The sequence below is a fragment of the Microbacterium trichothecenolyticum genome (assembly GCF_030818955.1).
Taxonomy (GTDB): domain Bacteria; phylum Actinomycetota; class Actinomycetes; order Actinomycetales; family Microbacteriaceae; genus Microbacterium; species Microbacterium trichothecenolyticum_B.
Map to the genome: position 1 here is coordinate 2,509,635 of NZ_JAUTBF010000001.1, position 230,686 is coordinate 2,740,320.

Here is a 230,686-nt window from a genome sequence, read left to right on the forward strand (position 1 = left end):
AACGGCCCTGCTGACTCTCAGCCCATGGGTCGCCATAGCCGTCGTGGTGCTGCTCATCGTGGTGGTGCTCAGCTACCGACAGCTCATCAAGGCGTACCCCTCGGGCGGCGGTGACTACGAGGTCGCCAGCAAGAACCTCGGCGAGGTGCCCGGTGTCGTGGTGGCGGCGGCCCTGCTCGTCGACTACGTGCTCACGGTGGCCGTGTCGGTGGCATCCGGGGTCGACAACATCATCTCGGCGCTGCCCGAGCTCAACCCGTTCCGCGTCGAGATCGCGGTCGGCTTCGTCATCCTCATCGTCATCGTGAATCTCCGCGGCGTGCGCGAGGCGTCGAGCGTCTTCGCGATCCCGACCTACCTGTTCATCGGATCGGTCGCGGTGATGATCGTCGTCGGTCTCGCCCGCACGCTGTTCGGTGACGCGCCGATCGCCGAGAGCGCCCAATACGCGGTGCAAGCCGAGTCGCTCACGCAAGCGGCGCTGATTCTGCTCGTGCTGCGCGCCTTCTCGAGCGGCTGCTCGGCCCTGACGGGCGTGGAGGCCGTGTCCAACGGCGTGCCCGCTTTCCGCATGCCGAAGATCCGCAACGCCCAGACGACGCTGAGCATGATGGGCGGCATCGCCATCCTGCTGTTCTCGGGTCTGACGGCGCTCGCTTTGATCGCCGGGGTGCACTACGCCGAGAACCCGTGCCACCTCATCGGCTTCGACTGCGCGAACAACCCGCAACCGAGCCTCATGGCGCAGGTCGCCGCGGCCACGTTCGGCATGAACAGCATCCCGTTCTTCATCATCCAGGCCGCCACCGCGTGCGTGCTGCTGCTGGCCGCCAACACCGCGTTCAACGGCTTCCCGCTGCTGGGCGCGGTGCTCGCCCGCGACGGGTACGCCCCCAAGGCCCTGAACACCCGCGGCGACCGCCTCGTGTACTCGAACGGCATGATCATCCTCGGCATCGTCGCCATCGGGGTGCTGATCGTCTACCAGGCCAACCTCACCACGCTGATCCAGCTGTACATCATCGGCGTGTTCGTGTCGTTCTCGCTCGGTCAGGTCGGCATGGTCAAGCATTGGCGCCGCGTGCTGCGGGGCCTGAAAGACCTTCCGTCCGCGGCGGCGAAGCAGCAGTCCGCGGCGATCGAGCGCCGCTCGGCGATCTCCGGCCTGTGGATCAACTCCCTCGGCGCGGCGATGACCGTGCTCGTGCTGGTCATCGTCACCATCACGAAGTTCACGCACGGCGCGTGGCTGGTGTTCATCGCGATCCCGATCCTCGCCGTGCTGATGATCGGCGTGAACCGGTAAACTACCGCGACGTCGAGCACGAGATCCAGATGGATGACACGGTGCACTTCGGCTCGTCGGGCGACGTGGCGATCATCCTCGTGAACCGCCTGCAGAAGCCGGTCATGAAGGCGATCGACTACGCCCTCGCCGCCAAGCACGACAAGACCCTCGCGGTGCACGTCGCCATCACGGAGGAAGAGGCGAACGAGCTGCAACGCGAGTGGGCCTCACACGACATGCCGATCCCGCTCGTGATCATCGAGTCGCCGTACCGCACCTACACCTCGCCGGTGTCGAGCTTCATCAAGAGCTACCGCGAGAAGCACGGCTCCGCGGTCGTCACGGTGTATCTGCCGCAGTTCATCGTCGGCCACTGGTGGGAGTCGATCCTGCACAACCGCCGCTCCCGCCGCCTCGCGCAGCAGCTCATGCTCGTGCACGGCGTGTCGATCACCCTGGTGCCGTGGCTGCTCGACTCCTCCGAGGTCATCTACGGTCGCCGTTCACGCCCCCTCCCGGGCCAACAGCGCGGTGGCCAGCCGGTCGCCCAGGTACCCCCGCACTTCCCGCGCAAGACGCCGCCCGGCTCGGCCTCCTGAGCCGTTCCGAACGTCCCTGCCGCACCGGTGGGGGCGTTCGGCGTCGCGGGAGCCCCCGGACCGCGGGAGCCCCGGATGGCGGGAGCCCGCGACGGCGGGAGCCCGGCCCGCGCGTGAGGCGGCGGTAGACGCCGACGGGACTTCGCGAGAGGGTGGAGGGCATGCCGATCCTCGCCCTGCTGACACTCACCGTCATGGTCATCGCGTTGATCGACGCCATCACACGACGCGACGACCAGGTCAAGCACATGCCGAAGTTCGTGTGGGTGTTCTTCATCGTGCTGCTGCCGCTGATCGGATCGATCCTGTGGTTCGCGCTCGGCCGGGAGTACGAGCCACGCTCGACGCCGATGTCGTTCGGCGACCCGCGGGGGTGGCAGAAGACGCCCGCTCCCTCGAACGCACCCGCGCCCCGGCACGACGCGCGCACGACCGAGCAGCAGATCGCCGACCTCGAGCGCGAGATGCACCTCGCCGACCTCGAGGAGCAGGTGCGCCGTCGCCGCGCCGAGGGTGGGGCGGGCTCGGGCGCGGGAGACTGAGGCCGGGCGCGCCCGGACGGTGCTGCCCCGCTGAGCGCCGGAAGCACCAGGACGCCTTCCCGAAGCGCCCGGGTGTGCGGCCGAGGGCGCTGCGGCACGGACCCGTCAGTCGGTCGGGCGCCGACGCATGCGCTTGACGTCGGTGCGCCGCTGCTTGGCCTGCAGGCGGCGCTCGGTCGATCCGCGGGTGGGCTTCGTCGCCCGCCGCGGCGGAGCCGGCGCCCGCACGGCCTCGGCGACCATCGCCGCCAAGCGTGCGCGTGCGGCGTCGCGATTGCGCACCTGCTGGCGGTGCTCCGCCGCGGCGATCGTCAGCACCCCGTCGACGAGGCGACCGCTCAGCCGGTCGGCGAGCCGCTCGCGCTGCACGCGGGACAAGGCGCTCGACCGCGCGGCATCCCAGATCAGCTCCACCCGCGAGTCGGCGGTGTTCACGCTCTGACCGCCCGGACCCGACGACCGCGAGAACCGCCACGACAGCTCCGACTCCGGGATCACGAGCCCCGCACCGACGGGGACGCCGGGGCCGTCGGAAGCGAGCATGAGTCCATCATGCGCCCGTCGGGCGTCGCCCCTGCCCGTGCACGACCCCGGCATCCCCACCCTGATCCGCCGGAAGACGGCCTCGGAACCGCCGCGGTGCAGGAGTCGTGCTCGCTCCCACGCCCGTAAGCAGCCCGTATACGTCCGTCTACGCCCCCGTAGGGAAACCGTTAGGACGCTCGGATGCCACGACCCGGCACAGTTGGATCGATACGCGTGCCGCCCCGCGGCGCCCGCGTCCCGTCCGCGGATCACCGAACTTGGAGTCACCGTGCTCGATGCCCTCTTCCTCGCCGCGACCGCCGCGCTCTTCGCGCTGGTCGCCCTCGTCGCGGAAGGGGGTCGAGAAGCTGGGACCGGAGCCCCGTTCCTCGTCGCCCCGCACCACCTCGCATCCGGGAGCGGCGGCTCCCACCCGTGAGAGCGGGGACCGCCCGTGATCTTCTTCTCGATCCTCGCCGCCGTCCTCGCGGTCGCCGCCGTGGTGTACCTCGTGGTCGCCCTCGTCCGCCCCGAGAAGTTCTGACATGGCGATCGTCCTGACCAGCCTCACCCTGATCGTCGCCCTGGGTCTGGCCTACCGCCCGCTCGGCGACTACATCGCCCGCGTCTACACCGGCGAGCGCGACCTCGCCGTCGAACGCGGCACCTACCGCCTCATCGGCGTCGACGCACGCAGCGGGCAGACCTGGCAGGCGTACCTGCGTTCGGTGCTGCTGTTCTCGTTCGTCGGCGTCGTGATCGTCTACGCGATCATGCGCCTGCAGCCGGTGCTGCCGTACTCACTGGGCCTGGACGCCCCGAGTGAGGCACTGTCGTTCAACACGGCCGTCTCGTTCGTCACGAACACCAACTGGCAGTCGTACGGCGGCGAGTCCACGCTCGGCTACACGGTGCAGTTCGCCGCCCTCACGGTGCAGAACTTCGTCAGCGCCGCCGTCGGCATCGCCGTGGCCGTCGCTCTCGTGCGCGGCTTCGCGTATCGCCGGAGCGGGGTGATCGGCAACTTCTGGGTCGACCTCGTGCGCGGCACCTACCGCCTGCTGCTGCCGTTCTCGGTCGTCGCGGCGATCGTCCTGCTCGCGGGCGGGGTCATCCAGAACCTCTCCGGATTCACGGATGCCACGACCCTCGCCGGCGCCGCACAGTCGATCCCGGGTGGGCCGGTGGCATCCCAAGAGGCGATCAAGCTGCTCGGCACGAACGGCGGCGGCATCTTCAACGTCAACTCGGCGCACCCGTTCGAGAATCCCGCACCCTGGACGAGTCTGTTCTCGATCTTCCTCATGCTCGTGATCCCGTTCTCGCTCCCCCGCGCGTTCGGCCGCATGGTCGGCGACGACCGCCAGGGCTACACGATCCTCGGCGTCATGGGCGCGATCTTCGTGGCATCCACCGCCCTGCTCACCTGGGCCGAGCTGGCCGGTGCCGGCGCCGCCCCGCAGCTCGCGGGCGGCGCGATGGAGGGCAAGGAGGTGCGCTTCGGCATCTTCGGCTCGACGCTGTTCGGCTCCGCGAGCACCCTGACCTCGACCGGTGCCGTCAACTCGATGCACGACAGCTACACGGCGCTGGGCGGTGGGATGCCGATGCTCAACATGATGCTCGGCGAGATCGCCCCCGGCGGTGTCGGCTCGGGCCTGTACGGCATGCTGATCCTCGCCGTGATCGCGGTGTTCGTCGGCGGATTGCTCATCGGTCGCACCCCCGAGTACCTCGGCAAGAAGATCGGACCGCGCGAGATCAAGCTCGCGAGCCTGTACATCCTCGTCACGCCCACGCTCGTGCTGGCGGGGACGGCGCTGAGCTTCGGCATTCCCGGCATCCGTTCCGATGTCGAGACGACGTCGATCCTGAACCCGGGCGTGCACGGCCTGAGCGAGGTGCTGTACGCCTTCACCTCGGCGGCGAACAACAACGGCTCGGCCTTCGCGGGGCTCACCGCGAACACCCCGTGGTTCAACACCGCGTTGGGCGTCGCGATGCTGCTCGGCCGCTTCTTGCCGATCGTGTTCGTGCTGGCCCTCGCGGGTGCGCTCGCGGCACAGGATGCCGTGCCCTCGACCGCCGGAACCCTGCCGACGCATCGCCCGCAGTTCGCCGGACTGCTGGCCGGCGTGGCCGTGATCGTGACGGCACTCACCTACTTCCCGGTCCTCACCCTCGGACCCCTCGCCGAAGGACTTGCCCGCTGATGTCCACGCTCACCCACGCCCCGGCCGCCGAAGCGCCCGCCGCCGATACACCCCGCCGCGCCTTCAGCGCCGCGCAGATCGTCGCCGCGCTCCCGGGCGCCGCGAAGAAGCTCAACCCCGCCGCGCAGTGGCGCAACCCCGTGATGTTCCTCGTGTGGGTCGGTGCGGCCCTGACCACGCTCATCGCGATCGCGGAGCCGTTCCTCGGCGGCGACACCGGCCTCCCGTTCGGCTTCACGTGGGGCATCGCCGTGTGGCTGTGGCTCACGGTGTTCTTCGCGAACATCGCAGAGGCCGTCGCCGAGGGCCGCGGCAAGGCGCAGGCAGCGACGCTGCGAAAGACCCGCACGACGACCTCGGCCCGCCGCGTGGTCGCGTATTCGCCCCAAGACCCCTCGGCCTCGAACGCCGCGACCGAAGGTGTCCCCTCGGGCGACCTGCGCGTCGGCGACATCGTGCTCGTCGAGGCCGGCGAGCTGATCCCCGGCGACGGCGACATCGTCAACGGCATCGCCACCGTAGACGAGTCGGCGATCACCGGCGAGTCCGCCCCGGTCGTGCGCGAATCGGGCGGCGACCGCAGCGCCGTCACCGGCGGCACGCGGGTGCTCAGCGACCGGATCGTGGTGAGAATCACGTCGAAGCCCGGCGAGACCTTCGTCGACCGCATGATCGCGCTCGTCGAGGGCGCGTCGCGCCAGCGCACGCCCAACGAGATCGCGCTGAACATCCTGCTGGCGAGCCTGTCGATCGTCTTCGTCGCGGTCGTGCTGGTGCTGAACCCGATCGCCTCGTACGCGGCATCCCCGGTATCGATCCCCGTGCTGGTGGCGCTGCTCGTGTGCCTCATCCCCACCACCATCGGGGCCCTCCTGAGCGCGATCGGCATCGCCGGCATGGATCGTCTCGTGCAGCGGAACGTGCTGGCCATGTCGGGGCGCGCCGTCGAGGCCGCGGGAGACGTCACGACCCTGCTGCTGGATAAGACCGGCACGATCACCTACGGCAACCGGCGGGCGTCGGCGTTCGTCCCTCTCGACGGCGTCGGGGGGCCGCTGCTCGCGGAGTACGCCTCGCTGTCGTCGCAGGCCGACCCCACGCCCGAGGGCGTGTCGGTGGTCGAGCTGGCAGCGGCGCAGGGCATCGTCGCCGAGATGCCCCGGGGCGCCGAACCCGTGCCGTTCACGGCGCAGACCCGCATGTCGGGCCTCGACCTCGTCGACGGCACGCAGGTGCGCAAGGGCGCCGCGGCCGCCGTCGTGGCCTGGCTCGCGGCATCCGGCTCCCCCGTTCCCGAGGCGCTGCGCGCGCAACTGCAGAGCGAGACGGATGCCATCGCCCAGTCGGGCGGCACGCCCCTGGTCGTGGCGACGCTGTCGGGCGGCGAGGGGCGCGTGCTCGGCGTCATCCACCTCAAGGACGTCGTGAAGGACGGTCTGCGCGAGCGCTTCGAGGAGCTTCGCGCGATGGGAATCCGCACCGTGATGATCACGGGCGACAACCCCCTCACCGCCAAGGCCATCGCGGCCGAGGCGGGGGTCGACGACTTCCTCGCCGAGGCGACGCCCGAAGACAAGCTCGCCCTCATCCAGCGCGAGCAGGAGGGCGGCAACCTCGTCGCCATGACCGGCGACGGCACGAACGACGCTCCGGCCCTGGCTCAGGCCGACGTCGGCGTCGCGATGAACACCGGCACGTCGGCGGCGAAAGAGGCCGGCAACATGGTCGACCTCGATTCCGACCCGACCAAGCTCATCGACATCGTCCGCATCGGCAAGCAGCTGCTCATCACCCGCGGCGCGCTCACGACGTTCTCGCTCGCCAACGACATCGCGAAGTACTTCGCGATCATCCCGGCGATGTTCATGGGGGTGTTCCCGGGCCTTGCGGTGCTGAACATCATGGGGCTGCACTCCCCGGCATCCGCGGTCACCAGCGCGATCATCTTCAACGCGATCGTGATCATCGTGCTCATCCCCCTCGCCCTCCGCGGAGTGAAATACCGCGCGGCGAGCGCGTCGAGCATCCTCAGCCGCAACCTGCTGGTCTACGGGCTCGGCGGCGTCATCGTCCCCTTCATCGGCATCAAGCTCATCGACCTCGTCGTGAGCCTGCTCCCCGGCTTCTGAAAGGCCCCGTCATGCGCACCACCCTGCGTACCACTGGCGTCGCCGTCCGCGCGATGCTCGTTCTCACCGCCCTGCTCGGCGTCGGCTACATGCTGCTCATCACCGCGATCGGTCAGGTCGCCCTGCCGTTCCAGGCGAACGGCTCACTCGTGCGCTCGGCCGACGGGACCGTGGTCGGCTCGACGCTGATCGGGCAGTCGTTCCAGGATGCCGACGGCCAAGCGCTCCCGCGATACTTCCAGTCGCGTCCGTCGGCCGCCGACTATGACTCCGCCGCCTCGACCGGTTCGAACCTGGGGCCCGAGAACGCCGATCTGATCGCCTCGATCAAAGACCGGCAGGCGGCCTTCGACGCCCTGAACGGGGCGGGCAGCATCCCCGCCGACGCCGTCACCGCCTCCGGCTCGGGCCTGGACCCCGACATCTCCGTGGCGAACGCCGAACGCCAGGTGGCACGGGTCGCCGCGGCCCGTGGCATCCCCGTCTCCGACGTGTCGGCGCTTGTCGCCGCGCACACGTTCCCCCGCGATCTGGGCTACCTCGGCGACCCGCGCGTGAACGTGCTCGAGCTCAATCGGGCGCTCGACGCGCGGTGAGCGAGGAGAATCGCTGACATGGCTGTCGTCGCATCCCCCGCCGCCGTCGCGCCCACCGCGTTGAGTGTCCAAAACACGCCGCTCGGTCGCGTCGAATGCGGCGTGTCGTGGACACTCGACATCCGTCACCGTCCCCCGCGCAACGCCACGCCGACCGCGCCCTCCCCCCTGTTGAGTGTCCAGAACACGCCGCTGGCCCCCGGCAGGCGCGGCGTGTCTTGGACACTCAACGGTGCGTCCCCGCACCGCCACCCCGGGGGCGCGGCGTGAAGCGCGGACGCCTGCGCGTGCTGCTCGGCATGGCCCCCGGCGTCGGCAAGACCTACGAGATGCTCGCGGAGGGCCGCCGACTACGAGCCGAGGGGCACGACGTCGTGATCGCGATCGTCGAGACGCACGGCCGCGTGGCCACGGCCGCCCAGGCGGAGAGCCTCGAGGTGGTCCCGCGTCGCGCCGTCGCGCACCGCGGCGTCGCGCTCGACGAGATGGACCTGGATGCCGTGCTCGAACGGCATCCGCGCATCGCCCTCGTCGACGAACTCGCCCACACCAACGCACCCGGCTCCCGCAACGACAAGCGCTGGCAAGACGTCGACGAGCTGCTGGCAGCGGGAATCGACGTCATCACCACCGTCAACGTGCAGCACATCGCCTCGCTGAACGACGTGGTCGAGAAGATCACCGGCGTGACGCAGCGCGAGACGGTCCCGGATGCCGTCGTCCGCGCCGCCGATCGGATCGAGGTCGTCGACCTCGCCCCGCAATCGCTGCGCGACCGCCTCGCGGCCGGCTCCGTCTACCCCGCCGAACGCATCGACGCCGCCCTGTCGAACTACTTCCGCCTCGGCAACCTCACGGCGCTGCGCGAACTCGCCCTGCTGTGGCTCGCCGACGAGGTCGACTCCGCGCTGCAGCGCTACCGCACCGAGCACAAGATCGAGGGCTCGTGGCAGGCCCGCGAACGCGTGGTGGTCGCCCTCACCGGCGGGACAGAGGGCGAGACGCTGCTGCGTCGGGGCGCCCGCATCGCCGCACGCTCGGCTGGAGGCGAGCTGCTCGCCGTGCACGTGTCGACGCAAGACGGCCTGCGCTCGAGCACGCCGGGCGCGCTCGACGAGCAACGCGCGCTCGTCGAGACGCTCGGCGGCACGTATCACCAGGTCGTCGGCGATGACATCGCAACGGCGCTGGTCGACTTCGCCCGCTCCGTGAACGCCTCGCAGCTCGTGATCGGCGTGAGCCGGCGCGGCCGTCTCGCCGCGGCCCTCACGGGTCCGGGCATCGGCGCGACCGTCATCCGCGCATCGGGTGACATCGACGTGCACATCGTCAACCACTCACGCGCCGGCGGACGCTTCGCGCTCCCCCGCCTGAGCGGCCCCGCTCTGAGCGCGAAGCGGCGTGTGCTCGGTTTCCTCACCGCCCTCGTGGGCGGGCCGCTCGTCTCGCTGCTGCTGATCGCCACCGACTCCGAGGACTCGATCACGACCGACGTTCTGGCGTACCAGCTGCTCGTCGTCGTGGTCGCCCTCATCGGCGGCATCTGGCCCGCGGTGTTCGCGGCGGTGCTGTCGGGCCTCACGCTCGACTTCCTCTTCATCGCGCCGGTCTACCGCATCACGATCGCCGACCCCGTGCACGCGATCGCGCTCGTGCTGTACGTCGTCATCGCGATGCTCGTGAGCCTGGTGGTCGACCAGGCCGCGCGCCGTGCCCGCGCCGCCCGGCGCGCCGCCGCCGAAGCCGAACTGCTCGCGACCGTCGCCGGGAGCGTGCTGCGAGGCGAGTCGGCGGTCCTCGCGCTCGTCAGTCGCGCACGCGAGGCCTTCGCTCTCGCCGGTGTTCGTCTGGTGAGTGCCGACGGCGTCGTGCTCGCGACCGATGGTGAGCCGGTGCGCGACGACTCCTCGACGACCGTGCCGGTCGGCGTCGACCGCGCGCGCCTCGAGCTGCACGGCCGGGATCTGGATGCCAGCGAGCGGCGCCTGCTCGATGTCATCGTCGTGCAGCTCGCCGCCGCCCTCGAGCGCACGGACCTCGCCGAGACGGCCGCGGAGGTCGGAGCGCTGGCCGAGACCGACCAGGTGCGCACCGCCCTGCTGTCGGCGGTCAGCCACGACCTGCGTCGACCGCTCGCCGCGGCCGTCGCCTCGATCGGGGGCCTGCGCGCGGCAGGCGATCAGCTCTCCGCCGACGATCGTCGCGAGCTGCTGGAGACGGCCGACGAGAGCCTCGCGGCTCTCTCGGCGCTCGTGACCGACCTGCTCGACGTGAGCCGCGTGCAGGCCGGGGTCCTCGCGGTGTCGCTGGCGGCGGTGGACGCCGCCGGGGTGGTGCTCGCCGCGCTCGATGAACTCGGCCTCGGTCCGGATGCCGTCGAGCTCGCGCTCGACCCCGACCTGCCGGCCATAGACGCCGACCCGGTGCTGCTGCAGCGCGTGCTCGTCAACGTGCTCGCGAACGCCGAACGGCACACCCCCGAGGGGCGGCGCGTGCGGATCGCGACGAGCCGTCTGGGGGGAACGGCCGAGATCCGCGTGATCGACCACGGGCCCGGCATCGCCGCGGAACGCCGAGAAGACATGTTCTCGCCGTTCCAACGCCTCGGCGACACCGACAACACCACGGGGCTCGGGCTGGGTCTGGCGCTCTCGCGCGGTTTCGCCGAGGGCATGGGTGGCACCCTCAGGCCCGAAGACACCCCCGGCGGCGGTCTGACGATGGTGGTGGCGCTGCCGGTGGCATCGGACGACGGGGCCTGCGCACGCCTCGGGGCCGGGACCGAAGCCCCCGAACCCGCGCCCGCCGCGACCCGCGGTATCTCCGCGGTCGCGGCCAGACGCGCCGCGGGGACGGACGCCGGGCACGCGGCATCCGTCGATCGAGAGGACGTGCGGTGAAGATCCTGATCGCCGACGACGACCCGCAGCTGGTTCGCGCTCTGCGCATCACCCTCGCCGCCCACGGCTACGACGTCGTAGCCGCGACCGACGGCGCCGCAGCGATCACGCTCGCCGCGCAGGCGCACCCCGACATCGTGCTCCTGGACCTCGGGATGCCACACCTCGACGGCGTACAGGTGATCCAGGCGCTGCGCGGGTGGACGAGCGTGCCGATCATCGTCGTGTCGGGGCGTACCGGCTCGGCCGACAAGGTCGAGGCGCTCGACGCCGGAGCCGACGACTACGTGACCAAGCCGTTCCAGATCGACGAACTGCTCGCCCGGCTGCGCGTGCACGCGCGGAAGGCGACACCCGCCGCCGGGGAGGCGATCGTGCGTTTCGGCGACGTCGAGGTGGACCTGGCCGCGAAGGCCGTGCTGCGCGGCGGTAGCCGGGTGCACCTCACGCCGACCGAGTGGCGGATGTTGGAGTTCCTCGCCCGCAACCCCGGCTCGCTGGTCACCCGCCAGACCCTGCTGAGGGAGATCTGGGCGAGCGAGCAGGTCGCTGACAGCGGGTACCTGCGGCTGTACATGTCGCAGCTGCGCAAGAAGCTCGAGGCCAACCCGTCGAACCCGGTGCACCTGCTCACCGAGCAGGGGATGGGGTATCGGCTGGTCGTGTGAGCGGCGCGACTGCGCGCCCCGCGCGGGCGGGCTGCGACCGGGAACGACGCAGCGCGCGCGGGCTGGCACAACTCCGGCAAAAAGTGGTGGGGCGCCCGCTGCCTGCACGAAAAGTCGCGACCTGCAGGAGATCTGCAGCCCAGGTCACCGAGAGGACGCGTCGTCGGCGCACGCCTCGAACTCCGCCTGCACACGAGCGCAGCGGCACGCGCTGACGACCGACTGCCGCGGCATCAGCGCACGTCGCCGAGGGTGTGGTTCCCGGGGCAGGGGAAGGCGAGGCGGTCGCCCGGGTGCAGGTCGCTCGGCAGCACGGCGGTCCCGCACGCGCCCGACCCGTGCGCGTCGATCACCGCGTACGGCTTGACGTAGGCGTGCGAGATGCGTCCGATCAGGCGCGCCTCGCTCCAAGTGACGTCGAGGCCCGCGACGCCGGCGTCCAGTTGCACGGTGGCGCACGTGGCGTTCGTCACCGTGGTCACCACCACGGTGGTCGACGAGTTCGCGGATGCCACCCCGCCCGACGCCGGGATCACCGCCGGCCCCGTGCACACGCACGGCGTGCCGCACAGGTCGGCGTAACGGTCGATCGACATCGCGCGGACGGTGACGTCGTCGAGCGTAGGCGCCGCACCCGCCGGCCACGCTGCGGCGTCGAAGGGCGCCGGGATGCTGGAACGAAGAGTGGGGAGCAGGGCGGTGAGGGTCATGGCATCCGGTCTACGCCGCTGGCCGGCCGCGGTGGGAAACTCTCACGACTTCCATACGGCTCGCGTGGCGATCCCTACGGATCCCTGCGGCCGGGCGCTGTGCCGCGCTCCGGAAGACAGTCCACTTCGCTGCCGCTCGAGCCGCTCCGTGCGGACTCGGGGCTGATTCGTTCCGGAGCGCGGCACCGGCCGCCCGCCCCGCGCCCGCCCGGTCGCGATCGGACCGACCACCCCGCCCGGCCCGCCACGCCGTAGCCTGGAAGGGTGACACTCCCCTTCGACGTCGCCGCCGTGCGCGCCGACTTCCCCATCCTCGACACCGAGATCGACGGCCACCCGCTCGTCTACCTCGACTCCGGCGCGACCAGCCAGAAGCCGCGCGCCGTGCTCGATGCCGAACGCGAGTTCCTCGAGCGGGCGAACTCCGCCGTGCACCGCGGCGCCCACACGCTCGCCGCCGAGGCGACCGAGCTGTTCGAGGACGCGCGCGTCACGGTCGCGGAGTTCGTCGGCGCCGAGCCCGAGCAGCTCGTCTGGACCTCGGGCGCGACCAGTGGCCTCAACCTCGTCGCGGGGTCTCTCGGCTACGCGGGGCGCCTCGGCGAGGGCGACGAGATCGTCGTGACCGAGGCGGAGCATCACGCCAACCTCATCCCGTGGCAGGAGCTCGCCCGGCGCACGGGCGCGCGCTTGCGGCACGTCCCCGTGCACGACGACGGCACCCTCGACATGGCCGCCGCGGCAGATCTCGTGGGCGAGCGCACGAGAGTCCTCGCCTTCCCGCACGTCTCGAACGTGCTCGGCATCGTGAACCCCGTCGCCGACCTGGTCGCGCTCGCGCGGTCGGTGGGTGCCCTGACGGTGCTCGACGCGTGCCAGTCGGCACCGCACCTGACCCTCGACCTCCCGGCATCCGGTGTCGACCTCGCCGTGTTCTCGGGGCACAAGGTCTACGGCCCCTACGGCATCGGCGCCCTCTGGGGCCGCGACGAGGTGCTCGAGTCGCTGCCACCGTTCACCACCGGCGGCTCGATGATCACGACCGTCACGCTCGACGAGGCCGAGTACCTGCCGCCGCCGCAGCGGTTCGAAGCCGGCACGCAGCCGGTGTCGCAGGCCGTGGGGCTCGCGGCCGCCCTGCGCTGGCTCGGCCAGCACGACCTCGCCGCCGCCCACGCGCACGAGGCGGCGCTGGAGAAGCGCATGCGCGAGGGCCTGCGCTCGATCGAGGGCATCCGCCTGCTCGGAGACACGGATGCCGCCGAGCGCGTCGCCCTGCAGGCCTTCGTCGTCGAGGGGGTCCACGCCCACGACGTGGGGCAGTTCCTCGACAGCCGCGGTGTGGCCGTGCGCGTCGGGCACCACTGCGCGCAGCCGCTGCACCGCCGCTTCGGGATCACGGCATCCGTCCGCGCGAGCGCCGCGATCCACACCACCGAAGCCGAGGTCGACACCTTCCTCGACGCGGTGTCGGGCGTGCGCGGGTTCTTCGGGGTGCGCGCATGAGCGGTCTCGAGTCGCTGTACCAGGAGCTCATCCTCGACCACGCGAAGAACCCTCGCGGCTTCGGCCTCGCCGACCCCGGCGCGCACAGCGCCACGGTGCACCAGCGCAACCCGATCTGCGGCGACGAGATCACGCTGCGCGTCGACGTCGACGGCGACCGCGTGGCATCCGTCACCTGGGAGGGCGCGGGCTGCTCGATCTCGCAGTCGTCGGCGTCGATGCTCGTCGCCCTGCTGCGGGAGGACGGCGGAGACGACGGGATGCCGCGCGCCGACGTCGAAGCGTTGATCGCGCAGTTCCGCGAGGCGCTGCGCTCGCGCGGCAAGATCCCGCTCGACGAGGAGACCTTCGCCGACGCCGCCGCGCTCTCGGGCGTCTCGAAGTACACGGCGCGCGTGAAGTGCGCGATGCTCGCGTGGGTCGCGCTCGAGGAAGGGCTGCGGCAGGCCTGAGCTGCTGGGGGCCTCGGCGTTCCGGCCGCGCGCCGCCGCCGCGCACAACCTCAGCGATGCGCACAACCTCCGCCGGCATCCACCCCACCCGACTGAGCTTGCGCGCATCGCGGAGGATACGCAGGCCGCACCCCACGCCACCCCACCCGCGCGACCCCTCACGTGCCACCCCACCGCGCGACCCGTACGCTCCGCACACCCTCCGCGCCGCGCACAACCTCAGCGATGCGCGCAACCTCCGCCGGCATCCACCCCACCCGACTGAGCTTGCGCGCATCGCGGAAGATACGCAGCCCCCACCCCGCGCAGCACGGACGACACGGCACGCTAGCCTGCCGTGAGACCCCGAGAGGACGGATGCCATGGCCACCGGATTCAGTGACGAAGAGCGCGCGGCGATGAAGCAGCGGGCCGAGGAGCTCAAGGCCATGAAGGGCCTGAAAGGCCTGGCCAAGCTGCAGAAGGAGAACGAGGCCTGCCTCGAGGCGATCGAGAAGCTCGAGGGCACCGACCGCGCGATCGCGGAGCGCGTGCACGTGATCGTGCTCGAAGAGGCCCCGCACCTGAACCCGAAGACGTTCTACGGCTTCCCGGCCTACGCCAAAGACGGCAAGGTCGTCGTGTTCTATCAGCCGGCCTCGAAGTTCAAGACGCGGTACGGAACGGTGAGCTTCGACGAGACCGCGCAACTCGACGACGGACCGATGTGGCCGGTGTCGTTCGCGGTGCTCGAGGTGACCCCCGAGGTCGAGCAGCGCATCCGCGAGCTCGTGCGCCGCGCAGCGCCGGCGGCCTGAAGCCGCTGCACGGCGACGCTGACGAGATCCATTCTCAACTGCGTCGACAGCCGCGCCACGCATTGACGGGACGCGTTGCGACGGGTTTGAGTGAGGCATCCGTCACGGCGTCGTGATCGCGAGATCGGCCGCCATGCCGGAGGGGTCCGTCGACCCCGTCCGCACGACACGATCAGGCCGGCAGGCCCGGCCAGGAAGGACGATGATGTCCGGCAACAAGGCAGTGGCGTACAAAGAACCCGGAGTGGTCGAGGTCATCGACACTCCGTACCCCGAGTTCGAACTCAAAGACGGTCCGGGAGTCAATCCCGCCAACGTGGGCCGCAAGGTGCCGCATGGCGCGATCCTGCGCACGGTCTCGACCAACATCTGCGGCTCGGACCAGCACATGGTCCGCGGTCGCACGACCGCCCCGGCGGGACTCGTGCTCGGGCACGAGATCACCGGCGAGGTCGTCGAGGTCGGACCCGACGTCGAGTTCGTCAAGGTCGGCGACATCGTGTCGGTGCCGTTCAACATCGCCTGCGGCCGGTGTCGCAATTGCAAGGAGGGCAAGACGGGCATCTGCCTCAACGTGAACCCCGACCGCCCCGGCAGCGCCTACGGCTACGTCGACATGGGCGGATGGGTGGGCGGCCAGGCCGAATACGTGCTCGTGCCCTACGCCGACTGGAACCTGCTGGTCTTCCCCGACCGCGAGCAGGCGCTCGAGAAGATCCTCGACCTCACGATGCTGTCCGACATCTTCCCGACGGGCTTCCACGGCGCCTACACCGCGGGCGTCCGCCCCGGGTCGACCGTCTACATCGCCGGCGCAGGTCCGGTCGGCATCGCCGCGGCCGTCGGCGCCCAGCTGCTCGGTGCCGCCGCGGTGCTGGTCGGCGACCTCAACCCCGAGCGTCTCGCGCAGGTGCGGGCGATCGGCTTCGAGAGCGTCGACGTGTCGAAGGGCGACCCGCGCGATCAGATCGAGCAGATCCTGGCGACGCCCGAAGTGGATGCCGCCGTCGACGCGGTCGGCTTCGAGGCACGTGGCCATGGAGCCGACGCCGGCCACGAGGCTCCCGCGACGGTGCTCAACTCGCTGTTCGACGTGACCGCGGCGGGCGGGGCCGTCGGCATCCCGGGTCTGTACGTGACCGGCGACCCGGGCGGCGTGGACGAGGCGGCGAAGATCGGCTCACTGTCGCTGCGCCTCGGTCTCGGGTGGGCGAAGTCGCTGTCGTTCACGACCGGTCAGTGCCCGGTGATGAAGTACAACCGACAGCTGATGATGGCGATCCTGCACGACAAGGTGCAGATCGCCAAGGCCGTGAACGCCACACCGATCAGCCTCGACGACGCCCCGCGGGGGTACGCCGACTTCGACAAGGGCGCTCCGCGAAAGTACGTACTGAACCCGAACGACTACATCCGCACCTGACTCGAGGCGGAGGGGATGCCGCGGCCTCGACGCCGCGGCATCCCCTCGCCTCACGCCAGAACGACGCGCTCCATCCGCTGGAAGCTCTGCTCCATGCCCTCGACCATGCCCGTGGCGAGCACGGCGTCGCGGGTGGCGGCATCGGGGTACTCGATGACGAGGGTGACCAGGGTCGCGCCGTCCTCCTCGTAGAACGACAGGTCGTTCGTCGCCGAGGGGTACTCGGTGCCGGTCATGTGCTCGGTCTGCACGATGCGGCGCGGCTCGTCGATCAGCAGCGTCTCGCCGTCGAAGCCGAAGCCCTCGCCCTCGGTGCCCGGCTCGGGCTCCCACGCGATGCGATACGTGCCGCCGACCGACACGTCGACCTCGCTCACCGTCATACGCCAGCCGTCCGGGCCGAGCATCCACTGCCGCATGAGGGCGGGCTCGGTGTGCGCACGCCAGACCAGCTCGCGGGGACCGTCGATGAGCCGCGTGATGCGCACGTGCTGGTCGCTCAGCACCTCGAGCTGCGTGCCCCTGCCCTGCGCGAACTCCCGGAGGCCCTGCAGCACGGCGTCGAGCTGGTTCATCGCGAGGGTGGAGCCCTCGACGGCGCCCATGGCCACGACCTGTTCGAGGGCCTCGGCCGAGGCGAAGTGACTGACGTTGGTCAAACGAGACCCCTCGGGCGTGGCCTCGAACGAGAAGACCATGCGCATCGACGGCATCCCGTCGAGGGGTTCGCCGTCGTCGTCGGCGAACGAGTCGATCACCTCGAACCCGCGCGGCTCGTCGATCGCGGTGAACTCCCACGCGCCGCCGGCGCGCTGACCCTGCGGCGAGGTCATGTGGTACTTCGCGTGTCCGCCGACCCGGAAATCGAATGCGTCGAACGTCGCCGGCCAGCCCGGAGGGCCCCAGAACCGCTCGAACTGTCGCGGGTCGGTGAACACCACCCACAGCCGCTCGGGCCCGACCGGGAAGTCGGCGACCAGGGTCAGGGTGAGCGCTTCGGCGTCGCTCTCGACGGATGTGACGGGCATGGAGGACTCCTTCGTCGGTTCAGTGCGCGGGGGGTTCGGTGGGTGGGACGGATGCCGGAGACTCGGCGTCTCCGAGCAGCAGCGCGTCGAGCCGGTCGATGCGCCCGCGCCAGAGGTATTCGTATGAGCGCAGCAGCTCTTGAGCGCGGGCGAGGGTGGCGGGGTCGGCCTTCACGAGTCGGGCCCTCCCCTCGGCGCGCTTGATGACGAGCCGCGCCTCGGCGAGCACCGCGATGTGCTTCGACACGGCGGCGAACGACATCGTGTAGGCCGCAGCGAGCTGCGTGACCGACTGCTCGGCGACGAGCGTGCGCCGCACGATGTCGCGTCGCGTCGCATCGGCCAGCGCGTGGAACACGCGGTCGATGTCGGCGTCCGTATATCGTTCAACCATTTGGTTGCAAATTAGCGCTCCCCGCGTGCGCGGTAACCCGTCGTGTCGAAGCCCCACAGGCGCAGAGAGCCGCCCGGGTACACCTCGAACAACCGCCCCTCGGCGGCGCGGTCGACCGGGAAGCCGGCCTCGGACACCGGCGCCCCCGCGGCGAGGTCGATCCCGATGGTCCTCACCGACACGAGCCTAGGCGCGTGGGCACTCCACGGGCGCGGGATCGCCGCAACCGGTCGCCCGGCCGCGGCGGAGATGCAAGGATCGGCACATGGTGGCAGACGACGACCTTCCCGACTCGCTGGAGCCCGCCCTCGGCATCCCGCCGCGCCCCGAGCCGCCGGCACCCCCGGCCCCGAAGGGCGACCTGCGTGCCGTGTCGGTGATCGCGATCGCGACGGGCGTCGTCGTGGTCGCCTGGTACCTGTTCCTCGTGACGGTGAGCGTCATCACCGACATCGACGGTCTGCGATGGGTACAGGTCGGCATGTGGGTGCTCGCCGTCGTGTCGTTCGTGTGCGGCATCCTGTGCCTGAACGCCCGCATGGCGCGCGAGCTGGCCGCGGCGGGCTTCATCGCGGGCGTCGCCGCGCTGCTGCTGTCGATCTCGATCGGGCTGGCCACCGCTGCCGACCTCTTCGGCTGAACCGCCCCCGCGACCGTCGTCAGCGGGCGTCGCACTCCTGGCTCAGCTCGGTGAGCATCCAGGCGCCGGTCGAGTGATCGAGATGCACGGTGCGGCAGTCGCCGCTCGCAGAGGTCACCTCGAGCACGGCCGTGTCAGCCTGCTCCGAAGCGACCTCGACCTCGACGTCCGCGCCCATTCCCGCGGCGGCATACAGCGCGGACGCCTGGCGGATCAGCGCCGCGCAATCGGCGATGCCGACGCCGGTCGCGGCGGAGTACTCGGCGCGCATCCGCTCCTGCAACGCGGGGGCGAGGGCGTCGCACGCCGCCACCGTGTCAGCCGCGCGCACGGCGGTCCACCACGCACGGAAGGCGTCGATCGGGCCGGAATCGGGCGCGGGGGTGGTCGTGGCGGCGGGGCTGTCGTGCGGCGTGAGCGTCGTCTCGGCGTCGGTGGGAGCTTCGGGTGCCGCCTCGCCGGTGCAGGCGGACAGGATCACGCCGACGCCGACGAGCGCGGCGAAGAACAGCGGACGGGGGGATCGCATGCCCTCCATTCTCATCGACCGTGGCGGCGACGGCCACACGCCCGACGTCGATGGGCCGCGGCGAGCGGAATAGCGGTGCCCGCGGGACGGTTTGACCTCGCATGACTGCGGAGCCCGCTCTGGACCGAGCCCTCTCGACGTTCGATGTACGGCCCGGTCGCGCCGTCCAGCGCGCGCTCGCCGCGCACGAACGTCTGAACCTGCCGCGGGGCGGCGCTGCGCTGGTGTACGTGCGAGCGGGCGAGATCAGCGGCCGCACCACCTCGCACGGTGCGTGCACGGTCGATGTCGCCAGCGGATCCGCGGCCATGACCGGTGAGCGCACCCTGCTGGCCGGCGATGCGCTCGTGAGCCTCGGATGCTACGGACTCGCCCTGGTGTCGCACTCCGGCGCCGAGCTGACCGTCGTTCCCCTGCAGGTGGCGCCTTCGCCCCAGACCCGCAGTCTGCCGCCGTTCGTGTTCGTCAGTGGCTTCTCCCGGGTGGAGCCCGCGGCGGCGGCACTGGCCGCGCACCTGGGTTCGGTCCCGCCGGGGTCGGTCGCCGATCGGCAGGGGGACGAGACGATCTGCAAGCTCATGGTCACGACGGTGCTGCTGTCGGCCCTGCGGGCCTGGGCGGCGGCCGACGACGCCGCGTGGCCCCCGCGAACCGACGACCCCTTCCTCTCGCGCGTCGTCGCGGCGATCGCCGATGATCCCGGTCACGACTGGAGCATCGGCGAACTGGCCTCGATCGGCGCGATGTCGCGGTCGGTGTTCGCCGAACGCTTCCGACGCACGTTCGGCAGCTCCCCCGCCGCGTACGTGACCGCGGTGCGCATGGAGCGGGCGAAGGAGCTGCTGGAGGCCGGGACTCCGGTCGCGGAGCTGTCGAACATGCTCGGCTATGCGTCGGACGGGGGCTTCAGCCGCGCCTTCCGCCGCCACACGGGCGTCGCCCCGTCCGCATGGCGGACGGGGCGTGGATCGACCCTGGTCGTCTGATGCCAGACGGGGCCGCCGTCACCGACGGAGGGAGGCCCCCCGCACCGAGACACCGAACAGCACGGCGCCGACCACGAGCAGCGCGATGCCGATGGCATCCACCGTCACCACGCCGGCGGCGTCGACGAGCAGCCCTCCGACACCCGCGGCGATCGTGATCGCCAACTGGAACCCCGTCACGACGAGGCCGCCGCCGGCCTCCAGACGATCGGGCATGCGGTGGCCCACCCAGGTGTTCACGATGATCAACCACGACGAGAAGAAGAAGCCCCACACGGCGACGGCCGCCGCGACGACCGCCAGGGCCGACGGCAGCAGCACGATCGCCGCGATCGCGGCGGAGATGACGAGCGGGCCGACCACCGCGAGGCGTACGAACGCCCGGTCGACGATCACACCGACGACGACGTTGCCGACGAGACCGCCGACGCCGAACAGCGCGAGCAGCAGCACGATGGCGCCCGCCTCGACCCCGGGAATGCGCTCGAGCGCGAGACGCACGTACGTGTAGGCCAGGAAGTGACCGAGCACGACGAGCACGTGACCGACCATGCCGCCGCTCACCCCCGGCCGCCGGAGGGTGTCGATCAGGATCCGCAGGCTCGATGCCGAGGCCGCCGGCACCGGCGGGAGCACCACGCGCACGGCGACGCCGACCGAAGCGGTGACGACACCGATGAGCAGGAAGGCGATGCGCCAATCGAGGACCTCGCTGAGGGCGACGCCGATCGGAACGCCCGCGACGGTGGCCAGCGACAGCCCGGCCGAGGTGAACATCACCGCCCGTCCGATGCGCTCCGGGCTCGACAGACGTGCGGCGACCGTGATCGACATGGCCCAGAACGTGCTGATGGCGGCGCCGAGCAGGAACCGCGCCACGAGGATCGCGACGAGACCCGGAGCGGCGGCGACGACCAGACTCGATATCGCGGCGGCCGCCGCGGCACCGGTGAGCAGCGCGCGGCGATCGAGACGCGGCAGCAGCAGTCCGATGGTGGGGGCGAAGATCAGCCCCGCGAGCGCGGTGACGGTGACGGTCTGTCCGGCCTGACCCGGGGTGATCCCGAGCGAGGCCGCCATCTCGGTGAGCACGCCGTTCGGCAGGAACTCGGCGGTGACGAGCAGGAAGCTCAACAGCATCAGAACGATGAGGCCGCCGTACCGCATGGCGGGTGCGGCGGAGACGGGAACCGGTGCGGTGGTGGTCATGTATCGATGGTGCCGTGTCGCCGCGAAGCGCACCCGACCGTTCGTCCGTGGCATCGCACCGTTCGTCCGCGAGCCGGCGAGGGCGGGCTACTCAGCGGGCGAGGGCTCGGCGGCAGACGCGGACTCGAAATGACCGAGCGACTTCTCTTGCAGGAACGCGCACAGCTCCGCGACGATCTGCAATTCGTGCGTCAGGGCGTTCAGCTCGAAGCTCGTCAGATCGAGCGTGTCGGCGGAGGGCTCGATGACGATGTGCCACGTGAGCTCGTCGCCCGCTTCGCGCGGTTCGATCCACACCGTGTTCGGGGCGTTTTCGAGCGGCATCACCACGAGACCCGTGTCGTGCCCGTCGTGGCCGTCTTGCACGACGACCCGCACCTCTTCGCCCGCGCCGCGGGCATCGATGAACTCGTCCACCCAGTGTTCGAGCGTCTGCTTGCTGCGAAAGGGCATCGGCGGTCCTCGGCGTTCGGGTCGGCGCGGAGTGGGTGCGAGGAAAAATCATCGCACGTTTCGCGCCTCGGGCCGTGAACGCCGGGGCGGAGCGGGCGACGTCAGTCCTGCACGACAGCGGAAGACGACAGGTGCACCGCCCGATGCGCCCGCCACACGAGCAGGAGCCCGACTCCCCAGAACGGCACCTGCACGAGCTCGGCCGCCCGGAACGCGGCGGGCGAGTACTCCTGCCCACCCGCCTGCAGGGTCAGCACGGCCCTGGCGCGTTCGCAATCGGCAGCACACGCTCGGGGTCGATCACCTCGAGCTGCGGTGGCGCGTCGAAGACGACGGCATCCCCGTGGCATCCGGTGCCCTCGACTTGCCGACACTGGCTCCGGGCGCCGAGGGCATCGTCGACCTGCCGGAGGTTGCGGATGCCACGACCGAGCGCTGGATGACCCTCGAGGTCGCGTGGCGCGAGGCTCCCGCGTGGGGCGCGGCGGGGCACGTCGTCTCGCGCGCGCAGGCGCAGCTGGCCGCTGCTCCTCCGCGACCGGTCCGCGCGACGACGAGCGGATGGCGCGGCAACGCTCTGGGCGACGCGGTGTTCGACCGCCGCGGCGGCCTCGTGCGCTGGCGCGACCTGGAGGTGTCGGGGCCGCTGCCGGAGCTGTGGCGCGCACCCACCGAGAACGACCAGCTCGACGGGCAGGGCTCGTACGAGACGGCCGATCCGGCGCTGACGGACGGGCGCGGCGACGAGAGCACCCCGGCGTCATCGGTGCGGTGGTTCGAGCGCGGCCTCGACCGGCTGCAGCACCGCGTGCTGTCGGTGGAGCGCACCGAACAGGGGCTCGTGCAACGCGTGCGGTCGATGGCCGCCCACAGCGCGCAGGGCATCGAGACGACGTTCGCGTGGCGCCTCGACGGCGACGGCCTGCGGTTGCACACCGACATCCGTCCGTTCGGCCCGTGGGACTGCACGTGGCCGCGGGTCGGCGCGCGCATCGGTCTGCCCGGCGCCCTCGCCGAGGAGCATGCGCGATGGTTCGGTACGGGACCGGCCGAGTCGTACAGCGACAGCGCCGAAGCCGCGTACGTCGGCCGCTTCGAGGCCGCCGTCGACGAGCTCGGCGTCGCCTACGGCCGCCCGCAAGAGACCGGGCACCGCCCGGGTCTTCGCGCCCTCGACCTCGGTCCGCTGCACCTGCGCGCCGTCGCCTCGGGCTCGACCGGGCTCCCCGGCTTCCAGCTCGACCGCCACACCGCACAGGAACGCACCGGCGTCGCGCACGCGCACGAGCTGGAGCCGGCGATGCGGCTGCGCCCCCGGGGTGAATACGTCGGTCGGTGAGGGTCAGCTAGCCAGAGTCCTGGCTAGCATGGCCGCCATGATGTACAACGTGCTGGAGGCGCGAAACAACCTGTCCAAGTTGATCGCCGACGTGGAGTCGGGCGTCGAGGTCACCATCGCGCGCCGTGGTGTGCCCGTGGCGAGGATCGTCCCGATGGATCACAGACCCGACCGCCCGCGGAACGCGTTCGCGGACTGGCTCGAAAAGAACCCTCTGACGCCGGCGCGGGCGAGGCCCGTCGACGAGATCGAGGCAATCATCGCCGAGAATCGAGCCGCCGGCGCGTGATCTACGTCGACAGCTGCCTCGTGATCTACGCCGTCGAGCGCGATGACGAGACGGGCGACCGCGCACGTGCCGCTCTCTCCGCGACCGATACGCCGCTCGCGACGAGTCCCCTGGTCATGCTGGAAGCCCTGGTGAAGCCGATGCGGGATGCCGACGCCGAGGCGCAGGTGCGAATGTGGAGCGCCTTCGACCAGTTCGAGCTCCTCCCCGTCGACGCGGACGCTTACCTCGACGCGGCTCTGCTGCGCGCGCGGCACCGCAGCCTCCGCACCGCGGATGCTCTGCACCTCGCCGTCGCGCGGCACGCCGGATGCACCGCGCTGTGGACGAACGATTCCCGCCTCGCCGAGGCCTCGGGTGGGCTGGCAGTAGACGTCATCCGGGCCGGATGAGCTCCGCCCCACCGCTACCCGTCGATGCGCTCGCCCCAGCCCTTCGCCATCTCGACCACCGCGGCGACGGCGGCCTCAGTGTCGGCCGAAGAGCCGCCGGCGCGGCCCGCGACGAGTCCCGCCACGAAGGCGCTCAACGGAGCGGCGGGCCGGGCGACCCCGTTGGCGACATCGCGCGCCAGATCGAGGATCAACGAAATGGGGATGTCGCCCTCGGCCAGGCCGAAACGCTCGGCCAGCGCGATGCTCCAGTCGTTGAGGGACTCGGGCGGCAGGGTGCGGGACTCGGTCATGGCTCCTCCTCGGGCAGCTTCTAGATCGTCCCACGTGTCGATGTCGCGCGTCAGGTCGGGCGCGACCGCGACGGCCGCGATCGTGAGTCCGCCGAGCAGCGCCCGCATCGAGGCGTCGCGACCCGTGGACGGGAGACCGGATGCCGCCGCCCGCAGCGCCGCGGTCCGGTACCGGCCGATCAGCCACTGACGCCGACCGTCGTCGAGGCACACCCCGTCGAGCCCGGTCGGGACGCGCTCGGGCAGAGCCGCCAGCGCCGGACCGAGCGTCGGAAGGTCGCTCGCGACGACGTAGACCTCGTCGGCATCCACGTCGTCGAGCCCCGCGACGATGCCCGCGACGGGACCGCCGAAGGGCGGATCTTCGCGCACCCAGGTCACGTCGAGGTCGTCGTCGAGCACGGGTGCGGCCACGACGACCCGCTCGGCCCCGCGGGCACGGACGGCGCCGACCGCGACGCGCAGCAGCGTCGTGCCGTCGACCTCGAACAGGGGCTTCACGGCTCCGCCGACACGCGATCCGCGTCCCCCGGCCAGCACGATCGCGTCGACACTCACCACCGCGTCACCGTCACGAGGTCGCCCGCGCGCACGTCGTCGATGCTCGGGGGAATGACGGCGAGACCGTCGGCCTCGCCGAGGCCGCGCGTTCCGTTGGCTGTCGGCACGGCGATCCAGCGCGCGGGGTCGCGGCGGTCGAGTCGCACGGGCACGTACTGCACGCGCTCGGGCCGCGCTCGACGATCCGCGGCGAGCGCCACGCGCAGGCTCTCGCGACCGAGGTCGACGTCGCCCTCCAGTGCACGGAGCGCGGGACGCACGAACAGTTCGAACGACACCGCCGCGCTGACCGGGTTTCCGGGCAGCCCGAACAGCAGGGTGCCGGCGGCGCTGCGCCCGAAGCCCTGCGGCTTGCCCGGCTGCATGCGCACCCGGTCGAAGCGCATGAGGTCGCCGAGCGTGTTCTTGACCACTTCATACGCGCCCGCGCTGACCCCGCCCGAGAACACGACCACGTCGGCGCCCGCCGCCTCGGCGGCGACGATCGCCCGGCGCGGTCCGTCGCCCTCGTCTCCCACACTCGTGCGCAGCACCACCTCGGCCCCGGCCTCTTCGGCCAGCGCCGCAAGCAGCACACTGTTCGATTCGGGGATCTGCCCGCGCCGGAGCACTCCGCCCGGCGGGACGAGCTCGGAGCCCGTCGAGACCACGGCCACTCGCGGTGCGCGCGCCACGGAGACCATGCCCACCCCGGATGCCGCGATCGCACCGACCCGCGCGGCGGTGAGCCGCACGCCGTCGGCGACGACGAGATCGCCGGCGCGCACATCCGAGCCGCGGCGGCGGATATGCGCGCCGACGCCACGGGGGGCGGCGACGACGGTGACCGGGTCGAGACCCCCGGCGAGACCGTGAACCGTGTCCTCGAAGGGAACGATCGCCGTGGCGTCAGAGGGCACGGGCGCTCCGGTCATGATGCGGGCCGCCTCGCCGGCATCCAATCGAGGATCGTCCACGGCGCCCGCCGGCAGGTCGGCGACGACCCGAAGGGTGGCGGGGAGTTCGCCGAGCCCGCGCACGGCGAACCCGTCCATGGCGGAGCTGTCGAACCCCGGTACGTCGACCGCGGCCACGACAGGATGCCGCAGCACGCGCCCGCGCGCCGCCGCCACATCGCGCATCTCGGGGACGATCGGCACGACCGCCTCGAGCACCGTCGCCAGATGCGCGGCGACCTCGATCATTCGGTCGTCGACGGACGGGGCGGACATGGGACCAGCGTAGGCGCCGGACAGGGGCGGGACGCCCCCCCAATTCGTCGCGCTCCTCATGAATAGCGCCTGGCGCCGCCGTGAATGACGAATGAAAACAAGTCGTGCGGACGCGCCTCTTTTCTCGTACCCTATAAACGTGGCAAGAAGAAGAGTTACTCAGCTTATCGACGACCTCGACGGAGAGGTCATCAACAATGGATCGACCGTCTCATTCTCCGTCAACGGAAAAGCGTACGAGATCGACCTCTCCCCTCGAAATGCGGAGAGATTGAGAGAGGCTCTCGAGCCTTTTATCTCGGCCGCCCGCCCCATCGGGAACGCGCCGGGAACCCGTCGGCCCAGGGCCGCGACGGCATCTCATCACACCGTCGCCGACATCCGCGCCTGGGCGGCGGAGAACGGCATCGAGCTCAACCCCCAGGGGCGGATCCCGTCGGCCGTGCACGAGGCCTTCAACGCGCGACACTGAGCACTGGCCGGCGACGAGGGCGGGGAAACCGCAGGGTCGACGGCCAGGCTGGCGTCGTCGCGCCTGCAGCACGGGGCCGAAACGCCCATGAACAAGCGCGGTCTAAACGTTCCGGGAGCGCTCGACGGCGTGGCAGATCGGCGCACCGCCGGCGCGTGATCGGTGGCACGCAGCCGATGAAACGACGGCCCTTCCCGACGACGATGCGGACATCGACGACGATGTGCCCGCAGGAGCGGTCCGCCGTCGATGCGAAAGAACGGCGAGCGCCGCCGAATCCCCAGGACGATCCGCGCGCAATCCGCGGGGCGAGGGAATTCACCACGCGAAACCATCCGCGTAACAACGCAAAAGATTTCTGCGCGCGCGAGTATCTGATATCCACGCATGCACGCAGATTCAATCTCGAAACCGCGTGAACTCTTCGTGCAACTCAATTACAGAATCGGCTCGTCGGCCACCTCCGAACGCGCACGTGAATACCCAGCGGTCCACACGACGAATCCCGCGAGCACGACGGCCACACCCATCAAAATGAGCCACCAGGGGAATCCTGGAATGTCCGGCGCTTTTCCCGCGCGCGCGACGTCCTCGGGCGGCGTGGGGGTGATTCGCTCCCCCGTGACGAGGATGCGATGAGTGTTCACCCCCAGCGGAGTACAGGTGACGAGGGTCACCAGATCCTCACCGACCTGCGGGTACAGGGTCTGCGTCTCTTCCGGGCGGACCACGCGCGAGTCCCGCACGCGATAGGTGAGCACCTCGCCGAAGACCTCGATGGTGAAGGTGTCGCCGACGTGCACCTGGTCGAGGTGATCGAACAGGGTCGCTCCCGCGAGCCCCCGGTGGGCCGTGAGCACGGAGTGCTGGTCTGCCCCGCCGACCGGGAGCGACGTGCCCTCCAGGTGCCCGACGCCCTTCTGCAAGGTGGCATCGCTCGTGCCGTGATAGATCGGAAGGTCGACGTCGATCGTCGGGATGCGCAACCGACCCATCACGCCGTCGGCGTCTGCACGCAGCAGATCGGCATAGTCGAAGCCCGGGGCGGCTGCTCCCGAACTCTGGGGGACCCGCGAGCCCGCTTCCACGAGGGCACCGCCGACGAGCGCGGCGTTGTAGTCGTGGGCGAGCGAGAGGGCGTCTTCGCGCGCGGTCACGCTCGTCGATCCCACGACCGTGGAGACGTCGACGATGAGACGCGACTGGTTGTACTGCGCCCACCAGCTCGCGACGGAGGGATACAGCATGCACAGCACACCCACGAAGGCGACGACCACCAGTGCGGCGGTGCCCCATGGCATCCGCCACCGGCGAACGTGTCGCAGGTCGCGACGGCGAACCGTCACCGTGTCGATCATGCAGAGTCCTTACGAGCCGGCGGGACGCCCGTCAGGGGCATCGCGTGAAGTGAGCGGGCCGGGAGGCAGGAGTCGACGACTCCCGCTCCCGGCCCGTTCGGATCAGCGGCGGGCGGCGCGCAGACGGCGGACGACCAGCGTCCCGACGCCCGTGGCCAAGAGCCCGAGGCCGATTGCGGTGAACAGCGCGCTGCCACCACCACCGGTGAGCGGCAGGTTCGGACCGGCCTGCTGGGTGTTGGGCACCGTGACCGAGGTCGGCGTGCCGCTCGTGCCGTTGGCCGTGACGGTCACCTGGCGCCACGGATCGGCCGGCAGCACGTACCCGGCGGGAGCCTTCGTCTCCTTCAGCCAGTAATCGCGCGATTTCGTGTCGTTGTTTCCCACCCACAGGCCCGGGACCGAGATCTTGCCGTCGGAATCGGTCGTGAAGGGTCCCGCCACGAGGGCGCCGTCACGGGCGTCGTACACCTCGAACTGCGCCCCCTGCAGAGTGTTGCTCGTCGTGGCGTCCTGCTTGACGATCGTCAGCGCACCCCAGTTGGTCTGCGGGGTGTTCGTGGTGCGGTCCGAGCCGTTGGTGTTGACGATGGCCGTGTTCGTGATCTCACCGTTGGTGCCGAGGCTGTCGACCCGGGTCGTGATGTCGGCGGTGACCGCGGTCTTGCCCGCGAGCTTCGACAGACCCGTCGCGGTGAACACGATCTTCACGTTGTTGGTGACGGTGTAGTCGGTGCCCTCGGTCAGGGTCGTCCCGTCGATCTTCACCACGGCGCCGATGTAGGTCAGCCGGGAGTCGAGCGTGTCGGTGATCGAGAAGCTGCGGTAGGTGTCGTCCGCGGCGATCGGGGCGATCGGAGCGTTCACCGTCCACACGATGGTGGACCCGAGGGTCGGAGCCGACGGAGCCGCCACGGTCTTGGTGGGCGTGGTGTCGTTCAACTTGTTCTTCGGGTACACGTGCACGTCGTAGAGCCACGTTCCCTGGTCGGGGTAGGGCACCGAGACGAGGAAAGGCTGCACCGGCGAGACGATCGGGTTGGCACCCGGCCCCGTCTCGGTGACGTAGTACAGACCGTAAGGGAGGTTCGACACGACGGCGACACCGGAGGCGTCGGTGGTGACGGAGGTCTGCGCACCCAGCGAGTACGGCGACTGGCTGACGTTCGCGGGAGTGACGTTCTGCGCCACGTCCCACCCGGCGGCGGTCGTGAGGTCGATCGGGGAACCGGAGTAGTTCACCCGCTGAACGCTGAACTGGACGCCTTCGAGGGCCTGACCGAGCGCGGCGATCTTGGCCGGGTCGGTGATCTCGGTTCCGTCACCGGCCGCACCGGGGTCACCCGCGTGCTTGTGGATGGTGAGGGTTCCCGTGGTGCCCGTGATGTTCGACGGGCTCGGGCCCGCGGCGTTGGCGGCAGGCGCCGCCGCCACGCCGAGCGCGGCCAGCGCGGCGATGCCGAGTCCGGCTGCGACGCTGCGCAGCAGGGACGATCTACGAACCATGAGTGATCCTGCTTTCATTGTGAAGGGACGCCATCCGGTCGGGTCGACGAATGGGTGGTGCAATCGGGGGAAATCAGGACGACGACGCTGAGCGACGTCGCAGCCGGAGGATGACGGCAGCGACCAGTGCCACGATCAGCAGTCCGCCGCCCACCATCAGGAAGCTGTCGCGCCCGACTCCGCCGGTGAGGGGGAGCGTGGCGCCTGCCTGCTGCGCATTCACCTGGGCACCCATGTCCTGCGTGCTGCCCGCGTTGGCCGCGGTGACGGAGAACGAGAACGAGCGGTTCGCGACATACCCCGGGGGGAGCGAGTGTCTCGCGGACGCTGTAGGAGCCCCACGCGAGGTTCGACAACCGGAAGACGCCCGGAGCGGGATCCTGGTCGGGCCCTGCGCAGGGACTTGCGACGCAGTCCACGATCTCGGTGCCGGAAGCATCGAAGCCGGGTCCGGTGATGCTCCAGCGCGAGCCGGCGAGCAGTCCACCCGTCTTCTCCGCCGTCTTGGTCCAGGTCACGGCGCCGGGCTTGCTGGCGTTCGTGATGGTGCAGACCACGGCGGCGTTGGCGGCGACGACCACCTGGGAGCCCGTGACCGCTCCGCCCGTGCAGGTCCATGCCGACGCGGCGTACCCGGCGGGTCCGCCGGCTTCGGACAGGTCGTACGAACCGACCTTCACCACGGCGTTCGTCACCGCCGCATCACCGGTCTTGCCGGTGATGGTCTGGGGGCCGGTTCCCGTCAGGGTCCAGTCCGACACCGTCGAGGAGCCGCCGAAGGTGTTGTCCACCTGCTTGCGCAGGGTCAGCGTGCCCGACGAGGGCTTGTTCACGAGGGTGCAGTCGACGGCGTCGCCGGGAGCGACCGAGGGCACGTCCGAGCCAGCGGCCGACGCGATCGTCACGGTGCGCGTGGAGCCATCGAGACTGGTGACGGTGCACGAGCCGTTGACGAACTCCCAGGCGCTCTGTTGCACCTCGGAGACGCTGACGGTGGCGCGCGACGACACGGTGGCGAAGCCGAGCTGCCACGTGACCGATCCCGAGGCCGGCGTGACCTGCGTGGTCGCCGACGGCGAGCTCGTTCCGGATCCGGCCGTGAACGTGGTCGCGGCTCCGAGCGTCCACCCGCTGCCGTTCGCCGGGTTCTGTCCGGTGAGGTCCTGCACCGTCTTGTGCAGCGTCACGGTGGCGATGAGAGGCGCGTTCGTGAACGTGCAGTCGACCGCGGCCCCCGACCGATCGGGCACGGTGATCGCTGCCTCCGGCGAGGAGGCGGTCAGAATCGTCGCCCCGGTTTCATCCGTACAGACGAGGGTCGTCGCGTATGACGACAACGAGCTGGAGGACCCGGATGCCATCGCCTCACGCACCGTGTAGGTGCGGTTCTGGATCACGGCGAGCGGCCCGACCTGGGCGCTCTGCACCCCGGTGGCCGTGCCCGATGTCGTCGTCGTTGCCGAGACCGTGGTCCCGCTCAACACCGACAGGGTGAACTGATCGGATGCCGCGACGCGGCCGGTGACGTTCTTGCGCACGACGAGACTCGCGGGCGAGTTGCAGCTGGCGAGGTCGGTACTGTTGGCCAGACCGGTCGTGACGTTCTTGATGAGCTCGCCGGTCGTGGCGTTGTACTCGCGCACCGTCGTGCCGTTGCCGAGGAAGAGACCGCCCGTGGTGTTGAAGGCCGCACCGTTGATGTTCTCGAAGTTCGCGGTGGTGAACGAGAACGACTGCGTCGAGGGCAGCAGACCGCCGCTCGCGGAGGCGAGGGCCGCCGCCGACACCGAGTAGACCGAGGTGCTGGTCGCGCTGGCGACGACGTACAGGTTGCCCTGCGCATCGAAGGCCATGTCACCGTTGCCCCCGCCACTGGCCGACGTGTCGATGTATCCCAGGCGAGCGAACCCCCCGGTGCTCGGGAGGTATCGGAAGAGAGTGAATCGGCCGCCGCCGAAGCCGCCGAAGAAGTACGCGCCCGACTTCAGATCCACCGCGCCCGCCACGAAGGCGGAGACGTCGGTGCTGGAGAACCGGTCGCCGGTGCTGTGCCACGCGGAGCCGTCGAAGTACCACATGGTGATGTTGGTGGCCGTGGTGCGCTCGTACGCGAGCGCGGTGGATCCGTTTCGGCCGATGCCGAGTCCGTTCATGCTCTGGACACCGGTCGCCGGCGTTCCGACGTTGGTGACGACACCGTTGGACACACGCTTGAGCTGACCGGTCGCCCCGATCGAGTACAGGTTGTCCGTCGCGCAGACCAGTCCCGCGTTGACGCCACTGGGCACACTGCTGAGCGGCACCAAGGGGGCGGAAGCGGCCAGGGCCGTGGTCGTCGCGACCGCTGGCGAGGCCGCGTGCGCCGCGGGCGAGACGCCGAGGACGAGAGCGAGGCCGACCGCGCCGACGAGGCACGCCCGAAGGCTTCGAATCATGAAGCGCAAAGGAAACTCCAAACACAACCGTTTGCATTGCGGGAACGGAAAAGATCGATCTCTTTGTTGGAGGTTTCGCTTATACAGGCGAATACATCGCCCATTGCTCGCAAAATCGGATTCCCCCAAACCCGAGACCCTCACCGTAACGACGCAGAGTCCGCATGGGAATCTGTTCATACCCCTCTAATACCGTGAGTACTAATACCTCGTACGAAAGAAGGGAACGCCGTCGAGGCGGAGCGAAGACCGCCCAGTGCGATTAGCGCCGATACCCGCCCCCGGGCCTCATCTGCCGCGCGCGGAAGACTCCCGAATCGAAGAGGAAAAGCGCGCGCGAGCCCGAGCGAACGATCAGGCCGAGATTCCGTGGGCCTCGGGGTAGGGCGACGGGGCACCGTAGTAGAAGCCGCGGGCCTGGAGGAACTGGATGGCTTCATCCCGCCCGTGCACCCCGAGCTTGCGGTACAACGAACCCAGTTGAGCCTTCACGGTGTTCACGCTGACACCGTCCTCGAGCGCGATCTGCGGATTCGACATCCGCCGGTAGATGCTCCTGGCCAAGGAGCGCTCACGAACCGTCAGCGCCGGCACATAGGAGAGCTGAGGGTCCCCGGACGCACCGCCGAGGAAGCGGACGATCTCATCCAGGTAGTCGTCCATCTCGGCCGAGATCTTTCGCGCATACCTGAGGGTGGGGAGGAAATCCGTTGCAGCCAGCCCCGAGAACGGCGCCAGGGGCGCTCCCGCTCTCAGCGCGACGCGCAAGCCGTCGCTGATGTGACGCTTCGCCCGTACCTCGTCGTTCAGACGGTGGAAGGCCAGGCCCCTGACCATCATCAGCGGGATGAAGGCGCGCGGATCATGACCGCCGAGGCGATCCATGTACTCCTGGGTCACGCGGAGTACCTCGCGGTCCTGGTAGAGCAGCGAATGCGCGTAGGCCCGACGAATGTCGCGAACCCTGGCGTAGTCGGGCGTCCCCTCCAGCCCGTCCAGGAACGCCAGCACCCGACGTGGTTCGCCGCGCACCAGGAGCGCGTCGGCATAGACGCTCACCAGCAGAGCACGCACCATCGCCTGCCCGCGGGAGGCGCCGCTGGAAAGCAGCCCCACCGCCACGGGGATCGCGGAGTCCAGGTCACCGAGGCACACGTAGGCCTGGGCTCGCGCGACCTCGGCGGCGTAGAGCTCGAAGTCCTGCGCGTCCGGTTCCGAGCCCAACGCGTCCGCCACGCGGAGCAGATCGTGCGGCGCGCGCGCGAGGGTGGCGACCAGGATGTGCGCGAGAGCAAGAGTGTAGGAAGACGCGCAGGCCCATGGCGCGTCGCCGGTCGACGTTCGACAGATGTCCAGGTACTCCCGCGCCGAGACGAGATCCCCACGCAGTCCGTTGCCGAGCGCGAGAAGCGAACACGCGCGCAGTCGTACGGCGGAGCTGACGTCGAGGTGGAAGGCCCGGGTGGCGTGCATGGTGGCCCCCACCGGCTCCCCCAGCGCGCACCATGCCTCGGCGGCGTTGAGCTCGAGCGATGCCCGGGTTTCACGGGTGAGCTGGACCGGAGCCCGCAGGTGGTGATTGCGCCAGTAAGTCGCCAGCATCTCGCGACACCCTCGGAGGTCGTCCAACCGCGCGCAGGCGATCAACCGGGCGGCGACGAGTTCAGCGGCCGCGTCGCTGTCGATGCGCGGGATTTGCGACACGTGGATTTCGTGCATGAAGCACATATCCGCGATATCGATCTCTTTCCCTCCGGAAAGGACGAGCCTATTCATTCGGATAGCTAATTCGTATTCACTACCCGCTCGCGCATCGACGCTCACACATGTACCCCCGAGCTGACGCATCATCTCCGTCATGATGCATCCAATACAACACTCAAATCAAATGCATCGAGCGCATCGAAGCGGTCCCCCATAGTTATGGCTCCGGGTGCTGCTCGCTCGCTTCACCCATGGCGCATCTATTAGCGGGGTCGACGAGTCGAAACACCGCGCAGTGAAGAGGTGGCGTATGCGCGAGAAGAATGCGAGCCACTCACGCGTCAGAATGCCTGCCCGAGGGGTTCTCCGCGCCCCACCCTCCGTGCATTTCACGATGACCGACCGAACGAGCCGCTGCCCGCGCGGCGAGAGCATCTCCCCGGCTGCCCGACAAGCCCCATGCCACCAGGGGTCGCCCCGCGCAATGGCCTGGACGAGAGTCGAGCACTTCCAGACCCTGTGCGAAGCGCTTCTCCGTGTAGAGACGCCGCCGAGAGGAGACCCCATGAGAACGAACGCCGCCACCCTCGACCGGCCGCACCGGTGAACCTCTCCGCCGCACCGGCCACCGCCCACGGAGGAAGGCGCCCTCGCCAGAAGGTCACATGCAACCGCCGTGAGGCGCTCGCCGGATACCTCTTCATCTCGCCCTGGATCATCGGGTTCCTCGTCTTCACCGCCGGGGCGATGATCTACAGCCTCGTCATCTCGTTCTCGAGCTACAACCTGGCAACCGGTGCCGCGCGTCCCGTGGGGGCCAGCAACTATGCCGGATTGTTCGAAGACCCGCGCGTGGCGGTGTCGCTGGGCAACACCCTGTTCTACGCCGTGATGGCGGTGCCGCTCGAGATCGCCTTCGCGCTGTTCCTCGCGCTGTTGCTGAGCCGCGTCGGACGTGGTGCGGGTATCTTCCGCACGCTCTACTACCTGCCCAAAATGACGCCGGCCGTCGCGACGGCGGCGGTGTTCTTCCTGCTGCTCAACGGCAACTCGGGTGCGATCAACCAGGCGCTCGGGGCTGTCGGCATCGAGGGTCCGCAGTGGCTCGTCGACCCCGCGTGGGTGAAGCCGAGCATCGTGATCATGGCGCTGTGGACGGTCAGCGGCACGATGGTGATCTTCCTCGCCGCGATCAAGAACGTGCCCGTCGACCTCTACGAGGTCGCGCAGATCGACGGGGCGGGACCGATCCGCCGCTTCTTCTCGATCACGCTGCCGATGATCTCGGGCGCGATGTTCTTCAACGTGATCGTGCTCACGATCGCCGCGTTCCAGGTGTTCGACCAGGCCTACCTGCTGTTCTGGCGCGATCAGAGCAACGCCTCGCCCGAGGCATCGCTCTTCTACGCGATCTATCTCTTCCAGCAGGCGTTCCGGCAGTTCAACTTCGGCTTCGCCGCCGCGATGGCGTGGCTGCTGTTCGTGATCATCCTGCTCATCACGCTGGTGCAGGTGCGACTCGGCAACCGCTTCGTCTACTACGAGGGGGACCGCTGATGACCAACACCCTGCAGACTCCGGGCGTCGCCGAGGCTCGCCCCGAGCTGGCGGCCAGCGTCGCACGGCCTCCGCGGTGGCGCCGGGCGCTCGCCCAGCCGAAGACCCTCGCCGGCCGCGTGGTCCTCGCCGCCGTGCTGGTGCTGTTCGCGCTGTTGTTCCTCTACCCGTTTGCGTGGCTGCTCGCGGCGAGTCTCAAGCCGCGCGGCGAGGTCTTCGACAACGCGCTCATCCCTAAGACCTTCACGCCCGGCAACTACGCCGATGTCTGGAACCAGCTGCCGCTGCTGAGCTGGATGTTCAACAGTGTCTCGATCGCGCTCCTCGCCGCCACCACCGTCGCGATCATGAGCTCGATCGTCGCTTTCGGCTTCGCGTACTTCCGCTTCCCCGGCCGGAAGCTCCTCTTCGGCCTGGTGCTCGCGACGATGATGCTGCCGGGCGCGGTGACGATGATCCCGATCTACCTGATCTGGAAAGAAACGGGGCTGCTCGGCACGTGGGTGCCGCTGTGGGGCATGAATCTCTTCGGCAGCGCCTTCTACATCTTCTTGCAGCGCCAGTTCTTCCTCGGCGTCCCGCGCGAACTGTTCGAAGCGGCACGCCTCGACGGATGCAGCGCGTGGGGCCTGTTCTGGCGCATCGCGATGCCGCTGTCGATCCCGTCGTTCATCATCGTGTTCCTGTTCGAGTTCCAGGCCAGCTGGAACAACCTCCAGGCCGCGCTCATCTATCTGAACGCCGGGTCAGTCGAAGAGTTCACCGCCCCGCTCGGCATCGCGTACGCCATGACGAAGTACAGCCCCAGCGCGGGCGGCCAGGGCGACTACCAGTACGTCATGGTCGCCTCACTCCTGGTGACCCTGCCGATGCTCATCCTCTTCGCGTTCGGCCAGCGGTACTTCATCGAGGGCGTCGCGACCCAGGGTCGCAAAGGCTGATCCATCCCCCTGTCCCGAAAGGACCCCACCATGCGAAAGCATTCCCTCGCCGGCATCGTCGCCTTCACGGCATCCGTCATCGTGCTCACCTCGTGCAGCACCTCCGTCGACGAGCCCGCCGCCGCCGACTTCGGCGCCGCCCCGGCCGGCGACCTCGCCGCGTGGGGCTTCGAGAACGCCGACGATGTCGGCCAGTCCCGCCTCGATCACGCGGCGCAGCAGCTGCCCGACGTGCAGGTGACCCTGGATGCCACCGCGTTCGACGCGCAGAAGTTCACCACCCGTATCGCCGGGGGCAACGTGCCCGACGTCGTGCAGATGGACCGCCGCTACGTCACGACGTATGCCGCTCAGGGACTGCTCATGCCGTTGGACGCATGCTTCGAGGCGAAGGGCGTCGATCCGACCGAACGCTGGTACCAGAACGTCGTCGACGACGTCACGTATCAGGATGCCGTCTACGCGGTCTCGCAGTTCTACCAGCCGCCGGCGATCCTGCTGAACATGAACGTGCTGAACGAGACGGGGGTGACGCCCGAGGAGTTCGACACGTCGGACATGGACGGCCTCGTCGCCGCGATCGGCAAGATCTTCCAGGCCTCGGGCGGCGTCCCCACGCGGCTCGGGTTCGATCCCGTCGCCACCGGTCAGGGCGGTTTGTGGGTCGTCGGCATGGGTGGCCAGCTGACGGATGCCGAGGGCAAGCCCACCCTCGACGACCCCGCCAATGCCGCAGGCATCGATGCCCTCAAGCGCATCACCGACGCGCAGGGTGGCTATGCCGCGGTGAAGAGCTTCACCGACTCGTTCGACACCTTCGGCGACGCCAATCAGTTCGTCCAGAACCAGGTCGGCGCGCAGGTCGCGAACCAGTGGTACCCCAATGTCCTCAGCAGCTACCGCGACCGTATCTCGCTGCAGGCCGTTCCGTTCCGGGATGCCGAGGGCCAGCCGTTCTCGCTCGCGTCGGGGACCGCGTTCGTCATCCCCGCCGGGGCGAAGAACCCCGCCGCCGCGTGCGCCTGGATGACCGAGCTCACCTCGACCGATGCATGGATGGCTTCCGGCGCCGCGCGGGCGGCGACCATCGAGAGCAAGGGCGGAGTCAACACCGGCCTGTTCACCGGCTCACCCGAGGCCGACGAGCAGATCCGCTCCACCTACGTGAAGCCCACCGGTGACGCCGGGTTCGACCAGGTCATCGCGACGTACTACGACGTCGTCGGCAACGGTCGCTCCTTCGGATCCTCGCCGGCAGGGCAGGACATCCAGAACGAGCTCAACAACGCCATCACCGCCGCGCTGCTCGGCGACAAGACGACCGAGCAGGCACTGGCCGACGCGCAGGCCGCCGCGCAGCGCGCGTACGACAACGCCACGGCGGGGTGAGCGGGGTCCGGGTCGCGTGCGGCGGCGGCGGCCGGGCCGAACTCCGGAGAATCCGCCGCCGCACGCCACGACTCCCGCGGAAATCCGCGGCCGCCGCTCCCGGGGCTGCCGGTTTCTCCGGAGTTCGGCACGCGGCGTCGTGCGAGCAGCAGGCGCAACGAAGAAGGGCCCCGCCGAGCGGGGCCCTTCTTCGTAAGCGGATCAGGAGCGCGGGCGCTCGTCCTCGATGAGCGACTGCACGTCATCGACCGCCGGCGTCTCCTCCGTGTCGCGCACCTCGTCGGCGGCGATGGCGATGTCGATCGCCGCGTCCTCCAGCGCGTCCGCGACGACGTCGGTCACATCGCCGCGATCGGCGGCGGAACCGGCCGCAGGGTCTCCGGCGGCCTTGGCCGTGGCCGCACCCACCGGCGCGGCGCCGGCCGCAGCGGGAGCGGCCGGGCGCTCGGGCGCGAGGCCCTCTGTCACCCGATCCGCCGCCGCGACATCGGCCTGCGCATCGGCCGCCGCGACCTTCTCGCGCGCGGCCTTCACGGTCTCATCGACCGCGGCAGCCGCGCCGGCGGCGACGTCCTTCGTCTTGGCCACCGCGGCATCGACGGTCTCGGACGCGCTGGCCGCGATGTCCTTCGTCTTGGCCACCGCCTGATCGGCGGCCACGGACGCACGGGCCGCGGCATCCTCCCCCTTCGCCTTCAGATCATCGACGGTCGCGGACGCGCGGGCGGCGGCATCCCGCCCTCGTGCCTTCACGTCATCGGCGACCTCGGACGCGCGGGCGGCCACGGCATCCGCCTTCTCCTCCGCCTCGGCGACGACGTCACGGTCGAACGGCCCGAAGACCCCCGTCACGACGACGTCGACATCGATGGTGCCGCGCCCGAGGGGTTCGAGGGCGGTCTTGATAGCCGCCCGGACGTTGTCGGAAACCTCGCGCAGCTTGTGCGGGTAGTCCACGACGAGCGAGACGGTCACGGTGACCGCGTCGCCGCGGTCGGTGTCGATCTTCACGCCCGGGGCGGTGCTGGCGAGGCCGACGCGTTCGCGCACGGCATCCGAGGCGCGGCCCATGAGGCTGCCGAGGGCATGGACGCCGGGCACGGAGCCGGCGGCGGTCGCCGCGAGTTCCGCCGCGGTGTCGAGGGTGGGCGGATCGATGCTGGTCATGTGTGTCTCCGGGATGTATCAGTGCACGCGGGTGGTGTCGCGCGCGAGCTTGGCGCGCAGACCCGAGTGGATGGAGATGTAGGCGCGCAGGTTCTGACCCGTCAGCGCCGCCAGGTTGGTGACGAGGGTGTCGACGTGTTCCGCGACCTCGCGAGGCGAGGTGTTCTGTCGGGGCGTGACGGCCACGTGCAGCACCGACTCCTTGCTGATCTCGCCCGCGGTGACCTTGGAGGAGAGGATCTCGTCGCGTTCGGCCAGGGCGTTCTTCAGCGCCTCCGAGGCGAAGCCGTCGGTGACGGTGATCCGGCCCTGATCGCTGGCGCTGCCGGTGGACTGCAGCGGCGCCTGCCGACGACCGCGGACGGCGGAGGCGGCGATGACGATGAGGATGATCGCCAGCACGACGATCGCGGCGACAGCACCCCACCCGGCCGACTCGCGGCCGAGGGAGACCAGCCATTCCTGGAATCCGCCCATGACGGAGGTCCAGGTGTCCGCACCGGCGGGGAGCAGGCCCACGGCGAGAGCGAGGGCACCGGCGGCGAGCAGGATGATGCCCACGAGGAAGAGGACGAAGCGGTTCAGACCGCGGCGGGTCGCGTTCATCAGGACTCCTGGGTGTCGGGACGCTGCACCCGCACCACCGTGCGGACGGAGGGCGAGAGCTTGTAGGTGGCGATCTCGGCGTCGACGGTGCGCTGCAACTGGGCCTGGTCGACGGGGATGCCGACGGGCGGGCGGACGGTGACGTCGACGGTGCGGTGGGCGACGCCGACGACGATGTCGTCACGGGCGATGCCGGACTCGTTGCTCAGGTGCTGAGCGAGAGCGGATGCCACCACGCCGTTGTCGACGACGACGGCACGCTCGCCCCACTGCATCTCGTGCTTGGACAAGCGGCCCGGCTTCAGCGCGAGGATCAGCACGAGCAGACCGATCAGGGCCAGCACCACGCCTGCGGCGATGAACGCCGCGGGCATCAGCGTCGCGGGAGCCGTGACGACAGCCTGCAGCGCGGGGCCGGGCGCGGCCAGCAGCGGCGCGGCGCCGGTGAGGGCCAGGACGATCTCGACCGCCGCATAAGCCAGGACGAGAAGCAGCAGCACGACCACGACGAGCATGGCCACGGTGCGCGGCGAGTGGGTCTCGCGGCGCACGACGGTGCGGAGCACGGAGTCGCTCATCACAGCACTCGCTTTCGCTGGGGGGCGCTGGCGCCCGAGATGGTCAGGTCCACACGCGAGACCTCGCGCCCGAACAGGCGGGTCAGTCGCGTCTGCAGCTCGCCCTGGGCGGCGCGAGCCGCCTCGAGGACGGGAGTGGCCGCTTTCACCGCGGCGGTGTCGTCCAGACGCGGAACCGGGAACGGCGTCGTCACACGCAGGACCGCCGTGTCACGGGCCGAGACGATCTCGACGTGGACGTTCTTGGCATCCACCCCGATGATCTCCGCCGCCGCACGCTCCGCCGTCTTCTGCAGAACGCGATCGGCGACGTTCACACGACCCGCGGGGAGGCCGGCAGCCGTGGTGCTGCCGGCCGCCAGCGGGGCCGTGACCGTGGTCACGACGTGCTCCGACCCTTGAAGGCGTTGACGATGTTGCCGAAGTCGATCTCACCCGCCGTGATGCGAGCGACGACGATTCCGATCGCCATGAAGAGGGCGACGAGGATGAAGCCCCAGAATCCGAAGATCAGAGCGCTGAGGGCCAGCACGAGGCCGACCAGGGCGCCCTTCGTCGTGGCGCTCACTGGACGCGCTTTTCGTTGCTGTCGTCGTCGTTGTTGTCGTCGCCCGGGATGTGGACGTCGTTCACGTCGACGTTGATCTCGACGACCTCGAGACCCACGAGACGGGTGATCGCACCGGCGACGCGGCCGCGGACCTGGTCGGCGACCTCCTGGATCGGCACGCCGTACTCGACGACGATCGTGATGTCGGCGGCGGCCTGCGTCTCGCCGACCTCGACCTTGACGCCCTGCGTCAGGTCGGTCGCGTTGATGGCGTCGCGGATCGCACCGAGCGCACGGGCTCCGCCACCGCCGAGGGCGTACACACCGGAGACCTCACGGGCGGCGATGCCGGCGACCTTCGCGACGACGCCCTCGGCGATCGTGGTCTTCCCCTCCGCGGTGGCCTCGGGGCCGCGGGCGCTGAGGGGACGGTTCACGCGGGACGCTGCCTGCGGAACGTTCTGCGCGGCGGGGGTGGTGGGGGCGTCGGTAGCCATCTCTCTGCCTTTCACGTATTCGGCCCGGTGGAACCGGGGTGGGCGCTTCGGCCTACGTGGATAAGACGTACCGAGTTCGAGAAACGTCACGCGGGGGATGGAAAAATCTCCCGAAATCTGCATGCGCGCGAATGCAGATGAGAGGCTCGCCGGAAATGGCGGGGATGGGCGCGCTCCCAGACACCGACCGTGATGTCGGAGGCCCGGCGTACGCTCGACCCATGTCCCCCTTCCCCTCTGCGACGCGGCCCTGACATGGGCCGCCTCACCGCCTCCCGCCGGGTCACCCGCGTCACCCTCGACGGCGTGAATCGACAGCGGCCGGATGCCGTGGCGGTCGAGGAACCGCTCGAGATCCGCGTCGCAGGTTCGCCGCTGGCCGTGACCATGCGCACCCCGGGGCACGATGTCGAGCTCGCCGCCGGCTTCCTCGTGTCGGAGGGCGTCCTCAGTCGCGGCGACCAGTTCGCCCGCGCGATCCATTGCGGAGGACCGGGCACCGGTGGGGCCGACGGCAACACCTACAACGTGCTCGATCTGACGCTCGCCCCCGGGGTCGCCCCGCCGTCCCCCGATATCGCCCGCTCCTTCTATACGACGAGCTCGTGCGGTGTGTGCGGGACGGCCTCGATCGAGGCGGTGGAGAAGGTGTCGACGTACGACGTGTCGACCGACGATGTGCACATCGACGCCCGAGACGTCGCGGCGTTCCCCGAGCGTCTGCGTGAGGGGCAGAAGGTGTTCGACAAGACCGGCGGCCTGCACGGCGCCGCGCTCTTCGACGTCGCCTCGGGCGAGATACTCGTCGTGCGAGAAGACGTCGGGCGTCACAATGCGGTCGACAAGGTCGTCGGGTGGGCGCTGCTGCACGACCGGCTCCCCCTGCGCGGCACGGTGCTGCAGGTGTCGGGACGCGTGAGCTTCGAGCTCGTGCAGAAGGCCGTGATGGCCGGCATCCCGATGCTGTCCGCGGTCTCGGCACCGTCCTCGCTCGCGATCGAGCTGGCCGAGCGGGCGGGCCTCACCCTCGCCGCCTTCGTGCGCGGGGGCAGCATGAATCTGTACACACGGCCCGACCGCGTCGCGGTGCCCGAGGCCTCGGCATCCACAACCCCCTCCACCACGAGGCCCGCGAGCGTACGCTGACCGAGTGCGCCGGGTCGATGGATGCCAAGGGCCCCGCGCGCGGATCCACGGAGGGTGAACATGGGTGAATCGTTCGGCTTGATGACCGAGCAGCCACGTCAGGGCGGCCTCGGCCCCGCGGTGACCGGCGACTGGTCGAGCACCGGAGAGTACGAGCACCCCGCCGCCGGCTGGGGCGCCGCGCTGACCGTCGGCAAGGTGCTGCTCGAGCAGCGCCAACCGATCGCGGGCACCAAGGCCATGTTCACGATGAACCATCCGAAGAGCGGTTTCGACTGCCCCGGCTGCGCGTGGCCCGACGACAAGGGCGTCACCCTCGACATCTGCGAGAACGGCATCAAGCACGTCACGTGGGAGATGACGCACAAACGCGTCGGCAAAGAGTTCTTCGCCGAGCACTCGGTGACCGAGCTGTCGCAGTGGACCGATTTCGCACTCGAAGACGCCGGTCGCCTCGTGGGTCCCATGGTCTACGACGCCGCCAGCGACCACTACGTACCGATCTCGTGGAACGACGCGTTCCGCCTGATCGCCGAGCAGATCACCGCTCTCGACTCCCCCGACCAGGCCGCGTTCTACACCTCGGGTCGCCTCAGCAACGAGGCGTCGTTCCTCTATCAGCTGTTCGCCCGCGAGCTGGGCACGAACAACCTGCCCGACTGCTCCAACATGTGCCACGAGGGCTCGGGGCGCGGGCTCACGGCATCGCTCGCCACCCCCAAGGGCACCGCCGATCTCGAGGACTGGGAGACCTGCGACGCGCTCTTCGTGCTCGGCGTCAACGCCGCCTCGAACGCCCCGCGCATGCTCACCAGCCTCGCCGAGGCCGTCGACCGCGGCGCCCAGGTCGTACACGTCAACACGCTGCGCGAGGTCGCCGGCACCCGCACCATCGTGCCGCACGAGATCGTCGACATGGCCACCTTCCACTCGACGCCCACCAGCACGATGAACCTGCAGGTGCGTCCGGGCGGCGACCTCGCGCTGGTGCGCGGTATGGCGAAGGTCGTGTTCGAGGCGTCCGAGTCCGATCCGACCGCCCTCGACCAGGCCTTCCTCGACGAGTACACGACCGGGCTCGACGCGTACCGCGCGCTCGTCGAGGCGACGCCGTGGGACAAGCTCGTCGAGCAGGCGGGGCTGACCGAGGCCGAGATCCGCGGGGCCGCCGACGTCTACCTCAGCGCCGACCGCACCGTCATCAGCTGGTGCCTCGGCGTCAGCCAGCATCAGCACGGCGTCGACACGGTGCGCGAGATCGTCAACCTCCTGCTGCTGCGCGGCAACGTGGGACGCAAGGGCACCGGCCCCTCGCCCGTGCGCGGCCACAGCAACGTGCAGGGCAACCGCACCTGCGGCATCAACCACAAGCCCACCGAGAAATGGCTCGCGAAGCTCGACGAGGTGTGCGGCATCACCTCGCCCCGCGAGCCCGGGCTCGACACCGTGCACACGGTGGCGGCGCTGCACCGCGGCGACCTCAAGGTGTTCGTCGGCATGGGCGGCAACTTCGTGCGGGCCGCTCCCGACACGAAGCTCACCGCCGAGGGCATGGGCCGGTGCGAACTGACCGTCCACGTCAGCACCAAGCTCAACCGCAGTCACCTCACCCACGGCAAGCGGGCGCTGATCCTCCCCTGCCTCGGCCGCACCGAGCGCGATGTGCAAGAGGCGGGTCCGCAGTCGATCTCGACGGAAGACGCCATGAGCTCGGTCATGCTCTCGCTCGGCTCCCGCAAGCCCGCCTCGCCGCACCTGCTCAGCGAGCCCGAGATCATCGCGCGCATCGCCCGGGCCACCATGCCCGACTCCGCGACGCCGTGGGAGTGGTACGTCGGCGACTACGACCGCATCCGCGATGTCATGGCGAAGGTGCTGCCGGGCTTCGAGGGCTTCAACGAGCTCGTCCGGCAGCACTACGGCTTCCGCATCCCCCAGCCCGCGCGCGAGCGCGACTTCCAGACGCCCTCCGGCAAGGCGGAGTTCTCGGATGCCGAGTTGCCGAACGTCATCCCCGAAGAGGCCGACATGCTGGTGCTGCAGACCATGCGCTCGCACGACCAGTGGAACACCACGATCTACTCGGCCGACGACCGCTATCGGGGCGTGCGCAACATCCGCGAGCTGGTCTTCATGCACCGCCGTGACATGAAAGACCGCGGCATCGCCGAGGGCGACCTCGTCGACATCGTGGCGACCTCGCGCGACGGCTCGGTGCGCAGCGTCACGGGCTTCCGCGCGCTCGAGTACGACACCCCCCGCGGCAGCGCCGCCGGGTACTTCCCCGAGCTCAACGTGCTCCTCGGTCCCGACGACTACAGCCGCCAGAGCGATCAACCGTTGATGAAGGACATCCGCGTGCGCATCGCGAAGACGGGCGGCTGACGCGGGGGCCTCCGCAGGCGAACCTCGATCGGCGCGTGCCGCGTGACCGTGAGGGCGGGTCGCTCACGCCCGGCGGTCGTCAGTGCTGCGCCAGCGCACTCGCCACGAACGAGACCCAGATGACGACGAACAGCAGGTTCCCCGCCGTTCCGAGCGCACCGATGATCATGGCCCACCGGGCGAGCCCGGCACCCGCCTCGACGTTTCCCGCGCGGTGGAGCTGATTGCGCGCGACGATCCCGATCACGAGCCCGTACGACACGGGATCATCCCCGCGCAGGCGGGGAGCGCTCGGCCAGGTCTGCCAAGACCACCAGGACCACCAGGACGAACGGATCATCCCGCGCAGGCGGGGAGCACATCGGCGCTCTTCCCCAAGGGCGCGGCCATCGCGGGATCATCCCCGCATAGGCGAAGAGCACCTTCCCGCTCAAGGGCGACCGATACCAGGGGTTGGGATCATCCCGCGCAGGCGGGGAGCACTTGCGCGCCTGGTCGATCGCTCGCGCGCCCGTGAGATCATCCCCGCGTAGGTGGGGAGCACACCGTGAGGGCTTGGATGCGGAGGATGCGGTCCGGATCATATACAGCCGTCGACGATCACAAAGCAGCGGCCGATGACGAAGACGCCGGAGCCGGAATGATCGGGACGGTCGAGTTCAATGCGTCGACGCTCTTCCGCTACGCGACCGTCGATGTCGACGCCCTCCAGAAGAATCTCGGGGATGCCGAGGCCACACGGCGTGCCGTCGAGGCTTTCATCCACGCCTTCACGACGAGCATGCCCAGCGGCAAGCAGAACACCTTCGCCAACCGCACGCTCCCCGACGCCGTGGTCATCGCCGTCCGAGACTCTCAGCCCGTCAACCCTGTGGGAGCGTTCGAAGAAGCGATCATCGGCGAGAAGCGACTCGAGCAGGCCTCGGATCGCCTCGCAAAGCATCTTTCCGACATCGACGAGCAGTTCGGCACCACACCCTTCGCGTCCTGGGTCGTCCGTGTCGGCGACGCGACACAACCGCTCGATCGGCTCAGCGGAGCAGAGCGCGTCGCGCTGAGCGCCGGGGTGTCAGCGGTCGGCGACACCGTGGCATCCCGCCTGTCGGCTTCGTCGTGACAACGCGCACGCTGCTCCTCCGTCTCGCGGGCGCTCAGCAGGCGTGGGGATCACGCAGCCGATTCGCAACCCGGGGAACCGAGCGCGCGCCGACACGCAGCGGTGTCATCGGTCTTCTTGCCGCGGCGCGAGGAATGGATCGCACAGAACCCCTGGACATCTTCAATGAACTCGTCTTCGGCGTGAGGATCGACCAGCCAGGAGCCATCGAGCGCGACTTCCAAACGGCACGAACGCTGGACGGATCTTCGTCGATGCCGCTCTCCGAGAGGTACTTCCTCGCGGACGCGGTCTTCCTCGCGGGCCTGCAGAGCGATGACGACGACCTGCTTTCGGGCCTTCTTGCCGCGGTCGAGCGTCCACGGTATCCGCTCTTTCTCGGGCGACGCGCTTTCCCGCCCGCCGGCCCCGTCAAGGCCTGGATCGTCGACGCCGATATCCGCACGGCGCTCCACGAGGCCGCCTGGCAAGCATCCACGAAAACTCAGAACAGCAGTGTCGAGGTTCCCGCCCTCGAGATCCTCGTCGACGCGCGTCCGGGCGAGCTCGTCGATCAGACGCTGGCCGACATACCCCGCAGCTTCGATCCTCGTCGACGTCGCCACGAGTTGCGTGATGTCACTCGACTACGGGTCGACCCTTCGCCGCGGCACGACCCGATGCTGCTGGTCAGTGAGGAGGAAGTCTGATGTTCCTCTCGCGCGTTCGCCTCAACCCCGCGCGGCGCAGTTCCCGCCCGGTTCTCGCATCGCCGCATGTTCTGCACGCTGCAGTCCTGGCGGCGTTCCCCGATCCTTCACCGCGTGCGACCGGTCGCGTGCTCTGGAGACTCGACACCGACGCGACCTCCGCCACGGTTTACGTCGTCAGTCCCGAGCAGCCGGACTTCACTCACCTCGTCGAGCAGGCGGGCTGGCCCTCGCTGCCCGAGGGGTGGATCGTACGTCCCTACGGCCCTCTGCTCTCGCGCATAACGCAAGGACAGCACTACCGCTTCCGCCTGACCGCGAATCCCGTACGTTCGACGCGCTCTCCCGAGTCCGAGTCCGGTGCGCGTGGAAAGGTCTTCGGTCACGTCACGGTCGCACAACAGACCGACTGGCTGCTGTCTCGCGCTGAACGCCTCGGCTTCGCCATCGCTCGCACAAGCGCCGGTCACGACACCGACGAACGGCCACTGGTTCCCGCGCCCCACCTCAGCGTCACCAACAGCGGTACGGTGTCCTTCTCTCGGCGCGAGACGCGGGTCACTCTCCGGGTTGCGACATACGAGGGCCTCCTCGAAGTCACCAGCCCGGAAGACTTCCGTCGCACGCTCACGCACGGCATCGGCCGCGCGAAGGGCTACGGGTGCGGCCTCCTCACGATCGCACCGGCGAGCTGACCCATGGCGATCCCCGGAGCCCGCCCGCCCGACCTTCCAGACCTCGTGCGAGCCCAGGACCGACTGACGTTCATCTACCTGGAGAAGTGCCACATCCATCGCGAATCGAACGCCATCACGGCGACCGACGAGCGAGGCGTCATGCACATTCCCGCGGCATCCCTGGGCGCTCTTCTCCTCGGCCCCGGGACTACGGTCAGCCAACAGGCTATGGTGCTCATGGCCGAGAGCGGTTCCACCGTGGTCTGGGTCGGCGAAGAGGGCGTGCGGTACTACGCCCACGGACGTTCCTTGGCACACAGCTCCCGCCTGCTCGAAGCACAGGCACGCCTGATGACCAATCAGACCAGCCGTCTGAAGGTGGCGCGCGAAATGTATGCGATGCGCTTTCCTGGTGAGGACACCTCGGGCCTCACGATCCAGCAGTTGCGCGGGCGTGAAGGCGCCCGGGTGCGCCGTGCATACCGTGCTCATTCCGCGCGGACGGGCGTGCCCTGGGAGGGTCGTGACTACAAAGTGGAGGACTTCGCTGCGAGCGACCCCGTCAATCAGGCCCTGTCCGCCGCGAACACGAGCCTGTACGGCGTCGTTCATTCCGTCATCGTCGCATTGGGCTGTTCACCGGGGCTCGGCTTCGTTCACACGGGTCACGTCCGCTCGTTCGTCTACGACATCGCGGACCTGTACAAGGCGGACATTTCGATACCGCTCGCCTTTGATCTGGCAGCTGAAGCCCCTCTCGACATCGGTTCCTCCGCGCGCCGAGCTGTGAGAGACCAGTTCCGTGGAGGAGGGTTCCTCGAACGTTGCGTCCGCGACATCCGGCACCTCCTGCTACCAGACGACGATGCATCGGGATCCGCCGAGGCCGAACCCGCGGAGAACATCGTCTCTCTCTGGGACGGTTCCCAACGCATAGTCTCGGGCGGCACGAGCTACGGGGCCGATTACTGATGGTCGTGCTCGTGTTGACCGCTTGTCCGCCCGGACTCCGCGGATACCTCACGAGGTGGCTCCTCGAGATCTCTGCCGGCGTCTTCGTCGGCACCGTGTCGGCGCGCGTACGCGAACTGATGTGGAAGCGCACCGTCGAGATGGTGCGTTCCGGCCGCGCGATCATGGTGTTCTCCGCGCGCAACGAACAACGCATGAGCTTTCTCGTCCACGGACACCATTGGGAACCGGTCGATATCGACGGCATCACTCTCATGCTCAGGCCGAACGCGGCAACCTCCGACGATGGCGACGGTTCCGGAGGGCAGCTGACAGCACCCTCGCGGCGCACCGGGTGGAGCAATGCGTCACGTCACCGGCGGCGATGATCCGTGCGCGGAGCGAACCGCCGCGAAAGAGAAAACCCGGCCCCACGAGGGACCGGGTGCGTTGCAGAAGACCACACTACCAAGATCGGCTACGCACGAGAACAGCGGGTCGCATCGCGACCAGCGCGTCCGTGCCGCGCCCACCGCGGCGCCCGCTCGGGCCGCGTCCCCACGCCGATGACGAACGCCGGAACCGCGCTCAGCAGCGGCAGACGCCGCAGCAGCACGCCGGCGAACCGCGGCAGCACCGCATCCGTTGCCCCGCGCAGCACCGGCGCGATCACCCGCGCGTGCACGACGCGCTGCGCCATCTGGATCACCACCGTCGGGAACCGCCGCCGCCGCTGCACCCGCGCGAGAACCCGCCCCGAGCGCGGCCCCGCGAGCGCCCCGCGCCGCAGCGGTTTCGCGAGCAGTCGCGCCGTGGCCACGGCATCCTGGATCGCGAGGTTGATGCCCACGCCTCCCGCGGGCGACATCGCGTGCGCGGCATCGCCGATGCACAGCACGCCGTTCGCGTGCCACCGGCGCAGGCGATCGACCCGCACGTCGAGGTGCTTCACGTCGTCCATCGACGCGATCGTGTGCACGTCTTCGGCGAGCTCGGGCAGCAGCTCGGAGACCTGCGCCCGCAGGGCGTCGATGCCGGCGGCGCGGAGCGCGGCATCCGTTCCCTTCCGGCCGATCCATGCGACCTGGACATATCCGCGACGTGGGATGGCGATGCCGATCCGACCTCGGCGGATGCGCGGCAGCAGTGCCTCGGCCAGAGGGCGATCGGTCGTGACGCGGAACCACCAGACGTCGAAGGGAACAGGGAACTCGCGCAGCGGCAGATCGAGCGCGCGGCGCACGACGGACCAGCGTCCGTCGGCGGCGACGGTGAGGTCGGCCCGCACCTCGCCCTCACCGTCCGGCGAGCGGAAGGTCACCCCGTTCACACGATCACCGCCCCGCAGCACGCCCGTGACCTCGTGCTCGCGCAGCAGGGTGAACGTCGGCTCTGCGCGTGCGGCCTCGGCGAGCAGGTCGAGCAGATCCCCCTGCGGGACCATCGCGATATAGGGGTGCGCCGTCCGGAGGCGCGAGAGGTCGGCGAAGACGACGTCCGTCCCGATCGACGTGGGCAGTCGGAACTGGCGCACGTGAGCCTGGGGCAACCGGTCGAACCGGTCGAAGAGCCCGAGATCGTCGAGCAGGCGCAGGGTCGACGGATGCACGGTGTCGCCGCGGAAATCGCGCAAGAAGTCGCGGTGCTTCTCGAGCACGGTGACCCGGATGCCGCCACGCGCGAGCAGCAGACCGAGGACCATGCCGGCGGGTCCACCACCGACGATCACGCACGAGACGGCCCCGCTGTTCGCCATGCGGCCATTGTGCTCCCCGATCCGGGCGCCGGGGGCCGTCGCGGCACGCGGCACCCGGCTGCGCTCGACCCGCCGAACGGCCTCAGCGCCGTGAGGCCGCGAACGCGGCGAGCGCCACCGCGGTCGTCGTCCGCACCGACGCGGGCGGGTTCGCCAGCGCCTCCCGCACCCCCACCGTCTCGACGAGCGATGCCACGTGCTCTCCGGCGACGTCTCGCGAGGCGGCACCGGCGACCACCAGCGCCGGCACTCCGTGGACGGCGGCGAGCGCGATAACGTGCCCGGGGCCTTTGCCCCTCAGAGACGTCTCGTCGAAGGCCCCTTCCCCCGTCAGCACGAGGTCGGCGCCCGCGATCGCCGCGTCGAGATCCCGCACCTCGGCGATGTAGGCGGCCCCGTCGACCAGGTCCGCTCCCGCGGCGTGCAGCGCACCTGACAGGCCACCCGCCGCGCCCGTGCGCGGGACACCTCGCACATCGATGCCGAATCGCGCGGTCCATTCCTCGGCATCCATCGACAGCCGCGCGCCGAGGCGTCGCACCATCTCTGGGTCGGCGCCCTTCTGCGGTCCGAAGACGCGCGCGGCGTCGTCGAAGGTCACGGTGGTGTCGGTGAGCACCGTCACCCACCCCGGCGCGAAGGGCGTACGCTCCCCCAGCGCTTCCATCGCGCCGCGGCCTCCGTCGGTCGTCGCCGAGCCGCCGGCCCCCACGAGCACGCGCGTCGCGCCGGCGTCGAGGGCTCGCGCGATGAGCTCGCCGACGCCGCGACTCGTCGCGTGCCAGGGATCATTGCCGCCGGGGCCACCGGCGAGCACGAGTCCGGATGCCGCGGCCGACTCGATCAAGGCGAGGCCGCCGTCGAGGCGCCAGGCGGCGCGCACGGGCGTGCCGAGCGGTCCGCTCACCTCGTCCACGCGGGTCGCGCCGCCCAGGGAATCGACCGTGCCGTCGCCGCCGTCCGCGATGGGAACGACGTCGAGTCGCGCGTCGGGCCACCGCTCACGGACGGCGGATGCCATGGCATCCGCCGCCTGCCGTGCGGTCAGGGTGCCCTTGAACTTGTCTGGGGCGATGACGACGCGCACCGGGAGGTGTCAGACCTTCGCGCTGATCAGTACACCGCGTTGGCGCAGATCGGCCTCGACCCGCGCGATCGCGTCCTTGTAGACGTTGTGGAGCTTGATCTGCTCGAAGCCGTCGTCACTCCCGCCGCCCGGCTGCAGGATCGGCCGGTGCAGGTCGACCTGCACCGTGCCACCGAGGTCGGTGAACCTCACGTCGAGAACCTCGCGCACATCGTCGTTGTGGGCGCGCAGCCCGAGGAGCACCGTCTTGGCGATACTGCCGTGCGTCGCCCTCCAGTGGTCGTGCTTCTGCTCGATGGCGAAGCCGGCCGCTTCGAGGGCGCTGCGTGCGGCGTCCTGAGCCGCGGCGAGATCGCCCCGGACGACGAACTGGAAAGTGAAGAGGGCCATGGGACGCCTTTCGTTCCGATTCCGCTCAGCCTAGGGTCGCCCCCGCCGGTATGTCGTCGACCGGATGCCACGCGGCGTCGGCGCTCCCGGCACCTGTCCCGCGGTCGACCCGCACCGTGCTGCGGAGATCGTCGACGACACGCCGTGCGAGCGGCATCCCCGCCGGCGTGCTCCGCCTCGACTCCGCAGGACGGCACGGCGACGCCGCCACGTCCGCGGCACCGTCGCCCGGCCGGACCCGGCCGCCGTCCCCCGACGGCGACCGGGCTGAGGCAGGGCTACGACGCGGATGCCACGCGGCGACGCCGCGCGCGCATCCACCTCGCGCAGCCGTACAGGCTGATCAGCAGCCAGAATCCCTCGATCACGGCGGACGAGAGGTTCCAGTGCGCGGCGAGCGAGACGAGCACGAGGATCGACGCGAGGGCGTTGGTCAGCGAGTAGCGCAGCTGTTCGACGCGCACGCGTCCCGCCTGCAGGAGGAAGTAGCTGACGACGACGAGCGAGACACCGACGAGTCCCACGAGGTCGGCAAGGTCGGACGAAGACATGGAAGAGGTTCCTTTTCGGTCACCCGCCTGATCGACGGGAACGCTGAAGATGCGAGCGCCGGATCGGCGGTCGCGCGAGGTCGGGGGCTCGTCAGCGTCCGAAGTCTTCGTACATGCGGGTCACACTAGCCCCGGCACGTCACGAGAACGTTTCGTGGGCGGCCGCCGTCACGGGGCCGTCCCGCGGACTTCGTGAGCGACACGCCCGTGCGCACGGCATCCGGCCGGCGTGTCCCGCCTCTTCTCCGCGGGACGGCCCGCGGGCCGAGGGCGCGTGCTGAACGCCGCCGCGGTCCGACCGCCCGGCGCGGGCGGCCGCCGCCGTTCACGAAGACGTCGACACGATCGTCCGCCGCGCGGGGCTTTCCGGTCTCGGGCTCGTCGTTCCCGACTCGTCCTGAGCGCGAATGCTCCGAGCGAGCGCATTCGCCGGTGGCGACGCTCACAACCTCAGCGATTCGCAGGACTTCGGCCCGGATGCCGGGAACCCGACGGAGGATGTGCACATCACTGAGCGGAGAGCCCCGACCGCCGCCCGGCCCGGCCCCGACCGCCGCGCCGTCCGCCGCCCGGGCATGTCGGGCCACCCAACTAGACTGATCTGCGTCCGGCCCCTGCGATTCTTGGAGCTCAGCCGCGTGACCACCCCGAACCCCTCCGACGCCCGCACGGCTCTCGCCGACACCGTCGAGAACGCGATCGCCACCCCCGAGAAAGTGCAGCCGTACGGCGCCCTCGGCCTCAAGGATGACGAGTACGCCCAGATTCGCGAGATCCTGGGCCGTCGCCCCACCAGCGGTGAGCTGGCGATGTACTCGGTCATGTGGAGCGAGCACTGCTCCTACAAGTCCAGCAAGATCTACCTGCGTCAGTTCGGCCAGAAGGTCAGCGACGAGATGAAGACCCGCCTCATGGTGGGCATGGGCCAGAACGCCGGCGTCGTCGACGTGGGCGACGGCTGGGCGGTCACCTTCAAGGTCGAGTCGCACAACCACCCCAGCTACATCGAGCCGTTCCAGGGTGCCGCGACCGGCGTCGGCGGCATCGTGCGCGACATCATCTCGATGGGCGCGCGCCCCGTCGCCGTCATGGACCAGCTGCGCTTCGGCGCCATCGACCACCCCGACACCCCCCGCGTCGTGCACGGCGTCACCAGCGGCATCTCGTTCTACGGCAACTGCCTCGGCCTGCCGAACATCGGCGGCGAGACGGTGTTCGACGCCGTCTACCAGGGCAACCCGCTCGTCAACGCGCTCGCGGTCGGCGTCATGCGCCACGAAGACATCAAGCTGGCCAACGCCACCGGAGTCGGCAACAAGGTCGTGCTGTTCGGCGCCCGCACGGGCGGCGACGGCATCGGCGGCGCCAGCATCCTGGCATCCGACACCTTCGCCGACGGTGGCCCCACCAAGCGCCCCGCGGTGCAGGTGGGCGACCCGTTCGCCGAGAAGGTGCTCATCGAGTGCTGCCTCGAGCTGTACCGCGACAACCTCGTCGAGGCCATCCAAGACCTCGGCGCTGCGGGCATCTCGTGCGCCACGAGCGAGCTCGCCGCCAACGGTGACAGCGGCATGAAGGTCGAACTGTCGAAGGTGCTGCTGCGCGATCCCTCGCTCACGCCGGAGGAGATCCTCATGTCGGAGTCGCAGGAGCGCATGATGGCGATCGTCGCGCCCGAGAAGCTCGACGCGTTCCTCGCCGTCGTCGGCAAGTGGGACGTCGAGACGAGCGTCCTCGGCGAGGTCACCGGCGACGGCCGCCTCGTCATCGACTGGTACGGCGAGCGCATCGTCGACGTCGACCCTTCGACCGTCGCGGTCGACGGCCCCGTCTACGAGCGCCCCGTCGCCTACCCGACGTGGATCGACGCGCTGAACGACGACACGGCCGCGAAGCTGCCCCGCGCGACGGATGCCGAGACCCTCCGCGAGCAGTTCACGACCCTCGTCGCGAGCCCCAACCTCGCCGACACCTCGTGGATCACCAACCAGTACGACTACTACGTGCTGGGCAACACGGCGCTGAGCTTCCCCGACGACGCCGGCATGATCCGCGTCGACGAAGAGACCGGCCTCGGCTTCGCGATCGCCACCGACTGCAACGGCCGCTACAACCAGCTCGACCCCTACAACGGCGCGAAGCTCGCCCTCGCCGAGGCGTACCGCAACGTCGCCGTCACAGGCGCCGTGCCCACCGCCGTCACCGACTGCCTCAACTTCGGCAGCCCCGAGAACCCCGAGGTCATGTGGCAGTTCAGCCAGGCCGTCGAGGGTCTGAGCGATGGATGCCTCGAGCTCGGCATCCCGGTCACGGGCGGCAACGTGTCGTTCTACAACCAGACGGGTGACCAGCCGATCCACCCGACCCCCGTCGTGGGCGTCCTGGGCATCATCGATGACGTCGCCGCGCGCATCCCGAGCGGCTGGCAGGATGCCGGTGAGAACCTCTACCTGCTCGGAACCACCGCCGACGAGCTCGACGGTTCCCAGTGGGCCGGCACCATCCACGACCACCTCGGCGGCCGTCCGCCGAAGGTCGACCTCGCGCAGGAGCGCAAGCTCGCCGAGCTGCTGCAGGCCGCGGGCTCGCAGTCGCTCGTCTCGAGCGCGCACGACCTGTCGTCGGGCGGTCTGGCCCAGGCCCTCGCCGAGGGCGTTATGCGCTTCGGCGTCGGCGCCCGCGTCTGGCTCACCGAGCTCATGGAGCGCGACGGCGTGGATGCCACCGCTGCCCTCTTCAGCGAGTCGACCGGTCGCGTGCTGGTCAGCGTCCCCCGTGAGGAAGACGTGAAGTTCCGGGGCCTCTGCGACGGCCGCGGCTACCCGGTGCTGCGCATCGGCGTGACCGACGTCGAGCCGGGCACCGAGGCGGCCCTCGAGATCCAAGACGTGTTCACCGTGCCCGTGTCGGAGCTGCGCCGCCTGTCGAACGAGACGCTGCCGGCGGTCTTCGGTCCGACGGTCGCAGAGCCGGTCGCCTGAGGCCACGCGCCCGGCAGCCCGGCGGTCTCGGCCGCCGCGAGAGCAGACCACCCCGACGAGAGGAGACGCGCGATGACCGACGATGACGACATGGCCGTGTTCAGCGACAAGCGCCAACGCCGCGTCAAGATCACCGCGTGGATCGTGATCGGCGCGCTGGTCCTCACCGGTGGCGGCGCCACGGTGATCTCGCTGATCCTGGGCTGAGCCGCACGCCGTCACGCATAAACGCTTTCTGCGCACATAAACGCGGGGTCAACGTGTTTATGCGAGCGAGAAGCGTTTATGCGTGACGTGGCGGCCCGACCAGTCGTCCACTTTGCGCCTACGCGGTCGCGTTCAGCAGCGCCCGCAGATCGGCAGCGAGCATGTCGGGGTGCTCCATCGCGCCGAAGTGACCGCCCGCCGGGAACCGCGTGAATCGCACCGTCGGGTACCACCGCCGAGCGAACGACTCGACACCATGGTCGATGTCGTGCGGGAAGAGCCCGAAGGCGGTGGGCACCGTGACCCGGCCACCGGTCGGCGGGAACCGCCGACGGTCGAAATACACGCGCGCGGCACTACCGGCCGTGCGGGTGAACCAGTGCACCGAGAGGTTCTCGAGGAGCAGGTCGAGCGGGATCCGTTCGAAGACGTCGCCCTCGCCCCACGCTTGGAACTTCTCGAGGTACCAGCTCGCCAGACCGGCCGGCGAGTCGGTGAGCCCGGCGGCCAATGTCTGCGGCTTGGTACGCTGCTCAGCCGCGTAGGCGCCCTCATGACGCTCCCACGCCGCCGCCGCGTCGACCCATTCGCGTTCCTCGTTCGACAGCTGATCGTCGGCTGCGGCGCGCCACAGCGGTACGTCCGACAGATGCAGTCCCGCCACGCGGTCGCGGGCGAGCTGCGCGACCTGATCGGCGATGGCCGTGCCGAGGTCGCCGCCGTGCACCACGAAACGTTCGACGCCGACCTCGTCCACCGCGGCGACGATCCGTTCGGCGTTCCAGCGCGGCCCGCCCGCGTCCCGTGGCGCGGCGTCGCTGAACCCGAAGCCCGGGATGCTCGGAACGATGACGTCGAAGTCGTCGAGGCGGGCCGCCACCTGACGGAAGCGCACGAAGCTGTCGGGCCATCCGTGCACGAGCACGACCGCCGGCGCCCCGACCGTTCCCGAGCGCCAGAGGTGCAGCCGCTCCCCGGGTTCGCCCACGAGAACGTGCTCCTCCGCGCGCAGGCGCTCCTCCACGGCGCCCCAATCGAACACCGCCCACGCGTCGAGCAGTCGCCGCAGGGCCGACGGGCGCGTTCCCCGTGACCAGTCGTCGCCGACATCGTCGGGCCAGCGCGTCATCGCGATCCGGCGGCGGAGGTCGTCGACCTCGTCGGGCGCGGTGCGGGGGTGCAGCCGGGTGATCATGCCCTCACCCTTGCACGCGGCTCTCGCGACGACGACGCGGGAAGTGCCGGAATCCGGCGATTATCCGCCAGCCCTGTCAACGCGCACGGACCGTCGTCTGCGCCTCACGGCTCGCCCGGGCGCTGTGCCGGAAGTCCGACGTAGCATGGGGGCGTGGAACCGCTGGTGATCTTGCTCGCCGAGTGGTGGTGGATCGGCCCCGCGGCGGCCGGTGCGGGCACGCTCGGCTGGATCGGCGTGCGTCAGGCGCGGCGCCAGCGGGCACTGCCCGCGAGTACTACGACCACGGGCGATCGTGCCGCACGCGCGTGGGCATCGCGACCGATGAGCAAGAACGCAGCCCGCCGCCTCGAACTCGACGCCGCGCACCTCGACCTCCTCACGGCGCGGCAGGCCATTGCGCGCGGACGCGCCGACGTCAAGATCGCCGACGCCGAGGTGGTACGCGCTCAGGCCGAGCGGGCGGCATCCCGTGGCTCGTCGGAACATGTCTCCGCTGCACGCGCGCGGCTGGTCGCCGCACAGCACGCGTTGCGCGCCGCCTCCGCCGAGATGCGGGCGCGTCGCGCGGCGGTCAAAGCCGCGCAGGCGATGCTCCCGTCCATCCGCGCGGGCAGCGCCCCGTTGCCGGTGGACCGCCTCCTCGCCGAGCACGACGCGGTGTTGGCCCGCTGGATGGCGTACGAGACCGATCCGGCGCTCGCGATCGACTTCCCGGCGATGTCGGACCCGCGATCCCCCCTCCTCGCCGACTTCCTCCACGCGCACGAGCGTGCGCAATGGCTCCGGCCCGCCTCCGCGCAGACGCGCCTCGAACCCGCCGACTTCCTGGCCTACCGCGACGCGGTCCGCCGCACGGTCAATGCCTTCGATCACGCCGAACGCAGCGCGCGTGGCGGCGACAAGACGCCACCGCCGAGCTTCGACGGTACCGACGCCTGGGGGCGGGTGGCCTCCGAGCTGGCCGAGACCGCGCAACGCGCCCTCGCGCGATCGATGGAGTCGATGGGTCGCACCGCAGCGCGCAACTGGACCGAGCGCAGCGCGAAGCGCGCGCAGAAGAAGAACCCGGATGGCGCCACGGGCGACGGCCCGGTGTGGCCGCCGCCCGCACGCGATCGGCCTCGGCCACCGGCATCCTGAATCCCGCACCACCGACCGGCGTAGCATGACGCCGTGCACGACATCTGGAACTTCGCGGGCAGCTACTGGTGGCTCGTCTTCCCCGTCTTCGGTATGACGATGGGGGCCATCAACGCGCGTGCCAAGCACCGCGAGGTTCAGGCCCGCCGCCGCCACCGCGAGCAGCTCGAACTGATCCGCGCACAGGGCGGCGCGTCGCCCGCTCCGCTCCCCGCGAGCGACGACCAGCAGCGTGTCGTCGACGCCCACGACGCCGTCACCCACCGCTGGCTCGAGTACGAGCTCGACGCGTCGAAACTCATCAGCTATCCCGCCATGAGCGACGGCCGCCAGCCACTGACGGCGGCGTTCCTGCGCGCGAAGAAGGTCGCCGACAATCTGCGCCCGCGGGGCGGCGAGACGCTCGTGCCCGACCGGCTCAAGGAGTACCGCGACGCCGTCACCGACTACGAGGTGGCATTCGACGTCGCCGAACGCGATGCGCGCCGCGTCAAAGACGCCGCCTTCTCGGCGGACGAGCGCAGACGCCTCGACACCGCCAAGCAGTTGCTCACGGTCGCGACCGATCAGGCCGCGACCCCCAGCGAGCGCCAGCTGGCCTACAAACGCGTCCGGGAGGAACTCGATGGCCTCATCTGGCTCTCGGATGAGGCCGTGGTCGAGCTCGAGAAGAAGGTGGCGCTGGAGCTTCCGCGCACGCCCACCGCACCGGCATCCCCTCCTCCCGCCGAACCGGCGGCCTGACGGCCACGGTCGATCTCAGCGCGCCCGGCGTATGCGCACCGGCCCGCGCGCGGTGATCACGTCGACCACCTCACCCCTCTGCGTCACCTCGACCTCACCGAGGCCGACGAGTTCGTGGGCGGCCTCGCGCGCGGCCGGCATGAGATCGCGCCACTGCTCCCCACCGACCGCGCGGGCGGCCTCGGACGGGCAGATCGTCTTGTCGGCGTCGCGGGCGGCGAGCAACTCCCGAATGGATGCCACCAGCCGAGGATCCGCATCAGACGACGAGGTCATATGTCCAGTGTCCCTCCCCCGTTCCGCGTCGGGGTCAGAATGAGCCGGTGATCACCGAGCGCCACGCCCCCGACCTGCCCGGCCGCGCGGTCATCGCGCAGCGCTGGAGCCGCGCCGTGTTCGTGCACTGGCGCGTCGATCCGGCGCAGGTCGCACCGGTGCTACCGCCGGGAACGCGCCCCGACGTGCACGACGGCTCGGCCTGGGTCGGGCTCGTGCCCTTCGTCCTGAGCGAGTTCCGCTTTCTCCCGCTGCCGCCCGTGCCCCTGCTCGGCACGTTCACCGAGATCAACGTGCGCATCTACGCCGTCGACGAGGCCGGTCGCCGCGGGGTCGTGTTCCGCACGCTCGAGGCTGAGCACCTCGCCCCGGTGCTGGTGGCGCGCGCGCTGTTCGGCCTGCCCTACCGGTGGGCGCGCGCCGGGGTACGCACCGACGGCGCACGGATCGAGTTCCGCTCCCGGCGCCACGGGGCACGGCATCCCGGCACACGGGTGCGCGCCACTCTCGGCACCGCTGCGGTCGACACCCCGCTGTCGCGCTTCCTGACGGCCCGCTGGGGCTTTCACGAACGCCACCTCGGCCGCACCATCTGGGCCGCCAACAGCCACGAGCCCTGGCCGTTGGTCGAGGCGGAGCTCGAGGAGCTCGACGATGAACTCGTCGCCGATGCCGGGTTCCCAGGCCTCGCCCGACGCGCGCCGGATTCGGTGCTGGCGATGCCGGCACGGCATCCGGGGTTCGTCACGCGCTTCACGCGCGCCCGCGCGATCGCCCCGCGCGCCGACGCGTAGGTCAGTCGGGCTGCGCCGCCGCGTTGCGGTGGTGGCGGATGACCTCGGCGACGACGAAGTTGAACCACTTCTCGGCGAACACGGGGTCGAGATCGGCGTCTTCGGCGAGACGCATGAGCCGGGCGATCTGCTGCTCTTCGCGCTGCGGGTCGGATGCCGGCATCCCATGCTTCGCCTTGAGAAGCCCGACCTGCTTGGTGCAGTGGAATCGCTCGGCGAGCAGGAAGATGAGGGCGGCGTCGATGTTGTCGATGCTGCCGCGCAGTCCCTGCAGGATCGTCGTGGGGTCGGCGTCCGTCATGTGTCCTCCCGAATCGCTCCGAGACTACCGCGGGATGCCGCGAACGGTCGGCGCTGTCAGCGGCCCCCTACAGTGTGAGCATGAGCCGATCGACACGTCCCGACCCCACCTCCGAAGGGGCGGAGGCGGGCGCCCCGACCTCGCGTGACCGTCCGGTGTGGTCGGCGATCTCCCGTCCGTACGCGGCGGGCTTCTTCTTGACCCTCGGCGGCCTCACGGCTCTGCTCCTGGGGGCCGCGCTGTCGAACCTGTCGACGGTGCTCATCTACATCGCCATTGCGCTGTTCGTCGCCCTCGCCCTCGATCCGCTCGTGCGCCTGCTCGTGCGTCGCGGAATCTCGCGCGCGTGGGCGATCGTCATCGTGTTCGGCGGCCTGGCCGTGATCCTCGCGACGGCGCTGTGGCTGCTGATCCCGCCGGTGGTGCGGCAGGTGGAGCAGTTCGTCGGCGACATCCCCACCTTCGTGAACGACCTCATCGACAGCGACGCGGTGCGGTGGGTCGAGACGAACTTCGGCGACAGCCTGGGCGACGTGCTGAAAGAAGTGCAGAGCTTCGTCACCAACCCCACGAACATCGCCGCGATCGGCGGCGGGCTGCTGCAGGTCGGCATCACGATCGGGACGTTCATCTCGGGCGCGATCATCGTGCTCGTGCTGAGCCTGTACTTCCTGGCGGCACTGCCGCGGATGAAGAACAGCCTCGTGCGCCTCACACCGGCCCGAAGTCGAGCGACGGTTTCCGACATGACGGGGCAGATCACCGACTCGGTGGGCGGCTACCTCGCCGGAATGGTGGTCCTGGCGTTGTGCAACGCGGTGTTCGCGTTCATCGTGCTGACGATCCTGCAGCAGCCGTTCGCGGCCCTGCTGGCGGCCCTCGCCTTCGGCATCACCCTCATCCCGCTGGTCGGCTCGGTGCTCTTCTGGGCGACCGCGACGGTGTTCACCCTGATCGTCAGCCCCACGTCGGGTCTGATCTTCGCCATCGTCTACTTGATCTATATGCAGATTGAGGCATACCTCCTCACGCCCCGCGTGATGAATCGCACGATCTCGGTACCGGGGTCGCTCGTGGTCATCGGAGCGCTCGTCGGCGGGACGCTGCTCGGACTCCTCGGCGCCCTGGTCGCGATCCCGGTGACGGCCTCGGTCCTGCTGATCGTCAAGCAGATCGTCATCCCGCGACAGGATGCCAAGAAGTAGCCGGATGCGACGTCACGCATGAGCGCCCCCTACCCGCACCTCGCATCGACGGGCGGCGTGTTCTCACTCATCCGCGACGGCCTCGCCCGCTCTCGCTCGGAGCTCTCGCGCCTGACCGGCCTCGCCCCGTCCACGATCACGCTGCGCGTCGACGAGCTGCTCGCCCTCGGAGTGATCGAGGAGGCCGGCGAGACCGCCTCCCGCGGTGGGCGTCGACCGCGCGGCCTCGCCCTTGCGCGCGACGGGCGCGTCATCGCCGGCATCGACCTCGGCACCACGCACGCCACGATCATCCTCGAAGACCTTCGCGGCACGCGCGTCGCTCGTCACCGGATGAGTCTCGACATCACTCGCGCACCCGAGGTGGTGCTGCGCGGCCTGCACCGCGAGGTGCTCGCCCTCGTCGAGGCTGCACCCGAGTCCGTCGCGCTCGCCGGCATCGGTCTCGCCGTGCCCGGGCCGGTGAGCGTGCCCGACGGCCGGATCATCTCGCCGTCGCGGATGCCGGGATGGAACGGCATCGATGCGTCGGCGATCCTCGGCGGCATGGCGGGCGTGCCGGTGCGATGCGAGAACGACGCGAACGCGATGGCGCTCGGCGAGCACATCGCCGACGGGCGGCGGTCGTCCGACATGCTCGTGGTGAAGGCGGGCTCCAGCATCGGCGTGGGCATCATCGCCGGCGGCTCGCTGTACCGCGGAGCGACGGGCGTGGCCGGTGACATCACGCACATCGCGGTCCCTGGCTCGACGGTGGTGTGCGTGTGCGGCCGCGTGGGCTGCCTCGATACCGTCGCCGGTGGACGGGCGATCGGTGCGGCGATGACGGCTGGCGGCACCCGCGTGGACGACGTCGCGCAACTCGCCGATCTCGCTCGCGACGGCCATCCGCTCGCCACCCGCCTGCTGCGGGAGGCGGGCGTGCGCACGGGCAGCGTTCTCGCGACCATCGTGGGCTTCTTCAATCCCGAACGTCTGGTGCTCGGAGGCATCATCGCCACCACCGACGCGTTCGTCGCGGGGGTGCGCTCGAGCATCTACGACCTCTGCCTGCCCCTGTCGACGGCGTCGCTCGACGTGGCGGCATCGCTGCAGGGATGGGACATCGGTGCGCGCGGGGCGGCTCTGCTCGTGCGCGATGAGCTGCTGTCGGCGGCGTCCATCGACGCTCTCCTTCGCGCGCGCTGACTTACTTCAAAACTTGAAGTCAAAATAGCGACTTTGTCCGATCTGTGTAAATCCTCCGTTACGGGCCGAAATTTCGAGGCGTCTCGCCCTTAGCCTCCCCCCCAAGCCCCATTCATCCGATGTCTCACGGGCTGACAGCCGGACCCGAATCCGCAGCCCGCACCCGAGAGGAACCTCATGAACACGAAACGGATCGCCCTCGCCGGCATCCTCACCGTCACGGCGCTGGGCTTCACGGCCTGCGCATCCGGCGGCGGAGCGGCCGACGGCGGCAAGACCACGATCGTCTGGAACATGTGGGCCGGTGACACCGCGTCCGAACAGAAGCTCAAGGACCAGATGGCCGAAGCTCAGAAGCTCGTCGGCGACGACATCACCATCGAACTGCAGACGGCGCCGTGGGCGGACTACTTCACCAAACTCAATGCCAACATGGCATCGGGCAAGGTCGCCTGCGTGACCGGAATGAACGGCCAGCGCCTGGCCGGCTACACCGAGGTCTTCGACGAGCTCACCGACGGCGACCTCTCCACCATGGGCATCTCGCGCGACGCGTACAACCCGGGCGCCCTCAGCGTCATGGAGAACGGCGGCAAGCTCTACGGCCTCCCGTACGACACCGCGGCGATGCTGCTGTTCTACAACGCCGACCTGTTCGCCAAGGCCGGGGCGCCGGTGCCGAGCAACGACTGGACGATCGACGACTTCGAGAAGGCGGCGAGCGAGATCACCGCCAAGGCCGGCGCGAAGGGCTTCGCGGTCTCGGTCGACGAGTTCCAGTGGCTCTCGCTTCCGATGGCCGAGACCGGGCGGCAGCCCGTCGACGACTCGGGTGCGCTCGACCTCACGAACTCCAGCTTCGTCGAGGCGGCCACCCGCTACGGCGACCTCGTCACCAAGCTCGGCGTGTCCGATGCGGTGCCCTCCGCCTCGGACTCGGCGTGGACGACGACGCAGTTCCAGAACGGCAAGGCCGCGATGATCATCGAGGGCACCTGGATGGCATCCACGCTCACCTCCGCCGACCTGGGCTTCTCGGCCGGGGCCGTGCGTATCCCGCAGGGCGCGAAGGGCGCCTACGGCGTCGCCCTCGGTTCGGGCTACGGCATCGCCGCGAACTGCGAGAACAAAGAGGCCGCGCTCAAGGTGCTCGGTGCCCTCTCCAGCCCGCAGGTGCAGTCGGTCATCGCGCAGCAGGGCGGATTCCCGGCTCAGCTGGCGAGCCAGCCTGAGTTCTTCACGGCTCTGCCCGATGCCACGCGCGACAACCTGAAGCAGGCCTTCACCGCCGCATTCGACGGAGCCGTGGCGCAGCGTGTCACCGAGCAGTGGACCCAGGTGGCGACCGCCATGCCGAACGAGCTCGTGAGCGTCTACACCGGGCAGGCGACCATGTCGTCGGTGCTCGAGAACCTCGAGTCGCGCTTCGGCAAGTGACCCATGACGGGAGGCGGCGCCGCCGGCGCCGCCTCCCCTTCGCCCCTTCCCCCTCGTCCCGCAGGAGCACCCCATGTCCGCCAGCCGCACCGACTGGTTCGTCCACGACCGCTTCGGAGTGTTCATCCACTTCGGCCTCTACAGCGTCGCGGCCCGCCACGAATGGGTCCAGAACTACGAGCGCATCGAGCCCGCAGACTATGCGCGGTACGCGCGCTTCTTCGATCCCGACCTGTTCGACGCGCGCAGCCTCGCCCGACAGGCTCGCCAGTGCGGAGCGCGGTACGTCGTGCTGACCGCGAAACACCACGAGGGCTTCTGCCTCTGGAACACGGCGACGACCCCGTTCAACGCCGTCGAAACCTGCGGGCGAGACCTCGTGCGCGAGTACGTCGATGCCCTGCGTGCCGAAGGGCTGCGCGTGGGCCTCTACTTCTCTCTGCTCGACTGGTCGCACCCCCACTACACGATCGACCGGCACCACCCGCAACGCGGCTTCGCCGATGTCGCCGAACGCAACGCCGCGCGCGACATGTCCGTCTATCGCGCCTACCTGCACGCCCAGGTGCGCGAACTTCTCACCGACTACGGCCCACTGGACTACCTGTTCTTCGACTTCACCGAGCCCGCCGAAGAAGACGGCCTCCCCGGCAAGTCGCCCGAGGACTGGGACGCCGAGACCCTGCTCGCGATGTGCCGCGAGCTGCAGCCCGACATGATGGTCAACGACCGACTCGGCATCCCGGCCGACCTCGTCACGCCCGAGCAATATCAGCCCGTGCGTCCGTTCGAGCGCGACGGCATCCCCCTGGTGTGGGAGGCCTGCCAGACGATCAACGGCAGCTGGGGATACCACCGCGACAACCACGACAGCAAGAGTGCGGCCCTCCTGGTCCGCATGCTCGCCAGTTCGGTCGCGCTCGGGGGCAACCTGCTGCTGAACGTCGGTCCCACCGGGCGCGGCGAGATCGCCCCGCGCGACGCCGCGCTGCTGTCGGCGGTGGGCGAGTGGATGACCCGGCACGCGGATGCCATCCGCGGTGCGGCCGCGTCGTCGTTCACCGCCCCGTCGGGCGTCGTCTACACACAGCGCGCAGACCGCCTCTACGTCCACCTCTTCGACTGGCCGTTCGGACTGTTGCACCTGCCCGACCTCGCCGATCGCGTGGAGTTCGCGCGATTCCTCGACGACGGTTCGGAGGTGCTGTTCGAGAACATCCCCGCAGACCAGGAGGCTTTCAACCTCCAGCCCGCGGCGCCGGAGCCGGGAACACTCACGCTGAGGCTGCCCGTGCAGCCACCCGCGGTGGCGCTGCCCGTGATCGAGCTGCGACTGCGGGCCTCATCATGAAGAAAGGCCTCCGGATGCGCTCCGAGTCATCCATCGCGCCGCGTCGGCGCCGCAGCTCCTTGGAGACGAGGGAGCGACGTCAGGCGCTCGGCTTCATCACCCCCGCCGTGCTCGGACTGGCCGTCTTCACGGTGCTCCCCGTGGGGCTCGCGATCGTGATGAGCCTGTTCGACTGGCCCATCTTCGGCAAGCGCACGTTCGTCGGCTTCGACAACTACGTGAAGCTGCTCACCTCGTCGCCGGACTTCTGGCCGGCGCTGCGCAACACCGCGGTGTTCACGTTGCTGTACGTCCCGCTGAACCTGATCGTCGCGTTGGGGCTCTCGCTTCTGCTCGGGCCGCGCATCCGCGGGCGCGCGGTGTTCCGCGTGCTCTTCTTCATCCCGGTGGTGACGCCCATCGTCGCGAGTGCGCTCATCTGGCGTCTCGTCCTCCAGCCGGACGGCCTGCTCAACGGCATGTCGACGTCGCTGTTCGGATGGGAGCTGCCGAACTTCCTCGTCGACCAGAACTGGGCGATGCTCGCCGTCGTCGCCATGAGCGTCTGGGCCGGCATGGGTTACAACATGCTCGTGCTCACTGCCGCGCTCGAGCAGGTTCCGACCTCGGTCGTCGAAGCCGCCCAGATCGACGGAGCTCGCGGCATCCGTCTCGTCTGGCAGGTGATCATCCCGCTCATCTCGCCCGCCATCTTCTTCGCCGCGGTCATGACGATCATCTCGTCGATGCAGGTGTTCGCCCAGCCGCAGCTGCTCACCGGTGGCGGCCCGGGCACGTCCACCGTTCCGCTGGTCATGTTCATCTACAACACCGGCTTCAAGTTCCAAGACCTGGGTCTGGCCGCCGCAGGCGCATGGCTCCTTTTCGTCATCATCATCGGCATCACGGCGCTGCAGTTCCGGGCGCAGAAGAGGTGGGTGCACTATGAGCACTGAGACCCTGCGACAGGCCCCCCGCGCGGTCCCTCTGTCGCCCGCGACCACGGTCGACGGCCCGCGGGGCGGACGGCGAGGACGACGCCGCGGTCAGCCTGCCGCCCGCGGCGAGCGCTTCGGGCTCGTCGCCGCCTACGTCGCGGTGATCGTCGCCGCCGCGGTGTTCGCGGCTCCCTTGATCTACGCGTTCTTCTCCGCCCTGAAGCCCTCGAACGAGGTGCTGCTGGCCCCACCGACACTCATCGGCAGCGAGGTGCGCTGGCAGAACTTCCTCGAGGTGTTCAGCTTCGCGCCCTTCACGACCTACATCGCGAACTCGTTCATCGTGTCGGTCGCCGGCGTCGTGGTCGTGCTGGCGGTCTCGGCGACGGCGGGCTACGCCTTCGGGCGCCTGCGTTGGCCGGGGCGCGACATCGTGTTCGTGCTGTTCCTGGGCACGCTGATGGTGCCGCAGGAAGTGCTCGTCATCCCCATGTTCGTCGTGATGCAGTGGTTCGGCTGGGTCGACACGTATCAGTCGCTCATCTTCCCGTGGGCCTTCACCGCCTTCGGGACGTTCCTGATGCGGCAGTTCTACCGCGGCATCCCGTTCGAGCTCGAGGAGGCCGCGCGCATGGACGGCGCGGGGCCGGTGCGCACCTTCTTCCAGGTGATCCTGCCGCTGGCCGGGTCCGCCCTCGCGGTGCTGGCGGTGTTCACCTTCCTCAACTACTGGAACAGCTACCTGTGGCCGCTCGTGACCGTCAACGACTACGCATCGCTCGGAACGCTGCCCATCGGGTTGGCGAGCTTCGCCACGCAGACCGGCACCCGATGGGACCTGCAGATGGCGGCAACGATCATCTCCATGATCCCGACGACGATCCTGGTGATCGCGCTGCAGAAGCACCTCGTGAAGGGCATCGCGACCTCGGGGCTGGGGGGACGATGATCGGCCGACTCCCCCGGATCGCCATCGTCGGGATGGCGATCGAATCCAGCGCCTATGCGGCCCACCGTGCGGGGTACGCCGACTTCGCCGTGCTCAGCGACGCTCAGGTGCTCACGCGCTACGCCTTCCTGGCCTCGGGCACGCCGCTGGGCGACGCCGCCGAGTGGATCGGCGTCTTCTACGCGCGCTCGATCCCGGGCGGCCAGGTGCGACCCGATGTCTACCACGACTTCCGCGCGCGCATCACCGCGGGTCTCGCCGACATCGGCGACGTGGATGCCGTGTACCTCGACGTGCACGGAGCGATGGGCGTCGAGGGGATGGACGACGCGGAAGGCGACCTGGTGCAGGCCGTGCGCGCGGTCATCGGCGCCGAGCCCCTCATCGCTGCCCCCATGGATCTGCACGGCAACGTCTCGGAGCGCTTCGCACGCGCCGTCCGTCGACCTGCCGACGTGCTTTCGCCTCGCACCCCACGAGGACGCCGACGAGACGCGAGAGCGCGCGGCGCGGACGCTTCTCGAGTGGATCGGACGCGACCAGCGCCCCGCCCGCGCCTGGGTGCGGGTTCCGATCCTGCTGCCCGGCGAGAAGACGTCCACCCGCGTGGAACCGGCGCGTCGGCTGTACGCGCGGCTCGCCGACGTCGAAGAGGTGCCCGGGGTGACCGACGCCTCGATCTGGATCGGCTACGCCTGGGCCGACGAACCGCGCTGCCGCGCGACGGTCATCGTCAGCGGCTCCGACACCGGGGTGATCACCGCGCAGGCCGAGGCACTCGCGCGTGCGCTGTGGGATGCGCGTGAGGAGTTCTCGTTCGTGGGGCCGCCCGGCTCGCTCGCCGACGCCGTCTCGGCGGCGCTCGCGCACCGGGCCGCCGGTGGCGCACGGCCGTACCTGGTGAGCGATTCCGGCGACAACCCGGGAGCGGGCGGGTCGGGTGACGTGACGTGGACGCTGCACGAGCTGCTCCGCGACGAGCGGCTCACGCATTCCGACGACGGCCTGACGGTGGCGGTGGCGTCGATCTTCGACGCCGACGCCGTCGCCTCACTGGACGAGACTCCAGTCGGGTCGCCGGTCGACATCGAGGCCGGTGCGCGCGTCGACGCCCGCGTGAGCGGTCCCGTCCGTATCGCAGGGGTGCTCCTCGGTCGATACGACGATCCCGTCGCCGGGTGCGTCGTGGTCGTCGGTGTCGGCGCGCTGCGGGTGATCGTGACCGAGCGCCGCAAGGCGTTCCACGCCGTCGGCGACTTCCTCGCGATCGGAATCGATCCGCGAGAGATGGATGTGATCGTGACGAAGATCGGCTATCTCGAGCCCACGCTCTACGACATCGCCGCCGGCTGGACCTTGGCACTGACCCCGGGGCCGGTCGACCAGGACCTCGGCCGTCTCGGACACCACCGCATCGAAAGACCCATGTTCCCCTTCGACGCCTTCGACGCCGAGCCCGCGATGACGGCGACGGTGCTGCGATGACGGCGTTCGAACTGGCCGTCCAGGACGCCGCCGGCATCCGAGTCGCCGCCGACCTGGGCGTCGATCGCATCGAACTGTGCTCCGCCCTCCCGCTCGGGGGGCTCACACCCTCGGTCGGCCTGATCACCGCGGCCGTCGCATCCGGCGTCGCCGTGCACGTGCTCGTGCGTCCTCGCGGCGGCGACTTCGAGTACGACGACGATGAACGCGCCGTGATCGTCGACGATGTTCGGTGGGCTCGGGCGCACGGCGCCGCGGGGGTCGTCGTGGGTGGGCTGCGCGACGGTCGGGTCGACGAGGGTCTCATCGCCCGGGTCACCGACGCCGCCGACGGCGGAGCCGTCACCTTCCACCGCGCGTTCGACAACCTGGTCGACCTCGCGTCCGGTCTCGATCGCCTTCGCGGGCTGGGGGTGACGCGCGTGCTCACCTCGGGCGGAGCCGCGCGGGCCGACGAGGCGCTCCCCGTGCTGCGGCAGCTGGTCGCGCAGGCCGATCACGGCATCGAGATCATGGCGGGCAGTGGCGTCCGATCCGACAACGTGACGCGAATCGTCGCGACCGGCGTCGACGCCGTGCACGCGTCCGCCAAGCACGCGGTGGCCGGGCGGCCGGGCGTCTCGCTCGGTTCCGCGGCGACCGACGGCGGGGGGCACGAGAGCGTGGACGCCGACGAGGCGCGTCGACTGGTCGGCATCCTGCGCGCGACGAAAGACACGAGATGACTCTCCTGCTCGGCGTGGACAACGGGGGTACCCGAGTCAAGCTGCTTCTCGCGCGCGACGCGGGCGGTCGCCTCGAGCACGTCCGCACGGCCGACGCGCCGACGCCGCGAGGAATCGGCGCAATGGACGAACTCGCGGCGATCACCCGGGGCTTCCTCGGCGACGATCGCGCCGACGCGTTCGGTATCACCGTGGCCGGCATCTTCGACGAGGCATCCGGCGCGGTCGTCACCAGCGCGAACATGCGATGGCTCGAGGGACTGGCCCCCGCTCGGGAGTTGTCCGATCGACTCGGCATCCCCGGCGTCGTCGTGCAAGACGGTGTCGCGACCGCGATCGCCGAAGCGGTGCTCGGCGCCGGGCGCGGCGCCGACGACGTGTTCGTGCTGGCACTGGGCACGGGCATCGCGGGCGCCCACGTGGTCGACGGCGCCGTGCGCAAGGGCGCCCATGGAGGCGCGGGCGAGATCGGACACATCGCCACCGGGCGCGGCGAGAAGTGCACGTGTGGGCAGTCGGGGTGCCTCGAGTCGCTGCTGGGCGGGACTCGTCTCGGTGCGCGCTGGGATCGCGCCCGCGGCGTGCACGCGCAGTCGACCGCCGTCGATGTGGTGCACGGTGCCGAGAGGGGCGACGAGAGCGCACGAGCCGTTCTCGATGAGGCGACCTCGGCGCTGGCCAACGGTCTGCTGAGCGTCATGGCCATGATCGACCCGGGGGTCATCGTGATCGGCGGCGGCCTGTCGAACTCGCCGGAGTGGATCATCGATCCGGCCGTCGACAAGGCCCGTCGGCAAGCGACCTTTCACGCGATTCCTCCCATCGTCCGCGCGGAACTCGGTTCGTGGGCGGGCGCGTGGGGCGCGGTGCTCGCCGCGGAACAGCGGGTGGGCGACGCGCTTCGACTCGAACACACCTGAGAGGCGCGAACGTCACAGCCGGAACGGCGTCAACGCACCGGCGTCAGCGCACCGGCAGCAGACGCGTCGGCGACGGCGAGGGCGTGCGATGGCGCACACGGCCCGGGATGCCGGTACGCGCGTCGAGCGGCAGCGAGACGACCTCGTCGGCGAGCTGCCCCGCCACCAGCAGTGTGTCGTCGACGACGACGTGGTGGCGCGGCCAGTGGGTGCCCGTCTCGGCGAGCGCCGTCAGCTGAAGCGCCTCGCCCGCACCGCGCACCGACAGCACGCCGACCGTGTCGCTTCCGCGCACACCGGCGTACAGCGTCGCTCCGTCGCGGCCGGCGCACAGTTCGGCGGCGGTGTCGCCGTCGAGGGTTCCGACGAGGGACTGACCCGAGACGATGCTCCATCGTCCGGCGACGTCGGCCGCCAACACGAAAACCTCGCGGCTGAGCTCGGTCACGACGTACAGGTGCCCCGAGGGATGCCACAGACCGTGGCGCGGACCACTGCCTCTCGGCATCGCCACCTCGTGGACCAGCCGGAGACCAGACGCGCCCGAACGCCAGAACCGCACCAGGTCGAGACCCATGTCGGTGGTGGCGAGGAGTCCGCCCGGGAGGAAGATCGCCTGGTGCGCCCGCGATACCCGTTCGCCCGCGGCGGCCTCTTCCGACTCGGCGTCGGTCTCGGGCACCTCGTCGTAGGCGGGGATCAGGTGACCGAATTCCGCCCCCGCTGCGTCACGCAGCGCCCGTGCCGCGGCGGCCAGGTCGGGGACGACAGCGCCCGAGACCCGCGCACCCGTCGAGACCGCCTCGGTCCCGGGCTCTGACGCGTAGGGGTCGTGCGCCTCGGCCGCGATCCGCGGGCTCGACGGCCGACCCGCGGCGTCGAGGTCGATCCGCACGACGCGGCCGTCGCCCCAGCAGCTCGCGACGAGGTGCGAGGCGTCGGGCGCGACCGCCACGTGGCACACCGCGGCGCCGGCTTCGACGGGCGCCCCCACCGCGGTCAGTCTCGTCTCGGCGGTCCGACGGTACGCCTGCACCGTGCCGTCGGCCTCGAGGGCGCCGTAGAGCAGGTCGAGCGCGGGATGAGCGACGATCCACGACGCCGAGCCCGGGGCTGCGACGGCGGTGCCCACCATGCCGAGTGGCCCCGAGGCACCCGGGGAGTCGAGGTCGCCGGCCTGCAGCAGGCCGATTCCTTCGGCCGACCCGGCGTCGGGAGCGTAGGCGCCGACCCAGAACCGCACGTCAGTCGACCAGCGGGTGCCGCACGATCACCTGGTCGCGCGCCGGCCCGACACCGATCACCGAGATGCGCGTACCGCTCATCTTCTCGAGAGCGAGCACATACTCTTGCGCGGTCTGCGGCAGGTCGTCGAACGTGCGCGCGGTCGAGATGTCTTCGCTCCAGCCGGGGAAGGTCTCGTAGATGGGCTTGGCGTGGTGGAAGTCGGTCTGGTTGACCGGCAGGTCGTCGAAGCGCACGCCGTCGACGTCGTAGGCGACGCACACGGGGATCTCATCGAGCCCGCCGAGGATGTCGAGTTTGGTGAGCACAAGGTCGGTGATGCCGTTGATGCGCGTGGCGTACCGCGTGATGGGGGCGTCGTACCAGCCGACGCGGCGCGGACGACCGGTGGTCGTGCCGAACTCGAAGCCACGCGAGCGCAGCCAGTCGCCGCTGTCGTCGAACAGCTCGGTCGGGAACGGGCCCGAGCCCACGCGGGTCGTGTAGGCCTTGACGATTCCGACGATGCGGTCGAGACGGTTCGGGCCGACGCCCGAGCCGGTCGAGGCTCCACCGGCCGTCGCCGACGACGACGTGACGAACGGATACGTTCCGTGATCGACGTCGAGCATCGTGGCCTGGCCGCCCTCGAAGACGACGACGTCACCGGCATCCAGAGCATCGTTGAGCAGGAGCGACGTATCGGCGACCATCGGACGCACCCGCTCGGCGTACGAGAGCAGGTCGTCGACGATCTCGTCGACCGTGATGGCGCGACGGTTGAACACCTTGATCAGCAGGTGGTTCTTCTGGTCGAGGGCCCCCTCGACCTTCTGACGGAGGATGTTCTCGTCGAAGAGGTCTTGGATGCGGATGCCGACGCGGTTGATCTTGTCGGCGTAGGCCGGGCCGATACCGCGGCCGGTGGTACCGATCATGCGCTTGCCGAGGAAGCGCTCGGTGACCTTGTCGAGCGTGCGGTGGTACTGCGTGATGATGTGCGCGTTGGCGCTGATGCGCAGACGACTGGTGTCGAGACCGCGGGCGTTGAGCGCCTCGAGCTCGGCGAAGAGCACCTCGAGGTCGACGACGACGCCGTTGCCGATCACGGCGTTCACGCCGGGCGAGAGGATGCCACTGGGCAGGAGGTGCAGCGCGTACTTCTCGTCGCCGATGACGACGGTGTGCCCGGCGTTGTTGCCGCCGTTGAACTTCACCACCCAGTCGGTGCGCTCACCGAGCAGGTCGGTGGCCTTGCCCTTGCCTTCGTCGCCCCACTGGACTCCGACGATCACGATTCCGGGCATGTGCGCTCCTCGCGTCTTGTTCCGGCGGTACAGCCCATCCTATCGAGAGGGTCCGACACGGCCTCCGCCACTGCGCGGGAGCTCTCGTCCCGACCCATGGGAGGATGCCGCCACGGCCGCCGCTCGTCTCGTGCGATCCCTTGCGCACGTGCACGAAGCGCCTCACCCTGTCCACGCCCGGGAAGTGCGTGTGATACTTACGCGCACGAAGGTAATGCTGTCGCAGGCCCCTTCTCCCTCCCCCCGGACGAGAGATCCCATGACGGTCATCACACCCCGCCAGGAACGCATGGAAGCGGTGGCTCACGGTCAGCACCTTCGCGGCGCTCACGGCGCACCTCGTCTTCGGCGCCCCCGCAGCCCATGCCGCACCGCCGCGTCCCGATGCCGCTCGTACCGCGTCGGCGCCCAACCCCTTGGCATCCGGACCCGCCCTGCCGACGTACTCCGCCGCAGCCGAGGCGCAGAAGGCCGCAGCCGCGGCCGGGCGCACGAGCGTCGCCAAGCAGATCGGGGTGATCGCCGGGCAGCCGACGGCGGTGTGGCTCGGCGAGTGGTACGACGGCGCCTCCCTCGTGCGCGTGCTGCAGGCGGAGACGGCCGCCGCGGCCCGGCAGAAGAAGACCGCGGTGTTCGTGCTGTACGGCATCCCCGCTCGCGATTGCGGCCTGCACTCCGGCGGCGGATTCGACGCGACCACATATCGGCAGTGGACGCAGTCGATCGCCCAGACGTTGCGCGGAACGCGTTCGGTCATGATCGTCGAGCCCGACGCCCTCGCGATGTTGGGGGACTGCGACGGGCAAGGCGATCGCGCCGGTCTCATCCGCGCAGCGGTTCGCGACCTCGCCGCCGCGGGAATCGCGTCGTACATCGATGCCGGCAACTCGGGGTGGATCCCCGCCGAGGTCATGGCGGAGCGACTGCGCGCCGCGGGCGTGACAGAGGCGCGCGGCTTCGCCACGAACGTCTCGAACTTCTATCCGACTGCCACGGAGCAGAAGTACGCCGAACGCGTGCGCGCGCTGCTGGGCGGCAAGGCCCGCTACGTCATCGACACCTCGCGCAACGGCCGCGGCTGGACCGGCGATTGGTGCAACCCTTCCGGCGTCGGCCTCGGGAGCACCCCGCGCGCCGTCAGTGGCAGCGGCGGTCTCGATGCCCTCCTCTGGATCAAGCGTCCCGGCGAGAGCGACGGCGACTGCAACGGCGGCCCCACGGCAGGCAGCTGGTACGAGAAGGCGGCCCTCGAGCTGGTGCGGCTGCGCGCGAAGTAGCGCCCGCGGAGCCCGGCTCAGACGCGGCGGCGGGTGCGAACACTTACCCTGGGAGCGTGCGTACGCGACTGATGTCCGCGGCTCTGGCCGCCTCCGCCCTGCTTCTGCTCGCCGGTTGCGCCGGGAGCTCTCCGAGCGACTCCGCTCCCGCATCGAGCGCATCGGCATCCGCTCCTGCGACGGGAGAGTGCACGTACACCCCGTCCGGACAGCCCGCGGTCGACGTCACGCCCCCGGCCGAGGGCACCGAGCGCCCGACCGGTTCGGTCGAGGCGGTGCTGCAGACATCGGCCGGCGACATCGCCCTCACCCTCGACGGCGAGCGCACGCCGTGCACGGTCGAGAGCTTCATCTCGCTCGCGCAGCAGCAGTACTTCACCAACACCGAGTGCCACCGCCTCACGACGCAGGGCATCTTCGTGCTGCAGTGCGGCGACCCCACCGGCACCGGCCGCGGCGGCCCCGGCTACCGCTTCGACGATGAGCTCGACGGCACGGAGACGTACCCCGCGGGCACCGTCGCGATGGCCAACGCCGGCCCCGGCACGAACGGCTCGCAGTTCTTCCTCGTCTACGAGGACACGCAGCTCAGCCCCGACTACACGGTCTTCGGCACGATGTCGCCCGAGGGCACCGCTGTCGTCAAGGCCATCGCGGCCGAAGGCACGGCGACCGGCGGCGCCGACGGAGCACCGAAGAGCCCCGTGACCATCACGGGCGTCACGATCGGCTGACCCTCCTCCCCAGACCCCCGATGGCGGCGAGACGTCCACACGCGTCGGGGCCCCGCATCCTTCCCCAATAGAATCGAAGGCATGTCCAAGGTCCTGCAGTCCCTTCCCGTCGGCGAGCGCGTCGGCATCGCGTTCTCGGGTGGTCTCGACACCTCGGTGGCCGTCGCGTGGATGCGCGACAAGGGCGCCGTGCCGTGCACCTACACCGGCGACCTCGGGCAGTACGACGAAGACGACATCGCATCGATCCCGGGCCGCGCCACGCAGTACGGCGCCGAGGTCTCGCGCCTGGTCGACTGCAAGACCGCCCTCGTCGAAGAGGGCTTCGTCGCCCTCGCCTGCGGGGCGTTCCACATCCGCTCGGGCGGGCGCACGTACTTCAACACCACGCCGCTGGGCCGCGCCGTCACCGGCACGCTGCTCGTGCGTGCCATGAAAGAAGACGGCGTCGACATCTGGGGCGACGGCTCCACCTACAAGGGCAACGACATCGAGCGGTTCTACCGCTACGGCCTGCTCGCCAACCCCGCCCTGCGCATCTACAAGCCATGGCTCGACGCCGACTTCGTCACCGAGCTCGGCGGTCGCAAAGAGATGAGCGAGTGGCTCGTCGCCCACGACTTCCCCTACCGCGACAGCGCCGAGAAGGCGTACTCGACGGATGCCAACATCTGGGGCGCCACGCACGAGGCCAAGACGCTCGAGCACCTCGACGTCTCGCTCGAGATCGTCGAGCCCATCATGGGCGTGCGGTTCTGGGACCCGGCGGTCGAGATCGAGACCGAAGACGTCACGGTCGAATTCGAGGCCGGTCGCCCGGTCGCGATCAACGGCACGCGCTTCGACGACCCGGTCGCGCTCGTCCGCGAGGCCAACACGATCGGCGGTCGCCACGGCCTCGGCATGAGCGACCAGATCGAGAACCGCATCATCGAGGCCAAGTCGCGCGGCATCTACGAGGCGCCGGGCATGGCACTGCTGTTCCTGACGTACGAGCGCCTCGTGAACAGCATCCTGAACGAGGACACCCTCGCGACCTACCACGAGCAGGGTCGCCGACTCGGCCGCCTGATGTACGAGGGCCGCTGGCTCGAGCCGCAGTCGCTCATGCTGCGCGAGTCGATCCAGAAGTGGGTCGGGTCGACCATCACCGGGTCGGTCACCGTGCGCCTGCGCCGCGGTGAGGACTACACGATCCTCGACACCGTGGCATCCGGAATGTCGTACTCGCCCGAGAAGCTCTCGATGGAGCGCGTCGGCGACGCCGCCTTCGGCCCCGTCGACCGCATCGGCCAGCTCACCATGCGCAACCTCGACATCGCCGACTCGCGCGCGCGCCTGGAGCAGTACGCCTCGCTCGGCCTCATCGGCGGCCCGACCGGCGAGCTGGTCGGCGACGTCGCCGCGGGCGGTGCGCACGAGATCACCGAGCCGGCCGCTCCCCTCGATGCCGCCGGCGAGCGCCTCGCCGAGGCGACGGATGCCGCGGGCGAAGCCGCCGCGTTCGACACCGGCACCGACTGACACCCCCCCCTCCGACGAAGCCGGCCGCCCCGACGGGCCGCCGGCTTCGTCCGTCGCGGTTGGTCTCGGTTGGTCTCGGTTGGTCTCGGTTGGTCTCGGGTCGTGTCGCGAGGGCAGCCGCGACCGCGAGGAGCGGAGCCGGCGAGAACAGGGCATCGTTCGAGAACAGGGTGGGATGCCGCTGTGCCGGCCTGTCCTGGAACGATCCCCTGTCCCGGCGGGCCGGGGCCGGGCGGGACGGGGACCGGGGACCATGAGCATCGCCTCGGCCTGGGTCGGGTTGGCCGGGGCCGGGCGGGACGGGGGCCGGGGGCCGAGGGCGGGCCGCGGGCCGAGGGCGGGGGCAGGAGGCCCGGCGGGACAGGGGGCCCGGGGAGGGCCCCGGCCATGAGAACACGACGTCCCGCGCGAACAGGGGATCCCGCGAGAACAGAGCGCAATGCCGGAAGTACGGCCTGTCCTGGAACGATCCCCTGTCCTGAGGGCCGAGATCAGGCCCGCCAGGGCCAGGGCAGGGCCACAGCCGGACAAGCCAGCTGGACCCGCTCGGGCGCCAGAACAGGTGATCCCGCGAGAACAGGTCGAGACACCGACAGACCAGCCTGCTCTCGAACGATCCCCTGCCGCGGCGCGCCAGACCTCGGCCTCGCCCCCACTCAACGCAGCCGCAGAATAAGTTGCACGCCAGCGTGCACTTTAGGCGTACACTGATCCCCCGTGAGCACCCATACCCGTCGCGACGCCATCGAGAACCGTGCCGGCATCGTCGACGCCGCGACCGCGGTCATCGGCCACGACCCCCGTGCCTCGATCGACGCGATCGCCCGACGAGCGGGTCTGTCGCGCCGAGCCCTCTACGGCCACTTCGATGACCGCAATGCCATCGTGCGCGAAGTTATCGCCGCCGGCGCCACTCGCTTCAACGCCATCGCCGATCGCGTCGACGACGCCGATTCCCGCGTGGCGATCGCCCGCCTGGCATCCGAGCTCTGGCACGAGGCTTCACACGTGCAGGCGGCCGCAGCCCTCGCTCTCGACGACGCGCACCTGGCCGAGACCTCCGCAGCGCTCGCACCGCTACGTCGACGCATCGATGTGATCGTCCGCCGCGGACAGGAGGCCGGGGAGTTGCGCACCGACATCTCCGCGCCCACGCTCGCGCGCCTGCTCGAAGAGACCGGGCGCACGGTCGTCGCCCGCGTCGATGCCGAATCGACCGCGGCGCTCCTGATCGCGGTGGTCACCGTGCTCGGCATCGCGGGCCTGTCGTGGACCGAAGCACGTGACCTGCTCGCGCAGCACCCCGACCTGGAGGCGCAATGAGAATCGTCCTCGACGCGGTGTCGAAGGGACGGGCGCAGCGCGCGCTGCCCGCGACCACGACCGCCTACGAGAGCGGGCGCGCGGCGCTCGTCGTCGCCGAGACCGAGCAGCGTCCCACGGTGCTGGGCCTCGTGGCATCCGGTCGCATGAAGGTCGACACCGGATCCGTCACGATCGACGGACGAATGGATGCCAGGGCCCTGCGCCGACGCGTTGCCGTCGTCGACGCGCCCGTCGTCGCCGAACCCGAACCCAACGTCTCGGTCACGGGCGTCGTCGCCGAGGAGCTGATGTTCGCCGGCCACGCCCCCACGCCGTTCGCCGCGGCACGCTGGCTGGAGGGGCTGGGCCTCGAAGCGATCGCCGGCCTGCCCATCGGCAACGTCGACCCCGCCGCGCGAATCCGCCTGCTGCTCGAGCTCGCCGCGCTGCGCAAAGACGTCGAGGGGCTCGTTCTCGTCGCCCCCGACCGTCACGGCGGAGAGCCCGTGGCATGGTGGCGCATCGCGCAGGAGTTCGCCGAGCGCGGTTACGCCGTGCTGGTCATCGCCGGCCAAGCATCGCGCACCGCGATCGATGCGCTCGAGGTCGATGCGCTCGAGGTCGAGGAGGCCGCACGGTGAAGATCCCGCAGATGATCGCCGCGGAACTGCGCCGGCTCACCTCGACCCGCATGGCGGTGCTCGCCCTCGTCGCCCTTCTGGCGGTACCGATCCTCTACGGCGGCCTCTACCTCTGGGCCAACCAGGATCCGTACGGCAACCTGTCGAGCGTGCCCGTGGCGCTCGTCGTCGAAGACCAGGGCGCCGAAGTGAACGGCCAGCAGCGCAACCTCGGCGACGAGGCGGCCGAGCAGCTGCTCGACAGCGACACGTTCGAGTGGCACCGCGTCTCGTCCGACCAGGCCGATGCGGGGCTCGCCGTCGGCGACTTCGACTTCGTCGTGACATTGCCTACCGACTTCAGCGACGCCGTGGCCTCGCTCTCGAGCGACAGTCCGCGTCAGGCCGACATCGAGCTGCGCACGAACGACGCGAACAACTACCTCGCGTCGACCATCGGCACGCAGGCCGTGGCGCGCATCCAGGCGTCGGTCGCGAAGAAGGTCGTCGACGAGGCCGGGCGCAGCCTGCTCGACGCCCTGCACACGATCCGCGTGAGCCTCGTGGATGCCACGACCGGGGCGACGCAGATCGTCGACGGTCTCGCGACGGCGAAGGGCGGATCCTCGCAACTCTCCAGCGGATCGGTCACCCTCGCCGACGGCTCGTCGCAGCTCGCTGACGGCACGGCGCAGCTCGCGACGGGCGCGAGTCAACTGCGCGACGGGACGGCTCGATTGCGCGACGGCTCCGCGCAACTCGCCGACGGCGCGCAGCAGGTGGCGGGCGGGGTCGACCGCATCGACTCGGCTGCGCGCGAGGTGGGCTCGATCGCCGCTGACGCCAACGCCCGCCTCCCCGAGGCCCGTGCCGACATCCTGAAAGCCCTCCAAGACGCCCACGTCAGCCCGGAACGCATCGACGAGATCCTCGCGCGCCTCGACACCGTGGGCGAGAAGCTCTCCGCGGCGAACACGCGCGTGCAAGACACGGTGACCCAGATCAACCGACTCGATGACGGCGCCCGTCAGGTGGCCGCGGGCAGCTCCTCGCTGGCTTCTGGGGCGGCGACCGCGGCCGATGGAGCCTCGGCCCTGGCCGACGGCGCCGGCACGGCGGCATCCGCAGCAGCGCAGGTACGTGATGGCTCGGCGCAGCTACGCGACGGGGCGAGCCAGCTCGACAGCGGCATCGCCCAGCTCGCGACCGGGGCGACCCAGCTGCGCGACGGCCTGTCGTCGGGGGTGCAGCAGATTCCCGACTCCGACGACGCCACGCGTCAGGCGCAGGCGTCAGCCATCTCCGACCCCGTCGCCGTCGGCACGAGCGCCGTCACGAAGGCGCAGAACTACGGTGCCGGCCTGGCGCCGTTCTTCGCCGCGTTGGCGGGCTGGATCGGCATCTACGCGCTGTTCCTGATCGTGAAGCCGGTGTCCAAGCGCGCCATCACGGCGCTGCGCTCCCCCGTGCGCGTGACCCTCGCGGGCTGGCTCACCCCGGCGGGACTCGGTGCCCTGCAGATGGTCGGACTGTTCACGGTGCTCGCCATCGCCCTGCAGTTCTCGTTCGCGAACCCGTGGGCCGCTCTCGGGATCCTGGTCTTCGCCTCGGCGACGTACGCAGCGATCGTGCTGGCGCTGAACGTGTGGCTGGGCTCGGTCGGGCAGTTCCTCGGGTTGGTGCTGATGGTGCTGCAGCTCGTGACCGCCGGTGGAACGTTCCCCTGGCAGACGCTGCCCGCCCCGCTCGCGGCGCTGCACCACGTGTTGCCGATGGGCTACGTCGTGGATGCCATGCGGCAGGTCATGTATGGCGGCGACGTCTCGCGGGTCGGGCCCGACCTGCTCGTGCTCGCCGGGTGGTTGCTCGGCGGCGTGGTGCTCGCGGCCCTGGGTGTGACGCGGATGACGCACCACCGCACGCTGAGGGATCTGCAGCCGAGCCTGATCGGCTGAGCCGGGACCGGTCCACGCCCCGGCCCGGGACAGGCGAAGCGCGCGGCGGTGGCATCCGGGGCAGGGCGCCGGGCGCGCGGCGACGCCGGAGCTGCAGGCGGTGCCGGGCGGTGCCGAGCTCCGGGCGGTGCCGAGCTCCGGGCGGCGCCGAGCTCCGGGCGGTGCCGAGCTCCGGGCGGTGCCGGGCGCCGGGCGGTGCCGAGCTCCGGGCGGCGCCGGAGGTGCGGGCGGAACGCGCGTTCGCGCGGGCGGAGCGGAGGATCAGGGACAAGCGGAGGACAATCTCGCGGCATCCCTCCTCCCCCGGTCCCTCGCCCTCGGCTCGTCACGCCCCGACCACCCGACCACCCAAGCCCTCCAGCCCCCCCCCAGCGCCCAACCCCCAACCCCCAACCACCGCACACCTCACGCCGCACACCGCACACCGCACACCGCACACCGCACACCGGCGACCCTAGGCGCGCTCAGCCGGCAGTCGCACCTCGAACACCGTCCGCCCTGGCGCGCTGTCCACGGAGATCGTGCCGCCGTGCGCCTCGGTGATCGCCTGGGCGATCGACAGCCCGAGGCCCGTGCTCCCGGCATCACGGTTTCGGGAGTCATCGCCCCGCGCGAACCGCTCGAACAACCTCCCCACCACGGCCGGGTCGATCCCCGGCCCGGTGTCGGACACCCGAAGGATCGCATCGTTGCCCTCACGCGCGAGCGAGAGGGTCACGGTTGTACCAGCCGGGGTGTGGGTGGAGGCGTTGCGCAGCAGGTTCGCCACGACCTGGCGCAGGCGGTTGTCGTCACCCGTCACGGAGATGAGGTCGTCCGACACGTCGAGGCGCCACTCGTGGGTCGCGTCGGCCGCCTGCGCATCGCTGACCGCGTCGACGGCGAGCAGTGTCAGCTCCACCTCCTCGCGCCGCAGCGACTGTCCGGCATCCAGCCGCGCGAGCAGCAGCAGGTCGTCGACGAGGGATGCCATGCGCTGCGCCTCCGATTCGATCCGGTCGAACGAGCGGGCCTGGGTCGGCGTCATCGGCCCGGCCTCGCCCAGCGACAGCTGCGCGTACCCGCGGATGCTCGCCAGCGGCGTGCGCAGTTCGTGGCTGGCATCCGCGATGAAGCGCCGCAGCTGCTCCTCGCTGTGGTGCCGCGCGGCGAGCGAGGACTGCACGTGCCCGAGCAGGTCGTTCAGCGACGACCCCACCCGGCCGACCTCGGTGGCGCGGTCGGTGTCGGCCGTGGCGACCCGGTCGGGGATCTCGACGTCACCGGCACTCAGCGACAGCGTCGACACGCGTTGGGCGACGTCGGCGACCCGGTCGAGCGGTCGCAGACTGCGCCGGACGAAGAACGACAGGCCGATCACCGCGATGAGCAGGGTGACGGCGGAGACGGCGAGGAGGATGATCGTCAGCGCCGTGGTGGTCGCCGTCACATCGGCTTCGGAGTTGCCGGCGACGATCAGGGCACCGTCGTCCTCGGCGGCGGCGACGCGGAATGCTCCGAGCTCACCCCCGAAGTCGACGGTCGTCGGAGCACGATCGGTCGGCACCGACGAGCGCAGCAGCGCGATCTGGTCGGCGGTCAACGACACCACCGTCCCGTCTGCCCGCGTGTACCCCGAGCTGCGGACGGTGCCGTCGTCGCCGATGACCGCCATCAGGGTGCCGATGCGTGGCGCCGGGGTGCCGGCATCCATCCCCGGCGGCGGTTCGCCCCCACCCGGGCCTTCGCCCCCGTGACCGTCGAACGCGTCGCGGCCGACGGCGAACGACAGCCCCTCGCGCACCTGCTGGTCGAGGCGGTCGAGCGTGAATGAGCGCAGGGCCAGCACGGTTGCCACGCTCATCGCGACGAAGGCGAGCAGGACCAAACCCGCTCGTTCCCACCACGAGCGTGCGTCGCAGCGTCCACCGACGTCGGGTCATGGCGTTCTGATCGTGTAGCCGACCCCGCGCACCGTGTGGATGAGGGGTTCGCCGAGGGTGTCGACCTTCTTCCGCAGATACGAGATGTAGATCTCGACGACGCCGCCGTTGCCGCCGAAGTCGTAGCTCCACACCTGGTCGAGGATCTGCGCCTTGCTGAGCACACGGCGCGGGTTCTGCATGAGGTAGCGCAGCAGCTCGAACTCCTTCGCGGTGAGCTTGATCGGGATGCCGCCGCGCTCGACCTCGTACGCCTCCTCGTCGAGCGACAGGTCACCGACGCGCAGGCGCGGATCGGCGCCGGCGACGACCGCGACATGTCGACGGGCCATGCCGCGCAGCCGCACGACGACCTCCTCGAGATTGAAGGGTTTCGTGACGTAGTCGTCGGCACCGGCCGAGATGCCCGCGATGCGGTCTTCCACGGCATCCTTCGCGGTGAGGAACAGCACCGGTGCGTCGTTGCCGGCCGCGCGGATACGCGTGAGCAGCTCCATACCGTCGAGGCCCGGCATCATGATGTCGAGCACGAGCAGATCGGGACCGAACTCGCGGATGGTGTTCAGCGCCTCCTGCCCGTTCGCGGCGGTGCGGGCGTCCCAGCCCTCGTTCTGCAGCGCCATGCGCAGCAGGTCGCTCAGGTTGGCTTCGTCGTCGACGACGAGCGCACGCACGGGTGAGCCGTCGGGCCGGGTCAGGGGGATGGGGCGGGAGGTCACGACAGCCAGCATGCACCGTCACGACTGCCACCGTCATCCGACATAGGCGCTTCATAAGAAGCGTGAGGGAGCGGTGAGGGTGCCTTTCCTAGCGTCGCAGCGAACGGCCGCACCCCGCGTCCGGAAGGAGAAGCATGTACGGCACCTACCTGCGGCGCGAGCTCGCCGGCCGCACCAAGCAGACCGTGATCGTCGCGGTCGGACTCGCCATCGCCATCGCGCTCGTCATGGTCGTCAACGCCCTCTCGGCGGGAGTGCGCGACGCCCAGGAGCAGGCCCTGTCGTCGGTCTACGGTGTCGGCACCGATCTCACCGTCACCGGCGCGCAGGCCGAGCCCGCACAGGGCGGCGGCCCCCGGTTCGACTTCGGTGCCGACGACGGGGCGACCAGCGACGGCACCACGACGCTCAGTCAGTCTCGGCTCATGACCGACATGCGGCGCGGAACCCTCGACGCCGCCGCGGTCGCGACCGTGGCCGACCTCGGCGGGGTCTCGGCCGCTACCGGCGCGCTGTCGCTGACGAACACCACGTTCTCGGGGCAGATGCCCGACCGCAGCGCCGGCTCCGCACAGGGCGAAGGGATGCCGCAGCAGCCCCCGTCCGGCGGAGGGCCCGGCGGCGACGGCGGCAGCGCCTTCGGCATCGACTCGTTCACCGTGCTCGGCGTCGACCCCGCGGCATCCGTCGGCCCGCTCTCGTCGGTGACCGTCACCGACGGACGTGCCCTCACGGCATCCGACGCGGGCACCGACGTGGCCGTGGTCGACGCGACCTACGCGGCGAGCGCGGGCCTGTCGGTGGGCAGCACGATCGAGGTGGGCGGCACGGCGATGCAGGTCGTCGGGATCGTCGCTTCCACCTCGGCTGACGCCGACACCGCCGCGAACGTCTACCTTCCCCTCGACGTGGCGCAGACGCTGGCCGGCGTGGGTGATGTCGTCTCGACGGTGTACGTTCAGGCGTCGTCGGCGGATGCCATCGATGCGGTGCAGAGCGAGATCTCGGCCGCGCTTCCTGACGCCACCGTCAGCTCGCAGTCGCAGCTCGCGTCCACCGTCTCGGGCTCGCTCTCGAGCGCGTCGACGATGATCTCGAACCTCGGCACGTGGCTGTCGATCGTCGTGCTACTGGTCGCGCTCGCCCTCGCGGTGCTCTTCACCCTGTCCGGCGTCGCGCGCCGCACCCGGGAGTTCGGCACGCTCAAGGCGATCGGCTGGTCGAACGGGCGCATCGTGCGGCAGGTGGCGGGCGAGTCGCTCGCGCAAGGGCTGATCGGGGGCGCGGCGGGACTGATCCTGGGACTCGGCGGCATCCTGCTCGTCAACGTGATCGCGCCGACCATCTCGGTGTCGTCGTCGACGCAGGCGGGTGGCCCCGGCGCGCAGGGCGGTCCCGGCGGCGGCTTCGGGGGCGGGGCCCCCGGCGGCTTCGGTCAGGCGGCCGCCCAGGCCACCGACATCGTCCTCAGCGCCCCCGTGACCCCCGGCGTCGTGATCGCCGCGGTCGGCATCGCCGTGCTCGGCGGCGTGCTCGCCGGCGCGTTCGGCGGGTGGCGAGCCGCACGCCTCAGCCCCGCCGCCGCTCTGCGTTCGGTCGCGTGACCGGCATCCCCTTCGAAGGAGACATCATGACCCTCATCTCAGCCACGGACACCACCCTCGCCTACCGCCTCGAGGGCGTCACCCGCACATACCGCCAGCGCGACCGCCAGGTGCAGGCGTTGGCGAGCATCGACCTCGACATCGCCGCGGGCGACTTCGTCACCATCCAGGGCCCCACGGGGGGCGGCAAATCGACACTGCTGCAGATGCTGGGAGCGCTCGACCGACCCACCGCGGGAACGGTGATGCTCGGCGACCTCGACATCGCCCGCGCATCGGCCGCGGAGCTCGCTCGCCTTCGCGCCCACGAGATCGGCTTCGTGTTCCAGGGGTTCAACCTCATCCCGACGCTCACCGCGGCCGAGAACGTCGACATGGGTCTCGAACCGCTCGGGCTCGATCGTCCCGAGCGGCTGCGCCGCATCGCCGACGCGCTGGTACGGGTCGGGCTGGCCGACCGGCACGACCACCGCCCGAGCGAGCTGTCGGGCGGACAGCAGCAGCGCGTCGCGATCGCTCGCGCCATCGCGAAGCAGCCGCGCGTGCTGCTGGCCGACGAGCCGACGGGGAACCTCGACGAGCGCATGCGCGACGAGATCCTCGACGTGCTCGAGCAGCTGAACACCGAGGGACTCACGTTGGTGGTCGTGACGCACGACTCGGCCGTGGCGCGACGAGCGCGGCGGCGGCTGCGCTTGGCCGGCGGCCGGGTGACCGACATCACGCGCGGCTGAGCGCGGCCCACCCGCGGACGAGCGGAGGGCGAGGGACGAAGGGAGGTTGCCCACGCGGCATCCGTCCGCCCTTCGTCCCTCGTCCTCCCCCGTCCACGCACACGCGCCGCACCGTCAAGACCCGTCACCCCGCCGCCATCCCCCCCTACAGTCGAATCACGCCGACCGAAGGGATGCCATGGCCGCCCGCAACACGCGCCTGATGCGCTGCACACCCGACGATCTCTTCGCCGTGCTGTCGGACGGATGGCTCTACCCGGTGTGGGTCGTCGGAGCCGCGCGCATGCGCGGTGTCGATCCCGAGTGGCCGCAAGAGGGCTCGCGCCTGCATCACTCCCTCGGGGTATGGCCCGTAATGATCCACGACCAGACCGAACTGGTCGAGTGGGATCCCCCGCGCCGGCTGCGGCTTCGGCCGGAGGCGGGCATCCTGGGTCGCGGTGTCATCCGCATCGACGTGCGCGAGCATGCCGAGGGCGTCGCCGTCACCATCCTCGAGGAACCCGTGTCGGGTGCCGCCGCCGTTCTGCCGTCGCTGTTGTGGAGGCCGTTGCTCATAGCCCGCAACCACGAGTGCCTCAACCGTCTGGCGTTCCTGGCCGAGGGGCGTCGCGAAGAACGAGAGGCCCGCGAGCTCGACCATCGCACCGAGACGCCCGACCCCGACGACGGCACACCCTCACCGCAGGCGCGGGAAGACGTACGCGAAGCGAGCGTCTGAACTCAGCTCTCGGGCCGCGTCTCGACGCCGGTCGCGCCGGGCTGCTCGGTGCTGTGATGCAGTTCGTCGATGTAGAGGTTCGCTTCGTCGGTGCTGCGGTTGCGATAGGCGGCACGACCGACCATGTGAGCGGCGAGCGGCGCCGTGGCGAACTGGATGAGCACGACCGGGATGCCGAAGGCCAACGCCTCCCACGTGCGCAGCGACAGCACGACCGCCGTCACGATCAGCAGCACACCGAGCACCTGCGGCTTGGTCGCCGCGTGCAGTCGGGTGGGCACGTCACGCCACCGCAGCAGACCGATGGTCGCGGTCAGGCACAGCAGCGCGCCGATGAGCACGAGCACGAGGGCGACGGTGTCGAGAACCGCGTCGAGGGTCATCTCGGGTTCTCCTTCCGCGCCACGAAGCGCGCGACGGCGATCGATCCGAAGACGCCGACGGCGGCGATGATGAGCATCGCCGGAAGCGACCGCGTGTGGTGATTGATCACCATGTCGGCCCCGAGGATGCAGAGCACCTCGGTCAGCAGCACGTCGGCGGCGACGGCACGGTCGAGGATCGAGGGACCGATGACGAGGCGGATCAGTGCCAGCACCGCGGCGACGGCGAAGACGACGAGGATGACGAAGACGAGGGCGGTCACAGCGGGGTCCTCCCGTCGCGGGGCGACTCGGCCGCGTGCCGGGCGTCGGCGTGCGACTCGGCGATCTTCGCGCGCAACTCCTGCAGTTCCTCTTTCGATCCGACGGCCCGCGCGATGCGGGCTTCCCAGCCGAGCACGATCCGTCGCTGGTGCTCGGCGTCTTCATCGCTGCGGACGCCGATGGTGTGCAGGAACAGCGTGCGGTTCTCACGGTCGACGTCGACGATGAGCGAGCCGGGGATGAGGGATGCCGTGACGGCGGTGTGCGCCATGATCACGTCGTCGTCGACCCGCAGCGCAACGGCGATGATCGCGGCACCGGGCTGACGGCGGAAGTCGAGCACCTGCCAGGCGACGATGAGCGAGCCCTTCACGACCGCGCCGAGGAAGGTGACGACGAACACCAGGCCGTACCAGAGGTTGATGCGACCCGACAGTTCGACGGGGGGCAGCCGGAAGACACGGGTCACGAGGATCGCGGCGACGAGACCGGTCAGCAACGCCAACCAGGTGAACTGTCCCCACAGCAGCATCCATAGGGCGACGAGCCACAACAGGAAGGGCAACTGGTGCAGGAAAAGAGTGACCTGCGAGCGGCGGGACGGACTCATTGCTGACCTGCCTGTTCCTGCACCTGCACGAGACTCACACCGTCGGTGATCGTGACACCTGCTCGTAGGCACATGTCGAGCAGAGGGCCGGCAAAGAGGGTCAGGGCCACGGTCACGGCCACCATTCCCACGGTCGCGAGAGTCATGATGCGGGGGATCGTGCGACGCTCGGTCGAGATGGCCGCCGCGGGGGCGTTGCCCAGGTACGCGATGCGCTCCATCGCCTCGGGCGAATCTTCGTCTTCGCGCCAGAACGACAGGTTCCACGCGCGCATGAGGGCGTACAGGGTGAGGATCGAGGTCACGATGCCGCCGACGATGAGCACCATCATCACGGGGGTGCCCACCTGGGCCGCAGCATCGAACAGGGCGTATTTGCCGATGAATCCCGAGAACGGCGGCAGACCGCCGAGGTTGATGGCCGGGATGAAGTACAGCACGGCCAGCAGCGGCGCCGCTCGCATGAGCCCCTTCACCTTCAGGATCGAGGTGCTGCCGGCGCGGCGCTCGATGAGGCCCACCGCGAGGAACAGGGTCGTCTGCACGATGATGTGGTGGACGATGTAGTAGATCGTCGCCCCCACCGCCAGCGGCGTGTTGATGGCCAGGCCGAAGATCATGTAGCCGATGTGGCTCACCAGCGTGAAAGACAGGATGCGCTTGAGCTCCGCCTGCGCGACGGCGCCCAGGATGCCGACGATCATCGTGGCGAGCGCGACCATCATCAGCACGAAGTTCAGGTCGTTGGCGACGAAGAGCTGCGTCTCGGTACGGATGATCGCGTAGACGCCCACCTTGGTCAGCAGGCCCGCGAACACCGCCGTGACGGGCGCGGGAGCGGTCGGGTACGAGTCGGGCAACCAGAACGACAGCGGGAAGACGGCGGCCTTGATCGCGAAGGCGAGCAGCAGCATGAGGTGCAGGATCGTCTGAGTGCTTTGCGGCAGCAGCGCCATGCGCTCGCTGATCTGCACCATGTTGACGGTGCCGAGCGCGCCGTAGACCATGGCGATGGCCGCGAGGAACAGGATGGATGACACCAGCGAGACGACGATGTACACGACACCCGTGCGGATGCGCGACTCCGTGCCGCCGAGGGTGATGAGCACGTACGACGCGACGAGCAGGATCTCGAAGCCCACGTAGAGGTTGAACAGGTCGCCGGCGATGAACGCGTTGAAGATGCCCGCACCGAGGATCAGGTAGGCCGGGTAGAAGATCGAGACCGGGGTGTCCTCGTCGTTGTCGGCGGCCCCCTGGCCGACCGAGAACAGCAGGACCGCGAGCAGCACGATGCTCGACACCACCACGAGCAGCGCGGCCAACACGTCGACATAGAGCACGATCCCGAAGGGGATGTCCCACGCGGCGATCGCGACCGCGAGAGGGCCGTGCATGTCGACCTCGACGAGCAGGATCGCTCCCAGCACGAGCACGGCCGTCAGCGACGCCACCGAAACGACGATCTGCGTTCGCTTGCGCCGACCGAAGATCAGGTTGATCGCGGCGCCGATGAGCGGGATGCCGACGAGCAGGGGAACCAGGGCGCTCATGCGCGATCACCGTCCTCGGAGTCGCCCCCGGGTCGCTTGTCGTCACGGCGCACCGCGACGCGATCGACCGGCGCATCGTCGACCAGCTGCGAGATGTCGCCCTGGTGGAGCACACGGATGGGCGAGGCGACATCGCCGACGAAGTCCGTCGTCACGTCTTCGTCGTCGGAACGCGCCTCCTCGTCCATCGCGTCTTCCGACTCGGCCGACGTGCGCGCCCGCAGGGCCAGGTCTTCGGCGTCGTCGACCACGGTGTCGGCCTGGCCCAGCTGCCAGGAGCGGTAGATCAGCGCGAGCAGGAACGCCGAGATGCCGAAGGTGATGACGATGGCGGTCAGTGTGAGCGCCTGCGGGAGCGCGTCGGACATCTCGGCGGCATCCGTTCGGCCGCCGTCGTAGAACGGCGCCGTACCGGGCACGCCCATCACGATCAGCAGCAGCAGGTTGGCCGCGTTGCCGAGCAGCAGGAAGCCGATGAGCACACGCGTGAGGCTGCGCTCGAGCATGGCGTACACACCGCACGCGAACAGCACGGCCATGACGATGACCAACACGAAGGAGATGCTCACGACGACACCACCTCGGCGTCTTCGGGCAGCTGCGACTGCCGGTCGACTTCCGCTCCGAGGCTGCGGAGCACGTCGAGCACGAGGCCGATGACGACCAGGTACACGCCCACGTCGAAGATCGTGCTGGTGACGAACTCCCAGTGACCGATGAGGGGCAAATCGCCCTCGAACGTGAAGCTCTGCAGCGGTGCGAACCCGAACGCCATGGGCACCAGGGCACACAGCACGGCGATCGCCATACCCGCACCGAGAAGGCGTCCGGCATCGGTGGGAGCGGCGGCGCCGAGCTCCCAGCGGCCTCCGGCGATGTAGCGCATGACCAGACCCATGCCCGCCACGAGCCCGCCGGCGAACCCGCCGCCGGGCAGGTTGTGACCGGCGAACAGCAGGTACAGCGAAACGATCATGATCGAGTGGAACAGCACCCGGATGATGATCTCGAGAAGGATCGAGCGGTTCTCGGGCTGCACCTTCGCGCCCGAGACGAGCCAGGCGCGGGGGGCGCCGATCTCACCCACGCGCTGGGCGCGCACGCCGGCATCGGTCTCGACCAGGGGACGGCGACGGCCGAGGCCCACGCGGCTGCGCGCGGTCCCCGAGCGGCGCGCCAGATTGTCACTGCGATCGGTGATGAAGACGAGGGATGCCACGCCCGTGGCCGCGAGCACGAGAACCGACAGCTCTCCCATGGTGTCCCACCCGCGCAGGTCGACGAGGGCGACGTTCACGACGTTGCGGCCGTGCCCGATCTCGTACGCCAGTGGCGGCCAGGCGAGCGAGATCGGCAGGTCCTGGCGCGCACCGGTCGCCACGATCGCGACGAGCGCCATGGTGAGGCCGACACCGATGCCCAAGACGGCACGGGCCAGGGGCGCCACCGACTCGTTCTGCTCGCCCATGCGCGCGGGCAGGCGCCGCAGCACGAGGGCGAAGACGACGAGGGTGACCGTCTCGATGAGCACCTGCGTGAGAGCGAGATCGGGCGCCCCGCTGGTGGCGAACAGGACCACCATGCCGAGGCCGGTCACCGACACCAGCGCCACGCCCGTGTAACGCTTTCGGGCACGCACGGCGAGGATGCCGGCGGCGATCATGAGCGGGGCCGAGATGAGCTGGGCGGGCGACTGCCACGCGTCGAGTTGCGCGCGCCACTCGGGCGCGGCGAGCAGCGCGGTTCCTTCGGCGACGACCAGCACGATGAAGATCGTTCCGACGTAGAACGGCAGCGAGCCGCGCTGGAAACGCGCGGTCGCCCACTCCGAGGACTTGTCGATGCCGCGCAACGTGAGGTTGTACACGTCGTTGGCGGTGAAGGGCAGGACGCGCCCCCGCGTGTGCAGCCGAGCCTTGCGCGCGATCCAGAACACCGCGGCACCGAGCGCGAGCGTGCCCAGCGAGATGAACAACGCCGGCTCGAGCCCGTGCCACAGCGCCAGGTGGTACGGGTATGCCGGAGCAGCCACCCCCGGCGTCGCCTCAGGCAGCTCGTCGGCGTACGGCGCGAGCCAGTGGTCGACCACGGGTGCGAAGAATCCGAGAACGAGCGACGCGGCCGCCAGCAGCACGGGTGCCGAAAGGAAGCCGATGGGCGGGTCCGGCCACGCCGTCGTCTCGACACCACGCTTCGGCCAGTAGGCGCCCCACAGGAACCGGATGCCATAAGCCGCCGTCAGAGCAGAGCCCAGCACCACACCCGCGAGCGCCACGATCCCCCAGGCGGCGCCCGCCTGCGCCTCGTGCAGGAGCGCGGTCAGGGCCGTCTCTTTGGCGACGAAACCGAGGGTGGGGATGACACCGGCCATCGAAGCGATCGCGATGAACGATGCGGTCGCCATGACGGGTGCCTGCCGACCGAGTCCGGAGAGTTCCCCGATGTCGCGGGTCGAGAGCTGGCGGTCGATGACGCCGACGACGAGGAAGAGGCACGACTTGAACAGCGCGTGGCTCAACAGCAGGGCGACGCCGGCGAGGGCGGCATCGCGGGTCCCGTAGCCCAGCATCACGGTGAGGAAGCCGAGCTGGCTGACCGTTCCGAACGCCAGGATGCGTTTGAGGTCGCGCTCGCGGAGCGCCTGGAAGCCGCCCAGCAGCATCGTGAAGACGCCGAGACCGATGAGGGTCGGACGCCAGAACGGGGTGTCGGCGAACGCCGGCGACAGGCGCGCGATCAGGTAGATGCCCGCCTTGACCATCGCCGCCGCGTGCAGATAGGCGCTGACGGGCGTGGGCGCGGCCATGGCGCCGGGCAGCCAGAAGTGAAACGGGAAAATGGCCGATTTGCTGAGCGCCCCGACGAGCAGCAGGAGCACGGCGATGTCGACGGCGACTCCGGTGGGCGGCGCCGCGAGGATCGTCGAAAGGCTCGACGTTCCCGCCTGCACGACCAGCAGCACGACGCCGATCAGCATCACCAGGCCACCGAGCGTCGTGACCAGCAGCGCCTGCAGGGCGGCGCGGCGGCTGGCGGCGCGGGCGTGATAATGGCCGATCAGCAGGTACGAGAGCACGCTCGTGGCTTCCCACAGCATCACGAGAACGACGATGTCGTCGGTGAGCACGAGGCCGTACATCGCTCCCGCGAACGCGAGGAGCACGGCGGAGAACTTCCCGACACCCGTCGTCTTGCCGCGGAAGTACCAGCGGCAGTAGAGCATGACCAGAGCACCGACGCCGGTGACCACGAGCGTGAGCAGCCATCCGAGCGCGTCCATACGCATCGACAACGACACGCCCAGGGCGGGGATCCAGTTGTATTCCTCGAACGGAATAGCGCCGTCGAAAACGGCGGGGGTCAGCACCACCGAGTGGACGAAGGCGGCGGCCGGAAGCACTGCCGCGACGTAGAAGGCGCGAGCTCCGATGCGGGACACCAACCACGGGAGAACCAGGGGGAGAACCGCGAAGGCGCCGAGGAAGAACAACATGCGCGGGCCTCCTCGGGTGTCGACGGGCTGCTGCCCGGGCTCTCGGGGTGTCGCGACTATTCTATGCGGAGCATGAGACCGCCCGCTCGGCCGATCGTCATGTGGTACGCGGTGGGGCGGTCGTCGTTCCCTCGCGGAACGCGCACTCGAGCTCGAGCCCCGACGGCACGGCGTCCTCGAGCATCGCCGCGACGGCGTCGCCCGCCGCCCGCCCCTTGGCGGTCGCCGGTTGCACCAGCGTCGTGAGCACGTGGGGTGCCAGGCCGTCGACGACGACACCGTCGAAGCCCGTGACGCTCACATCTTCGGGAACCCGCAGTCCCGCCTCCTCGGCCGCCCGGATCACCCCGGCCGCGAGCAGATCGCTCTGCGCGATGATCGCGGTGGGACGCCGGTCGGCGTCGGCGAAGATCGTCCGGCCCGCGATCGCTCCCTCGTCGATGGAGCTGGTCGCCGCCGCCAGGGCGGGGGCGTCGGGGAACACCCGTCGTGCTCCCGCGAGGCGGTCGGCCGTGACGTCGACCCGCACGACGTCGTCGGCCGCGATCCACCCCCGCCGGCGCGACATGTCGATCGGCAGTGTCACGAGCACGACGTCGTGGTGTCCGAGATCGGCGAGATGCCGTGCCGCGGCGGACTGCGCGTCGGTGTTGTCGAGGAGGACCCGGGGAATCCCGTCGCCGGCGTCGCCCTCGACGACCACGACAGGGATGCCGCGGCTGCGGACGATCTCGAGCGAGTCGCGCATGCGCGGGCTGCAGCCGATGAGCACGGCGGCGTCTATCGGAGCGGTGTGCAGCGAGGGTTCGCTCACCGTCTCGCCGTCGTCGCGCAGAAGCAGCAGGGCGGCGCCCAGTCGCGACACACCGTCGGCGAGCCCGTCCATCATGTGCGTCGTCACGGGGTCGAGGAAGGCCGTGCCCAGGTGCTGGTCGAAGACCACGCCCACGATTCCCGAACGACCGCGCCGCAGCGACGCGGCGCGAGGGTCTGGGCCGGTGTAACCCAGGGTCTGGGCGGCGGCGAGCACGCGGGCCCGCGTCGCCTCGGAGGTCGGGGTCTTACCGCTGAAGACCACCGACGCGGTCGACGGTGAGACGCCCGCCTCTCGGGCGACGTCGCTGATGGTGGCGCGGCGTGTGCTCACGGGGTGATCGTATCCCCCGCCACGCGGGGCGTCGAATCGATTCGGTACAGTGGCGACATGCATTCCACGCTGACCCGTTCCCAGCTCATGCGCTGGCACATCGCGATCTGCGCCATCTTCCTGGCGAGCGGCCTCAGCATCTCGACGTGGGCCTCGCGAGTGCCCGCCATCCGCGAATCACTCGATATCGAGAACTCCGGCGTCGGTCTGCTCCTGCTGGGCATGGGTGTGGCATCCATCGTCGGACTGTCGGTCGCCCCCGCCGTCATGGCCCGTCTGGGCGCTCGAACCGGCATGCTCGTCGCGCTGGTGCTCGTGGGCGTGGGTCTGGCGATCATCGGGTTCGGCGCCGACTCGCTGCAGCTGTTCGGGGTGGCCCTTGTCGGACTCGCCCTGTTCGGCTTCGGAAACGGGGCGGTCGACGTGATGATGAACGTCGAGGGGGCGGCGCTCGAGAAGGCCACGGGGCGCACCATCATGCCGTTGCTGCACGCCTTCTTCAGCTTCGGCACGGTCATCGGCGCCGGCCTCGGCTTCGTCGCGGTGAGCCTGGGCATCCCCGTCGTCGCGCACTGCGCGGCCATGGGCCTGATCATCGCCGTCGTGGCTTTCGTCTCGGTCGCCAACGTCCCGCGCACCGAGACGGCGATGGACGCTCCCGCCGACGAGGAACGCGCGCACTGGCGCGAGCGCCTCGCCGCTTCGCTGCAGGCCTGGCGCGAACCGCGCACCTACACGCTCGGCGTCATCATGCTCGGCATGGCTTTCGCCGAGGGCAGCGCCAACGACTGGCTGCCCTCCGCCGTCGTCTACGGTCACGGCGCGCCGGAAGAAGCGGGTCCGGCCGTGCTGGCGGTCTTCTCGGTCGCCATGACCGTCGGACGCATCGCGGGCGGGCCGGTGGTCGACCGACTCGGGCGGGTACTGGTGCTGCGGGTGCTGGCCGGCGCCGCCGCCGCCGGGCTGCTGCTGTTCATCCTCGCGCCGTTCGGCCCCCTGGTGTTCGTCGGCGCAGCACTGTGGGGCTTGGGCGCCTCGCTCGGCTTCCCGATCGGCATGTCGGCCGCCGCCGACGACCCCGCCAAGGCCGCGTCGCGCGTGGCAGCGGCCGCGACCATCGGCTACGTCGCGTTCCTCTGCGGGCCGCCCGTGCTCGGATGGGTGGGAGACCACATCGGACTGCTGAACACCCTGCTCATCGTGGTCGGCCTGATCGTGGCATCCGGTCTCTTCTCGGGCGCCGCAAAGCCCCTCGTCGTCGAGGACGCCCCGACCGACGACGCCCACCGCCGCTGACAACCGCGCTCACGCCGGGCGTCGGACGCTGCGGCGAGCACGATTAGGCTCGTCGGGTGCGTCTCGTCATCGCCCGTTGCTCTGTCGACTACACCGGCCGCCTCAACGCGCATCTGCCCCTCGCCACCCGACTGCTCGTGCACAAGGGCGACGGCAGCCTGCTCGTGCACTCCGACGGCGGGTCGTACAAGCCGCTGAACTGGATGAGCGAGGCGTACAAGACGGGCCTCACAATGGGTTGAGTCCCGCTTGTTGTAGTCCTCGCTTCACCCGTTGGCAGAAATCCGTTTGATCGTGACTGCTGCGCGACGGCAAGGACGACCACCAGTCGGAGATTCTGGGGCGAACACGTCAGGAGGTTCGCGCCGTTGCTCGCTTCGGTTCTCGGATTCACGGCCATCGCTGCCGTCGTCGTGCTCATGCCCGGCGCGGACACCATCCTTGTGCTCCGAACGAGTCTGCGATTTGGCGCCCGCAAAGCGATCGTCACCGCGGCTGGCGTCGTGTGCGGTCCGGTCATCTGGGGTGCGCTCGCTGGGCTCGGCATGGCGCTCGTCATCTCTCGACTGCCGATCATCTACTCCGCGGTCGCCCTTGCTGGAGCCCTGTACCTCGTCTACCTCGGGATAGGAAGCGTGCGCGCTGCGCGCACGCTGTGGAGGCGACGATCTGAGTCTGCGGAAACAGCTCCGGCAGTCGTGTCCCCGCCACATTCGGCGTTCCTCACCGGTCTCATGACGAATCTCCTGAATCCGAAGATCGGAGTCTTCTACCTCGCTGTCATGCCGGGACTGTTCGCGCCTGGAGATGTGACGATCTGGCTGGGAGCTCTGCTTGGCGCAATTCATGGCGCCATCGGCTTGATCTTCTTGACGGCTGTCGCGATCTTCGCGGCGTACGTGCGGAGGTTCTTGACTCGCCCGACGGTGAGCGCCGCGGTGGAGCTCGCCTGCGGCCTGTGCCTCTTCGCCTTTGCCCTCTTCGTCATCATGGAGACCGTTGCCGCGATGCTCGCCTGACGGCGGAGGTGCGTGCGTGGACTGACAGAATTGAGGCGTGCGCCTCATCATTGCCCGCTGTTCCGTCGACTACACGGGCCGGCTGAACACGCATCTCCCCCTCGCGACCCGCCTCATCATGGTCAAGGCCGATGGCACAGTCGCCTTCCACCGAGACGTACAACACGCGCCCCTGAACTGGATGAGCCCGCCCTGCAGCCTCACTCTCGAGCAGCCGGACGAGGTCGACGTCGAAGACGGCGTGATCGAGCGCTGGCGCGTGACCCACGCCAAGACCGGCGACGCGTTACTCGTACGCATCCACGAGATCGTGCACGACACCGCGCACGATCTCGGCGTCGACCCGGGGCTGATCAAAGACGGCGTCGAGGCCGACCTGCAGCGCCTGCTCGCCGAGCAGGTCTCGGTCGTGGGCGAGGGTCTCACGCTGGTACGTCGCGAGTACCCCACCGCCATCGGTCCGGTCGACCTGCTGCTGCGCGACGACAACGGCGGCACCGTGGCCATCGAGGTCAAGCGCCGCGGCGACATCGATGGCGTCGAACAGCTCACCCGCTACCTCGAGCTGCTCAACCGCGATCCGCTGTTGGCCCCGGTGACGGGGGTGTACGCCGCCCAGGAGATCAAGCCGCAGGCTCGCGTGCTCGCCACCGATCGCGGCATCCGCTGCCTCACCCTCGACTACGACGAGATGAAAGGGGTTCAGTCGGGCGCCCCGCGCCTGTTCTGATCCCACCGGAGGACTAATTACCTGGCTTGACCAGGTGATGTCTCGACAAGCCGTCGTCGTTGAAGACGAGGATCGACGAAAAGCAGCGCATCGTCACGACCAGGAGGCCACTGATGTCCACACCCCCCTTCGCCGCCCGACTCGCTCGACGACTCGCGGTCGTCGGCACCGCCGCCGCGATGTCGATCGCCGCCGTGTCGGTGCCCCAGATGGCCTCCGCCCGCGTCGTCACCAACCCCGGCTACACCGTGTGCGTGTCATCGAGCGTGAAAAATCTCGTCGCCTCCGGCTCCGTCGTCCGAGAGCGCGGCGTCCAAGGCCTGGGCTACTACACCGTCGGCGGCCACGATTACCTCGGCACCGACAAGCGCGCCACCCAGAGCATCGCTCAGCGGTCGCCCGGCGTGTGGTTCCTGGTTCCGCTCTGCGCCTGACGGCCACCCACGAGCCGAGGGTCGCGCGCTACGGCGTCTCGTCGGCGCGCGGCCCTCTTTCCGCCTCCCGCCCCCCCACCAGCACTACAGCGCGTGCGATAGCAACCCCGGCACGTTGCCCCGGCGCGGAGCGATCCGCGTCGGTATCTCGCCGGTAGCGTGGACGTATGCCCGAACGCTCACCCTTCTCGTGCGTCCTGTGGGACGTCGACGGCACCCTCGTCGATGCCTCCGAGGGAATCCTCCGCCGCCTGACAGTCACGCTCGAGCACTTCGGCCGCACGCCTCCGACACGCGGAGAGCTTTCACGCTGGATCGGCCCACCGATGTTCGAGTCGTTCCAGGTGAACGTGGGCATGTCTGCCGACCAGGCCACCGAAGCCGTCACGTTCTACCGCGGCCTCAACCGGAACGAGGGGTACACCGTCAGCGCGAAGCTCTACCCGGGCGTCGCCGGCCTCGTGCACGACCTCCACGCCGCCGGTGTCCCGCAATCGACCGCGAGTTCGAAGCCCGAGGTGCAAGTGGTGGCCCTCATGGATCACTTCGGTCTCGCCCCCGACCTCGAAGCCATCGTGGGTGCTTCTCTCGACGAGCGCAGCTTGAGCGCCAAGTCCGACATCGTGCGCGAAGCGCTGCGGCGGCTCGAGGCGAACGGCGTCGACACCTCGCGTCCGGTCCTGATCGGCGATCGGCATCACGACGTCGAGGGTGGACAGGATGCCGGTGTGCCCGTGATCTTCGTGCGCTGGGGCTTCAGTTGGCCGCACGAGTCCGAGGGCGCCCAGGCCGCCGTCGACGACATCGACCAGCTGCGCGCGCTCCTGCTCGTCGACGAGGCCGCTCCCGACCGTGACTGAGATCGGCTGGGCGCTTCCGGCGGCCATCGCGCTCACCGGTGTTCTGGCGATCGCGGCGATCATCGTTCTGATCGTGCGGGTGCGCCGACGCACCCCGCAGGCTCAAGCCACCGCGGCGCGGGCCGTCGACGAGGCGGAAGCCGCTCTGCTGCGTCTCGATGACGCCGCGAACGACCTCGACCTCGCCTTCGACGCGGCCGACGCTCTTCCAACGGGCGACGCTCCCGCCGACCTGCGGCGCGCTCGGGCATCCGCCCTCCGCGCACGCGACAGGGCCTTCGTCGATGTGGCCTCGTTGCGGGCCGCAACGGTCGTCCCGACGAAGCGACGCGCCGACGCCGAACGTCTGCGGGCTGTACTCGAGGCCCACCTCGGCCGAATCGAGGCGACGCGGGAGCCGCTGGAAGCATGGTCGAGGAGGCACCGCGGTCCGGCTGAGCTCATCGATGCCGCGCGCCGTCGACGAGACGAGACCGTCGAGACGGCAGGCGACCCCGGCCCCCTCGTGCGGGCGTTGAGCGATCGCTTCGACGACGAAGACTGGCGCGATGCCGCCTTCTCAGCCCGCGCGGGCATCGACGCGCTGGCCGAAGCCGACGCCGAGATCGCGCTGGCCACCGCACACCTCGCCGACACCGACGCGGTGGCGTTCCACGTGCGCCGCTGCGTGGATGCCACGCGCCGCGCCGGACGCCATCTGCACGCCCTGGAAGACGCCCACCGCATCGCCCTGCAAGCGGCCGACAACGTCGCAGCAGAGCTCTCGGCTGCCCGCACCGAACTGCGGGCGGCAACCGAGGTGGCGACCGCGCGGCCCGAGGCATGTGCTCCCGACGCCGCTGCGCGCCTGCGCGAAGCGGCACACGATCTCGAGGCCGTGTCCACCCGTGCCGATCGGCATCCGCGGGCGAGCGTCGAGACCGTCGCCCGGGCGCGCGAGATGCGTGACGAGCTCGTCGGCGAGGCCGTGAGCGCCCGTACCCGTCTCGAACTCGCCCGCGCGGCGCTCCCGGGAACGCTGGCGTGTGCGCGCGCGGCCCTCGCCACCGCGGAGGCACGAACGGAGCCGCTTCCGATCGACGCCCGCCTGCGACTCGACGCGGCACGACGCGAGCTGGCCGCCGCGCGCACCGCCATCGACCCCGCTCAAGCTCTCGCGAATGCCCGTGCGGCGTGGCACGCCGCTACATGAGAATCGGCCCGAGGACGAAGAGCGCAACCCATTTGCCCTATCTTTAGCGGCATGCAGCTGAACCCCACGACCCGTCATCTGCGCGGGCTCGCGCGCCGCATTCCGGCCACCCTCGTCCTCCTCGGCATCCTGATCATCGCTGGAGTCCTCGCGGGCGGGCTGTGGCAGCCCTTCGCGGAGTCACCGCTGTTCCCGAGCGTGGCGTACGGTCTTCCCGCACTTGAGGCCGGGCGCTGGTGGACGCCGATCACCGGTGCCCTCTTCGTCGATGCGCCGTGGGTGTACATCTTCATTCTGCCGGCGCTCGTGGGCATGGGTTATCTCGAGTTTCGGCGCGGAAGTCGGGTGGCGGCGACCTACTTCCTCGTCGGACAGATCTTCTCGGTGGTCGCCGCCGCCGCCTTCTTGTGGGGCGCCGCATTTTTGCCCTGGGTCTGGGCGCAGCATCAGGCGACGGTGCTCGATGTGGGGCCGTCGGGTGGGATCTTCGCGTGCATCGCCGCGGCGCTCGGCCTGCTGCCTTCACCGTGGCGACTGCGCGCGTGGACCACGTTCATCGCGTGCCTTTCGGTGTCGTTCCTGTACTGGGGCTCCCTGCCCGATCTCGAGCACGTCTTCGCCGTGGCGCTCGTCCTCGCGGCCGACCGTTCGCTGCGTCCCCAGCGCGTCAGCGTGCGCGAGCAGCGCATGATCGCCTCCATCGTGGTGGGCGCGCTCGGTGCGATGGACATCATCGGTTATGTCACGCCCATGACGGGGCCGTTCGGCTCGTCGGGCGCCACCGACGGGTCATGGCTCGAAGTTCTGATCAACACCGCGGTGGTCCTCTTCATCGCGCTGTCGCTGCATCACGGACGACGGTGGGCCTGGATCGTGCTCATGGCGTACACCGCTCTGAACCTCGGCATCGTGCTGTTCACGATCGCTCTCGGTCTCACAGAAGACATAGCGGCGCTCGAGGCGGACCTGGGCGCCGACCTGACCAGCGTCGTCGCTTCGGCGATGCTCTGGGTCCTGGCGGGCGTGTACTTCGTGCTCGTACGCGGGGCCTTCCACGCACGTCCACGCGCGGCGCTCGGGGACTCCCCCGCGCCCGACGTCGAAGAGGTCAAGACGGTGCTGCGCGCCTCCGGGGGAGGGACGTTGTCGTGGATGACGACGTGGGAGGGGATGTCGTACGCCCGTTTCGGCCCCGGCATCGTCGCTTTCCAGCGGCGCTCGGGCGTCGCCCTCGCCCTCGCCGATCCGCTCGGGCCGGTCGATACGCGCGCGCAGACCACGCGGGCGTTCATCGAGAGCGCGGAGGCCGACGACCTCGTGCCCTGCTTCTTCAGCGCCGACGAGGCCACCCGTGCAGCGGTCCCAGCGGGGTGGCGCAGCATCGTGGTCGCCGACGACACGGTCGTCGATCTGCCGGGTCTGCAGTTCGCGGGCAAGGCGTGGGGTGCGGTGCGGACGTCGCTCAACCGCGGACAGCGCGAGGGCATGACCTTCCGCCTGTCGCGTCTGGGCGATGAGACCTGGGGAGTGCGTCAGCAGTTGCGTGCCATCTCGGAGAGCTGGGTGGGCGATAAGGGGCTGCCCGAGATGGGCTTCACGCTCGGAACCCTCCACGAGGCCGGCGATCCCGAGGTGCGTGTCGCCCTGGCGATCTCTCCGGACGGCGATGTCGACGGCTTCTTGTCGTGGCTGCCGGTGTACGGCGATGGCGTGGTGCGCGGATGGACGCTCGATCTCATGCGGCGCCGCGAGGGCGGCTTCGGGCCGGTGATGGAGTACTTGATCGGGTCGTCGGCGCAACAGTTCTCGGCGGAGGGCGCCGAGGTGATGTCCCTGTCTGGTGCACCGCTCGCGCACGAGTACCCGGCCGATGCCGGCGTCATCGCCGACCTTCAGACGCGCATGGCGGCAATGCTCGAACCGGTCTACGGCTTCGCTTCGCTGCACCGCTTCAAGCAGAAGTTCAATCCGCGCTACGAAACGCTATACCTGCTCTACCGCGACGAGGCCGACCTCGCGCGCATCGGTGCCGCCCTCACCCGGGCGTTCCTTCCCCACGCGACGCTGCGACAGTTCGCCGCCGCCGGCGTCGACCTCGTGCGCCACGAACACTGAGGGCCTCGGCCGCGCAGCCGTGTGGGGGCGCGGCCGAGGCTCGTCCGGCGAGAACCGGAGGGATCAGAGGGGGTGGATGTTCTCCGCCTGCAGACCCTTGGGGCCCTGAGCGATGTCGAACTCCACGCGCTGGTTCTCTTCGAGCGAGCGGTAGCCGCCCGACTGGATCGCGCTGTAGTGCGCGAAGACGTCCTGGCCGCCGTCATCGGGCGCGATGAAGCCGAAGCCCTTCTCTGAGTTGAACCACTTGACCGTGCCCTGCGTGCTCATCGTTCTGCCGTTTTCCGCTTGAGCCGGCGCCGAGCGCGCCGGGCTGTGCCGACCACGGTAGTGGTCGCGTTGGCGAGGCGCACGGCTCCGTGACACAAACGTTGCGCGACGACACAAACGGTGCATAACGACTCGGGGCCCGTCGAGCGCGACCGAGGCTTCAGCCCATACGACGCCCGGGCTGAGCAGTGCTCGAAGCCCGGGCGTCGACGGATCCCCCCGGATATGTCACGCGAGGCGTGACGGTGAAGACATTACCGGGATTGAGAGCCACTTCGCGACACGAAAACGAAGAATCAGGCAGTTATGTCGAAGTTCTGTGATATCCGGTAGTCGTAAACTCCGCGTGATGAACACCCGCAGACGCGCGTCAGCCCTCGTCGACGAGGCCTACACCGCCCTCGGTGAGGCCATCGTCGACGGGCGCCTGCAACCTGGAGACCGCCTCCGCGATGTGGAGCTCGCGGAGCTCATGGGAATCTCTCGCACGCCCGTCCGCGAAGCCCTGCAGAAGCTCGAGAGGATCGGGCTCGTGGAGGTCGCGGCGAACCGCTACACGCGAGTCGCCGCTCTTTCTGACCGCGCCCGCATCGACATGCGCGAGTATGCCGCGCACACGATCGCGGGTGCCCTGCGGGTGGCCGTGCCGCGTCTGGACGAGACGCAGGTCGAAGTGGCGCTGACGCACATCGGCGCCATGCGCGATGCCCAGACCTCCCGCGCATACGTGGTCGCCGTGCTCGCCCTGTATCGCCACATGGTGGCCGGTTCGCGCAACATCGTCTTCTCGCGAGCCCTCGATCAGACCGACCTCGTGCTGCGTCGCAACCTCGAGGGGTGGCGCAGCATCGAAGATGACACCCGTGAGGCACTTTTCACTCACCTGGGAACGCAGATCGCTCAGCGAGACGCGAACGGTGCCACCTGGACATTCCTGGCCCTCCACGGTTTCGCCTGAGAGCACAAGGGCCCGGGCGGCCGCTGCCCGCACCGATACCGTGGCGCCATGGCCCACATCGACCTGCGCGACCTGACCACCGATGATCGGGATGCCGCGTACACCGCGTTCCGCGCGAGTGCTTCGTCGTGGCCGCACGTCGGGCTCGACGATCGGGCCGCGTTCGACGCATGGGCCGACGTCCACGGCGACGACGTGCGAGCGGTCGCCGAAGACGGTCTCGTCGTGGGCGTCGCCGCCGTCCTCGATGTCGCGGGCGACCGGGAGATCCTCATCGCCGTGTCACCCGACGCGGGCGACGACGCAGCCACCGAGGCCCTGCGCCTGCTGACCGTGCACGAGGCAGAACGCCCGCTGTACGCCTGCATCTCGCCCGACGACGATCCCTCGCACGCGATGCTCGCCCGCATCGGCTTCGTCGAGCACGGCCGCGACGGCGCCGACATCGTCTACGTGCTGCCACCGACTCTCGAGTGAGCCACGGCAGGAGCGGTCGGTCGGACTCCTCCGCCTCTTCGAGAGCCTCGTCGGCCTCGACCGACGAATCGTCGACGACGCTGGCCTCCTCGGCCTGCTCCGCCTCGATCGGGCCGCCAGGCTCGACGGCAGTCGAACCGGCCGCGTGCGGAGGGCTGGGGCTGCGGCCTGGGCTGCCGCGTCGCGGCATCCACCGGTCACGCCCTCGTCGCGCCCGAGCCCGGCGAGCGGCGAGCGGCGAGAAAGCTCGGCATCGGGATCAGTAGAACGACATTCCCCGTCCCGTGAACGCGCAAGGGCCCGGGGCGCGGTCCCACCGCCCCGGGCCCTTCCGTGACCGTCAGCGTGCGGCGCGACGACCGGTGATGAGGCCGTAGATCAGCAGCACGATGATCGAGCCGCCGATGGCGAGCAGCCAGGTCTGGATCGAGAAGAAATCCTGCAGGGGGGCGTTGAACAGCAGACCACCCAGGAATCCACCGAGCAGGGCGCCCACGACGCCGAGCAACAGCGTGACGAACCAGCCGCCGCCCTGCTTGCCGGGCAGGATCAGCTTGGCGATGGCGCCGGCCAGCAGGCCGAGAAGCAGAAATCCGAAGAATCCCATGATGTGTCCCTTTCGCGAGTGAGAACCGAACCCCGCTCACGCGAGGCTCTCGTTGCATCCAGCTTGCTCCCAGGTTTCGGAAACGCGGGGTGGGTTGCGAACGAGCGGATTCTTTGCGTAGAGGGAGTCGGCCTCGCGCATGTTTAATTGCTCATCTTTTCGGACGAAGGATCGCGACATTCTTCGGCAGCCGCGCGGAAGCGATCCCCGTCTCCGCCTGCCATTCACGGCGTTGCGCACGGGAAAGTCGCCACGGACCGGGATCACGACGCGGGAGTGACGACTACCTTCGGCGGAAGCGAGACGTTTCGCGCTCGCGTGGGGCTCGCGCTCCCCGTCTCGCTCGTCGGTGTCAGTTCGGGTCTGCACACCGTTGTTGGGCGGAAGCCGCGTTGGGGGCGGCTTCCGCCCAACGTCGAACGGATCCGACCGGCGGTGTGGGCGGGGCCCCGCCCCGGTCCCCGCCCACACCCGTCTGCGGTCGGTGCTCAGTGGCACAGACCGGTGGACGTGCTGCTGTAGCAGATCGACGTGCTCCACGAGCTCGCGAAGGCTTCGCTGCGCTCGGACTCACCACGCTCGAGCGTCTGCAGAGAGAGCAGGTATCCCATTGATGTCACCTCCCCCCGGGCTCGGCACCCGATGTCGGGCGACGTCGACCGGGGGGAGGTCGAGGAGCGGCAGCGTCAGACGCTGACCATCGCGGATGCTGGCGAGGCTCCACAGCACGCCGGCGGAACCGGTGGCGAGATCGCACGAGAGCCGAAGCAGGGCTCGACCCGGGTATCCGACGCCCTCGCGGCGGGGGATCTCGTGCAGGCGCAGATGACGCTGATGCCGCTGGAGGGCACGTGCGGCGGAGGGTGTGCCGCGCCCCGCGAGAAACAGCATCAATCCGCAGCGCCCCTGGAAAAGGCCGGATTCGAGAACGAACTCCGGCAGGGCCGCGCGCTCGAGCGCTGGAAGTTCGGCGGCGAGGGGGGTGCCGGCATCGCGCTCGACGAGGGCGGCGAGGGCGAACGCGACCCCGGTGGATCCCGATCCGAGGTAGGGCAGAAGCCGCCACCCTTCGTTCATCTGCTGCGATCCGTCTGCGGCCGGGGCGCACCGGGCGAGATCGGCACGGATCGCGGCAGCGGCCAGATCGAGCAGGGCCCCGTCGCCGGTGCGGTCGAAGAGGGCGAGCGACAGCAGTGCGACGCCGCTCGGGCCCCGCAGCAGTCCGCCCGCGCCCGTGGCCACCGGACCCGTCGGGCTGTCGCTCCATCCGTTCGCGCGATCGGCGAGATCGTCCAGGATGCCGCGCGCACGGCCGACGAGTTCAGGGTGACGAGCAGAGAGTCGCAGCAGCCCCAGAGCGGTACCCGCGGGCCCACCGTAGAGGCCGGGCGCATCCCACCGCAGCGGGGCGTCGAGGCATCGCTCCACGGCGGCGTCCGCCGCATCCGGCCGGCCGAGCGCGTCCAACGACGCGGCGGCGCCCGCCAGCCCGTCCATGAGCCCGGATCGGGCGGGCGCGTCGCGGACGGTGCCCTCGACCCGCTCGAGCAGTTCCGGTGGTACTCGGCCACTGGCGGCGTGCAGCGCGAGGAGCGGTCCGAGGCCGCCATGTGCCAGCGCGTAGACGGGCTCGTCGAACTGCACCGGGTCTCCGGGCCAGAGGCGATCGCCGCGGTCGGGCGTGGCATCCGCGACCAGCTGCCGGCCGACGGCGTCGATGAGGGCGTCCAGATCGGCCTCGGCCGCGGGATGCGACACCTCGGCGAATCCCAGCGCCTGCTCCTCGGCGGCGTCGAGTCGGAAGCGTTCCGTGACCCACCCCCGCACCTCGGCCTCTTTTGGCGGATGCAGGTCGAGCAACGGAGTCATCGGCGCGAACAGGAAGAGGTTCAGACGGCGCATCGCGAAAGCATCCGCGGCCACACCGCCGCGGCCGTCGGGGGCCACGAAACCGGGAGCTCCGATCACCGCGGGGGCCTCATCCGCCGCCGGACGCGCCATCTCGAAGTCGATGAGGGTGACACCGCCCTCGTCGTCGATGAGGAAGTTGCCGGGGTGCACGTCACCGTGCACGAGTCCGGCCTCGTGCACCCCGGCGAGCGCCGCGCGCATGCGCGAGGCGACACCCAGTGCCCAGTCCTTGTAGTCGGCGACGGATCGCTCGTCTACGTCGGCCGAGACGAGGGGATGCCGGGCGACCACCGCCTGGTGCAGCGGCACTCCGCGCGCGCGTTCCAGGACCAGATAGCGGTGGTCGAGGGCCTCGAACGCCCGGATCAGCCGCGAGGTGCCGACGCCCCGCAGGAGCCGGAGGGTCTGCGCCTCCCGATCCGCGCGCTCGACCGCGCTCAGACCGTCGGCCGTCACGCCGGCGTAGGGGCGCGCCTCCTTCACAACCACGTCGCGACCGGCATCACGGGCGGTGTACACCCCGCCCGCGTTGGAGTGATGCAGCACCCCGGTGATCTCGGGGAACCCGGCGGGGGGTGTCAGCTCACGCAGGTCGTCGACCAGCGATTGCAGGAACGGGGGAATCCGCACCCACGAGGGCGGCTCGAAGCCCGGGCGACGCACGTCGGGGACGAGGTGACCGGCGGGATGCCGGATCGCGGGCACCCGCACGCCGTCGATGTCGACGAACATCCGGTGGAACCCGCCGTAGCGGACGAACACCGGCCCCTCGCTCCATCGCAGGTCGGAGAGCACGTGCGGTCCCCGCAGATGCGCCGTGCGACGCCCGAGTTCGGCCAGCATGCGGTGGAGCTGGTCGACGGTGCTCGGGTAGACCGTGATGAACTTGCCGGAGCCTTCGCGCCCGGCATCCTTGCCGTTCGACGACGCCCGCACCGACTCGGTCGACAGGTGCTTGAACGGCACGTGATCGCGGACGCACGGCGCCGCGACCGTTCGCAGCAGGGCCTCGGCGTCGGTCGCGGTGCTGCTGAGGTGGATCTTCCACCCCTGCTCCGGCAGGACCGCGCCCGGCGGCTCGAGGTAGGTCCAGATCCCGTCGTCGACCCGCCGCCATCCTTCGACGCCGGTGACCACGAACGGGCGATCGGACCGGAGCGTCCGGCGCCTGCCGGGGTGATCGTAGAAGGTCGGGTCCGCACGCGCGAAGACCGGGTAGATCGCGTCCATGCCCCCCGCCCGCGCCGCCTCGTACGCCGGACAGACGCGGCGCGAAGCCATGGTGCGGGCGGGGTCCCGCCAGCCATCGTCGCCGGGTACATCGGGCGCGAGCATCGCCCGCACGTCGAGAACGGAGAATTTCCGCCGGTCAAACGACTATTCCCACCGATGCGGGTACCTGCCACCGGCGTACACGAGGACCCAGGTCGCGCGGCTCAGAATCGTCCATCCGGACGAGGGGTGAGCTCCGCGCCGACGCGCACCCCCCACAGCGCCAACTGGGTGCGGTCGGCGACGTCGACCTTGCGCAGCGACGACTGGATGTGAGTGCGGATGGTGTTCACCGACACCACGAGCTGTGCGGCGAGCTGCTCGTTGGAGGTGATCCCCTCGCTGAGAAGACGGACGACGCGACTCTCGGTCGGGCTGAGCGACGCGAGCTTCTCGCGGTCCGCCGGGGTGAGTCGGCGGTCGACGATCTCTCGCAGGACGGGACCGGTCACGTGTGTCGACACGAGCGCGTCGCCGCGGTGCGCGGCACGGATCGCCTCGACCAGTTGGGCACTGTCGTGGGTCTTCAGCAGGTAGCCGGCGGCGCCGTTGCCGAGAGCGCGCATCACCAGATGATCCTCGCCGTGGCTGGTCAGGACGATGACGCGGGTCTTCCCGTGCGATGTCTCGACGATGGCGCGCGTGGCATCGATGCCGTTCATCTCCGGCATCTCGAGATCCATCAACACCACGTCCGCGTGCTCCGACAGCGCTCCGGCGAGCGCGTCGCGACCGTTCGCGGCCTCCCCCACGACGACGATCCCGTCGGCGTGCTCCAGACGCAGACGCACGCCGCGACGGAAGGGACGGTTGTCGTCGGCGATCACCACCCGGATCACTGGGGTCTCACTCACGTTCCGCCTCCGTCGTCCTCGGGAAAGGAATCTCCACTCCCAGGTGCCACCCGCCCCGATCGTTCGGCGATGCGTTCAGCGATCCGTCGACGAGAGCGAGCTTCTCGCGCAGGTTATCCAAACCCCACCCCAAGCCGAGTTCGTCCTCGTCGGCTCTCGCTCGTCGCGCCGCCCCGTTCGAGACGGCGGCCGTGAGTCGTACGGGGTCGACCTCGACGCGCACTTCGACCGGCGCGCCCGGTGCGTGCTTGGCGATGTTCGACAGCCCTTCCGAGATGGCGCGGTACGCGGTCGTCGACACGACCACGGGCGGAGCCTGCAGGTCGCCCGTCGTCTCGACCTGCACGTCCATGCCCCGATCCCGCCAGAAGTCGATGAGCACGGACAGACGGCGCAGGTCGGGAGTCGGCGTTTGCGCGCGCGAGTCGACCGCGCGCAGATCGCCCAGCGCGCCGTACAGGCTCGCGGCCGCATACCTGCCCTCTGCGCGGACCTCTTCGATGAGGTGGAGGGCTTGCTGGGGGTGCTCGGGCGCCAGCTCCACCGAGGCGTCGCACAGCGACACGAGTCCCGCGAGGTGCTGACCGGCGACGTCGTGCAGTTCCTGGGCAATGCGGCCGCGCTCCGCGTTGCGTGACGCTTCGACCGCCTCGGCCTGCTGCGCCTTGAAGGCCAGCGCGCGCCGTCGGGCGCGCTGCGTGCGACGTTCGAGTACCGCCCAGAGCATCCCCAGGGCCACACCGGCGAAGCTCACGGATGCCAGGGCGGTGCCCTCGGTGAGAACGAACCCGACGACGGCGCCGGCCGGTGCACCGGCGCCCGCCGCCCACAGGCCCAGGGCCGCGGCGGCCCCGGCGACGGTCGCGCCCGCCCACGCTGCGGCCACGGGGATGGACCGGGCGGCGCCGACACCGAACAGTGCCACCGCGACGACCAGATGCATGGGCGCCGCCCACGTCGGTACCCCGAGCCACAACGCCACGGCGAGGTAGCACGCGAGCGCGCCCAGGAGCGCGAGGACGGGCCGACGGGCCGCCTGAGTGACGCACACGGCCTGGGCGAGGCATCCGAGCGCGGCGAGAGTGATGACGACGGCGGGCGGCCACCGGTGACCCCACTCGCCGGCACCGGTCGCGAGCGCGGTCAAGGGGTCGGCGCACACTTGCACAACGGTCGCGAGGAAGACGACCGCCGCGAAGACGGGCGAGCGCATCGTTTGCACCACCCGTCCCGTGTTGACGGACTCCTTCGTCGGCTGCGACTCCCCGGGCATGACTCCATCGTCGTGCCTCACGGTCGCGGTTTTCGCCATTTCCGGGCCGTGAAGCGAAGACGAGCGTCCTCCCGCTTCACGCCGGGGAACGAAAAAGGCCCCAGCGGGGCGAACCCCGGGGCCTTTTCGTTGTCTGTGCGCGAGGGGGGACTTGAACCCCCACGCCCGTGAAGGCACTGGCACCTGAAGCCAGCGCGTCTACCTATTCCGCCACTCGCGCGTGCGCGACATCGAGGATGCCGCGCGACCAACTTCCCGAGAATATCACGGTCGCGACCAACTGGCGAAACGCGGGCCCGAAGCCCGCTTCCATGACCTGTACAGCAGCCCTGGCTACGATGTGCTCACTGGTCTGCCTGCCTGAAGGAGTCTCGTGGGGCTACTCGACAGTTTCGAGAAAGGTCTTGAACGCGCCGTCAACGGTGCGTTCGCGAAGACCTTCCGCAGTGGCATCCAGCCGGTGGAGATCGCGTCCGCGCTGCGCAGCGAACTCGACAAGAAGGCCGTCGTCGTCACGCGGGACCGCATCCTGACACCCAACACCTTCGTGGTGCGACTGTCGCCCGCCGACGACGAGAAGATGAGCGCGCTGGGTTCCACGCTCGTCACCGAACTCGACGCCCTGGTCAAGAAGCACGCCCGCACGCAGGGCTACTCCTTCGCCGGGCCGGTGGCGATCTCGATCGAGCGAGACGGCTCCCTCTCGACGGGCACCCTGCGCGTCGACTCGCAGACCACCGAGGGGCAGGTCGCCTGGCGCGGGGTCGTTGACATCGACGGCAAACGCCACCCTCTCTCCTCGGCCCGTACCGTGATCGGACGCGGCAGCGACGCCGACATCACCATCCCCGACGCCGGAACCAGCCGTAAGCATGTCGAGATCCTGTGGGACGGCGAGCGCGCGATGGTCCGCGACCTCGGTTCGACCAACGGCACGACGCTGAACGGACGCAAGGTCACCGAGGCGGCTCTCCCGCCGGATTCGACGATCTCGATCGGGCGGACCAATATCGTGTTCCGAGTGGTGGCGCAGGCGCAGCCGCCGCGGCGCCCTTCGGCGTCCGACGCCACGCGTATCTTCGACGTCCGGGAACGGGGACCCCTGTCATGAGTCAGCTGACTCTCCTCCTGCTGCAGGGCGGTTTCCTCGTCCTGCTCTGGTTCTTCGTGTTCGGAGTGGTCTACTCCCTTCGCGCCGACCTCTTCGGCGTGAAGGTGCGCAAGCTCCCGGAGCCGGTTGCAGCCGCCACCCCCGCGGCCGCCGCGCCGACCGCCGCACCCGACGCCGTGACGACACAGGTCAAGCGCCCCGCCGCGACCCCGGCACCCGAGCCGACGGGGGGTCTCGCGACCACCGCCACCGTCTCGCGCATCGTGATCACGAGCGGCCCCAAGGCCGGCCTCGAACTGCCGCTCGGCACCGAACCGTTGACGATCGGTCGCTCCAGCGAGTCGGGACTGGTCGTTCGCGACGACTACACCTCCAGCCACCACGCGCGTCTGGTGCTGTGGGGAGAACAGTGGATGCTGCAGGATCTCGACTCCACCAACGGCACCTCCCACGACGGGGTGCGCGTCGCTTCTCCGGTGCAGGTCAAGGTGGGCGCACCGATCAAGGTGGGCGCGACGACCTTCGAGCTGAGGAAGTAACCCTCCTCCATGGTCTTCCAGGGCTCGAGCGCCGCCATCTCCCACACGGGCAAGGTGCGCTCCAACAACCAGGACTCCGGCTACGCCGGGTCCAACCTCTTCGTGGTCGCCGACGGCATGGGCGGCCACGCGGGCGGTGACGTCGCCTCGAGCCTGGCCATTCACCGCCTCACCGAACTCGACCAGCCCTTCACGACCCCCGCCGAAGCCGAGCACGCCATCCGCGACGCCCTCGCGGACACGGCAACCGAACTGATCGACACGGTCGCCCGCCGACCCGAGCTCGCCGGCATGGGTACCACCGTCAGCGCGCTGGTGATGGTCGACGACTACGCCGTCATCGGTCACATCGGCGACTCGCGCATCTACCTCTACCGCGACGACACGCTCACGCAGATCACCGCCGATCACACGTTCGTGCAGCGCCTCGTCGACTCCGGACGGATCACGCCCGAAGAAGCGCGCTACCACCCTCGTCGCTCCGTGCTCATGCGCGTTCTCGGAGACATGGACCCCGACCCCGAGGTCGACACGTTCATCATGCCGACGCAGGACGGCGATCGCTGGCTGCTGTGCTCCGACGGTCTGTCGGGCGTCGTGGACGACGCGCACACCACCCGCACGCTCGCTCTGGGCATGCCGCCCGCACGGACCGCCGACGCCCTGCTCAAACAGGCGCTCGACGGTGGCGCCCCCGACAACGTCACCGTCGTCCTCGTCGACGTCGGCGGGCAGCATCCGGTGTTCATCGGCACCCCGACCATCGTCGGCTCGGCCTCGAATCCGAGCGGTGTGGTCGTTCCCGCCGCACGCCCCGGTCGCTCGAACTGGCTGCACCCTGCGCGCCAGGCGGCGAATGAGCCCACGCACTTCGAACCCGCCGCCGAGTTCCTCGAGGAACTCATCGAAGAAGACCGTCGCCGCGCTCGACGCCGACGCCTGGGGTGGCTTGCCGCACTCCTGGTGGTGCTCGTCGGCATCGGGCTCGCCCTCTTCGCGGGCTACAACTGGACCCAGACGCGGTACTACGTCGGCGCCGACGACAACTCGGTCGTCATCTATCGCGGCATCCAACAGTCCATCGGACCCCTGTCGCTGTCCACGGTGTATGAAGACACGAACATCGTGCTGGCCGACCTGTCCGACTTCGACCGGCAGACCGTCGAGGCCACGATCTCGGCGCGTTCGCTGTCCGATGCCGAGTTGATCGTCGACCGTCTGCGCCCGACCGAGGAGGCCGGCGGATGACCGATCAGAAGCCGACCCGTGAAGACCGGGTGTCCACCGACACGGCCGTCATGCGCGCGCTGAAGAAGATCCGGGTGCCCGCGACGCAGCGCAACCGCGAACTGGGCCTGCTCGTCTTCGCCATCGCGGTGTACGGCTCGGCGGTCGCCCTGGTGCAGCTCGGCGTGAGCGGCACGGTCGATCCCGCCTTCCTGACGCTGGCCGGGGTTCCGGCCGTGCTCGCGCTGGTCATGCACGTCGTGCTGCGCCTGCGTGCGCGCGACGCAGATCCGTTCGTTCTGCCGATCGCCACGGTGCTCACGGGCCTGGGCATCGCGATGATCTACCGCATCGACCTCGCCGACAAGGCCAGCGGGTGGGATGCCACCGGGAACCGCCAGATCGCCTGGGCGGTCATCGCGATGGTCATCGCCCTGGCCGTGCTGATCTTCGTGCGCAACTACCGCGTGCTGTTCCGCTACACCTACCTCTTCGGCCTCGTCGGCATCCTGCTGCTCCTGCTGCCGTTCGTTCCGGGACTGGGCACCGACCAGAACGCCGATGTCTGGGTGTCGCTCGGTTTCGTGTCGTTCCAGCCGGGTGAACTGGCGAAGATCTGCCTGGCGATCTTCTTCGCCGGGTACCTCGTCCGCACCCGCGAGAGCCTCACCTCCACCGGCACGCGCTTCCTGTTCATGACCTGGCCGCGCGCCCGCGAGCTCGGACCGGTGCTCATCATCTGGCTCGTGTCGCTCGGCATCATCGTGCTCCAGCGCGACCTCGGTACCGGACTGCTCATCTTCGGCATGTTCGTGGCGATGCTGTACGTCGCCACCGGAAAGACGAGCTGGGTGTTCATCGGCCTCGTGCTCGTCGGCGTGGGCGCGTTCCTGGCATCCCGCGTCCTGCCCTACGTGAACGGCCGCTTCGCCAACTGGTTGAACGCGTTCGACCCCGACGTCGTGAACCGCGACGGCGGCAGCTACCAGCTGGTCCAGGGCATCTTCGGTCTCGCGCACGGCGGCCTGTTCGGCACCGGCCTGGGTCAGGGGCGCCCCTACATCACCCCGCTATCGCAGAGCGACTACATCGTGCCGAGCCTGGGCGAGGAGCTGGGACTGGTGGGCCTGTTCGCGATCCTGGCGCTGTACATGGTGTTCGCCAGCCGTGGCATCCGGGTCGGGCTCGCCGGGCAGGACGACTTCGGCAAACTGCTCGCGACGGGCTTCTCGTTCACCATCGCCCTGCAGGTGTTCATCATGGTCGGCGGCGTGACGCGGGTCATTCCGCTCACCGGTCTCACGACCCCGTTCCTGGCGGCGGGTGGTTCCTCGCTCATCGCCAACTGGATCATCGTGGCGTTCCTGCTGCGCATCTCGGATGCCGTCCGCAGCCGTCCGCGGGTGGTGATCGGCTGATGCCCCTGTCGTCCGTACCGTTCATCACCGCACACCCGGAGGAGGCATCGTGACCAAAGAACTGCGACGCCTCAGCATCGTGATGCTCGCGATGTTCCTGGCACTGTTCGCCTCGACGAGCATCATCCAGGTCGCTCAGGCCAACGATCTGACCAACACCACCGGCAACACCCGTGCCCTCTACGACTCGTACGAGATCCAGCGGGGGTCGATCATCGCCAGCGGAGCCGCGATCGCCTCGTCGGTCCCCTCCAACGACGTGTACAGCTGGCAGCGGCAGTACGTGGATGCCGACATGTGGGCGCCCGTGACCGGATACATGAACGCGGTGCTCGATTCCAAGACCCGCATCGAGGCCGCCGAGAACACGGTCCTGAGCGGCTCGGACTCGAAGGACTTCTTCTCGCGCATCGAACGGGCCATCACCGGGCAGGCACCGCGCGGCTCGAATGTCGAGCTCTCCCTCAACGCGAACGTCCAGAAGGCGGCGTGGGACGCGCTCGGCGATCAGCAGGGCGCCGTGGTGGCCATCGAGCCGTCGACCGGACGCATCCTCGCCATGGTGTCGAAACCGAGCTTCGACACCAACATCCTCGCCTCCCACGACACCGACGCCGTCAACGCGGCCTACGACCAGCTCGTGGCGGATCCGTCGAAGCCCTTGGTGAACCGGGCGATCGAAGGCGACATGAACCCGCCCGGCTCGACGTTCAAGCTCGTCGTGGCCTCGGCGGCCCTGGCATCCGGTCGCTACACCCCCGACTCGTCGTTCCCCAACCTGGCCGCGTACACGCTGCCGCAGTCGACGAACGTCGTCAGCAACGCCGGCGGCGGCACCTGTGGCGGGGGCGACACCGTCACGATCGCGACGGCTCTGCGCCTCAGCTGCAACATCCCGTTCGCCGAACTGGCGGTCGAGCTGGGCGATGACGCCATCCGGGCCGAGGCCGAGAAGTACGGCTTCAACAAGAAGTTCTCAATGCCGCTGGAGTCCACCGCGTCGACCTATCCCGCCGCGCCGAACGCGCCGCAGACCGCGCTGAGCGGATTCGGACAGGGCGACGTGCGCGCGACCCCCCTGCAGATGGCGATGGTCTCGGCCGGCATCGCGAACGGCGGAATGGTGATGAACCCCCGCATGGTCGACCGGGTGAGTCAAGCCCGATCTGTCGGTCGCCGCCGAGGGGTCCAACAGCGAGTTCGGCCGCGCTCTCGACCAGAACCTGGCCGCGGAGATGGTCACGATGATGACGGCGAACGTCCAGGACGGCGCGGCATCGAATGCAAGAATAGACGGGGTCCAGGTGGCGGGTAAGACCGGCACCGCGGAGAACGATTCCCGTCCCTACACTCTCTGGTTCACCGGCTTCGCACCGGCGGACGACCCCCAGGTCGCCGTCGCCGTGGTGGTCGAAAACGGCGGAGGCCAGGGGCAGAGCGGGAGCGGCAACGAGATCGCCGCCCCGATAGCAAAGAAGGTCATGGAGGCGGTGCTGGGTAAATGAGACCGACACAGGGTGTGACCTTCGGCGGGCGGTACGAGCTCGATTCGCGGATCGCGATCGGCGGCATGGGCGAGGTCTGGGAAGCGACCGATCACGTCATCGGACGAACCGTCGCGATCAAGATCCTCAAAGACGAGTACATGGGCGATCCCGGTTTCCTCGAGCGCTTCCGCGCCGAGGCCCGTCACGCCGCACTCGTCAATCACGAGGGCATCGCCAGCGTCTTCGACTACGGCGAAGAGAACGGCAGCGCCTTCCTCGTGATGGAGCTCGTCCCCGGCGAAGCCCTGTCGACGATCCTCGAGCGCGAGGGGTCGCTGTCCACCGACAAGACGCTCGACATCGTCGCCCAGACCGCAGCCGCCCTCCAGGCCGCGCACGCGGCGGGTCTCGTGCACCGCGACATCAAGCCGGGCAACCTGCTGATCACCCCCGACGGCCGCGTCAAGATCACCGACTTCGGCATCGCGCGCATCGCCGACCAGGTACCGCTCACCGCGACCGGCCAGGTCATGGGCACCGTGCAGTACCTCTCGCCCGAGCAGGCTTCGGGGCACCCCGCCTCGCCGGCGACCGACACCTATTCGCTCGGCATCGTCGCGTACGAGTGCCTCGCGGGCAAGCGCCCCTTCACGGGCGAGTCGCAGGTGGCCATCGCGATGGCACAGATCAACGAGCAGCCCGCACCCCTGCCGCCCACCGTGGCCGTCCCGGTGCAGAACCTCGTCATGGCGATGATCGCGAAGAAGCCCGAAGACCGCCCCGCATCGTCGGCCGCCGTCTCGCGCGCCGCCACCGCGCTGCGCCGCGGCGACCTCGCGGCTGCGGCCGCGGCTGTCCCGGCGATCGCCGCGGGAGCCGCCGTCGTCGACGACGCCACGCAGCTGCTCACGGCGGGTCGGACCTCCGCGACGACGCGCCTCTTGCCGTCCGCCGCCGCGGGAGCGGGAGCGACCTCGCTGCTGACCGAGAAGCACACCGAAGAAGACGCGGCGCCGCAGAAGAAGCGTTCACGCTGGACGTGGCCCCTCATCGCGCTGATCGCCCTTCTCGCGCTGATCCTCGGCGTGACGGTGTTCGGACTGCTCTCCAACCAGAACGACCCGGTCCCCGCGCCCACGAGCGACTCACCCACCGCATCGACTCCCACGCCCGCACCCTCGACGCCGACACCGACGCCGACTCCCACGTCGACGCGCGTCGAGGTGTCCTCGCTCGGGCTGATGGGCGAGACGTGTGACGACGCCCGCGGCATCCTCGAGACGAACGGCCTGGTGGCTGACTGCCGCGTCGGCAATGCCGCCACTACCGCGAGCGACGTCGGACTCATCTATGACGTCAACCCGACCGGTCGCGTCGACCAGGGCACCACGATCACCGTGACCGCCTACGCCGACGAGACTCCGTTGACCACTCCGGGCACGCCCACGCTGCCCGGGTCCTCCGTCGCCGCGGGAAGCGACATCCAGGTCTCATGGCAGCAGTACACCTGCCCGTCGGGTACCGGGTCGGTGAAGTCATACAACTTCACGGCAACCAACGGCACGTTCGACACGAACGGCCAGTCGACCGCGTCGTTCGCCCCCGATGCCCGCAACGCCTCGCTGAAGGTCAGCAACTCAACGGGCCAGACCCTGCGCGTCACATACACCGTCAGCTGCTCGGGCACCGACCGTACGGCCGGCCCGTCGGGCGAGGCGTCGGCGAACATCACCGGCGGCAACACGCCGAGCCCCTCTGCCACGGGCAACGGCTCGGCGACCAAGCCCTGACCTACCGCCCCCCCCACGCCAGGAGTTCCTTCGTGACCACTGAGACGCGCGTCCTTTCGGGGCGCTACCGCGTCGACGACCTCATCGGTCGCGGCGGCATGGCCAGCGTCTACCGCGGGTACGATCAGACGCTCGGGCGAACGGTCGCGATCAAGATCCTGAAGACCGACCTCGCTGGTGACGCGGCATTCCGCACGCGCTTCCGTCTCGAGGCGCAAGCGGCGTCGCGCATGGCGCACCCCACCATCGTTCGCGTTTTCGACGCGGGCGAAGACGTCGAGACGGGCGTGGACGGGCAGGATCGTCCCGTTCCCTACATCGTGATGGAGCTCGTCCAAGGGCGTCTGCTCAAAGACCTGATCGCCGAGGGGCCCGTTCCCACCGACGACGCGCTGCGGTACGTCGATGGAATCCTCGAGGCGCTCGAGTACTCGCACCGGGCGGGGGTGGTCCATCGCGACATCAAGCCGGGCAACGTGATGATCACCGAGGCCGGGCGTGTGAAGGTCATGGACTTCGGCATCGCCCGAGCCGTGTCGGATTCGTCTTCCACCGTCGCCGAGACCACAGCGATCATCGGCACGGCGGCGTACTTCTCGCCCGAACAGGCGAAGGGCGAGTCGGTCGACGCGCGCGCCGACCTGTACTCCACCGGCGTCGTGCTCTACGAGCTGCTGACGGGACGACCGCCGTTCCGCGGCGACACCCCGGTCGCCGTCGCGTACCAGCACGTGAGCGAGGCGCCGCTCGCGCCCAGCGAGATCAACGAGTCCATCCCGCGGTCTCTGGATGCCATCGTGCTGCGCGCCCTTGCCAAAGACCCCTTCCAGCGCCCCCAGGACGCTGCGAGCTTCCGCGAGGCCCTCGACGAGACGGCGGAGGGCAGGGCGCCGAGCAAGCGTCAGATGTCGGCGCTGTCGAACGAGCTGTACGGCCCGAATCCCCGCCAGGCCGCCGAGACGGCCCGCTCGCTTCGTCAGCTCAGCACCGACACGACCATGCGCCGCACGCAGGCCGGCCCGCCGGTGGCGTGGATCTGGGCGGGGGTGACGGTCCTGGCCGTCCTCCTCGTCGCCGTCCTCATCTGGGTCATGCAGATCCAGCAGTCCGAGGAGGTCCCGACCACCTCGGTCTCGGTACCGAACGTCGTCGACATGTCGTACGAGCGCGCGGTCGAGACGCTCGAGGCAGAGCAGATGACGGCCAGCCGGGTCAACGAGCCGAGCGAGAAGATCGCAGCCGGGAATGTGGTGCGCACGACCCCCGAGGCCGCCACCACCGTCAGCGCTGGTCAGCAGGTCACGCTCTATGTCTCCACGGGTCCCGACACCGCCACGGTGCCGACCCTCGACGGGATCAACGAGAGCGAGGCGCGTTCGGCCATCGAGGCGGCCGGTCTGTCAGTCGGTTCGATCCGACGACAGAACGACCCCGCTCTGGCGGGCGGAACCGTCATCTCGTCGAGTGTCGAGCAGGGTGCCGCGGTCGCCAAGGGCACCACGGTCAACCTCGTCGTCGCGAGTGGACAGGTCGTCATCGTCGACTACACGGGCTACACGGTCGATGCGGCCAAGCGCGGGCTCGAGTCCACCGACAAGCAGTTGACGGTGCAGGTCACGCAAGACCCCGGATGCCGGGCCACGAACCCGGCGACGGTGGCGACGCAATCGCTGGCTCCGGGCGAGGTACCGGTGCACAGCGAGATCACGCTCACGACCTGCTCGGGCTCCTGAATCGGCGCGGGTGCAGCAGCCGACCGCGGGCCGCTGCGCCCGTGAGACCGGCATCCTCGAGCCATCGTCCGAGCAACAGATGGCCTCCGTCGGTCAAGACGCTCTCGGGGTGGAACTGCACGCCCTCGATGGGGGCGCTGCGGTGCCGGATCCCCATGACCACCCCGGATTCGGTGCGCGCGGTGACTTCGAGCACGGGGGGTATCGTTGCGGGATCGACCGCCAGCGAGTGGTACCGCGTCGCGACGAAACCATTGGGCAGATCCGCGAACACGCCGGCGCCTTCGTGATGGATGGCACTGGTGAGGCCATGCATCAGCTCGGGGGCATGGTCCACCCGTGCCCCGAAAGCCGAGGCGATCGCTTGGTGGCCGAGACAGACCCCCAGCAGGGGCATCCCCGAGGCAAAGGCGTCGCGGACCACGGCGATCGACTGACCGGCCGCGAGTGGGTGACCAGGACCCGGTGAGACGAGCACGGCGTCGGCGCGTGACGCGATGATCTCACGAAGCCCAGGATCGTCTGCCGCCACCGTCTGGGTGCGGGCGCCCAGGTCGCTGACGTAGCCGGCCAGGGTGTGCACGAAGCTGTCGTGGTTGTCGACGACCACCACGCGCCGTGTGTTCACTCGACGGTGACCTCTTGGGGGTAGACGATGTCGCTCACCCACGGGAACACGTAGAAGAAGAGCGCGTAGAGCACCGCGGCCACCAGGACCAGCACGACGAGTAGCCGTACCCACCAGGGACCGGGAAGGACGCGCCAGAGGGCTCCGTACATCAGGCGGCTCCAGAGGTCAGCGACACCGGGGGACCGGCATCTGTTCGCGGGGTGAACGATTCGAAGACGCCGTACGCGATGGCGCGCTCCGAGAACCCGTATCGCGGGCTGCACGTCGTCATCGTGATGACGCGGTCCGTGGCCTCGATCTGCGGCGCCTGCGGGAACGGAAGCAGCACGTTCACGCCTTCGGGTCGCACGTACTCGAGGTTGCGGAAGCGGTAGGTGTACCAGCCGCCCTGGGTCTCGACGACGATCGCATCGCCGATGCGCAGCGAGGGGAGATCGGCGAACGGTGCGCCGTGGCTTCCGCGATGACCGGCAATGGCAAAGTTTCCCACCTGACCCGGCATGGCGGTGTCGGGGTAGTGGCCGATGCCGATCGGGTCGAGCGTGCGTCCGGCGCTGACGCCGCCGGCGAGCTTGAACTGCCAGTCGGAGCCCAGGCGGGGCACCCGCAGCACCCCGAACACCTCGGCATCGCCGGGCTGGTCCAGTGCGGGAGGCTCCGCGGTCGCCGGACCGGTCGTCCCGGGAGTCGGCGTCACGGTGGGGGCCGAACTCGTGGGAGCGCTGGTCGCCCACTGCTCGGTCAGGTCACCGGCTTCATCTTTGAACTGTGAACCGATGATGGCGTCGCCGATCCACAGCTGCCAGACGACGAACAGCAGTACGACCACCCCGGCGGTGAGGAGAAGATCTCCGATGACCCCGATGACCGTCACGCGGCGACGCTGACCGCGCGCACCACGTCTGCTGCGTCGGGTCGGCGCTTGCTCGATGGTGTGCACGGGGTGATTCTAGTTCCGCGGGTCGAGGGCTACCTGAGCATTAGACTGAGCCGCATGGCTCGAACTGGCAAAGGCGAAGACCCGATCGCTGAGCGCAACGAAGGCGGATCGGCACCGAACCCCGTGTGGTTCCTGCCCATCATGATCGGCCTCATGCTCATCGGCCTCGTATGGGTTCTGGTGTTCTATCTCAGCAACTCACAGTTCCCCGTGCCCGGCATCGGACCGTGGAACCTCGTCATCGGCTTCGGGATCGCTTTCATCGGGTTCCTCATGACGACGCGCTGGCGCTGATCGCCGTCGGAGTTACACCCGTGTAATTCTCCCCAGGCTGTGGATGAACCTGTGGATAACTCTCAGACGTACGCCACGGCCGGGATCGCGAGCAACCCGACGAGCACGACACAAAGTGCCACGAGCAGACCGATCTGAAGGCCGCGCTGCCGTGGCGCACGGGTACGTGCGTAGATGAGCCCGACAACCGCTCCGGTGGCGAGACCGCCCAGGTGCGCCTGCCACGAGACACCCACCGCGGCGAGGGAACCCGCGAAGTCGCCCGTGCCGATCGCCTGGATGCCCGCGACCACGAACGGCCAGGCGAAGTTGATCCCGATGATGACGGCGATCGCGCGAATGTCGGCACCGATGTGTCGCCCGATCACGAGCAGCGCTCCGAAGAGGGCGAAGATCGCCCCCGAGGCCCCGACCGTCCACACACCGGGCGCGAGCAGCGCCACCGCGACCGAGCCGCCCAACGTCCCGATCACGTAGAGCGTGAGGAAACGCGCACGTCCGAGCAGCGGCTCGAGATTGCGCCCCATGAACCACAGCGCCAGCATGTTCAGTGCCACGTGGAAGAACCCACCGTGCACGAGCGCGACCGTGAACAGCCGCCAGGGCTGCAGGACCCCTGCCTGCGGGAGGAGGAAGACGCTGTTGAACGCCAGGAGGTTCGACAGCAGGGTTCCGACGCCCGGGATCAGGCCGATGATGTACACCAAGCCGGTGATCGCGATGATCCCGAGGGTCATGCGCGGACGGTCGGGAGACACGATCGCCATCGGACGAGCCGCCCACCGACGCTGAGCCTTCTTCTGCGCCGGCGTCTGCGCGGCACGCTGCTGCGCCATGCACTCGGGGCAGATGACGCCGACGGCGGCGGGTGTACGACACTCCGAGCACACGGTTCGCATGCACCGCTGGCAGAGGACGAAGCTCTGCCGGTCAGGATGCCGGTAGCAGAAGTTGTCGCTGTTGCGACGGAACTCCTCGGTGGTGGACACCCGCCGTCGCCCGAAGGGTCAGACCGTGACGACGTCGACCGACTGGAGCACGACGGGCTCGATCGGACGGTCGCCGGCGGCGGTGCGGACGGAGGCGATGGCGTCGACGACCGCCTTGGACGCCTCGTCGGCGACCTCACCGAAGATCGTGTGCTTACCCTGCAGCCAGGGCGTGGGGTCGGTGGTGATGAAGAACTGCGAGCCGTTGGTGCCCTCGGCCTGACCCGTGATGGCGTTGCGACGCAGGCCGGCGTTGGCCATGGCGAGCTTGTAGGGCGCGGTGAAATCGAGCTCGGGGTGGATCTCGTCGTTGAAGGTGTAGCCGGGACCGCCGATTCCCTGACCGAGGGGGTCGCCGCCCTGGATCATGAAGTTGGGGATGATGCGGTGGAAGATGACGTCTTTGTAGAGAGGACCCTCGCCCTTGGCGCCGGTCGCCGGGTTCGTCCACTCCTGCGTTCCGTCGGACAGACCGACGAAGTTGCGGACGGTCCGGGGCGCGTGATCGCCGAAGAGGTTGACGACGATATCGCCGTGATTGGTGTGCAGGGTCGCGACGGCGGTGTGGTTGGCCATGGGTACATTCTCTCAGAACTATCTGCAAGGGTCGGCGGCGCAGGGCGCGCGTTCTGGCAAGATGAACGCAACGTACATCCCATCGACAGGGAGGATGAGCCGTGGGCCTCAGCCGCAAGAGCAAGAAGGAACTGCGCAAGCTCCAGAAGCACGCCGCCAAGGTGTGGGAGTCGCAGCAGGTGCTGCTGGGCGAGAGCGGGAAGGTCGCTCGTGAAGCAGGCCACCAGCTCGGTCGCTTCAGCCGCGAAGACCTCGTCCCCGCCGTGCAGGACGGCTACCACAAGTACGCCGCGCCGTACGTCGACAAGAGCGTGAAGTACAGCAACCGGTTCCTCAGCACCAAGCTCGTGCCCGCCGCGGGCGCCGTGGTCGGGGGCGCCCTGTCTGTGTGGGACGCCGCGGGCGACACCCGCGACCGTCTGGCGAAGGGTCGTGGGTTCGAACTCGACGCGCACAAGTACGCCAAGCGCGCCGAGAAGTACGGAAAGCAGGCCACCAAGCGCCTCGCCAAGAAGCTTCCCGCACAGAACGACGGCATCGGCGCCGGTGGCGTCATCGCCATCGTCCTCGGTGTGATCGCTGCTGCCGGCGTCGCGTACGCGGCCTGGCAGACGCTGCGCGCCGACGACGAGCTTTGGGTGGCCGACGACCCGCTTCGTGCGCCGGACGCGTGAGCGACCCCACCATCAGAGTAAGAGAGGCCGCGCGCGAGCGCGGCCTCTGTGTCGATGTACGCGCACGGCCCGCCGCGGCGAACCTCGACGAGGCGGCGTCGCTGCTCGGCATCCCCTCCGCCTCGATCGTGAAGACCCTCGTGGTCAAACGCTCCGATGACACCTACCTGTTCGCCCTTGTTCCCGGCGACCGTGCCATCTCGTGGCCGAAGCTGCGCTCGGTCGTCGGCGTGAACAAGCTGCGGCTCCCCGAGCCCGACGTCGCCCTGGCAGCGACCGGGTACGAACGCGGAACGATCGTCCCCATCGGCAGCTCGACGGCCTGGCCTGTCTACGCCGACGAGCGCATCGTCGGTACGCGCATCGCTATGGGGGCGGGGGCGCACGGCTACAGCCTCTTCGTCGATGCCGACGACCTCCTCTCGGTCTATGGCGCCGTGGTGGCCGATATCAGCACGGAGCGCGCCTGACGGCGCTCACGAGCTCAGCAGCCCCGCCATGCGCAGGGCGATGTCGACGAGTTGCACGCGTCTGATCTTGCGCGTCGCCTGCAGGGTGAACCACTCCGCCCGGTCGGTGGAGCCATCGACCTCGTTGCGCAGGTGTCCTCCGACGATGCGCGCGCGATAGACGATCCGTAGCGCGTGCAGCGGCCCCGTCGCGTCCTCGCGCGTGCGGGCCGGGATGACCCGGGAATGGATGCCGAGGAGCTCGTCGACGACGACCCGATAGCCGGTCTCTTCGCGCACTTCGCGCCGAACGGCGTGGAACGGGTCTTCACCGTCTTCGAGGCCCCCGCCGGGCAGCGTCCAGGCGGCACGGCGTCCATGGACCCAGTGGGCGAGCAGCACACGGTCATCGGCGTCGGTGACGACGGCGTACGCGGCGACCCGCATGTCCATGAGCCGACTCTAGCGAGACGGTCGCACCCGTGTCGTCGCCCGGGAGCGGAACACCCCGGCGACGTCGGGCTGAAACGAGAAGAGCCGGTCCGAGAGGACCGGCTCTTTCGATGTTGTGGAGCCTAGGAGATTCGAACTCCTGACATCCTGCTTGCAAAGCAGGCGCTCTACCAGCTGAGCTAAGGCCCCGAGAGGGAAGGGGTGGGGCTACCAGGACTTGAACCTGGGACCTCTTCATTATCAGTGAAGCGCTCTAACCGCCTGAGCTATAGCCCCGTCTCGCTGACGTGATGTCAACCTCGAAGACTTTACCGGACTCGCGAGGTTTTGACGAATCGGTGTCAGTTCGAGGTGAACCCGACGAGCAGACCACCCGTCACCTTGACGGCGAGGTTGTAGATCCCGGCCATCACGGCGCCCAAGACCGTCACCACCACGAGGTTGAGGATCGCGACGATCGCGGCGAAGGCCATGACCTGTGGCAGCCCGACGTACTGCGAGAGTGTGGCCCCACCGTCGGTGAAGCTGGTGAAGAACTCGTCGAGCTTGCTCAATAGCGTCGCCGAGACGACGAGGTAGATCAGGAAGTACGACACGACGGTCACGATCGCCATGGCGACTGCCACCAGGAACGACAGCTTCACGGCCGACCAGAAGTCGATGTAGACCAGGCGCAGACGCACCTGCTTGGCAGGGGTCTTGTGAGTCGACTTCTTGGCGAGTTTGTCGGCTACCGTGCTCATGCGTCAGTACTTTCCTCGGGGGTCTCGGGAGCGGAGACTGCGTCCTCGACCGCATCGGCTGCGGTGGGCTCCGTGGGCGTCTCCGTCGTCTCGGCCAGGTTTCGCTCGGCGTTGCGGGCGATCGCGATGATCCTGTCGTCGCCTCCTGCGCGGGCGAACACGACACCCATCGTGTCGCGCCCCTTGGCAGGTACCTCGGCCACGGCAGAGCGTACCACCTTGCCGCTGGCAAGAACCACGAGGACCTCGTCGCTCTCCGACACCATCATGCCGCCCGCGAGAACGCCGCGATCGTCGGTCAAACGCGCCACCTTGATACCCAGTCCACCGCGGTTCTGCATGCGGTATTCGGTCACGGCCGTGCGCTTGGCGTAACCGCCCTCGGTCACGACGAAGACGAACTCGTCGTCCTTCGCGACCGATGCCGACAGCAGGCTGTCTCCCTCACGGAAGTCCATACCCTTCACACCCGAGGTCGACCGGCCCATGGGGCGAAGGGCACTGTCGGTCGCCGAGAACCGCAGCGACATCCCCAGGCGGCTGATCAGCAGGATGTCGTCGCCCTCGTCGACGAGCAGCGCGCTGACGAGCTCATCCGCGCCGCCCTGCTCGGCTTCCTCGCCCTCCTCCACGGCCTGGCCGCGGAGCTTGATCGCGATGACACCGCCCTGGCGATTCGTGTCGTACTCGGTGAGACGCGTCTTCTTCACCAGGCCACCGCGAGTGGCGAGCACCAGGTAGGTGGCCACGTTGTAGTCGCGGATGTCGAGGATCTGCGCGATCTCCTCGTCGGGCTGCAGCGCGAGCAGGTTCGCGACGTGCTGGCCCTTGGCATCCCGCCCGGCTTCGGGCACCTCGTACGCCTTCGAGCGGTACACGCGGCCCTTGTTCGTGAAGAACAGCAGCCAGTGATGCGTCGTCGTAACGAAGAAGTGCTCGACCACGTCGTCGGCGCGCAGCTGCGCGCCCTTGACGCCCTTGCCACCACGATGCTGCGAGCGGTAGTTGTCGCTGCGCGTGCGCTTGATGTATCCGTCACGGGTGACCGTGACGACCATCTCTTCTTCCGCGATGAGGTCTTCGATCGACACGTCACCGTCGAATCCGTGCAGGATCTCGGTGCGGCGGTCGTCGCCGAAGCGATCGGTGATCGCGGTGAGCTCCTCGCGGATGATCGTGCGCTGACGAGCGGGGGTGGCGAGGATGTCGTTGTAGTCCGCGATGCGGGCCTCGAGCTCCGTCGCCTCGTCGACGATCTTCTGCCGCTCGAGGGCCGCCAGACGACGCAGCTGCATATCGAGGATCGCCTGCGCCTGCACCTCGTCGATGTCGAGAAGCTTCTGCAGGCCCTCATTGGCATCCTGAGCCGTCGGCGACCGACGGATGAGCGCGATGACCTCGTCGAGCGCATCGAGCGCCTTGAGGTAGCCACGCAGGATGTGCATGCGCTCTTCGGCCTTGCGCAGGCGGTACCGCGTGCGGCGGACGATGACCTCGACCTGGTGGTCGATCCACAGGCTGATGAAGCCGTCGAGCGACAGCGTGCGCGGCACGCCGTCGACGATCGCGAGCATGTTGGCGCCGAAGTTCTCTTGCAGCTGGGTGTGCTTGTAGAGGTTGTTCAGCACGACCTTGGCGACGGCGTCGCGCTTGAGCACGACGACCAGGCGCTGCCCGGTACGGCCCGAGCTCTCGTCGCGGATGTCGGCGACACCGGTGATCTTGCCCTCGCGGGCCAGGTCGCCGATCTTCACCGCGACGTTGTCGGGGTTGACCTGGTACGGCAGCTCGGTGATCACCAGACACGTACGGCCCTGGATCTCCTCGATGTTGACGACGGCGCGCATCGTGATGGAGCCGCGGCCGGTGCGGTACGCGTCTTTGATGCCGCGGGTGCCGAGGATCTGCGCGCGGGTGGGGAAATCCGGTCCCGGGATGCGCTCCATGAGCGCTTCGAGCAGCTCTTCGCGCGTGGCATCCGGGTTCTCCAGGGCCCACAGGGCGCCGGCCGAGACCTCGCGCAGGTTATGCGGCGGGATGTTGGTCGCCATGCCGACCGCGATGCCGACCGAGCCGTTGACCAGCAGGTTCGGGAAGCGTGCCGGCAGCACCGTCGGCTCCTGCGTCTGGCCGTCGTAGTTGTCTTGGAAGTCGACGGTCTCTTCTTCGATGTCGCGCACCATCTCGAGCGCGAGGGGAGCCATCTTCGTCTCGGTGTAACGCGGGGCCGCGGCGCCCTGGTTGCCGGGCGAGCCGAAGTTGCCCTGCCCGAGAGCGAGCGGGTAGCGCAGCGACCACGGCTGCACGAGACGCACGAGGGCGTCGTAGATGGGGGCGTCACCGTGGGGGTGGTAGTGACCCATGACCTCGCCGACGACGCGGGCGCACTTCGAGAACGACTTGTCGGGACGGAAGCCGCCGTCGTACATGCCGTAGATCACACGGCGGTGCACGGGCTTGAGGCCGTCGCGCACGTCGGGCAGTGCGCGACCGACGATCACGCTCATGGCGTAGTCGAGGTAGCTCCGCTGCATCTCGAGCTGCAGATCGACCTGGTCGATCTTGCCGTGGTCGTGCGCCGGCTCGCCCCGGACGTCGTCGGGTTCGGGCGTGATGTCGTCAGCCATGTCTTCTCAGTTCCGTAATGCGTGTTCGTCGATCAGCGCGGGGCAGGATCAGATGTCGAGGAAGCGGACGTCTTTGGCGTTGCGCTGGATGAAGCTCCGGCGCGACTCGACGTCTTCTCCCATCAGCACCGAGAAGATCTCGTCGGCCGCCGCGGCGTCATCGATGGTGACCTGCTTCAACGTGCGCGTCTGCGGGTCCATCGTCGTCTCCCACAGCTCGTGGTCGTTCATCTCGCCGAGACCCTTGTAACGCTGGATGCCGTTGTCTTTCGGGATACGGTGGCCGGCGGCCTGCCCCTCGACGAGGAGCGCATCGCGCTCACGATCGCTGTAGGCGTACTCGTGAGGGTGGTTCGACCACTTGAGGCGATACAGCGGAGGCTGGGCGAGGTAGACGAAACCGGCCTCGATGAGCCCACGCATGTAGCGGAAGAGCAGCGTGAGCAGCAGCGTCGTGATGTGCTGGCCGTCGACGTCGGCATCGGCCATCAGCACGATCTTGTGGTACCGGGCCTTCGCCATGTCGAAGTCCTCGCCGATACCCGTGCCGAAGGCCTGGATCATCGCCTGGACTTCCTTGTTGCCGAGAGCGCGATCGAGGCGGGCGCGTTCGACGTTGAGGATCTTGCCGCGCAACGCCAGGATCGCCTGCGTGTGGGGATCGCGCCCCTGCACCGCCGACCCTCCGGCCGAGTCACCCTCGACGAGGAAGATCTCGCTGATCGAGGGGTCTTTCGACGTGCAGTCCTTGAGCTTGTCGGGCATGGCCCGCCGACTCGAAGACACTCTTGCGACGCGCCGTCTCGCGGGCCTTGCGAGCGGCGAGACGGGCCGTCGCCGCGTCGATCGCCTTGCGGATGATGTTCTTCGCCTGCCCCGGATTGCGGTCGAACCAGTCGCCCAGCTTGTCGCCGACGACCTTCTGCACGAACGCGCGCGCCTCGGTGTTGCCGAGCTTGGTCTTGGTCTGACCCTCGAACTGCGGCTCCGACAGCTTCACCGAGATGACCGCGGTCAGCCCCTCGCGGATGTCGTCGCCGGTGAGGTTGTCGTCCTTCTCTTTGAGAAGATTGTTCGCGCGTGCATAGCGGTTGACGAGCGTCGTCAGCGCCGCGCGGAAGCCCTCTTCGTGCGTGCCGCCCTCGTGGGTGTTGATGGTGTTGGCGTAGGTGAAGACGTTCTCGGTGTAGGCGGTCGTCCACTGCATCGCCAGTTCGAGGGCGATGTGACGCTCGGCGTCCTCAGACTCGACCTCGATGATCTCGTCGTTGACGACGTCGGCCTTGCGAACGCGATTGAGGTGCTCGACGTAGTCGACCAGTCCGCGCTCGTACAGGAACGAGTCGTGACGGGCCTCGGTGACCTCTTCGCCCGGCTCACCCTCGGTGATGACGGACTGGGGCCGTTCGTCGCGGAGGCTGATGCGCAGACCCTTGTTCAAGAACGCCATCTGCTGGAAGCGCGTGCGCAGCGTGTCGTAGTCGAAGTCGATGGTGTCGAAGATCGTGGCATCCGGCCAGAAGGTGATCGACGTACCGGTCTTGTCGCTTTCTTCGCCCTTCTCGAGGGGGGCCAGCGGCACACCACCCGTGCGAAACGACTGACGCCACACGTGACCCTGGCGCTGGACCTCGACTTCGAGGCGCGTCGAGAGCGCGTTCACGACCGACGAACCGACGCCGTGCAGACCACCCGACACCGCGTAGCCGCCACCGCCGAACTTTCCGCCGGCGTGCAGCACGGTGAGCACGACCTCGACGGTCGACTTGCCCTCGGTGCGGTGCATGTCGACCGGGATACCGCGGCCGTTGTCGACGACGCGCACGGCACCGTCGCTGAGGATCGTCACGTCGATGGTGTCGCAGTAGCCGGCGAGGGCCTCGTCGACGGAGTTGTCGACGATCTCTTGGACGAGGTGATGCAGGCCCCGCTCGCCAGTGGAGCCGATGTACATGCCGGGGCGCTTACGCACGGCCTCGAGGCCCTCGAGCACCTGGATGGCGTCTGCCCCGTACTCGTTGGGAACCTTCGCGGCGGTGGCTTCGGGTTCCTCGGAAACGCTGTCGGGGTTTTCGGACGTCATGGGTACGCGCGCTCCAGATCGGTTCGTCGGAAGCTCCATCTTACCGCGCAGGGCCCGCAGAAATGGCGTGTACGCCCCTCCACGGGGATAAATCGACCCGTTTCAGGATCGACCATGACCTAACCGTAGGTATCGCGCGGACCGCGGCCTGGAACGGCTCTCGGCCCCCATTTCCAGGAGGGGACGTCGGGGCCTACGAACCGGATCGACTCCACCCCCGCTTCGGGGAAGCGCCGGACGATCTCCGACAGGATGTGCGCCCGCATCAACTGCAGCTGTTTCGCCCACGCCGTCGAGTCGGCCTGGACGGTGAGCATCCCCGCGTCCAGGGCGACGGGCCTCGTGTGTGCAGCGGTCTCGGCGCCGGCGACCTCGTCCCACGTGCGCACGAGGTCTTCCCGCGAGAGTTGAGGTTCCCATCCCGCCGTGCGGGTGAGCGCCGAGAGCACATCGCCGAGTCCCCGAGGATCACGGCCCGGGGCGAAGGGGGCGTTCTCGCCGTCGTCGGTTCGGCGACGACGCTTCTTCTTGCGATACGGAGACGGCTCAAGCCCCCGCAGCCGCAGGTAGGTCGCCATCGTCTCCGGCAGCTCGGCGTCGTCACTCATCGGTGTCTTCCCGGATTCGACCGGCTTCGACCCGCACGACGTGGGCGCGCAGCCCCGCCGGCACGTCTTCTTCGACCGCCGAGGTCACGATGACCTGCTCGTAGCCTCCCGCCAGGTCCGCGAGGCGCGCGCGGCGACCCGCATCGAGCTCCGCGAAGACGTCGTCGAGGATGAGCACGGGGTCGCCGAGCCGTGATTCCGCACGTAGCAGCTCCGCCGATGCGAGACGCAGTGACAGGGCCACCGACCAGGACTCGCCGTGCGAGGCGTATCCCTTCACCGGCAGCCCGCGTACCTTCAAGACGAGATCATCGCGGTGCGGCCCCACCAGCGTCAGGCCCCTCTCGAGCTCGGCCGACCTGCGTGCCGCGAGGGCGGACCGGAACTGCTCGGCGAGCGGCCCCGCTTCGGTGGATTCACCGGCATCGCCCTCTTCGGGGTCGCCACCGCCCACCGACAAGGCCCAGGCGAGATGCGGGTGATGGTCGGCGCCGGCGATCGCCGCGTATGCCCGCGCGACGGGCTCCAGAAGATCGGATGCCAGGGCCAACCGCGCCTCGATCACCTCGGTGCCGAGGGTGACGAGCTTGTCGTCCCAGACGTCGAGGGTGCTGAGCGCGTCGCCGCGCAGGCCCCGCGCGCGTGCAGACTTCAGCAGAGCGCTGCGCTGACGGAGCACGCGGTCGTAATCGCCGAGCACGCCGGCCATACGGGGGGTGCGCTGCACGATCAGCTGATCCGCGAACCGACGACGAGCAGACGGATCGCCCCTCACGATCTGCAGGTCTTCCGGTGCGAACAACACCACCTGCGCGTAACGCGGCAGCTCCGACGTGCGCACGTTGACGCCGTTGACGCGCGCCTTGTTCGCTCCCTGCCGGTTCACTTGGAGCTCCAACAGGACAGTGCGTTCTCCGTGAGCGAGCCGAGCGCGGACGATCGCGGCATCCATTCCGTCGCGCACCAACGGCGCATCGTTCGAGACACGGTGCGAGCCGAGTGTGGCCAGGTAGGCGACGGCCTCGACGAGGTTGGTCTTGCCCTGACCGTTACGGCCGACGAAAACATTCGCTCCCGCGGAGAGTGAGACGTCGGCGCCCGCGTAATTGCGGAAATCCTTCAGTCCGAGCTGCTCCACGATCACCGAGTCAGACTACCCGCCGCCTCCGACACGGTGCCGGGTCGACCTGTCAGCGCAGGAGGAGGTTGGGCTGGAGGAGGTACTTGAAGGTTCCCTCGCCGCCCTTGTCGACCGACGTCTGCGGCGTGATCAGCACGGGGCTGAGCTTGTTGGCGTTGTCGCTCGAGGTGAAGGTGATGCGCGTGAACTCGCTGCGCACCGCACCGAGGGACTCCAGCAGGTACTGCGGGTTCAGTCCGAGCGTGACCTCGTCGCCGACGAGAGTCGCGTCGACCGACTCGGTCGCGCGCGCTTGCTCGGTTCCCGACGCGTCCATCGACACACCCTCTGCACCGAAGCTGAAACGCAGAGGCGCGGAACGGTCGAGCACGAGCGCGACGCGGCGCACGGCCTCGGCGAGCTCGGCGGTGTTGACGACGCTGTGGTGCTCGGTCTGGGCGGGGAAAAGTCGCCGCACGGGCGGGAAGTTTCCCTTGATGAGCAGCGAGGTCACGGTCTTGTTCCCCGCCGTGAACGCGATGATCTCACGGTCACCCGAGCCCGAGAACGCGATCGAGATGTCGCCGCTGTGGGCGAAGGTCTTGCCGACTTCTTGGAGCGTGCGCGCGGGAACGAGCGCGGAAGTGGGCTCGTCGGATGCCGCGGCACCGCCGTCCCACGGAATCTCCCGCAGCGCGACACGGTAGCGGTCGGTCGCCACCAGGCTCAGCTGCGTGCCGGTGACCTCGAGCTGCACGCCGGTGAGAACCGGGGTGACGTCGTCTCGGGATGCGGCGAACGCCACCTGCGCGATGGCTGTGGCGAACTCGTCGGCGGGGACGAGACCGGACTCGCCTGTCACCTCGGGGATAGCCGGGTATTCCTGCACCGGCATGGAGGCGAGCGTGAATCGCGCCGAACCGCAGGTGAGCAGGATGCCTCCGTCGTCGTCGACGGCGATCTCAATCGGTGCGTTCGGCAGTCGGCTGGCGATGTCGCTGAGGAGTCGACCGTGGACGAGGATCGTACCCGGTTCGTCGACGGTCGCCTCGATCGTCGTGCGCGCGGAAGCTTCGTAGTCGAATGCGGCGAGGGTGAGTCCGTGCTCTCCGGCTTCGATGAGGACACCGGCCAGGATCGGCTGCGGATTGCGCTGCGGCAGGAGCTTGACCACGAACGAGACGGCTTCGCTGAACACATCGCGATTGACGTGGAACTTCACGGATGCTCCCTTGACGGCGGGTATGGCTTACCCATGCTAGTGCCACCGCTCGAACGAGCCGCGGACAGCCGTGGCTGTGCCGAGGTCATCGAATCTCTCTTAACAACGAGAAAGAGTCTTCATCTTGTTAACAGCTGTGGAGACTGTGGATAACTGACGACACGCGTGTTAACAGCAGGGAACTACACGGTTGTCACCTGTGGACACGCTGCGGACAGGCTGGGCAGTTAACAGCGATGACTCGATCGCCCGGAGAGCGTTCCTCCACAGGGCGGTCGATTTCCTACACAAGTCATCCGCAGCAAATCTGAGTTATCCACAGGTTTTCCACACTGTGTAGAACTCCGTCGGGAAGTGCCCGTGAGAAGTCGTGTGAGCGACGCTACGCCCGGAAAAACGCGAGAGGCCCGCCCACCGATGGTGGACGGGCCGGGGGGGCCAGCGAGGCTGTCAGCGCATGCGTCCGAGCTGGCTCGTGATCTCGGAGACCTGGTTGAAGATCGAGCGGCGCTCCTTCATCAGGTCACTGATCTTCTTGTAGGCGTACATCACGGTGGTGTGATCGCGGTTGCCGAACAGCTGTCCGATCTTCGGCAGTGACAGACTCGTTCGTTCACGGCACAGATACATGGCGATCTGTCTCGCCGTCGCGACGGCCTGTGATCGACTCGATCCGTAGAGGTCGTCGACCGACAGCTTGAAATACTGCGCCGTCGCCGTGATGATGTCGGTCGGCGAGATGACGTTCGCATCGTCCTGGTCGATGATGTCGCGCAGCACCGTCTGAGCCAGTGACATGTCGAGCGTCGAACGGTTCAGACTCGCGAAGGCCGAGACGCGGATGAGCGCACCCTCGAGCTCGCGGATGTTCGATGAGACGACCGTGGCGATGTACTCCAGCACATCGTCGGGGATCAGCAGCCGTTCACTCTGCGCCTTCTTCCGCAGGATGGCGATGCGGGTCTCGAGGTCGGGCGCCTGCACGTCGGTGATCAGACCCCACTCGAAGCGGCTGCGCATGCGGTCTTCGAACCCGGTCAACTGCTTCGGGGGCAGATCGCTCGTGATCACCACCTGCTTGTCGTGATCGTGCAGCGTGTTGAAGGTGTGGAAGAAGGCTTCCTGCGTCTCTGCGCGGCCCTGCAGGAATTGGATGTCATCGATCAGGAGGATGTCGACATCGCGGTATCGGGCCTGGAAGGCCGAGCCGCGGTTGTTCGCGATCGAATTGATGAAGTCGTTCGTGAACTCCTCGCTCGACACGTAGCGGACCCGGATGCCTGCGTACATGCTGGCGGCGTAGTCGCCGATGGCGTGCAGCAGGTGGGTCTTGCCGAGACCGGAGTCGCCGTAGACGAAGAGCGGGTTGTAGGCCTTGGCCGGCGCTTCCGCGACCGCCACGGCAGCTGCGTGCGCGAAACGGTTCGACTGGCCGATGACGAAGTTGTCGAAGGTGTACTTCGGGTTCAGGCGGGTATCGCTGCGCGAGGCGGGCACGATGGGCTCGGGGGTCTGCTCGACGGCTGTCGTCGCCAGACTGCTGGCCGCCGGTGCCGCCGTCGACCGTTCTTCGGCGGGGGAGCTCGTGCGGTGCGAATCGATGAGATCGGGATTGACGACCACGCGGAACGTTCCGACATCGGGGTCGCTGCCCTGCACCTGCGCGAGCGCCTCGAGAATCGATGCGCGCATGCGTTTGTTGAACTGCGCGGCGGTCAGATCGTTGGGGACGTCGAGGTACAGGGTTCCCCCCATGACGCCCTGGGGAACGGCCAGGTTGAGGAAGCCGTGAAGCTGCGGCGTGACGCGGTCGTCGGTGAGAAGCTGGTCCAGCACGGCCGACCAGACGGGAACATCCGGTACTTCGTGCAAAGACATATCTCCCCTGGGACCTAGACGCGACGGCGATCGACGAGTCGCGTCGAACCTGTGGATAACTTCCGGGGCCACGCTAGTTCGCGGCTCTCGCGGAGCAAAATCCACTGTAAGACCCGGCCGCGTGTCTTTGCCACGCTTGTGGAGAGAGCCTGGGGATAATAAGCGGTCGACTTCCCGGTTTGAGTTAACGCCGCGCACGACGTAGCCTTAGTCGGTTGACTTATGCCTATACGGCAGTCCCGACCCCGTCCCCGGCAGAAGAGCATCGGGCGACACCACCTCCGGAGTGACCCATGAGCAAGCGCACCTTCCAGCCCAACAACCGTCGTCGTGCCAAGAAGCACGGCTTCCGTGCCCGCATGCGCACCCGTGCCGGCCGTGGCATCCTCGCCGCGCGTCGCGCCAAGGGACGCACCGAGCTCTCGGCCTGACAGCCCCGGTGATCGCGAAGCCGAACCGACTCACCCGCGGATCGGACTACAAAGCCACAGTCCGACGGGGCTCTCGCTGTGCCGGAGCGCACACCGTGACCTATGTCGGCTTGTCGGCTGAGACAGACCCGCCGCGTTTCGGCTTCATCGTGAGCCGACAGGTCGGCTCCGCGGTCACCCGCAACACTGTTCGCCGCCGCCTCAAGGCGGTGTGCGCCGAGGCGCTCCCGTCGATGCGCGGGGGCGCCTCCATCGTCATCCGGGCACTACCCTCGGCTGCCACCGTCGACTACTCCACGCTGCGCGCGGACGTCGTCCGGTGTCTGCAGCGCAAGGCAGCGGCATGAGTGCTTCGACTCTGCCGAGCTCGGCCACGGGGGCCGGTCGCCTCTCGCCCGATGCGGTTCTGGCAGCGCTCCCTCTCCTCCCCCCGGAACGCAGGTCTGGCTCTGCTCCACGCGTATCGGGCGACCATCTCGCACGTCTACGGCGACGTGTGCAAGTACTACCCCTCATGCTCCGCCTACTCGGTGGGCGCTGTGCAGCAGCACGGACTCGTCAAGGGCATCGCGTTCACCGCGGCCCGTCTCGCACGCTGTCATCCCTGGGCTCAGGGAGGCATCGACGATGTCCGTCCGCACCGCGCCTTCCGCCACGAACTCACTCCGCACGGTTTCGTCGTGCCTTCCCGAAAGGACTGATCGTGCAATTCGATCTCATTGGGACCCTCCTCTGGCCACTGAAATGGGCCGTCGAACTCGTGCTGGTGGGGTGGCACACGCTGTTCACCGCCGTTGGCCTGCCGCCGGCGGCGGGTCTGACGTGGGTGCTGTCGATCATCGGCCTCGTTCTCATCGTGCGCGCGGCGCTCATCCCTCTCTTCGTCAAGCAGATCAAGAGTCAGCGCAAGATGATGGAGATCGCTCCTGAACTGCGCAAGGTGCAGGAGAAGTACCGCGGCAAGAAGGATCAGCTCTCGCGTGAGGCCATGAGCCGCGAGACCATGGCGCTGTACAAGAAGCACGGCACCACCCCGGTTTCGAGTTGCCTTCCCCTGCTGGTGCAGATGCCGATCTTCTTCGCGCTCTTCAGTGTGTTGAACGACGTGTCCAAGCATGCGGCGAGCGGTGTCGGTGGTGTCGGCCTGCTCACCCCCGAGCTGACGACAGAGTTCTACGACGCGCGTCTGTTCGATGTGGCATCCATGCACGTGAACCTCGTGACGGCGTGGGGTCAGCCCGACGGCCAGGTCACCGTCGCCATTCTGCTGACGCTGGTCGTGCTCATGATCGCCTCGCAGTTCTTCACGCAGTTGCAGATCATCTCGAAGAACCTGTCGCCCGAGGCCAAGACCGGCCAGGCGTATCAGATGCAGAAGATCATGCTGTACATCCTGCCGCTGGCTTTCATCTTCTCGGGCATCTTCTTCCCGCTGGGTGTCGTCATCTACTGGTTCGTCAGCAACCTGTGGACGATGGTGCAGCAGTTCGTCGTCATTCGAGAGATGCCGACGCCGGGGTCCGACGCTGCCAAGGCTCGCGAAGAGCGCCTGGCCCGCAAGGGCAAGGCGATCGACGCGGCAGGCAAGGTCGTGCCGATCGAGAAGTACCACGCTGAGCAGCAGCGCCTCCTCGAGGAGGCGGAGCGTGCGCGCGCAGCGCAGCCGAAGCGCCAGCAGCCCGTCGGCAAGCAGCGTGCCAAGAAGCAGCAGTCCGCCAAGAACACCGGCGCGCAGGGGAGTTCCACTCCTTCGCCCGGCTCCTCCCCCGCCTCCTGACGACCCGAAAGATCCCGATGACGACGTCCGATCAGATCGCACCCGACCAGACCGCCGCCACCGAGGAGCAGCTCGAGCAGGAGGGCGACATCGCCGCCGACTACCTCGAGGGGCTTCTCGATATCGCCGACATCGACGGCGACCTCGCGCTCGACGTGCGTGCGGGTCGTGCCTACGTGTCGGTGGAAGCCGACCACGCCGACGCTCTGTCTCTGTTGTCGCATCCCGATACCGTTCAAGCCCTGCAAGAACTGACGCGCTTGGCCGTGCAGAACTCGACGGGACGTTTCTCGCGCCTCATCCTCGACATCGGCGGCTCGCGCGATGCACGACAGCGGCAGCTAGAGACGCTCGTCGACCGCGCAATCGCTCGCATCGATGAGGGCGCATCGCAGGCGTCGTTGCCGGCGATGTCCAGCTACGAGCGCAAGCTCGTGCACGACATCGCTGCCGCGCGCGGCTACTCCTCCGAGTCGTTCGGTGAGGGCGCTGATCGTCACACCGTGCTGCGTCGCGGCTGATCGGAATGCCCGAACAGCTCGAGCCCGAGCCGGCCGCCGCTGTCGCCCTCTTCGGCGACCGCATCGACACGGCGCGCCAGTTCGTTTCGGCTCTCGCGATGCACGGCGAGGAGCGAGGTCTGATCGGACCCCTCGAGGTGCCTCGTCTGTGGACGCGTCACGTTCTGAACAGCGTGATCGCCGCACCGTACTTCTCCGGTCGAGCGGTCGACGTGGGATCGGGAGCCGGGCTCCCCGGCCTGGTGCTGGCCATCGCCCGTCCGGACGTGGAATGGACGCTCATCGAGCCCATGGAGCGGCGCACGGCATGGCTCACGGAGCAGGTGTCGGCGCTGGGGCTCGACAACGTCACCGTCGAGCGGTTGCGCGGTGAGGAGTGGGATCGGGGACGCATCTTCGACGTGGTGACGGCTCGCGCCGTGAGCGCGCTTCGTACGCTTCTGCCCTTCACCGCTCCCCTGGCGCGACCGGGCGGTCGACTCGTGTTGCTGAAAGGCGCGAACGTCGCGAACGAGGTGGATGCCGCGGCCAAGCAGATCCGAAAGTACGGGCTGCAGGACGTGGCGGTCGAGGTGGTCGGCGAAGGCGTGCTCGACGAACCGACGCGCGTCTTCCTCGCGACCGTCGCTCGCTGAGGGCGTCACCGAATCGGGCGTACGAGCTCATCGGCTTTATGCACGCCGGTGTTCATTCATGTGAATATAAAACGGGCACGCTCTGATGCTTGTCGAGCCACACGGATGTCACGTCTTCGCTGCCGGCGCTGCGGTCGAGCGTCTCTGCATCCGCGTCGACGCGCGATCTAGGCGCTTTTGTCGATGCAACGGCGGCGCGGTGAAGATCGCTGATTTTCTCTGTGGATGGTGATGACCTCCGGGGCTTCTCGGGGTCTGCGGTGTCGTATGTTGCCTGACGTCCGCAGTCGGGCACATCCTCGGGTAATCGCTCTCTCGAGCTGAGGCGGCTACCCAGGAAGTCGGTCTGCCGCACGCTGGTCCGCGGTCAGGTGCTCGACTCGTCGCCTGGTCTTCTGCCTGGGTGCCATGGGTCTTTCGTGAATCGCCCCCGCTCGCTCTCGTCACGCTCCAGTCGTTTGCGATGTTTCACGTGGAACGTGAACGTCGCGCCCTCGATCAGCTGGGCCGACTCCCCCGCGACGAGTCGACACCATCCCTGGGTTGAGAACGGGGTTGAGTGTGACGACCAGCGCCTCCTCCGTCGTCGTCACATCACGATGCTGGCGCCGCGACCTCAGATCTGCTGAGGCTCGCCATGTCATCTGCCGTGATCGGCGCGTCGTCCATCGCGTGCTTATCCCCGGTGATCCCTACGGGCACGCGTGTGCACACCCAGCGATGTCGGAGGCAGGGAGGCTTCCCACTCGGAGACCCGTGCGCTTGCGGGCATCCTCTCGCGCTCGGCCTCGCACTGGAGGCGTGGGTCGGGTGACAGTGCTCCGCAGACCGAGACGACGAGCCAACCGTCTTCTCCCGCGTGCCACGGGTTGCGGCATCGCCCGGCATCCCCCGCATCTGGTTCCGCTGGTGAACGAGGATGCCGCCGACGACGGTGCCGTCGTCTCCCCGACGTGGGCGGTGAGGATTTTGGCTGTCGCGGGCGCTGTCGTTGGCAAGGACCTCACTCTCGTCATCCTGGCGATGCATGGCGAGGGAGGTGTACTTCAACGGGGTGGACACCTCCACAATCTCATTCCGCACGAACTCTGACGCACCGGCGTGGCTGAGAGCCCTGTCGGAGCCGGTTTCGACGATCCCTCCGCAGAGTGCGCAGCCCACGGCTGTGCGAGCATGCACGATGCGGGAATGGGGTGGAGCTCGCTCGCTGCACGAGGCCTCGGTGCCGTATTCAATGAGGGTGGTGTCGGCCGACAATGGTGGATCGACGATGCGTCATCTTGGCTTGTGCGACACGGACTGCGTGATCTCGTTCGACGATCCTCGTCGGGCCGAATGGACTATCGTCGCGGCCGAACGTGTACGGGGCGTTGAGACGGTGGGCAGGTGGAGAGATCGTCCTCGATCCCTGGGGTCGTCATGGAGTGAGTGCGTGCGAGTGGTATCGCTGTGAGCGCACGATGATCAGGACCTCTCCCCCGGCGCACTATCTCCGAATCCCGAAGCGGGCGACGACACTCCTCCGCAGGTGCTTTCCGTGTCGTGCACCTTGATGAGGTGGGTGGCGTGTGGAACTGTTGCGGACGTCGTGGTGCGGGATGCCCTTGATCCATAGGGTGGCTCATGCGGACAGTTCATCGTCCGGGAGGAGCTACGGGGGCGCGCCAGATGTCCCGTCTGCACGTTGCGTGTTTCACGTGAAACCGTATGAAGCGGTGATGGCGATCCGCCCTCACTTCACTCGAGGAACGTGGGCGACGTTCATGAGCACGACGCTTGCATGATGGGGTGGTGCTCCGGTGTGGCGTGAGCTGCTCGGCACGAACGCAATCCTGAAGAGAATCGAGGGGATCGCAGAGTCGAGACATCGACGGTGGATGCTGGTCGCGTTCCTCTGTTGACTCACGATGCGAATCCGCGCACGCACGAAATGCGGGAGCCACGTGTACGCGGTGCGAGGGGCGCGCGAGCATCCCGGGACGTGAGATGCGTCATGTCGGGACGTGTAATCGTGTTGTCGACCACCCGATAAGTCGTTGTCGTGTGTGGAGCGGTGACGGTGCGGATCGATGCTGACCGCAATGGGCGCCGGGGCACACCGTGCACGAGTTGTCTCACCGCGACGCGAGCGGCATAGGCAAGCACCCCTTTGCGATGTCACGCGGGCGCCCAGTGAATACCCAGCGAAGAGCCCGGATGACCCACGGGACGCGGCCGCCCTCTGGACGTACTGATCACCAACGCGATCAAAGAATGCAGCCTGCGCGCGCGAAGGTGTGGCGTCGCTGGTCGCCCCACTCTCGCGGCATGGCGTTGCCTTGCGCGTGGGCATAGCCCGGCCGAATGTGCTCGGTGCTCGCGAGCCGGGCGTGGCGTGCGGTCTGGGCGTAGATGAGGTGGTGGGGTATCGAAGTTGATGCGCGCGCTGAGGTTTTCGTGTCGCTTGGCGCCGCGCAGCTGTGGGTCGACAGATGATGCCTGGTTCGCGCCTCATCGCAATCTGATCGCGATCCAGAGGTGGCGTTCCGCGGGTCGTCAATGCTGAGGTAAACGAGCGTTTCACGTGAAACATATCCGCACGGGTCGTCGAGGCCTGGACTCGGCGGGCGGGCCGCGGCGTCAGGTGACGCAGGATTCATTCGCGGACGACTGCCGCAACGTTGCGTGGGTGGAATGTCGTGCGGGTAAGAGTCGCGCCCCGAGGTTACTCCGCGCGCTGGAGGATGCAGCAGATGGCACGCACGCTGTGAAGCGTGCAAGGGAAGGCGCGAAGCAGGGAACTGTCGATGTGCAGGCCGCGACCGCGTCAATCACGAAGGTGATGAGGTGAGCGGTAGACGCGAACAGGAGATGGCGCGGGACGGGGACAGTCGTCAGACCGAGACGAACCCGGAATGTCTCTGCCGGGCTGGATCACGGTGGGGCAATGATGGAGGGGCGCCACGGCGCTGGCCTGGCGGATGCAGGGCGGAGTGGCGCGTGCCTCGATTCGCCGCGGAACGAGGTCGTGAACGTGATCGGCAGTCTGCTGGGCGAGCGGCAGCTTGGGTCGACCAACAACCTCCGAGTGAGTTTCACGTGAAACACCGCGACACTGCAGGAACGACATGATGTACCTCCCAGCCGCAGGGCGGGCAGCGCACTCCGCTCGGACATTACGCAGGGCGCCCCGCGGAGACGGAAAGGTGTCGCTCTGGGGTGGCACACAACCAGGCACATGCGCATGCATCGGCGGTGACGAAACAGGGAGAAAAGCGACCCAGAACACGGACGTGCACCTCGGACATGGCGCTCTCAGCACGAGAAGCAGGCAGGGGGAAGGGGAGAGCGGGAGGAAATGGATCACACAGGCTCGGCGTGAGGAATGGGTCCCTGGGATTTCCGCCGCACCTGCATACCTGCCCATTGACACGAGGAGCAGGACGGTGAACGGCGGCGCAAGCCGGCTCAAATCCCGAGACCGAGGTCGGTCGTGAGGAGAACGTGCGACGGTACCGGCCACCGAGGCGCGCGTCCTGTCGCCGAAAGCAGTCTCGCGAGGATGCGTCTGTCGCGACAGCCCAGAATTGCCCGGCGGTCCGACGTGCGATGGTCGGAGGAATCGCGCGTCGCGGGGATACAGCCCGTGGAGAGGATGTGCACGCCAGGGAGTCGCGTGATGGCTGTGGCGCGGACGATGGGCGAGTGGCTGCGCGACTGCCCGCGCGGAGCTACGAGGAGGCAGGCTGGCGGCCAGCAGACCCGATCATTGTGGGTCCTTCCCCGGAGAGCAACGGGCGGGTGCGTCCGGGTGGGCTCGACTCAAGATGCTCGACTGTCCACGCGCGAGCGTTTCACGTGAAACATCGGACGGCGGAGGCTCGCGCGCAGTGAGCGCGGGCGTCCTCTGGTGATGGTGATGTCGCGAGGTGTGCACGTGATCCAACCAGCTCAGAGACGTGGGGGGCCTCCCCTGGGTGGGGTCACGGCACAGGATCCACCGACCGCCTCAGCTGTCTCGCGCTCCGATGTGTTGTCCATGCGAACGAGACCAGACGCACCCGCCCCCTGATGATGACGTGGATCCGACCACCCGTCGTCGAGGCCAGCGTGGGACGGCCGCCGATCACGGTCACGGCGGCAGATGGGCGGAGGTGACTTCGTTCGCAGTCGTCGCGATGTGATGACCCGCGTACCGAACGAGTGTGGCTCGAACCACCCATGCGGCTGAGCCGCGCGGCGAGCATGTGCTTCGTCGGGCCGTCCTTCAGCTCGGGGAAGGCTCGTGGCGCCGACACCGCGGTCGGGCGTGGGCGACAGGTGCGGGCGCACCGCCGCCAGCCCCAATCGCCCGCCCGGGAGCGCGGCGGCATGGGAGCGAGTCGACGTGGAGAAGATGGCACGGTGAGATCAAGCAGACGGGCCCCCGTGTCTGCGACACCGGCCGCGGTGGGCGCCTCACCGGGTCACGAGTGCAAGAGGTGCGCTGAGTAACCGCGGCCTCGTTGACGCTCGTCCCCTTGCTCTCCGCAGCTCTCCACGCCAACCTCCGCGCCCGTGGCATGCGCGCGTGAGTGGGTCATAAAGGAGCCGCCCCACCCTCGGAACCCTTGCGTGCGTCGACCGCACGACACTGATCCGGCGACCACGTCCGCGTGAACATGCGGCCCGGCGGGTGATCTTGCCAAGGGTGCGGGCACTCCAGCCGAGGAATGGCGCAGCCCCGGGTAGACTGGCGGAGTTGGCGACGGAGAGGTGTGTTTCACGTGAAACAGTCCGATGAGGCTCATGCGCCCTCATCCTTCGATGACTCTCCCATCGCCCGCGAGATCGCCGACTTGTCGGCGAGGCGCCGCGCTCTGGAATCTCAGAAGGTCGAATTCTCGGGCCGAACCCGCGTGTTCACAATCTCGAATCAGAAGGGCGGCGTCGGCAAGACCACGACCGCAGTGAACATCGCTGCCGCCCTGGTGTCGGTCGGCGCTCGAGTTCTGGTGATCGATCTCGATCCGCAGGGCAACGCGTCGACAGCTCTGGGCGTCGCTCACAACGCGGAAACGCCCAGCGTCTACGACGTCTTGATCGACGAGTTCCCGCTGGCTGACATCGTCCAGACGAGCCCGGAGTCGCCCAATCTGCTGTGTGCGCCGAGCACGATCCACCTCGCCGGCGCAGAGATCGAGCTGGTCTCGCAGGTGGCGCGAGAGCACCGGCTGCGCGGGGCGCTCATCGACTACCTGGCTATCGAAGACAACCACCTCGACTTCGTCATCATCGACTGCCCTCCCTCGCTCGGGCTGCTCACGATCAACGCCTTCACCGCAGCGGAGGAGGTCATGATCCCCATCCAGTGCGAGTACTACGCTCTTGAGGGCCTGAGTCAGCTACTCGGCAGCGTGAAGATGATTCAGAAGCACCTCAACCCAGGACTGCATGTCTCGACCATCCTCCTGACGATGTACGACGGTCGAACCCGACTCGCTCAGCAGGTCGCCGATGAAGTGCGCTCCCACTTCGAGCATGAGGTGCTAGAGACCGTCATCCCGCGATCGGTTCGCGTCTCGGAAGCCCCGAGCTTCGGCCAGACCGTCATCGCGTACGATGGCCAGTCAGCGGGGGCCATCGCTTACCGCGAGGCGGCCGTCGAGATCGTCGCACGCGACACCACGAAGAAGGGTGGCTCCTGATGGCCAAGAGGACCGGTCTGGGCCGCGGTATCGGCGCCCTCATCCCCACGGCAGAGCCTTCGGAGACTCGTCCTGTCGACGTGTTCTTCCCGGGAGCGCCCAGCTCCTCCAAGGGTGCCACTCCCCCGGATTCTGCCGACAACAGGGATCCGCTCGTCGCTGATGATCTCGTTTCGGTCCCCGGTGCCCGCCTCGTGCACATTGACCCGAAGGCGATCGTGCCGAACCCGCGGCAGCCGCGGACGCACTTCGATTCAGACGATCTCGCCGAGCTCATTCACTCCGTGCGCGAGTTCGGTGTGCTGCAGCCTGTGGTCGTGCGGGACAAGGGTGACGGCACCTACGAGCTGATCATGGGAGAGCGCCGTACTCGCGCGTCCCGCGAAGCCGGGCTGGAGACGATCCCGGCGGTCGTGCGTGAGACGGAGGACGAGTATCTCCTGCGCGACGCTTTGCTGGAGAATCTCCATCGCTCGCAGCTCAACCCGCTCGAAGAGGCGTCGGCATATCAGCAGCTGCTCGAAGACTTCGGGATCACCCAAGAGGAGCTGGCCACGCGTATCGGACGCTCGCGTCCGCAGATCAGCAACACCATTCGACTGCTCAAGCTCCCCGTCCCCGTGCAGCAGCGCGTGGCCGCGGGCGTCTTGAGCGCCGGACACGCACGGGCCATTCTGTCGCTCGACGACCCGCGTGACATGCAGAAGCTCGCGGACAAGATCGTCAACGAAGATCTTTCCGTTCGGGCAGCGGAGGCTGCGGCGAAAATGCCGGGCGTGACGCCGGTGCGGCAGAAGCCCCAGGCGGGCTCTCGTCGCAATGGGCTCGACAGCATCGCTGAGCGGCTGGGTGACCGTTTCGACACCAAGGTCCGGGTCACCCTCACGGCGAAAAAAGGCCAGATCAGCATAGATTTCGCCTCAATTCAAGACCTGAATCGCATTCTCGCCACCCTCGGCGAGGAGGGCTACACGGGCTGACCTCGCCCGTCCCGTTCGGCCGGCTTTCGTCGTCTGGGGTCCGGGTGTCGGTAGGCCGACGTACCCTGGATGAATGACGTCGAACGACCAGGGCCCGCGCCGGCGTGCCAGCCTCGAGCTGCTCCGTGCCGAGGCGTCCGACGAACTCGCGGTGCTCGTTCACGAGCGGCTGCGCGGCGGAGAAGATCCGTGGGACTTCATGGAAGATCTGCCGACCGTCGACGAGCTGGTCGTGTTGACGCTGCGCGCCGAGAACATCGCCGAGAACGGCGGCGTCCGTCCCACCCGAGCGCGCAACTACCGGGTCCTTCGCCAAATCGCCCTGGACTATCCCGCCCTCACACCCGCCGTGTGGCGCATTCTGGGCGACGAAGAGCCGCACCGCCGGTGGGACGCCAGCGTTCGACTCGACGCGTCCTGACGGGGCCTGCGGACAGTCCTCGCGTCGACGGCATGCCCCGAGCCGGTGAGCGCTGAATCACTACCGCGGGCTGTAGGTTCCGGCATCCTGAACCGGGCGAGCAACCCCCGAAACGATGAATCCCCGACGCCGAGGCGCCGGGGATTCATCGTGAAAGCGGAGGGCTCAGCCGATGAACGGCGCGAGGTCCTGCTCGAGCGCGTACTTCGGCTTCGCGCCGATGATGGTCGTCTTGACCTCACCGCCCTGGAAGACCTTCATCGCGGGGATCGAGGTGATCTGGTACTTCATCGCCAGATCCGGGTTCTCGTCGACGTTGAGCTTGAGGATCGTGATCTTGCCCGAGTTCTCGCTCTGGATCTCGTCGAGGACGGGGGCGACCATGCGACACGGTCCACACCACTCGGCCCAGAAGTCCACGAGAACGGGTCCGTCGGCCTGCAGGACGTCCTGCTCGAAGGTCGCGGAGGTCGTCGCCTTGGCGGTCATGTGCTTTTCTCCTTAAATGAGAGCGTCAGTGTTCTGAAACGCCGTCGACGGCGAGTTTGTTCCTTAGACGACCGCGGCGTCAGGGAGTCCCTCGAGAGGGCTTTCGGCGACCGCGGGCTCGCCGGCCTCGCCGCGAGCGGCGAGGAAGTGTTCGACGTCGAGAGCGGCCACTGTCCCGCTGCCCGCCGCGGTGATGGCCTGTCGGTAGGTGGGGTCGATGACGTCGCCGGCGGCGAAGACACCCTCGACCGAAGTGCGCGAAGAACGGCCATCGACCCAGATCGTGCCCTGGTCGGTGAGCTGCAGCTTGTCGTGCACGAGGTGCGTGCGCGGGTCGTTGCCGATCGCGACGAACAGGCCGTCCAGGGGCAGCTCGCGGACGCTGTCGTCGACCGTCGAGCGAAGACGGACGCCGTTCACCGCGTCGTCGCCGAGGATCTCGTCGACCGCGCTGTTCCAGATGAACTCGATCTTCGGGTTGGCGAAGGCGCGCTCCTGCATGATCTTGGAGGCGCGAAGCGAGTCCTTGCGGTGGATGATGTACACCTTCGACGCGAACTTGGTGAGGAAGTTCGCCTCTTCCATAGCCGAGTCGCCGCCGCCGACCACGGCGATCGTGCGGTCACGGAAGAAGAAGCCATCGCACGTGGCGCACCACGAGACGCCACGACCCGACAGACGGTCCTCGCCCTCGAGACCCAGCTTGCGATAAGCGGAGCCCGTGGCGTAGATGACCGACACGGCCTCTTCGACCTTGCCGCTGCCCAGCGTGACCTTCTTGACGGGGCCGTCGAGCTCGAGTGAGACGACGTCGTCGTACAGCACCTCGGCACCGAAGCGTTCGGCCTGCGCCTGCATCTTGGCCATGAGATCGGGACCTTGGATGCCGTCCGGGAACCCGGGGAAGTTCTCGACCTCGGTGGTGTTCATGAGGTCGCCACCGGCTTCGACGGAACTCGCGACGACGAGGGGCTCGAGGTTCGCTCGGGCGGCATAGATGGCGGCGGTGTAGCCGGCAGGTCCCGACCCGATGATGATGACGTGACGCACGGTTGCGCCTTCCTCTCGTTGATTCCGTCGGATGAAACCCATGCTAGCCGCGGGGTATTCCGCGGGAAGAGGGCTAGCGCTTGGGAAGGAACCGCCGTCCGAGCGCGAGCGCGGGGGCGAGTTCGGGTGTGCGGAGTACGGCCAGGATGCAGATGTACACGGCGAGGACGACGGTGCCGATGATGGCCGCGCCCGCCGCGCCGGCCAGGGCGCTGCCGGTGGTCCAGCCTTCCACCCCTCCGAGCAGAAGCCAGACGCCGTACCCGGCCGCCGCGGCGGGGAGGGCGGCGAGGGCGAACCTGCCCAGGGCGAAGAGCCAGGAGGCGGTGCCGATGCTCCCCAGACGGCGGTGCAGCAGAGCCGTCGCAACGACGACCTGGACGACACTGGCGAACGATTGCGTCAGAGCCACTCCTGCCGCCAGCTCTGCGCGATCGAGCCCGGCCCCCGCCCAGACGGCCCCTCCCGCGACGAGCGCGCACTGCAGGAGCGTGAAGAAGAAGGGCGTCCGCGTGTCGTTGTAGGCGTAGAACGTGCGCTGCACGACGAACAGCACGGCCAGCGGCACGAGGCAGACCAGGAAGCACAGCAGGACGGGCGCTGCGGCCGCCGCCTGCTCCGGACTCTTCGTGAAGATCCGGCTCGCGGGCACGGCCGCGACCGCCAGAGCCGCGGTCGAGACCACGATGAACAATCCCAGCGTGCGGATGCTGCGCGAGATGTCGTCGCGCACCTCATCGTCTCGCCCGGCCGCAGCGTGCTCGCTGAGTTGTGTGAAGTACGGCGTCCCGATCGACAGCACGATGATCGAGTAGGGCAGCATGAACAGCAGCCACGCGTTCTGTGAGGCGAAGATCGCGGGATCCTCACCCGAGGCGCCCGACAACACGTTGGACTGCACGATGCCGGCCAGTTGCCCGGCGACGACCATGAGGAAGGTCCAGCCGGCGAGCCGCCCGATGTGTCGCAGGCCGACACCTTTCCACTGGAAGTCCGGACGCAGTGCGAGTCCCGCGCGTCGCCAGAAGAACAGCAGGACGAGCGTCTGGACGACGATTCCCGCGGTCGCGGTGCCCCCGAGCACCGCGATCATGCCAGGCGTCCACGCGGCGACGCGCTCCTGGGGGCCGTTGAAGACCAGGATGAAGAGCCCGAAACCCGCGATGGACACGAGATTGTTGACGATGGGCGCCCAGGTGTAGGGACCGAAGACGCGGCGCGCGTTGAGGATCTCGCCCAGAAGGGCATACAGGCCGTAGAAGAAGATCTGGGGCAGGCACCAGTAGGCGAAAGCCGTCGACAGCGCCAGCTGGTCGAGCGTGAACTTGCTCGCGTACATCTGGACGAGCAGTGGTGCGGCGATCATGGCGAGCGCGGTCGCCGCGAGCAGTCCCACCGTGCCCAGCGTGAACAGCTTCGAGATGAACGCCTGGCCGCCGTCTACGTGCGCGGCTGCCTTGACGATCTGCGGCACGACGACCGCGGTGAGCAGACCCGTGGAAATGATCGCGTAGATGTTGTTGGGCAGCTGGTTCGCGACCGCGAAGGCATCGCCGGCGCCGCTGATGGCGCCGATGGCGCCGACCAGCACGATCGTGCGGAGAAGTCCGCTCACGCGGGAGACGATGGTCCCCGCCCCGATGAGCACGCTCGCCCGTCCGATGCTGCTCACGGGTGGTTCTCCTCGGTGCTTTCGAGTGGGGCGTGGTGCGAGGCGTCGAACGGCTCTCCCACGGTGGTATCCGGTGACGACGCGCTGCGCCCGTCGGCATCCATGTTCTTGCGCCCGATGCCCTCGTTTGAGCCGTCAGGGACCGGTGTCGCCCCTTCTTCGGCGCGCATCTTTCGACGGCGGGCCACGGTGCGGATCACGCCGAGGCTCAGGAACGCCACGACGAGCAGGATGAACACGATGATCCCGATGCTCTCCCACTCGGCGCGCACCTCGACGTCGACCACTTGAGGCGCTCCCACGATCTCGCCGGTGGGGCTGAGCAGTTGCAGCTGGACGTGTACCTCACCGTTGGCGATGCGGGCTTCGACCGGCACTTCGACGCGAGTGTTCGCGGAGGCCTGAGCGTCGACGGTGGTGTGGTCCTGCACGCGCAGGCGCGCGTCATCGGGTCGCACGGCGAGCACGACCGTCACGGGCCACGGCAGGTCGTTGCGCACCCACGGGCGCAGCGGTGCGCTGGAGCTGACGAGGCGGAAGTCGGATGACAGGATGCCGACGGAGTCGAGGGTCGTGCGCGTCGCGGCGCGATGGTCGGAGACCGCCTTGCGCGCTGCGTCGCCGGTCCACGACACGCTCAGCACCTGGAGCATCTCGGCCCGTTCGCGGCCGGTGAGCAGCTCCGGCTGATCGAGGATCGTCGCGAAACGGGCGATCACCTGCTCATCGGCGAGAAGATCGGTGACGTCGCTCACGCGTGCATCGTCGACGGCCGCATCCGTCAAGGTGGTCTCTGACGTGGGGAGCGACGACACGGCTTCCAGCGTGGAGCCGACGTAGCCCGGTGCTGTCGCCACGAGACCGAGCGTCGCTCGAAGGCTCACCCGCGAGCGGTCACCGCCACGATCGAGCACGGCGAGGACGGGCTGGTCGGCGGCTGAAGCGCGGGCCAGGGCGAGGTACGCCTGGGCGGCGGCGAGAGCGGAACCGCGCCGGGTGGTGTCGCTCTCGCCGGCGGCCTGGGTCAGTGCCCGGGAGACGTCGTCGTCGTACACGGGGGTCGACACGCCGCCGACCGATGCGCTCGCGCGTCGGCTGTCGCCCGTGACGTCGGTCGACGACACCAGCACGTGGACCGGCTGACCATCTGCCGCCATGCTTCCGAGCGCCGCCACGGTATCGTCCGAGGCCGATCCGGTGGCGGGCCAGAACACATGAGGCGTCGCGGAGCCGATGTCGAGCAGTGTGGACAGCGACGGGTACATCGGCTGACCGGGTGTCGCAGAGACGGCGGGGTCGGGCGTCGAGACGGCCGAAATGGCGCGGGCGGGTTGGGCGAAGTCCGCCGCAGACATATACGCCTGGAGGGATATAGGCGAAAGGGGCGCCGAAAGGCCGGCATGTATTTGAGCCGCGACGTCGGCATCGCCGAATTGCAGCGCGAATCGGTCATTGGGCAACGCGAGCAGCCGCTGCAACCAGGCGACGGCGCTGGGTGGGGCCGCGGAGCCGAGCACGCGGATCGCGGCGACGATGGCGGGGTCGACCGCCAGGGTGGCCCCGGTGCCATCGACCGCGTCGAGTTGCGCCGAGAGTGCACCGTCGACAGCCGTGAGATCGGCCAACTCGTTGGCGGTCAGCAGTCCGCTGGTCATCGGCGCGGCCGTGATCGGCACGACGAGGGCCACGGTCGTCTGCGCGCCGCCGTCGGCGGGGACGACCACGACGCTCTGCGCGCTGAGACCCGCGCTGTCGGCCGTCACGCGAACGGGGTAGACACCCGGTGCGCGCCCCACCAGCGCCGCATCGGTGGCGGGTACCGATAGGGCGGTGGTCGCCGCAGTGCCGGAGGACACGGCATCCATGGTCCCGGTGGCCACCTGCTGCAGGGGCGCACCGGAGGTGTCACCGGCGAGCCACCGGTCCAACGCCGCGTCGTCGCCCAGCGGGCTGCTCGCAAGAAAGAGGGCGAGAGGGGTTGCGGCGGAGCCGCTCGAGCCCGCGGACAGCGTGACCGCGACGGTGAGGGCTTCGCCGGGTCGTAGCACGCCGTTGGCCACCGGTGCCGCCGACAGTACGGCGGGCGTCGCCGACGCCGACGGCGACGGTGTGGCCGCAACCGCGGTGGAGGGGACCAGCAGGCCCAGGGCGATGCTGCCGACGGCGAGGGTCGCCAGCAACCGGCGCGTGAGGGAGCGCCGCGGCACGGGTGCGCCCGAAGGCTGGGAGGTCACGGTCATACGAGCGTCGGTGGTGACGAGCGGGCCTCGCACCGCGTCGAGTCTAGGCCCGCGTGCCTCTGAGCCCCCCGATAGCCTCGCGCAGACGGTTGAATGGACCGGTGCTCCCCGAACCGGATCCTCAGCTGTGCCGCGCCCTCGCCGACGACCTCCGAGCGGCGGGATACCGCAGCACCGCATTGCGCGAGGCGTGGGGTGCGCAAGCCGACGATGCGCTCGCGCGCGGCCTGCGACGCCCTGCGATGCGCGCGCTGGGCGACAGGGTGGACGCGGTGGCCGTGCTCGGCCGCCTCTGGGGACTGGGTCTGCCGGTGGCGCGCGGAGATGCCGAAGCGGCGTTGCCGCGCCTGCGTGTGAGCGGGGCCGTCTCGCTCGGACTCGTCGGGGTCTCCGGAGACGCCGTGACCCCGGCGGTGCTCCTGCGGCCGCAAGGCTTCGCCGACGATCGCGGCGAGGTCGAGTGGTGGATCGCGAGCGATCTCGACGAGGCGGCGCTGGAGGGCCCGCTGCCCGAGGACCACGTGCTCGGGGTGGGCGGGGCCTCCCAGACGCTCGCGCGCCTGCAGCTGACCCGTCGCACCCGTTCAGCCCTCGACATCGGCACGGGGTGCGGCATCCAGGCCCTTCGTCTGCGTCGCCTGGTCGACCGTGTCGTCGCGACCGACATCTCGGAGCGTGCCCTGCGCTTCACTCGGCTGAACGCCCTCGTCAACGGCGTCGACGGCATCGAGACCCGTCACGGCTCGCTCTTCGAACCCGTCGCCGGCGAGACGTTCGATCGTGTGGCATCCAATCCGCCGTTCGTCATCACTCCGCGCGTCGCGGGCGTTCCGGCCTACGAGTACCGTGACGCAGGGCTCGAGGGCGACGACCTGGTCGCCTCGGTGATCCGCGGCGTCGGGGCGCACCTCTCCCCCGGCGGTGTCGCACAGTCTCTGGGCAACTGGGAGTACCGCGAGGGCGAGTCGGGGCTCGACCGGGTGCGCGGGTGGATCCCCGAGGCGCTGGACGCGTGGGTGATCGAGCGCGAGGTGCTCGATCCCCTCGCGTACGCGGAGCTGTGGGTGCGAGACGGGGGCACGATCCCCGGGACTCGCGCGTACGCCCGGCTCATCGACGCGTGGCTCGACGATTTCGCTCGCCGCGGGGTGACCGGAGTGGGTTTCGGATACGTGCTGCTGCGCAAGCCGCTCGCCGGCGGCCCGACCCTGGCCCGATACGAGCGCGTGACCGGAGGCGGCGAGGCCGGCTTCGGCCCGCACCTGGCCGCCTGCCTCGCCGCGCACGACCGCGTCGCCCTTCTCGACGACGACGGCCTCGCCGCGAGCGTGCTGCGCGTGGCGCCCGATGTGACCGAAGCCCGGCACCACCGCCCCGGCGAAGAGGATCCGACGGTCATCGAGCTGCGGCAGGGCGGCGGCTTCGGGCGCATCGTCGAGGTCGATCCCGGGCTCGCGGCGCTGGTGGGCGCCTGCGACGGAGACCTGAGCGTGGGCGTGCTGATCGACGCGATCGCGCAGCTCATGGAGGTGGATGCCGAAGCCCTGCGCGCCGATCTGCTGCCGCGTGTGCGCGAGCTGCTGGTGACCGGGTTCGTGGGGTTCGCCGATGACTGAGCTCCCTCACCCGTCGCTCGGCGGCGCTGTCGCCGTCGGTGGCCCCGGATAGGCTCGAAAGCATGCTGAACATGGTCGAGGGTCTCGCGCGCCTGGAGGAGCTCGCGGCTCACCCCGTCGTCGCGACCGTCGCGCGGGTCTTCGCCGACGCGGGCCGAGACCTGGCGATCGTGGGCGGGCCCGTGCGCGATGCGCTGCTGGGTCGGGTGACCCACGACTTCGACTTCACCACCGATGCGCGGCCCGACGAGATCCTCGCGCTGGTCAAGCCCGTGTCGAGCGTGCAGTGGGACGTCGGACGCGCCTTCGGCACGATCGGCGCCCGCGTGAAGGGCGAGCAGGTCGAGATCACGACGTTTCGCGCCGACAGCTACGACGGGGTCACACGCAAGCCCACCGTCGAGTTCGGTGACACGCTCGAGGCCGACCTCAGTCGCCGCGACTTCACCGTGAACGCGATGGCCCTGCGGGTGCCCGCTCGCACGCTCGTCGATCCGACCGGCGGCGTCGAGGATCTGCTCGCGGGGCGTCTGCGCACCCCCATCGATCCGGGCGTCAGCTTCGGCGACGATCCGCTGCGCATGCTGCGGGCGGCCCGTTTCGCCTCGCAGCTCGAGTTCACCGTCGATCCCGACACCCTCGCCGCCATCGCCGAGCTGCGCGGCTCGCTGCAGATCGTCAGCCCCGAGCGCGTGCAGGCCGAGCTCGTACGCCTGCTGCAGACCGACGACCCCGTCCGCGGCATCCGCGTGCTGGTCGATACCCGCCTGATCGACGAGTTCCTGCCCGAGGTGCCCGCTCTGCGGCTCGAGGTCGACGAGCACCACCACCACAAAGACGTCTACGAGCACTCGCTCACGGTGCTGCGGCAGGCGATCGCGCTCGAGAAGCAGCGGCACCCGGATGCCGCGCCCGACGTGCCGCTGCGTCTGGCGGCTCTTCTGCACGACATCGGCAAGCCCGCGACGCGGCGCCTCGAGGCCGGCGGTGGCGTGACGTTCCACCACCATGACATCAAGGGTGCGCGCATGGCGCGCAAGCGCCTGCAGGCGCTGCGTTTCGATGCGCACACGACGACCGTGGTGTCGCGCCTGGTCGAGTTGCACCTGCGCTTCTTCGGGTACGCCGAAGGCGCGTGGACCGACTCCGCCGTGCGCCGCTACGTCCGCGACGCCGGCGACGAGCTCGAACGTCTACACATCCTCACCCGTGCCGACGTGACCACGCGCAACAAGCGCAAGGCCCAGCGCTTGGCATCCGCCTACGACGACATCGAGGCGCGCATCGCGGCGCTGCGCGAGCAGGAGGAGGTCGACTCCCTTCGCCCCGAGCTCGACGGCAACCGTATTCAAGAGGTGCTGGGACTCAAACCCGGACGCGAAGTGGGCGAGGCCTACCGGTTCCTGCTCGACCTGCGGCTCGATGAGGGCGTGGTGGGCGAGGAAGAGGCCGAGAAGCGCCTTCGGGAGTGGTGGGCGGCGCGCGGCTGATCATCCCCCGGCCGCGGGGTCGTCGGCGGTGAGACCCGAGGCCATAGTCGGCCGGTGCGACGTGCCGTCGTGCGGAGTGTGCGGGCGGCGCGCCGGTCGGGCGGCCTCGGGGATGGCGTGTCGGTGCCGCAATCCGCATGACGGTCCGGCGTGAGCGGCGGGAACGACGAAACGGGGCGTGATTCGTGCGGCCCCATCCGCTGAATCACGCCCCGAGTTCCGAGTGCCTAGTCCTCGTCGTCGTGAGACTGCTCCCACGCGGCGATCACGAGGTGGGTGAGGTCGATACTCCCGATTCGCGGCTGATCGCTCATGGCGTCGTCACCGGCGTAGGGGCCGGAGTCGCCACAGATGCCGACGGCGCGGGCGTGGACCCGTCTGTCGTCTGCGCGCGACCCCGGCTCGGCAGGGGTTGCACGTGCGCGAAGGGGAACGGCGGAAGCTTCGCCTGCGCGGGGTCGTCGACATCCCCTCTCCACTCACCGGCAGGGATCTCTCGGAGCGGGAAGACGTTCCACGCCGGTGTGCTGCCCGGAACGGTTTCGGGCACCGGCACGGGGCCGATCCCGTCGGCGAAATCGTCGTCCCACGGATCGGTATTGGTGTCGGGAACCGTTTTCAGCGGCTTCCCGTCCTGGTCGAACAGCTGCACCGAGGGGAGCGGATTGCCGTCGGCGTCGTAGGCGTAGATGTTCCGCACGCGTTGGCCGTCGAGGTTCAGCCCGAACATGGTCGACGTGGGCGGTTCCCACCCCTGATCCCATAGCGCCGACTGGGCCGAGGCGATGAGACCGAGCATGAAGTACGGCGCCACTATCACGGCGACGATGTTGACCACCGTGCGGATGACGCGGACGGGCAGCCGCGGAACCCATCGCCCTCTCCCCCACTGGATGCTGACGAGCAGGAAGAGCAGCATCAGCAGGAGTCCGGGGAACCGCAACCCCGCGAGCAGGTTCGGAAGGATCCCCTGCGTCGCTCCGTACCCCGACACGAACCACGGCCCGATGAGCAGGTACAGCACCACCGCTCGCAGCACCCACCACACCGGGCGGAGGGCGATGAACAGGTCCAGCAGCCAGGCGCCGGCCGGATTGGCGCGGATCTTCGCGATCGCGGTGTTCCACCCATCGCGCGCGCGGAGGGGGAGCGGACGGCGGCTCCGTCCGCCGACGGACGCGGTGCGCTCGGGCAGCCCCGCGGCCGCGCGCAGCTCGGCGGCGTAGGTCGCGGCATCCGGGAGCGTGAAGGCGGTGCCGGCCTCGGCGGCCTGATCCGACAGGTCGGCCTCGAGACCGTCGAGCAGATCGTCGACCTCGTCGACGGGCAGGTCGTCGAGGTGCGTGCGGACCGCCGCGGCGAAGGCGCGGATGTCGTCGTGCACGGGTGTGGTGATCATCGGGCGTCTCCGATCGTGCGCAGCTTCGTGGGGGTGGTGTCGTCGAGGAGGGTCGTCATGGCGGTGGAGAAGTGGGTCCAGCTCGCGCGCTGTGCGTCGAGCAGTTCTCTGCCCTGCGGGTTGATCGCGTAGTACTTGCGGTGCGGACCTCCCTCGGAGGGCACGACATAGCTCGACAGCGCTCCCGCGGAGTACAGCCGGCGCAGTGTGCCGTACACCGAGGCATCCCCGACTTCGCCGAGGCCCGCTTCGCGCAGGCGGCGCACGATGTCGTAGCCGTACCCGTCGTCGTGCTGCACGACCGCGAGCACGGCGGCGTCCAGCACCCCTTTCAACAGCTGCGTCGTATCCACACGCGGCCCCTTTCGCTTCTCTGTCACGGACAGTACCACGCAGTACACAGTAGTGCGCGGTACGGATGCGTGTCGGTTTCCGGCGGCCGGTGCGCCGATCGCGCCGCCGTCGTGCCGTCCCGCGGATTTCGGATCGGAGCGCGGCCCGCGCGAGCTCTTCCGGCGGCGAGTCGTCGAAAGAGTCCGCAGGACGGCACAGCCCTCCCGCGAGAGCGAAGCCCGACCTAGACTGGCCAAGACCACCGTCACCGCCGATGGGAGTCCCGTGCCTTCTCCGTGGTCGCGACCGCCGATCTCCCCCGAGACCTCAGGGCTGCTGATTGCGCGCGCGCACGATGAGCTCCTCGCAGGCAACGAGGAGGACCGGCGCCTGAAAGATGTCCGCCCGCTCGTGCAGGAGTCCTGGCGGCGGTCGTTGGCATCCCTCGTGGGACCGGAGGGACTCCCCTCGCTCGACCTCGCGACCGATGAGCTCGAGGCGTACCGCCGCGCGCATCCGCTCGCCGGGGTGATGGACATGGTGAGGAGCCTGCTCCTGCCCGGCACGCCCGAGGATTCGGGTGTCGTCGTCGCTGTGGGCGACGCCGCGGGCCGCCTGCTGTGGGTCGAGGGCGACCGGCACATCCGCGCGCTGACGGGCGACATGGGCTTCGTCGCGGGCGCCAACTGGGCGGAGGATGCCGTCGGCACCTCGGCCCCCGGAACGGCTCTGACCCTCGATCGGTCGGTGCAGATCCGCGGTGCCGAGCATTTCAATCGGCTCGTGCAGCCGTGGTCATGCACCGCGGCGCCCGTGCACGACCCGGAATCGCGGCGGCTCATCGGGGTGATCGACGTGACGGGAGGCCCCGAGGCGGTGACCCCGCAAGCTCAGTTGCTGGTGGATGCCACAGCCCGGGCGATCGAGAGCGAGATCCTCGTGGCGCGGTTGCGGGCGCAGCAGGCGCCTCCGTCGAAGCGATCGACGCCGTCGCGCGCGCTGCTGCGCATCCTCGGTCGAGACCGGGCGATGCTGGAGGTCGGAGGCGGGACGCTCGAGCTCAGCGCCCGCCACGCCGAGATCCTGCTCCTTCTGGCCGTCCACCGCGAGGGACTCTCGGCCGAGGCGCTGAGCGAGGCGGTGTACGGTCACCCCGCGGTCGAGACCCTCCGGCCCGAGATGGTGCGCCTGCGTCGCGCGCTCGTCCCCGTCGCGCCGCGTCTGGTTCCGGCATCCCGTCCGTATCGTCTCCCCGACGGGCTGGAGACCGACGCCCAGCACGTGCTGTCACTGCTCGATCGCGGGGCGCACCGTGTGGCGCTCGCCGCGTACGCGGGTCCCGTGCTGCCGGAGTCGGACGCCCCGGGGGTGGCAGAGGTGCGCGAGTCGGTGCGCTCGGCGCTGCGCGAGGCGCTCGTCGCCGAGGCCGGCGTCGACGTGCTGCTCGCGTACGCGGAGACGGCGGAGGGGCGTGACGACGAGGAAGTGCTGCGGCTGTGCCTCGCGATGCTGCCGGCGCGCTCGCCGAAGCGGGCGGGGCTGGTCGCGCGGGTGGAGCGTCTCGGCAGCGAGTGAGGTCACGCGCGACGCGCCGGGAGGGTGCCCGATGTCGGAGGCCCTCGTTACGCTGAACATATGGACGAAAAGGCGCTCGACATCTTCTCGGCAGCTCGCGCTCGACGCGACGTGGGGCGCATCCGCGAGGCTCTCGCCGAGGTGAAGGCGGGCGACGTCGCCCGGGTCATCGTCCGCTCTCCGCGGTACGGGTTGTACGCGATCGAGGGCACGGTGCGCATCGGCGTCGGCGGTCAGCCGCTCGTCGGCGACATCATCCTGGGCACGAGCTCCGAGATCCAGCGGATCGACGTCGGCATCGAGTCGCCCGAACCCGATCTCGGGGCCGATGTGGTCGATCCGTCGACGCTCCCGCACGGCACTCCCGTGCGCGTGACGTTCTCGACGCCCACGAACCAGACCTTTGCCCTGACCGGTCCGATCACGGCCGGCAATGACCGCTTCCTGCTCGTCGGCAGCTGGATCGTCGCCGACGATCGCGCGATCGCTCCGCGCGTCATCAGCATCGAGCGTCTCGACGATGTCGACCTGCACGAGGTGAACGTTCCGCCGCTGCGCTCGGTGTTGGCCGACGCCGACGCGTAAGCGCGCAGCGCGGAACGGATGCCACGGCCTCGGGGTCGTGGCATCCGTCGTTGTAGGGGTGCTCGCGGTGGTGTGCGTGTCCATCGCGGACCGACCGCCACCGGTGCAACCCGATGCAACCTCCCCCGGCGTAGCGTCGGCGCATCGCCGCTCGCAGCCGAAGCGGCGACTCATGACCGTCGAAGGAGACCAGCATGACCATCGTCGAAGAAGGCGTTTCCAGCGTCTACGCCGCCCCGGGGCAACGCGGGGCCGTCGCCGAGTATCGCTCGCGGTACGGGCAGTACATCGGCGGCGAATGGGTCGAGCCGCACAGCGGCGAGTACTTCGAGAACATCACCCCTGTCACCGGCAAGCCCTTCTGCGAGGTCGCGCGCGGCGACGCGCACGACATCGACCGGGCCGTGGATGCCGCGTGGAAGGCGTTCGCGTCGTGGAAGAAGACCACGCCCGCCGAGCGCAGCGTCATCCTGAACAAGATCGCCGACCGCATCGAGCAGAACCTCGAGAGGATCGCCGTCGTCGAGACGTGGGAGAACGGCAAGCCGGTGCGTGAGACGCTGGCGGCCGACATTCCGCTCACCGTCGATCACTTCCGCTACTTCGCGGGCGTGCTGCGGGCGCAGGAGGGCTCGCTCAGTCAGCTCGACGAGAACACGGTGGCCTACCACTTCAACGAGCCGCTCGGTGTGGTCGGACAGATCATCCCGTGGAACTTCCCCATTCTCATGGCGGCATGGAAGCTCGCCCCCGCCCTCGCCGCGGGCAACTGCGTCGTGATCAAGCCGGCCGAGCAGACCCCGGCATCCCTGCTGTTCCTGTTCGACATCATCGGCGACCTGCTCCCCGCCGGCGTCGTCAACATCGTCAACGGTTTCGGCATCGAGGCCGGCGCGCCGCTGGCTCAGCACAAGCGCATCCGCAAGATCGCCTTCACCGGCGAGACCACGACCGGCCGCCTCATCATGCAGTACGCGTCGCAGAACCTCATCCCGGTGACGCTCGAGCTCGGCGGTAAGAGCCCGAACGTCTTCTTCGAAGACGTGGCTCTGCGCAGCGATGACGCCTACTACGACAAGGCGCTCGAGGGCTTCACGATGTTCGCGCTGAACCAGGGCGAGGTGTGCACGTGTCCGTCGCGCTCGCTCATCCAGCGCTCGATCTACGACCAGTTCCTCGGCGACGGCCTCGAGCGCGTGAAGAAGGTGCGCCAGGGCAACCCGCTCGATCCCGAGACGATGATCGGCGCGCAGGCCTCGAACGACCAGCTCGAGAAGATCCTGTCGTACATCGACATCGGCAAGGCCGGCGGCGCGAAGCTGCTCACGGGCGGTGAGCGGGTCGATCTCGGTGGCGAGCTGTCGGGTGGGTACTACGTCGCGCCGACGGTGTTCGAGGGCACGAACGACATGCGCATCTTCCAGGAGGAGATCTTCGGCCCCGTGCTGTCGGTGACGTCGTTCGACGACTTCGACGACGCCATCTCGATCGCGAACGACACCCTCTACGGCCTCGGTGCCGGCGTGTGGAGCCGCAGCGGCGACACCGCGTACCGCGCGGGCCGCGCGATCGAGGCCGGTCGCGTGTGGACGAACACCTACCACCAGTACCCCGCGCACGCCGCGTTCGGCGGGTACAAGCAGTCGGGAATCGGCCGCGAGAATCACCTCAAGATGCTCGATCACTACCAGCAGACGAAGAACCTGCTGGTGTCGTATGCCGAAGGAGCCATGGGCTTCTTCTGAGCCGTCGACCGGGGTCCCGGGTTCTACCCGGGGCCCTTCGACCTGTCGAAGGAGGAACGGATGCCGGAACTCTCGCGCGTGGACGTGACGGATGCCGCGGCTGCGTTGCTGCGCGACCTGACGGCGAAGCATGGCCCGCTGATGTTCCACCAATCCGGCGGCTGCTGCGACGGCAGTTCGCCCATGTGCTACCCGGTGGGGATGTTCCTCATCGGACCGAGCGACGTGCACCTCGGCTCGATCGAGGTCGGGTTGGATGACCCGATCGACGTGTACATGTCGGAGTCGCAGTTCGCGTACTGGAAGTTCACGCACCTCACCATCGACGTCGTACCCGGCCGCGGAGCGGGTTTCTCGATAGAGGGACCGACGGGGATGCGGTTCCTGATCCGGTCGCGAATGCTCGCGGAGGAGGAGGCGGTCGCGTTCGGTGTCGATCGCGCCGACGAGAGCGTCGCCACAGGACCCTGAGGTCGTGCGGGCGAACGTGGCGGTCACACGGGTGAAGTGAAGCCCGCCCGGCCCTCCCCTCCGCACGTGTGTCGTTAGCGTGTCGTCGATACGGGCTCGATGCCCGACCCGCTCGCGACCCACGCGGGCGTCTGCGCGAGGGGTGCCGATGAGAATCAGTGCTGGTCGCCTCGTGGTCGCAGCCGTTGCTCCATTCATCGCCGCGGGCATGGTCGCGGTCGTGCTCATGCTGCTCGCCATCGTCGCGACCGAGGTGGCGACGACGATCGACATCCCCTACCTCGTGACCTATACCGGAACGAAGGACCCCGGTGGTGGCGGTCGCACGCTGTACATCGACGGTTCGTGGACGGTGGCGGTCGCGATCGCGGGGATTCTCGCCTGCCCCATGATGGCTCTGGCGCTCTTCCTCCCCGACTGACGACTGCTCCTCCGGGCGAGAGCGGCGCGAGGCGCTACAGCCACCCCCGCTCGACCGCCACGCGCACGGCATCCGCCCGATTCCGCCCGCCGGTCTTGCCGATCGCGCTCGACAGGTGATTCTTCACCGTGCCCTCCGACAAGTGCACCATGCGCGCGACGTCGGCGATCGTGCCTCCTGATCGCGCTGCGGCCAACACGTCCGTCTCCCGCTCCGTCAGCGGTGAGTCCCCGTGCGCGAGCGATTCGACGGCCAGAGCGGGGTCGACCACCCGTAGTCCCTGAGACACCCGCCGCACCGCGTCCGCCAACTCCGCCGCGGGCGTGTCCTTCACGACGAACCCCGATGCTCCGGCCTGCATCGCACGCGCCAGGTAGCCGGGGCGCCCGAAGGTCGTGACGATGAGGGCGCGGCATCCGGGAACCTCTGAACGCAGGAGGGATGCCGCGGCGATGCCGTCGATCCCGGGCATCTCGATGTCGAGCAGGGCCACCGTCGCTCCTGACGCACGTGCCGCCTCGACGACCTCGTCGCCGCGGCCGACCTGCGCGACGACCTCGATGTCGTTCTCGAGGCCCAGCAGAGCGGCGAGAGCGCCGCGCACGAGCGCCTGATCGTCGGCGATGAGCAGTCTGATCACCAGGTCACCTTCACGTTGAACCCCCCGAGGTCGCTGCGGCCGATCGACAGGCGGGCGCCGGCGGTCTCGACGCGTTCGCGCAGACCGGTCAGCCCGGAGCCCGTGGATGCCGCCGCCGACGGACCGCCGCCGTCGTCGGCGACCTCGACGCAACGCGCGCCGAGGCGGACTCGGCACGAGCGCGCCCCGGCATGCCGCACGACGTTCGTCACCGCCTCGCGCACCACCCACCCCGCGAGTTCGCGACGGTCCGCGGGCACCTGCTCCGTCGAGCCCGGGAGCTCGGCCGAGACCCCCGCACTCTCCAACGCCGCGCGCGCCGCGGCGAGCTCGCCGCTGATGCTCACCCCGCGGTAGCCGTGCACGGTGGTGCGGACATCGGCCAGCGCTCCGCGCGCCAGTTCTTCGATCTGGGCGACCTCGTCGCGGGCGGCCGGGGAGCCGGCATCCATCAGTCGTCCCGCCAGCTCGGCCTTGACCGTGATCACGGTGAGGGAGTGGCCGAGGATGTCGTGGACGTCGCGGGCGACCCGACTGCGCTCGCGCTCGGCGGCGAAGTCGGCGATCTGCTCCTGGGCGGAACGGAGGCGTTCGAGGGTGGTGATGTTCTCGACGAACGAGAACATCATGAACGACACCGACACGATGACCGCCGAGTTGAGCGAGCTCAGGAATGTGTCGGTGTCGATCCATGCGCCCACGGCGAAGGAGACGGCCGCGAGAGCGAGCACGAGGGGAAAGATGACCGCGCGGCCCACTCGCGAAACAGCGACAGCCACGCCCACGAACGTCCACATCCAGCGCACGTCCGGGCCGAGCCAGGGAACGAGCGACAGGCTGAGCCCACACAGCATCGCCGCGGGCGCGAGCCGTACCAGGCGGGAGGAAGTGCGTCGGATCACGGGCACCGACACGAGGAAGACCATCGCGAACACCGCGACCATGGCCGTGCCGACGACGTGAGCCCCGAAATCGGGCAGTTCCCACAGCGACAGCAGGGTCGGCATCGTCCAGACGAGCGAGAGTCCCGCGCCGATGAACCAGCCCCGGTCGCTCGGACCGAGATCGGGAACGCGGGCGAACGCTGGATACAGGCCCGGACCCGGGGCGGTCCGTTGCCCCGGTTCTCTTGCCCCACTCATGTCGTTCACCCTAGGGCGGGTCACGAACGGCGCGTGTCGCGGCGGAAGAAGTACGCCGTGCCGACGACGAACACCGCGAGCCACACCACCGCGTTGACCAGGCCGCCGAGGTCGAAGGCATCCCCCGTCAGCGGCGCTCGGGCCAGCTCGGCGATGCCGTACACGGGCGTCAGTTTTCCGATGGTCTGCAGAAAATCGGGCATCGACGACAGCGGATAGAACAGGCCGCCGAGGAACGACAGCAGCACCACGGCGAGGCTCGTGATCTGTGCGACGTTCTCGCCCGGAACCATGTATCCGACCATGAGGCCGAGCGTCGTGAAGACCGCGCCGGCCAGCAGCCACGCGGCGAGACCCGTCGAGACCCACTGGAGCGCCGACAGCTCGACTCCGGAGACCGATGCCACGATGTACGTCGCCACGACGGCGACGAGACCGAACATCATGCCGGCCGCGAGCTTGACGATCACGTTGACCAGCGGGTTCAGCGGGGTGAGTCGGAGCTGGCGCGTCCACCCCTGGGCGCGCTCCACCGCCACCGCGGCGCCCGTCTGCGTCGCCGACATCATCGCTCCGTACATCGCCATCGACACCATGATGCGCGCGGCCACCGACACACCCCCGTCGGCGAGCGACACGTTCGTCAGCGGCTCGTCGAGCCATTGGTACCCGACGATGAAGAACATCAGCACGGGGAACGCCACCGTGAAGAACAGTGCACGCGGGTTCCGGAGCTTGCGCACCAGCTCGATGCGCAGGTAGGTCAGCGTGAAGCCGCCGAGCGGCGGAACCGTGCGGTCGAGAGCGATGGCGGTCATCGGGATGCTCCGTTCGGAAGGGATGCCGGGTTGTCGGCGGTCAGGGTGAGGAAGACGCTCTCGAGGTTCTGCGCCGTGATCTCCAGGTCGCGTGCTGCCGTCGCGGTCAGAAGGTGGCGTGCCAAGGTGTCGGAGTCGCGCGTGTGGATCGTCACGCGTTCGCCGGAGGCCTCGACCGAGTCGACACCGGGCAGGATCGCGAGGGCCGAGAGATCGGCATCCGGGAACGTCGCCTGAACGACCCGACCCGAGACGAGGTTCTTGATCTCGGCCGTCGACCCGTCGGCGACGATCCGGCCGCCGCTCATGAGCACGATGCGATCGGCGTACTCGTCGGCCTCGTCGAGGTAGTGCGTCGCGAACATCACGGTGCGTCCGCGGGCGGCATCCGCTCGGATCGCGCTCCAGAACGCGCGGCGGGCCTCGACGTCCATGCCGGTGGTCGGCTCGTCGAGGATCAGCAGCGCGGGGTCGCTCACGAGGGCCATAGCAAAGCGCAGTCGCTGCTGCTCGCCGCCGGAGCAGAGGCCGACGCGGCGGTTCGCGAGATCCCGGATGCCGGCCCGCTCGAGGGCCTCGTCGACGGGACGCCTCACGGCGAACAGGCTCGCGGTGAGCTCCACCGTCGCGCGGACCGTGAGGTCGTTCAGCAAGCCGCCCGACTGCAGCACCGCCGAGACGAGGCCCCGAGAGACGGCGCCGCGCGGGGAGTGCCCGAACACCTCGATCGAGCCGGTATCGGGGGTGGTGAGACCGAGGATCATGTCGATGGTCGTGGTCTTTCCGGCACCGTTCGGTCCGAGGAACGCCACGATCTCGCCGGGCCGGACGGTGAGGTCGATGCCGCGCACGGCATGGACGGAGCCGAAGCTCTTCATGACGCCTCGCGCGTCGATCGCGGCGGGCGTGGAGGTGGAGGAGGTCATGACTTCATGCTGGCCGCGGAAGCAGGCCCGAGCATGGGGCGTGAGTCACGTCGCGGGGGTGACGTTCGTCATGGTCGGTTTCCTCGTGTTCGTTCTCGGCGAGTGAGGCACCTATCCCGTCGCCGCTCGAGATGGATCCCACGAGCGAGGATCCGTCTTCGAAGGGTCCGATCGTCTCCATCGAAGAGGAGGGCGAAATGACTGCGTGTTCCCAGAGATCGACTACTCGCCCTAGACGCACCCGGTGGAACCGCCGGCGCGAACCGACGCGAACGCCTTCGCCGTGTCCCGCCTGGCTTCGGCCAACGGGTGGCAGTACTTCACCCACGCCGTCGCACAGGAACTGCCTGGCGTCGTGTTCCGCGACCCTGACGGCAGAGCACGCTTCTCGCAGCGGGCGGTCAACAACGTGCGTATTCCAGGGGCCCCGATGATCGAGGTGGGAGACAGCTCTCGCTGTCGGATCGTTCGCTTCCGCGCCGGGCGTACTCTCGGCATCACCGGTCGTACCGGCGCAATCGCGCGGGGCGCGTGTGAACGGTGGTCGCGTCGGGTTCGGAGGCCGGTGACGCTCATACGAGGGGTTTCGGTGTGGCAAGGTGTCTCCGAATGACACGGGTGCGGGCGCGATGTCGCAGGGGCGCGTTAGCCTGGCGGCATGTCGGGCAAGGTCTATGTCATCCATGAGAACCCTCAGTGGATCCCACCGTTCCAGGCGGCTTTCGAAGCAGAGGGAGTGCCGTTCGAAGAGTGGCTGCTCACCGATGGGTCGATCGACCTCGGGGTGGAGCCGCCCGAGGGCGTCTTCTGGTCGCGGCTGAGCGCGTCGGCGCACACGCGCGATCACGCCTCCAGCAAGGAGTACGGCCGGGCCGTCCTGCGGTGGCTGGCGTCGTGGGGTCGCACGGTGATCAACGGCGCCGACATCCTCGAGCTCGAAGTCAGCAAGGTCGCTCAGCACGCGGCACTGCGTCATGCGGGCATCGACGTTCCGCGCACGGTCGCCGTGTTCGGCACCGACGGCCTGGCTGCCGAGGCCGAGAAGTTCGGGGCGCCCTTCATCAGCAAGCACAATCAAGGCGGAAAGGGCCTCGGCGTGCGTCGCTGGGATTCGGTCGCCGAGTTCACCGAGTGGGTCTCCTCCCCCGCGTTCGAGCCGTCGCCCGACGGCATCACGCTCCTGCAGGAGCTCCTCGTTGCGAAGGCGCCCTTCGTCACCCGCGCGGAGTTCGTGGCGGGCGAGTTCGTCTACGCCGTGCGCGTCGACACGAGCGCCGGCAGCTTCGAGCTGTGCCCCGCCGAGGCGTGCGCGCTGCCCGGTGCCGACGGTGTCGAGCCCGAACCGCTCTTCCGCCGTCGTGACGACGTCGACCCGGCCCTTATCGACGGCTACCTCGCGTTCCTCGCCGCCGAGGGCATCGGCATCGCCGGCATCGAGTTCATCGAGACGCGCGACGGTCGCACCGTCACGTACGACGTGAACACGAACACCAACTACAACCCCGATGTCGAGGCCACCGCCCCCCGCTCCGGCCCGCGCGAGATCGCGCGCTGGCTCGGATCCCTGCTGCCCCGAGAGGTGGTGGCAGCGCGTGGCTGAGGCCGCGGCGCCTTACACCGAGTGGGAGGGCTTCGGCTTCGCGACGCGTCAGGTGCACGCGGGTGAGGTCGAAGACCTGACGCACGGGTCACGTATCACCCCCGTCCATCTCTCGGCGGCATATCGCTTCGCCTCGTTCCAAGAGGCGACCGACCGCTTCGCCGGAGCCGACCTCGGCCACCTGTACTCCCGCAACCTCAACCCGACGAATCAGGTCGCCGAGCGGCGACTCGCGTCGCTCGAGGGCGGCGCGGGGTCGATCGTGCTCGGGTCGGGGCAGGCGGCCATCACGATGGCATTGCTCGGACTCGCCGGCAGCGGAGAGCACATCGTCTCGACGGCCAGCATCTACAGCGGCACACGCGTGCTGTTCGACCGCACCTTCGGCCGGATGGGTGTCACGGTCGAATACGTCTGGGATCCGCTCGACGACGCCGAGTGGGACGCCCTCATCCGTCCCGAGACGAAAGCGATCTTCACCGAGACGCTCCCCAATCCCAAGAACGACGTCGTCGACATCGGCGCCGTCGCCCGCGTGGCCCGAAGGCACGGCATCCCCCTCGTCGTCGACAACACGATCGCGACGTCGTTCCTCATCCGGCCGATCGAGCACGGCGCCGACATCGTCGTGCACTCCGCGACGAAGTTCCTCTCGGGGCACGGCGCGAACCTCGCCGGAGCGGTCGTCGATGGCGGAACGTTCGACTGGGCGGCATCCGAGCGCTCGTACCCCGGAATCACCGAGACGCCGATCGCCGGGCACGACTCTTACCTCGACGCCTTCGGATCGCAGGCCTTCGAGTACTACCTGCGTTTCGGGATCGCCAACGACACCGGGCCCGCGCTGTCGCCCCTCAACGGCTTCCTCCTGCAGCAGGGCATGGAGACGTTGTCGGTGCGTATGCGTCAGCACCTCGCCAGCGCCCGCGAGATCGCGGTCTGGCTCGAAGCTCACGATGCCGTAGAGAGCGTCGACTACGCCGGACTCCCGTCACACCCGCAGCACGCGCTGGCCGTGCGCGACTACGGCGGACTGTCGGGCTCGGTGTTCTCCTTCACGGTGCGCGGTGGTCGCGACGGCGCCGAGCGGTTCTTCGACGCTCTCCGTCTTTTCAGCCGCATGACCAACATCGGCGACACGCGCTCGATGGCGCTGCACCCCGCCACCACGACGCACCTCGGCTTCACGCAGGAAACCCGCGATCGCCTCGGCATCGGCGACGGGCTCGTACGGTTGTCGATCGGCCTCGAAGATGCCGACGACCTCATCGCCGACCTCGAGCAGGCGCTCCGAGCGGTGTAGGCGCCGCACGACCCGGTCCCGTCCGTCGTCGGGTGGCGTTGAGTGTCCAGGACACGCCGCGCCGATCCCGGCCCGTGCGGCGTGTCCTGGACACTCAAGCTGAGCGCAGGGCCTCGAGGCGGCGCACGCGCGGGATCACCTCGGCGGCGAAGCGCTGCATCTCGGGCAGGTGCGGCGAGAACTGCAGCAGCAGCGTCGAGACGCCGACGTTCGCGAACGCGACGATGCGCTCCGCAACCTGGTCGGGAGTGCCGACGAGATTCGGCCGCAGGCCGCGGTTCGACACGGAGTACTCCTTGAGGTCGACCTGGGTGTCGAGCTTCGACTTGCTCACGAAGTCCTGGTACGACCCGTATGCCGCTCCCCCGCGGACGTCCGTGATGCGGTCGATCTCGGCCTGCGCCTCTTCCTCGGTGTCGCGGACGATCGCGTACGCGGCCATGCCGAACGCCTCGAACGGCGTCGCACCGGCCTCGGAGCGCCGACGACGCATGTCGGCGACCTTGACCTCGAGCTCCTCGAGCGTGCCCCCGTGCGTGAGGTACGCGTCGGCGAAGCGGGTGATCGAGGCGCGACCGGCCTCGCTCTCGCCGCCGGCATAGAGGCGCGGCAACACCCGCGGCTTCGGCTCGGTGTAGGTGCCCTCGGTGCGGTAGTACTCGCCCTCATAGGCGAAAGGCGTCTGCGTCCAGAGGCCCCGGAGCACCTCCACCCACTCGATCGTGCGGGCGTAGCGGTCGTCGTGCGCGCTGAACAGACCCTCGTACTGCTTCGCCTCTTCAGCCCACCACGCCGAGACGACGTTCAGCGTAAAGCGCCCGCCGCTGATCTCGTCGATCGTCGCCGCCTGCTTCGCCGTGTGGAACGGGTTATGGAAGCCGGGACGCACCGCCGTCATGAGCTCGAGCTTCGACGTGACCGCCGCGAGGCCCGCGGTCACCGCCCACGCGTCGAGAGACGGTGCCTCGACGCCCTTGATGTCGTTGAGGTTCAGCTCCGGAATGAGCGTGAGGTCGAAGCCGCCCTCCTCTGCCGCGCGGGCGATCTCGGCGATGTGGGCGAACGAGACGGGCGTGTGCTCGTCGTCGACGTTGCGCAGCCATCCGCCGAAGATGGGGGTCCAGTAACCGAAACGCACGCGCTGGGGGGTGGTCATGACTCCATCCTCACCCGACGAAAGACCGCCGGCGTCACAGAGCGACATGCTCCGTCATATGTCGTTGACCTCTCGTGCGAGCAGTGCGAGCGTAGCCGGGTTCCGATCCGCGAGGAGGATCCCATGACCGAGACCACCCCCACTCACGAGCCGTTGAAGTTCGCCTACTGGGTGCCCAACGTCAGCGGCGGCCTGGTGATCAGCTCCATCGAGCAGCGCACCGACTGGGGCTACGACTACAACGTCAAGCTCGCGCGGACGGCCGAACGCGTCGGCTTCGAGTACGCGCTGAGCCAGGTGCGCTACGCCTCGAGCTACGGGGCCGCTCAGCAGCACGAGTCGACCTCGATCAGCCTGGCCCTGCTCCTGGCCACCGAGAAGCTCAAGGTCATCTCGGCCATCCACCCCGGGATCTGGCATCCCGCGGTCCTCGCCAAGTTCATCAACACCGCCGACCAGTTCTCCCACGGTCGTGCCGCCGTCAACGTCGTGAGCGGTTGGTTCAAGGACGAGTACACCGACCTCGGTCTGGAGTGGCTCGAGCACGACGAGCGGTACGAGCGCGCGGCCGAGTTCATTCAGGTGCTGCGCGGTCTGTGGACCCAGGAGAAGTTCTCGTTCCACGGCAAGTACTACGACATCACCGACTTCACGCTGCGTCCGTTCCCGTACGACGTGCCCGGGCGTCCGCACCCCGAGATCTTCCAGGGCGGCAACTCGACCGCCGCACGCTTCAACGGCGGCGCCTTCTCGGACTGGTACTTCTCCAACGGCAAGGACTTCGACGGCTTCACCGAGCAGTACGACGACGTCACCCGCATCGCCGCCGAGCACGGCCGCCGGACGCGCTTCGGCCTGAACGGCTTCGTCATCCAGCGCGACAGCCGCGCCGAGGCCGAGCAGCAGCTGCGCGAGATCATCGCGCATGCCGACGACAGCGCGGTCGAGGGTTTCCGCAAGAGCGTGCAGGAGGCGGGTAACGCCACGAAGGACAAGAAGGGCATGTGGGCCGACTCCACCTTCGATGACCTCGTGCAGTACAACGACGGTTTCCGCACGCAGCTCTTCGGCGACGCACAGCAGATCGCCGAACGGATCATCGAGTACAAGAAGCGCGGCGTCGACCTGTTCCTGCTCGGCTTCCTGCACTTCCAAGAAGAGCTCGAGACCTTCGGCGAGACGGTCATCCCGATCGTGCGCGAGCTCGAGGCAGAGCTGGAGCGGACCGGCGACCCGATCGGCGTCGCCGCGCGCTGACGTCGATGACGAGGGGGCTGGATGCCGGGGCATCGGCCTCCTCGCCCGCTCGGCGAGCTCAGGTGACGGCCGCCGTCGTAGGCTCGGCATATGCCCGAGACCGCATACGTGGCGCCCGATCGCAGCCGCATCGAACCGCTCGTCGTGTCCGCGCTGCGAACGGCCGGACATTGCGCGGAGCCGAAGAGCTGGCGCTGGATCGAGCACGGATCGGCGAACCTGGTCGTCCTCGCGGGCGACGTCGCCGTCCGAGTCGGTCGCACGGCGGCGGCTTCTGCGCAGTCGGTGCGGGCTCAGCAGCTCATCGACGGTCTGCCCGCCCTGCCCTTCGCCGTGCCGCGAGCCGTCGTGGATCCGCTGTGGGATGGCGACATGGTCGCCGTCGTGCAGCGGCGGCTGGACGGCATCCCGCACCCGGGCGGTCACGGCGAACCCGCCGCGCTCGAAACACTCCTGGACGCGCTGGAAGACGCCCGGATCGCGGAGCTCGCACCGCACCTGGCCACCCCGCACGCGTTCATGGGCGCGCAGCGGTGGCACGCCGTCATGGTGGACGAGGCGATCCCTCTCCTCGCCCCTGCCGCCCGTGACGCAGCGCGACGCGCAGCCGACGCCCTCGCCGACCTCGCACCGGTCCGGCCGGTTCTCGTCCATGGCGACCTGGCCGGTTCGAACGTGCTGTGGCACGAGGGAGCCGTCAGCGGGGTCATCGACTGGGACCTGGCGACGGCCGGCGACCCGGCCATCGACGTCGCGGCGCTCGCCGTCTGGCACGGCTGGGACGTGATCGCGCGCGTGCGACCCGCCGAGGTCGTGCGGCGGGCCCGCGTGATCGCCGCGACCCACCCGCTGCAGGTGCTCTGTTTCACGATCGTCGACAGGCGTCCCGAGCCTGAGCGTCTTCGCGCGGCAGAACGGGCGAGCGCGCGCATGTGACAGCGAATATGACGAGGTGTGTCGCCCCGAGATGCGCGGATTCTCGGCCTGGGCTGGACTGATTCCCACCTCGCCCACAGCACACCCGGGAGTACCCATGCCCCTGCCCCGCCCTCTTCGCCGCGTCGCGCTCGCCGCGACCGCCGCGGTCGCCGCCGCGGCCCTGCTCGCCGGATGCTCGGCCGGGGGCGCATCCTCCGGCGCTTCCGTCAACGCGGAGCCCGTGACCGGCGGAACGCTCACCTACCTCGAGCCGCAGACGTGGACGACGCTGTACCCGCCGTCCGCCGGTTTCTACCCCAACGGCGGCATCGTCAACAACATCACCGATCGTCTGCTCTACCAGGATCCCGCCACGCTCGAGCTGCAGCCGTGGATCGCGACCGCTCTTCCCGAGGTGAACGAGGATGCCACGCAGTACACGTTCACGATCCGCGAGGGCGTGACGTACTCCGACGGCACTGCGCTGGACGCCGCCAACGTGGTGGCGAACATCGACCTGTTCGGCAAGGGCGACTCGAGCCGTAAGCTCACCCAGTCCGAGGCGATCAACAACTACGACCACGGCGAGGTCGTCGACGCGACCACGGTCCGCTTCTTCTTCACCGCTCCCTCCCCCGGGTTCGCCCAGGCGGTGTCGACCATCAACTCCGGTCTCGTCTCGAACTCGACCCTGGCCAAGACAGCCGAGACCTTCGGCCCCGGCAACGCCACCACCGTGATCGGCTCGGGTCCGTTCGTGATCGCCGCCGAAGAGGTCGGCACGAAGATCACGCTGAAGGCCCGCGACGACTACGACTGGGCGCCCCCGTCGCGCGAGCACCAGGGCCGGCCCTACCTCGACGGCATCGACCTGATCGTCGCCGCCGAAGACAGCGTTCGGGTCGGCACGGTCGTGGCGGGTCAGGCGGATGCCGCGCGCCAGATCGAGGCGCCCGATGAGGCGCAGTTCGCGGCCCCCGGTCTGGCACTGGTCGCCGCTTCGACCAACGGCGTGAACAACGGCCTGAGCTTCCGGTTCCGCAACCCGCTGCTGGCCGACATCCGCGTGCGACAGGCGATCATCGCCGGCATCGACCGCCAGGACATCGTCGACACCCTCTTCACCGCGAACTACCCGCTCGCCACCGGTGCGCTCGCCAAGACCGCGCTCGGTTACACCGACACCTCCTCGTTCTACGCGTACGACCCCGTGAAGGCCGCAGCGCTCCTCGACGAGGCGGGATGGGTGCCCGGAGCCGATGGCATCCGGGTCAAAGACGGTCAGCGTCTGGCGATCGCGTTCAACGAGGCGCTTCCTCAGCCCCGTTCGGCCGAGGTCGTCACGATCATCCAGGAGCAGCTCGCGAAGCTCGGCATCGAGGTGTCGCTGACCCCCGGCGACATGGCCGCCCAGACCGCCGCCTCCCTCGACGAGAACATCGTGCAGGTGTACCACTCGATGGTCGGTCGCGCCGACTTCGACGTCTTGAAGTCGCAGTACTTCTCGAAGAACCGCAACACGCTGCTCAACCTGCACCGCGCCGACGGTTCGATCGGCGACTCGCAGCTCGACACCCTGCTCGCGGCGATCGCCTCGACCCCCACGGCCGAGGGCCGCACCGCCGCCTCGGCCGCCGCCCAGCAGTATCTCGCCGAGCAGGCGTACATCCTGCCGATCTTCGAGGAACCGCAGGTGTTCGGCCTCCGCGGTGATGTGAAGGGCTTCCACACCGAGTCGGTGGGCCGTCCGAGCTTCGCCGAGGTGTGGCTGGACCGCTGATTCCGCGCGGGGCCGGTCCCTCCTCCGAGAGGCCGGCCCCCTCCCGCGACGGGCCGGTCGACGGGCCGGCTCCCCTCTCCGCGAAGGATCCCCGATGACCTACGTGCTGCGCCGCCTGGGACAGGCGGCTGTGGTGTTGCTGTTGGCCTACACCGTGGCGTACGTGCTGCTCGCAGCCCTCCCCGGCGATGCCGTCGTCGCGCGGTTCGCGAGCCCTGAGCTCGGCCTGTCGCCCGAACAGCTCTCTGTCATCCGCGAGGCGTACGGCTTCGACCGGCCGCTGTGGGAGCGCTACCTGGAGTCGGTGTTCGCGTTCGTGCGCGGTGACTTCGGGTACTCGGTGCAGACGGGGGCGTCGGTCTCGACGCTGCTCGCCACCGCGCTGCCCTCGTCACTGGTGCTCGCGGCGTGGGGCCTGGGCGCCGCGATCCTCCTGGCGGTGGGCATCGCGGTGACGGCGACGTTCGGACCGCGCGTCATCCGCCGCGGATTCCGGTCGCTGCCGCCGCTGTTCGTCTCGATCCCCGTGTTCTTCGTCGGCATCGTGCTGATCCAGGTGTTCTCGTTCCGCCTCGGACTCATCCCCGTGATCAACGCCACCCCCGTGCAAGCCCTCATCCTTCCCGTCGCCACCCTCGCGATCCCGCTCTCGGCACCGCTCGCCCAGGTGCTCATCCGCAGCATCGACGAGGTGCGCGCCCAGCCGTTCGTCACCGTGGTCCGCGCGCGCGGTGCCTCGACGTCGTGGCTGCTCTGGCGCAACGTCGCCCGCAACGCCGTGCTGCCCGCCCTGACGATGGCGGGCCTGATCTTCGGCGAACTCGTCGGCGGTGCGGTCGTGACCGAGAGTGTCTTCGGACGCGCCGGCGTGGGACAGCTCACCGCGCAGGCGGTCGCCGCACGCGATGCGCCCGTGCTGCTGGCGGTGGTCGTGTTCTCGGCGTTCGCCTTCGTCATCATCAACCTTCTGGTCGATCTCGCCTACCCGGTGCTCGACCCCCGCCTGCGAGGAGCCCGCCGATGACCGGTACCGCCGCCGCCCTGATGACGGACCCCGTCGCCCCCGCGCGCGCCGACCGGTGGCGTCGGCGCCCGGCTCTCGGCATCCTGTTCTCGCTGCTCGTGCTCGCCGTCGCGATCGCGTGGGCGCTCGTGCCGTGGCTGTTCGCCCCGGGCGACCCGACCGCGGGCGTCGGTACGCAGGCTCTTCAGCCGCCGAGCGCGGAGCACTGGTTCGGAACGGATGCCACGGGCCGGGACCTCTACACGCGTGTGGTGCACGGGGCGTCGCAGTCGCTCCTCGGCGCCGTGATCGCGGTGGGCGTGGGCTTCGTCGCGGGAACCGCCATCGGCGTCATCGCGGGCTCGCGGCCGGGACCCGTCGACGACACGCTCATGCGCGGCGTCGACGTGCTGCTCGCGATCCCCGGGCTGCTGCTGTCGCTCAGCATCATCATCCTGCTCGGCTTCGGCACGGCCAACGCGGCGCTCGCCGTGGGCGTCACCTCGATCGCGGCGTTCGCGCGCCTCGCGCGCTCCCAAGTGGTGAGCGTGCGGGTGAGCGACTTCGTCGAGGCCGCGTTCGGCAGCGGCGGCACCTTCTGGACGGTGCTGTGGCGGCACGTCCTGCCCAACTCCCTCACCGCGGTGCTCGCGCTCGCCGCTCTGCAGTTCGGCTCGGCCGTGCTGCAGATCGCGACGCTCGGCTTCCTCGGGTACGGCGCTCCCCCGCCGACGCCCGAGTGGGGCCTGCTGGTGTCGGAGGGGCGCAACTACATCGCCACCGCGTGGTGGCTCACGACGCTGCCCGGCATCGTGATCGCGCTCGTCGTGCTCTCGGCCAACCGGCTGAGCGGCGCCATCCGCCGAGGAGGCACCCCGTGACCGGCTCGCTTCTCGACATCCGCGGTGTGACCGTCGACTACGTCACCGATCGCGGCCGCCACACCGCGGTGCGCGACGTCTCGCTCACGGTCGGTCCCGGCCGTGTCACGGCGCTCGTCGGAGAGTCGGGCTCGGGCAAGTCCACCCTCGGCCAGGCCGTGCTGGGGCTTCTCCCGAGCGCCGCGCGGGTGGCATCCGGGAGCATCCGTCTGGGCGATCTCGAGCTGCTCGGGCTTTCCGAGCGGCGTCTGCGGACCCTGCGCGGGGCGCGCATCGGGCTCGTGCCGCAGGATCCGACCGGCTCTCTCAACCCCGTGCGGACAGTGGGCGCGAGCATCGCCGAGACCTTCCGCGTGCACGGCGACCGCGACCACGCGAAGATCCGCCGTCGCGTTCTCGAACTGCTCGAGCGCGTCGGCATCGACGACCCCGCCACCCGCGCCCGACAGTTCCCGCACGAACTGTCGGGCGGCATGAAGCAACGCGTGCTCATCGCCTCGGCGATCGCGCTCGAGCCCGATCTCATCGTCGCCGACGAACCCACGAGCGCCCTCGATGTGACGGTGCAGAAGACCGTGCTCGACCTCATCGACAACCTCCGTCGCGAGAGCGGAACGGGCGTGCTGCTCATCACGCACGACCTCGCGGTGGCGGCCGACCGCGCCGACGACGTGGTCGTGCTGCGCGGGGGCACCGTACAGGAGACGGGCCGTGCCGCCGACGTGCTCGCGCATCCCACGGCGGACTACACGCGCACCCTTCTCGCCGACGCGCCCTCGCTGTCGAGCGTGGTCGAGCGACGGGTTCCGGATGCCACGACCGCCCGGCCCCTCATCGAGGTGGAGGGTCTGCGTCGGGAGTACGCGCGCCGCGGGGCCGAGCCCTTCGTCGCGGTCGACGATGTGTCGTTCACGGTCGCGGCGGGCACGACGCACGCGCTCGTGGGCGAGTCCGGCTCGGGCAAGACCACCACGGGTCGGGCGATCGCCGGCTTCCAGCGGCCGACGGCCGGGACCGTTCGCGTCGACGGGATCGATGTCACGGCGCTGTCGGGCCGGGGGCTGCGCGACTACCGCCGCACCGTGCAGCTCGTGTACCAGAACCCCCTGGCATCCCTCGATCCGCGCCAGCGCGTGGGGCGGGCGATCGAGGAGCCGCTGCGCAACTTCGGGCTGGGCGACGCTTCGGCGCGCCAGCAGCGCGTGCGGCACCAGCTCGAGCAGGTCGCCCTCGACCCTGCCCTCGCCTCGCGCTATCCGGCCGAGTTGTCGGGCGGGCAACGTCAGCGCGTCGCGATCGCCCGAGCCCTCGTGCTCGATCCGCGGGTCGTCGTGCTCGACGAGGCCGTGTCGGCGCTCGACGTGACCGTGCAGGCGCAGATCCTGCGTCTTCTCGCCCGGTTGCAGGAAGAACTGGGTCTGACCTACCTGTTCATCTCGCACGATCTGGCCGTCGTGCGTCAGATCGCGGATACCGTATCGGTGCTGCGCCGCGGGCGACAGGTCGAGACCGGCCCCGTCGAGTGCGTGTTCAGCGATCCGCGCAGCGATGACACCCGGCGGTTGCTCGCGGCTATTCCGGGAACGGCATACAACGACGAGACGGCCCACGGGGCGGAAACGGAGGCCACGCGATGAGCGGCGCGAGACTCGGATTCTTCACACGACTCCTGGATGCCGGAACCGACAGCGAGCGGTACCGCCGGGCGCTCGCGCAGGTCCGCGCCGCAGAGCAGCACGGCTTCGCCTCGCTCTGGATCGCGCAGCACCACTTCGACCGTGACGAGGGCGGACTGCCTTCCCCCTTCCCGTTCCTCGCCGCTGCCGCCGTGCAGACCGAGCGCATCGCGCTGGGGACCGGGATCGTGACCCTGCCCATCGACGACCCCGTGCGAGTCGCCGAAGACGCCGCGGTCGTGAACGCGCTGAGCGGGGGCCGCGTGCAACTCGGCATCGGCACGGGCGGCACGCCCTCCTCGTTCGCGGCCTTCGGCCGATCCTCGGATGAGCGTCGATCGATTCAGGCCGAGCACGTCGAGGTGCTGCGCGACGCGTTCGGTGGGCGCGGTATCCGGGGCACGGCGTCGGTGCTCAACCCGCCGGCCCCCGACCTCGCGGTGCGCCTGTGGCAGGCGACGTTCTCGGTCGAGGGCGGCCGTCGAGCCGGTCTCGACGGCGATGGACTGCTCCTCTCGCGCACGCAGCCGAAGGAACCGGGGCAGTCGTTGCACGATGTGCAGCTGCCGATCATCGAGGCCTATCTCGAGGCGCTTCCCGCGGGCGTCGAGCCGCGTATCCTCGCGTCGCGGACGGCTGTCGTCGTCGACCCCGCCGATCTCGACGAGGCGTGGCGCGCGGCAGACCCCGGCCTCCGCCGCCTCGCGCGGACCTTCCTCAAGCAGGACGGCGCGGGCGATGTGCGCGACATCGCCCGACTGACCGACACGCACCTCGGCACGGTCGACGAGGTCGTCGCCTCGCTCGAGACCGATCTCACCCTCGGACGGGCGACCGACGTCGCCTTCCAGGTGCACTCCGTCGACCCGTCGCACGAGATCACCCTGCGCTCGATCGAGTTGCTCGCGACGAGCGTCGCGCCTCGCCTCGGCCTGCGCACGGGCGCCGAAGCCGCCGCCGAACTGCAGAACCTGACCGCCCAGACCACAGGAGTACCCGCATGACCGATGTGATCGACCTTCTCGCCGGCCTCTCCGCGGACGGACCCCTGGATGCCGTGCGCCACCGTCGCTCGCAGGCGCGGGAGAACGCGCAGCGCAGCTTCGCCGCCCTGTTGGAGCCGAGCGCAGACCGCGGTTTCACGCTCGCCGAGCGGTACGCGGTCGCGACCTTCGTCTCCGCCCTGCACGACGACGACGCGGCCGTCCGGTTCTACGGCGACCTCCTCGCCGACGAGGATGACGCGTTGCTGGCGGCGGTGCTGGTCGCCGCGACGGCGGGGCGCACGTCGGGGCCCGTCGGCCGATACCGTGAGCCCGGTCTCTCCGCGGAGAGCATTCCCGTCGACGCATATGGTGTTCCGGATGCCGTGTCCTCCGCGCTCGGCGACCGCCTCACGGCCGCGTTGGAGCACGCGCATCTTCTCGTGTTCCGCCCGCGCGAGAGCTCCGCCGACGCGTTGCGTCGCCTGGTCGGTGCGGGATGGGACGCGGATCAGATCGTCTCGCTCTCGCAGCTCGTGTCGTTCCTCGCGTTCCAGCTGCGCGCGGTCGCCGGGCTGCGGGTGGTGTCGGGGCGCGCCACGCAAGCGTGGGCCGGGCCCGAGACCGTTGCTGCCGGACACCCTCACACGGCACCCGCCGCGACCGACCTGGTGACCGAGCACGACGGCATCCGTCGCCCGGACGCGTTCACTCAGGACGGCCTCGGTTGGGTTCCGTGGCTCGCGCCCGTCGAGCGCGAGGACCTGACGCCCGAGCAGATCGAGGCCCTGATCGAGCCGGCGCGTGCCGCGATGCCGTACTTCCGACTGCTCGCCCGTGACCCCGCGGCTCTGGAGGCTCGGACTCTCACCGACCTCGACATCTTCACCAACACCGACGGCGGTCTCCCCCGCGCCGCTCGTGAGCTCTCCGCCGCGACCGCCTCGCGGCTCAACGGCTGCGTGTTCTGCGCCTTCGTGCACGCGGCCTTCGCGACGCGCGAGTCGGGCCGCCGTGACGATGTGCAGCGCCTGCTCGACGACGGCGTCGCCGCCGAGCTCGGCGACGAGCAGTGGAACGCGGTCGCCGCGGCATCCGCTGCTCTCGCCGTGACTCCCCCGGCGCTGAGCGAGGTGCACGTCGCCCGCCTGCGGGACGCGGGGCTGGATGACGCCGCGATCGTCGACGCCGTCAACGGTGCCGCGTTCTTCAGCTGGGCGAACCGCCTGATGCTGTCGCTCGGCGAGCCCGAGGTGCCCGCGCGGCGCTGACACGCGCCCGAGGTGCCCGCGCGGCGCTGACACGCGCCGCCGCGACGTCGAGTGTCCAGGACACGCCGCGACGGTCTCGCACATGACGGCGCGTCTTGGACACTCAACCCCGGAACCGTGCCCGCCCCGTGCGTCAGCGCGACACCACGTCCGTCACGATGCTCAGGATCCAGTACCCGACGACGACGACGCCCACGACGACCGTCACCCACGACACCCCGCGCTTCAGCCGCCGCCCCTGCTGCGCCACGCCGGCCGGCGGGGGCGTGAGCAGGGGAGCCGCAGTGCCCGTGGCCGGCGCGCGCCCCGCGCCCTGCGCGGCAGCGGGTTCGAGATCCGACAACCGCTCATCGCGCCACCGCGCCCACTGCGCCATCTTCTCCTCGATCGCGGCGACCGTGGCGAACAGCCACCGCCACGTCGCGGGATCGAGTGTGCTGAGGTCGCGGCGGGCGTAGAGGAACAGCCAGTCGTCGACGATCTCGACGTCGAGGGCGGCCGCGTTGTCGACGAAGCGCGCCATCACATCGGGGGTGAAGAGGTACAGCGCGTCGCGTTCATAGCCCTCGGGGCAGTACAGCGCGAAGTGCTTGTCGAAGTCGCCCTCGAGGCTCAGGCGCTGGCCACGGGTGAAGCTGATCGGCAGGTTCGACGCGCCGAACAGGCCGTTGTTGCCCACGGCATCCAGAACGATGTGGGGGAGAGGGCTATCGAGCCGCATCGCGACGTAGCCCCACTTGTGCGTCGTCTCGCTCTTTCCCGAGCCCGTCTTGTACGAGTAGTTCGCCACCTCGAGAAAGCGAGGGCGCCGACCGTTGACGATGTCGCTCGCCCCGCGCGAATGCCCCTGGTCGAAGATCATTCCGGGCAGGCGCGGGTCGTCGAGGTCTCCGCGCCAGGTGAGACCGTTGGCGCGGGCGAAGCGGTCGAGTCGATAGCGCTTCTCCGACGCCCCGCGCACCGACCGCACGACGGCGAGGCCGATGAGGCCGATCACCGCGACGAGGAAGAGTGCGAAGAGGATCGACACGGGGCTCACGGAGTTCATGCCCGTGACGATCGCGAAGATCAGCCCGAAGAGGGCAGGCACCGCGAACAGCACGGACGCCGCGGCGACGACCGCCACCGCGACGATCTGCACGACGCGCCCCTTCCGGGCTCCGCTCCGGCGCAACTCGGCGGTGAACGAACGCACGTCGGCGCGGTCGACCGGCTCGGTCAAGGGCGTCGTGTCGACGGGGAGAGTCTCGGATGCCACGGGCCACCCCTTCTGCGGACGATCTCGACGGCCGCGCCTCACGTTACCGACCCCCGTGCGCCACCCGGAGGGGGCGGCGCCGCAGATCTTGATTCCCCCGAGTCCGCGGCATCCGTTAGACTACGAAGGTTGTCCGGCGACGCCTCTGCGCGTGTGAGCCCGCGACGACGTGCAACACACCCTCCTGCTGCCGGGAAATGCCCGTCAGCCGTTCTAGTCCGAAGGAGGTGGGTTAGTGACGCACCAGTACGAACTCATGGTCATCTTCGATCCCGAGGTCGACGAGCGCCAGGTCGCTCCGAAGCTCGACGGTTTCCTCAAGGTCATCACGGCCGATGGAGGAACCATCGACAAGGTCGACATCTGGGGCCGCCGTCGCCTGGCCTACGAGATCCGCAAGAAGAACGAGGGCATCTACGCCGTCGTCAACTTCGTTGCGACCAGCGAGGCCACGAACGAGCTCGACCGTCAGCTGAAGCTGAACGAGCAGATCATGCGCACCAAGGTCCTGCGCGCCGAAGAAGCGATCGCCCAGGTCGCCGCCGAGGCGAAGCGCTCCGAGGAGAAGGCCGCCCGCAAGGCCGCCGCTCCCCGCAAGGTCGAGTCCGCCGAGAAGGCTGCGAAGTAACGACGATGGCCGGCGAAACCGTCATCACCGTCGTGGGCAACCTCACCGCTGACCCCGAGCTGCGTTACACGCAGAACGGCCTGCCGGTGGCGAACTTCACGATCGCGTCGACCCCCCGCACGTTCGACCGTCAGGCGAACGAGTGGAAGGACGGCGAGGCGCTCTTCCTGCGCGCCTCGGTGTGGCGCGAGTTCGCCGAGCACGTCGCCGGTTCGCTGACGAAGGGCAGCCGTGTCATCGCGACCGGTCGCCTCAAGCAGCGTTCGTACCAGGACCGCGAGGGCAACAACCGCACCTCCATCGAACTCGAAGTCGATGAGATCGGCCCCTCGCTCCGCTACGCGACCGCCCAGGTCACCCGTGCCGCCGGCGGCGGCGGTGGTGGTGGCGGCCAGCGCCCGCAGGTGCAGCAGTCGAACGACGAGCCGTGGTCGACCCCCGGCTCGAGCAACGGCGGCGGTAACAGCGGCGCAGACGCGTGGAGCACTCCCGGTTCCTACGGAGACGACACCCCGTTCTGATCTTCGCTGCGCCTCCCGGCGCGACGACCCCCGAAATTCCGGATGCCATGCCCCGGTCCGCGTGACCGGCCCGGCATACGAACCACACGAAAGAAGGAAGCATGGCTGGCAAGGCCACTGGCGACCGCCGCAAGCCGCGGAAGGGCGCGAAGAACGCAGCCCCCGCGAAGGCGATCCGCGTCGGCGTCATCGACTACAAGGACGTCGCAACCCTCCGCAAGTTCATCTCGGAGCGCGGCAAGATCCGCGCCCGTCGTATCACCGGTGTCTCCGTGCAGGAGCAGCGCCTGATCGCCCGCGCCATCAAGAACGCGCGCGAGATGGCTCTCCTGCCCTACGCCGGCGCCGGCCGCTAAGGAGCACCCGATGGCAAAGCTGATTCTCACGAATGAGGTCACCGGGCTCGGTAGCGCCGGTGATGTTGTCGAGGTCAAGAACGGGTACGCCCGCAACTACCTCATCCCGCAGGGCTTCGCCGTGGCCTGGAGCCGCGGTGGCGAGAAGCAGGTCGCGTCGATCCGCGCCGCTCGCGAGTCCCGCGCGATCCACGCGCACGAAGACGCCGTGGCCCTGAAGAACACGCTCGAGTCGAACACCGTCAAGCTCGCCGTCAAGGCCGGCAACGAGGGACGCCTCTTCGGTTCGGTCAAGCCCGCCGACGTCGCCGACGCCGTCAAGGCCGCCGGTCTCGGCGAGCTCGACAAGCGCAAGATCCAGATCACCTCCGCGATCAAGTCGGTCGGCGAGCACGAGGCGACCGTTCGCCTGCGTGACGACGTCACCGCCGTGATCACCCTCCAGGTGGTCGCCGCGAAGTAATTCGCGACCCACGAAAAGGCCCCGCTCCTGCTTCGGCAGGGCGGGGCCTTTTCGCGTCCTCGGCGCAGGTCCTGAGCGTGTCGAAGGTTCGGGGCTGGCGTCGACGGGCTCAGCCACCGTGGCCCGCGATCCCGGGGGTCTGCCGATGGGTTCGGGGCGTGGTCTGCCATTTGGGGCGGGGTATTCCGCGCCCCGAACGGAGGATCGCGCCCCGAACGGTGCCCGAGGGCGCCGCGAGCGACCGGATGGTGAAGCGGCGCGTGCACTGCGGGCCTCTCGGTGGCTCCGGCGAGCACAGCCCACAGCGCCCGCACGGGCACCCGCATCCGCGACCGTAGGCTGAACCCCGTGACCGACCCTCGCGCACCCGAGCGCATCGTCCGGCGCTTCGCGCGCGCGTCCAATCTCATGCTCGCCGGCCGCCCCTTCGCCGTGCGGGGCGCCGACGTGTCGGGCCTGCACGATCTGCTCGTGCGGCTGGGTGGCATCCCGAGTTCCGAACCGACCCCCGGGCGGGTGGAGTTCGACCCGGATGCCGACACCATCACCCTCGACGGTGCCCCGCTGCCCGAGCGCGGCGACGCCGCCGGCCGCATCGCCTTCGCCCGCACCCACATGCCCGTGTCGGCCGCGATGGCCGAACGTCTCGACCTGACCGGCCTGCGCGTGGGGGTGGCGATGGTGCTCGAGCCCAAGACCGCGGTGCTGTCGCTGCTGCTGCGCGAGCGCGGGGCCGAGGTGTCGGTGTACGCGCACCCCGACGAGACCGACCCGGCGGTGGCCGACGCGCTGCGGGCGCAGGATTTCGCGGTCACAGCCGATCCGGCGCTGAGCGGGGCGGCGGAGCTCGCCGCCGCCCGCGCCTTCCTGCGCGCACGCCTCGACGTGCTGCTCGACGATGGGGCGCACCTCATCCGCCTCGCCCACGACGACGATCCTGCCCTCGTCGCCGGGTGGATCGGCGCGTGCGAAGAGACCACGAGCGGGTTGACGCCCCTGCGCCGGATGCAGGATGCCGGGATGCTGCGCACCGCGGTGATGGCGGTCAACGACGCCCGCACCAAGACCATGTTCGACAACCGCTACGGCACCGGCCAGTCGTGCGTGTTCGCGATCGCCGATCTGCTCGAGGAACGGGGGATCGCGGTCACCGACCAGCCGGCGCTCGTGCTCGGGTACGGCCCCGTCGGCCGGGGCGTGGCGGCGCACCTGCGCGCGCTCGGCGCGGAGGTGCGCGTCGCCGAGACCGACCCGGTGCGGGCGCTCGAGGCGCGTCACGACGGCTATCCCACCGGGCGGGCGGTGTCCCTGTCGCAGGGCGCTCTCGTCGTATCGGCGACCGGCGTCCCCGCAACCGTCACCGCTGAGATCGCCCGGGCGGCGCGGGTGATCGCCGTGGCCGGGGGAGTGCCCGGCGAGGTCGTGACGGATGCCGAGCCCGAAGCTGTGCTGCTCGGCGGGGGAGGAGCCGTGAACATCACCGCGGCCGAGGGCAATCCCATCGAGATCATGGACCTGTCGTTCGCCGTGCAGCTCGCCGCCCTCGGCGAGCTGCTTCACCGTCGCCCCGCGCCGGGCGTGCACGCCCTGGGTCCCGACGTCGACGACCTCGTCGCGCGGGAGGCGCTCCGCGTGCGCGGCGCCGAGATCGACCCGCCCCGGCCCCTCGACCCCGAGGGCCTCGATGAGTGGCGCTCACCGCGCTATGCCGGAGGTGCGCGATGAGGGTGTACTCGGCATCCCTCGTCCTTCCGATCACGGCGCCGCCCATCCCGGGTGGGGCGATCGCGGTGGCGGGCGGGCGCATCCGGCACGTCGGCGACCGTGAGTGGGTCGTGCACGAGCTGCGGGCGCGGGGCGTCGCCTTCGACGAGGTGCACTGGCCGGGCGTGCTCACCCCGGGCCTGGTCAACGCGCACTCGCACCTGCAGTACACCGGCATGGCCGAGGTGGGTCGTGGGTCGTACGCGGGCTTCGACGACTGGGACGACGCGTTCACCCCGGTCTACCGCGCGGGTCACGACTGGGCTCAGGATGCCGCCGCGGGCGCGCTGCAGATGATCGCGGCGGGCACGACCGCCGTCGCCGACATCGTCACCGACGTCGAGGCCGCTTCGGCCCTGCACGACGCACGGCTGCACGGCATCACCTATTGGGAGGTGATGAGCTGGACCAACGCCGCCTGGGCCGAGCGGGGACGCGCCGAGGTGGAGGCCCGGCTCGACGCGCTGCCCGCACCTCCCGGCACGGGGCTCTCGCCGCACGCGCCGTACTCGCTCGACGTGGAGCCGCTGCTGGAGATCCCCGACATCGTGCGCGAGCGGGGGAGCCGCCTGCACCTGCACCTGGGCGAGGCCGCGTTCGAGCGGGAGCACGGCGACGCCGCGCCCTGGCAGGAGCGGCGACCCGCCAGCTTCCGGGCGCTGCGCGACCAGGGGTTCGGCACCGGCGCCACCGAGTTCGTCGACGAGCTCGGCGTGCTCGGCCCCGACTGTCATATCGCCCACGGGGTATATATGACCGCGCGCGACCGTGCCACCCTCCGCGCCCGCGGAACGACGGTGGCCCTGTGCCCGCGATCGAACGCCGTGATCGGACTCGACGAGCCGCCCGTGGCGGCCTACCTCGTCGAGGGGAATGCGCTCGCCGTGGGCACCGACTCGTTGGCATCCAGTCCCTCGCTCGACCTCTTGGCCGACCTCGCGGTCTTGCATCGCCTCGCACGGGCCCAGGGGTACGCCAACCGCGACCTGTCGGAGCTGCTGCTGCGCGCGGCGACGCTGGGCGGGGCGCACGCGATGGGCCTCGACACGGGCCCCGCGCGCACGGGCTACCTGGCGGTGGGGGCCGTCGCCGACCTCGCGTTCTTCGACATCCCGGTGTCGGAGGTCGCTGACACCATCGAGCACCTGGTGACGGGCGGCGCCGGCAGCGCGGCCGCCACCCTCATCGACGGCGTGGTGCGCTCGGCATCCGCCGCGTTCACGAGAGAGACCGGAGTATCCGCTCATGACTGACGACCGCCCCACCACCGCCCGCCTGCTCGATCTCGAGCCGCACCCCGAGGGCGGCTGGTTCCGGCGCATGTGGACGGGGTCGTACCGGGTCGAGACGCCGGCGGGTGAGCGGCCGGCCGCCACGTGCATCCACTACCTGCTCACCCCCGGTGAAGAGAGCGCGTGGCACGTCGTCACGAGCGACGAGGTGTGGCTCTGGCACGGCCCGGGCGCGCTCGAGCTGTCGCTCGGCGGCGACGGTGACGAACCCGGTGCCGCGCAGACAGTGACCCTCGGGGCCGATCTGGCCGCGGGGCACGTGTTGCAGCACACCGTTCCCGCCGGGGTGTGGCAGGCGGCGCGACCCTCGGGCGATGCCGAGGTGGTCGTCAGCTGCCTCGTCTCGCCCGGTTTCACCTTCGACGACTGGCGCCTCGCGGAGTGAGTCGTCGAGTGTCGCCCGTGACCACGGCCGAAACACGCACTGGGTACGATGTGCACATCACAGCACTCCGGGGATGACCCCGATACGTCCACGAGGAGAAAACCGTGAACGCTTTCGCACGCCTGCGCCGCGTCGCCGCCCTGACCGCCGTGGCTGCCGCCACGGTCGTCTCGCTCACCGCCTGCGCTTTCGCCCCCACCGGCTCCGACGCCGGGTCGGCCCCCGCCACCGACGGGGCACTGCAGACCGTCACCGCGGGCAAGCTCACCATCGCCACCGGCGAGCCCGCCTTCTCGCCGTGGGTCGAGAACGACGACCCCGCCTCGTGCGAGGGCTTCGAGGCCGCCGTTTCGTGCGCCGTGGCCGAGAAGCTCGGCTTCGCCGCGAGCGACATCGTGTGGGTGCGCTCGAACTTCGACAGCGCCATCGCGCCCGGTCCGAAGGACTGGGACATGAACATCCAGCAGTTCTCGATCACCGACGAGCGCAAGCAGGCCGTCGACTTCTCGTCGCCCTACTACACCACCACCCAGGCGGTCGTGACGACCGGCACCTCGCCGGCCGCCTCGGTCACCTCGGTCGCCGAGCTGAAGAACCTGCCCGTCGGCGTGATGAGCGCGACCACGAGCTACACCGTCGCGGCCGACCAGCTCGGCACCGCCAACCTCAGCGTCTTCAACTCCAACGACGACGCCGTCGCAGCGCTGCAGTCGGGCCAGGTCGACGCGATCGTGGTCGACCTGCCGACCGCGTTCTACCTCGCCGGTGCCGTACTCGACGATGGCAAGGTCGTGGGTCAGTTCCCCGACTCCTCGGCCGGAGGCGACGAGCTCGCGTACGTGCTGCCCAAGGGCTCGGCACTGACCACGCCGGTCTCCGACGCGATCGACGCCCTGCGCGCCGACGGCACGCTCGAGCAGCTGCAGCAGAAGTGGCTCGCCGACGCGGTCGACGCACCCGTCCTGAAGTAACACCCGTGGCATCCCCCGCACCTGCGGCCGTGTGGCGCCCGAGCGAGCTGGAGCTCGGTCGGCGCGCCACGCGGCGGCAGCAGTCGACGAAATCGGTGCTCATCGCGCTGGTCAGCTCGGTGGTCTTCGTCGTCGTGGTCGGCTGGGCGGTGCTGTCGAGTCCCGGCTGGGAAGACGTGCGGCGGGCCTTCTTCGACCCCGACATCGCGCTCAAGAGCTTCCCGTCGATCCTCGCCGGGCTGTGGGTCAACATCCAGGTGCTGATCGTCGCGGCGATCGCGGTGGCGATCCTCGGCACCACGCTGGCGGTGCTGCGCTCGCTGCGCGGGCCGGTGTTCTTTCCGCTGGCGGGCGCTGGCGACGATCTACACCGACCTGTTCCGCGGCATCCCGCTGCTGATCGTGCTGTACCTGGTGGGTTTCGGTCTGCCGGCGCTCGGGATCTTCGGGCGCGTGCCGGTGGTGCTGTGGGGCACGATCGCCATCGTGCTGACGTACTCGGCGTACATCGCCGAGGTGCTGCGCGCGGGTATGGAGGCCGTGCATCCCTCGCAGCGCGTCGCCGCCCGCTCGCTGGGGTTGACGCACGGCCAGACGCTGCGCATCGTCGTGATCCCCCAGGGTGTGCGCAAGGTCGTGCCCGCGCTCATGAACGACTTCGTGTCGATGCAGAAAGACGTCGGGCTCATCTCGGTTCTGGGCGCGGTGGATGCCGTGCGCGCGGCGCAGATCTCCGCGGCGCAGTACTACAACTTCACGCCGTACATCGTGGCGGCGCTGCTGTTCGTGGCGATGGCGCTGCCGATGATCCGCCTGACCGACTACGTCTCGGCGCGGCTGGCGAAGCGCGAGCAGATGGGCGGCATCGTATGAGCGTGCTTGACGTCAAAAGCGTGCGCAAGGCCTTCGGCGACCACGTCGTGCTCGACGGGATCGACCTCTCGATCGATCAGCACGAGGTGGTCGTGCTGATCGGAGCCTCGGGCTCGGGAAAGTCGACACTGCTGCGCACCGTCAACCTCATCGAGCGCGTCGACGACGGTCAGATCCTGCTGAACGGCGACGACCTCACCGACCCCGCCATCGATCAAGACGCCGCGCGCGCCCGCATCGGCGTGGTCTTCCAGCACTTCAACCTCTTTCCGCACCTGCGCGTGATCGAGAACGTCACGCTGGCCGCGCGCAAGGTGCACCGGATGCCGAAGGCCGAGGCCTACGCCCGCGGCACCGAGCTGCTGGAGCAGCTGGGACTCGGGGCCAAGGCCCGCGAGTTCCCCGATCGCCTGTCCGGCGGGCAGCAGCAGCGCGTGGCGATCGTTCGCGCCGTGATGACCGATCCCGAGTTGCTGCTGCTCGATGAGATCACGTCGGCGCTCGACCCGCAGCTGGTGGGTGAGGTGCTCGATCTCGTGCGCGTGCTGCGCGACCGCGGCTCGACCATGCTCATGGCCACGCACGAGATGTCGTTCGCCCGCGAGGTGGCCGACCGCATCGTGTTCATGAAGGGCGGACGCATCGTCGAGCAGGGCACGCCGGCGCAGATTCTCGACGCGCCGCAGCACCCCGACACGATCGCGTTCCTCGAGCGCGAGCGACGCGGCGGCGCGCTCTGAGCGCTGTTTTCGCCCTCTCGGCCTCAGGGTCGCGGGGGTGTTGGTGGTGCCTCAGCGAGGCCCCTGTGACGCCTGGGGAACGGGTTAACATCGCCTGTCGTCGGAGTGTCCGAACGACACGCCGAGTGTGACAGAAAACTTGACAGGTTCGCACGCCGTCGGTAGGCATCGCGGGAGTTATCCCCCGAGTTGTGCACATGCATACTTCGCGCGGGCAACCTTCAACGAAAACTTCACACCGGATTTCCCCAGGAAACCTGTGGACAAATAATGGCCAGGTCAGGACGGCTATCTTGGTCAAAACTCACATCCATCCACCGAGTTGTCCACAGTAGTTGTGCACAGACGTGTCGGCGTTTCCCGCAGTCTCTCCACAGAGTTATCCACAGGCACATTTGCGCGGGAGGAGGGGTGCTCTTAACGTGGGTCCAGCCCCTCGGTCTTCGTCTCGCGGCCACACGGCGTCGATGTCGGACGTTGGTGATTCGATGCTCCCGAGGTCGTTCCATCTCCCTCCATCCGAGCCCGCGCGGAGCGAGGTGAGCGGGGTCCCCGAGAACTGAAGGAGAGCCTGTGTCGATCGCTGACATCGCCGAAGAGCGTCTCGGAAAAGCCCCGCGCCCCGAGCGCACCCCGCCGCACGACATGCTCGCCGAGCAGAGCGCCCTGGGCGGCATGCTGCTGTCGAAGGATGCCGTGGCCGACGTCATCGAGACGCTCCGCGGCCCCGACTTCTACGTGCCGAAGCACGAGCTGATCTTCGAGGCGATCCTCACCCTCTACTCGCACGGCGAGCCGACCGACGTCGTCGCGGTGACCGACGAACTCATCAAGACCGGTGAGCTGCAGCGCGCCGGGGGAGCGGACTACCTTCACACCCTCACCTCGATCGTTCCCACCGCGGCCAACGCCGGCTATTACGCGTCGATCGTGTCGGAGCGCGCGATGCTCCGCCGTCTCGTCGAAGCGGGCACCCGCATCGTGCAGATGGGCTACGCCGGCGAGGGCGACCCCACCGAGCTCGTCAACAGCGCCCAGGCCGAGATCTACAACGTCTCGGGCGACGACAGTGCCGAAGACTACATCCCCCTGACGGTGGCCGTGGATGCCGCGGTCGACGAGATCGAGGCCGCCCGCGGGCGCGACGGCTCGATGACCGGCATCCCCACCGGCTTCGCCGGTCTCGACCAGTTGACGAACGGCCTGCACCCCGGCCAGATGATCGTGCTCGCGGCCCGCCCCGCCATGGGTAAGTCGACGCTCGCGCTCGACTTCGCCCGCGCCGCCGCGATCAAGTCGAACGCGCCGTGCATCTTCTTCTCGCTCGAGATGGGCCGCTCCGAGATCGCGATGCGCCTGCTCAGCGCCGAGGGAGCCATCCCGCTGCAGAGCATGCGCAAGGGCACGCTCGACTCCCGCGACTGGACCACCGTCGCCGCCACCCGCGGCCGCATCAACGACGCGCCCCTCTATATCGACGACAGCCCCAATATGACGCTGGTCGAGATCCGCGCCAAGTGCCGTCGCCTGAAGCAGCGCGAGGGTCTGAAGATGGTCGTCATCGACTACCTGCAGCTGCTCACCAGCGGTAAGCGGGTCGAGTCGCGTCAGCAGGAGGTCAGTGAGTTCTCGCGCGCGCTGAAGCTGATGGCGAAGGAGTTGCAGGTTCCCGTCATCGCCCTGTCGCAGCTGAACCGTGGTGCCGAGCAGCGCGCCGACAAGAAGCCGGCCCTGAGCGACCTGCGTGAGTCGGGCTCGATCGAGCAGGATGCCGACATGGTGGTGCTCCTGCACCGCGAGGCGGCGTACGAGAAGGACTCCCCGCGTGCCGGTGAGGCGGATCTGATCGTGGCGAAGCACCGTAACGGCCCGACGGACACGATCACGGTGGCGTTCCAGGGGCACTATTCGCGGTTCGCGGATATGGCGCCGGGGATGTAGTTCTTCTGTAGCTTCCGACGACGACTTCTGCGAGAACGGGCACCACGCCCGGGCGCCGGAGCCGTTTGCTCTCCGACGTGCGCTTCGGCAGCATCCGGCATGAATCGACCACCCGCGCGGCGTTTCAAGAGTGTTTCCGCGCGTGAATTCCCGGGAACGGCTGCCCGGTCCGGCTCGATCAGTGTTCAGTCAGGGCTTAACGGCGAAGGCGCCGGGGGTGACCGAGGCCACCCTCGCGGGAGGGGAACATCACGATGACGACGGCGGACGACAAAGCGGCGAAGGCCGCCGCACGCAAGGCACGGGCGGGCGCGAACGGGGTCGACACGATCCCGCCGCTGGCGAAGCTCTTCCCCCTCGGGCTGCAGCACGTTCTCGCGCTCTACGCCGGTGCGGTCGCCGTGCCGCTCATCGTGGGAGGCGCGCTCGGATACAGCGCGCAAGACCTGGCGTTCCTCATCAGCGCCGACCTGTTCATCGCGGGCATCGCCACGATCGTGCAGTCCGTCGGCTTCTGGCGATTCGGTGTGCGCCTGCCGCTCATGCAGGGCGTCACGTTCGCCGCGGTCGGTCCGATGATCGCGATCGGCACGCAGCATGGCATCCAGACGATCTTCGGCTCCGTGATCGCGTGCGGGCTGTTCATGATCCTCGTCGCGCCGTTCTTCGCGCAGCTGCTGCGCTTCTTCCCGCCGATCGTGACGGGTACCGTCATCCTGATCATCGGCCTGTCGCTCATGCGCGTCGCCGCGGGCTGGATCACGACCGGATCGACCGCCGACGAGCCCGGCGCTCCGCCCATCAACATCGCGTTCGCCTTCGGGACGCTCCTGCTCATCGTTCTCATCGAACGCTTCGCGCCCGCGGCGATCGCGCGCGTATCGGTTCTCCTGGGTCTCGTCCTGGGAACGCTGGCGGCCCTGTTCGTCCCGGGGATGGTCGACTGGTCGAACGTGGGTGAGGCCGGGTGGTTCGCAATCGTCACGCCGTTCCACTTCGGGCTGCCGGTGTTCGAGTTCGCCTCGATCCTGTCGATGGTCATCGTCGGCATCGTCATCATGACCGAGACGACGGGCGACATGGTCGCCGTCGGCGAGATCGTCGAGAAGCCCGTCACGCGGCGTCAACTCGCCGACGGCCTGCGTGCCGACGGCCTGGGTACCGTCCTCGGGGGAATCTTCAACACCTTCCCGTACACCGCGTTCGCGCAGAACGTCGGTCTCGTCTCGCTCACCGGCGTGCGCTCGCGCTACGTCGCCACCATGGCGGGAGCGATCCTCGTCGTCCTCGGCGTCGTCCCCAAGGTGTCGGCCATCGTCGAGGGCGTGCCGCGTGCGGTGCTGGGCGGCGCGGGCATCGCCCTGTTCGGGATGGTCGCCGCCAGTGGCATCCGGACGCTCGCGAAGGTGAAGTTCAACAACAAGAACGTTCTGATCGTCGCCCTGTCGGTGGGCGTCGCTCTGCTGCCGACGGTGTCGCCCACGATCTACGACCGCTTCCCGACCTGGTTCCAGCTCATCTTCGACTCGGGCATCTCGGCCGGCGCCATCGTCGCGATCCTGCTGAACCTGCTGCTCAACAGCTCCGATGTGCGAGCGCAGGCCGCGACCGAGCCCGCGCTCGGGGCGTACGACGCCGTCCGCGGCCCCGCCGCAGCCGCTCTCGTACACCCCGAGGCGGAGGGGACCGGCCTCATCCCCACCGCGGCGCTGGATGACCCGGAAGAAAAGAAGTCGACCCCCTCGGCGTGACTGCTCGATGAGGGCCGACCAACTTCCCCCGTCGCGCTTCTCGGCGCCTCAGAGCTCGAGCTCGACGGCCGTCTCGAGAGCCGCCTCGATCGACCGCATCCAGCCGTCCTTGAGGGCGGTGTTCGCCTCGTCGTAGAGCGAGGCGCCGTCGACGAGGTTGCTCGAGCACGCGCACACCATGCCGGCGCGGAGCCCCCGCAGTCGCGCCACCACGAAGAGAGCGGATGCCTCCATCTCGACGTTCAGCAGGCCCATGCGGTGCAGCTGGTCGATCCATTCCGGGGTCTCGGCGTAGAAGGCGTCGTCGCTGACACTGATCCCTGCGTGCGCGGTGGTGCCGGATGCCTCGGCGAGGCGGGTGCTGTGGCGTGTCAGGGCGAGGGTGAGCTCGGCATCCGGAACCGCCGGGAAGCCCTTGGGCACGTAGGCATCCGTGGTGCCGTCGTTGCGGAAGCTGCCCTCGCTCACGAGCAGGTCGCCCGGGACGATGCCAGGCTGAAGGCCCGCGGAGCTGCCGACGCGGATGAAGCTCGTCACGCCCACGGCGGGCCAGCTCCTCGACGGCGATCGCGGTCGACGGGCATCCCATCCCGGTGGACGTGGCGGTGATGTGGCGACCCTTGTACCAACCGGTCATCGTGCGGTGCTCGCGGTTGTGCGCGACCTCCTTCACGTCGGTGAGGAACTCGGCCACGAAGGGAACGCGGAACGGATCCCCGGGGAGAAGGGCGACGGATGACACCTCGCCGGGCGCGATACCGATGTGGTACTGCCGCGCGGTGAGACCGGCCTGGGACTTATCGACGACGCTGGACATGCTGAACGACCTCCGGTGGGAAATGTGACGATGGGTATCGCCGCAGTCCCCGCCCTGTCGCCAAGCGTCATGGTTGATAGGACACGCAGTGCGCCGACGCTATCACGGTGGGTGGGTAGGGGATGTGGTGTTCGCGGGGTGGGCCGCGGGCGGTGGTGGATCCCCGCGCGACGGCAACCTGGTCGCCGCGCTCGGGGTCGGTGTCTGAGTCGCCTTCGTAGACTCGGCGCATGAGTGTGAGCCTGCGAGTGGGTCCGATCGCGTATCCGATCGGTCGCGCCGACTTCCTCGGCTCGTTCTTCGATACGGTCGCGGTTCGGCTGGAGGGCGGTTCGCGCGGGTCTCGGTTCCCGACGCTCGCGGCGCTCTATCGCGACGGTGAACTGTCTGCGGATGCCGCGAGCTCAGCGCGCGACGAACTCGTGCGCGCGGAGCACGAGCTGGGTCAGCACCCGCCGACGGCCGTGGTCTGGGACATCCACCGGCCGGGCGTTCTTCCGCCCTGGGGGAGTGACATCGCCGCCACGATCACGTCGCTCGGCGACTACTTCGTCACGGCTGACGGGCGGCCGCTGAACGCGGTGATGGATGCTGCGTTCGATGCGAGTGCCCGCACGGGCAAGCCGGCGCGGATTGCCTGACGCTCAGTTCGAGTTCGCCCCACTGCTTTGGAGCGGGGGCGAGGAAGTCAGCGGGGTCGACCTGGTCGATGACCTCGCGGATGGCGGCGTCGGCGTGGAGGAAGAGGGTGGCTGGGGTCGTGGCGGTGACGGTACTCCGGGGTGGCGACATGGGTCAGACCCGCCGCATCGCATGCTGAGTGTCAGGCGTCTCGAACGCGTTCTCCAGAGCGCTCGATTCCGGCCAGGAGCACGTCGATCGCGAAGTCGCGTCGCGCTGCGTCGTCGGGGCCGGTGAGCAACGACGCGGAGCGAGCAACGTGCGGGAATCGGTCGGGGTCGGCGCCGTCGTATGCGGCGCGCACGTGTTCACGATCGTCGCCGATGTCCCCCCGGTTGAGCCGGACGGTCCGCTCGACGGCGGTCGACGCGGCGAACTGCGCAATGAGGTCGACCGCGAGAGCGGCGCGGTCGGCGGGAACACCGCCCGCCTCCATGAGCGCCAACTCGTGTTCCGCGAGACGGAGAGCACCGGGGAGGACCGGGATCGAGCCGAGCGCGATCGTGCCGAGGCCGGGGTAGGTCTCCAGCGTCTCGATCGTGTGGACGATGGTGCCGGCGAGGGCGTCTCGCCAGTCGTGGCCGTCGTCGGTGGCATCCACGAGGGACACCTCCGCGTACGCGGCATCCAGGACGTGCTCGAGCAGGATGTCGCGGTTGCCGAAGTACGCGTAGAGCGAGGCGGGGCCGGTTTCGACCCGTGCCGCGACGTGTCGCAGGCTGACCGCGTCGACGCCGTTCTCGCGGATCAGGGCCACCGCCGCCTCGAGGATCGACTGCCGGGACAGCGGCGCCTTCGCGGGGCGGGCGCGGCGCGAGACCGGTTCTGCGGCTGACGGCATGCGGACACGGTACCACTTGACACGATCGGCATTCGTGACGAACATTGTTCGCGAACGCTGTTCGTGAAGGAGTGATCATGTCAATTCTTGTTGTCGGTGCCAGTGGCGCCGTGGGTGGTGCGGTCGTCGCGGGTCTGCTCGATCGGGGGGAGCGGGTGCGCGCGACCAGCCGCACGCCGCAGAAGCTGGCTCTGCCGGCGGAGGTGGAGGTGTTCGCGGCGGACCTCGATGACCCAGCGTCGTTCACCGACGCCCTGAGGGGTGTCGAGCGCGTCTTCCTCTACGCCGACCTCGCCGAGCCGGAGGCATTGTTGGCGACCTTCGCGACCGCGGGCGTGCGTCACGTGGTCGTCCTGTCGTCGTCGTCCGTGACGTTTCCGGGCGCGGCCGAGGACTTCAACGGGTCGCGCTTCCTCCGGGTGGAGGAGGCCGTCGTGCGGTCGGGCCTCGCGTACACGTTCCTGCGGCCGGGCGGATTCGCGAGCAACGCGGCCCGCTGGAGCTGGGGCGTGAAGGGTGAGAGCGCCGTTCCGCTGCCGTACCCCGAGGCGGTGCAGGCGCCCATTCACGAGCAGGACATCGCCGATGTCGCCGTGGTCGCCCTCACCACCGACGCCCTCGTGGGTGCCGCGCCGGTGCTCACCGGACCGGAGCGTCTGACCCTGCGCGAGCAGGTCGCGCTGATCGGTGACGTCATCGGACGCCCGGTGGCGGTGATCGAACAGACCGAGGCGGAGTCGTCGGCGATGCTGTCGCGGTTCGTCCCCGAGGTATGGGTGCGGCAGATCATCAAGGACTGGCGCGAGGCGGTCGGCGCGACCCCGCCCATCTCCGACGAGTACACCCGCATCACGGGACGCCCGTCGCGCACCTTCCGCGGGTGGGTCGTCGACCACGCCGATCTGTTCCGCTGAGGGGGCGGGCGGGATAGTTGACGGCAATCCGTGCTCTGGACCGAGGAGGTGCTCCGCGTGAGATGCGGACGTACGGGGGCGACGTTCGGGATCGCGGAAGCGTCGCGAGCTGCTCGATCGATTGATGGGCCGATGCGTTCTCGCCGAGGGCGACCGAGGCGTCGGCATGGCTGCGCGCTTCACCCCCGGCCCTGAGCGACGTGCGTGACTCCAGTCGCTTGAGTGCTCGGAAAATTACATTTGAGTGTAATGTTAAAAGCGTTCGAGGGGGTGTTGCGTGCGTGCTGTGGATGCGTTGGAGGCCCTCGAGCTTGCGGGTTCGACTCAGCGCGGTCTGGTGACGACCGCTCAGGCGCGCGAAGCGGGCCTGAGCGGGGTCGACCTGACACGCCTTGCCGACGCAGGCAAGCTTCTTCGTGTCCGCCACGGCGTGTACGTACTGCCGTCGGCCGGTTCGGATCGTCTACAGGATTTGCGGGCTGCATGGTTGGCAGCCTCAGCGAACGGAGAGGTCGTCGTCTCGAGGGCGTCGGCGTCGGCCGTGCACGGCCTCGGCGATCTCGTCCCGGCGGCGCACGAGTTCACCGCGGCCGTGCGGCGGCAGAGCACGCTTCCCGATGTTCGCTTCCACCGTGCCGCTCTCGAAGACGTCGATGTGACCGTGGTCGATGGCCTGCCCGTCACGACCGTGGTCCGCACGGTCGGCGATCTCGTCGCGTCATCGCTGGATTCGGATCAGCTCGCGCGGGTGCTGTCCGATGCGGTGGAGCGTCCCGGTGTCGACGTGGAGGCTCTCGTGACCGTGCTCACACCCTATGCTGCTCGGTACGGATTCGATTCGGGACGCGCAATGCTGGCGGAGGTGGCGCCCGGATACCTCGCTGCGACGCTTCGCAGCGTTGTTGACGAAGCCGTGATGCTTTCGAGCCAGTTTCGACAGCAGGCGCTGGACCTTCTCGAAGAGCCGGGCGGCGCGAACGCGCTCTTGGCGCTCTTCCACGACCGGCTCGCCCGCGGCGATTCACCCGTGCGGAAGGACACGTAGTGGCGCTGACAGCAGTCGAGCTCGCCCGCTTTGCTCGTTCGGTCGGCGCGAAGCTGAACACGGAGGCTCGCCACCGCGGCGTCGCAGCGGATGTCATCCGTAAGCAGTACGTTTTCACGCTGTTCTTGAGCAGGCTCTTCGGCGCGGACCCTCAGCCGCCATGGGTGCTCCTCGGGGGGAACGCGCTCCTCATCCGAACAGGTGGAGGGCGGTTCACGCAGGACATCGACCTGGCTCGCCAGAGTGCATGGACAACAGCCGAAGACGTGCGATGCGAGCTGCAGTCGCTCGCTGATGCTCCTGCTGCTCGAGACCCGTTCACGTTCATCATCGCCTCGGTCGAAGCGCACTCCGAAGTCGACCCGTTCGGCTATGGAGCGAAGACGGCAAGCGCGAAGGTGCAGGCCCGACTCGGTTCACAGGTGTTCGAGGTGTTCACTATCGATCTCACGGAGCGACGCCACCTCGATGTTCCCGTCGACCACGTGCCGTTGAGGGTGGTAATCCCGCACGCGACTCTCTCTGAGCTTCCATCGGTGCCGACGACCCCGCTGGAGAATCACCTGGCCGACAAGGTATGCGCGATGTATGAGTTGCACGGCCGTGACCGAACCTCTCCGTCGACTCGATACCGGGACCTCGCCGACATCGTTCGCATCTTGGATGCCGGTCCCCTCAACGCAGAGCGTTTGATCACGGTGCTGGGCCGTGAATCGGGTCGACGCAGGATGACCTTGCCAGAGCGACTGGTGGCGCCTTCAGATCAGTGGCGCGATGCGTTCCCGCGCCAGGCAAGGACATTCGCCGAATACCCGAGCCGGCTCTATCCGCTCGACGCGTCCTTGGACGAGGCCCGTTCGTGTCTGGACCCGATTCTGTCGGGTGAACGAACATCGGGTACGTGGGATTCCGAGACGCGGTCCTGGTTCGAATAAATCGGGTGGGTCCGCGCGCGCAACATGCATGTCCGAGCCCCGACCTACGCTGTAACCGATATGGACCTGGAAGAAGTAGACCGGCTGTGGGAGCAGCATCCGGCGTGGAGACTGCTGCGGGCGCGCAACGCGCCGCTCGTCCTTGCCTTTCTCGGTGAGCGATTTATCGATGATCGATTGGGAATGGGCGATGGCCCGCCTGGGCAGGTGACATCCGCACGTCCCGTCGGAGTCCTTGCCTCCGGGGGCGTGACCGGGTCTCACTTCGCGGCCAGTTCTTCGATATCGGCATGACATCCACCGTCAGACGACGCGAGCAAGTCAGAAGAGTTCGCGTTCCGGAAGCGCGCACACGATCATCTAGGCTCCGATACCACGGCCGAGTCGAACGGACGTCGGGGGGATGTCATGACTATCGATACACGTCACATCATCGGCGGGTCCGTCGACGACCTGGCAGAGGGTCTTCGTCCATTCATCGAGCGAGTGTTCGCGGAGCGTCTCCCGGACGGGCCGTCGTGGGTGCAGATTCTCGCGCACAAAGACGAGCTTGCGGGCAGACCCACCTCGCACCATCACGCGAATGATGTCGGACTGATGCTGCGGGTGATGACCGAGAAGTTGGGCAACCTCGGCTACCCCTTCGACGGGCGTCTTTCCCGACAGGCGACGAACTGGTCGAGTGAGCTGCGTGAGGTGCGTAACAAGTACGCGCATCAGGTCGATTTCAGTCTCGCCGAGACGTATCGGGCGCTCGATTCGGCCGAATTGCTCCTGCGCGAGATCGGTGCGGAGGACGAAGCGCAGCGGATTGCGGCGCGCAAGTCGGCGGTGCTGGCGGCGCTGGGCGGTGGCGTCACGGGCCGCCCGCTTCCGTCACCGCCCAGTGCCCCGCTCCCCGCGCCACCTGTTGTTCCACCTCCTGCGACGGCTCCGCCGGAGACCGCCACCTCACCATCCCCCGAGTCGGAGGCCGCGGAAACGTTGCCGCTCACCCGCCGTCAACGGCGCGAGCAGCCCGAAACGGACGAGTCCGCGACACCACCCAGTCCGGCGTCGAGCGCGCATCTGTCGCTCGACGCGGTCAGCGAGCTCAGCTACGCCATGGCACACGCGCGCATCGTGCCGGTGCAGGAGGTTCGGGTCTTGTACACCGGGCCCGAGCTTCGCGGAGCATCCCTCGCGATCGAGGCCAGCACGGCGAACGGTTCGCTGGGGGCGCCCAAAGTCGTGATTCTCGACCTCGCGCCCGGTCTCAAGACGCTCGTTGGGCTCGACCTGCTGTCGCTCGATCCCGCTGCGATGCTCCAAGTCGACACGGAGCAGCCTGGCTCCATCACCCTCACTCTGCGTGGCCCGGACGGCGCGGTGATCGCCGATCATCGGCATCCGGTCACTGTTCTTGCGGCGAACCAGTGGATCGCCCGGGAGCTGCACCTCGGCCTCGAGCTCCTGGCATCCTTCGCTCAGCCGCAGTCGGCCGCGCTGACGCCGGTCCTGCGACGAGCCTCGGACGTGCTGGGACAGTCGAGCGGCCGCACAGAGCTCGACGGGTATCAGAGCGACAACCCGGCGCGGGTGGACGCGATGGTCGCGGCCATCTGGGATGCCGTGCGCGAACTCGACATCCGCTATGCGGAGCCTCCGGCGAGTTGGGGCCTGCGAGGTCAGAAGATCCGCACGCCGCAAGAAGTGCTTGAGGGACGACTCGGAACGTGCCTCGATACGACCTTGACGCTCGCCGCGTTGCTCGAGCAGGTCGGAATCAACTCGACGCTGTGGGCCGTGGACGGTCACATCTTCCTCGGGTACTGGCGTGAGAACGGCAGCCTCGGCCTGCCCGCGACCACCGACATCGAAGAAGCGGTCAACCTCGCGAAGCTGGGCCGAATCTCACTGCTTGAGACGACACAGGTGACCGGCGGCGCGGGATCCGCCCCGTTCGACGTCGCCCGCGCCACGCCGCAGCCCTACCTCGAGTCGCGCCGCGGCGAGATTCTCGGCATCACCGACGTGCGCGCGGCCCGCGAGAACGGAATCTTCCCGCTCCCCAGCCGCACGGTGGATGCCGACGGCGAGGTGACCGTCGTCGAGTATCGCCCGCTGGACCGCGTGCTGGCGCCTTTCGTCGCCGACCAGCGCGATGCGCAGGGCCGCGCAGTGGCTCCGCCGCGCGTGGCGCAGTGGAAGAACGCTCTGCTCGATCTGAGTCTGCGCAATCGCCTCATCAACTTCACGAGTCGCGCGGGCTATCAACTCGCGGTGCCGGGGGCGGCACTGGGCCGCCTCGAGGACATGATCAACGGGGGAGCGAGCGTCACGCTTCTCGCGTCCGACGACGTCCCCGAGATCGCGCGCGAGCGTGGCATCCGCTTCGGTCGCGACCGCGACGCGGCCGAACGAGAGGCGCTTCTGGCCGACAAGAGGCAGGCGCACCTGACCGACGTCACACAGGCGGCCTACACGACGAGGCTGCGCGCTTTGGCCGCGAAAGCGAAGACCGTCACCGAAGAGACCGGCGCGAACAACCTGTACCTCGCCTTCGGCACCCTGCGATGGGAGTTCAACGACCGGCAGCTGCAATCCCCGCTCGTTCTCGTCCCGGTGACTCTGGAGAGCGTGTCGCGTGGTCAGTCCTTCCGTCTCGTCCTCGACGAGGCCGGTGCGTCCACGCCGAACTACTGCCTCCTCGAGAAGCTGAAGGTGAGTTTCGGCATCGAGGTGCCCGGGCTCGCGAATCCGTCGACGGATGCCGCGGGGATCGACCTCGGCGCGGCGTTCGACGCGGTGCGCCAGGCGATGGTCGACGCCAAGCGGCCCTTCGTCGTGGAGGACACCGTTCACCTCGGCATCCTGCAGTTCGCGAAGTTCCGGCTCTGGAAGGATCTCGACGACAACTGGGAAGAGCTCGCGACGAACTCGCTCGTCACCCACCTCATCCAGTCGCCGAATGAGGCCTACATCGATGCGGTACCGGCGCCGGTCGACGTCGATCTCGATGCGCTGTCGGCGCAGGTCCCCGTCTCCGCGGACTCGTCGCAACTCGAGGCCGTGGTCGAAGCCGTCGAGGGCCGCACGTTCGTGCTCGAAGGCCCCCCGGGCACCGGCAAGTCGCAGACCATCACGAACCTGCTGGCCCGGTCGTTGGCATCCGGGAAGCGCGTGCTGTTCGTGGCGGAGAAGCGTGCGGCGCTGGAGGTCGTGAAAGACAGATTGGATGCCGTCGGGCTCGGCGCCTTCTCGCTCGACCTGCATGACAAGGGTGCACGGCCGAATGCCGTGCGCGAGCAACTCCGGGCGGCGCTCGACGCCACTGCCCGGCCCGATCGCGCGGCGCTGACGGCGCAGCGCGAGGCGGCGGAGTCCAGCCGCGGCACGCTGTCGCGCTACGCGCAGCGGGTGCACGAACCGAACGCGGCGGGTCTGTCCCTGTACTCGGCTCGATCGCAGATGTTGGCATCCGCCGCGGACATCCCGCCCTTGGACGTGCCGCATTCCCTGGTTGCGTCGGGCGATCACATCGACCAGCTGCGCACACTTCTGCGAGAGCTGCCGGCGGTCAGTGATCTCGCCCGCCCGGCACCGACGCATCCGTGGGGCTTCGTCGATGATCCCGATATCGACGCGGCCGCTCTGCATCGCGCGGCCCGCGACTTCGACGACGCGCTCGCAGCCATCGGTCCGAATGACCTGCTGTCTCGCGTGCAGACGCCGCAACAGGTGGAAGCGTGGGCGGGTGTCGCTCGCGCGCCGCGCCATGCTCTCGACGACGTCGACCGAGTGCAGCCCGGGTCGATCGATGACCTCGCTCGGCGGCTTGCAGCGGCGGCCGCGCAGCCGCCCGCATGGCTCGCCCAGGTCGATCCGCGGGTGCTCTCGCGAAACGTTCGCGAGATTCACGCGGCCGCCCAGGCCGCGGATGCGTCCTCTTTCTTCGGTCGCAAGAAGCGTCGGCGTGCCGTGCTGGCCCAGTTTGCGACCGACCTGCGCGTCGATCAGGCCGCGATCGACCTGCGCAGGCTGTCGACACTCACCGGCGCCATGGTCGAGACGGCCGCACAGGTCGACGAGCTGCGCGGCGAGCTGCAGCGACAGCCCGTCGTCGTCGCGTCCCCGGACGTCAACCCCTACCTGCCTGGCTCGGCGGAGCAGGTGGGAGCCGCCCTGACGTGGGTGGGGTGGCTCTCGATGGCGCTCGCGTCCGATGCCTCGGCTGCCGGAGACCTGCGCTCAGACCTGCGCCGTGTCTACGAGACCACGGCCCCGGATGCAGCGTCGGCCGAGCGATACGCGGCGCTCGCCGCCGCATGGCGGGCAATGGCAGCTGCAGCGGGAGGTGGCGCGTCTCCTGACCAGCTCGCCCTCTGGGCCGGGGATGAAGGAGTTGCGGCGACCTGGGAACGCACTCGTACGGCGCGCAACCTCGCGACGACCGAACCGGTCACGCTCGGCCGCTGGATCGACCTGCTCCGACACGTGGAACCTCTGCGGCGCCACGGGATGGATGAAGCGCGGGAGGCGATTCTGGCCGGGCGCGTCCGTGCCGACGACGCGGCGCTCGCCTTCGACAAGGGTGTCGCCTCGGCATCCATCGATGAACGCGAAGACGCCACCGCGCTCAGCGACTTCGATCCTGCGGCACACAACCGCACGATCGCCCGGTTTGCCGCGAGTTCGGCAGCCATCCGTGGTGAGCTTCCGCGGGCTCTGCCCGCTGACATCCTGTCGCAGCGGCGGTTCGATCCGACCTTCGACGGCGGCGACATGGGCGCGCTCAAACGTCAGCTCTCGAGGCAGCGCGGCGGGGACAGCGTGCGGACGCTCATGGACAAGTACGGCGATCTGATCACGCAGATCACGCCGTGCATGCTCATGAGTCCGGAATCGGTCGCGCGGTTCTTCCCCGCCCGCGCCGGGATGTTCGACATCGTGGTGTTCGACGAGGCGTCGCAGATTCGTGTGGCGGATGCCGTGGGCGCGATGGGGCGAGCGCGTTCCGTCGTGGTGGTGGGAGACTCCAAGCAGATGCCGCCGTCGACCTTCGCCGAGGTGACGGCCGACGTCGACGAGGCGGAGGCCGATGCGGGCGTCGTCGCAGATGAGGAGTCCATCCTCACGGAGTGCACGCAAGCGCGAGTTCCGAGCAAGTGGCTGTCGTGGCACTACCGCAGTCAGGACGAGGCGCTCATCGCCTTCAGCAACCACCAGTACTACGAGAGCCGACTGTCGTCGTTTCCGGCGCCGCTGCGTGACTTCACGGCGTCCGTGTTCGACGGACGCGCCGCGAAGAAGCCCGACTACGGGCTCTCACTCGTGCGGGTCGACGGCCAGTTCGAACGTTCGGGTGGGCGCGGAATCCTTCGCACCAACCGCGTCGAAGCGCAGATGATCGTCGATGAGGTGATTCGGCGGTTCGCCGCAGCCGGCGACACCGCACCGTCGATCGGCATCATCACGTTCAACGTTCAGCAGCGCGACTTGATCGACAACATGCTGCGCGACGCTCCGGATGAGCGCATCGGTCGCGCGCTCGACGAGCGCGATGGATTGTTCGTGAAGAACCTCGAAAGCGTGCAGGGCGACGAGCGCGACACCATTCTGTTCTCGGTCGCCTTCAGCAAGAACGACCGCGGAATGCTTCCGCTGAACTTCGGACCGCTGTCCCGCGCAGGGGGAGAACGCCGGCTGAACGTCGCGGTGACTCGTGCGCGACGACAGGTCGTGCTGTACGCGAGCTTCGATCCCGCGGAGCTTCGTGCCGAGCAGACTTCGGCCCGTGGGCTCAAAGACCTGAAGTCGTATCTCGAGCTCGCCGCGCGCGGAGTCGCGCCGACGGACGATTCCACGATCCGCGTGCCCGTCATCGATCGCCACCGTGACGAGATCGCCGCGGTCCTCACCGAGCGCGGACTCGTCGTGAAGACGGACGTCGGGCTCTCGGACTTCCGTATCGATCTCACGCTCGCCTCCGCGTCCGACCCCGCGCAGCCGCTCGTCGCCGTCCTGCTCGACGGAGAAGGCTGGCGTGCGCGCCGAACGGTGGCTGATCGCGATGGTCTGCCCGTCGATGTCCTCGGTAGGCTCATGCGCTGGCCGGGCATTGAGAGGGTGTGGCTGCCGGAGTGGCTCGATGATCCGGATGGCACGGCCGACCGACTTGTCGCGGCGGTGGAGGCGGCTGAGGCTGGCGGCTTGTCCGTTGCAGCCGCGGCGGTTGCGGCAGCCGATGATCTCGTTCCACTCGCGACGGAGGAGCCGCTGGAGGCTCTGCGTGACGGAACACCGCCGGGGGTGGAGGACGAGGAAGTCGTCGCTGTGACGCATCCGCACGTCCGCCCCTTCGTGCCCTGGCCGATGACGACGTCCGGGGGAGTCGGCGTGCTCGATGCGCTTCCGAGCCGATCTGCTGTTGAGCGGGTTCGCGCCGCCCTGGTGGAGGTCATCGCCGCCGAGGGGCCAATCTCGCGAGCACGCTTGGTGAGACTGGTGGCGGAATCGTTCGGACTGTCTCGTGTATCAGGCGCGCGGGCTGCGGCGATCCTCGAGCTGATTCCGGCTACTTCCCTTCGCCCGGGGGACGAGCAGTTCGTCTGGCCGACGGACGTGGATGTCGCCACCTGGCGCGATGTTCGCACGAGTGCTCCGGGGGAGAGCCGACCGCTTGAGTCCGTCGCGCTGGAAGAGATCGCGAACGCGATGGCCGTCGTCGCTCAGCTCGGGGGTGGGGTGCGCGAGGACGAGATCAAGCGAGAGGCTCTGCGGCTGTTCGGGGGGAAGCGGATGACGCCCCAGATCTCCGAGCGACTTGCCGAGGCTTTGACGGTGGCGGTGGCCACTCGACGGGTCGAGCTTGCGCCGTCGGGGGCCTATCTCGCGCGTTTCTGAGGTGTTCGGATCGAGTTCAGACGACGGATAGAGTGACCCCGATCAACACATGGGGGCGCACTATGGGGCGAGGATTCGCGGTCGTCGATCTCGAGACGACAGGTCTCTTTCCGCAGAAGCACGATCGCATCGTCGAGGTGGCGATCGTGCATGTGTCGCCGACCGGCGTCGTCGAGGGGGTCTGGGAAACACTCGTCAATCCGATGCGCGATACGGGTGCGCAGCGCATCCACGGCATCAGTGCCGCTGCTGTCGCGCGGGCTCCGGAGTTCGGTGCACTGGCACCGTCCATCGCCTCGCTTCTGCGCGGGCGGGTGCCTGTCGCGCACAACGCGAGTTTCGACGCGCGGTTCTTGGCCCACTCCATGGAGCAAGCCGGTCTGGCGTGTCCCGAGTACGAGTACTGGATGTGCACGATGCAGCTCGCGGGCACATTCCTGCCGGGCAATCGGAGTCTCGCCGACTGCAGTGCCGCGATCGGGTACGCGATGCAGAACGCCCATCGCGCTTCGGCGGATGCTCTCGCCGCGGCGGCGCTCCTTCGCGCCTACATCGGCGCGGGTCACGATCCCGCGTGGTGGGATGGGTGGCTCGCTACCGCGGGGGAGTGGCCGGATGAGCCGTGCGACACGACAGCTTGGCTGGCGCGCACGGACTCCGACACGGCACCGCGGTCAGTTCTCGAGCGTTTGCACGTGGACGTCGCGGCCGACGCCGCCGTCGACGACGGCGCCCTGAATCTCGACTACCTCGCTCTGCTCGATCGCGTCCTCCTCGATCGGTACATGTCCGCGACCGAGACCGACGACCTCATTCGATTCGCCGCGGAGCTCGGTCTTTCAAGCACCGCGGTGCGCCGTCTCCACCGTGCCTACTTCGACGGGTTGGTCTCGGCGGCCTGGGCGGACGATCAGCTCACCGCCGACGAGTGGGCTGATATCCAGAAGATCGGTGGCCTGCTCGAGATCGACGCGGAAACGATCGCCGGAGCCGCTTCGAAACCGGATGCCGCGGCCCCGACCCTCACCACCGGCTTCCGCCTTTCACCGGGAGACACCGTCGTCATCACCGGCGACACGCGCCGAGATCGAGCGGCGTGGTTCCAGATCCTCACCCAGCGCGGTCTCATCCCGAAAGACAGCATGGTGAAGAAGGCCAAGGTGCTTGTGGCCGCCGACCCCGACTCGATGTCGGGGAAGGCGCGGCAGGCGCGAGCGTGGGGGATTCCGATCGTCACGGAGGAGGGGCTGGAGAGGTTGATGGGGCTGGGGGTCGCTGAGTAGCGGCGCCGAGAAGCCGCAGCGTCCAGGGCGGCGACCCAGCAATTTATGGCGTTATGTGACCGTGCCCACCGCGTTGTGCGGCGGTGTCATTGGTGCAGCTGTTCTGCCTGATGTGAGGTGTCAGGCGACACGAGCACGAACGTAGTCTGCTCGCGGAAGGCCACCCCAAGGCCGGCGTCGCTGAGAAAATCTCGAAGGTCAGCGGTAGGGCGTTCGGGAAGGAGCACCGAACAGCGTAGATCGTCGACGTGCACGTGTCGGCGGTAGTCGTAGAGCTGGCCGACCGCCATACGGAGGTCCGAGCGGCTGACAATTGCCTTCGCCTCATAGAGGGTGTGATCGGATTCGTCGTAGATATCGGTGAGCAGCCGGGTGTGCTCGGCGGGTAGGTTTATCGCCCACCGAGTGAAGTTGTGCCCCACCCGATGTGCGATGAACTCGTCGACAAGCCGCGACTCCCGCCGTACCGCCAGGCCACCCACGCGATCCGCCGTTTCGAAGAACTCGGTTGAGTTAATTTCGACGGGGACCGAAACGGCATTCGGTTGGCGCGTCATTTCTGAGTAACCGACGAGCTCAACGACTCTATCTGGGATCACGCTCACTGGCAGCAGTCGGAAGACGAGCACTGTGCGCAGCGCTCGCGGTTCGATCGAGCGCTGGCATGCGCTCGAATGGCACGTCGGGGTCGAGGATGAACTCTCCGATGTACCGTTGAAGCTTTGTGCTCGACCCCGCCACGACGCCCGCTGCGCTAAACGCGTGGAGGGAGCGTCCTTTCGCGGCGTGGGTCAGGATTGGTGAGTTGCTGCCGCTGAGCTTCTGGTCTCCATCGCGGCCCGCGCCGGTGTAATGGAACACCGCGCCGTCCGGGGAGAAGCCGTCGTAGACGTACCCGAACTGTTTGCCCTCGGCGGGGTCTGTGAACACAAAGACGGAGTTCGAAGTGTTGCTCGGAACGATGCCACCAGACTGAGCGCTGCCGCCATACTCGACCACGAGGTCGGCACGTGTGACGATGTCGCCTGCGCGGAGGCGGACGACGGGCGATGGCACGTGCTCAACATATCGATCAGATCGAATTGACGGCGACATCACTCGCGGGCGGGGGGACGCTACGACGAGCACGAACGTCGCCTCGCGAAGCCTGCGTCCGCACCCTGATACGGTCGCAATCGTGACGAGTCAGCATGTTCAGAGGGCTCTCGAGGACTTCGTTCGCGAGCGTGACTGGGCCCAGTTTCATACCCCGGCGAACCTTGCCAAGAGCATTGCGATTGAGGCGGGCGAGCTACTGGAGTGCTTCCAGTGGAGCGACGATGCGGACGAGGCGCAGGTGCAAGCCGAGCTCGCTGACGTGGTGACCTATTGCATGCTGCTTGCGGCACGGCTTGGGGTCGACCTGGACGAGATCGTGCTCGAGAAACTCGCCATGACTCGGGAGAAGTACCCGGTCGATCGGGCCAGGGGACGGAGTGCAAAGTATGACGCCCTTTGAGATTGATCGCCTGAACTTCACGCCGAGCGCGATTTCGGATTGGACGGCGGGTGACGAGCGCCGAACAAATTGGCCTGTCGTTTATGTGCTTGATGGTGCCGACTCGGCTGGCGCCGGGGCCGTGTACGTCGGTGAGACGGTCAACGCCGTTGCGCGCATGCGTCAGCATCTCTCCAACCCCGCCAAGCAAGTATTTCGACACGTACGCGTAGTAATCGACGACACCTTCAACAAGTCGGCGTGCCTCGATCTGGAATCTCACCTGATCCGCTGGCTCGCCGGCGACGGACAGTTCACGGTGATGAACGGTAACGAGGGGATTATCGACGCTCGGTACTTCGAACGCGACCGCTACCGGCATAGCTTCCGCGACATCTTCGAGAAGCTGCGTTCTGAAGGAGTCTTCCAGCGCAGCATCCCTGAAATCGAGAACAGCGACCTCTTTAAACTGTCGCCGTTCAAAGTGCTCACGCCAGAGCAAGCGATCGCCGTCGAAGACATCGTGGAAGGGCTCCTGGCTGATATCAAGGGCGGAGCGTCATCCGCGAGTGTGATCGAGGGACAGCCTGGCACCGGCAAGACCATTGTCGCGATCTTCCTGATGAAGCTTCTCGCCGACATCCGTGACCACGCTGATGCGGAAGAAGTCGAACCGGATTCGATGTTCGCCGACTTCTTTGTCCCCGGTAATCGCGAGTTGCTCGCGGGGCTTCGGGTCGGTTTCGTGGTACCGCAGCAGTCCTTGCGGGAATCCATTAGGCGTGTATTCAAGAAGACACCGAAGGTCACAGAAGCTCAGATTGTGACGCCCTTCGACGTGGGGGCATCAGACCAGCCATGGGATTTGCTCATTGTCGACGAGACTCATCGGCTGAACCAGCGCGCGAACCAGTCGTCGGGCGTTAACAACAAGCGATTCATCACGATCAACGAGAAGCTCTTCGGCGTTGACGACCCATCAAAGACGCAGCTGGACTGGATCCGCGCTCAGAGCCGGCACCAGATCTATCTGGTCGACGTTGAACAGACTGTGAGGCCGGCTGACCTGCCTTCGAGCGTCCTACGCTCACTCGTGGACCAGGCAAGGTCGACGCATCGCCGGTACCCGCTGTCTTCCCAGATGCGCGTGCGTGCTGGCGCCGACTATGTGCAATTCATTCGGGAGTTGCTGCGGGGACAGGTCAACGCGACGGAGGGCCCCGACTTCGGTGACTACGACCTGAGGTTCTTCGACAACCTCGCGACGATGCGACGAGAGATCTCAAACCGCAACGACGAGCATGGCCTCGCCCGGCTGATCGCCGGTTACGCGTGGGACTGGAAGAGCAACCGCGATAAGGAAGCGTTCGATATCGAGTTGGACGGCGTGCGCCTTCGCTGGAACAGTCAAGCCAAGGACTGGATCAACAGTCCAGCATCCGTCCACGAGGTTGGGTCAATTCACACCGTCCAGGGCTACGACCTTAACTACGCGGGCGTCATCATTGGCAACGACCTACGCTACGACCCCGGCTCCCGACAGCTCTACGTCGACCGCGCCTCGTATCGGGACGCCAAGGGCAAAGAGAACAATAAGCAACGCGGGATCGTCTACTCCGACGACGACCTCTTGGAATTCATCCGCAACATCTACGGGGTCCTCCTGACGAGGGGCATTCGTGGCACGTACGTGTACGTGTGTGACGCGGCGCTACGCGAGTACATTTCGCATCACATTGAACGTCGTGTCACCCGCTAGTTCATTAGGGAAGCTCTCAGGGCGCACGGCCTGTTCTGTCCGTCTCACCGAGTATCCGCGAGGTGCCAGTTACTAGCCGCGCCGTTGACGGCTGCGATGCAGATCGGGTGGGCTGCTCGCCAGCTGCGTGGTCAAAGCAAGAGCACGCTTCGGCCCAAGACCAGCCGCCAATGAGAGGTCAGCCTCCCGCAAGAAATTTGAGCTAGAAAGACCACAAATCAACGGTCGCGCGATACTGTCCGCGACTACGCCAGCTGTCGCATCCGCTACCGGGGAGACTGACTGACTTTAGCCCCTCCGACCTCATCGCACACGATCCCGCAATAAGCAACCTTCGCTCCGGGAGAAACGTGGGCGCGGTTCTCCGAGTAGTTGGATCCAGGCGGCTATGTTCGAGAATCAAGTCCCGCGAGTCGACTGCCCGAGGTTCAGACGGCCTCCGTAAATCCGGCACCCGGATACCTGCAGGGCGAAGCTCCCCGATCGGCGCTCGCGGAGAACCCGTTCCTCCATGGCATCTGCACTCGGCCCACATCGAGTGTTTGCACAGTGCACTCGCATCGCGAGTCGGCAGTGAGGGCGATGCGCTGCGGTTACAGACCCCCGTTGCTCGCCACTCGGTTCTCCGCCCGCTCTGTTGCCTCAACTCAAAGGCGCTGCCCAAACGCGCCCCGTTCTGGCGGGATCAGCGCGCGAATCTCGGGGCTGTCTAAGCCCGCGACCGCTTGTGCTACCCGTGGCGGTAACGCTTGCTCCATCGGCCCGACTCCTGTCTGCAGGCGACGCCTCAGCTCGAGGGTGGCATCGAGGACAGGTCGACCGCTCCGGCGCGGAAAGCAGTAGCGGTCTAGCAGCGCGCCGGGAACTATCACCTTATGCGCGACGATCGGATAGGCCGGGTCGGGGTCGACCCCGTCGGCCAGCAACAAACCCGCTGACCCGTTCTCAATCCAAGCGAAGCCGAACTGTTCCCTTTCAACAGCCCAACCACGACCACGGTAAAGCGATACCGCCGACCTTGGTATGTGTGCTGTCAAGACCAGCTCACGCCTCGATTGTGCGTCGGCCTCGATGTGGTCAATCAGGTCCGACGCAATCCCGCGACCTCTGTGCTCGGGAAGCACTCCGACGTACTCCAGGTATCGCGCTCGCACGAAGGCCCCCCGAACCCCTCAAGCGGCAAGGGGTGGGCGAAAGCGAAGCCGACCGCCTCGTCGTCTTCCATTGCGACCAGAATCGAAGCCATCGCAGCCACCTCAAACTGGGTGAGCGGGAAGTCGGGACTGTCTGATTTCCGGTGTTTCTGGGTCGGCCTGACCGAGAGGAACAGGCCGTGAGGGACACGACCGAGATGATCGATCCTGTGACCGGGGAGATCATCGATGAGCAGCAGCTCGCGGAGCAGCTGCTGAGGCAAGCGAAGGAGCAGGGTGTCGACTTGTTGGGCCCGGACGGGTTGCTGAACGGGTTGACGAAGCGAGTGCTGGAGACCGCGCTGGATGCGGAGATGACCGAGCACCTCGGCCGCGACAAGCACCAGCCCGCCGAGGGTGGCAACATCCGAAACGGGACGAGGTCGAAGAGGGTGCTCACCGAGGTCGGCCCGGTGGAGATCGATGTGCCCCGGGACCGAGACGGATCCTTTGACCCGAAGATCGTCCGCAAGCGGCAACGCCGGTTGACCGGTGTCGACGAGATCGTGCTCTCGCTCACCGCTCGCGGGCTCACGACCGGAGAGGTCGCTGCGCACTTCGATGACGTCTACGGGGCGTCAGTGTCGAAGGACACGATCTCGAGGATCACTGACAAGGTGATCGAGGAGATGACGGATTGGCAGAACCGTCCGCTGGATCGCGTCTACCCGGTGGTGTTCATCGACGCTCTGGTGGTGAAGGTCCGGGACGGCCAGGTGCGGAACAAGCCGTTCTACATCGCCGTCGGCGTGACAGTGAACGGTGAACGCGACATCCTCGGGATCTGGGCCGGCGATGGCGGCGAGGGCGCGAAGTTCTGGCTCGGCGTGATGACCGAGATCAAGAATCGTGGCGCCGAGGATGTCTGCATCGTCGTCTGCGACGGCCTCAAGGGGCTGCCCGAGTCGATCAACACCGCGTGGCCGCTGGCGACCGTCCAGACCTGCATCATCCACCTGATCCGCAACACGTTCCGGTTCGCATCTCGCCACTACTGGGAAGAGATGGGCAAGGACCTCCGCCCCGTCTACACCGCCCCAACGGAGGCGGCCGCAGCGGAGCGGTTCCGCGAGTTCGACGCGAAGTGGGGTCAGCAGTATCCCGCGATCACGAAGCTCTGGCAGAACGCGTGGGCCGAGTTCGTGCCGTTCCTGGACTGGGACGTGGAGATCCGCCGCGTGATCTGCAGCACGAACGCGATCGAGTCGCTCAACGCCCCGCTACCGCCGTGCGGTCCGGGCACGCGGGCACTTCCCGAACGACGCCGCGGCGCTGAAGTGCCTCTACCTCGTGACCCGCTCGCTTGACCCGACAGGTCGGGGCAGGGCACGCTGGGCCACGAGATGGAAGCCGGCACTGAACGCGTTCGCGATCGCCTTCGAAGGCCGTATCAACTAATGACCGCCGGCCCAGAAACACCGTTCATCGGAAAGACCCGGGAAGTCGGCAGCGAATACGGGATGAGCGCCAGGAAAAAGAGCCACCTCAAGCTCGAGGAGCTTAGGTAAGTCCTCCGCCGTGGCCAGGCGGATGCTATGTGACACGTGGAGCTCCTTCGTTAATCAGCTTCGCCACTGTACCCAGCCGGTGGTGGATGCGCACGACGCGGGCCATGAACGTCTGGCTCCAGCGATAAACGCACCGGGGCTACTCGCATTGAAGACTGCTACCGGCGTTAGGCAATTGAAGGCTGACGCGAGCTGGCGCAGTAAGTCACCGGCGGCTCAACTGCCTGCTGTGCTGCCGCAGGCTGAACGCCGTGCGCGCGCCAAGGCCGGACATGCGGTGTGCGGGGAGAATCCAGGAGGCATCGATCGGTCGGCCGTCGGTGATCCGAGCGTCGAGCGTGTTACCAGGGATGGGGATGTGATGGTCGCTCACACGACGGGTGGCGACCGGGCAGCTTTTGGCCAGAAAGCAGGCCCCCACCGCGACTCGACGGCGCAGAGGATCCGCCGTATCGCGTCGCATGTCTTGGCGCGCTGAGGCGGGCGTGCTGTGCGTGGCTGGCCACGGCTGCGTGTAGTGAGTCGCTCGTCGCTGTGTCGTATGCAACACCTCGTCGCGGAAAGGAATCGAGATGCGTAGTGTTGCTGACCATGTGTGCGAGCATCATCCGCAGGGCGATTGGGGAAGGCGACTGATGCGCGATGCAGACGTGCGACTGGCACTTCACAGATGGCTGCGCGAGCAGCACCACAACGAGAGCCACCAGACCCGCATCGTCGACGAGCTGGCGATTGCTGGCCAAGTGCGAGTCGACACCGCCGTGTTGAATGGCTCCTTCGCCGGATTCGAGATTAAGAGCGCAAGCGACACCCTCCGTCGGCTTCCCCGACAGGTCGAGGTGTATTCGGCTGTCCTTGACTACGCGACGCTTGTGGTGGCACGTAACCATGCGGCCAAAGCCAGGGAGCTCCTCCCACGCTGGTGGGGCGTGATCGAGGCAGTTTCCGTGGCCGGCGGAGACCCTGTCGTCCTACGGACAGCCCGCGAGCCACGGCCGAACCCTCGCCTGGAGCCGCGGCTGCTGTGCACCCTTCTGTGGCGGAGTGAAGCACTAGACGAACTGGAACTGCGGGGCATCGCGGCAGGTGTGCGCAGCAAGCCGAACCGCGTGCTTTGGGACCGGCTGTGCGACTCACTGGATTCCGCGGAGGTCCGCCAGATCGTGCGCGAGCGCCTGAAGGCTAGATCAGGGTGGAGAGCTGAAACGCCACCACTTCAATGTGCCTGACCGTGCCCCACTCACGCCATTTCCCGGGGTTACCCGGAGTGGCAGAGCCGGCCACGACGGCTTCGATCCAGGCATCGGCTTGACTGCGCACGGGCGTTGCGTACTCCGCATGACGAGTGAGTTCATCGAGCGCGGGGATGAGCGCCGCCCCACCTTTGCCCGACCCACCCTGCCCCTTGAACAGTTCTCCCTTCGCGAGGAGGAAGTCATTAGTCACGGTGTAGCGGAGAGCCGCACTGATGCTTATGAAGCGAGGGTCTACGCCGAGTTCAATGGTGTCCGGCTTCAGGACGAGGTTGTCGAAAAAGTCTGGTGTCGGCTGGCTCATCGACGCGAGTTTCGCGTGGACGGCGCTGTAGATGCGCCACTCATCACGTGGGTACTCGGTTGTCCCGCGGGGCACACCATTCACATCCGGAAAGCCCGCGCCGCCGACTGTTATCGATCGGAATGGGCCGAGGGCGCGTAAGGAGGTCAATTCCGCGATCACTGCAACCTCAATCACGGCCCCTTCTGCGCTTTCGAAGTCGACGAACACATCGACCACGTCGGGGGCTACACCCAGGTCTCCGAGCAGCGCCGTGAGTCGGGCAGGGTCAATTGTGGTCCAGTCGAGCTGACGGAGTCGGATACCGACGCCGGTTCCATGCGCAACGTGCAGGCTTGCCGCGGCCGCCTTCGCAGCGGCCGAGGACGACACCTCTACGAGCGGTGCGAGCTGAGTACCCGCGACGCGCGTCTGCGCCGCTAGCCACGCCAGCGGGTGCTGGCCGTCGATGATCGGTTCCGAGTCGAGCATCGAGACGTCCACGTATCCGGACCCGCCGCCCCACACCGCGGCAAGTTTCTCCGGGAGAGGTGCCAAGTGTGCCGGAATGGTCTTGCTGTACCGCTCGTTCTCGTAGTCCCACGTACGTGGGGCAATTTGGAACACTGGCACCACAGCTGCCCTCGTTGCTCCGTTGACCCTCGCCAGCGCAGCGAGTTCCCCTGCGCGCGCCAGCGTGAATGGTCGGTATATCTTTCCCACTGCAGCCCCCCGGCCTCAAGCATCGTTGAAGGGGACACTACCGAGTATCTCCGACCCGAGAACGGCGGAAGCGAAGACGGCGTGTTGCGCGAACGCGACGTGATGGCCTCGTGCTCGGCACCGGGGTCCGCAGCGAGCTGGAGTCAAGCCGCTGCCATTCTTGGGCCCTAGTTGTACCCGGTCAGGAGGTTGGTGCGGTTCGGCTGGTGGGTGGTGCTCCGATGGCTGAGTGGATGCGTTGAGTGTTGTACCGCTCGATGAAGGGTGCAAGTGCTGCGGCTCGGGCGGTGTTGTTCTCGAAGGGTTGCCGGTAGGCCCACTCGGTCTGCAGGGTCCGGTTGAAGCGTTCGACTTTGCGGTTGTGCCAGGGGCAGTGTGGTCGGATGAATTTCTGCCGGATGCCTCGTTCGACGCAGAGCTGTCGGAGTGAGAACCGGTATGCCCAGGCGTTGTCGGTTATTAATCGCTCGATACGGGCGATCCCGTGATCAGCGAAGTAGTCGATCGCTCGCTCCAGGAATCCCGCGCAGGTCGGCCCTTTCTCGTCCGGGAGAATCTCGGAGTAGGCGAGCCGGGAGTGGTCGTCGACGAGCGAGTGGACATAGTCGAACCCGACCGGCGCATCCCGGTGCCGGTCGGCGATATCGCGGCCGAGGGAGCGCCGGCCGCCGCCGTCGGGGATGCGGCCGAGCTTCTTCACGTCCATGTGGACCAGCTCGCCCGGGCGGTCGCGTTCATATCGGATCGCGGTCGCCTTCGATGCTCGAATCACCTCGCCGGTCATCAGATCGAGCCGGGACAGATGCGGCTCACCACGACGGGCCAGGATCCTCGACGCGGTCCTGGGCGACACCCCGACCATTGCTGCGAGCTGGTCACGGCCCCAGCGCTGCTCCCGCCGTAACCGGACCAGCTCGATCTCGACCAGCTCCGGGGTTCGTGACGGCGACGACACCGGCCTAGTTGTACCCGGTCAGCACGTTGGTGACATTCGGATAGGGAGAAGGCCTCCACGATTGGTGGTGTCTAACGTCACCGAAGTGGAGGCCTTCTCTTGGTCCACCGTAATGCGCGGCTCACGGTCGCGGGTCGTCTGATTCTCGTGCGCCGGGTTCTCGGCGGACGTCCCGTCTCGCACGTTGCCAAGGAGATGGGCGTCTCGCGCCAGTGCGCTCATCGCTGGCTGGCCCGTTACCGCGCTGCGGGCGAAGCAGGGCTGTCCGATCGGTCTTCGCGTCCGGTGTCGTCTCCGACGGCGACTGCCGCCGCGACAGCAGCCGCCGTCGTTGAGCTGCGCTCGCGTGAGCGGCTCGGGCGCGACGAGACCGCCCGCGCTTGCGGGACCAGTCCGCGCACCGTTTCCCGGCTGATCGCGAAGGCGGGGCTGCCGGCGCTGCACGAGCTGGATCCGGTCACCGGCATCGCGTTGCGCGCGTCACGGCGCACCCAGGTCCGCTACGAGCGTGACGCCCCAGGGGATCTGATCCACATCGATGTGAAGAAGCTCGGCCGCATCCCCGAAGGCGGCGGCTGGCGCGTCCAAGGCCCCGCCACGATCGATCATCACAGCGGTCGAGACCGGAAGGTCAAGCTCGGCTTTGACTACGTCCATGTCGCCGTCGACGACCACTCCCGCCTCGCGTTCGCGCAGATCCTGCCGGACGAGAAGGGCACCACCTGCGCAGCGTTCCTCGCCGCCGCAACCGAGTTCTTCACCCGTCACGGGATCCACATCCGTGAGGTCATGACCGACAACGCCAAGAACTACACCGTCTCGGCCGCGTTCCAAGGCCAGCTGTCCCTCCTCAACGCGAGGCACATCACCACCAAGCCGCACTGCCCCTGGCAAAACGGCAAAGCCGAACGATTCAACCGGACCATGCAGGAACACTGGGTCTACCGGGCCCCCTACGTCTCCAACCAGCACCGCGCCGAAGCGCTCGCGCCCTGGCTCGAGCACTACAACTACGCTCGAGCACACACCGCCTGCGGCGGCCGCCCCCCCCGATCAGCCGGGTGTCACCAACCTCATGACCGGGTACACCTAGACGACCGGTCGTTCAACCCCGCGATGCCCTCGGATCGATGTCGAGCGATCCACCGCTGCACGCACCGTCGCGAGACACCCATCGCGGCCGCGATATGCGCCTGCTTCCACCCTGCGGCAGCACGCTCAACGATCAACAGCCGGCCCCGAGGAGTCAGCCGAGCATTACGGTGGGGCACGAGAACCTCCGGTTCGTGAAGACGTCAGATATCTCCACTCAGCCGGAGGTTCTCCTCATCCACAAGACCCGAACCAGCCACCAACCTCCTGACCCGGTACACCTAGTGCGTTCGGCCGCATCCCGTCAGCCGCCCTGGTGCACGTGCACATGGACCCGCCGCAGCCGACCCCCGCGGTCACCCGCCACCGGATGCTCGCGTCGCTGCCCGAAGGGGCTGTCGCTGCGTTCGTGGCGGCATCCGAGGATCCGGGGCTCTTCATCGCCGAGCTGCGCCACCTCGGCGGGGCGGCCGCAGGCCCGGCGGCGGATGCCGGAGCGGTGTCGGCGGTCGCGGGCGAGGACATCGTGCACGGAATCGCGGTGCCGCCCGTGCCCGAGGCGGGTCCGGCGGCGGTCGCCGCGTCCACCGGTCTTGTCGACGCGCTCGAGCCGTGGGCCGGGGAGGGTCTCGCGCTGACCTTCCTCGACGGGGGAGCGGACCGTACGCCGGGGTTCGGGGCGTCGGTCGAACGCCTTCGCGCGCTCAAAGCCGAGTGGCACCCGCGCAACGTGTTCGCTGCGGCGAATCCGGTGAGGTGAGCGGTCGAGGAATCATGCAGCGTCGAGGAGTCGTCTTCACCAGGGTGTCGCCGCCGGACAGCCGGGTAAAGCTAGGGTTCAACGACGGCCGCGATCTGGTCGGCTATTTCTTCGACGGTGTTGAGTGTTGTATTTGCCGCCAGCACGCCCGCGAGAAGCGGGGAGTGAGCCGTCACCTCTTCTTTAGTTACTCGATGCCATACCGGCAAGACGAGGTTCTCGCCAGTTGCCATCTTCGCCGAGAAGAGCGCATCCAGCTCCGCGCGCGTCCAATGCTTGTTGAAGAAATCGGGCGAGAGAATCACAACGCCGAACCGCGCGCGGCCAATTCCCGACTCAATCTCCTGGCGGATGCTTTGCCCGATCTTGATGTTGATTTCGTCGAACCACACAGACAGCCCCCGAGTCTCCAGCGCCTCCTTCAGCGGTCGCGCGATGTCGTCCTTATCCTCACTCGCATGCGACAGGAACACGTCGACATCAGGTGGTGAGCTTCTCGCCGCGGGTTCGCGGGCCGGCGCGTCGCTCACTGTACGGATATCCAGCTTGAACTGTCGCACGGCCTCGTCGTTCTGTCGGCGGAGAGCCTCGAAAGCGCGCTTCTGGTCAGTTTGCTGGGTCTTGATGAACTTTGCCTCAGCTGTCGCGATGCCTCGCTGCTTATCCGCCAGCTTGCGCTCGAGGTCACTCCTCTGCTTCTCCGCCAGGATCGCATCCCGGTCGGCAGACTCTGCCTCCCGCAGCTTCGATGAGATGGTCGTCTGAGACTTGCTCCGGGAGGCGGCAGTCCGTGCGGCTGCAGCCTTCTTGCGCTTTGCGGCGACGGTTGCAGACTTGCCAGCGATGTCTGACTGTAGCCGAGCAGCTTCTCGACGCAGGCGCTCGATCTCGCTCGCTGTAACCACGTGTCCTCCGCTCAGTGGCTCACAACGATAGATCATGCTTTCGACGACATTGCCCTCATTTGCAAGGCTCGCTCGAGACGCCGCCCAGAATCAGCAAGGCCGCCTCATGTTGCATTGACAGATGCGCTCCACGTCACCCCCAACCGATCCGTCAGCATCCCGAACCCCGCGCTCCACGCCGAAGCCGCCAGCGGCTCGACGATCGCGGAATCCACCGCCAACCCATCCCAGTAGCCCCCGCAACTCTTCGAGCGTCGGGCAGCTGATCGACACGAACACCGCCTGGTCGGTGACCGTCGCGTTGTTCTCGCGGTGGGTGGCGCCGCCGCCGGCGATGCCGCCCTCGGTGCGGCCGGGGATGTCGTAGCCCATGAGGCGGAAGCCGTTCTCGGCGGCGACGCGGCCGAAGACGACCTTGTCGGATCCGGGGATCTCGGCCGGCATCGCGAAGTCGGCGTAGGTGTTGACGACGAGGTGTCCGCCGAAGACGGACTGGTAGAACGCGAGCGCCTCACGGGCGTCGCCGCGGAAGTTCAGGTGGGTGGTGGTCTGTACGGACATGTCTGCTCCTCGATGACTCAGCCGGGTTCGGCTTCTGAAATCACAGTTCCAGCCATGTAGGTCTGTTTATGTCCTAAACCGCGACTACCGTCAGAGCCATGGCCGCGACATCCCGATTGCTCGCTCTGCTGTCGCTGCTGCAGGCTCGGCGCGATTGGCCGGGGTCGGTGCTGGCATCCCGCTTGGAGGTCAGCGATCGCACGGTGCGCCGCGACATCGATCGCCTGCGCGAGATGGGGTACCGCATCGACGCGACGATGGGTCCCGACGGGGGATACCGCCTCGACGCGGGGGCCGAGATGCCTCCCCTGCTCTTCGACGATGACCAGGCGCTCGCGGTCGCGATCGCTCTGGGCGCGGCTCCGGCGCTGGGGGCGGGGATCGGCGAGGCCGCGGTGCGCGCGCTTGCGACGACGCGTCAGGTGCTGCCGTCACGGCTGCGGCACCGGCTCGACGCGGTCGAGGTGACGACGGTGGCGCGGGCGGGTGAGGCGCCAGCGCCGGTCGTTCCGCTCGACGTGCTGTTGACGCTCGCGCAGGCGGTGCGTGACCGGGTGACAGTGCGCTTCGACTACCTGCCGCGGGGCGAGGGGAATGCCCAACCCCGCCGGGCGGAGCCGCACCACCTCGTCGCGTCGCAGGGCCGGTGGTATCTGCTGGGGTGGGACCTCGACCGCGAGGACTGGCGGCTGTACTCGGCGGATCGGGTGCGGCCGCGGATGCCGTCGGGGGCGCCGTTCACGCCGCGGACGGTGCCGGGTGGCGATGTCGATGCCTTCGTCTCGGCGCGGTCCAAGGGAGCCGACGTGAACGAGTGGCCCTGCCGGGGGACGGTGCTGTTGCATGCGCCGGCCCGCGACGTGCTGCCCTTCGCCGGGGACGGTGTCGTCACCGCTCTCGACGACGACCGCTGCACCCTCGAGATCGGTTCATGGTCGTGGGGCGCGCTCGCCGCATCGTTCGGGCGGTTCGAGGTGGCGATGGAGGTCGTGGAGCCGCCGGAGTTGGTGGAGGCGTTCGCGGTGCAGGCGGGGCGGTTTGCGGCGGCGGGCTCTTCCGCGGCGGAGTCCCGGCGCGGAAGCTAGCGGCCTGACCCAGCCACTCCGCTACGCCATCGACTTCACCCTCGACGGCTGCGTTCACCCATGGGGCGGGCCTGCCGCCGGATGCCGAGTCCCTGGCGTTCTGGAGCGACGAACTCCGGCGTGAGGCGGCGTCACGCAGCCTGCGAAATTAATTTCGCAAGCAGAGATGCGCGGAGAGCTGTCACCGCCGCCTACCGTCTCGCATCGTTTCAGTTTCCCCATCAGGAGCAACCTGATCGGGATATTTCCTCACAAAGGTTGACAGACCGACGCGCCTGCATCATGGTAAGGGCGTTGCGAAAGCGCTTTAACAACAGTGCTGCTCAAAGAGGAGACAACGATGAATGACGCGTCAACGATGACCGCCGTCCGCCCCAGACGCCGCGCGCGATGGGGGGTGCTCGCCGCAGCGGCGCTGCTCGTCGCACCCCTCCTAAGTGCGGGTGCCGTCACCGCCGCCGTCGCCGCGCCGGGAGACGGCTATTCACCGATCCCGGTGGTGCTGAGCGAGTTCAAAGACCCGGCGCAGTGGCAGGTCTACACCAACGACGGCGCGCAGGGGACCTTCCGGATCGACCCGTCGGCATCCGTCACCGGTGACTCGTCGGGGCTGCTCGACATGAGCATTCCGAGCGGCACGGTCGAGATCGCGGCCGATGTGCCGGCGACCGATCTCGCGGCGCTGCGGTTCTCGGTGCGCTCGACGACGATCGACAGCGTGGCGGTGCGTCTCGTCGACAGCACCGGTCAGGTGCATCAGCAGCGGGTCGAGCTCGATCCCGCGGCCGCGGGGTGGCAGACCATCGTCCTGGAGTCGTTCGACTCGGGGGCGAACTACGTCGCGTGGGGTGGACCCGCCGACGGCGTCTGGCGCGGACCGGTCACGCGAGTGGCGTTCGTGGTCGACAAGTGGGGCACGCTCGACGGGGCGACCACCGGTTCTCTCCACATCGACGCGCTGCAGGCCCTCCTCCCCGTTCCGCCGTTCGCGGTGGTCCCGACCACGGTCGGCAATGCCTTCGACGTCGGCCAGCCCGTCACGCTCGGGTTCGTCTCGAGCGCGCAAGACCTCGCGTGGACGGTCCGCGACGCGAGCGGCACGGTCGTCGACAGCGGTTCGGGACAGGTGGCCGACCTCGACGGGGTGATCCCGGTCGACGCCACCGCCCCCGGCTGGTACCAGGCGCAGATCCTCGCCACCGACGCCGACGGCACGGTCCACGAGGGAGGAACCGACTTCTCGATCCTCGAACCCTTCGACTTCACCGGCTCGGACGACAACCGCCTGGCCGCGGCCACGCACTTCGGCGGTACCTGGCCCCTCGACCTGGCCCCGCTGCTCAGCCGTGCGGGATTCTCGACGGCGCGCGATGAGGCCTACTGGTCGGGCCAGGAGACCACGGCCGGTCAGTTCGTGTGGCAGGAGAAGGTGAACGCCTACCAGGCGGAACTGGAGCAGCTCGACGTCGACCAACTGCACGTGCTCTCGTACGGAAACCCCCTGTACTTCGCCGACGAGGCTCCGAGCACGCCCGCCGACCGCTTGGCGTTCGCCAACTACGCCCTGAAGTCGGTCGAGAAGTTCGGCACGGATGACACCATCTACGAAGTCTGGAACGAGTGGAACTGGCGCGACCTCGACGGCGCCGCGGGCGGGTCGGCCGAGCAGTACGTCGAACTGCTGAAGGTCGTGAACGACGTCGTCCGGGCCGAGTACCCCGACGTGACGCTGATCGGTCCGGCACTGGCACCCATGAACGACTGGGCCGGATGGATGCGCGACTTCGCGGAGGCAGGGGGCTTCGACCTCGTCGACGGTCTCTCCACGCACCCGTACACGTTCCCCCAGGCGCCGGAGGGCTCGACCCGCTACGAGGGTCACATCGCCACGCTCCGCAGCCTGATGACCGAGTTCGGTGCCGACCTGCCGATGTACCTCACCGAGGTCGGCTGGCCCACCAGCACCAACTCCCAGGGCGTGAGCGAGTTGGTGCAGGCCCGACTCACCACACGCGCCGAACTGCTCGCCCTCGAAGACGGCATCGCGCAGTACACGATCTACGACTTCATGGATGACGGACTGGATGCCGCCGAGATGGAGCACCGTTTCGGGATCGTCCGCAACACGAACGATCCGCGCGGGTCGTTCACGCCGAAACCCGCGTACGTCAGCAATGCCGTGCTCGCCCGTCAGATCCACGAGCGCCCGGTGCTGCGCTCCGAGGACCTCGGGGCCGGACTCTACGACGTCGTGTTCGACGCCGGCAGCGGCTCCGAGCTGCACGCCGCCTGGTCGACGGTCGGCGGAGCCCTCACGTTCGCCGCGACCGGGCAGGTGACGGTCACCGACCTCTACGGGGGCACGACGACGCTGACCCCGGATGCCGCCGGCCGCGTGTACGTGTCGGTCGGGGAGGACCCCGTCTACGTCGAGGGCTCCATCACGGACGTGACCGCCGGGTCGCCCTTCCGTCTCGCGGTCGACGCGGAGGTCGCGGGAGACGCGACCGCGGGCCGCGTCATCGCGGACAACACCGCGGGCAGCGCCGCCCTCGCGTTCGAGGCGACGGCCGAGTCGCAGACCACCTCGGGAACGGCCGCGGCCGGCGGGGAGGGCGAAGCGCCGGTGAGCTTCGCGGCTCAACCGCAGGAGGGCGCGAGGACGTACGCCGCGACGGTCGCCGTCGCCGGTGCCACGGTCGCGCGGGTGACGAAGGCGGGCACCGCCGCGGCGCCGCTGAGCGTGGTCGGCACGCACGCGATCGCCCCCGACGGGCAGGAGCAGCTCTCGCTCGCGGTGCACAACTCCTCCACCCGCGACGTGACGGTCGCGGGCGTCGACTGGAGCGTCGGCGACCAGACCGGCACCGGCCTGGAGGGCCAGAACGTCGCCGCCGGGCAAAGCCTCGTGCTCCCCGTCGCCGTCGACGTCACCGCGGCCGTCGACTGGTCGGCCGCGGTGCGCCGAGACGGCCTCGCCCCGCTGACGAGTTCGGGGAAACTCGTCCCGGTCGCCGCGACGACGGAGGTTCCGCTGCAGGCGATCGTGGTGGACGGGGTGGTGGACGCGGCCGTGCAGGCTCTGCCCGCGCAGGACTTCCTCGCCGCCGGCGACCCGCCCATCACCGGCTGGTCGGGACCGGCGGATGCCTCGGGGTCGCTGTGGCTCACCCACGACGAGCAGAACCTCTACCTCACGGCGCGGATCACCGACGATGCCCACGCCCAGCCCGCGACGGGCGGCGACATCTGGCAGGGTGACGGCCTGCAGTGGGGCTTCACCACGGGCGCGCCGGGCGAGTCGCCGCGGGTGCACGAGCTCGGAGCCGCGCTCACCTCCGCCGGTGTCGACGTGTATCGGTGGGCGCCCACCGACCGCGCCTCGGAACCCGAGGGCGTGCAGTCGGGGATCGTCCGCGATGACGCCGCGGGCGTGACCACGTACGAACTCGCGGTGCCGTGGAGCACGCTCGAGGCCGATCCGTCGACGCGGCTCTACAGCACCACGGTCGTCGTCAACGACAACGACGGAGGGGGCCGCGACGGCTGGCTCACGTGGGGCAAGGGCGTCGCAGAGACCAAGAACGCGGCCCTCTACCAACCGTTGCTGCTCGGCGGTGCGCCCGCTCCTCTGACCCCGGAGCCGACTCCGTGACGCCCCCTCCTCGACGAGCGGCAGGGCGGACCCGGCCGAGCGAGGCCGTGACGGGTCTCGCCACCGTCCTGCTGCTCGTCGGGGAGGGCCTCGGGAGGATCGCGCCGCGACGGGCGACGGAGACCGTCGCGCGGATGACGCGCCGACGTCACCCGCGCGAGGCCACCAGCTGCGACAGCTTCTCGAACTGGCTCGGATCTTCCAGGGCCGACCCGACGGCGACCGCTGTCGCGCCGGCGGACAGGAACGCGTCGGCGTTGCGCGCGGAGATGCCACCGGATGCCACGACGTTCAGGCGCGGGAAGGGGCCGGTCGTCATCGCCGCGAACCACGCCGGGGTCAGCACCGTCGCGGGGAACGCCTTGACCCACTCGCTTCCCCCCGCGATCGCCGCCTGGATCTCACTCGCCGTCGCCACCCCGGGGAGGTGGGGAACGCCGACCTCGCGGCTGCGTTCGACGACCCCGCGATCCAGGCCCGGAGCGACGGTGAACGACGCTCCCACCCGCGCGCACAGGTCGACCTGCTCGCGCGTGGTCACGGTGCCGGCCCCGCAGCCCACACCTCGCTCTCGCGCGGCGGCGATCGCCGCTTCGAGGGCGGGCACGGCATCCGGGGTCTGAATCGGCACCTCGATGAGAGAGATGCCGAGGTCGAGCGCGGCGTGGGTGAGACGGACGGTCTCGGCGACGGAGTGATTGCGCAGCACGGCCATCACGGTGTGATCGCGGAAGGGGGAGGACGGGGTCATCGGGCGATCGCTTTCTCGGGGCGGGATTCGTCGGCGACTCGGAGGGCGCTCCACTCGTCGTCGTCGAGGTGGCGCAGGCGCTCGAACTCCGCCTCTACGGGGGCGAGCGCGACGTCGGCGGAACTGCGCAGAGCGTGCGCGGCCATGAGGTGGCCGGACCGCAGGGACAGCCGCGGGTGTTCTTCCGTGAGCCACCCCGCGAGGTATCCCGCCGCGAACGCGTCGCCCGCACCGACCGGCTCGACGACGTCGACCGCGAGTGCGGGCACGCGGTGCACGGCATCCGTCCCGTCTGCCGAGACCACGAGCGCGACGGCGTCGACGTCGGCGTCCTTCACGACCAGCGTGCGCGGCGAGGGCAGAACCGCGCGCACGCCCTGTGCGTCGGAGCAGCCCCAGAGGCGCTCCGCCTCGTCGCGGCCGACGAACACGACGTCGGCGGCGTCGGCGAGCACCCGCAGGCGCTCGGCCGCGGTCGCCGTGTCGGGCCACAGCGCGGGGCGGTGGTTGACGTCGAAGCTGACGGCCGCGGTCCGTGGAGCGCGGAGGATGTGCTCGACGAGCGCGTCGCACCGCGGGGAGAGGGCGGGCGAGATCCCGCTGAGGTGGATCAGCCGGCGCTCGCCGAGGCGCAGCCCGTCGAGGTCGTCGACCGACATGACGGATGCCGCGGACCCCGCGCGGTAGTAGCGCACGACCGTCGTGTCGCCCCGGCGTTCCTTGAAATACACGCCGGTCGGGCGGCGCTCGTCGCGCACGACGGCCGGGTGATCCACGCCGTGACGGGTGAGATCGGCGAGAACGCGCTCGCCGAAGGGATCGTCGCCGAGGCGGGACCACCACTCGACGGCGACGCCGCGGGCGGCGAGCCCCCGCGCGACGTTCGCCTCGGCTCCGGCGACGTGCAGCCGGACGCTCTCGGCGGTGGAGAGAGACGCTCCGTCGGAGACCGCGCCGAGCACCATCGCCTCACCGATGCACAGGACCTCGGATCGGCGGAGAGGGGCACGATCGTGCGGGGGTGTCGCGTCGGGTGCCATCCGGGTCTCCTCATCGAGCGGCCATGCAAAGAAAGCGCTTTCGCACGGTGGCCCCATTGTGAGCGCGGGGAGGAGGAGTGTCAAGTCAGCGCACCGTCGGCGGAGCTCCGGTCGGCGCTATGCTCGCGGGATGCCGATCAACCGTGATGTGCGACTGGCAGACGTCGCCGCGGTGGCCGGGGTGTCGCTGGCCACCGCGTCCAAGGCGCTCAGTGGCAACGACCGGGTGTCCGAGGCGACGAGGGCGCGCGTGCGCGCGGCCGCCGACCGGCTCGACTTCCGCCCCAACGCCCTCGCGCAGTCGTTCGCGTCGGGGCGCAGTCGCACGATCGGCGTGCTCACCCACCGTGCCGCGGCGACGTTCTCGCGACCGGTCGTCATGGGGGCCGTGCTGGAGTTCGGCGAGCGGGGCCAGGCGGTGCTGGTCCTGGACGGCGAGATCCAGGCGCACCGCGAGATGAGCAACAGCATCCGCACGCTGCGCGATCGTCGGGTCGACGGTCTGCTGGTGGTGGGCGACGGGCACGAGCACGTCTCGCCCTCTCTCACGCACCACTTCGACGTGCCCGTCACCTACGTGTTCACGGCGCCGGACAGCCCCGAAGACTCGGTGTACCTGCCCGACAACGAGCAGGCCGGGTACCTCGCGACGCGCCACCTGATCGACACCGGTCGCACCCGCATCCTCCACCTGACCGCGGATGCGACGAGCCTCGCGGTGCAGCGACGGGAGCACGGCATGCGACGCGCGCTGAGTGAGGCCGGCCTCCCGCTCGCGGGTGCCGTGAGGTACGGGGCGTGGAGTCGCGAGTGGGGGGCCGCGGCGATGGAGGCGGTGCTCGATGAGCGCATCGACTTCGACGCGGCCTTCTGTGGCAACGACCACATCGGGTTCGGGGCGATCGACGTGTGCGAGGCGCGGGGAGTCGGCGTGCCCGGCGATGTCGCGGTCGTGGGCGTCGACAACTGGGAGGGCATCGTCTACGACCAGGACGTGCGCCGGTTGACGACCATCGACCTCGAGTTGATGCGGCTCGGCCGACTCGCAGCCGCCGACGTCATCGGGGCGGATCGGCGAAGCGGCGAGCGGTTCCAGGCCCCGACGCTGGTGCTCGGCCCGTCGTCGTGAGCTGAGGCCGGCTGTCGCGAAGGCCGGGTGCACCCGGGGTGGTCGGCCGTATCGGCCGTCGCCCGCGGTCCCTGGTTGACATCGCCCGCCCTTGTGTGGTTCTCTTCAGCGAAAGCAGTTTCGCATTCAGGTCAAGGGAGCCCGACGTGCAAGAGAGTTCGACCCGTGACGGCACGGTGCCGCCGCGGATCCTCGTCACCGGAGCGGACGGTCTCATCGGCCGGGCCACCGTCGATCGACTCCTGGGGCGGGGGATCGCCGTCACCGCCCTCTCACGCTCGTGGTCCGCGCCGATCGCGGCCGACCGGATCGTCACCGCCGACGTCGCCGACGAGAAGCGCGTCCACGAAGCCCTCGACGACGTCACCGCCGTCGTGCACATGGCCGCGATCCCGCACCCCGACATCGACACGCCGCGTGCCGTGTTCGTCGGCAACACGTCGGCCACCTTCACCCTCCTCGCCGCGGCGGGGGAGCGTGGCATCCGTCGCGCCGTGATCGCCAGCTCGATCAACGCCTTCGGCATCCCGATGAACCGGCACGCCCTCTCCCCGGCGTACTACCCGCTCGACGAGCTCATGCCGGTCGCGCACGACGATGCGTACTCGCTGTCGAAGTGGGTGGACGAGCATGCCGCGCGGCTGGCGCACAGCCGCTGGGGGATGGATGTCGTCGCCCTGAGGTTCCCGCTCGTCCGCTCGCTCCCCGACCTGCAGGCGTGGGCCCGGACGCTGCGCGACAACCCGGCCGAGCAGACGCGCCTCGCCCGCGAGGGGTGGGCCTACCTCGAGCTCACCGATGCGGTCGACGCCATCGAGCAGTCGCTGTCCGCCCCGCTCACCGGCGCGCACACCCTGCTCCTCGCCGCCGCCGACACGCTGCTCCCCGACGCCACCGAAGACCTGCTCGACGCGCACGCCCCCGGCGTCCCCCGCCGCCGGCGGTTCGAGGGGCGACGCAGCCCGCTCGACGTCTCGGCCGCCGAACGCCTGATCGGCTGGCGACCGCGCCACGCGATCGACCCCGACTATGCCGCCGCGTCCCAGGAGACGGAGGTGACCGCATGAGCATGCTCGCCCTCGAGCCCGCGTTCGCGCAGCCGTGGCCCGCGCGGGAAGACGTCCGCATCACGGCCGTGCGCGCCATCGTCACCGCCCCCGGCGGCATCCCGCTCGTCGTGGTCAAGGTGGAGACCAGCGACGCCGGCCTGTACGGCCTGGGCTGCGCGACCTTCACCCAACGCTGGCGCGCCGTCGTCACGTACGTCGAGGAACACCTCGCGCGACTGGTCGTCGGACGCTACCCCGGCGACATCGAAGACCTGGCCCGTCTGGTGCGGTACAGCTCCTACTGGCGCGAAGGGCCCATCGGCAACAACGCGTTGTCGGGTCTGGATCAGGCCCTGTGGGACATCGCCGCCAAGCGCGCCGGGATGCCGGTCCACGAACTGCTCGGCGGAAAGGCACGCGCCGCCGCGGACACGTACCTGCACGCGGCCGGGCGCACGATCGAGGAGACGCTCGACCAGGCCGAGCAGCTCCGCGACGAGGGCCTGCGCCACATCCGCCTGCAGGTGGGTCAGTCGGGACTCGGCCACTACGGCGCGCCCTGGACCTCGGATGTCACCGACCCCCGTGCCCCCTACCCGTCGGGCTGGCGGGTCGGGGAGTACCTGAGGCGCACACCCGAGCTGTTCGCCGCCGCCCGCGAGCGTCTCGGCGGCGACATCGAGCTGCTCCACGACGTGCACTCCCGGCTGACGCCGAAGCAGGCGGTCGCACTCGCCCGCTCGCTGGAGCCGTACCGCCTCTTCTTCCTGGAGGACGTGGTGGCGCCCGAGCACTGGGACCGCCTCCCCGAGGTGCGAGCGGCCTCGCCGGTGCCCCTCGCGGTCGGCGAGCTCACGACGTCGGTGACGGATGCCGCGCGGCTCGTCCTGCAGGGAGGTGTGGACTACATCCGCTCCCACGTGTCCGACATCGGCGGGCTCACCGCTGCTCGGAAGATCGCGGCCGCCGCCGAACTGGTCGGCGTACGCACCGCCTGGCACGGCCCCGGCGACACCTCGCCGATCGGCGCCGCCGCGAACGTCGCGCTCGATGTCACGAGCCCGGCGTTCGGCATCCAGGAGGGCCACGTCTACCCCGAGGCGGTGCACGAGGTCTTCCCGGGCACGCTGCGGATCGTCGACGGATGGCTGACGCCGAACGACACCCCCGGCTGGGGCATCGACCTCGACGAGGCGGCCGCCGCCCGCTTTCCGGCCGGCGTCTCCGCGCACGACGCGTGGGCCGCCCGCGTCCGCGGGATCGATGGAGCCCTCATCGCCCCCTGACGCTCTCTCTACCGGCCCTGACCTGCCCCACCACCCCTATCCACCAGCACGAGGAAGTACTGAGGAAGAGATATGAACGCCACACAGCTGAGGAGAACCCTGCCGGTCGGCGCCGCGATCGCGGGCCTGGTCCTGCTCGCCGGTTGCAGCGCCGCAGGCGGCGGTGACTCCGCCGACGGGGAGGTGACCATCACGGTCGCCGGCAAGCCCACCAGCGAACGCCCCGAAGAGCTCGCCGCCTTCGAGCGGAACCTGCAGGAGTTCAGCGAGCTGCACCCCGAGATCACCATCGAGGCCGACGAGTCGCAGTTCGACGTCCAGACCTTCCAGGCGCAGCTCGCCGGCGGGCAGCTGCCGACGGTGTTCTACGTACCGTTCACCGAGATGCAGGGACTCATCGCCCGCCAGCAGGTCGCCGACCTGTCGGCGAGCATCCCCGCGGACTCCATCGTCAACGAGATCAACCCGAGCATCCTCGACATCGTCCAGGATGCCGACGGTGCCACCTACGGCATCCCGATCAACGCCTACAGCATGGGCCTGCTGTACAACCGCGACCTGTTCGCGCAGGCCGGACTCGACCCGAACAGTCCCCCCACGACCTGGGACGAGGTGCGCGCGGCCGCCAAGGCCATCGAAGACAAGACCGACGCCCAGGGCTTCGCCAGCATGACGATCGAGAACACCGGCGGCTGGGTGCTCACCACCACCTCGTACGCCTTCGGCGACACCCTCGAGTCGGAGGACGGCACCACGGCGACGGTCGACAACGAGGGCACCAAGGAGGCACTGGAGTTCTACCGCGACCTGCGCTGGGAGGACAACTCGTTCGGATCGAACTTCCTCCTCGGCTACGGCGACGCCATGAACGCCTTCGCCGCCGGGTCCATCGGGATGTTCGTGCAGGGCGCCGACGCGTACGCCTCGGTCGTGGTGAACCTCGGGATGAACCCGGACGCGTTCGGCGTCGGGCCGCTTCCGCAGCAGCCCAACGGGCTCGGCACGCTCGGCGGCGGAACGGCCGCGATCGTGAACCCGACGGCGACCGAGGCCCAGCGGGCCGCGGCGCTGGAGTGGATCGAGTTCGTCAACTTCCGCGGGTTCACCGACCAGGACACCGCCGTGGCCACCGCCAAGGCGTCGTCGGAGGACGGACTCGCCGTCGGCGCTCCCGCGCTGCCGCTGTTCAACGCCGAGGTCACGGACCGGCACCTCGACTGGATCAAGGACTACATCAACGTCCCGCGCGAGAACTACGAGGCGTACCTCACGAGCGTGAATGACATCACCCTCGTGCCGGAGCCGGCGACGAAGGCGCAGGAGGTCTACGGCATCCTCGACACCGTCGTGCAGGCGGTGCTGACCCGGGAGGACGCCGACATCGACTCCCTGCTCAGCGACGCGCAGAAGAGCGCGCAAGCCGCGATCGACGCCGGCTGAGCCCGCACGACCCCTCGATCCCGCCGCGCCGGCCACTCCGCGCCGGCGCGGCGGGACACTCGACACAACGGAGGTGAACGAGATGAGCAGCGCGACCGAGACGACGCCCCGGCAGGAGATGGCGCCGGCGGCGTCGACGAGCGAGACCTCGCGACGACACGACGGCCGGGTCCGCCCCCGCGCCCGGGGGAAAGTCGTCGGGTGGGTACGCGGCGGCGGTCTGTCGACGCTCGTGTTCTTCCTGCCCATGCTGGTCTGCTTCGGGTTCTTCTCGTGGTGGCCGATTCTCCGCTCGCTGCCGCTGAGCATCCAGAAGACCAACTTCCTCACCAGCGAATGGGTGGGACTGGCCAACTTCGGCCGGGTGCTCGCCGACCCCCTCCTGGGTACGGCCGCGTGGAACACCACCTGGTTCACGATCCTGGCCCTGGTGATCGGCTTCCCCGTGCCGATCCTCCTCGCCGTGTTCATCGCCGAACTGCGCAAGACCCGGGGGCTGGCATCCGGACTCGTCTACCTGCCGGTGATCTTCCCGCCCGTCGTTGCGGTGCTGCTGTGGAAGGCGTTCTTCCAGCCCGGCCCCGACGGGCTGTTCAACACCCTCCTCGGATGGGTCGGCCTGGGACCCCTGGCCTGGCTCAACGACGGCAACCTCGCGATGCCCTCGATCGTGCTGCAGGCGACCTGGGCGTCCTTCGGCACGGCGACGATCATCTACCTCGCGACGCTCATGAGCATCCAGACCGATCTCTACGAGGCCGCCGAGACCGACGGCGCCGGGGTGTTCCGCCGGTTCTGGCACATCACGCTGCCCCAGATGCGCGGGGTGATCCTCGTGCTCCTGCTGCTGCAGGTGATCGGGACGTTCCAGGTGTTCACCGAGCCCTACATCATGACCGGCGGCGGTCCCGAGAACCGCACCGTCACGATCCTCCTGCTCATCTACCGGTACGCGTTCATCTCGGGCGACTACGGCCGAGCGACCGCCCTCAGCCTCATGCTGGCCGCCGTGCTGTGCGTGCTCTCGGCCCTGTACCTCTGGCTGACCCGCAAGTGGAGCACCTCATGAGCATCGGCATCGCCCCCGACCAGAACGCCACCGAGAACGCCACCGACAACACCGCCGCGATCGTCCAGCCGCGCCGCCCCCGCCGTCGCCCGGCGAGCGTCGAGGGGGAGCGCAGCATCGTCTCGCCGCTCGACCGCCGCGACCCGCGCGTGCGGGTGACGGTGAGCGCGATCGGCGGGCTCCTCGTCGTGCTCCTCGCGGTCACCTGCGCCGGCCCGCTGTTCTGGCTCCTGAAGGCTGCGACCTCGACGTCGCAGGAGACGCTCGCCGAGCCGTTCTCGCTGTGGCCGTCCGGCATCCACTGGGAGAACTTCGCCGACGTGTGGATCCGCGTCGACTTCGGCACCTACTTCCTCAACACGATCTGGATCATGGCCGGATGCCTCTTCTTCGGGCTCCTGGTCGCCACGACCGGCGGGTACGGCTTGGCGGTGCTGAAGCCGAAGTACGCCCCCATCGTGTCGGCGGCGGTGCTGGCGACGCTGTTCATCCCCGGGGTCATCTCGCTCGTGTCGCTCTACCTGACCGTCGTGAACGTGCCGATCTTCAACGTCAGCCTCATCAACACCTTCTGGGCCGTGTGGCTGCCCTCGGCCGCCAGCGCGATCAACGTGCTGCTCATGCAGCGTTTCTTCGCCGCGATCCCCGCCGAGATCTTCGAGGCGGCGCGCATCGACGGGGCGGGGCCGTTCCGGGTGTTCTTCTCGATGGTGCTGCCGATGTCGAAGCCCATCCTCGGCGTCGTGAGCCTGTTGACCCTCGTGGGCGCCTACAAGGAGTTCCTGTGGCCCATGCTCGTGCTGCCGAACCCGAAGGATCAGCCGATCTCGGTCGTGCTGCCGCGGCTGGAGAGCACCGTCGACTACGGACTGTTCATGGCTGCCCTGTTCATCTCGGTCATCGTGCCGGTCCTGCTGTTCCTGGTGTTCCAGCGGCAGTTCCTCAGCGCGGCCGGCAACGCCGGGGCGCTGAAGGGCTGATCGCGTGCGCGTCACCACGGTCGAGACGTTCCGCGTCTCGCAGCGGTTCTGCCTGGTGCGCCTCGGCACCGACACCGGTCTCGTCGGGTGGGGCGAGGCCACGCTCGAGAGCCGCTCCGCCACCGTCGAGACGGCGATCGCCGAGCTCAGCGAGATCGTCGTCGGGCAGGACCCCCGAGCAATCGAGCGGTTGTGGCAGCGCCTGCGCAAGGGCGGCTTCTACCGGGGCGGTCCCGTGCTCGGCTCCGCCGTGGCCGGCATCGATCAGGCGCTCTGGGACCTGAAGGGCAAGGCCCTCGGCGTCCCGGTCCACGAACTGCTGGGCGGGCCGACCCGCGATCGGGTGCGCGTGTACACGGGAGTACCCAGTGCGGATGCCGCGGCGATGGCGACCGAGGCCCGTGCCCTCGTCGCGGCGGGGTACACCGCGCTGAAGACCGCGCCCGACCTCACCCTCGGCTATCTCGACACCCCCGCGGTGTACGACGAGCTCCTGGACCGGTGGGGGGCGCTGCGCGATCTCGTCGGGCCGCGGGTCGACCTCGCGTTCGACTTCCACGGTCGCGTCTCGCTTCCGGCATCCCGAATCCTGTTGGAGGGCATGAGTCGGATCGCCCCGCTGTTCGTCGAGGAACCGCAGCCCCCGGAGCTGCAGCGCGAGATCGGGCGCATCTGCGCATCGACGCCCCTGCCCATCGCGACGGGCGAGCGGCTCTACGACCGGTGGGAGGTCGGCGACGTCATCGGCCAGGGGATCGCCGTCATCCAGCCCGACCTGTCGCACGCCTACGGCATCAGCGAGGTGATGCGCATCGCCGCTCTCGCCGACGTGCACGGGGTGCACCTCGCTCCCCACTGCGCGACCGGGCCGGTGGCGTTCGCCGCGTGCCTGCAGGTCGACCTCGCGATCCAGAACTTCCTCATCCAGGAGTGCCACCTGCGGCTGCACGATCCGGGTTCGCACCCGTGGTGGCGGTTCGTCGTGGGCACGCCCTTCCTCTTCGACAGCGGGTACGTTCACGCCCCGCGCGGCCCCGGCCTCGGGATCGAGCTCGACGAGGACGCGATCCGCGCCGCCGCCCGACAGCCCACTCTCGAGAACTCGCCCCTCCTCGCTCTCCCCGACGGCTCGTACGCCGAGTGGTGAGCACCGATCCCCAGGACCTCACATGACCACCACCTCCGCGCCTCCCACGACCGTCCACTGGAAGACCCCTTCGCTGCACCTCGAGGTCGCCCTCGGCCCCGGTCCCGTCCGCCTTCTCGGGCTCCGCCGCCCGGGCGCGGCCAGTGTGCTCGCCGCGCACCCGCTGATCGAGGTGTTCCTCGCCGCCGAGGGGCGCGTCCGGTCCGCAGCCGGGTACACCGGCTCCCGCGTGGGATCGCGGCTGCGGTACGTCGGCCACGAGGCCGACGACGACACCCTTCGCCTCACCCAGCTCGACCCGGTCACCGGACTCGAGGTCGCCTCCACGCTCGCCCGCCGCGGCGACGGCGCGCTGCGCGTGTCGCACCGGCTGCGCAACACCGGCGAGGAGCCGGTCACGGTGACGGCCGTCTCCACGCTGTCGCTGAGGACCCCGGCACCCGCGACCTCGCGCCGCTACCGCCTCGTCGAGGGCCGGAGCGAGTGGCTGGGCGAGGGCGACTGGAGCGAACGCCCCCTGACGTCGGTGCTGCGCGGTCTCGCGCTGGACGTGACCGCGCAGGACGCCCGCGGCCGGCACCTCGTCAGCAGCACCGGGGGCTGGTCGACCGGCTCGGTGCTTCCGACGGGGGTGCTCGTGGATGCCGAGGGCGACGCGCTCGCGTGGCAGGTCGAGGTGACCGCCGGGTGGCTGTGGGAGCTGTCGCAGCGGCAGGACGGCGTCGTGGTGAACGTCTGCGGCCCCACCGACCTCGAGCACCAGTTCGCGATCACGCTCGCCCCCGGCGACGAGTTCGTCACGGCGCCGGCGGGACTGGCGGTGGGAGCCGACCGCGATGCGGCGATCGCGGCGCTGACGAGGTACCGGCGCGCGATCCGCGAGCGGCGTCCGATCGACGCCGGGCTCCCCGTCGTCTACAACGACTTCATGAACACGCTGATGGGGCAGCCGTCGACCGAGGCTCTCGAACCGCTCATCGCCGCCGCTGCCGCGGCGGGTGCCGAGTACTTCTGCATCGACGCCGGATGGTTCACGGATGCCACGGAGTACTGGGACGCGATCGGCGTGTGGCGAGAGGCATCCGCCCGCTTCACCGGCGGTCTCGCGAGCGTGATCCGCAGCATCCGGGATGCCGGGATGGTGCCCGGTCTGTGGATCGAGCCCGAGATCGTCGGTGTCGAGTCCGAGGCGTTGGCCGCTCTGCCTGACGACGCCTGGTTCCAGCGGCACGGCGCACCCGTGGTGGAGGCCGATCGCCGCCACCTCGACCTCCGGCATCCCGCGGCACGCGCGCACATGGATGATGCCGTCGACCACCTCGTGTCGACGTTCGGCGTCGGGTTCATCAAGATCGACTACAACATCGAGCCGGGGGCGGGCACCGACCGCACGGGGGCACCGGGACTCGGGCTGCTCGAGCACGGGCGGGCGCTGCGCGCCTGGCTGCGAGACGCGCAGCGCCGCCACCCCGAGGTGTTGTTCGAGAACTGCGCGTCGGGCGCGATGCGGATGGACTACGCGCTGCTGTCGGTGGCTCATCTGCAGTCCACCAGCGATCAGCAGGATCCGACGCGCTCGGCCGCCGTGACGGCCTCCGCGCCGCTGAGCGTGCTGCCCGAGCAGGCGGGCAACTGGGCCTATCCCGCGGCCGGGATGTCTCGGGGTGAGCTGAGCCTGTCGATGGTCAACGGCATCATGGGGCGCCTGTACCTGTCGGGCCACCTCGACCGGCTCGACGAGGGGCAGTTCGCGCTCGTGCGCGAGGCCGTCGACCTGCACAAGGAGCTGCGCCACGTCTTCGCGGAGAGCACGCCGTTCTGGCCGCTCGGCGTGCCCGGCTGGGACGACCCCGTGCTCGCACTGGGGTTCGTCGCCGACGACGGCATCCGGTACCTGGCCGTGTGGAGCCGTGGCGAGGCCGGCCGCGTCGAGGTTCCGGCTGCGACGCGGCCGACACAGATCTTCCCGACGGGGCCGGCGTGGACGGTGTCGCTCGGGCGCGAGGGTGCCGTCATCGACGTGCCGGCGGGTCCGGATGCCGCGATCTTCCGCTATGAGTGAGCGGTCGTCGTTCCGCGTGCTGCGGGCGGGTGGGCTTCAGGCGCGGGTGGAGGAGGACGGGGGCCGCATCTCGTCCATCCGCGTCGGACGGGGGACGCGGGCCGTCGAACTCCTGCTGCGCACGCCCTGGGCCGACGACCCCGCCGACGCGTGGACGATGCCGGGTTCCGCCGATGAATGGCACAGGCGCTACCCCGGAGGGTGGCACCTGCTGCTTCCGCGACCGCTGGGACCGGCGACGGTGGACGGCGTCGAGCAGCCCTTCCACGGCGAGGCGGCGTGGCGGCGGTGGAGCCTGGCCTCCCGCGGCGACGAGGCGTGTGCGCTGTCGGTGATGCTGCGCTCGGTTCCTCT

206 protein-coding genes, 3 tRNA genes and 12 pseudogenes (2 of these 221 only partly in view) are annotated in these 230,686 nt (G+C 69.1%); 136 read left to right on the top strand and 85 right to left on the bottom strand.

The features are described 5' to 3' along the window. Together QE412_RS11830 and QE412_RS11835 are read left to right on the top strand one after the other, a co-directional pair. Positions 1-1,887 (top strand): annotated as a pseudogene (locus QE412_RS11830) (APC family permease); it begins 209 nt to the left of the window's first position. A 161-nt stretch (positions 1,888-2,048) separates the two neighbouring features. Next, positions 2,049-2,429 carry a PLD nuclease N-terminal domain-containing protein gene (locus QE412_RS11835; protein WP_307483887.1) on the top strand — a complete coding sequence of 127 codons (381 nt, stop codon included), beginning with the start codon at positions 2,049-2,051 and terminating at the stop codon, positions 2,427-2,429. A gap of 105 nt (positions 2,430-2,534) precedes the next feature. Here QE412_RS11835 and arfB read toward each other — a convergent pair whose 3' ends face one another. After that, positions 2,535-2,972, bottom strand: a complete 438-nt coding sequence (arfB, locus tag QE412_RS11840; RefSeq protein ID WP_307483890.1) for an alternative ribosome rescue aminoacyl-tRNA hydrolase ArfB — start codon at positions 2,970-2,972, stop codon at positions 2,535-2,537. A 271-nt stretch (positions 2,973-3,243) separates the two neighbouring features. Between arfB and QE412_RS11845 the strand changes: the two genes are divergently transcribed. The 7 genes from QE412_RS11845 to QE412_RS11875 all read left to right on the top strand — a co-directional run bounded on the left by QE412_RS11845 (position 3,244) and on the right by QE412_RS11875 (position 11,460). Beyond that, positions 3,244-3,393: a hypothetical protein gene (locus QE412_RS11845; protein ID WP_307483893.1), complete on the top strand. Its 150-nt coding sequence runs from the start codon at positions 3,244-3,246 to the stop codon at positions 3,391-3,393. Positions 3,394-3,408: 15 nt separating this feature from the next. Continuing rightward, positions 3,409-3,498: a K(+)-transporting ATPase subunit F gene (gene kdpF / locus QE412_RS11850; RefSeq protein WP_074696280.1), complete on the top strand. Its 90-nt coding sequence runs from the start codon at positions 3,409-3,411 to the stop codon at positions 3,496-3,498. 1 nt (position 3,499) lies between these two features. After that, a complete protein-coding gene (gene kdpA, locus QE412_RS11855; RefSeq protein WP_307483896.1) occupies positions 3,500-5,167 on the top strand; it encodes a potassium-transporting ATPase subunit KdpA in 1,668 nt (555 codons plus the stop codon). After that, positions 5,167-7,296, top strand: a complete 2,130-nt coding sequence (kdpB, locus tag QE412_RS11860; protein ID WP_307483899.1) for a potassium-transporting ATPase subunit KdpB — start codon at positions 5,167-5,169, stop codon at positions 7,294-7,296. Before kdpA ends, kdpB begins: the two co-directional genes overlap by 1 nt. Positions 7,297-7,307: 11 nt before the next feature. Continuing rightward, positions 7,308-7,892, top strand: coding sequence for a potassium-transporting ATPase subunit KdpC (kdpC, locus tag QE412_RS11865; protein WP_307483902.1), 585 nt, complete (start codon positions 7,308-7,310; stop codon positions 7,890-7,892). Between the two features lie 266 nt (positions 7,893-8,158). Continuing rightward, a complete protein-coding gene (locus QE412_RS11870; protein WP_307483906.1) occupies positions 8,159-10,792 on the top strand; it encodes an ATP-binding protein in 2,634 nt (877 codons plus the stop codon). Continuing rightward, positions 10,789-11,460: a response regulator gene (locus QE412_RS11875; protein WP_307483909.1), complete on the top strand. Its 672-nt coding sequence runs from the start codon at positions 10,789-10,791 to the stop codon at positions 11,458-11,460. Before QE412_RS11870 ends, QE412_RS11875 begins: the two co-directional genes overlap by 4 nt. A gap of 233 nt (positions 11,461-11,693) precedes the next feature. Here QE412_RS11875 and QE412_RS11880 read toward each other — a convergent pair whose 3' ends face one another. Continuing rightward, entirely contained in the window at positions 11,694-12,170 is a 477-nt protein-coding gene (locus QE412_RS11880; protein ID WP_307483911.1) for a hypothetical protein, read from the bottom strand. Positions 12,171-12,434: 264 nt separating this feature from the next. On the opposite strand from QE412_RS11880, the gene QE412_RS11885 reads away from it, so the two are divergent. The 4 genes from QE412_RS11885 to fdhA all read left to right on the top strand — a co-directional run bounded on the left by QE412_RS11885 (position 12,435) and on the right by fdhA (position 16,348). Next, positions 12,435-13,676 carry an aminotransferase class V-fold PLP-dependent enzyme gene (locus tag QE412_RS11885; RefSeq protein ID WP_307483914.1) on the top strand — a complete coding sequence of 414 codons (1,242 nt, stop codon included), beginning with the start codon at positions 12,435-12,437 and terminating at the stop codon, positions 13,674-13,676. Then, complete coding sequence (sufU, locus tag QE412_RS11890) at positions 13,673-14,128, top strand: Fe-S cluster assembly sulfur transfer protein SufU (RefSeq protein ID WP_307483917.1); 456 nt, start codon at positions 13,673-13,675, stop codon at positions 14,126-14,128. The genes QE412_RS11885 and sufU overlap by 4 nt, the downstream gene beginning before the upstream one ends. A gap of 362 nt (positions 14,129-14,490) precedes the next feature. After that, positions 14,491-14,925: an iron chaperone gene (locus tag QE412_RS11895; protein WP_307483920.1), complete on the top strand. Its 435-nt coding sequence runs from the start codon at positions 14,491-14,493 to the stop codon at positions 14,923-14,925. A gap of 205 nt (positions 14,926-15,130) precedes the next feature. Continuing rightward, entirely contained in the window at positions 15,131-16,348 is a 1,218-nt protein-coding gene (gene fdhA / locus QE412_RS11900) for a formaldehyde dehydrogenase, glutathione-independent (protein ID WP_307483922.1), read from the top strand. Between the two features lie 50 nt (positions 16,349-16,398). Here fdhA and QE412_RS11905 read toward each other — a convergent pair whose 3' ends face one another. Genes QE412_RS11905 through QE412_RS11915 form a run of 3 tightly spaced genes read right to left on the bottom strand, consistent with a single transcriptional unit; the run spans position 16,399 to position 17,946 of the window. Next, positions 16,399-17,376 (bottom strand): SRPBCC family protein, encoded by a 978-nt coding sequence (locus tag QE412_RS11905; protein WP_307483924.1) that lies wholly within the window; start codon positions 17,374-17,376, stop codon positions 16,399-16,401. Between the two features lie 19 nt (positions 17,377-17,395). Then, positions 17,396-17,770 carry an ArsR/SmtB family transcription factor gene (locus QE412_RS11910; protein WP_307483926.1) on the bottom strand — a complete coding sequence of 125 codons (375 nt, stop codon included), beginning with the start codon at positions 17,768-17,770 and terminating at the stop codon, positions 17,396-17,398. Between the two features lie 11 nt (positions 17,771-17,781). Next, positions 17,782-17,946, bottom strand: a complete 165-nt coding sequence (locus tag QE412_RS11915) for a hypothetical protein (RefSeq protein WP_307483929.1) — start codon at positions 17,944-17,946, stop codon at positions 17,782-17,784. A gap of 89 nt (positions 17,947-18,035) precedes the next feature. On the opposite strand from QE412_RS11915, the gene QE412_RS11920 reads away from it, so the two are divergent. After that, positions 18,036-18,410 (top strand): hypothetical protein, encoded by a 375-nt coding sequence (locus QE412_RS11920; protein ID WP_307483932.1) that lies wholly within the window; start codon positions 18,036-18,038, stop codon positions 18,408-18,410. 19 nt (positions 18,411-18,429) lie between these two features. Here the strand turns inward: QE412_RS11920 and QE412_RS11925 are convergent, their stop codons facing one another. Further along, positions 18,430-18,939: a hypothetical protein gene (locus QE412_RS11925; RefSeq protein WP_307483934.1), complete on the bottom strand. Its 510-nt coding sequence runs from the start codon at positions 18,937-18,939 to the stop codon at positions 18,430-18,432. 101 nt (positions 18,940-19,040) lie between these two features. Here QE412_RS11925 and QE412_RS11930 point away from each other — a divergent pair, with 101 nt between their 5' ends. Continuing rightward, the gene (locus tag QE412_RS11930) at positions 19,041-19,925 is read left to right on the top strand and encodes a helix-turn-helix transcriptional regulator (protein WP_307483937.1); all 885 of its coding nucleotides are present in this window, start codon (positions 19,041-19,043) and stop codon (positions 19,923-19,925) included. A gap of 18 nt (positions 19,926-19,943) precedes the next feature. Here QE412_RS11930 and QE412_RS11935 read toward each other — a convergent pair whose 3' ends face one another. The 3 genes from QE412_RS11935 to QE412_RS11945 form a co-directional block, all read right to left on the bottom strand. Continuing rightward, entirely contained in the window at positions 19,944-21,134 is a 1,191-nt protein-coding gene (locus tag QE412_RS11935) for an MFS transporter (protein ID WP_307483940.1), read from the bottom strand. Positions 21,135-21,221: 87 nt separating this feature from the next. Next, the gene (locus tag QE412_RS11940; RefSeq protein WP_307483942.1) at positions 21,222-21,587 is read right to left on the bottom strand and encodes a hypothetical protein; all 366 of its coding nucleotides are present in this window, start codon (positions 21,585-21,587) and stop codon (positions 21,222-21,224) included. Positions 21,588-21,688: 101 nt separating this feature from the next. Continuing rightward, on the bottom strand, positions 21,689-21,844 hold the full coding sequence (locus QE412_RS11945) for a hypothetical protein (protein WP_307487288.1): 156 nt from the start codon (positions 21,842-21,844) through the stop codon (positions 21,689-21,691). 20 nt (positions 21,845-21,864) lie between these two features. Between QE412_RS11945 and QE412_RS11950 the strand changes: the two are divergent. From QE412_RS11950 to QE412_RS11965, 4 genes and pseudogenes are all read left to right on the top strand, one after another. Next, positions 21,865-22,095: pseudogene (locus QE412_RS11950) on the top strand (DUF4981 domain-containing protein); the annotation flags it as partial. 81 nt (positions 22,096-22,176) lie between these two features. Continuing rightward, positions 22,177-22,926, top strand: coding sequence for a hypothetical protein (locus QE412_RS11955; RefSeq protein ID WP_307487197.1), 750 nt, complete (start codon positions 22,177-22,179; stop codon positions 22,924-22,926). Positions 22,927-22,963: 37 nt separating this feature from the next. Continuing rightward, positions 22,964-23,215: a type II toxin-antitoxin system Phd/YefM family antitoxin gene (locus QE412_RS11960; RefSeq protein WP_307483944.1), complete on the top strand. Its 252-nt coding sequence runs from the start codon at positions 22,964-22,966 to the stop codon at positions 23,213-23,215. Further along, complete coding sequence (locus QE412_RS11965) at positions 23,212-23,607, top strand: type II toxin-antitoxin system VapC family toxin (RefSeq protein ID WP_307483947.1); 396 nt, start codon at positions 23,212-23,214, stop codon at positions 23,605-23,607. The genes QE412_RS11960 and QE412_RS11965 overlap by 4 nt, the downstream gene beginning before the upstream one ends. A 14-nt stretch (positions 23,608-23,621) precedes the next feature. Here QE412_RS11965 and QE412_RS11970 read toward each other — a convergent pair whose 3' ends face one another. Both QE412_RS11970 and QE412_RS11975 read right to left on the bottom strand, forming a co-directional pair. Then, entirely contained in the window at positions 23,622-24,461 is an 840-nt protein-coding gene (locus QE412_RS11970; protein WP_307483949.1) for an NTP transferase domain-containing protein, read from the bottom strand. Next, entirely contained in the window at positions 24,455-25,672 is a 1,218-nt protein-coding gene (locus tag QE412_RS11975; RefSeq protein ID WP_307483952.1) for a molybdopterin molybdotransferase MoeA, read from the bottom strand. The genes QE412_RS11970 and QE412_RS11975 overlap by 7 nt, the downstream gene beginning before the upstream one ends. A gap of 139 nt (positions 25,673-25,811) precedes the next feature. On the opposite strand from QE412_RS11975, the gene QE412_RS11980 reads away from it, so the two are divergent. After that, positions 25,812-26,144, top strand: coding sequence for a histone-like nucleoid-structuring protein Lsr2 (locus tag QE412_RS11980; protein ID WP_307483954.1), 333 nt, complete (start codon positions 25,812-25,814; stop codon positions 26,142-26,144). Positions 26,145-26,581: 437 nt separating this feature from the next. Here QE412_RS11980 and QE412_RS11985 read toward each other — a convergent pair whose 3' ends face one another. The 4 genes from QE412_RS11985 to QE412_RS12000 form a co-directional block, all read right to left on the bottom strand. Continuing rightward, the gene (locus tag QE412_RS11985; protein ID WP_307483956.1) at positions 26,582-27,502 is read right to left on the bottom strand and encodes a class C sortase; all 921 of its coding nucleotides are present in this window, start codon (positions 27,500-27,502) and stop codon (positions 26,582-26,584) included. 102 nt (positions 27,503-27,604) lie between these two features. Further along, positions 27,605-29,008 carry a SpaH/EbpB family LPXTG-anchored major pilin gene (locus tag QE412_RS11990; protein WP_307483961.1) on the bottom strand — a complete coding sequence of 468 codons (1,404 nt, stop codon included), beginning with the start codon at positions 29,006-29,008 and terminating at the stop codon, positions 27,605-27,607. A 14-nt stretch (positions 29,009-29,022) separates the two neighbouring features. Next, positions 29,023-31,443, bottom strand: coding sequence for a prealbumin-like fold domain-containing protein (locus tag QE412_RS11995; RefSeq protein WP_307483963.1), 2,421 nt, complete (start codon positions 31,441-31,443; stop codon positions 29,023-29,025). A 354-nt stretch (positions 31,444-31,797) separates the two neighbouring features. Further along, positions 31,798-33,219, bottom strand: coding sequence for a helix-turn-helix transcriptional regulator (locus QE412_RS12000; RefSeq protein ID WP_307483966.1), 1,422 nt, complete (start codon positions 33,217-33,219; stop codon positions 31,798-31,800). Between the two features lie 531 nt (positions 33,220-33,750). Here QE412_RS12000 and QE412_RS12005 point away from each other — a divergent pair. From QE412_RS12005 to QE412_RS12015, 3 genes are read left to right on the top strand one after another with little or no spacing between them, the layout of a single operon-like run. Continuing rightward, positions 33,751-34,704 (top strand): carbohydrate ABC transporter permease, encoded by a 954-nt coding sequence (locus tag QE412_RS12005; protein ID WP_307483969.1) that lies wholly within the window; start codon positions 33,751-33,753, stop codon positions 34,702-34,704. Further along, positions 34,704-35,645: a carbohydrate ABC transporter permease gene (locus QE412_RS12010; RefSeq protein WP_307483972.1), complete on the top strand. Its 942-nt coding sequence runs from the start codon at positions 34,704-34,706 to the stop codon at positions 35,643-35,645. Before QE412_RS12005 ends, QE412_RS12010 begins: the two co-directional genes overlap by 1 nt. A 30-nt stretch (positions 35,646-35,675) precedes the next feature. Next, positions 35,676-37,034: an ABC transporter substrate-binding protein gene (locus QE412_RS12015; protein WP_307483975.1), complete on the top strand. Its 1,359-nt coding sequence runs from the start codon at positions 35,676-35,678 to the stop codon at positions 37,032-37,034. Positions 37,035-37,235: 201 nt separating this feature from the next. Here QE412_RS12015 and QE412_RS12020 read toward each other — a convergent pair whose 3' ends face one another. Genes QE412_RS12020 through QE412_RS12045 form a run of 6 tightly spaced genes read right to left on the bottom strand, consistent with a single transcriptional unit; the run spans position 37,236 to position 40,432 of the window. Then, positions 37,236-38,201, bottom strand: coding sequence for an Asp23/Gls24 family envelope stress response protein (locus QE412_RS12020; RefSeq protein WP_307483980.1), 966 nt, complete (start codon positions 38,199-38,201; stop codon positions 37,236-37,238). An 18-nt stretch (positions 38,202-38,219) separates the two neighbouring features. Next, positions 38,220-38,807 carry a hypothetical protein gene (locus QE412_RS12025; RefSeq protein WP_307483984.1) on the bottom strand — a complete coding sequence of 196 codons (588 nt, stop codon included), beginning with the start codon at positions 38,805-38,807 and terminating at the stop codon, positions 38,220-38,222. Then, positions 38,807-39,385, bottom strand: coding sequence for a DUF6286 domain-containing protein (locus QE412_RS12030; protein ID WP_307483987.1), 579 nt, complete (start codon positions 39,383-39,385; stop codon positions 38,807-38,809). The genes QE412_RS12025 and QE412_RS12030 overlap by 1 nt, the downstream gene beginning before the upstream one ends. Continuing rightward, positions 39,385-39,768 (bottom strand): hypothetical protein, encoded by a 384-nt coding sequence (locus QE412_RS12035; RefSeq protein ID WP_307483990.1) that lies wholly within the window; start codon positions 39,766-39,768, stop codon positions 39,385-39,387. The genes QE412_RS12030 and QE412_RS12035 overlap by 1 nt, the downstream gene beginning before the upstream one ends. After that, the gene (locus tag QE412_RS12040; RefSeq protein ID WP_055832192.1) at positions 39,765-39,953 is read right to left on the bottom strand and encodes a DUF2273 domain-containing protein; all 189 of its coding nucleotides are present in this window, start codon (positions 39,951-39,953) and stop codon (positions 39,765-39,767) included. The genes QE412_RS12035 and QE412_RS12040 overlap by 4 nt, the downstream gene beginning before the upstream one ends. Continuing rightward, positions 39,950-40,432: an Asp23/Gls24 family envelope stress response protein gene (locus tag QE412_RS12045; RefSeq protein WP_307483998.1), complete on the bottom strand. Its 483-nt coding sequence runs from the start codon at positions 40,430-40,432 to the stop codon at positions 39,950-39,952. The genes QE412_RS12040 and QE412_RS12045 overlap by 4 nt, the downstream gene beginning before the upstream one ends. Before the next feature lie 255 nt (positions 40,433-40,687). On the opposite strand from QE412_RS12045, the gene fdhD reads away from it, so the two are divergent. Together fdhD and QE412_RS12055 are read left to right on the top strand one after the other, a co-directional pair. Continuing rightward, complete coding sequence (fdhD, locus tag QE412_RS12050) at positions 40,688-41,578, top strand: formate dehydrogenase accessory sulfurtransferase FdhD (protein ID WP_307484000.1); 891 nt, start codon at positions 40,688-40,690, stop codon at positions 41,576-41,578. Between the two features lie 60 nt (positions 41,579-41,638). After that, positions 41,639-43,963, top strand: coding sequence for an FdhF/YdeP family oxidoreductase (locus QE412_RS12055; RefSeq protein ID WP_307484002.1), 2,325 nt, complete (start codon positions 41,639-41,641; stop codon positions 43,961-43,963). Between the two features lie 79 nt (positions 43,964-44,042). Here QE412_RS12055 and QE412_RS12060 read toward each other — a convergent pair whose 3' ends face one another. After that, complete coding sequence (locus QE412_RS12060; protein ID WP_307484006.1) at positions 44,043-44,303, bottom strand: hypothetical protein; 261 nt, start codon at positions 44,301-44,303, stop codon at positions 44,043-44,045. A gap of 228 nt (positions 44,304-44,531) precedes the next feature. Here QE412_RS12060 and QE412_RS12065 point away from each other — a divergent pair, with 228 nt between their 5' ends. The 5 genes from QE412_RS12065 to cas2e are packed head-to-tail and all read left to right on the top strand — an operon-like array spanning position 44,532 to position 47,786. Then, on the top strand, positions 44,532-45,080 hold the full coding sequence (locus QE412_RS12065) for a type I-E CRISPR-associated protein Cas7/Cse4/CasC (protein ID WP_307484008.1): 549 nt from the start codon (positions 44,532-44,534) through the stop codon (positions 45,078-45,080). Next, positions 45,077-45,769, top strand: a complete 693-nt coding sequence (gene cas5e / locus QE412_RS12070; RefSeq protein WP_307484011.1) for a type I-E CRISPR-associated protein Cas5/CasD — start codon at positions 45,077-45,079, stop codon at positions 45,767-45,769. The genes QE412_RS12065 and cas5e overlap by 4 nt, the downstream gene beginning before the upstream one ends. Beyond that, positions 45,769-46,464 (top strand): type I-E CRISPR-associated protein Cas6/Cse3/CasE, encoded by a 696-nt coding sequence (cas6e, locus tag QE412_RS12075; RefSeq protein ID WP_307484013.1) that lies wholly within the window; start codon positions 45,769-45,771, stop codon positions 46,462-46,464. The genes cas5e and cas6e overlap by 1 nt, the downstream gene beginning before the upstream one ends. Before the next feature lie 3 nt (positions 46,465-46,467). Continuing rightward, positions 46,468-47,418 carry a type I-E CRISPR-associated endonuclease Cas1e gene (gene cas1e, locus QE412_RS12080; protein ID WP_307484016.1) on the top strand — a complete coding sequence of 317 codons (951 nt, stop codon included), beginning with the start codon at positions 46,468-46,470 and terminating at the stop codon, positions 47,416-47,418. Beyond that, a complete protein-coding gene (gene cas2e / locus QE412_RS12085; RefSeq protein ID WP_307484020.1) occupies positions 47,418-47,786 on the top strand; it encodes a type I-E CRISPR-associated endoribonuclease Cas2e in 369 nt (122 codons plus the stop codon). The genes cas1e and cas2e overlap by 1 nt, the downstream gene beginning before the upstream one ends. Positions 47,787-47,875: 89 nt before the next feature. On the opposite strand, the gene QE412_RS12090 is transcribed toward cas2e, so the two are convergent. The 4 genes from QE412_RS12090 to QE412_RS12105 form a co-directional block, all read right to left on the bottom strand. After that, positions 47,876-49,153, bottom strand: coding sequence for an FAD-dependent oxidoreductase (locus QE412_RS12090; RefSeq protein ID WP_307484022.1), 1,278 nt, complete (start codon positions 49,151-49,153; stop codon positions 47,876-47,878). Between the two features lie 82 nt (positions 49,154-49,235). Then, the gene (locus QE412_RS12095; RefSeq protein WP_307484026.1) at positions 49,236-50,240 is read right to left on the bottom strand and encodes a glycerate kinase; all 1,005 of its coding nucleotides are present in this window, start codon (positions 50,238-50,240) and stop codon (positions 49,236-49,238) included. 9 nt (positions 50,241-50,249) lie between these two features. Beyond that, the gene (locus tag QE412_RS12100) at positions 50,250-50,630 is read right to left on the bottom strand and encodes a hypothetical protein (RefSeq protein ID WP_307484029.1); all 381 of its coding nucleotides are present in this window, start codon (positions 50,628-50,630) and stop codon (positions 50,250-50,252) included. A gap of 278 nt (positions 50,631-50,908) precedes the next feature. Continuing rightward, on the bottom strand, positions 50,909-51,181 hold the full coding sequence (locus tag QE412_RS12105) for a CBU_0592 family membrane protein (RefSeq protein WP_307484032.1): 273 nt from the start codon (positions 51,179-51,181) through the stop codon (positions 50,909-50,911). A 638-nt stretch (positions 51,182-51,819) separates the two neighbouring features. Between QE412_RS12105 and purL the strand changes: the two genes are divergently transcribed. Continuing rightward, positions 51,820-54,162, top strand: a complete 2,343-nt coding sequence (gene purL, locus QE412_RS12110) for a phosphoribosylformylglycinamidine synthase subunit PurL (protein ID WP_307484034.1) — start codon at positions 51,820-51,822, stop codon at positions 54,160-54,162. 72 nt (positions 54,163-54,234) lie between these two features. Further along, on the top strand, positions 54,235-54,369 hold the full coding sequence (locus QE412_RS12115; RefSeq protein ID WP_307484037.1) for a hypothetical protein: 135 nt from the start codon (positions 54,235-54,237) through the stop codon (positions 54,367-54,369). Positions 54,370-54,487: 118 nt separating this feature from the next. Here the strand turns inward: QE412_RS12115 and QE412_RS12120 are convergent, their stop codons facing one another. Next, on the bottom strand, positions 54,488-55,564 hold the full coding sequence (locus QE412_RS12120) for an epoxide hydrolase family protein (protein WP_307484040.1): 1,077 nt from the start codon (positions 55,562-55,564) through the stop codon (positions 54,488-54,490). A gap of 153 nt (positions 55,565-55,717) precedes the next feature. On the opposite strand from QE412_RS12120, the gene QE412_RS12125 reads away from it, so the two are divergent. Then, the gene (locus tag QE412_RS12125) at positions 55,718-56,707 is read left to right on the top strand and encodes a hypothetical protein (protein ID WP_307484043.1); all 990 of its coding nucleotides are present in this window, start codon (positions 55,718-55,720) and stop codon (positions 56,705-56,707) included. A gap of 33 nt (positions 56,708-56,740) precedes the next feature. Further along, positions 56,741-57,451, top strand: a complete 711-nt coding sequence (locus QE412_RS12130) for a hypothetical protein (RefSeq protein ID WP_307484045.1) — start codon at positions 56,741-56,743, stop codon at positions 57,449-57,451. Positions 57,452-57,466: 15 nt separating this feature from the next. On the opposite strand, the gene QE412_RS12135 is transcribed toward QE412_RS12130, so the two are convergent. Beyond that, entirely contained in the window at positions 57,467-57,727 is a 261-nt protein-coding gene (locus QE412_RS12135; protein WP_307484048.1) for a DUF3253 domain-containing protein, read from the bottom strand. 47 nt (positions 57,728-57,774) lie between these two features. Between QE412_RS12135 and QE412_RS12140 the strand changes: the two genes are divergently transcribed. Further along, positions 57,775-58,521: a YqjF family protein gene (locus QE412_RS12140; protein WP_307484050.1), complete on the top strand. Its 747-nt coding sequence runs from the start codon at positions 57,775-57,777 to the stop codon at positions 58,519-58,521. Between the two features lies 1 nt (position 58,522). Here QE412_RS12140 and QE412_RS12145 read toward each other — a convergent pair whose 3' ends face one another. After that, positions 58,523-58,822: a chorismate mutase gene (locus QE412_RS12145; RefSeq protein ID WP_307484053.1), complete on the bottom strand. Its 300-nt coding sequence runs from the start codon at positions 58,820-58,822 to the stop codon at positions 58,523-58,525. An 80-nt stretch (positions 58,823-58,902) separates the two neighbouring features. Here QE412_RS12145 and QE412_RS12150 point away from each other — a divergent pair, with 80 nt between their 5' ends. The 10 genes and pseudogenes from QE412_RS12150 to QE412_RS12195 all read left to right on the top strand — a co-directional run bounded on the left by QE412_RS12150 (position 58,903) and on the right by QE412_RS12195 (position 68,999). Then, complete coding sequence (locus QE412_RS12150) at positions 58,903-60,027, top strand: AI-2E family transporter (RefSeq protein WP_307484055.1); 1,125 nt, start codon at positions 58,903-58,905, stop codon at positions 60,025-60,027. Positions 60,028-60,045: 18 nt separating this feature from the next. Continuing rightward, positions 60,046-61,215, top strand: coding sequence for an ROK family transcriptional regulator (locus QE412_RS12155; protein ID WP_307484058.1), 1,170 nt, complete (start codon positions 60,046-60,048; stop codon positions 61,213-61,215). Between the two features lie 177 nt (positions 61,216-61,392). Continuing rightward, on the top strand, positions 61,393-62,652 hold the full coding sequence (locus QE412_RS12160) for an ABC transporter substrate-binding protein (protein ID WP_307484061.1): 1,260 nt from the start codon (positions 61,393-61,395) through the stop codon (positions 62,650-62,652). Positions 62,653-62,725: 73 nt separating this feature from the next. Continuing rightward, positions 62,726-64,003 carry an alpha-L-fucosidase gene (locus QE412_RS12165; RefSeq protein ID WP_307484064.1) on the top strand — a complete coding sequence of 426 codons (1,278 nt, stop codon included), beginning with the start codon at positions 62,726-62,728 and terminating at the stop codon, positions 64,001-64,003. 14 nt (positions 64,004-64,017) lie between these two features. Continuing rightward, entirely contained in the window at positions 64,018-64,938 is a 921-nt protein-coding gene (locus QE412_RS12170; protein ID WP_307484067.1) for a carbohydrate ABC transporter permease, read from the top strand. Further along, positions 64,928-65,869: a carbohydrate ABC transporter permease gene (locus QE412_RS12175; RefSeq protein WP_307484070.1), complete on the top strand. Its 942-nt coding sequence runs from the start codon at positions 64,928-64,930 to the stop codon at positions 65,867-65,869. The genes QE412_RS12170 and QE412_RS12175 overlap by 11 nt, the downstream gene beginning before the upstream one ends. Positions 65,870-65,901: 32 nt before the next feature. Next, positions 65,902-66,237, top strand: a pseudogene (locus tag QE412_RS12180) (M81 family metallopeptidase); the annotation flags it as partial. Continuing rightward, positions 66,146-67,354, top strand: a complete 1,209-nt coding sequence (locus QE412_RS12185) for a M81 family metallopeptidase (protein ID WP_307484072.1) — start codon at positions 66,146-66,148, stop codon at positions 67,352-67,354. The pseudogene QE412_RS12180 and the gene QE412_RS12185, both read left to right, overlap by 92 nt. After that, positions 67,351-68,079: a copper homeostasis protein CutC gene (locus tag QE412_RS12190; protein ID WP_307484075.1), complete on the top strand. Its 729-nt coding sequence runs from the start codon at positions 67,351-67,353 to the stop codon at positions 68,077-68,079. Before QE412_RS12185 ends, QE412_RS12190 begins: the two co-directional genes overlap by 4 nt. Next, entirely contained in the window at positions 68,076-68,999 is a 924-nt protein-coding gene (locus tag QE412_RS12195) for an ROK family protein (RefSeq protein ID WP_307484077.1), read from the top strand. Before QE412_RS12190 ends, QE412_RS12195 begins: the two co-directional genes overlap by 4 nt. Before the next feature lie 43 nt (positions 69,000-69,042). Here QE412_RS12195 and QE412_RS12200 read toward each other — a convergent pair whose 3' ends face one another. Together QE412_RS12200 and QE412_RS12205 are read right to left on the bottom strand one after the other, a co-directional pair. Then, positions 69,043-70,242: a lactonase family protein gene (locus QE412_RS12200; RefSeq protein ID WP_307484079.1), complete on the bottom strand. Its 1,200-nt coding sequence runs from the start codon at positions 70,240-70,242 to the stop codon at positions 69,043-69,045. Between the two features lies 1 nt (position 70,243). Then, positions 70,244-71,530 (bottom strand): adenylosuccinate synthase, encoded by a 1,287-nt coding sequence (locus tag QE412_RS12205; RefSeq protein ID WP_307484082.1) that lies wholly within the window; start codon positions 71,528-71,530, stop codon positions 70,244-70,246. A gap of 416 nt (positions 71,531-71,946) precedes the next feature. On the opposite strand from QE412_RS12205, the gene QE412_RS12210 reads away from it, so the two are divergent. The 6 genes from QE412_RS12210 to QE412_RS12235 all read left to right on the top strand — a co-directional run bounded on the left by QE412_RS12210 (position 71,947) and on the right by QE412_RS12235 (position 78,945). Next, the gene (locus tag QE412_RS12210; protein ID WP_307484085.1) at positions 71,947-72,807 is read left to right on the top strand and encodes a glycoside hydrolase family 6 protein; all 861 of its coding nucleotides are present in this window, start codon (positions 71,947-71,949) and stop codon (positions 72,805-72,807) included. A 56-nt stretch (positions 72,808-72,863) separates the two neighbouring features. Then, positions 72,864-73,541 (top strand): peptidylprolyl isomerase, encoded by a 678-nt coding sequence (locus QE412_RS12215; protein ID WP_307484088.1) that lies wholly within the window; start codon positions 72,864-72,866, stop codon positions 73,539-73,541. A gap of 81 nt (positions 73,542-73,622) precedes the next feature. Then, positions 73,623-75,065, top strand: a complete 1,443-nt coding sequence (gene argG / locus QE412_RS12220; protein WP_307484090.1) for an argininosuccinate synthase — start codon at positions 73,623-73,625, stop codon at positions 75,063-75,065. Positions 75,066-75,782: 717 nt separating this feature from the next. After that, entirely contained in the window at positions 75,783-76,388 is a 606-nt protein-coding gene (locus QE412_RS12225; RefSeq protein ID WP_307484093.1) for a TetR/AcrR family transcriptional regulator, read from the top strand. Further along, positions 76,385-77,011 (top strand): hypothetical protein, encoded by a 627-nt coding sequence (locus QE412_RS12230; protein ID WP_307484095.1) that lies wholly within the window; start codon positions 76,385-76,387, stop codon positions 77,009-77,011. The genes QE412_RS12225 and QE412_RS12230 overlap by 4 nt, the downstream gene beginning before the upstream one ends. Next, positions 77,008-78,945 (top strand): YhgE/Pip domain-containing protein, encoded by a 1,938-nt coding sequence (locus tag QE412_RS12235; RefSeq protein ID WP_307484097.1) that lies wholly within the window; start codon positions 77,008-77,010, stop codon positions 78,943-78,945. Before QE412_RS12230 ends, QE412_RS12235 begins: the two co-directional genes overlap by 4 nt. Positions 78,946-79,399: 454 nt before the next feature. Here the strand turns inward: QE412_RS12235 and QE412_RS12240 are convergent, their stop codons facing one another. Beyond that, on the bottom strand, positions 79,400-80,788 hold the full coding sequence (locus tag QE412_RS12240) for a sensor histidine kinase (RefSeq protein ID WP_307484100.1): 1,389 nt from the start codon (positions 80,786-80,788) through the stop codon (positions 79,400-79,402). A 75-nt stretch (positions 80,789-80,863) separates the two neighbouring features. Further along, the gene (locus tag QE412_RS12245; protein WP_307484102.1) at positions 80,864-81,598 is read right to left on the bottom strand and encodes a response regulator transcription factor; all 735 of its coding nucleotides are present in this window, start codon (positions 81,596-81,598) and stop codon (positions 80,864-80,866) included. 122 nt (positions 81,599-81,720) lie between these two features. Between QE412_RS12245 and QE412_RS12250 the strand changes: the two genes are divergently transcribed. The 3 genes from QE412_RS12250 to QE412_RS12260 all read left to right on the top strand — a co-directional run bounded on the left by QE412_RS12250 (position 81,721) and on the right by QE412_RS12260 (position 84,645). Further along, positions 81,721-83,190, top strand: a complete 1,470-nt coding sequence (locus tag QE412_RS12250) for an ABC transporter permease (RefSeq protein WP_307484105.1) — start codon at positions 81,721-81,723, stop codon at positions 83,188-83,190. 26 nt (positions 83,191-83,216) lie between these two features. Then, positions 83,217-83,924 (top strand): ABC transporter ATP-binding protein, encoded by a 708-nt coding sequence (locus QE412_RS12255; protein ID WP_307484107.1) that lies wholly within the window; start codon positions 83,217-83,219, stop codon positions 83,922-83,924. A 178-nt stretch (positions 83,925-84,102) separates the two neighbouring features. Further along, positions 84,103-84,645, top strand: a complete 543-nt coding sequence (locus tag QE412_RS12260) for an SRPBCC family protein (RefSeq protein WP_307484110.1) — start codon at positions 84,103-84,105, stop codon at positions 84,643-84,645. Between the two features lie 2 nt (positions 84,646-84,647). On the opposite strand, the gene mnhG is transcribed toward QE412_RS12260, so the two are convergent. The 7 genes from mnhG to QE412_RS12295 all read right to left on the bottom strand — a co-directional run bounded on the left by mnhG (position 84,648) and on the right by QE412_RS12295 (position 92,095). Continuing rightward, the gene (gene mnhG / locus QE412_RS12265) at positions 84,648-85,028 is read right to left on the bottom strand and encodes a monovalent cation/H(+) antiporter subunit G (RefSeq protein ID WP_307484113.1); all 381 of its coding nucleotides are present in this window, start codon (positions 85,026-85,028) and stop codon (positions 84,648-84,650) included. Next, positions 85,025-85,291 carry a monovalent cation/H+ antiporter complex subunit F gene (locus QE412_RS12270; protein ID WP_307484115.1) on the bottom strand — a complete coding sequence of 89 codons (267 nt, stop codon included), beginning with the start codon at positions 85,289-85,291 and terminating at the stop codon, positions 85,025-85,027. Before QE412_RS12270 ends, mnhG begins: the two co-directional genes overlap by 4 nt. Next, positions 85,288-85,902, bottom strand: a complete 615-nt coding sequence (locus QE412_RS12275; protein ID WP_307484118.1) for a Na+/H+ antiporter subunit E — start codon at positions 85,900-85,902, stop codon at positions 85,288-85,290. Before QE412_RS12275 ends, QE412_RS12270 begins: the two co-directional genes overlap by 4 nt. Then, a complete protein-coding gene (locus QE412_RS12280; RefSeq protein ID WP_307484121.1) occupies positions 85,899-87,455 on the bottom strand; it encodes a Na+/H+ antiporter subunit D in 1,557 nt (518 codons plus the stop codon). The genes QE412_RS12275 and QE412_RS12280 overlap by 4 nt, the downstream gene beginning before the upstream one ends. Then, a complete protein-coding gene (locus QE412_RS12285) occupies positions 87,452-88,024 on the bottom strand; it encodes a Na(+)/H(+) antiporter subunit C (protein WP_307484124.1) in 573 nt (190 codons plus the stop codon). The genes QE412_RS12280 and QE412_RS12285 overlap by 4 nt, the downstream gene beginning before the upstream one ends. After that, positions 88,021-90,948 carry a Na+/H+ antiporter subunit A gene (locus QE412_RS12290; protein WP_307484126.1) on the bottom strand — a complete coding sequence of 976 codons (2,928 nt, stop codon included), beginning with the start codon at positions 90,946-90,948 and terminating at the stop codon, positions 88,021-88,023. Before QE412_RS12290 ends, QE412_RS12285 begins: the two co-directional genes overlap by 4 nt. A gap of 97 nt (positions 90,949-91,045) precedes the next feature. After that, positions 91,046-92,095, bottom strand: a complete 1,050-nt coding sequence (locus QE412_RS12295; protein ID WP_307484128.1) for a LacI family DNA-binding transcriptional regulator — start codon at positions 92,093-92,095, stop codon at positions 91,046-91,048. Positions 92,096-92,152: 57 nt separating this feature from the next. On the opposite strand from QE412_RS12295, the gene QE412_RS12300 reads away from it, so the two are divergent. The 8 genes and pseudogenes from QE412_RS12300 to QE412_RS12335 all read left to right on the top strand — a co-directional run bounded on the left by QE412_RS12300 (position 92,153) and on the right by QE412_RS12335 (position 99,741). After that, positions 92,153-93,391 (top strand): MFS transporter, encoded by a 1,239-nt coding sequence (locus tag QE412_RS12300; protein ID WP_307484131.1) that lies wholly within the window; start codon positions 92,153-92,155, stop codon positions 93,389-93,391. Between the two features lie 56 nt (positions 93,392-93,447). After that, a pseudogene (locus tag QE412_RS12305) lies at positions 93,448-93,600 on the top strand (endonuclease NucS domain-containing protein); the annotation flags it as partial. A gap of 210 nt (positions 93,601-93,810) precedes the next feature. Beyond that, positions 93,811-94,410, top strand: coding sequence for a LysE family translocator (locus tag QE412_RS12310; RefSeq protein WP_307484133.1), 600 nt, complete (start codon positions 93,811-93,813; stop codon positions 94,408-94,410). A 37-nt stretch (positions 94,411-94,447) separates the two neighbouring features. Next, a complete protein-coding gene (gene nucS / locus QE412_RS12315; RefSeq protein ID WP_307484135.1) occupies positions 94,448-95,140 on the top strand; it encodes an endonuclease NucS in 693 nt (230 codons plus the stop codon). 113 nt (positions 95,141-95,253) lie between these two features. Then, positions 95,254-95,574, top strand: coding sequence for a hypothetical protein (locus tag QE412_RS12320; RefSeq protein ID WP_307484137.1), 321 nt, complete (start codon positions 95,254-95,256; stop codon positions 95,572-95,574). A 167-nt stretch (positions 95,575-95,741) separates the two neighbouring features. Continuing rightward, positions 95,742-96,434: an HAD hydrolase-like protein gene (locus tag QE412_RS12325; RefSeq protein ID WP_307484139.1), complete on the top strand. Its 693-nt coding sequence runs from the start codon at positions 95,742-95,744 to the stop codon at positions 96,432-96,434. Next, positions 96,427-97,626, top strand: coding sequence for a hypothetical protein (locus QE412_RS12330; RefSeq protein ID WP_307484141.1), 1,200 nt, complete (start codon positions 96,427-96,429; stop codon positions 97,624-97,626). Before QE412_RS12325 ends, QE412_RS12330 begins: the two co-directional genes overlap by 8 nt. Before the next feature lie 51 nt (positions 97,627-97,677). Then, positions 97,678-99,741 (top strand): bifunctional lysylphosphatidylglycerol flippase/synthetase MprF, encoded by a 2,064-nt coding sequence (locus QE412_RS12335; protein WP_307484143.1) that lies wholly within the window; start codon positions 97,678-97,680, stop codon positions 99,739-99,741. A gap of 63 nt (positions 99,742-99,804) precedes the next feature. Here QE412_RS12335 and QE412_RS12340 read toward each other — a convergent pair whose 3' ends face one another. Beyond that, on the bottom strand, positions 99,805-100,011 hold the full coding sequence (locus QE412_RS12340; protein WP_307484146.1) for a cold-shock protein: 207 nt from the start codon (positions 100,009-100,011) through the stop codon (positions 99,805-99,807). 349 nt (positions 100,012-100,360) lie between these two features. Between QE412_RS12340 and QE412_RS12345 the strand changes: the two genes are divergently transcribed. Together QE412_RS12345 and QE412_RS12350 are read left to right on the top strand one after the other, a co-directional pair. After that, the gene (locus QE412_RS12345) at positions 100,361-100,969 is read left to right on the top strand and encodes a GntR family transcriptional regulator (protein WP_307484148.1); all 609 of its coding nucleotides are present in this window, start codon (positions 100,361-100,363) and stop codon (positions 100,967-100,969) included. 48 nt (positions 100,970-101,017) lie between these two features. Then, positions 101,018-101,446 (top strand): GNAT family N-acetyltransferase, encoded by a 429-nt coding sequence (locus tag QE412_RS12350; RefSeq protein ID WP_307484151.1) that lies wholly within the window; start codon positions 101,018-101,020, stop codon positions 101,444-101,446. 340 nt (positions 101,447-101,786) lie between these two features. Here QE412_RS12350 and QE412_RS12355 read toward each other — a convergent pair whose 3' ends face one another. The 5 genes from QE412_RS12355 to QE412_RS12375 form a co-directional block, all read right to left on the bottom strand. Further along, positions 101,787-102,053: a GlsB/YeaQ/YmgE family stress response membrane protein gene (locus QE412_RS12355; RefSeq protein WP_307484154.1), complete on the bottom strand. Its 267-nt coding sequence runs from the start codon at positions 102,051-102,053 to the stop codon at positions 101,787-101,789. 570 nt (positions 102,054-102,623) lie between these two features. Then, entirely contained in the window at positions 102,624-105,194 is a 2,571-nt protein-coding gene (lanKC, locus tag QE412_RS12360) for a class III lanthionine synthetase LanKC (protein ID WP_307484157.1), read from the bottom strand. A 206-nt stretch (positions 105,195-105,400) separates the two neighbouring features. Continuing rightward, the gene (locus tag QE412_RS12365) at positions 105,401-106,090 is read right to left on the bottom strand and encodes a response regulator (RefSeq protein WP_307484160.1); all 690 of its coding nucleotides are present in this window, start codon (positions 106,088-106,090) and stop codon (positions 105,401-105,403) included. Then, positions 106,083-107,363 carry a histidine kinase gene (locus QE412_RS12370; protein WP_307484162.1) on the bottom strand — a complete coding sequence of 427 codons (1,281 nt, stop codon included), beginning with the start codon at positions 107,361-107,363 and terminating at the stop codon, positions 106,083-106,085. Before QE412_RS12370 ends, QE412_RS12365 begins: the two co-directional genes overlap by 8 nt. Before the next feature lie 136 nt (positions 107,364-107,499). Further along, positions 107,500-107,583, bottom strand: a tRNA-Leu gene (locus tag QE412_RS12375). Positions 107,584-107,736: 153 nt separating this feature from the next. Between QE412_RS12375 and QE412_RS12380 the strand changes: the two genes are divergently transcribed. From QE412_RS12380 to pknB, 7 genes and pseudogenes are all read left to right on the top strand, one after another. Next, a complete protein-coding gene (locus QE412_RS12380) occupies positions 107,737-108,474 on the top strand; it encodes an FhaA domain-containing protein (protein ID WP_307484165.1) in 738 nt (245 codons plus the stop codon). Next, on the top strand, positions 108,471-109,013 hold the full coding sequence (locus QE412_RS12385; RefSeq protein WP_307484168.1) for an FHA domain-containing protein FhaB/FipA: 543 nt from the start codon (positions 108,471-108,473) through the stop codon (positions 109,011-109,013). The genes QE412_RS12380 and QE412_RS12385 overlap by 4 nt, the downstream gene beginning before the upstream one ends. 9 nt (positions 109,014-109,022) lie before the next feature. Next, positions 109,023-110,261 carry a PP2C family protein-serine/threonine phosphatase gene (locus QE412_RS12390; RefSeq protein ID WP_307484171.1) on the top strand — a complete coding sequence of 413 codons (1,239 nt, stop codon included), beginning with the start codon at positions 109,023-109,025 and terminating at the stop codon, positions 110,259-110,261. Continuing rightward, complete coding sequence (locus QE412_RS12395) at positions 110,258-111,658, top strand: FtsW/RodA/SpoVE family cell cycle protein (protein WP_307484174.1); 1,401 nt, start codon at positions 110,258-110,260, stop codon at positions 111,656-111,658. Before QE412_RS12390 ends, QE412_RS12395 begins: the two co-directional genes overlap by 4 nt. A 49-nt stretch (positions 111,659-111,707) precedes the next feature. Continuing rightward, positions 111,708-113,163: pseudogene (locus tag QE412_RS12400) on the top strand (peptidoglycan D,D-transpeptidase FtsI family protein). Next, complete coding sequence (locus tag QE412_RS12405; protein ID WP_307484177.1) at positions 113,160-114,935, top strand: serine/threonine-protein kinase; 1,776 nt, start codon at positions 113,160-113,162, stop codon at positions 114,933-114,935. The pseudogene QE412_RS12400 and the gene QE412_RS12405 overlap by 4 nt, the downstream one beginning before the upstream one ends. 32 nt (positions 114,936-114,967) lie before the next feature. Beyond that, a complete protein-coding gene (gene pknB / locus QE412_RS12410) occupies positions 114,968-116,668 on the top strand; it encodes a Stk1 family PASTA domain-containing Ser/Thr kinase (protein ID WP_307484180.1) in 1,701 nt (566 codons plus the stop codon). Here the strand turns inward: pknB and QE412_RS12415 are convergent. From QE412_RS12415 to QE412_RS12425, 3 genes are read right to left on the bottom strand one after another with little or no spacing between them, the layout of a single operon-like run. Beyond that, the gene (locus tag QE412_RS12415) at positions 116,646-117,296 is read right to left on the bottom strand and encodes an anthranilate synthase component II (RefSeq protein ID WP_307484183.1); all 651 of its coding nucleotides are present in this window, start codon (positions 117,294-117,296) and stop codon (positions 116,646-116,648) included. The two genes, pknB and QE412_RS12415, sit on opposite strands and share 23 nt — an antisense overlap. Beyond that, entirely contained in the window at positions 117,293-117,448 is a 156-nt protein-coding gene (locus QE412_RS12420; protein ID WP_307484187.1) for a hypothetical protein, read from the bottom strand. The genes QE412_RS12415 and QE412_RS12420 overlap by 4 nt, the downstream gene beginning before the upstream one ends. Beyond that, on the bottom strand, positions 117,448-118,239 hold the full coding sequence (locus QE412_RS12425; protein ID WP_307484191.1) for a class E sortase: 792 nt from the start codon (positions 118,237-118,239) through the stop codon (positions 117,448-117,450). Before QE412_RS12425 ends, QE412_RS12420 begins: the two co-directional genes overlap by 1 nt. A gap of 54 nt (positions 118,240-118,293) precedes the next feature. Between QE412_RS12425 and QE412_RS12430 the strand changes: the two genes are divergently transcribed. After that, positions 118,294-118,533, top strand: a complete 240-nt coding sequence (locus tag QE412_RS12430; protein ID WP_307484194.1) for a cell division protein CrgA — start codon at positions 118,294-118,296, stop codon at positions 118,531-118,533. 62 nt (positions 118,534-118,595) lie between these two features. Here the strand turns inward: QE412_RS12430 and QE412_RS12435 are convergent, their stop codons facing one another. Then, positions 118,596-119,522, bottom strand: coding sequence for a rhomboid family intramembrane serine protease (locus QE412_RS12435; protein ID WP_307484196.1), 927 nt, complete (start codon positions 119,520-119,522; stop codon positions 118,596-118,598). Positions 119,523-119,540: 18 nt separating this feature from the next. Next, positions 119,541-120,098: a peptidylprolyl isomerase gene (locus QE412_RS12440; protein WP_307484198.1), complete on the bottom strand. Its 558-nt coding sequence runs from the start codon at positions 120,096-120,098 to the stop codon at positions 119,541-119,543. Positions 120,099-120,199: 101 nt separating this feature from the next. Between QE412_RS12440 and QE412_RS12445 the strand changes: the two genes are divergently transcribed. Together QE412_RS12445 and QE412_RS12450 are read left to right on the top strand one after the other, a co-directional pair. Continuing rightward, entirely contained in the window at positions 120,200-120,772 is a 573-nt protein-coding gene (locus QE412_RS12445) for a DNA helicase (protein ID WP_307484202.1), read from the top strand. Then, positions 120,769-121,242, top strand: coding sequence for an aminoacyl-tRNA deacylase (locus QE412_RS12450; RefSeq protein ID WP_307484204.1), 474 nt, complete (start codon positions 120,769-120,771; stop codon positions 121,240-121,242). The genes QE412_RS12445 and QE412_RS12450 overlap by 4 nt, the downstream gene beginning before the upstream one ends. A 6-nt stretch (positions 121,243-121,248) precedes the next feature. On the opposite strand, the gene QE412_RS12455 is transcribed toward QE412_RS12450, so the two are convergent. The 10 genes and pseudogenes from QE412_RS12455 to dnaA all read right to left on the bottom strand — a co-directional run bounded on the left by QE412_RS12455 (position 121,249) and on the right by dnaA (position 131,955). Then, positions 121,249-121,674, bottom strand: a complete 426-nt coding sequence (locus QE412_RS12455; protein ID WP_307484207.1) for an NUDIX hydrolase — start codon at positions 121,672-121,674, stop codon at positions 121,249-121,251. 116 nt (positions 121,675-121,790) lie between these two features. Next, positions 121,791-121,863: transfer RNA gene (locus tag QE412_RS12460), tRNA-Ala, on the bottom strand. Positions 121,864-121,876: 13 nt separating this feature from the next. Then, positions 121,877-121,950 (bottom strand) — tRNA-Ile (locus tag QE412_RS12465). 65 nt (positions 121,951-122,015) lie between these two features. Further along, positions 122,016-122,417 carry a DUF3566 domain-containing protein gene (locus QE412_RS12470; RefSeq protein ID WP_307484209.1) on the bottom strand — a complete coding sequence of 134 codons (402 nt, stop codon included), beginning with the start codon at positions 122,415-122,417 and terminating at the stop codon, positions 122,016-122,018. Continuing rightward, positions 122,414-125,044 carry a DNA gyrase subunit A gene (gene gyrA, locus QE412_RS12475; protein ID WP_307484211.1) on the bottom strand — a complete coding sequence of 877 codons (2,631 nt, stop codon included), beginning with the start codon at positions 125,042-125,044 and terminating at the stop codon, positions 122,414-122,416. The genes QE412_RS12470 and gyrA overlap by 4 nt, the downstream gene beginning before the upstream one ends. A gap of 48 nt (positions 125,045-125,092) precedes the next feature. Beyond that, positions 125,093-127,127 (bottom strand): annotated as a pseudogene (gyrB, locus tag QE412_RS12480) (DNA topoisomerase (ATP-hydrolyzing) subunit B). A gap of 119 nt (positions 127,128-127,246) precedes the next feature. Continuing rightward, complete coding sequence (locus tag QE412_RS12485; RefSeq protein ID WP_307484213.1) at positions 127,247-127,735, bottom strand: DUF721 domain-containing protein; 489 nt, start codon at positions 127,733-127,735, stop codon at positions 127,247-127,249. Beyond that, positions 127,728-128,879, bottom strand: coding sequence for a DNA replication/repair protein RecF (recF, locus tag QE412_RS12490; protein WP_307484217.1), 1,152 nt, complete (start codon positions 128,877-128,879; stop codon positions 127,728-127,730). The genes QE412_RS12485 and recF overlap by 8 nt, the downstream gene beginning before the upstream one ends. Positions 128,880-128,925: 46 nt before the next feature. Continuing rightward, positions 128,926-130,077 carry a DNA polymerase III subunit beta gene (gene dnaN / locus QE412_RS12495; RefSeq protein ID WP_307484220.1) on the bottom strand — a complete coding sequence of 384 codons (1,152 nt, stop codon included), beginning with the start codon at positions 130,075-130,077 and terminating at the stop codon, positions 128,926-128,928. A gap of 450 nt (positions 130,078-130,527) precedes the next feature. After that, on the bottom strand, positions 130,528-131,955 hold the full coding sequence (dnaA, locus tag QE412_RS12500; protein ID WP_307484223.1) for a chromosomal replication initiator protein DnaA: 1,428 nt from the start codon (positions 131,953-131,955) through the stop codon (positions 130,528-130,530). A 293-nt stretch (positions 131,956-132,248) separates the two neighbouring features. Here dnaA and rpmH point away from each other — a divergent pair, with 293 nt between their 5' ends. The 9 genes from rpmH to QE412_RS12545 all read left to right on the top strand — a co-directional run bounded on the left by rpmH (position 132,249) and on the right by QE412_RS12545 (position 142,386). Continuing rightward, a complete protein-coding gene (rpmH, locus tag QE412_RS12505; RefSeq protein WP_013584598.1) occupies positions 132,249-132,386 on the top strand; it encodes a 50S ribosomal protein L34 in 138 nt (45 codons plus the stop codon). An 8-nt stretch (positions 132,387-132,394) separates the two neighbouring features. Next, positions 132,395-132,733 carry a ribonuclease P protein component gene (gene rnpA / locus QE412_RS12510; protein ID WP_307484226.1) on the top strand — a complete coding sequence of 113 codons (339 nt, stop codon included), beginning with the start codon at positions 132,395-132,397 and terminating at the stop codon, positions 132,731-132,733. A gap of 51 nt (positions 132,734-132,784) precedes the next feature. After that, positions 132,785-133,087: a membrane protein insertion efficiency factor YidD gene (yidD, locus tag QE412_RS12515; protein WP_307484228.1), complete on the top strand. Its 303-nt coding sequence runs from the start codon at positions 132,785-132,787 to the stop codon at positions 133,085-133,087. 2 nt (positions 133,088-133,089) lie between these two features. Next, positions 133,090-134,163, top strand: a complete 1,074-nt coding sequence (yidC, locus tag QE412_RS12520) for a membrane protein insertase YidC (protein ID WP_307484229.1) — start codon at positions 133,090-133,092, stop codon at positions 134,161-134,163. 17 nt (positions 134,164-134,180) lie between these two features. Continuing rightward, positions 134,181-134,684 carry a Jag family protein gene (locus QE412_RS12525; RefSeq protein WP_307484231.1) on the top strand — a complete coding sequence of 168 codons (504 nt, stop codon included), beginning with the start codon at positions 134,181-134,183 and terminating at the stop codon, positions 134,682-134,684. Positions 134,685-134,689: 5 nt separating this feature from the next. Next, positions 134,690-135,319, top strand: coding sequence for a 16S rRNA (guanine(527)-N(7))-methyltransferase RsmG (gene rsmG, locus QE412_RS12530; protein WP_307484234.1), 630 nt, complete (start codon positions 134,690-134,692; stop codon positions 135,317-135,319). A 4,691-nt stretch (positions 135,320-140,010) separates the two neighbouring features. Beyond that, positions 140,011-140,985 (top strand): ParA family protein, encoded by a 975-nt coding sequence (locus tag QE412_RS12535; protein WP_373426549.1) that lies wholly within the window; start codon positions 140,011-140,013, stop codon positions 140,983-140,985. Then, complete coding sequence (locus tag QE412_RS12540) at positions 140,985-141,965, top strand: ParB/RepB/Spo0J family partition protein (RefSeq protein WP_307484240.1); 981 nt, start codon at positions 140,985-140,987, stop codon at positions 141,963-141,965. The genes QE412_RS12535 and QE412_RS12540 overlap by 1 nt, the downstream gene beginning before the upstream one ends. 73 nt (positions 141,966-142,038) lie before the next feature. Beyond that, complete coding sequence (locus tag QE412_RS12545; RefSeq protein ID WP_307484242.1) at positions 142,039-142,386, top strand: tryptophan synthase subunit alpha; 348 nt, start codon at positions 142,039-142,041, stop codon at positions 142,384-142,386. A 165-nt stretch (positions 142,387-142,551) separates the two neighbouring features. Here QE412_RS12545 and trxA read toward each other — a convergent pair whose 3' ends face one another. The 4 genes from trxA to QE412_RS12565 all read right to left on the bottom strand — a co-directional run bounded on the left by trxA (position 142,552) and on the right by QE412_RS12565 (position 147,870). After that, positions 142,552-142,875 (bottom strand): thioredoxin, encoded by a 324-nt coding sequence (trxA, locus tag QE412_RS12550; protein WP_058596206.1) that lies wholly within the window; start codon positions 142,873-142,875, stop codon positions 142,552-142,554. 63 nt (positions 142,876-142,938) lie between these two features. After that, positions 142,939-143,925, bottom strand: coding sequence for a thioredoxin-disulfide reductase (trxB, locus tag QE412_RS12555; RefSeq protein ID WP_307484244.1), 987 nt, complete (start codon positions 143,923-143,925; stop codon positions 142,939-142,941). A 73-nt stretch (positions 143,926-143,998) separates the two neighbouring features. Continuing rightward, positions 143,999-145,597 (bottom strand): murein biosynthesis integral membrane protein MurJ, encoded by a 1,599-nt coding sequence (gene murJ, locus QE412_RS12560; protein ID WP_307484245.1) that lies wholly within the window; start codon positions 145,595-145,597, stop codon positions 143,999-144,001. Then, a complete protein-coding gene (locus tag QE412_RS12565) occupies positions 145,594-147,870 on the bottom strand; it encodes a DUF6049 family protein (RefSeq protein WP_307484248.1) in 2,277 nt (758 codons plus the stop codon). The genes murJ and QE412_RS12565 overlap by 4 nt, the downstream gene beginning before the upstream one ends. Positions 147,871-147,938: 68 nt before the next feature. On the opposite strand from QE412_RS12565, the gene QE412_RS12570 reads away from it, so the two are divergent. Next, the gene (locus tag QE412_RS12570; protein ID WP_307484251.1) at positions 147,939-149,453 is read left to right on the top strand and encodes a DUF7059 domain-containing protein; all 1,515 of its coding nucleotides are present in this window, start codon (positions 147,939-147,941) and stop codon (positions 149,451-149,453) included. Positions 149,454-149,515: 62 nt separating this feature from the next. Beyond that, complete coding sequence (locus tag QE412_RS12575) at positions 149,516-150,943, top strand: CCA tRNA nucleotidyltransferase (RefSeq protein WP_307484254.1); 1,428 nt, start codon at positions 149,516-149,518, stop codon at positions 150,941-150,943. A gap of 310 nt (positions 150,944-151,253) precedes the next feature. Here the strand turns inward: QE412_RS12575 and QE412_RS12580 are convergent, their stop codons facing one another. Next, entirely contained in the window at positions 151,254-152,342 is a 1,089-nt protein-coding gene (locus QE412_RS12580; protein ID WP_307484257.1) for a hypothetical protein, read from the bottom strand. After that, positions 152,339-152,695, bottom strand: coding sequence for a PadR family transcriptional regulator (locus tag QE412_RS12585; protein WP_307484260.1), 357 nt, complete (start codon positions 152,693-152,695; stop codon positions 152,339-152,341). Before QE412_RS12585 ends, QE412_RS12580 begins: the two co-directional genes overlap by 4 nt. A 265-nt stretch (positions 152,696-152,960) precedes the next feature. Here QE412_RS12585 and QE412_RS12590 point away from each other — a divergent pair, with 265 nt between their 5' ends. The 5 genes from QE412_RS12590 (at position 152,961) to QE412_RS12610 (ending at position 157,472) form a co-directional block, all read left to right on the top strand. After that, positions 152,961-154,250, top strand: coding sequence for a GAF domain-containing protein (locus QE412_RS12590; RefSeq protein WP_307484262.1), 1,290 nt, complete (start codon positions 152,961-152,963; stop codon positions 154,248-154,250). Between the two features lie 60 nt (positions 154,251-154,310). Next, on the top strand, positions 154,311-154,835 hold the full coding sequence (locus QE412_RS12595; protein ID WP_307484265.1) for a hypothetical protein: 525 nt from the start codon (positions 154,311-154,313) through the stop codon (positions 154,833-154,835). 194 nt (positions 154,836-155,029) lie between these two features. Further along, positions 155,030-156,580 (top strand): acetaldehyde dehydrogenase ExaC, encoded by a 1,551-nt coding sequence (gene exaC / locus QE412_RS12600; protein ID WP_307484266.1) that lies wholly within the window; start codon positions 155,030-155,032, stop codon positions 156,578-156,580. Between the two features lie 60 nt (positions 156,581-156,640). Continuing rightward, positions 156,641-157,051 carry a DUF779 domain-containing protein gene (locus QE412_RS12605; RefSeq protein ID WP_307484269.1) on the top strand — a complete coding sequence of 137 codons (411 nt, stop codon included), beginning with the start codon at positions 156,641-156,643 and terminating at the stop codon, positions 157,049-157,051. A 148-nt stretch (positions 157,052-157,199) separates the two neighbouring features. Next, positions 157,200-157,472, top strand: coding sequence for a hypothetical protein (locus QE412_RS12610; RefSeq protein WP_307484272.1), 273 nt, complete (start codon positions 157,200-157,202; stop codon positions 157,470-157,472). A gap of 34 nt (positions 157,473-157,506) precedes the next feature. On the opposite strand, the gene QE412_RS12615 is transcribed toward QE412_RS12610, so the two are convergent. From QE412_RS12615 to QE412_RS12630, 4 genes are read right to left on the bottom strand one after another with little or no spacing between them, the layout of a single operon-like run. Further along, a complete protein-coding gene (locus QE412_RS12615; protein ID WP_307484275.1) occupies positions 157,507-158,112 on the bottom strand; it encodes a response regulator transcription factor in 606 nt (201 codons plus the stop codon). Further along, positions 158,109-159,254: a sensor histidine kinase gene (locus QE412_RS12620; RefSeq protein WP_307484277.1), complete on the bottom strand. Its 1,146-nt coding sequence runs from the start codon at positions 159,252-159,254 to the stop codon at positions 158,109-158,111. Before QE412_RS12620 ends, QE412_RS12615 begins: the two co-directional genes overlap by 4 nt. A gap of 20 nt (positions 159,255-159,274) precedes the next feature. Next, complete coding sequence (locus tag QE412_RS12625; protein ID WP_307484280.1) at positions 159,275-160,072, bottom strand: ABC transporter permease; 798 nt, start codon at positions 160,070-160,072, stop codon at positions 159,275-159,277. After that, entirely contained in the window at positions 160,069-160,998 is a 930-nt protein-coding gene (locus tag QE412_RS12630; RefSeq protein WP_307484283.1) for an ABC transporter ATP-binding protein, read from the bottom strand. Before QE412_RS12630 ends, QE412_RS12625 begins: the two co-directional genes overlap by 4 nt. A 658-nt stretch (positions 160,999-161,656) precedes the next feature. Here QE412_RS12630 and QE412_RS12635 point away from each other — a divergent pair. Both QE412_RS12635 and QE412_RS12640 read left to right on the top strand, forming a co-directional pair. Next, positions 161,657-162,598, top strand: coding sequence for an ATP-grasp domain-containing protein (locus tag QE412_RS12635; protein WP_307484286.1), 942 nt, complete (start codon positions 161,657-161,659; stop codon positions 162,596-162,598). Beyond that, complete coding sequence (locus tag QE412_RS12640) at positions 162,591-163,901, top strand: O-acetylhomoserine aminocarboxypropyltransferase/cysteine synthase family protein (RefSeq protein ID WP_307484288.1); 1,311 nt, start codon at positions 162,591-162,593, stop codon at positions 163,899-163,901. The genes QE412_RS12635 and QE412_RS12640 overlap by 8 nt, the downstream gene beginning before the upstream one ends. Before the next feature lie 94 nt (positions 163,902-163,995). Here QE412_RS12640 and QE412_RS12645 read toward each other — a convergent pair whose 3' ends face one another. Then, complete coding sequence (locus QE412_RS12645) at positions 163,996-165,057, bottom strand: LLM class flavin-dependent oxidoreductase (RefSeq protein ID WP_307484291.1); 1,062 nt, start codon at positions 165,055-165,057, stop codon at positions 163,996-163,998. Between the two features lie 123 nt (positions 165,058-165,180). Between QE412_RS12645 and sfnG the strand changes: the two genes are divergently transcribed. From sfnG to QE412_RS12685, 8 genes are all read left to right on the top strand, one after another. After that, on the top strand, positions 165,181-166,314 hold the full coding sequence (gene sfnG / locus QE412_RS12650; protein ID WP_307484293.1) for a dimethylsulfone monooxygenase SfnG: 1,134 nt from the start codon (positions 165,181-165,183) through the stop codon (positions 166,312-166,314). Between the two features lie 90 nt (positions 166,315-166,404). Next, positions 166,405-167,250 (top strand): phosphotransferase family protein, encoded by an 846-nt coding sequence (locus QE412_RS12655; RefSeq protein WP_307484296.1) that lies wholly within the window; start codon positions 166,405-166,407, stop codon positions 167,248-167,250. Between the two features lie 97 nt (positions 167,251-167,347). Beyond that, positions 167,348-169,012: a TIGR04028 family ABC transporter substrate-binding protein gene (locus tag QE412_RS12660; RefSeq protein ID WP_307484298.1), complete on the top strand. Its 1,665-nt coding sequence runs from the start codon at positions 167,348-167,350 to the stop codon at positions 169,010-169,012. Positions 169,013-169,106: 94 nt separating this feature from the next. Further along, positions 169,107-170,036, top strand: coding sequence for an ABC transporter permease (locus QE412_RS12665; RefSeq protein WP_307484299.1), 930 nt, complete (start codon positions 169,107-169,109; stop codon positions 170,034-170,036). Beyond that, complete coding sequence (locus QE412_RS12670) at positions 170,033-170,896, top strand: ABC transporter permease (protein WP_373426550.1); 864 nt, start codon at positions 170,033-170,035, stop codon at positions 170,894-170,896. The genes QE412_RS12665 and QE412_RS12670 overlap by 4 nt, the downstream gene beginning before the upstream one ends. Continuing rightward, positions 170,893-172,533 (top strand): dipeptide ABC transporter ATP-binding protein, encoded by a 1,641-nt coding sequence (locus tag QE412_RS12675; protein ID WP_307484301.1) that lies wholly within the window; start codon positions 170,893-170,895, stop codon positions 172,531-172,533. Before QE412_RS12670 ends, QE412_RS12675 begins: the two co-directional genes overlap by 4 nt. Then, positions 172,530-173,576, top strand: coding sequence for a putative FMN-dependent luciferase-like monooxygenase (locus QE412_RS12680; protein ID WP_307484304.1), 1,047 nt, complete (start codon positions 172,530-172,532; stop codon positions 173,574-173,576). Before QE412_RS12675 ends, QE412_RS12680 begins: the two co-directional genes overlap by 4 nt. Then, positions 173,573-174,826 (top strand): alkylhydroperoxidase domain protein, encoded by a 1,254-nt coding sequence (locus tag QE412_RS12685; protein ID WP_307484307.1) that lies wholly within the window; start codon positions 173,573-173,575, stop codon positions 174,824-174,826. Before QE412_RS12680 ends, QE412_RS12685 begins: the two co-directional genes overlap by 4 nt. A 133-nt stretch (positions 174,827-174,959) precedes the next feature. Here the strand turns inward: QE412_RS12685 and QE412_RS12690 are convergent, their stop codons facing one another. Next, on the bottom strand, positions 174,960-176,084 hold the full coding sequence (locus tag QE412_RS12690; RefSeq protein ID WP_307484309.1) for a hypothetical protein: 1,125 nt from the start codon (positions 176,082-176,084) through the stop codon (positions 174,960-174,962). A gap of 235 nt (positions 176,085-176,319) precedes the next feature. Between QE412_RS12690 and rpsF the strand changes: the two genes are divergently transcribed. From rpsF to QE412_RS12750, 12 genes are all read left to right on the top strand, one after another. Continuing rightward, entirely contained in the window at positions 176,320-176,712 is a 393-nt protein-coding gene (gene rpsF, locus QE412_RS12695) for a 30S ribosomal protein S6 (protein WP_013584644.1), read from the top strand. A gap of 5 nt (positions 176,713-176,717) precedes the next feature. Continuing rightward, entirely contained in the window at positions 176,718-177,233 is a 516-nt protein-coding gene (locus QE412_RS12700) for a single-stranded DNA-binding protein (protein ID WP_307484311.1), read from the top strand. Positions 177,234-177,334: 101 nt separating this feature from the next. Then, the gene (gene rpsR / locus QE412_RS12705) at positions 177,335-177,589 is read left to right on the top strand and encodes a 30S ribosomal protein S18 (protein WP_013584646.1); all 255 of its coding nucleotides are present in this window, start codon (positions 177,335-177,337) and stop codon (positions 177,587-177,589) included. 10 nt (positions 177,590-177,599) lie between these two features. Next, positions 177,600-178,052: a 50S ribosomal protein L9 gene (gene rplI, locus QE412_RS12710; RefSeq protein ID WP_307484313.1), complete on the top strand. Its 453-nt coding sequence runs from the start codon at positions 177,600-177,602 to the stop codon at positions 178,050-178,052. A gap of 348 nt (positions 178,053-178,400) precedes the next feature. Continuing rightward, positions 178,401-179,777: an adenosylhomocysteinase gene (locus QE412_RS12715; protein ID WP_307484315.1), complete on the top strand. Its 1,377-nt coding sequence runs from the start codon at positions 178,401-178,403 to the stop codon at positions 179,775-179,777. Next, on the top strand, positions 179,774-181,069 hold the full coding sequence (locus QE412_RS12720) for an amidohydrolase family protein (RefSeq protein ID WP_307484317.1): 1,296 nt from the start codon (positions 179,774-179,776) through the stop codon (positions 181,067-181,069). Before QE412_RS12715 ends, QE412_RS12720 begins: the two co-directional genes overlap by 4 nt. After that, a complete protein-coding gene (locus QE412_RS12725) occupies positions 181,062-181,493 on the top strand; it encodes a cupin domain-containing protein (RefSeq protein ID WP_307484319.1) in 432 nt (143 codons plus the stop codon). The genes QE412_RS12720 and QE412_RS12725 overlap by 8 nt, the downstream gene beginning before the upstream one ends. 104 nt (positions 181,494-181,597) lie before the next feature. Continuing rightward, the gene (locus QE412_RS12730; protein WP_307484321.1) at positions 181,598-182,464 is read left to right on the top strand and encodes an ABC transporter substrate-binding protein; all 867 of its coding nucleotides are present in this window, start codon (positions 181,598-181,600) and stop codon (positions 182,462-182,464) included. 396 nt (positions 182,465-182,860) lie between these two features. Next, positions 182,861-183,337, top strand: coding sequence for an amino acid ABC transporter permease (locus QE412_RS12735; protein WP_307487203.1), 477 nt, complete (start codon positions 182,861-182,863; stop codon positions 183,335-183,337). Next, positions 183,334-184,077: an amino acid ABC transporter ATP-binding protein gene (locus QE412_RS12740; RefSeq protein ID WP_307484324.1), complete on the top strand. Its 744-nt coding sequence runs from the start codon at positions 183,334-183,336 to the stop codon at positions 184,075-184,077. Before QE412_RS12735 ends, QE412_RS12740 begins: the two co-directional genes overlap by 4 nt. Before the next feature lie 573 nt (positions 184,078-184,650). Further along, positions 184,651-186,018: a replicative DNA helicase gene (gene dnaB, locus QE412_RS12745; RefSeq protein ID WP_307484327.1), complete on the top strand. Its 1,368-nt coding sequence runs from the start codon at positions 184,651-184,653 to the stop codon at positions 186,016-186,018. 254 nt (positions 186,019-186,272) lie between these two features. Then, positions 186,273-187,769, top strand: a complete 1,497-nt coding sequence (locus QE412_RS12750; RefSeq protein ID WP_307484330.1) for a nucleobase:cation symporter-2 family protein — start codon at positions 186,273-186,275, stop codon at positions 187,767-187,769. 48 nt (positions 187,770-187,817) lie between these two features. Here QE412_RS12750 and QE412_RS17750 read toward each other — a convergent pair. Then, a pseudogene (locus QE412_RS17750) lies at positions 187,818-188,586 on the bottom strand (nucleoside phosphorylase). Between the two features lie 230 nt (positions 188,587-188,816). On the opposite strand from QE412_RS17750, the gene QE412_RS12760 reads away from it, so the two are divergent. Continuing rightward, a complete protein-coding gene (locus tag QE412_RS12760; protein ID WP_307484335.1) occupies positions 188,817-189,227 on the top strand; it encodes an Imm70 family immunity protein in 411 nt (136 codons plus the stop codon). A 182-nt stretch (positions 189,228-189,409) separates the two neighbouring features. On the opposite strand, the gene QE412_RS12765 is transcribed toward QE412_RS12760, so the two are convergent. Continuing rightward, complete coding sequence (locus QE412_RS12765) at positions 189,410-190,108, bottom strand: TetR/AcrR family transcriptional regulator (RefSeq protein ID WP_307484337.1); 699 nt, start codon at positions 190,106-190,108, stop codon at positions 189,410-189,412. Between the two features lie 77 nt (positions 190,109-190,185). On the opposite strand from QE412_RS12765, the gene QE412_RS12770 reads away from it, so the two are divergent. The 6 genes from QE412_RS12770 (at position 190,186) to QE412_RS12795 (ending at position 201,170) form a co-directional block, all read left to right on the top strand. After that, positions 190,186-191,022: an NAD(P)H-binding protein gene (locus QE412_RS12770; protein ID WP_307484339.1), complete on the top strand. Its 837-nt coding sequence runs from the start codon at positions 190,186-190,188 to the stop codon at positions 191,020-191,022. A gap of 286 nt (positions 191,023-191,308) precedes the next feature. After that, positions 191,309-192,067, top strand: a complete 759-nt coding sequence (locus QE412_RS12775; protein WP_307487206.1) for a type IV toxin-antitoxin system AbiEi family antitoxin domain-containing protein — start codon at positions 191,309-191,311, stop codon at positions 192,065-192,067. Next, a complete protein-coding gene (locus QE412_RS12780) occupies positions 192,067-193,002 on the top strand; it encodes a nucleotidyl transferase AbiEii/AbiGii toxin family protein (RefSeq protein WP_307484341.1) in 936 nt (311 codons plus the stop codon). Before QE412_RS12775 ends, QE412_RS12780 begins: the two co-directional genes overlap by 1 nt. Before the next feature lie 60 nt (positions 193,003-193,062). Further along, positions 193,063-193,296, top strand: coding sequence for a DUF3375 family protein (locus QE412_RS12785; protein ID WP_307484343.1), 234 nt, complete (start codon positions 193,063-193,065; stop codon positions 193,294-193,296). 114 nt (positions 193,297-193,410) lie between these two features. Beyond that, positions 193,411-199,887 carry a DUF3320 domain-containing protein gene (locus QE412_RS12790; RefSeq protein WP_307484345.1) on the top strand — a complete coding sequence of 2,159 codons (6,477 nt, stop codon included), beginning with the start codon at positions 193,411-193,413 and terminating at the stop codon, positions 199,885-199,887. A gap of 62 nt (positions 199,888-199,949) precedes the next feature. Continuing rightward, the gene (locus QE412_RS12795) at positions 199,950-201,170 is read left to right on the top strand and encodes an exonuclease domain-containing protein (RefSeq protein WP_307484348.1); all 1,221 of its coding nucleotides are present in this window, start codon (positions 199,950-199,952) and stop codon (positions 201,168-201,170) included. 86 nt (positions 201,171-201,256) lie between these two features. Here QE412_RS12795 and QE412_RS12800 read toward each other — a convergent pair whose 3' ends face one another. Both QE412_RS12800 and QE412_RS12805 read right to left on the bottom strand, forming a co-directional pair. Then, positions 201,257-201,775 carry a hypothetical protein gene (locus tag QE412_RS12800; RefSeq protein WP_307484351.1) on the bottom strand — a complete coding sequence of 173 codons (519 nt, stop codon included), beginning with the start codon at positions 201,773-201,775 and terminating at the stop codon, positions 201,257-201,259. After that, positions 201,756-202,226, bottom strand: coding sequence for a hypothetical protein (locus tag QE412_RS12805; protein WP_307484354.1), 471 nt, complete (start codon positions 202,224-202,226; stop codon positions 201,756-201,758). Before QE412_RS12805 ends, QE412_RS12800 begins: the two co-directional genes overlap by 20 nt. Positions 202,227-202,347: 121 nt before the next feature. Between QE412_RS12805 and QE412_RS12810 the strand changes: the two genes are divergently transcribed. After that, positions 202,348-202,668 carry a nucleotide pyrophosphohydrolase gene (locus QE412_RS12810; protein WP_307484357.1) on the top strand — a complete coding sequence of 107 codons (321 nt, stop codon included), beginning with the start codon at positions 202,348-202,350 and terminating at the stop codon, positions 202,666-202,668. Further along, on the top strand, positions 202,655-204,406 hold the full coding sequence (locus QE412_RS12815) for a DUF2075 domain-containing protein (RefSeq protein ID WP_307484359.1): 1,752 nt from the start codon (positions 202,655-202,657) through the stop codon (positions 204,404-204,406). Before QE412_RS12810 ends, QE412_RS12815 begins: the two co-directional genes overlap by 14 nt. A 647-nt stretch (positions 204,407-205,053) precedes the next feature. On the opposite strand, the pseudogene QE412_RS17755 reads toward QE412_RS12815, so the two are convergent. Then, positions 205,054-205,563: pseudogene (locus QE412_RS17755) on the bottom strand (GNAT family N-acetyltransferase); the annotation flags it as partial. Between the two features lie 194 nt (positions 205,564-205,757). On the opposite strand from QE412_RS17755, the pseudogene QE412_RS12820 reads away from it, so the two are divergent. Together QE412_RS12820 and QE412_RS12825 are read left to right on the top strand one after the other, a co-directional pair. Continuing rightward, positions 205,758-206,997 (top strand): annotated as a pseudogene (locus QE412_RS12820) (IS256 family transposase). A 745-nt stretch (positions 206,998-207,742) separates the two neighbouring features. Continuing rightward, on the top strand, positions 207,743-208,336 hold the full coding sequence (locus QE412_RS12825) for a sce7726 family protein (protein ID WP_307484362.1): 594 nt from the start codon (positions 207,743-207,745) through the stop codon (positions 208,334-208,336). Here QE412_RS12825 and QE412_RS12830 read toward each other — a convergent pair. Together QE412_RS12830 and QE412_RS12835 are read right to left on the bottom strand one after the other, a co-directional pair. Then, complete coding sequence (locus QE412_RS12830; protein ID WP_307484364.1) at positions 208,290-209,366, bottom strand: beta family protein; 1,077 nt, start codon at positions 209,364-209,366, stop codon at positions 208,290-208,292. The two genes, QE412_RS12825 and QE412_RS12830, sit on opposite strands and share 47 nt — an antisense overlap. A gap of 181 nt (positions 209,367-209,547) precedes the next feature. Beyond that, positions 209,548-210,333 (bottom strand): annotated as a pseudogene (locus QE412_RS12835) (IS481 family transposase); the annotation flags it as partial. Between the two features lie 87 nt (positions 210,334-210,420). Between QE412_RS12835 and QE412_RS12840 the strand changes: the two are divergent. Then, positions 210,421-211,400, top strand: a pseudogene (locus QE412_RS12840) (IS481 family transposase). Positions 211,401-211,409: 9 nt separating this feature from the next. Here QE412_RS12840 and QE412_RS12845 read toward each other — a convergent pair. Next, positions 211,410-211,592: pseudogene (locus QE412_RS12845) on the bottom strand (helix-turn-helix domain-containing protein); the annotation flags it as partial. Positions 211,593-211,741: 149 nt separating this feature from the next. Here QE412_RS12845 and QE412_RS12850 point away from each other — a divergent pair. After that, entirely contained in the window at positions 211,742-212,173 is a 432-nt protein-coding gene (locus QE412_RS12850; RefSeq protein WP_307484367.1) for a BBE domain-containing protein, read from the top strand. Positions 212,174-212,244: 71 nt separating this feature from the next. Here QE412_RS12850 and QE412_RS12855 read toward each other — a convergent pair whose 3' ends face one another. Next, on the bottom strand, positions 212,245-213,078 hold the full coding sequence (locus QE412_RS12855) for a toll/interleukin-1 receptor domain-containing protein (protein ID WP_307484369.1): 834 nt from the start codon (positions 213,076-213,078) through the stop codon (positions 212,245-212,247). Between the two features lie 90 nt (positions 213,079-213,168). After that, positions 213,169-213,639, bottom strand: a complete 471-nt coding sequence (locus tag QE412_RS12860) for a VOC family protein (RefSeq protein WP_307484372.1) — start codon at positions 213,637-213,639, stop codon at positions 213,169-213,171. 98 nt (positions 213,640-213,737) lie between these two features. On the opposite strand from QE412_RS12860, the gene QE412_RS12865 reads away from it, so the two are divergent. After that, positions 213,738-214,724 (top strand): helix-turn-helix transcriptional regulator, encoded by a 987-nt coding sequence (locus QE412_RS12865; protein WP_307484374.1) that lies wholly within the window; start codon positions 213,738-213,740, stop codon positions 214,722-214,724. Between the two features lie 340 nt (positions 214,725-215,064). After that, complete coding sequence (locus QE412_RS12870) at positions 215,065-218,379, top strand: sugar-binding protein (protein ID WP_307484376.1); 3,315 nt, start codon at positions 215,065-215,067, stop codon at positions 218,377-218,379. A 148-nt stretch (positions 218,380-218,527) separates the two neighbouring features. On the opposite strand, the gene QE412_RS12875 is transcribed toward QE412_RS12870, so the two are convergent. Further along, positions 218,528-219,130 carry a bifunctional 4-hydroxy-2-oxoglutarate aldolase/2-dehydro-3-deoxy-phosphogluconate aldolase gene (locus QE412_RS12875; protein ID WP_307484379.1) on the bottom strand — a complete coding sequence of 201 codons (603 nt, stop codon included), beginning with the start codon at positions 219,128-219,130 and terminating at the stop codon, positions 218,528-218,530. Further along, positions 219,127-220,170 (bottom strand): sugar kinase, encoded by a 1,044-nt coding sequence (locus QE412_RS12880; RefSeq protein WP_307484381.1) that lies wholly within the window; start codon positions 220,168-220,170, stop codon positions 219,127-219,129. Before QE412_RS12880 ends, QE412_RS12875 begins: the two co-directional genes overlap by 4 nt. Before the next feature lie 130 nt (positions 220,171-220,300). Between QE412_RS12880 and QE412_RS12885 the strand changes: the two genes are divergently transcribed. The 9 genes from QE412_RS12885 to QE412_RS12925 all read left to right on the top strand — a co-directional run. After that, positions 220,301-221,299 carry a LacI family DNA-binding transcriptional regulator gene (locus tag QE412_RS12885; protein ID WP_307484383.1) on the top strand — a complete coding sequence of 333 codons (999 nt, stop codon included), beginning with the start codon at positions 220,301-220,303 and terminating at the stop codon, positions 221,297-221,299. A 146-nt stretch (positions 221,300-221,445) separates the two neighbouring features. After that, entirely contained in the window at positions 221,446-222,366 is a 921-nt protein-coding gene (locus QE412_RS12890) for an NAD-dependent epimerase/dehydratase family protein (RefSeq protein WP_307484387.1), read from the top strand. Beyond that, complete coding sequence (locus tag QE412_RS12895; protein ID WP_307484390.1) at positions 222,363-223,634, top strand: enolase C-terminal domain-like protein; 1,272 nt, start codon at positions 222,363-222,365, stop codon at positions 223,632-223,634. Before QE412_RS12890 ends, QE412_RS12895 begins: the two co-directional genes overlap by 4 nt. A 72-nt stretch (positions 223,635-223,706) precedes the next feature. Further along, positions 223,707-225,074 carry an ABC transporter substrate-binding protein gene (locus tag QE412_RS12900; RefSeq protein WP_307484392.1) on the top strand — a complete coding sequence of 456 codons (1,368 nt, stop codon included), beginning with the start codon at positions 223,707-223,709 and terminating at the stop codon, positions 225,072-225,074. An 82-nt stretch (positions 225,075-225,156) separates the two neighbouring features. After that, positions 225,157-226,143, top strand: a complete 987-nt coding sequence (locus tag QE412_RS12905; RefSeq protein WP_307484395.1) for a carbohydrate ABC transporter permease — start codon at positions 225,157-225,159, stop codon at positions 226,141-226,143. Next, entirely contained in the window at positions 226,140-227,123 is a 984-nt protein-coding gene (locus tag QE412_RS12910) for a carbohydrate ABC transporter permease (RefSeq protein WP_307484397.1), read from the top strand. Before QE412_RS12905 ends, QE412_RS12910 begins: the two co-directional genes overlap by 4 nt. A gap of 4 nt (positions 227,124-227,127) precedes the next feature. Continuing rightward, the gene (dgoD, locus tag QE412_RS12915; RefSeq protein WP_307484400.1) at positions 227,128-228,270 is read left to right on the top strand and encodes a galactonate dehydratase; all 1,143 of its coding nucleotides are present in this window, start codon (positions 227,128-227,130) and stop codon (positions 228,268-228,270) included. Positions 228,271-228,292: 22 nt separating this feature from the next. Next, positions 228,293-230,332, top strand: coding sequence for an alpha-galactosidase (locus tag QE412_RS12920; RefSeq protein WP_307484403.1), 2,040 nt, complete (start codon positions 228,293-228,295; stop codon positions 230,330-230,332). Then, a protein-coding gene (locus tag QE412_RS12925) for a hypothetical protein (protein ID WP_307484405.1) crosses the window boundary here: on the top strand, positions 230,325-230,686 show its start. The gene runs 487 nt beyond the window's last position; only the first 362 of its 849 coding nucleotides appear in the window; its start codon is at positions 230,325-230,327; its stop codon lies beyond the right edge, outside the window. Before QE412_RS12920 ends, QE412_RS12925 begins: the two co-directional genes overlap by 8 nt.

Coding starts and splice junctions, on each gene's coding strand:
- QE412_RS11835 (WP_307483887.1), top strand. CDS start 2,049: ATGCCGATCCTCGCCCTGCTGACACTCACCGTCATGGTCATCGCGTTG.
- arfB (WP_307483890.1), bottom strand. CDS start 2,972: ATGCTCGCTTCCGACGGCCCCGGCGTCCCCGTCGGTGCGGGGCTCGTG.
- kdpA (WP_307483896.1), top strand. CDS start 3,500: ATGGCGATCGTCCTGACCAGCCTCACCCTGATCGTCGCCCTGGGTCTG.
- kdpB (WP_307483899.1), top strand. CDS start 5,167: ATGTCCACGCTCACCCACGCCCCGGCCGCCGAAGCGCCCGCCGCCGAT.
- kdpC (WP_307483902.1), top strand. CDS start 7,308: ATGCGCACCACCCTGCGTACCACTGGCGTCGCCGTCCGCGCGATGCTC.
- QE412_RS11880 (WP_307483911.1), bottom strand. CDS start 12,170: ATGACCCTCACCGCCCTGCTCCCCACTCTTCGTTCCAGCATCCCGGCG.
- sufU (WP_307483917.1), top strand. CDS start 13,673: ATGAGCGGTCTCGAGTCGCTGTACCAGGAGCTCATCCTCGACCACGCG.
- QE412_RS11895 (WP_307483920.1), top strand. CDS start 14,491: ATGGCCACCGGATTCAGTGACGAAGAGCGCGCGGCGATGAAGCAGCGG.
- fdhA (WP_307483922.1), top strand. CDS start 15,131: ATGTCCGGCAACAAGGCAGTGGCGTACAAAGAACCCGGAGTGGTCGAG.
- QE412_RS11905 (WP_307483924.1), bottom strand. CDS start 17,376: ATGCCCGTCACATCCGTCGAGAGCGACGCCGAAGCGCTCACCCTGACC.
- QE412_RS11910 (WP_307483926.1), bottom strand. CDS start 17,770: ATGGTTGAACGATATACGGACGCCGACATCGACCGCGTGTTCCACGCG.
- QE412_RS11920 (WP_307483932.1), top strand. CDS start 18,036: ATGGTGGCAGACGACGACCTTCCCGACTCGCTGGAGCCCGCCCTCGGC.
- QE412_RS11925 (WP_307483934.1), bottom strand. CDS start 18,939: ATGCGATCCCCCCGTCCGCTGTTCTTCGCCGCGCTCGTCGGCGTCGGC.
- QE412_RS11930 (WP_307483937.1), top strand. CDS start 19,041: ATGACTGCGGAGCCCGCTCTGGACCGAGCCCTCTCGACGTTCGATGTA.
- QE412_RS11935 (WP_307483940.1), bottom strand. CDS start 21,134: ATGACCACCACCGCACCGGTTCCCGTCTCCGCCGCACCCGCCATGCGG.
- QE412_RS11940 (WP_307483942.1), bottom strand. CDS start 21,587: ATGCCCTTTCGCAGCAAGCAGACGCTCGAACACTGGGTGGACGAGTTC.
- QE412_RS11960 (WP_307483944.1), top strand. CDS start 22,964: ATGATGTACAACGTGCTGGAGGCGCGAAACAACCTGTCCAAGTTGATC.
- QE412_RS11975 (WP_307483952.1), bottom strand. CDS start 25,672: ATGTCCGCCCCGTCCGTCGACGACCGAATGATCGAGGTCGCCGCGCAT.
- QE412_RS11985 (WP_307483956.1), bottom strand. CDS start 27,502: ATGATCGACACGGTGACGGTTCGCCGTCGCGACCTGCGACACGTTCGC.
- QE412_RS11990 (WP_307483961.1), bottom strand. CDS start 29,008: ATGGTTCGTAGATCGTCCCTGCTGCGCAGCGTCGCAGCCGGACTCGGC.
- QE412_RS11995 (WP_307483963.1), bottom strand. CDS start 31,443: ATGATTCGAAGCCTTCGGGCGTGCCTCGTCGGCGCGGTCGGCCTCGCT.
- QE412_RS12000 (WP_307483966.1), bottom strand. CDS start 33,219: ATGAATAGGCTCGTCCTTTCCGGAGGGAAAGAGATCGATATCGCGGAT.
- QE412_RS12010 (WP_307483972.1), top strand. CDS start 34,704: ATGACCAACACCCTGCAGACTCCGGGCGTCGCCGAGGCTCGCCCCGAG.
- QE412_RS12015 (WP_307483975.1), top strand. CDS start 35,676: ATGCGAAAGCATTCCCTCGCCGGCATCGTCGCCTTCACGGCATCCGTC.
- QE412_RS12020 (WP_307483980.1), bottom strand. CDS start 38,201: ATGACCAGCATCGATCCGCCCACCCTCGACACCGCGGCGGAACTCGCG.
- QE412_RS12025 (WP_307483984.1), bottom strand. CDS start 38,807: ATGAACGCGACCCGCCGCGGTCTGAACCGCTTCGTCCTCTTCCTCGTG.
- QE412_RS12030 (WP_307483987.1), bottom strand. CDS start 39,385: ATGAGCGACTCCGTGCTCCGCACCGTCGTGCGCCGCGAGACCCACTCG.
- QE412_RS12045 (WP_307483998.1), bottom strand. CDS start 40,432: ATGGCTACCGACGCCCCCACCACCCCCGCCGCGCAGAACGTTCCGCAG.
- fdhD (WP_307484000.1), top strand. CDS start 40,688: ATGGGCCGCCTCACCGCCTCCCGCCGGGTCACCCGCGTCACCCTCGAC.
- QE412_RS12055 (WP_307484002.1), top strand. CDS start 41,639: ATGGGTGAATCGTTCGGCTTGATGACCGAGCAGCCACGTCAGGGCGGC.
- QE412_RS12060 (WP_307484006.1), bottom strand. CDS start 44,303: ATGATCCGTTCGTCCTGGTGGTCCTGGTGGTCTTGGCAGACCTGGCCG.
- QE412_RS12065 (WP_307484008.1), top strand. CDS start 44,532: ATGCGGTCCGGATCATATACAGCCGTCGACGATCACAAAGCAGCGGCC.
- cas6e (WP_307484013.1), top strand. CDS start 45,769: ATGTTCCTCTCGCGCGTTCGCCTCAACCCCGCGCGGCGCAGTTCCCGC.
- cas1e (WP_307484016.1), top strand. CDS start 46,468: ATGGCGATCCCCGGAGCCCGCCCGCCCGACCTTCCAGACCTCGTGCGA.
- cas2e (WP_307484020.1), top strand. CDS start 47,418: ATGGTCGTGCTCGTGTTGACCGCTTGTCCGCCCGGACTCCGCGGATAC.
- QE412_RS12090 (WP_307484022.1), bottom strand. CDS start 49,153: ATGGCGAACAGCGGGGCCGTCTCGTGCGTGATCGTCGGTGGTGGACCC.
- QE412_RS12100 (WP_307484029.1), bottom strand. CDS start 50,630: ATGGCCCTCTTCACTTTCCAGTTCGTCGTCCGGGGCGATCTCGCCGCG.
- QE412_RS12105 (WP_307484032.1), bottom strand. CDS start 51,181: ATGTCTTCGTCCGACCTTGCCGACCTCGTGGGACTCGTCGGTGTCTCG.
- QE412_RS12115 (WP_307484037.1), top strand. CDS start 54,235: ATGACCGACGATGACGACATGGCCGTGTTCAGCGACAAGCGCCAACGC.
- QE412_RS12120 (WP_307484040.1), bottom strand. CDS start 55,564: ATGATCACCCGGCTGCACCCCCGCACCGCGCCCGACGAGGTCGACGAC.
- QE412_RS12135 (WP_307484048.1), bottom strand. CDS start 57,727: ATGACCTCGTCGTCTGATGCGGATCCTCGGCTGGTGGCATCCATTCGG.
- QE412_RS12145 (WP_307484053.1), bottom strand. CDS start 58,822: ATGACGGACGCCGACCCCACGACGATCCTGCAGGGACTGCGCGGCAGC.
- QE412_RS12150 (WP_307484055.1), top strand. CDS start 58,903: ATGAGCCGATCGACACGTCCCGACCCCACCTCCGAAGGGGCGGAGGCG.
- QE412_RS12155 (WP_307484058.1), top strand. CDS start 60,046: ATGAGCGCCCCCTACCCGCACCTCGCATCGACGGGCGGCGTGTTCTCA.
- QE412_RS12160 (WP_307484061.1), top strand. CDS start 61,393: ATGAACACGAAACGGATCGCCCTCGCCGGCATCCTCACCGTCACGGCG.
- QE412_RS12165 (WP_307484064.1), top strand. CDS start 62,726: ATGTCCGCCAGCCGCACCGACTGGTTCGTCCACGACCGCTTCGGAGTG.
- QE412_RS12170 (WP_307484067.1), top strand. CDS start 64,018: ATGCGCTCCGAGTCATCCATCGCGCCGCGTCGGCGCCGCAGCTCCTTG.
- QE412_RS12175 (WP_307484070.1), top strand. CDS start 64,928: ATGAGCACTGAGACCCTGCGACAGGCCCCCCGCGCGGTCCCTCTGTCG.
- QE412_RS12185 (WP_307484072.1), top strand. CDS start 66,146: ATGCCGTGTACCTCGACGTGCACGGAGCGATGGGCGTCGAGGGGATGG.
- QE412_RS12190 (WP_307484075.1), top strand. CDS start 67,351: ATGACGGCGTTCGAACTGGCCGTCCAGGACGCCGCCGGCATCCGAGTC.
- QE412_RS12195 (WP_307484077.1), top strand. CDS start 68,076: ATGACTCTCCTGCTCGGCGTGGACAACGGGGGTACCCGAGTCAAGCTG.
- QE412_RS12205 (WP_307484082.1), bottom strand. CDS start 71,530: ATGCCCGGAATCGTGATCGTCGGAGTCCAGTGGGGCGACGAAGGCAAG.
- argG (WP_307484090.1), top strand. CDS start 73,623: ATGTCCAAGGTCCTGCAGTCCCTTCCCGTCGGCGAGCGCGTCGGCATC.
- QE412_RS12230 (WP_307484095.1), top strand. CDS start 76,385: ATGAGAATCGTCCTCGACGCGGTGTCGAAGGGACGGGCGCAGCGCGCG.
- QE412_RS12240 (WP_307484100.1), bottom strand. CDS start 80,788: ATGAGCGTGGCAACCGTGCTGGCCCTGCGCTCATTCACGCTCGACCGC.
- QE412_RS12245 (WP_307484102.1), bottom strand. CDS start 81,598: ATGCTGGCTGTCGTGACCTCCCGCCCCATCCCCCTGACCCGGCCCGAC.
- QE412_RS12250 (WP_307484105.1), top strand. CDS start 81,721: ATGTACGGCACCTACCTGCGGCGCGAGCTCGCCGGCCGCACCAAGCAG.
- QE412_RS12255 (WP_307484107.1), top strand. CDS start 83,217: ATGACCCTCATCTCAGCCACGGACACCACCCTCGCCTACCGCCTCGAG.
- QE412_RS12260 (WP_307484110.1), top strand. CDS start 84,103: ATGGCCGCCCGCAACACGCGCCTGATGCGCTGCACACCCGACGATCTC.
- mnhG (WP_307484113.1), bottom strand. CDS start 85,028: ATGACCCTCGACGCGGTTCTCGACACCGTCGCCCTCGTGCTCGTGCTC.
- QE412_RS12275 (WP_307484118.1), bottom strand. CDS start 85,902: ATGAGTCCGTCCCGCCGCTCGCAGGTCACTCTTTTCCTGCACCAGTTG.
- QE412_RS12280 (WP_307484121.1), bottom strand. CDS start 87,455: ATGAGCGCCCTGGTTCCCCTGCTCGTCGGCATCCCGCTCATCGGCGCC.
- QE412_RS12290 (WP_307484126.1), bottom strand. CDS start 90,948: ATGTTGTTCTTCCTCGGCGCCTTCGCGGTTCTCCCCCTGGTTCTCCCG.
- QE412_RS12300 (WP_307484131.1), top strand. CDS start 92,153: ATGCATTCCACGCTGACCCGTTCCCAGCTCATGCGCTGGCACATCGCG.
- QE412_RS12310 (WP_307484133.1), top strand. CDS start 93,811: ATGCCCGGCGCGGACACCATCCTTGTGCTCCGAACGAGTCTGCGATTT.
- QE412_RS12320 (WP_307484137.1), top strand. CDS start 95,254: ATGTCCACACCCCCCTTCGCCGCCCGACTCGCTCGACGACTCGCGGTC.
- QE412_RS12325 (WP_307484139.1), top strand. CDS start 95,742: ATGCCCGAACGCTCACCCTTCTCGTGCGTCCTGTGGGACGTCGACGGC.
- QE412_RS12335 (WP_307484143.1), top strand. CDS start 97,678: ATGCAGCTGAACCCCACGACCCGTCATCTGCGCGGGCTCGCGCGCCGC.
- QE412_RS12340 (WP_307484146.1), bottom strand. CDS start 100,011: ATGAGCACGCAGGGCACGGTCAAGTGGTTCAACTCAGAGAAGGGCTTC.
- QE412_RS12345 (WP_307484148.1), top strand. CDS start 100,361: ATGAACACCCGCAGACGCGCGTCAGCCCTCGTCGACGAGGCCTACACC.
- QE412_RS12350 (WP_307484151.1), top strand. CDS start 101,018: ATGGCCCACATCGACCTGCGCGACCTGACCACCGATGATCGGGATGCC.
- QE412_RS12355 (WP_307484154.1), bottom strand. CDS start 102,053: ATGGGATTCTTCGGATTTCTGCTTCTCGGCCTGCTGGCCGGCGCCATC.
- lanKC (WP_307484157.1), bottom strand. CDS start 105,194: ATGGACGCGATCTACCCGGTCTTCGCGCGTGCGGACCCGACCTTCTAC.
- QE412_RS12370 (WP_307484162.1), bottom strand. CDS start 107,363: ATGCCCGGGGAGTCGCAGCCGACGAAGGAGTCCGTCAACACGGGACGG.
- QE412_RS12385 (WP_307484168.1), top strand. CDS start 108,471: ATGAGTCAGCTGACTCTCCTCCTGCTGCAGGGCGGTTTCCTCGTCCTG.
- QE412_RS12390 (WP_307484171.1), top strand. CDS start 109,023: ATGGTCTTCCAGGGCTCGAGCGCCGCCATCTCCCACACGGGCAAGGTG.
- QE412_RS12395 (WP_307484174.1), top strand. CDS start 110,258: ATGACCGATCAGAAGCCGACCCGTGAAGACCGGGTGTCCACCGACACG.
- QE412_RS12405 (WP_307484177.1), top strand. CDS start 113,160: ATGAGACCGACACAGGGTGTGACCTTCGGCGGGCGGTACGAGCTCGAT.
- QE412_RS12420 (WP_307484187.1), bottom strand. CDS start 117,448: ATGTACGGAGCCCTCTGGCGCGTCCTTCCCGGTCCCTGGTGGGTACGG.
- QE412_RS12430 (WP_307484194.1), top strand. CDS start 118,294: ATGGCTCGAACTGGCAAAGGCGAAGACCCGATCGCTGAGCGCAACGAA.
- QE412_RS12440 (WP_307484198.1), bottom strand. CDS start 120,098: ATGGCCAACCACACCGCCGTCGCGACCCTGCACACCAATCACGGCGAT.
- QE412_RS12455 (WP_307484207.1), bottom strand. CDS start 121,674: ATGGACATGCGGGTCGCCGCGTACGCCGTCGTCACCGACGCCGATGAC.
- QE412_RS12470 (WP_307484209.1), bottom strand. CDS start 122,417: ATGAGCACGGTAGCCGACAAACTCGCCAAGAAGTCGACTCACAAGACC.
- gyrA (WP_307484211.1), bottom strand. CDS start 125,044: ATGGCTGACGACATCACGCCCGAACCCGACGACGTCCGGGGCGAGCCG.
- QE412_RS12485 (WP_307484213.1), bottom strand. CDS start 127,735: ATGAGTGACGACGCCGAGCTGCCGGAGACGATGGCGACCTACCTGCGG.
- dnaA (WP_307484223.1), bottom strand. CDS start 131,955: ATGTCTTTGCACGAAGTACCGGATGTTCCCGTCTGGTCGGCCGTGCTG.
- rpmH (WP_013584598.1), top strand. CDS start 132,249: ATGAGCAAGCGCACCTTCCAGCCCAACAACCGTCGTCGTGCCAAGAAG.
- yidD (WP_307484228.1), top strand. CDS start 132,785: ATGCGGTTCTGGCAGCGCTCCCTCTCCTCCCCCCGGAACGCAGGTCTG.
- QE412_RS12525 (WP_307484231.1), top strand. CDS start 134,181: ATGACGACGTCCGATCAGATCGCACCCGACCAGACCGCCGCCACCGAG.
- rsmG (WP_307484234.1), top strand. CDS start 134,690: ATGCCCGAACAGCTCGAGCCCGAGCCGGCCGCCGCTGTCGCCCTCTTC.
- QE412_RS12535 (WP_373426549.1), top strand. CDS start 140,011: ATGGCGCAGCCCCGGGTAGACTGGCGGAGTTGGCGACGGAGAGGTGTG.
- QE412_RS12540 (WP_307484240.1), top strand. CDS start 140,985: ATGGCCAAGAGGACCGGTCTGGGCCGCGGTATCGGCGCCCTCATCCCC.
- QE412_RS12545 (WP_307484242.1), top strand. CDS start 142,039: ATGACGTCGAACGACCAGGGCCCGCGCCGGCGTGCCAGCCTCGAGCTG.
- trxA (WP_058596206.1), bottom strand. CDS start 142,875: ATGACCGCCAAGGCGACGACCTCCGCGACCTTCGAGCAGGACGTCCTG.
- QE412_RS12575 (WP_307484254.1), top strand. CDS start 149,516: ATGCTGAACATGGTCGAGGGTCTCGCGCGCCTGGAGGAGCTCGCGGCT.
- QE412_RS12580 (WP_307484257.1), bottom strand. CDS start 152,342: ATGATCACCACACCCGTGCACGACGACATCCGCGCCTTCGCCGCGGCG.
- QE412_RS12595 (WP_307484265.1), top strand. CDS start 154,311: ATGGACGAAAAGGCGCTCGACATCTTCTCGGCAGCTCGCGCTCGACGC.
- exaC (WP_307484266.1), top strand. CDS start 155,030: ATGACCATCGTCGAAGAAGGCGTTTCCAGCGTCTACGCCGCCCCGGGG.
- QE412_RS12605 (WP_307484269.1), top strand. CDS start 156,641: ATGCCGGAACTCTCGCGCGTGGACGTGACGGATGCCGCGGCTGCGTTG.
- QE412_RS12610 (WP_307484272.1), top strand. CDS start 157,200: ATGAGAATCAGTGCTGGTCGCCTCGTGGTCGCAGCCGTTGCTCCATTC.
- QE412_RS12620 (WP_307484277.1), bottom strand. CDS start 159,254: ATGAGTGGGGCAAGAGAACCGGGGCAACGGACCGCCCCGGGTCCGGGC.
- QE412_RS12625 (WP_307484280.1), bottom strand. CDS start 160,072: ATGACCGCCATCGCTCTCGACCGCACGGTTCCGCCGCTCGGCGGCTTC.
- QE412_RS12630 (WP_307484283.1), bottom strand. CDS start 160,998: ATGACCTCCTCCACCTCCACGCCCGCCGCGATCGACGCGCGAGGCGTC.
- QE412_RS12635 (WP_307484286.1), top strand. CDS start 161,657: ATGTCGGGCAAGGTCTATGTCATCCATGAGAACCCTCAGTGGATCCCA.
- QE412_RS12645 (WP_307484291.1), bottom strand. CDS start 165,057: ATGACCACCCCCCAGCGCGTGCGTTTCGGTTACTGGACCCCCATCTTC.
- sfnG (WP_307484293.1), top strand. CDS start 165,181: ATGACCGAGACCACCCCCACTCACGAGCCGTTGAAGTTCGCCTACTGG.
- QE412_RS12655 (WP_307484296.1), top strand. CDS start 166,405: ATGCCCGAGACCGCATACGTGGCGCCCGATCGCAGCCGCATCGAACCG.
- QE412_RS12660 (WP_307484298.1), top strand. CDS start 167,348: ATGCCCCTGCCCCGCCCTCTTCGCCGCGTCGCGCTCGCCGCGACCGCC.
- QE412_RS12665 (WP_307484299.1), top strand. CDS start 169,107: ATGACCTACGTGCTGCGCCGCCTGGGACAGGCGGCTGTGGTGTTGCTG.
- QE412_RS12670 (WP_373426550.1), top strand. CDS start 170,033: ATGACCGGTACCGCCGCCGCCCTGATGACGGACCCCGTCGCCCCCGCG.
- QE412_RS12680 (WP_307484304.1), top strand. CDS start 172,530: ATGAGCGGCGCGAGACTCGGATTCTTCACACGACTCCTGGATGCCGGA.
- QE412_RS12685 (WP_307484307.1), top strand. CDS start 173,573: ATGACCGATGTGATCGACCTTCTCGCCGGCCTCTCCGCGGACGGACCC.
- QE412_RS12700 (WP_307484311.1), top strand. CDS start 176,718: ATGGCCGGCGAAACCGTCATCACCGTCGTGGGCAACCTCACCGCTGAC.
- rpsR (WP_013584646.1), top strand. CDS start 177,335: ATGGCTGGCAAGGCCACTGGCGACCGCCGCAAGCCGCGGAAGGGCGCG.
- rplI (WP_307484313.1), top strand. CDS start 177,600: ATGGCAAAGCTGATTCTCACGAATGAGGTCACCGGGCTCGGTAGCGCC.
- QE412_RS12720 (WP_307484317.1), top strand. CDS start 179,774: ATGAGGGTGTACTCGGCATCCCTCGTCCTTCCGATCACGGCGCCGCCC.
- QE412_RS12725 (WP_307484319.1), top strand. CDS start 181,062: ATGACTGACGACCGCCCCACCACCGCCCGCCTGCTCGATCTCGAGCCG.
- QE412_RS12740 (WP_307484324.1), top strand. CDS start 183,334: ATGAGCGTGCTTGACGTCAAAAGCGTGCGCAAGGCCTTCGGCGACCAC.
- QE412_RS12750 (WP_307484330.1), top strand. CDS start 186,273: ATGACGACGGCGGACGACAAAGCGGCGAAGGCCGCCGCACGCAAGGCA.
- QE412_RS12760 (WP_307484335.1), top strand. CDS start 188,817: ATGAGTGTGAGCCTGCGAGTGGGTCCGATCGCGTATCCGATCGGTCGC.
- QE412_RS12765 (WP_307484337.1), bottom strand. CDS start 190,108: ATGCCGTCAGCCGCAGAACCGGTCTCGCGCCGCGCCCGCCCCGCGAAG.
- QE412_RS12770 (WP_307484339.1), top strand. CDS start 190,186: ATGTCAATTCTTGTTGTCGGTGCCAGTGGCGCCGTGGGTGGTGCGGTC.
- QE412_RS12785 (WP_307484343.1), top strand. CDS start 193,063: ATGGACCTGGAAGAAGTAGACCGGCTGTGGGAGCAGCATCCGGCGTGG.
- QE412_RS12790 (WP_307484345.1), top strand. CDS start 193,411: ATGACTATCGATACACGTCACATCATCGGCGGGTCCGTCGACGACCTG.
- QE412_RS12795 (WP_307484348.1), top strand. CDS start 199,950: ATGGGGCGAGGATTCGCGGTCGTCGATCTCGAGACGACAGGTCTCTTT.
- QE412_RS12815 (WP_307484359.1), top strand. CDS start 202,655: ATGACGCCCTTTGAGATTGATCGCCTGAACTTCACGCCGAGCGCGATT.
- QE412_RS12825 (WP_307484362.1), top strand. CDS start 207,743: ATGCGCGATGCAGACGTGCGACTGGCACTTCACAGATGGCTGCGCGAG.
- QE412_RS12850 (WP_307484367.1), top strand. CDS start 211,742: ATGGACCCGCCGCAGCCGACCCCCGCGGTCACCCGCCACCGGATGCTC.
- QE412_RS12860 (WP_307484372.1), bottom strand. CDS start 213,639: ATGTCCGTACAGACCACCACCCACCTGAACTTCCGCGGCGACGCCCGT.
- QE412_RS12865 (WP_307484374.1), top strand. CDS start 213,738: ATGGCCGCGACATCCCGATTGCTCGCTCTGCTGTCGCTGCTGCAGGCT.
- QE412_RS12870 (WP_307484376.1), top strand. CDS start 215,065: ATGAATGACGCGTCAACGATGACCGCCGTCCGCCCCAGACGCCGCGCG.
- QE412_RS12875 (WP_307484379.1), bottom strand. CDS start 219,130: ATGACCCCGTCCTCCCCCTTCCGCGATCACACCGTGATGGCCGTGCTG.
- QE412_RS12880 (WP_307484381.1), bottom strand. CDS start 220,170: ATGGCACCCGACGCGACACCCCCGCACGATCGTGCCCCTCTCCGCCGA.
- QE412_RS12885 (WP_307484383.1), top strand. CDS start 220,301: ATGCCGATCAACCGTGATGTGCGACTGGCAGACGTCGCCGCGGTGGCC.
- QE412_RS12895 (WP_307484390.1), top strand. CDS start 222,363: ATGAGCATGCTCGCCCTCGAGCCCGCGTTCGCGCAGCCGTGGCCCGCG.
- QE412_RS12900 (WP_307484392.1), top strand. CDS start 223,707: ATGAACGCCACACAGCTGAGGAGAACCCTGCCGGTCGGCGCCGCGATC.
- QE412_RS12905 (WP_307484395.1), top strand. CDS start 225,157: ATGAGCAGCGCGACCGAGACGACGCCCCGGCAGGAGATGGCGCCGGCG.
- QE412_RS12910 (WP_307484397.1), top strand. CDS start 226,140: ATGAGCATCGGCATCGCCCCCGACCAGAACGCCACCGAGAACGCCACC.
- QE412_RS12920 (WP_307484403.1), top strand. CDS start 228,293: ATGACCACCACCTCCGCGCCTCCCACGACCGTCCACTGGAAGACCCCT.